At 71.4% G+C, this 226666-nt stretch carries 233 protein-coding genes, 1 tRNA gene and 1 pseudogene (1 of these 235 running past the window's edge); 60 read left to right on the top strand and 175 right to left on the bottom strand.

What is annotated here, in order from left to right:
- Positions 1-60, bottom strand: partial view of a GNAT family N-acetyltransferase gene (locus IF30_RS43065; protein WP_051708940.1) — the start only. The gene continues 735 nt to the left of window position 1, outside the view; 60 of the gene's 795 nt are visible here — the first part of the coding sequence; its start codon is at positions 58-60; the stop codon falls past the left edge of the window.
- A 171-nt stretch (positions 61-231) separates the two neighbouring features.
- The gene (locus tag IF30_RS0100295; protein WP_030230207.1) at positions 232-543 is read right to left on the bottom strand and encodes a WhiB family transcriptional regulator; all 312 of its coding nucleotides are present in this window, start codon (positions 541-543) and stop codon (positions 232-234) included.
- A gap of 204 nt (positions 544-747) precedes the next feature.
- On the opposite strand from IF30_RS0100295, the gene IF30_RS0100300 reads away from it, so the two are divergent.
- Both IF30_RS0100300 and IF30_RS0100305 read left to right on the top strand, forming a co-directional pair.
- Positions 748-1008, top strand: coding sequence for a hypothetical protein (locus IF30_RS0100300; RefSeq protein WP_030230209.1), 261 nt, complete (start codon positions 748-750; stop codon positions 1006-1008).
- Between the two features lie 213 nt (positions 1009-1221).
- Entirely contained in the window at positions 1222-2115 is an 894-nt protein-coding gene (locus IF30_RS0100305) for a carbon-nitrogen hydrolase family protein (protein ID WP_030230212.1), read from the top strand.
- A 77-nt stretch (positions 2116-2192) separates the two neighbouring features.
- Here the strand turns inward: IF30_RS0100305 and hemC are convergent, their stop codons facing one another.
- Positions 2193-3134: a hydroxymethylbilane synthase gene (gene hemC, locus IF30_RS0100310; protein WP_030230213.1), complete on the bottom strand. Its 942-nt coding sequence runs from the start codon at positions 3132-3134 to the stop codon at positions 2193-2195.
- 215 nt (positions 3135-3349) lie between these two features.
- Between hemC and IF30_RS0100315 the strand changes: the two genes are divergently transcribed.
- The gene (locus IF30_RS0100315) at positions 3350-3655 is read left to right on the top strand and encodes a DUF6087 family protein (protein WP_030230215.1); all 306 of its coding nucleotides are present in this window, start codon (positions 3350-3352) and stop codon (positions 3653-3655) included.
- Positions 3656-3753: 98 nt separating this feature from the next.
- On the opposite strand, the gene IF30_RS0100320 is transcribed toward IF30_RS0100315, so the two are convergent.
- Together IF30_RS0100320 and IF30_RS0100325 are read right to left on the bottom strand one after the other, a co-directional pair.
- Complete coding sequence (locus tag IF30_RS0100320; protein WP_030230217.1) at positions 3754-4551, bottom strand: SGNH/GDSL hydrolase family protein; 798 nt, start codon at positions 4549-4551, stop codon at positions 3754-3756.
- A 142-nt stretch (positions 4552-4693) separates the two neighbouring features.
- On the bottom strand, positions 4694-5767 hold the full coding sequence (locus tag IF30_RS0100325) for a hypothetical protein (RefSeq protein ID WP_030230218.1): 1074 nt from the start codon (positions 5765-5767) through the stop codon (positions 4694-4696).
- A gap of 28 nt (positions 5768-5795) precedes the next feature.
- Here IF30_RS0100325 and IF30_RS0100330 point away from each other — a divergent pair, with 28 nt between their 5' ends.
- Together IF30_RS0100330 and IF30_RS43070 are read left to right on the top strand one after the other, a co-directional pair.
- On the top strand, positions 5796-5984 hold the full coding sequence (locus IF30_RS0100330; protein ID WP_030230220.1) for a hypothetical protein: 189 nt from the start codon (positions 5796-5798) through the stop codon (positions 5982-5984).
- A gap of 72 nt (positions 5985-6056) precedes the next feature.
- Positions 6057-7577: a serine/threonine-protein kinase gene (locus IF30_RS43070; RefSeq protein ID WP_051708941.1), complete on the top strand. Its 1521-nt coding sequence runs from the start codon at positions 6057-6059 to the stop codon at positions 7575-7577.
- Positions 7578-7761: 184 nt separating this feature from the next.
- Here the strand turns inward: IF30_RS43070 and IF30_RS0100340 are convergent, their stop codons facing one another.
- On the bottom strand, positions 7762-8286 hold the full coding sequence (locus IF30_RS0100340; RefSeq protein ID WP_030230223.1) for a hypothetical protein: 525 nt from the start codon (positions 8284-8286) through the stop codon (positions 7762-7764).
- 410 nt (positions 8287-8696) lie between these two features.
- Between IF30_RS0100340 and IF30_RS0100345 the strand changes: the two genes are divergently transcribed.
- On the top strand, positions 8697-9089 hold the full coding sequence (locus IF30_RS0100345) for a DUF3307 domain-containing protein (protein WP_030230225.1): 393 nt from the start codon (positions 8697-8699) through the stop codon (positions 9087-9089).
- 58 nt (positions 9090-9147) lie between these two features.
- Here the strand turns inward: IF30_RS0100345 and IF30_RS47415 are convergent, their stop codons facing one another.
- Positions 9148-9996, bottom strand: coding sequence for a hypothetical protein (locus IF30_RS47415; protein WP_158834593.1), 849 nt, complete (start codon positions 9994-9996; stop codon positions 9148-9150).
- A gap of 136 nt (positions 9997-10132) precedes the next feature.
- Positions 10133-10206: transfer RNA gene (locus tag IF30_RS0100355), tRNA-Met, on the bottom strand.
- Positions 10207-10414: 208 nt separating this feature from the next.
- Here IF30_RS0100355 and IF30_RS0100360 point away from each other — a divergent pair.
- The 3 genes from IF30_RS0100360 to IF30_RS0100370 all read left to right on the top strand — a co-directional run bounded on the left by IF30_RS0100360 (position 10415) and on the right by IF30_RS0100370 (position 13547).
- A complete protein-coding gene (locus IF30_RS0100360) occupies positions 10415-10930 on the top strand; it encodes a hypothetical protein (RefSeq protein ID WP_030230228.1) in 516 nt (171 codons plus the stop codon).
- 299 nt (positions 10931-11229) lie between these two features.
- On the top strand, positions 11230-12693 hold the full coding sequence (locus IF30_RS0100365; RefSeq protein WP_030230230.1) for a hypothetical protein: 1464 nt from the start codon (positions 11230-11232) through the stop codon (positions 12691-12693).
- 239 nt (positions 12694-12932) lie between these two features.
- A complete protein-coding gene (locus tag IF30_RS0100370; RefSeq protein ID WP_030230232.1) occupies positions 12933-13547 on the top strand; it encodes a hypothetical protein in 615 nt (204 codons plus the stop codon).
- Between the two features lie 109 nt (positions 13548-13656).
- Here IF30_RS0100370 and IF30_RS43075 read toward each other — a convergent pair whose 3' ends face one another.
- Positions 13657-15192 (bottom strand): DUF2637 domain-containing protein, encoded by a 1536-nt coding sequence (locus IF30_RS43075; protein ID WP_051708942.1) that lies wholly within the window; start codon positions 15190-15192, stop codon positions 13657-13659.
- A 310-nt stretch (positions 15193-15502) separates the two neighbouring features.
- Here IF30_RS43075 and IF30_RS0100380 point away from each other — a divergent pair, with 310 nt between their 5' ends.
- The 6 genes from IF30_RS0100380 (at position 15503) to IF30_RS44800 (ending at position 19566) form a co-directional block, all read left to right on the top strand.
- Positions 15503-16231: a prepilin peptidase gene (locus IF30_RS0100380; RefSeq protein WP_234322526.1), complete on the top strand. Its 729-nt coding sequence runs from the start codon at positions 15503-15505 to the stop codon at positions 16229-16231.
- Between the two features lie 192 nt (positions 16232-16423).
- Positions 16424-16684, top strand: coding sequence for a toxin-antitoxin system HicB family antitoxin (locus IF30_RS0100385; RefSeq protein ID WP_030230236.1), 261 nt, complete (start codon positions 16424-16426; stop codon positions 16682-16684).
- The gene (locus IF30_RS0100390; protein WP_037898563.1) at positions 16681-17052 is read left to right on the top strand and encodes a hypothetical protein; all 372 of its coding nucleotides are present in this window, start codon (positions 16681-16683) and stop codon (positions 17050-17052) included. Before IF30_RS0100385 ends, IF30_RS0100390 begins: the two co-directional genes overlap by 4 nt.
- A gap of 186 nt (positions 17053-17238) precedes the next feature.
- Positions 17239-18021: a ParA family protein gene (locus IF30_RS0100395; RefSeq protein WP_051708943.1), complete on the top strand. Its 783-nt coding sequence runs from the start codon at positions 17239-17241 to the stop codon at positions 18019-18021.
- Between the two features lie 634 nt (positions 18022-18655).
- The gene (locus tag IF30_RS0100400; protein WP_153470199.1) at positions 18656-19096 is read left to right on the top strand and encodes a hypothetical protein; all 441 of its coding nucleotides are present in this window, start codon (positions 18656-18658) and stop codon (positions 19094-19096) included.
- Between the two features lie 140 nt (positions 19097-19236).
- Positions 19237-19566, top strand: coding sequence for a hypothetical protein (locus tag IF30_RS44800; RefSeq protein WP_078891035.1), 330 nt, complete (start codon positions 19237-19239; stop codon positions 19564-19566).
- A 934-nt stretch (positions 19567-20500) separates the two neighbouring features.
- Here IF30_RS44800 and IF30_RS44430 read toward each other — a convergent pair.
- Entirely contained in the window at positions 20501-21805 is a 1305-nt protein-coding gene (locus IF30_RS44430) for a Fic family protein (protein WP_030230243.1), read from the bottom strand.
- Between the two features lie 1896 nt (positions 21806-23701).
- Between IF30_RS44430 and IF30_RS47420 the strand changes: the two genes are divergently transcribed.
- The 5 genes from IF30_RS47420 to IF30_RS0100430 all read left to right on the top strand — a co-directional run bounded on the left by IF30_RS47420 (position 23702) and on the right by IF30_RS0100430 (position 29289).
- Positions 23702-25039, top strand: coding sequence for a hypothetical protein (locus IF30_RS47420; RefSeq protein WP_158834599.1), 1338 nt, complete (start codon positions 23702-23704; stop codon positions 25037-25039).
- Positions 25036-26100, top strand: coding sequence for a bifunctional DNA primase/polymerase (locus tag IF30_RS0100415; RefSeq protein WP_051708945.1), 1065 nt, complete (start codon positions 25036-25038; stop codon positions 26098-26100). The genes IF30_RS47420 and IF30_RS0100415 overlap by 4 nt, the downstream gene beginning before the upstream one ends.
- Positions 26097-27701 (top strand): hypothetical protein, encoded by a 1605-nt coding sequence (locus IF30_RS0100420; protein ID WP_030230245.1) that lies wholly within the window; start codon positions 26097-26099, stop codon positions 27699-27701. Before IF30_RS0100415 ends, IF30_RS0100420 begins: the two co-directional genes overlap by 4 nt.
- A gap of 754 nt (positions 27702-28455) precedes the next feature.
- Positions 28456-28959 (top strand): GNAT family N-acetyltransferase, encoded by a 504-nt coding sequence (locus IF30_RS0100425; protein WP_051708946.1) that lies wholly within the window; start codon positions 28456-28458, stop codon positions 28957-28959.
- Between the two features lie 84 nt (positions 28960-29043).
- Positions 29044-29289 (top strand): hypothetical protein, encoded by a 246-nt coding sequence (locus IF30_RS0100430; RefSeq protein WP_030230247.1) that lies wholly within the window; start codon positions 29044-29046, stop codon positions 29287-29289.
- Positions 29290-29474: 185 nt separating this feature from the next.
- Here IF30_RS0100430 and IF30_RS0100435 read toward each other — a convergent pair whose 3' ends face one another.
- Positions 29475-30053, bottom strand: a complete 579-nt coding sequence (locus tag IF30_RS0100435) for an AAA family ATPase (RefSeq protein ID WP_030230248.1) — start codon at positions 30051-30053, stop codon at positions 29475-29477.
- Between the two features lie 205 nt (positions 30054-30258).
- Between IF30_RS0100435 and IF30_RS48955 the strand changes: the two are divergent.
- Positions 30259-30435 (top strand): annotated as a pseudogene (locus tag IF30_RS48955) (helix-turn-helix domain-containing protein); the annotation flags it as partial.
- Positions 30436-30574: 139 nt separating this feature from the next.
- Here IF30_RS48955 and IF30_RS0100440 read toward each other — a convergent pair.
- Complete coding sequence (locus IF30_RS0100440; protein WP_030230251.1) at positions 30575-31183, bottom strand: HD domain-containing protein; 609 nt, start codon at positions 31181-31183, stop codon at positions 30575-30577.
- An 11-nt stretch (positions 31184-31194) separates the two neighbouring features.
- A complete protein-coding gene (locus IF30_RS0100445; protein ID WP_051708947.1) occupies positions 31195-32292 on the bottom strand; it encodes a helix-turn-helix domain-containing protein in 1098 nt (365 codons plus the stop codon).
- Between the two features lie 578 nt (positions 32293-32870).
- On the opposite strand from IF30_RS0100445, the gene IF30_RS0100450 reads away from it, so the two are divergent.
- The 9 genes from IF30_RS0100450 (at position 32871) to IF30_RS0100490 (ending at position 43347) form a co-directional block, all read left to right on the top strand.
- Complete coding sequence (locus IF30_RS0100450; protein ID WP_051708997.1) at positions 32871-33995, top strand: hypothetical protein; 1125 nt, start codon at positions 32871-32873, stop codon at positions 33993-33995.
- On the top strand, positions 33992-34879 hold the full coding sequence (locus tag IF30_RS0100455) for a hypothetical protein (protein ID WP_030230260.1): 888 nt from the start codon (positions 33992-33994) through the stop codon (positions 34877-34879). Before IF30_RS0100450 ends, IF30_RS0100455 begins: the two co-directional genes overlap by 4 nt.
- A complete protein-coding gene (locus tag IF30_RS0100460; protein ID WP_234322527.1) occupies positions 34876-35766 on the top strand; it encodes a hypothetical protein in 891 nt (296 codons plus the stop codon). The genes IF30_RS0100455 and IF30_RS0100460 overlap by 4 nt, the downstream gene beginning before the upstream one ends.
- The gene (locus IF30_RS0100465) at positions 35763-36554 is read left to right on the top strand and encodes a hypothetical protein (protein ID WP_030230265.1); all 792 of its coding nucleotides are present in this window, start codon (positions 35763-35765) and stop codon (positions 36552-36554) included. Before IF30_RS0100460 ends, IF30_RS0100465 begins: the two co-directional genes overlap by 4 nt.
- Positions 36555-36594: 40 nt before the next feature.
- Positions 36595-37638, top strand: coding sequence for a phosphotransferase enzyme family protein (locus IF30_RS0100470; protein ID WP_030230268.1), 1044 nt, complete (start codon positions 36595-36597; stop codon positions 37636-37638).
- Positions 37610-40378 carry a Gfo/Idh/MocA family oxidoreductase gene (locus IF30_RS43085; RefSeq protein WP_051708948.1) on the top strand — a complete coding sequence of 923 codons (2769 nt, stop codon included), beginning with the start codon at positions 37610-37612 and terminating at the stop codon, positions 40376-40378. Before IF30_RS0100470 ends, IF30_RS43085 begins: the two co-directional genes overlap by 29 nt.
- Before the next feature lie 89 nt (positions 40379-40467).
- A complete protein-coding gene (locus tag IF30_RS0100480) occupies positions 40468-41676 on the top strand; it encodes a hypothetical protein (RefSeq protein WP_051708949.1) in 1209 nt (402 codons plus the stop codon).
- A 58-nt stretch (positions 41677-41734) separates the two neighbouring features.
- Positions 41735-42172: an NUDIX domain-containing protein gene (locus IF30_RS0100485; RefSeq protein ID WP_030230273.1), complete on the top strand. Its 438-nt coding sequence runs from the start codon at positions 41735-41737 to the stop codon at positions 42170-42172.
- Between the two features lie 242 nt (positions 42173-42414).
- Positions 42415-43347: a hypothetical protein gene (locus IF30_RS0100490; RefSeq protein WP_158834602.1), complete on the top strand. Its 933-nt coding sequence runs from the start codon at positions 42415-42417 to the stop codon at positions 43345-43347.
- A 131-nt stretch (positions 43348-43478) separates the two neighbouring features.
- Here IF30_RS0100490 and IF30_RS0100495 read toward each other — a convergent pair whose 3' ends face one another.
- The 4 genes from IF30_RS0100495 to IF30_RS0100510 form a co-directional block, all read right to left on the bottom strand.
- Positions 43479-43997, bottom strand: coding sequence for a hypothetical protein (locus IF30_RS0100495; protein WP_158834605.1), 519 nt, complete (start codon positions 43995-43997; stop codon positions 43479-43481).
- A gap of 416 nt (positions 43998-44413) precedes the next feature.
- Positions 44414-45277 carry a hypothetical protein gene (locus IF30_RS0100500; RefSeq protein ID WP_158834608.1) on the bottom strand — a complete coding sequence of 288 codons (864 nt, stop codon included), beginning with the start codon at positions 45275-45277 and terminating at the stop codon, positions 44414-44416.
- 92 nt (positions 45278-45369) lie between these two features.
- On the bottom strand, positions 45370-47199 hold the full coding sequence (locus IF30_RS48960; RefSeq protein ID WP_234322528.1) for a hypothetical protein: 1830 nt from the start codon (positions 47197-47199) through the stop codon (positions 45370-45372).
- Positions 47200-47297: 98 nt separating this feature from the next.
- On the bottom strand, positions 47298-48413 hold the full coding sequence (locus IF30_RS0100510) for a hypothetical protein (RefSeq protein ID WP_158834611.1): 1116 nt from the start codon (positions 48411-48413) through the stop codon (positions 47298-47300).
- 128 nt (positions 48414-48541) lie between these two features.
- Between IF30_RS0100510 and IF30_RS0100515 the strand changes: the two genes are divergently transcribed.
- Positions 48542-49042 carry a hypothetical protein gene (locus IF30_RS0100515; protein WP_158834614.1) on the top strand — a complete coding sequence of 167 codons (501 nt, stop codon included), beginning with the start codon at positions 48542-48544 and terminating at the stop codon, positions 49040-49042.
- 33 nt (positions 49043-49075) lie between these two features.
- On the opposite strand, the gene IF30_RS0100520 is transcribed toward IF30_RS0100515, so the two are convergent.
- The 4 genes from IF30_RS0100520 to IF30_RS0100540 form a co-directional block, all read right to left on the bottom strand.
- On the bottom strand, positions 49076-49885 hold the full coding sequence (locus IF30_RS0100520; protein ID WP_158834617.1) for a hypothetical protein: 810 nt from the start codon (positions 49883-49885) through the stop codon (positions 49076-49078).
- Between the two features lie 238 nt (positions 49886-50123).
- Complete coding sequence (locus IF30_RS0100530) at positions 50124-51269, bottom strand: hypothetical protein (protein ID WP_158834620.1); 1146 nt, start codon at positions 51267-51269, stop codon at positions 50124-50126.
- A 35-nt stretch (positions 51270-51304) separates the two neighbouring features.
- Entirely contained in the window at positions 51305-52030 is a 726-nt protein-coding gene (locus IF30_RS0100535; RefSeq protein ID WP_030230291.1) for a hypothetical protein, read from the bottom strand.
- 16 nt (positions 52031-52046) lie between these two features.
- Entirely contained in the window at positions 52047-52955 is a 909-nt protein-coding gene (locus tag IF30_RS0100540) for a PhzF family phenazine biosynthesis protein (protein ID WP_051708950.1), read from the bottom strand.
- Positions 52956-53303: 348 nt separating this feature from the next.
- Here IF30_RS0100540 and IF30_RS0100545 point away from each other — a divergent pair, with 348 nt between their 5' ends.
- From IF30_RS0100545 to IF30_RS0100555, 3 genes are all read left to right on the top strand, one after another.
- A complete protein-coding gene (locus IF30_RS0100545) occupies positions 53304-55007 on the top strand; it encodes a hypothetical protein (RefSeq protein ID WP_030230297.1) in 1704 nt (567 codons plus the stop codon).
- Positions 55008-55196: 189 nt separating this feature from the next.
- On the top strand, positions 55197-56087 hold the full coding sequence (locus tag IF30_RS0100550) for a hypothetical protein (protein ID WP_030230300.1): 891 nt from the start codon (positions 55197-55199) through the stop codon (positions 56085-56087).
- A gap of 150 nt (positions 56088-56237) precedes the next feature.
- On the top strand, positions 56238-56534 hold the full coding sequence (locus IF30_RS0100555) for a hypothetical protein (RefSeq protein WP_030230302.1): 297 nt from the start codon (positions 56238-56240) through the stop codon (positions 56532-56534).
- Positions 56535-56612: 78 nt separating this feature from the next.
- On the opposite strand, the gene IF30_RS0100560 is transcribed toward IF30_RS0100555, so the two are convergent.
- The 3 genes from IF30_RS0100560 to IF30_RS0100570 are packed head-to-tail and all read right to left on the bottom strand — an operon-like array spanning position 56613 to position 59239.
- Positions 56613-57281 (bottom strand): 2'-5' RNA ligase family protein, encoded by a 669-nt coding sequence (locus IF30_RS0100560; protein ID WP_158834623.1) that lies wholly within the window; start codon positions 57279-57281, stop codon positions 56613-56615.
- Entirely contained in the window at positions 57281-58243 is a 963-nt protein-coding gene (locus tag IF30_RS0100565; RefSeq protein WP_030230305.1) for an endonuclease, read from the bottom strand. The genes IF30_RS0100560 and IF30_RS0100565 overlap by 1 nt, the downstream gene beginning before the upstream one ends.
- 45 nt (positions 58244-58288) lie before the next feature.
- Positions 58289-59239 carry a hypothetical protein gene (locus IF30_RS0100570; RefSeq protein WP_030230307.1) on the bottom strand — a complete coding sequence of 317 codons (951 nt, stop codon included), beginning with the start codon at positions 59237-59239 and terminating at the stop codon, positions 58289-58291.
- Between the two features lie 23 nt (positions 59240-59262).
- Between IF30_RS0100570 and IF30_RS50105 the strand changes: the two genes are divergently transcribed.
- Positions 59263-59388: a hypothetical protein gene (locus IF30_RS50105; protein WP_267884489.1), complete on the top strand. Its 126-nt coding sequence runs from the start codon at positions 59263-59265 to the stop codon at positions 59386-59388.
- 35 nt (positions 59389-59423) lie between these two features.
- Here the strand turns inward: IF30_RS50105 and IF30_RS43090 are convergent, their stop codons facing one another.
- From IF30_RS43090 to IF30_RS0100600, 6 genes are all read right to left on the bottom strand, one after another.
- Positions 59424-60272 (bottom strand): protein phosphatase 2C domain-containing protein, encoded by an 849-nt coding sequence (locus tag IF30_RS43090; RefSeq protein WP_051708951.1) that lies wholly within the window; start codon positions 60270-60272, stop codon positions 59424-59426.
- A 263-nt stretch (positions 60273-60535) separates the two neighbouring features.
- Positions 60536-61351, bottom strand: coding sequence for a methyltransferase domain-containing protein (locus IF30_RS0100580; protein WP_037898568.1), 816 nt, complete (start codon positions 61349-61351; stop codon positions 60536-60538).
- 55 nt (positions 61352-61406) lie between these two features.
- Entirely contained in the window at positions 61407-62171 is a 765-nt protein-coding gene (locus tag IF30_RS0100585) for a PIG-L deacetylase family protein (RefSeq protein ID WP_030230315.1), read from the bottom strand.
- 128 nt (positions 62172-62299) lie between these two features.
- Positions 62300-64666 carry a methyltransferase, FxLD system gene (fxlM, locus tag IF30_RS0100590; RefSeq protein ID WP_199807792.1) on the bottom strand — a complete coding sequence of 789 codons (2367 nt, stop codon included), beginning with the start codon at positions 64664-64666 and terminating at the stop codon, positions 62300-62302.
- 55 nt (positions 64667-64721) lie between these two features.
- Positions 64722-66464 (bottom strand): phosphotransferase, encoded by a 1743-nt coding sequence (locus IF30_RS43095; RefSeq protein WP_078891036.1) that lies wholly within the window; start codon positions 66462-66464, stop codon positions 64722-64724.
- A 202-nt stretch (positions 66465-66666) separates the two neighbouring features.
- Positions 66667-67521 carry a PP2C family serine/threonine-protein phosphatase gene (locus IF30_RS0100600; protein ID WP_030230326.1) on the bottom strand — a complete coding sequence of 285 codons (855 nt, stop codon included), beginning with the start codon at positions 67519-67521 and terminating at the stop codon, positions 66667-66669.
- A gap of 94 nt (positions 67522-67615) precedes the next feature.
- Between IF30_RS0100600 and IF30_RS47425 the strand changes: the two genes are divergently transcribed.
- Positions 67616-67762 carry a hypothetical protein gene (locus IF30_RS47425; RefSeq protein ID WP_158834626.1) on the top strand — a complete coding sequence of 49 codons (147 nt, stop codon included), beginning with the start codon at positions 67616-67618 and terminating at the stop codon, positions 67760-67762.
- A gap of 35 nt (positions 67763-67797) precedes the next feature.
- Here the strand turns inward: IF30_RS47425 and IF30_RS0100610 are convergent, their stop codons facing one another.
- The 13 genes from IF30_RS0100610 to IF30_RS0100670 all read right to left on the bottom strand — a co-directional run bounded on the left by IF30_RS0100610 (position 67798) and on the right by IF30_RS0100670 (position 81884).
- Positions 67798-68367, bottom strand: a complete 570-nt coding sequence (locus IF30_RS0100610; protein ID WP_051708953.1) for an NUDIX domain-containing protein — start codon at positions 68365-68367, stop codon at positions 67798-67800.
- A gap of 216 nt (positions 68368-68583) precedes the next feature.
- The gene (locus IF30_RS44810; RefSeq protein WP_051708954.1) at positions 68584-69564 is read right to left on the bottom strand and encodes an NUDIX domain-containing protein; all 981 of its coding nucleotides are present in this window, start codon (positions 69562-69564) and stop codon (positions 68584-68586) included.
- 25 nt (positions 69565-69589) lie between these two features.
- Positions 69590-70543: an NUDIX hydrolase gene (locus IF30_RS48965; RefSeq protein WP_051708955.1), complete on the bottom strand. Its 954-nt coding sequence runs from the start codon at positions 70541-70543 to the stop codon at positions 69590-69592.
- Positions 70540-71010 carry a GNAT family N-acetyltransferase gene (locus IF30_RS47430; protein ID WP_030230337.1) on the bottom strand — a complete coding sequence of 157 codons (471 nt, stop codon included), beginning with the start codon at positions 71008-71010 and terminating at the stop codon, positions 70540-70542. Before IF30_RS47430 ends, IF30_RS48965 begins: the two co-directional genes overlap by 4 nt.
- Before the next feature lie 92 nt (positions 71011-71102).
- On the bottom strand, positions 71103-73571 hold the full coding sequence (locus IF30_RS0100630) for an ATP-binding cassette domain-containing protein (RefSeq protein WP_078891038.1): 2469 nt from the start codon (positions 73569-73571) through the stop codon (positions 71103-71105).
- Between the two features lie 115 nt (positions 73572-73686).
- Positions 73687-74523 carry a class I SAM-dependent methyltransferase gene (locus IF30_RS0100635; protein WP_030230341.1) on the bottom strand — a complete coding sequence of 279 codons (837 nt, stop codon included), beginning with the start codon at positions 74521-74523 and terminating at the stop codon, positions 73687-73689.
- Entirely contained in the window at positions 74520-75053 is a 534-nt protein-coding gene (locus IF30_RS40795; protein ID WP_030230343.1) for an HIT family protein, read from the bottom strand. The genes IF30_RS0100635 and IF30_RS40795 overlap by 4 nt, the downstream gene beginning before the upstream one ends.
- A gap of 49 nt (positions 75054-75102) precedes the next feature.
- Positions 75103-75252, bottom strand: a complete 150-nt coding sequence (locus tag IF30_RS47435) for a hypothetical protein (protein WP_158834629.1) — start codon at positions 75250-75252, stop codon at positions 75103-75105.
- Positions 75249-76505: a methyltransferase gene (locus IF30_RS0100650; protein WP_234322529.1), complete on the bottom strand. Its 1257-nt coding sequence runs from the start codon at positions 76503-76505 to the stop codon at positions 75249-75251. Before IF30_RS0100650 ends, IF30_RS47435 begins: the two co-directional genes overlap by 4 nt.
- A gap of 62 nt (positions 76506-76567) precedes the next feature.
- Positions 76568-77941, bottom strand: a complete 1374-nt coding sequence (locus IF30_RS0100655) for an MFS transporter (RefSeq protein WP_030230347.1) — start codon at positions 77939-77941, stop codon at positions 76568-76570.
- Positions 77942-78043: 102 nt separating this feature from the next.
- Positions 78044-79513, bottom strand: coding sequence for an NUDIX hydrolase (locus IF30_RS0100660; RefSeq protein ID WP_030230350.1), 1470 nt, complete (start codon positions 79511-79513; stop codon positions 78044-78046).
- A 449-nt stretch (positions 79514-79962) separates the two neighbouring features.
- Entirely contained in the window at positions 79963-80832 is an 870-nt protein-coding gene (locus IF30_RS0100665) for an endonuclease (protein WP_030230353.1), read from the bottom strand.
- Positions 80829-81884, bottom strand: coding sequence for an aldo/keto reductase (locus IF30_RS0100670; protein WP_234322530.1), 1056 nt, complete (start codon positions 81882-81884; stop codon positions 80829-80831). Before IF30_RS0100670 ends, IF30_RS0100665 begins: the two co-directional genes overlap by 4 nt.
- 152 nt (positions 81885-82036) lie before the next feature.
- Here IF30_RS0100670 and IF30_RS0100675 point away from each other — a divergent pair, with 152 nt between their 5' ends.
- Positions 82037-82627 (top strand): hypothetical protein, encoded by a 591-nt coding sequence (locus IF30_RS0100675; protein ID WP_234322531.1) that lies wholly within the window; start codon positions 82037-82039, stop codon positions 82625-82627.
- A gap of 59 nt (positions 82628-82686) precedes the next feature.
- On the opposite strand, the gene IF30_RS0100680 is transcribed toward IF30_RS0100675, so the two are convergent.
- From IF30_RS0100680 to IF30_RS0100790, 22 genes are all read right to left on the bottom strand, one after another.
- Positions 82687-84852, bottom strand: coding sequence for a B12-binding domain-containing radical SAM protein (locus tag IF30_RS0100680; protein ID WP_234322532.1), 2166 nt, complete (start codon positions 84850-84852; stop codon positions 82687-82689).
- Between the two features lie 345 nt (positions 84853-85197).
- Positions 85198-85830 (bottom strand): HAD family hydrolase, encoded by a 633-nt coding sequence (locus tag IF30_RS0100685; RefSeq protein WP_030230364.1) that lies wholly within the window; start codon positions 85828-85830, stop codon positions 85198-85200.
- Positions 85830-87782 (bottom strand): phosphoribosyltransferase, encoded by a 1953-nt coding sequence (locus tag IF30_RS0100690; protein ID WP_030230366.1) that lies wholly within the window; start codon positions 87780-87782, stop codon positions 85830-85832. The genes IF30_RS0100685 and IF30_RS0100690 overlap by 1 nt, the downstream gene beginning before the upstream one ends.
- Positions 87779-88564 carry a class I SAM-dependent methyltransferase gene (locus IF30_RS0100695; RefSeq protein ID WP_051708957.1) on the bottom strand — a complete coding sequence of 262 codons (786 nt, stop codon included), beginning with the start codon at positions 88562-88564 and terminating at the stop codon, positions 87779-87781. Before IF30_RS0100695 ends, IF30_RS0100690 begins: the two co-directional genes overlap by 4 nt.
- Positions 88561-89028: a hypothetical protein gene (locus IF30_RS43110; RefSeq protein WP_030230370.1), complete on the bottom strand. Its 468-nt coding sequence runs from the start codon at positions 89026-89028 to the stop codon at positions 88561-88563. The genes IF30_RS0100695 and IF30_RS43110 overlap by 4 nt, the downstream gene beginning before the upstream one ends.
- The gene (locus IF30_RS0100705; protein WP_030230372.1) at positions 89021-90526 is read right to left on the bottom strand and encodes an NAD(P)-dependent oxidoreductase; all 1506 of its coding nucleotides are present in this window, start codon (positions 90524-90526) and stop codon (positions 89021-89023) included. Before IF30_RS0100705 ends, IF30_RS43110 begins: the two co-directional genes overlap by 8 nt.
- A gap of 32 nt (positions 90527-90558) precedes the next feature.
- The gene (locus IF30_RS46230) at positions 90559-91512 is read right to left on the bottom strand and encodes a GNAT family N-acetyltransferase (RefSeq protein WP_030230375.1); all 954 of its coding nucleotides are present in this window, start codon (positions 91510-91512) and stop codon (positions 90559-90561) included.
- On the bottom strand, positions 91509-92420 hold the full coding sequence (locus tag IF30_RS46235) for a hypothetical protein (RefSeq protein ID WP_030230378.1): 912 nt from the start codon (positions 92418-92420) through the stop codon (positions 91509-91511). Before IF30_RS46235 ends, IF30_RS46230 begins: the two co-directional genes overlap by 4 nt.
- Positions 92417-93016, bottom strand: a complete 600-nt coding sequence (locus IF30_RS40805) for a DUF6624 domain-containing protein (RefSeq protein ID WP_158834632.1) — start codon at positions 93014-93016, stop codon at positions 92417-92419. Before IF30_RS40805 ends, IF30_RS46235 begins: the two co-directional genes overlap by 4 nt.
- Before the next feature lie 188 nt (positions 93017-93204).
- Complete coding sequence (locus IF30_RS0100730; protein WP_051708959.1) at positions 93205-94491, bottom strand: MFS transporter; 1287 nt, start codon at positions 94489-94491, stop codon at positions 93205-93207.
- Positions 94492-94597: 106 nt separating this feature from the next.
- Complete coding sequence (locus tag IF30_RS0100735; RefSeq protein ID WP_051708960.1) at positions 94598-95263, bottom strand: hypothetical protein; 666 nt, start codon at positions 95261-95263, stop codon at positions 94598-94600.
- Positions 95260-95775 (bottom strand): LuxR C-terminal-related transcriptional regulator, encoded by a 516-nt coding sequence (locus IF30_RS0100740; RefSeq protein ID WP_030230393.1) that lies wholly within the window; start codon positions 95773-95775, stop codon positions 95260-95262. The genes IF30_RS0100735 and IF30_RS0100740 overlap by 4 nt, the downstream gene beginning before the upstream one ends.
- Before the next feature lie 20 nt (positions 95776-95795).
- The gene (locus IF30_RS0100745) at positions 95796-97031 is read right to left on the bottom strand and encodes a cytochrome P450 family protein (RefSeq protein ID WP_030230396.1); all 1236 of its coding nucleotides are present in this window, start codon (positions 97029-97031) and stop codon (positions 95796-95798) included.
- Positions 97032-97044: 13 nt separating this feature from the next.
- Positions 97045-98247 carry a cytochrome P450 gene (locus IF30_RS0100750; RefSeq protein ID WP_030230399.1) on the bottom strand — a complete coding sequence of 401 codons (1203 nt, stop codon included), beginning with the start codon at positions 98245-98247 and terminating at the stop codon, positions 97045-97047.
- Positions 98244-98846: a GTP-binding protein gene (locus IF30_RS0100755; RefSeq protein WP_037898571.1), complete on the bottom strand. Its 603-nt coding sequence runs from the start codon at positions 98844-98846 to the stop codon at positions 98244-98246. The genes IF30_RS0100750 and IF30_RS0100755 overlap by 4 nt, the downstream gene beginning before the upstream one ends.
- Entirely contained in the window at positions 98824-99153 is a 330-nt protein-coding gene (locus tag IF30_RS0100760; RefSeq protein WP_037898627.1) for a DUF742 domain-containing protein, read from the bottom strand. Before IF30_RS0100760 ends, IF30_RS0100755 begins: the two co-directional genes overlap by 23 nt.
- A gap of 23 nt (positions 99154-99176) precedes the next feature.
- On the bottom strand, positions 99177-99602 hold the full coding sequence (locus IF30_RS0100765; protein ID WP_051708961.1) for a roadblock/LC7 domain-containing protein: 426 nt from the start codon (positions 99600-99602) through the stop codon (positions 99177-99179).
- The gene (locus IF30_RS0100770; protein ID WP_051708962.1) at positions 99602-100918 is read right to left on the bottom strand and encodes an ATP-binding protein; all 1317 of its coding nucleotides are present in this window, start codon (positions 100916-100918) and stop codon (positions 99602-99604) included. The genes IF30_RS0100765 and IF30_RS0100770 overlap by 1 nt, the downstream gene beginning before the upstream one ends.
- A complete protein-coding gene (locus IF30_RS0100775) occupies positions 100918-101397 on the bottom strand; it encodes a hypothetical protein (protein WP_030230414.1) in 480 nt (159 codons plus the stop codon). The genes IF30_RS0100770 and IF30_RS0100775 overlap by 1 nt, the downstream gene beginning before the upstream one ends.
- Before the next feature lie 50 nt (positions 101398-101447).
- Positions 101448-103265 carry a glycoside hydrolase family 15 protein gene (locus IF30_RS0100780; protein WP_267884490.1) on the bottom strand — a complete coding sequence of 606 codons (1818 nt, stop codon included), beginning with the start codon at positions 103263-103265 and terminating at the stop codon, positions 101448-101450.
- 207 nt (positions 103266-103472) lie between these two features.
- Entirely contained in the window at positions 103473-104099 is a 627-nt protein-coding gene (locus IF30_RS0100785; RefSeq protein WP_158834635.1) for a hypothetical protein, read from the bottom strand.
- Positions 104100-104131: 32 nt separating this feature from the next.
- On the bottom strand, positions 104132-104335 hold the full coding sequence (locus IF30_RS0100790; protein ID WP_030230423.1) for a DUF5999 family protein: 204 nt from the start codon (positions 104333-104335) through the stop codon (positions 104132-104134).
- 951 nt (positions 104336-105286) lie between these two features.
- Here IF30_RS0100790 and IF30_RS0100795 point away from each other — a divergent pair.
- Positions 105287-105748 (top strand): ATP-binding protein, encoded by a 462-nt coding sequence (locus tag IF30_RS0100795; RefSeq protein ID WP_234322533.1) that lies wholly within the window; start codon positions 105287-105289, stop codon positions 105746-105748.
- The gene (locus tag IF30_RS0100800; protein WP_030230431.1) at positions 105745-106785 is read left to right on the top strand and encodes an aldo/keto reductase; all 1041 of its coding nucleotides are present in this window, start codon (positions 105745-105747) and stop codon (positions 106783-106785) included. Before IF30_RS0100795 ends, IF30_RS0100800 begins: the two co-directional genes overlap by 4 nt.
- Positions 106786-106804: 19 nt before the next feature.
- Here IF30_RS0100800 and IF30_RS0100805 read toward each other — a convergent pair whose 3' ends face one another.
- From IF30_RS0100805 to IF30_RS0100825, 5 genes are read right to left on the bottom strand one after another with little or no spacing between them, the layout of a single operon-like run.
- Positions 106805-107302 carry an NUDIX domain-containing protein gene (locus IF30_RS0100805; RefSeq protein ID WP_030230434.1) on the bottom strand — a complete coding sequence of 166 codons (498 nt, stop codon included), beginning with the start codon at positions 107300-107302 and terminating at the stop codon, positions 106805-106807.
- Between the two features lie 11 nt (positions 107303-107313).
- Positions 107314-108567: a hypothetical protein gene (locus IF30_RS0100810; protein WP_030230437.1), complete on the bottom strand. Its 1254-nt coding sequence runs from the start codon at positions 108565-108567 to the stop codon at positions 107314-107316.
- 14 nt (positions 108568-108581) lie between these two features.
- Positions 108582-109061: a PPC domain-containing DNA-binding protein gene (locus tag IF30_RS0100815; RefSeq protein ID WP_030230440.1), complete on the bottom strand. Its 480-nt coding sequence runs from the start codon at positions 109059-109061 to the stop codon at positions 108582-108584.
- Between the two features lie 41 nt (positions 109062-109102).
- Positions 109103-110104, bottom strand: coding sequence for an asparaginase (locus IF30_RS0100820; protein WP_030230443.1), 1002 nt, complete (start codon positions 110102-110104; stop codon positions 109103-109105).
- 38 nt (positions 110105-110142) lie between these two features.
- The gene (locus IF30_RS0100825) at positions 110143-111636 is read right to left on the bottom strand and encodes a hypothetical protein (protein ID WP_030230446.1); all 1494 of its coding nucleotides are present in this window, start codon (positions 111634-111636) and stop codon (positions 110143-110145) included.
- 192 nt (positions 111637-111828) lie between these two features.
- Between IF30_RS0100825 and IF30_RS0100830 the strand changes: the two genes are divergently transcribed.
- Together IF30_RS0100830 and IF30_RS0100835 are read left to right on the top strand one after the other, a co-directional pair.
- Complete coding sequence (locus tag IF30_RS0100830; RefSeq protein ID WP_030230448.1) at positions 111829-112728, top strand: DUF5753 domain-containing protein; 900 nt, start codon at positions 111829-111831, stop codon at positions 112726-112728.
- The gene (locus tag IF30_RS0100835; protein ID WP_234322534.1) at positions 112725-113033 is read left to right on the top strand and encodes a DUF397 domain-containing protein; all 309 of its coding nucleotides are present in this window, start codon (positions 112725-112727) and stop codon (positions 113031-113033) included. The genes IF30_RS0100830 and IF30_RS0100835 overlap by 4 nt, the downstream gene beginning before the upstream one ends.
- Positions 113034-113282: 249 nt before the next feature.
- Here the strand turns inward: IF30_RS0100835 and IF30_RS0100840 are convergent, their stop codons facing one another.
- The 5 genes from IF30_RS0100840 to IF30_RS0100860 all read right to left on the bottom strand — a co-directional run bounded on the left by IF30_RS0100840 (position 113283) and on the right by IF30_RS0100860 (position 116417).
- Positions 113283-113912 (bottom strand): hypothetical protein, encoded by a 630-nt coding sequence (locus IF30_RS0100840; RefSeq protein ID WP_030230452.1) that lies wholly within the window; start codon positions 113910-113912, stop codon positions 113283-113285.
- A gap of 66 nt (positions 113913-113978) precedes the next feature.
- Positions 113979-114536: a hypothetical protein gene (locus IF30_RS0100845; RefSeq protein WP_030230454.1), complete on the bottom strand. Its 558-nt coding sequence runs from the start codon at positions 114534-114536 to the stop codon at positions 113979-113981.
- A 235-nt stretch (positions 114537-114771) separates the two neighbouring features.
- Positions 114772-115590, bottom strand: a complete 819-nt coding sequence (locus IF30_RS0100850; protein ID WP_030230456.1) for a hypothetical protein — start codon at positions 115588-115590, stop codon at positions 114772-114774.
- Between the two features lie 86 nt (positions 115591-115676).
- Positions 115677-115889 carry a hypothetical protein gene (locus tag IF30_RS0100855; protein ID WP_030230458.1) on the bottom strand — a complete coding sequence of 71 codons (213 nt, stop codon included), beginning with the start codon at positions 115887-115889 and terminating at the stop codon, positions 115677-115679.
- A gap of 69 nt (positions 115890-115958) precedes the next feature.
- Complete coding sequence (locus IF30_RS0100860) at positions 115959-116417, bottom strand: hypothetical protein (protein ID WP_030230460.1); 459 nt, start codon at positions 116415-116417, stop codon at positions 115959-115961.
- A 534-nt stretch (positions 116418-116951) separates the two neighbouring features.
- Between IF30_RS0100860 and IF30_RS0100865 the strand changes: the two genes are divergently transcribed.
- Positions 116952-117476: a hypothetical protein gene (locus tag IF30_RS0100865; protein WP_030230464.1), complete on the top strand. Its 525-nt coding sequence runs from the start codon at positions 116952-116954 to the stop codon at positions 117474-117476.
- 50 nt (positions 117477-117526) lie between these two features.
- The gene (locus IF30_RS0100870) at positions 117527-119017 is read left to right on the top strand and encodes a hypothetical protein (protein ID WP_030230467.1); all 1491 of its coding nucleotides are present in this window, start codon (positions 117527-117529) and stop codon (positions 119015-119017) included.
- 98 nt (positions 119018-119115) lie between these two features.
- Here IF30_RS0100870 and IF30_RS0100875 read toward each other — a convergent pair whose 3' ends face one another.
- Entirely contained in the window at positions 119116-119685 is a 570-nt protein-coding gene (locus tag IF30_RS0100875) for a hypothetical protein (RefSeq protein ID WP_030230469.1), read from the bottom strand.
- Positions 119686-119988: 303 nt separating this feature from the next.
- Between IF30_RS0100875 and IF30_RS40815 the strand changes: the two genes are divergently transcribed.
- Both IF30_RS40815 and IF30_RS43120 read left to right on the top strand, forming a co-directional pair.
- Positions 119989-120882 (top strand): hypothetical protein, encoded by an 894-nt coding sequence (locus IF30_RS40815; RefSeq protein ID WP_051708964.1) that lies wholly within the window; start codon positions 119989-119991, stop codon positions 120880-120882.
- A gap of 307 nt (positions 120883-121189) precedes the next feature.
- Positions 121190-121780, top strand: a complete 591-nt coding sequence (locus IF30_RS43120) for a hypothetical protein (RefSeq protein WP_051708965.1) — start codon at positions 121190-121192, stop codon at positions 121778-121780.
- Between the two features lie 31 nt (positions 121781-121811).
- Here the strand turns inward: IF30_RS43120 and IF30_RS0100890 are convergent, their stop codons facing one another.
- The 15 genes from IF30_RS0100890 to IF30_RS0100960 all read right to left on the bottom strand — a co-directional run bounded on the left by IF30_RS0100890 (position 121812) and on the right by IF30_RS0100960 (position 134150).
- Positions 121812-122111: a hypothetical protein gene (locus IF30_RS0100890; RefSeq protein WP_030230475.1), complete on the bottom strand. Its 300-nt coding sequence runs from the start codon at positions 122109-122111 to the stop codon at positions 121812-121814.
- A gap of 47 nt (positions 122112-122158) precedes the next feature.
- Entirely contained in the window at positions 122159-122578 is a 420-nt protein-coding gene (locus IF30_RS0100895) for a hypothetical protein (protein ID WP_030230477.1), read from the bottom strand.
- 137 nt (positions 122579-122715) lie between these two features.
- On the bottom strand, positions 122716-123021 hold the full coding sequence (locus IF30_RS0100900) for a hypothetical protein (RefSeq protein WP_158834637.1): 306 nt from the start codon (positions 123019-123021) through the stop codon (positions 122716-122718).
- A 67-nt stretch (positions 123022-123088) separates the two neighbouring features.
- Entirely contained in the window at positions 123089-124945 is a 1857-nt protein-coding gene (locus IF30_RS0100905) for an RNB domain-containing ribonuclease (RefSeq protein WP_030230482.1), read from the bottom strand.
- Between the two features lie 133 nt (positions 124946-125078).
- Entirely contained in the window at positions 125079-125735 is a 657-nt protein-coding gene (locus tag IF30_RS46240) for a hypothetical protein (RefSeq protein WP_051708966.1), read from the bottom strand.
- Positions 125736-125775: 40 nt separating this feature from the next.
- Complete coding sequence (locus IF30_RS48520) at positions 125776-126393, bottom strand: hypothetical protein (RefSeq protein WP_063752431.1); 618 nt, start codon at positions 126391-126393, stop codon at positions 125776-125778.
- Positions 126394-126437: 44 nt separating this feature from the next.
- The gene (locus IF30_RS0100920; protein ID WP_030230490.1) at positions 126438-126830 is read right to left on the bottom strand and encodes a hypothetical protein; all 393 of its coding nucleotides are present in this window, start codon (positions 126828-126830) and stop codon (positions 126438-126440) included.
- Positions 126827-128374 (bottom strand): DNA phosphorothioation system sulfurtransferase DndC, encoded by a 1548-nt coding sequence (dndC, locus tag IF30_RS0100925; protein WP_078891042.1) that lies wholly within the window; start codon positions 128372-128374, stop codon positions 126827-126829. The genes IF30_RS0100920 and dndC overlap by 4 nt, the downstream gene beginning before the upstream one ends.
- Before the next feature lie 106 nt (positions 128375-128480).
- Positions 128481-129512, bottom strand: coding sequence for an AAA family ATPase (locus tag IF30_RS0100930; protein WP_030230494.1), 1032 nt, complete (start codon positions 129510-129512; stop codon positions 128481-128483).
- Positions 129513-129636: 124 nt separating this feature from the next.
- Positions 129637-130983: a hypothetical protein gene (locus IF30_RS46245; protein WP_051708967.1), complete on the bottom strand. Its 1347-nt coding sequence runs from the start codon at positions 130981-130983 to the stop codon at positions 129637-129639.
- Positions 130980-131639, bottom strand: a complete 660-nt coding sequence (locus IF30_RS0100940) for a hypothetical protein (RefSeq protein ID WP_030230498.1) — start codon at positions 131637-131639, stop codon at positions 130980-130982. Before IF30_RS0100940 ends, IF30_RS46245 begins: the two co-directional genes overlap by 4 nt.
- Positions 131640-131740: 101 nt before the next feature.
- The gene (locus IF30_RS0100945; protein WP_030230501.1) at positions 131741-132325 is read right to left on the bottom strand and encodes a hypothetical protein; all 585 of its coding nucleotides are present in this window, start codon (positions 132323-132325) and stop codon (positions 131741-131743) included.
- A gap of 96 nt (positions 132326-132421) precedes the next feature.
- Positions 132422-133060, bottom strand: coding sequence for a hypothetical protein (locus IF30_RS0100950; protein ID WP_030230503.1), 639 nt, complete (start codon positions 133058-133060; stop codon positions 132422-132424).
- Positions 133061-133095: 35 nt separating this feature from the next.
- A complete protein-coding gene (locus tag IF30_RS0100955) occupies positions 133096-133539 on the bottom strand; it encodes a hypothetical protein (RefSeq protein WP_158834640.1) in 444 nt (147 codons plus the stop codon).
- Positions 133540-133571: 32 nt separating this feature from the next.
- Entirely contained in the window at positions 133572-134150 is a 579-nt protein-coding gene (locus IF30_RS0100960) for a hypothetical protein (protein ID WP_030230509.1), read from the bottom strand.
- Positions 134151-134451: 301 nt separating this feature from the next.
- Between IF30_RS0100960 and IF30_RS0100965 the strand changes: the two genes are divergently transcribed.
- From IF30_RS0100965 to IF30_RS0100980, 4 genes are all read left to right on the top strand, one after another.
- The gene (locus IF30_RS0100965; RefSeq protein WP_051708968.1) at positions 134452-135183 is read left to right on the top strand and encodes a hypothetical protein; all 732 of its coding nucleotides are present in this window, start codon (positions 134452-134454) and stop codon (positions 135181-135183) included.
- A gap of 42 nt (positions 135184-135225) precedes the next feature.
- Complete coding sequence (locus IF30_RS0100970) at positions 135226-135921, top strand: GNAT family N-acetyltransferase (RefSeq protein ID WP_030230515.1); 696 nt, start codon at positions 135226-135228, stop codon at positions 135919-135921.
- 277 nt (positions 135922-136198) lie between these two features.
- Positions 136199-136408, top strand: a complete 210-nt coding sequence (locus IF30_RS0100975) for a hypothetical protein (RefSeq protein WP_030230518.1) — start codon at positions 136199-136201, stop codon at positions 136406-136408.
- A gap of 356 nt (positions 136409-136764) precedes the next feature.
- Complete coding sequence (locus IF30_RS0100980) at positions 136765-137403, top strand: hypothetical protein (RefSeq protein WP_030230520.1); 639 nt, start codon at positions 136765-136767, stop codon at positions 137401-137403.
- An 80-nt stretch (positions 137404-137483) separates the two neighbouring features.
- Here IF30_RS0100980 and IF30_RS0100985 read toward each other — a convergent pair whose 3' ends face one another.
- The 53 genes from IF30_RS0100985 to IF30_RS0101250 all read right to left on the bottom strand — a co-directional run bounded on the left by IF30_RS0100985 (position 137484) and on the right by IF30_RS0101250 (position 178949).
- Complete coding sequence (locus tag IF30_RS0100985; protein WP_234322535.1) at positions 137484-141134, bottom strand: LysM peptidoglycan-binding domain-containing protein; 3651 nt, start codon at positions 141132-141134, stop codon at positions 137484-137486.
- Between the two features lie 8 nt (positions 141135-141142).
- On the bottom strand, positions 141143-141595 hold the full coding sequence (locus IF30_RS0100990) for a pilus assembly protein TadG-related protein (protein WP_051708970.1): 453 nt from the start codon (positions 141593-141595) through the stop codon (positions 141143-141145).
- Entirely contained in the window at positions 141592-142032 is a 441-nt protein-coding gene (locus IF30_RS0100995; protein ID WP_234322536.1) for a TadE/TadG family type IV pilus assembly protein, read from the bottom strand. Before IF30_RS0100995 ends, IF30_RS0100990 begins: the two co-directional genes overlap by 4 nt.
- Positions 142029-142436 carry a TadE/TadG family type IV pilus assembly protein gene (locus IF30_RS0101000; RefSeq protein WP_030230532.1) on the bottom strand — a complete coding sequence of 136 codons (408 nt, stop codon included), beginning with the start codon at positions 142434-142436 and terminating at the stop codon, positions 142029-142031. The genes IF30_RS0100995 and IF30_RS0101000 overlap by 4 nt, the downstream gene beginning before the upstream one ends.
- Entirely contained in the window at positions 142437-142667 is a 231-nt protein-coding gene (locus IF30_RS0101005; protein ID WP_158834643.1) for a hypothetical protein, read from the bottom strand.
- Between the two features lie 26 nt (positions 142668-142693).
- Complete coding sequence (locus IF30_RS0101010) at positions 142694-143590, bottom strand: type II secretion system F family protein (RefSeq protein WP_030230536.1); 897 nt, start codon at positions 143588-143590, stop codon at positions 142694-142696.
- Entirely contained in the window at positions 143587-144480 is an 894-nt protein-coding gene (locus IF30_RS0101015) for a type II secretion system F family protein (RefSeq protein WP_051708971.1), read from the bottom strand. The genes IF30_RS0101010 and IF30_RS0101015 overlap by 4 nt, the downstream gene beginning before the upstream one ends.
- Complete coding sequence (locus IF30_RS0101020) at positions 144480-146024, bottom strand: CpaF family protein (protein ID WP_051708972.1); 1545 nt, start codon at positions 146022-146024, stop codon at positions 144480-144482. Before IF30_RS0101020 ends, IF30_RS0101015 begins: the two co-directional genes overlap by 1 nt.
- Complete coding sequence (locus tag IF30_RS0101025; RefSeq protein ID WP_030230542.1) at positions 146011-146865, bottom strand: hypothetical protein; 855 nt, start codon at positions 146863-146865, stop codon at positions 146011-146013. The genes IF30_RS0101020 and IF30_RS0101025 overlap by 14 nt, the downstream gene beginning before the upstream one ends.
- 1 nt (position 146866) lies before the next feature.
- Positions 146867-147559 carry an SAF domain-containing protein gene (locus IF30_RS0101030; RefSeq protein ID WP_051708973.1) on the bottom strand — a complete coding sequence of 231 codons (693 nt, stop codon included), beginning with the start codon at positions 147557-147559 and terminating at the stop codon, positions 146867-146869.
- Positions 147560-147588: 29 nt separating this feature from the next.
- Positions 147589-148575 (bottom strand): hypothetical protein, encoded by a 987-nt coding sequence (locus IF30_RS0101035; protein ID WP_051708974.1) that lies wholly within the window; start codon positions 148573-148575, stop codon positions 147589-147591.
- Complete coding sequence (locus tag IF30_RS47445) at positions 148569-149150, bottom strand: hypothetical protein (protein WP_158834646.1); 582 nt, start codon at positions 149148-149150, stop codon at positions 148569-148571. Before IF30_RS47445 ends, IF30_RS0101035 begins: the two co-directional genes overlap by 7 nt.
- 144 nt (positions 149151-149294) lie before the next feature.
- Positions 149295-149756 (bottom strand): helix-turn-helix domain-containing protein, encoded by a 462-nt coding sequence (locus IF30_RS0101045; RefSeq protein WP_030230550.1) that lies wholly within the window; start codon positions 149754-149756, stop codon positions 149295-149297.
- Between the two features lie 514 nt (positions 149757-150270).
- Positions 150271-150630, bottom strand: a complete 360-nt coding sequence (locus IF30_RS0101050; RefSeq protein WP_030230552.1) for a hypothetical protein — start codon at positions 150628-150630, stop codon at positions 150271-150273.
- Entirely contained in the window at positions 150617-151657 is a 1041-nt protein-coding gene (locus IF30_RS0101055) for a hypothetical protein (RefSeq protein WP_030230554.1), read from the bottom strand. Before IF30_RS0101055 ends, IF30_RS0101050 begins: the two co-directional genes overlap by 14 nt.
- On the bottom strand, positions 151654-152376 hold the full coding sequence (locus IF30_RS0101060; RefSeq protein WP_030230555.1) for an HNH endonuclease family protein: 723 nt from the start codon (positions 152374-152376) through the stop codon (positions 151654-151656). Before IF30_RS0101060 ends, IF30_RS0101055 begins: the two co-directional genes overlap by 4 nt.
- A gap of 140 nt (positions 152377-152516) precedes the next feature.
- On the bottom strand, positions 152517-153500 hold the full coding sequence (locus IF30_RS0101065; RefSeq protein ID WP_158834649.1) for a hypothetical protein: 984 nt from the start codon (positions 153498-153500) through the stop codon (positions 152517-152519).
- Positions 153501-153575: 75 nt separating this feature from the next.
- Positions 153576-153986, bottom strand: a complete 411-nt coding sequence (locus IF30_RS0101070) for a hypothetical protein (protein ID WP_030230559.1) — start codon at positions 153984-153986, stop codon at positions 153576-153578.
- Positions 153983-154231 carry a hypothetical protein gene (locus tag IF30_RS0101075; protein WP_030230562.1) on the bottom strand — a complete coding sequence of 83 codons (249 nt, stop codon included), beginning with the start codon at positions 154229-154231 and terminating at the stop codon, positions 153983-153985. Before IF30_RS0101075 ends, IF30_RS0101070 begins: the two co-directional genes overlap by 4 nt.
- Before the next feature lie 60 nt (positions 154232-154291).
- On the bottom strand, positions 154292-154801 hold the full coding sequence (locus tag IF30_RS0101080) for a hypothetical protein (RefSeq protein WP_030230564.1): 510 nt from the start codon (positions 154799-154801) through the stop codon (positions 154292-154294).
- The gene (locus tag IF30_RS0101085) at positions 154798-155124 is read right to left on the bottom strand and encodes a hypothetical protein (RefSeq protein ID WP_030230567.1); all 327 of its coding nucleotides are present in this window, start codon (positions 155122-155124) and stop codon (positions 154798-154800) included. Before IF30_RS0101085 ends, IF30_RS0101080 begins: the two co-directional genes overlap by 4 nt.
- Before the next feature lie 78 nt (positions 155125-155202).
- The gene (locus IF30_RS0101090; RefSeq protein ID WP_158834652.1) at positions 155203-156339 is read right to left on the bottom strand and encodes a hypothetical protein; all 1137 of its coding nucleotides are present in this window, start codon (positions 156337-156339) and stop codon (positions 155203-155205) included.
- A 165-nt stretch (positions 156340-156504) separates the two neighbouring features.
- Positions 156505-156903: a hypothetical protein gene (locus IF30_RS0101095; RefSeq protein ID WP_030230574.1), complete on the bottom strand. Its 399-nt coding sequence runs from the start codon at positions 156901-156903 to the stop codon at positions 156505-156507.
- A gap of 79 nt (positions 156904-156982) precedes the next feature.
- Positions 156983-159055: an NAD-dependent DNA ligase LigA gene (ligA, locus tag IF30_RS0101100; RefSeq protein ID WP_030230577.1), complete on the bottom strand. Its 2073-nt coding sequence runs from the start codon at positions 159053-159055 to the stop codon at positions 156983-156985.
- A gap of 412 nt (positions 159056-159467) precedes the next feature.
- Positions 159468-159752 (bottom strand): hypothetical protein, encoded by a 285-nt coding sequence (locus IF30_RS0101105; protein ID WP_158834655.1) that lies wholly within the window; start codon positions 159750-159752, stop codon positions 159468-159470.
- Positions 159753-159924: 172 nt separating this feature from the next.
- Positions 159925-160482, bottom strand: coding sequence for a hypothetical protein (locus tag IF30_RS0101110; RefSeq protein ID WP_030230582.1), 558 nt, complete (start codon positions 160480-160482; stop codon positions 159925-159927).
- A gap of 280 nt (positions 160483-160762) precedes the next feature.
- Positions 160763-161275, bottom strand: coding sequence for a hypothetical protein (locus IF30_RS0101115; RefSeq protein ID WP_030230584.1), 513 nt, complete (start codon positions 161273-161275; stop codon positions 160763-160765).
- A 155-nt stretch (positions 161276-161430) separates the two neighbouring features.
- On the bottom strand, positions 161431-161856 hold the full coding sequence (locus IF30_RS0101120; RefSeq protein ID WP_030230586.1) for a hypothetical protein: 426 nt from the start codon (positions 161854-161856) through the stop codon (positions 161431-161433).
- Positions 161857-161936: 80 nt separating this feature from the next.
- The gene (locus IF30_RS0101125; protein ID WP_158834658.1) at positions 161937-162845 is read right to left on the bottom strand and encodes a hypothetical protein; all 909 of its coding nucleotides are present in this window, start codon (positions 162843-162845) and stop codon (positions 161937-161939) included.
- Positions 162842-163645 (bottom strand): DUF7221 family queuine tRNA-ribosyltransferase-like protein, encoded by an 804-nt coding sequence (locus IF30_RS0101130; RefSeq protein ID WP_107054284.1) that lies wholly within the window; start codon positions 163643-163645, stop codon positions 162842-162844. Before IF30_RS0101130 ends, IF30_RS0101125 begins: the two co-directional genes overlap by 4 nt.
- A complete protein-coding gene (locus IF30_RS46260) occupies positions 163642-164028 on the bottom strand; it encodes a hypothetical protein (protein ID WP_158834661.1) in 387 nt (128 codons plus the stop codon). Before IF30_RS46260 ends, IF30_RS0101130 begins: the two co-directional genes overlap by 4 nt.
- Positions 164018-165001, bottom strand: a complete 984-nt coding sequence (locus tag IF30_RS0101140) for a DUF4007 family protein (protein ID WP_030230597.1) — start codon at positions 164999-165001, stop codon at positions 164018-164020. The genes IF30_RS46260 and IF30_RS0101140 overlap by 11 nt, the downstream gene beginning before the upstream one ends.
- 71 nt (positions 165002-165072) lie before the next feature.
- On the bottom strand, positions 165073-165966 hold the full coding sequence (locus IF30_RS0101145) for a hypothetical protein (protein ID WP_030230600.1): 894 nt from the start codon (positions 165964-165966) through the stop codon (positions 165073-165075).
- A gap of 106 nt (positions 165967-166072) precedes the next feature.
- The gene (locus IF30_RS0101150; protein ID WP_158834663.1) at positions 166073-166777 is read right to left on the bottom strand and encodes a hypothetical protein; all 705 of its coding nucleotides are present in this window, start codon (positions 166775-166777) and stop codon (positions 166073-166075) included.
- Positions 166778-166902: 125 nt separating this feature from the next.
- A complete protein-coding gene (locus tag IF30_RS47450) occupies positions 166903-167133 on the bottom strand; it encodes a hypothetical protein (RefSeq protein ID WP_158834665.1) in 231 nt (76 codons plus the stop codon).
- A gap of 331 nt (positions 167134-167464) precedes the next feature.
- Entirely contained in the window at positions 167465-167908 is a 444-nt protein-coding gene (locus tag IF30_RS0101160) for a hypothetical protein (protein WP_030230609.1), read from the bottom strand.
- A gap of 50 nt (positions 167909-167958) precedes the next feature.
- A complete protein-coding gene (locus IF30_RS0101165) occupies positions 167959-168360 on the bottom strand; it encodes a hypothetical protein (RefSeq protein ID WP_030230613.1) in 402 nt (133 codons plus the stop codon).
- Between the two features lie 134 nt (positions 168361-168494).
- Positions 168495-168869, bottom strand: a complete 375-nt coding sequence (locus IF30_RS0101170; RefSeq protein ID WP_030230615.1) for a hypothetical protein — start codon at positions 168867-168869, stop codon at positions 168495-168497.
- Positions 168869-169450, bottom strand: coding sequence for a hypothetical protein (locus IF30_RS0101175; RefSeq protein ID WP_030230618.1), 582 nt, complete (start codon positions 169448-169450; stop codon positions 168869-168871). The genes IF30_RS0101170 and IF30_RS0101175 overlap by 1 nt, the downstream gene beginning before the upstream one ends.
- Positions 169451-169531: 81 nt before the next feature.
- Entirely contained in the window at positions 169532-169804 is a 273-nt protein-coding gene (locus IF30_RS0101180; protein ID WP_030230621.1) for a hypothetical protein, read from the bottom strand.
- 90 nt (positions 169805-169894) lie between these two features.
- Positions 169895-170308 carry a hypothetical protein gene (locus IF30_RS0101185; protein ID WP_030230623.1) on the bottom strand — a complete coding sequence of 138 codons (414 nt, stop codon included), beginning with the start codon at positions 170306-170308 and terminating at the stop codon, positions 169895-169897.
- 211 nt (positions 170309-170519) lie between these two features.
- Positions 170520-170798 (bottom strand): DUF3263 domain-containing protein, encoded by a 279-nt coding sequence (locus IF30_RS0101190; protein WP_030230626.1) that lies wholly within the window; start codon positions 170796-170798, stop codon positions 170520-170522.
- A gap of 59 nt (positions 170799-170857) precedes the next feature.
- Complete coding sequence (locus tag IF30_RS47455; protein WP_158834667.1) at positions 170858-171010, bottom strand: hypothetical protein; 153 nt, start codon at positions 171008-171010, stop codon at positions 170858-170860.
- A 67-nt stretch (positions 171011-171077) separates the two neighbouring features.
- Positions 171078-172403, bottom strand: coding sequence for an Eco57I restriction-modification methylase domain-containing protein (locus tag IF30_RS0101200; protein ID WP_051708977.1), 1326 nt, complete (start codon positions 172401-172403; stop codon positions 171078-171080).
- 119 nt (positions 172404-172522) lie between these two features.
- On the bottom strand, positions 172523-173527 hold the full coding sequence (locus tag IF30_RS0101205; RefSeq protein ID WP_030230632.1) for a hypothetical protein: 1005 nt from the start codon (positions 173525-173527) through the stop codon (positions 172523-172525).
- Positions 173524-173811, bottom strand: coding sequence for a hypothetical protein (locus IF30_RS0101210; RefSeq protein ID WP_030230634.1), 288 nt, complete (start codon positions 173809-173811; stop codon positions 173524-173526). The genes IF30_RS0101205 and IF30_RS0101210 overlap by 4 nt, the downstream gene beginning before the upstream one ends.
- 85 nt (positions 173812-173896) lie before the next feature.
- Positions 173897-174376, bottom strand: coding sequence for a hypothetical protein (locus IF30_RS0101215; protein WP_051708978.1), 480 nt, complete (start codon positions 174374-174376; stop codon positions 173897-173899).
- Positions 174377-174431: 55 nt separating this feature from the next.
- Positions 174432-175025 carry a hypothetical protein gene (locus IF30_RS0101220; protein WP_051708979.1) on the bottom strand — a complete coding sequence of 198 codons (594 nt, stop codon included), beginning with the start codon at positions 175023-175025 and terminating at the stop codon, positions 174432-174434.
- Between the two features lie 679 nt (positions 175026-175704).
- Positions 175705-176469, bottom strand: a complete 765-nt coding sequence (locus tag IF30_RS0101225; RefSeq protein WP_030230642.1) for a hypothetical protein — start codon at positions 176467-176469, stop codon at positions 175705-175707.
- 98 nt (positions 176470-176567) lie between these two features.
- Positions 176568-177140, bottom strand: coding sequence for a hypothetical protein (locus IF30_RS43135; RefSeq protein WP_051708980.1), 573 nt, complete (start codon positions 177138-177140; stop codon positions 176568-176570).
- A complete protein-coding gene (locus tag IF30_RS48970) occupies positions 177137-177859 on the bottom strand; it encodes a hypothetical protein (protein WP_234322538.1) in 723 nt (240 codons plus the stop codon). The genes IF30_RS43135 and IF30_RS48970 overlap by 4 nt, the downstream gene beginning before the upstream one ends.
- Positions 177860-178050: 191 nt before the next feature.
- Entirely contained in the window at positions 178051-178659 is a 609-nt protein-coding gene (locus tag IF30_RS43140) for a hypothetical protein (protein ID WP_158834669.1), read from the bottom strand.
- Complete coding sequence (locus tag IF30_RS0101250; RefSeq protein WP_158834671.1) at positions 178656-178949, bottom strand: hypothetical protein; 294 nt, start codon at positions 178947-178949, stop codon at positions 178656-178658. Before IF30_RS0101250 ends, IF30_RS43140 begins: the two co-directional genes overlap by 4 nt.
- A gap of 365 nt (positions 178950-179314) precedes the next feature.
- Between IF30_RS0101250 and IF30_RS40825 the strand changes: the two genes are divergently transcribed.
- Both IF30_RS40825 and IF30_RS0101260 read left to right on the top strand, forming a co-directional pair.
- Positions 179315-180949, top strand: coding sequence for an ADP-ribosylglycohydrolase family protein (locus IF30_RS40825; protein ID WP_234322539.1), 1635 nt, complete (start codon positions 179315-179317; stop codon positions 180947-180949).
- A gap of 94 nt (positions 180950-181043) precedes the next feature.
- Complete coding sequence (locus IF30_RS0101260) at positions 181044-182285, top strand: IS30 family transposase (protein WP_030230659.1); 1242 nt, start codon at positions 181044-181046, stop codon at positions 182283-182285.
- Positions 182286-182366: 81 nt separating this feature from the next.
- Here IF30_RS0101260 and IF30_RS50110 read toward each other — a convergent pair whose 3' ends face one another.
- The 31 genes from IF30_RS50110 to IF30_RS0101415 form a co-directional block, all read right to left on the bottom strand.
- Entirely contained in the window at positions 182367-183131 is a 765-nt protein-coding gene (locus IF30_RS50110; RefSeq protein WP_030230661.1) for a hypothetical protein, read from the bottom strand.
- Between the two features lie 58 nt (positions 183132-183189).
- Positions 183190-184305 (bottom strand): hypothetical protein, encoded by a 1116-nt coding sequence (locus IF30_RS0101270; protein WP_030230664.1) that lies wholly within the window; start codon positions 184303-184305, stop codon positions 183190-183192.
- A gap of 274 nt (positions 184306-184579) precedes the next feature.
- Entirely contained in the window at positions 184580-185356 is a 777-nt protein-coding gene (locus tag IF30_RS0101275; RefSeq protein ID WP_030230666.1) for a GP88 family protein, read from the bottom strand.
- On the bottom strand, positions 185353-185748 hold the full coding sequence (locus IF30_RS0101280) for a hypothetical protein (RefSeq protein WP_051708982.1): 396 nt from the start codon (positions 185746-185748) through the stop codon (positions 185353-185355). Before IF30_RS0101280 ends, IF30_RS0101275 begins: the two co-directional genes overlap by 4 nt.
- Positions 185738-186010, bottom strand: a complete 273-nt coding sequence (locus IF30_RS0101285) for a hypothetical protein (RefSeq protein WP_158834674.1) — start codon at positions 186008-186010, stop codon at positions 185738-185740. The genes IF30_RS0101280 and IF30_RS0101285 overlap by 11 nt, the downstream gene beginning before the upstream one ends.
- A 214-nt stretch (positions 186011-186224) precedes the next feature.
- Entirely contained in the window at positions 186225-186725 is a 501-nt protein-coding gene (locus tag IF30_RS0101290; protein WP_030230675.1) for a hypothetical protein, read from the bottom strand.
- Between the two features lie 326 nt (positions 186726-187051).
- Entirely contained in the window at positions 187052-187474 is a 423-nt protein-coding gene (locus tag IF30_RS0101295) for a hypothetical protein (RefSeq protein ID WP_030230679.1), read from the bottom strand.
- Positions 187471-188037 carry a helix-turn-helix transcriptional regulator gene (locus IF30_RS43145; RefSeq protein WP_051708983.1) on the bottom strand — a complete coding sequence of 189 codons (567 nt, stop codon included), beginning with the start codon at positions 188035-188037 and terminating at the stop codon, positions 187471-187473. The genes IF30_RS0101295 and IF30_RS43145 overlap by 4 nt, the downstream gene beginning before the upstream one ends.
- 122 nt (positions 188038-188159) lie before the next feature.
- Positions 188160-188624 (bottom strand): hypothetical protein, encoded by a 465-nt coding sequence (locus IF30_RS0101305; RefSeq protein WP_030230684.1) that lies wholly within the window; start codon positions 188622-188624, stop codon positions 188160-188162.
- A gap of 37 nt (positions 188625-188661) precedes the next feature.
- Positions 188662-190917 (bottom strand): hypothetical protein, encoded by a 2256-nt coding sequence (locus IF30_RS0101310; RefSeq protein ID WP_037898578.1) that lies wholly within the window; start codon positions 190915-190917, stop codon positions 188662-188664.
- On the bottom strand, positions 190917-193628 hold the full coding sequence (locus IF30_RS0101315; RefSeq protein ID WP_030230690.1) for a hypothetical protein: 2712 nt from the start codon (positions 193626-193628) through the stop codon (positions 190917-190919). Before IF30_RS0101315 ends, IF30_RS0101310 begins: the two co-directional genes overlap by 1 nt.
- Complete coding sequence (locus tag IF30_RS0101320) at positions 193628-194023, bottom strand: hypothetical protein (protein ID WP_030230692.1); 396 nt, start codon at positions 194021-194023, stop codon at positions 193628-193630. Before IF30_RS0101320 ends, IF30_RS0101315 begins: the two co-directional genes overlap by 1 nt.
- A gap of 163 nt (positions 194024-194186) precedes the next feature.
- On the bottom strand, positions 194187-194870 hold the full coding sequence (locus tag IF30_RS0101325) for an NUDIX hydrolase (protein ID WP_051708984.1): 684 nt from the start codon (positions 194868-194870) through the stop codon (positions 194187-194189).
- Positions 194871-195028: 158 nt separating this feature from the next.
- Positions 195029-196126, bottom strand: coding sequence for a DUF4417 domain-containing protein (locus tag IF30_RS0101330; RefSeq protein ID WP_234322540.1), 1098 nt, complete (start codon positions 196124-196126; stop codon positions 195029-195031).
- Positions 196127-196143: 17 nt separating this feature from the next.
- Positions 196144-197463, bottom strand: a complete 1320-nt coding sequence (locus IF30_RS0101335; protein ID WP_051708985.1) for a ParB N-terminal domain-containing protein — start codon at positions 197461-197463, stop codon at positions 196144-196146.
- Between the two features lie 51 nt (positions 197464-197514).
- On the bottom strand, positions 197515-198528 hold the full coding sequence (locus IF30_RS0101340; RefSeq protein ID WP_234322541.1) for a replication-relaxation family protein: 1014 nt from the start codon (positions 198526-198528) through the stop codon (positions 197515-197517).
- Positions 198525-200963, bottom strand: coding sequence for an ATP/GTP-binding protein (locus tag IF30_RS40830; RefSeq protein WP_051708986.1), 2439 nt, complete (start codon positions 200961-200963; stop codon positions 198525-198527). Before IF30_RS40830 ends, IF30_RS0101340 begins: the two co-directional genes overlap by 4 nt.
- A gap of 26 nt (positions 200964-200989) precedes the next feature.
- Complete coding sequence (locus IF30_RS0101350) at positions 200990-201505, bottom strand: hypothetical protein (protein WP_030230701.1); 516 nt, start codon at positions 201503-201505, stop codon at positions 200990-200992.
- Positions 201506-201811: 306 nt separating this feature from the next.
- Positions 201812-202003, bottom strand: a complete 192-nt coding sequence (locus tag IF30_RS0101355; protein WP_030230704.1) for a hypothetical protein — start codon at positions 202001-202003, stop codon at positions 201812-201814.
- 103 nt (positions 202004-202106) lie between these two features.
- Positions 202107-203192 carry an NlpC/P60 family protein gene (locus IF30_RS50500; protein ID WP_030230707.1) on the bottom strand — a complete coding sequence of 362 codons (1086 nt, stop codon included), beginning with the start codon at positions 203190-203192 and terminating at the stop codon, positions 202107-202109.
- Positions 203193-203205: 13 nt separating this feature from the next.
- Positions 203206-203610, bottom strand: a complete 405-nt coding sequence (locus tag IF30_RS0101365) for a hypothetical protein (RefSeq protein ID WP_051708987.1) — start codon at positions 203608-203610, stop codon at positions 203206-203208.
- Positions 203611-203984: 374 nt separating this feature from the next.
- On the bottom strand, positions 203985-206582 hold the full coding sequence (locus IF30_RS0101370; protein ID WP_051708988.1) for a hypothetical protein: 2598 nt from the start codon (positions 206580-206582) through the stop codon (positions 203985-203987).
- Entirely contained in the window at positions 206579-209182 is a 2604-nt protein-coding gene (locus IF30_RS0101375; RefSeq protein WP_030230713.1) for an ATP-binding protein, read from the bottom strand. The genes IF30_RS0101370 and IF30_RS0101375 overlap by 4 nt, the downstream gene beginning before the upstream one ends.
- 87 nt (positions 209183-209269) lie before the next feature.
- The gene (locus IF30_RS0101380; protein ID WP_030230716.1) at positions 209270-209563 is read right to left on the bottom strand and encodes a hypothetical protein; all 294 of its coding nucleotides are present in this window, start codon (positions 209561-209563) and stop codon (positions 209270-209272) included.
- 32 nt (positions 209564-209595) lie between these two features.
- On the bottom strand, positions 209596-210186 hold the full coding sequence (locus IF30_RS0101385; protein ID WP_030230719.1) for a hypothetical protein: 591 nt from the start codon (positions 210184-210186) through the stop codon (positions 209596-209598).
- Positions 210183-210518, bottom strand: coding sequence for a hypothetical protein (locus tag IF30_RS0101390; protein ID WP_030230721.1), 336 nt, complete (start codon positions 210516-210518; stop codon positions 210183-210185). The genes IF30_RS0101385 and IF30_RS0101390 overlap by 4 nt, the downstream gene beginning before the upstream one ends.
- 24 nt (positions 210519-210542) lie before the next feature.
- Positions 210543-211661, bottom strand: a complete 1119-nt coding sequence (locus tag IF30_RS0101395) for a conjugal transfer protein (RefSeq protein WP_051708989.1) — start codon at positions 211659-211661, stop codon at positions 210543-210545.
- Positions 211658-211939, bottom strand: coding sequence for a hypothetical protein (locus IF30_RS0101400; protein WP_051709007.1), 282 nt, complete (start codon positions 211937-211939; stop codon positions 211658-211660). The genes IF30_RS0101395 and IF30_RS0101400 overlap by 4 nt, the downstream gene beginning before the upstream one ends.
- 111 nt (positions 211940-212050) lie before the next feature.
- Positions 212051-212980 carry a hypothetical protein gene (locus tag IF30_RS0101405; RefSeq protein ID WP_051708990.1) on the bottom strand — a complete coding sequence of 310 codons (930 nt, stop codon included), beginning with the start codon at positions 212978-212980 and terminating at the stop codon, positions 212051-212053.
- A 1128-nt stretch (positions 212981-214108) separates the two neighbouring features.
- A complete protein-coding gene (locus IF30_RS0101410) occupies positions 214109-215929 on the bottom strand; it encodes a hypothetical protein (RefSeq protein WP_234322542.1) in 1821 nt (606 codons plus the stop codon).
- Positions 215930-217025: 1096 nt separating this feature from the next.
- The gene (locus IF30_RS0101415; RefSeq protein WP_158834677.1) at positions 217026-217754 is read right to left on the bottom strand and encodes a GntR family transcriptional regulator; all 729 of its coding nucleotides are present in this window, start codon (positions 217752-217754) and stop codon (positions 217026-217028) included.
- A 165-nt stretch (positions 217755-217919) separates the two neighbouring features.
- Between IF30_RS0101415 and IF30_RS0101420 the strand changes: the two genes are divergently transcribed.
- From IF30_RS0101420 to IF30_RS0101465, 9 genes are all read left to right on the top strand, one after another.
- The gene (locus tag IF30_RS0101420; RefSeq protein ID WP_030230738.1) at positions 217920-218207 is read left to right on the top strand and encodes a hypothetical protein; all 288 of its coding nucleotides are present in this window, start codon (positions 217920-217922) and stop codon (positions 218205-218207) included.
- Between the two features lie 155 nt (positions 218208-218362).
- Positions 218363-219022 carry a WhiB family transcriptional regulator gene (locus tag IF30_RS43150; RefSeq protein ID WP_030230741.1) on the top strand — a complete coding sequence of 220 codons (660 nt, stop codon included), beginning with the start codon at positions 218363-218365 and terminating at the stop codon, positions 219020-219022.
- Between the two features lie 103 nt (positions 219023-219125).
- Positions 219126-219491, top strand: a complete 366-nt coding sequence (locus IF30_RS0101435) for a hypothetical protein (RefSeq protein WP_030230744.1) — start codon at positions 219126-219128, stop codon at positions 219489-219491.
- Positions 219488-220933 carry a DUF2637 domain-containing protein gene (locus IF30_RS0101440; protein ID WP_030230745.1) on the top strand — a complete coding sequence of 482 codons (1446 nt, stop codon included), beginning with the start codon at positions 219488-219490 and terminating at the stop codon, positions 220931-220933. The genes IF30_RS0101435 and IF30_RS0101440 overlap by 4 nt, the downstream gene beginning before the upstream one ends.
- 86 nt (positions 220934-221019) lie before the next feature.
- Positions 221020-221214: a hypothetical protein gene (locus tag IF30_RS0101445; protein ID WP_030230746.1), complete on the top strand. Its 195-nt coding sequence runs from the start codon at positions 221020-221022 to the stop codon at positions 221212-221214.
- Positions 221211-221765 carry a hypothetical protein gene (locus IF30_RS0101450; RefSeq protein WP_030230747.1) on the top strand — a complete coding sequence of 185 codons (555 nt, stop codon included), beginning with the start codon at positions 221211-221213 and terminating at the stop codon, positions 221763-221765. Before IF30_RS0101445 ends, IF30_RS0101450 begins: the two co-directional genes overlap by 4 nt.
- Positions 221765-222271 (top strand): hypothetical protein, encoded by a 507-nt coding sequence (locus IF30_RS0101455; protein ID WP_030230748.1) that lies wholly within the window; start codon positions 221765-221767, stop codon positions 222269-222271. Before IF30_RS0101450 ends, IF30_RS0101455 begins: the two co-directional genes overlap by 1 nt.
- Before the next feature lie 70 nt (positions 222272-222341).
- Complete coding sequence (locus IF30_RS43155; RefSeq protein ID WP_051708991.1) at positions 222342-224549, top strand: hypothetical protein; 2208 nt, start codon at positions 222342-222344, stop codon at positions 224547-224549.
- 164 nt (positions 224550-224713) lie between these two features.
- On the top strand, positions 224714-225487 hold the full coding sequence (locus IF30_RS0101465) for a VWA domain-containing protein (RefSeq protein ID WP_030230750.1): 774 nt from the start codon (positions 224714-224716) through the stop codon (positions 225485-225487).
- The last annotated feature ends 1179 nt before the right edge of the window (positions 225488-226666 follow it).

Below are 226666 nucleotides of genomic sequence, written 5' to 3' on the forward strand. Positions count from 1 at the left end.
GCGGTCGGTACGAAGGACGGTCGGCCAGAGGCGGGCGAGGGCGGACTCAACGGACTCCATCGGTCCAGGATGGCAGCGCCGCCGCGCGGCTGCGCGTGACGGGATCGCGGTACATCCGGGTGCCGGCGGGAGCCGGGCGGGCCGGTCGAGCAGCACGGCGTTCTCCGTCGTCCGGCGGTGATCTTTCGTCACCGAGCGTTCGTCCGGGCGCGGATGCAGGCCGCAAGGGCCTCAGCCGGCGAGTGTCAGCCGTTCCGCGTCACCGCGCTGCGCGTGTTCGGCCCGAGCGGCCTCCAGCAGGCGCCGCCACGACACGACCGTGGGGCGGCGCTTGAGCAGGGCGCGCCGCTCCCGCTCGGTCATGCCGCCCCAGATGCCGAACTCGACCCGTCGGTCGAGCGCGTCGGCCAGGCATTCGGTGCGGATGGGGCATCCGACGCACAGACTTTTGGCCCTGTTCTGCGCGGCGCCCTCGACGAACAGCTCATCGGGATCCACGCCCCGGCAGGCAGCCCGCCCCCAGTCGATATCCGTCTCCCCCACGGCCGCCCCCCTCTTCCTCTTCCCGCTCCTGCCGGTTCCCCCCGGCGACCGACCAGCGTAGGCGATGCACCGCCCGCAGAACCTACGGAGAAGCAGCGCGAGACCGCTACTGTCGCTCTGCCGATGTCACGCTTTCGAGTGATTCCGCAGCGGCCGCCCCGCGCCGTAGATTCGGGGTTGTCGCTCGTCCGACAGGAGACAGCTGTGCCCAGTCCGTCCGAGAACACCTCTCCCGCTCAAGGGCGTTCGCAGGCGGCGAGGTGGCAGCGCTGGGCGCTCGTCTTCGGCCTGCCCAGCGCCGCCGTCGCCTTGATCGCGGCGTGGGTGATCCGTCCGCACGGCACCGCGTCCACCGTGCTGGTCGCCCTGATCGCGCTCGCGGCCCTCGCGGTGTTCGTCACCACGATGCCGCGGCGGCAGTCGGCCGCGGCTGAGCACGCCGACGCCGGGTCCAGCGCCGGGTGACCGGGGGCGGGTGCCGGGTTCATGACCTGATCACCGGCCGCGCGGGCCGCGACCAGGCGCAGCGCCAGATCGGCCTCCTCTGCCGCGACGGCAGGGGCCGGCGCACGCCGGTGCGCCGCGCGCGGTCGGCGAACCGGACACAACCTGCGCGGATCCGGCCGGTTCGACCGGAGCTTCGGACCGTGGCGGTGCGGATCCCGTAGCTTCCACGCCATGGCGAGGACATTGCGGCTGGCCGTCGCGCAGAGCACCGTTCCGGAGGACCCCACCGACCACGGCGCGCTGCGGGCGGCGGGGCAGGAGATCCGGGCCCTGATGGCCGAGGCCGCTGAGGCGGGTGCGCGGCTGGTGCAGTTCCCCGAGGGGGCGATCACCTATCCGAGCAAGCACGTGATGGCGGCCGGCCCGGACGGGAAGCTGGTCCCGGCCGACTGGAGCCGTGCCGCCTGGGGCGTCCTGCGCGAGGAGGCCGAGGCGATCGCCGCGCTGGCGGGGGATCTGCGGCTGTGGACGGCGTTCGGGTCGCTCCACCCGCTCACACCGCCGAACCGACCCCATAACAGTCTCTTCGTCGTCTCCGACCGCGGCGAGCTGGTCGCGCGGTATGACAAGCGGTTCCTGTCGATCACCGAGGTCTCCTACCTGTACACCCCGGGGCGCGAGCCTCTCGTCTTCGAGGTGGACGGCATCCGGATCGGCTGCGCCCTGTGCGTCGAAGCGAACTTCCCGCCGCTCTTCGCCGAGTACGAGCGTCTGGACGTCGACTGTGTCCTGCTGTCCGTGATGGTCGACGACGCGCCGCGGGCCCGGGTCGCCCAGGCTTACGGGACGCTGTACAACTACTGGCTCGGCTACTCCGTCCCGAGCCAGTTCAGCACCACGGTGCCGTCCGGGATCGTGGCGCCCGGCGGCCGGTGGCTGGCGCAGTGCCCCGCCGATGGGCAACCCGCTCTGGCGGTCGCTGACATCGACCTCGACTCGGCCGACCCGGACATCGACGTGGCCCTGCGGTACGCCCGGCCCTGGCGCCGCCTGGCCCAGGACGGGCTCTACGAGGACCGGCTGGTGACCGGGGACCCGCGCAGCGACATCCGCACGGCCTTCTGAGACCGCCCCGCGCACATGCCCCGCCAGAGCAGCGTCCCGGCGTCGCGCCGGACCGCGGTGGTCTGCCCGTCGGCGGCCTACCGTGCGCCGGCGGCCGCAGGGCGGATCACCGCGAGGATGTCCCGCGCTCCCTGGTCGAGGAGCTCGTGTGCGACCGCTGCGCCGAGCTTCTCCGGGTCGTCGGCCGGGCCGGTGGAGGCCGCGGTGAGCCGGACGGCTCCGTCGAGGGACACGACCTGCCCGGTGAGGCGCAGTCGGGCTCCCGGCTCCTGGGTCACGTAGGCGCCCACCGGGACGCTGCAGCCGCCGTGGAGTTCGGCGAGCATGCTCCGCTCGGCCCGCACCGCCGCGTGGACCGCATGGTCGCCTGCCCGTTCCAGCAGGGTCCGCAACTCCTGCTGGTCGCTGCGGATCTGGATGCCCAGGGCGCCCTGGCCGGGCGAGGCGGGGAAGCGGTCCAGCGGCAGCACCTCGGTGATGTGGTCCTCCAGGTTCAGCCGTCGCAGGCCCGCGACCGCGAGGACCACGGCGTGCACCCGGTTCTTGCCCTTCAGCGCCGCCAGCCGGCCGGGGACATTGCCCCGGATCGGGACCAGCTCCAGGTCCGGTCGCGCCGCCCGCAGCAGCGCGGCCCGGCGGGGGGCTCCGGTGCCGACCCGGGCCCCGCGCGGCAGCTGGGCCAGCGTCGAACCGCACAAGGCGTCTTCCACCGCCTCCCGCCCCGGCGGGGCCAGCAGCGCGAGGCCGTCCGGCATGCTGGTCGGCAGGTCCTTCAGGGAGTGGACCGCGACGTCGATCTCACCGGCGGCCAGGGCCGCCTCCAAGCGGCTGGAGAACGCACTTCCCGCGCTGCGGCCGGCGACATCGGCAAGTAGCGAGACGCGGTCGCGGTCGCCCGCCTCCGTGATCACCCGGCGCTTGAACTCGACGCCGGGGCAGAGCGGGGCGAGCAGCTCCAGGTACTGGCGGACCTGGGTACGGGCGAGGTCGCTGCCCCGCGAACCGACAAGGATTGGCACACCGGCTCCCGGAATCTGACGAGATGCGAGCTCCACGGTACCCGGCTCGACCGGTGGCGCTTTCCGACAGCACGTCGGGCGAACAGGGCTCCGTGGCACCAGTGTTGGCGCCCGTGGACTGACCGGGGAACAGGTGCTCGATGGCCAGCCGATGTGGGTCTTGGGTAGGGTCCGTGGCTTCGGTCCGGGTGAAGCGAGCGACGTTGGGAGCAGGGATGCCAGACGACGAGGAGCCGTTGAGCGCCTGGTACGCGCGCCGGGAGGCGAAGCGCCGGCCGGTCGGTGAGCGCCGCATCGCCAGTCTGCAAGCGGGCCCGGGCCGGGGCTCCCACGTCGATCCGCAGACGCCCCGGGTCGTCGAGGAGTGGGACGGGCACAGTTGGCAGCCCGTGTCCGTGGCCGACGACTACGCCGCCGGATGCCGCGCCGTGTCCGCGCTCGACGTGGCCGTCGCGGTGCCGGTGCCCGGGTTCAACCCGCTGGGGCCGGGGACCGGCCGGCACCGCAAGATCGCCACCTGACCCGACGGCGGCCCCGGCCGCCGAGCGGGACGAAGCCATCGTCACCCTTCCGGTCCACGGCGTGCTGCCCGGGCCGATGCCGGGTGAACGGCGGCCTATCAGGTGTCGCGGTCCAGGAGCGGGGGGTCGAGGAGCCTGTCGATGATCCGGTGCTCGGCGAGGAGCCGTTCGGCCTGCTGGAGCAGCAGGGTGTCGCCCAGCTCGGTCAGGTGCACCCCATCGCTCCACAGCCCGGTCGGGTCGTCGCCGTCGGCGGGTTGGAGGTGCCGGGCGCCGGCGAAGGGGGCCCAGACGTCCAGGAACAATGCCCCGCTGGTGACGGCGGCCGCGCGGGCGGCCTCGTTGTAGCGGGTGAGTTCGGCGTTCATCGCGGCCACGGTGCCGGGGTTCTCGAGGGGACCGAACGGCGTCTCGGACATGACGATGGTCGTGCGGGCGGAGCGGCCGAGGCCGTCGAGCATCGCTTTGAGGTGCTGGGTGTACTCGTCGAGGTCGACCGCCTCCGGCAGTCGGCCTTGGAAGCGCCGCCACACGTCGTTGATGCCGACGCCGAGGAAGACGAGGTCGTAGTCGGCGCCGGTGGCCAGGTCGCGTTCGACGATGCCGGCGACGGTGCGGCTCGTGGCGCCGCCCTGCCCGTGGTTGCGGATCTCGAAGCCGACCTGGGGCCAGGTGGCGCGCAGGGACAGGGCAAGGCGGTGGACCCAGCCGCGCCGGCGCCATCCTTCGACGGTGACCGTGGAGCCGACTGCGGGAAGAGCGGCCTGGTTGGCCATCTGCGTGTTGAAGGCCTCCAGGTGCTCCATGATCGAGGTGCCGAAGAAGCCCACGGTCAGGGTGCGGTGGCGCTGGCCGGCGCCGGCCGGCTCGGCCCGGCGCGGCTGTGGTTCATGCATGATCGCCCCTGAAGTCCGGAGGATCACCAGGCTAGGTCAGGGCGGCCTGGCATACGCGGGCCTTGCCCGAACGTGTGGTGTCGTCTCTCCGCGACGGTGCCGGTTCTCCGGGCGGTCGGCCGGTGCCGTCCTGGTCGTGGGCTCATCCGGTTGCGGATCGGAGGTGGTGCAGAGCGGTCTCCGCCGCCTCTGCCGCCGGGTGGCCCGCGTCTGCGGCCCGGGCGGCCTGTGTGAGGGCGGTGATCGCCGTGTCGCTGCGGCCGTGGAGGTGGGCGGCGATGCCGAGGTCGTACTGGTCACCGGATTCCGGCAGCTGCTGCGCGACCTCGTTCCACTCCCGGGCACCGAGCGGACGGGTCTTGTGCCCGTGGTTTCCGTCGTCGGCGCCCGCCGCGTACGCGAGTACCCGCCAGCGGGGCGACGTGCCGCCTGCGGCGCGGTAGAGCAGCCCGGTGGAGGAGCCGTCGGGGACGGTGGAGGCCCAGTGGAGTGCCCGCTCGAACAGGGGCCGGGAGTTGTCGTGGTCTGTCCGCGAGCACCAGAGGCGGTACAGCTCGTCCTCGGTGAGGGGGCGGTGGATGCCGCAGCGTCGTACGTCGATGGCCGCCTGGACGAGGAGGTGCCCGTCGGGGGTACTGCGGGCAGCCCGGTGGTAGTGCCTGACCAGGTTCTCGCCGCCGACGAGGGACTCGGCGATGCCTTTGCTGACGGGGTAGCCCTTCTCCCGGAGGTAGTTGCGCTCGCGGGCGGTCAGGGCGAAGGGCACCTTGATGCAGTGCGCGTACTCCAGCAGCACCGTCCGTGCGGGGGCGGTGGCGGGTGAGGTGTCCGCGAGGAGGCGGTCGCGCCAGGCGGTGTCCACGCTGGCCAGCACCATGGCGTGCGGGAGGATCTTGTCCAGCACCCCGCTGCCCAGCAGCACGAGGTCGGCCGGGGTGAGGCCGTCGAGCCACAGGACGTACCGATCACCGCCGCTGAACTGGCTGACGAAGCCGGGTTGTGCGGTAGTCCGGGCGAGGTCGCGGGCCGTGAACTGGGCGAGCCGAGCCTGCGGGAGGGTGCGCTGCAGGCCCTCGTACATGGACCGCGAGATGCCGGAGAGCGGCGGGCCGTCCAGGAGGATCATGGGGTTCATCGGCTCGGAGACCGACGCCAGAAGCCGTGAGACCTCGTCGATCGGCTCTCCCTGACCCTTCCGGTCGTCGCGCTGGGGCACGGCAGGTTCCTTCGTTCGGTGCGGCGCGGTGACCGCGATGGTGGCCTTCGGCGAGGAGCCGTGTTTCGTCGTTCATCTGGCGTGGGTCTCCGGATTCCTCGGCCCGGAGCTCGCTGCCTTGATCCAGCACCACGGCGAGGGGGCGGCGCTGCTGTCATCACCGTATCCCCCGGGTGTCGACTCCTGGCCGGGCCAGGCCCCGGAGCTGTTTTCGTAGGCTCGCCCCGACGCCGGCACAGGGCCGGCGCAGCGCGGACCGCCCTGCGGGGCCGGCCGGGAGGAGGGCGTCATGCGCGGCACCACAGTGGCGGGCCGGTACCGGCTGGTCGACCTCCTCGGCACCGGCGGGATGGGCGAGGTCTGGCGGGCCGTGGACGAGCGGCTCGGCCGCCAGGTCGCGATCAAGGTTCTCCTGCACCCCGAAGACGACGAGCTGGTCCGGCGCCTGGAGGATGAGGCCCGGGCCGCAGCCGCCCTGAGCGATCCGCACGTCGTGGCCGTCCACGACGTCGGCGAGACCCCGGTGGCCGGACGCCGGATCATCTACCTGGTGATGGAACTGGTCGACGGGCAGCCACTCAGCCAGCTCCTGGCCGGAGGCCTGCCGGCGGTCGGCGACGCCGTGGCCTGGGGGCAGCAGATCTGCCACGGCCTACAGGCCGCCCACGCCGCCGGCCTCGTGCACCGCGACATCAAGCCCGCGAACATCCTGGTCACCGCCGACGGGCGGGTGAAGATCGCCGACTTCGGGATCGCCCGCCGTGCCGACGCCGTCGGCCATCCCCTCACCGGGACCGGAGCGGTGATCGGCACCCCGTCGTACATGTCCCCGGAGCAGGCCCGCGCCGATGCGGTGATCGACGCCCGCAGCGACCTGTACTCGCTGGGGTGCCTGCTGTACGAGCTGCTGACCGGCGCGCCGCCGTTCCCCGGCGGCGGGTGGCCGGTGCTGGCCCAGCACCTGCACCAGGCCCCGGCCCCGGTTCGCTCCCACCGGCCCGAGGTGCCCACCGAACTCGAGCTCCTGGTGGCGCAGCTGCTGAACAAGGACCCGCAGCGGCGGCCCGCGGACGCGGCGGAGGTCGCCCGGCGCCTTCGGGCAACGCCCCTGAGCGTCTCCACCGCACTGGTCACCGTGCCGGTCGGCACCGTCGTGGCGCCCGTGGACCGGCTGCCGACGGTGCGCGCGGCCGAAGCCCGGCGGCCTGTCGTCAGGAAGGTCTCCACGGACTCCGGCCGCGCGGCCGCCGGACCCAGGAGGTCGGCGCCGTGGCGAGCCGGAGCGCTGACCGGTGTCCTGGTCGGCGGCCAGCTGGCGATGTTCACCGCCCTCCCCGGCCCGGTGAGCACCGTGCTGGGGCTGGTGGCCGGCGGCTGCGTCGCGGCCGGCTCGCACCTGGAGGAACGGCACGAGGCCGTCCACGGCCAGCAGGACGGGCAGGGCAGCGTCGTCGGGGTGTTCGCCGCGATGCTGATCGCCGCGGTCACGATGGTGGTGCTGCTGGGGTGGAGCACGCTGGCCTGGTGGGTGGCGGTACTGGTCGCAACGGTGACCGGGCCGGTGCTCGTGGCGGGAGCGGCCGGCGTCCGGGCCCTGGTCGAGCAGGTGCTGCGCCGAGGCGGCCCGGAGGCCGAACTCGCCTCCACCGCCGGGCTGCTCAGCGGTGCCGTGGGCTGCGCGCTGACCGCCTCCGCGGTCCACGGGCCGGTCGCGGGCGCCCTCGCGGCCGGGGTCGGCGCCTGGGTGGTGAGCAGTCTGGCCATCGGGGCTCTGCTGCCGGCGGCGCGCCCGCGCCCGCGGCACCTGTGATGGCGCAGGTCGGGGCACAGTCAGCGTCGACCTCGACCTGACGGTGCTGGCCTGACGCGCGCGAGGACGGCGGCCGCGGCACGGCACCGAATATCGGTACCGCACCGCGGCCTCGGCCCATGGCCGGTCGGCTGGTCGTCGTGCGCCGGGTTGCCGGCACGGCGCACAGGCGGCGGCCACCAGTTCAGGCGCCTTTGCTCGCTGCCCCGTCGGTCTTGAAGTCCGCGAACAGCCAGAGCGTCTGGTCGGGGTCCATCTCGACTCCCCCAGTGGCCAGGTCCACGGTGACGCCGGGCCCGGTGATCACGGGCAGGGCGCCTTGAATCAGCGCTTCGGCCTGCCACCGGACCCCTTCGTCCCCTGCCAGGAGGGGAATCATCACGGAGGAGAAGAGCTCGCCGTCGGCTGTACGTACGTCGGTCTGCCCCGTCCGGGGGTCGCACGTCACGGTCCAGCCCTGTCCTGCTGCGAGTGCTGCGTCCAGGTCGGCGTCCAGGATCACGAAGCCTGTCAGCTGGAGTAGTTCGAGCGATCCCATGTGGGATCCGTCGCGGCCCATGACCTCCAGCGGCGGGCTCTGTACCGCCAGGCCGACGAGCGGCGTGGTCCCGTCCAGGGAGAACGTCATCGCGGACGCCTTGGCGGGCATCGGCGGGGCCTCTTCGACCCGGCCGTGGAAGTAGCCGTCCCGCATCGCATCGGTGCTCATGCCGGCCAGCTTCTCAGCGTTCGGGTGGCCTTGAGGCCGCTATCGGGCAGAACACCGCGATCTAGGTCGGACACAGTCCGGCTACCACGCTCCTGCTCCGGTTCCCCGACAACTCACGAATTTCTCGGCCGACCTCTGCCTGACGAACACCCATATATGCGCGCGGTACCACAGATGAGCCCGCAGGCGTGAGCGGAAACGGCAGACGCCACGAACGTCTTCTTTGCCACGCTGATGCGCAGTCAACAACACCTCCTGGAGGCACAGTTGAACCATGCCTGGATTCCCCTCCTGCCCGCGCGCGGCCGCGCCGCCACGCCCACCGGCGTGCACCGGGGCCCCACGGCGCCGGCATACCCGCCTCGTCCGTCCCGCCGGCACCTCGGGCAGGTCATGGCGGTGGCCGACTGATGCTGCTCGACGCCTTGCTGGCTCACCTGATCGGGGACTTCGTCCTGCAGTCGGATTGGATGGCGGTGGAGAAGACCAGGCGCTGGTGGCCGGCGGTCGCGCACGGTGCCACCTACGGCCTGCCGTTCCTGCTGCTCACGCAGTCGCCGATTGCGCTCGCGGTGATCGTGGTGACGCATGTCGTCCTCGATCGCTACCGGGCGGCGAAGTACCTCGTGTGGGCCCGGAACCTGATCGCTCCCGCCGGCCGCCGGGTGGCGTGGGCGGATGTACAGAGAAACCACGGCTCATCCGTCACCACCCCGGCTGGTCTGGCGAACGCCCTGGTGATCGCGGCCGACAACACCGTGCACCTGGTCATCAACGGGTGTGCGCTGGCCTGGTGGGGGTGATGCCCGGTCCGGCACCGGACGCCGCGCGCGGCCTGCCGGCCGCGGTGGTGCTTGCTGGTCAGGCCGCGCGCAGGCCGGGGTGCGGTGCAGGCCGCGTCTCCCGGCGGCGTGCCGCCCAGGTGCGGACCCGGGCGGCGTCGCCGGGGCGCACTCCGGCGGCGACGGGGTCGAGGGGCAGCAGCGCGGCATGCAGGGCGCGGATGCGCTGGTCGACGGAGATGCTGATACGGACGTAGTTGCCGTCGCGGATGGCGGCGACGGTATGCGGGTTGACGCACAGCCCTTGGGCGAGACGGCGGGCCGGCCAGCCTCGTTCGCCGAGCTCGGTGAGCAGGACGGAGGCGGGGGCCGCCTCGACCTGGCCGCGGCCGGCCAGCGGAGTTGGGCGCTCGTTCGAAGGGAGGGGCACGCCCAACACTGCGCCGGCGGTGACCTGAGAGACCTGAGGAGGGTGGAGTGGCGGCGGCTTGAGGAGGCGGCGGATCAAGGTCACGGAGACGCCGGAGACGTCGGCGATGTCCTGCGCGGACATGCCGTGCTCGCGCAGGGCGGCGGCGTGCCGGGCAGCGGGGCCGGCCTCCACTCGGCCGCGGCGGCCGGCCGCGCGTTCTTCGTCGCGCTCACGGCGCGCCTTGCGTGCGGCGGCCAGGCAGCCGGGTCGGGTGCAGCCGTAGTCGGCGCAGGACGGCTGCCCGTGTCGGACCCGGCTGCGCGGCGGACGGCGGGCGGACGGCCAAGCCGAGCCGCCGGTGCCGGCGGAAGCGGGCGTACCGGCCGGAGCGGCGGAGGCCGGAGGTTGCCGCCGCTGCCGGGGGCTGGGGGCTGGGACGGGAGGAACGAGCAGTGCCACGGCACCTGGGGCAAGGGCTGTCGCCCTGTTCTGGTACTCGCCCGCGCCGTCGTCCACGCCCACCATTGTGAAGGCCCGCGGGCTGCGGCCCGTGACACCTCGGCCGCTTGCCGCCCGGGCGGCGGTCTCGCCCATCCCGCCGGGCAACGGCAGTGGCCCCGGCGCGGGGGGATGCGCCGGGGCCACTGGAAAGTAGCGGGGACAGGATTTGAACCTGCGACCTCTGGGTTATGAGCCCAGCGAGCTACCGAGCTGCTCCACCCCGCGTCGGTGTGCCATCACTCTACGGCATCGCGCCTGGCGCTACGCACTGCTTTGTCCAGTCTCATCCCGTCGTTCAGTAGGCACTGGCTCTGACCGGGGCACTGAACATTCGGGTCGGCGGCCGAGTTCGGCCACCTGGCTCACACTAAGCTTCAGTGCGCAGAGGGCTGGGGCCCGGGAGCCGTAATCGGAGCTTGGAGGAGTGTCCGCTGTGACCGAGTCAATTGATCGGACGGGCCCTGCGGTAGCTGCCTATCTGGACGCCCGTGAACGCCTGGTTGCGGCGATGCGCGCCGACTGGAAGGCGGGCATCAGCGGCAACGTGATTGCCGACCGAGCCGTCGGCGCCTACGACCGAGACGTTGTCCAGCGCATCCTTGGCCTGGAATCCCTCACCGAAATGATCTGTCGGGCCCTGGAAGAAGACGGACTCTCAATTGAAGGCCCCGAACCCCTTCTCAAGCTCACCATGACCACGACCGGCCAGGCGTTCCTGGAGTTGACTGCCCGCCCAGCCGGGTTCGCGCAGGATGCGGAACTCGACTTGGTCCGCCGGGTCGAGAGCACGCTGGAGATTGCGGAACTCAACCTGGTCCCTCCTCCGCGTGACCCCGTCAAGGAAGAGATCGGCTTCGGCATCCGAGAGGTCCAGCGATACCGGTACGGACCCCGCATGGATGAGCCTCTGAGAAGTGCCGACCCGCGGCGCAAGGGCGATTGGGCCTGAAGCCGGCTACTTCGAGGGGCGCAGGCAACTGCGGTGCGGCCCTTGGCCGGGGGTCAGTGTGCTCACCGTCGATTTCAGAGGGACGCCACGGGTGGCCCGCGACACATCAAAGTCCGTCTCTACCGAACAACTCACTGAATGGTCGGGCGAGACGCTGAACGACTGAGCGAGTCGGGACATGCTTTTCCAGCAGTGGACGCCCCCCACCTTCAAGTTAGTTTCTTAACTCTGCGAGTTCATGTATTGTTGCAATCTCCCTCCCGATTGGGCCCGCCAGCCCTCACCCACCCCAATGAGGCATGACCATGGCCGTCATGATGACCCGTCGGGGAAAGCGCCGGGACTACTGCTGCCCCGGACACAACCCCAAGGAACTGGACCACGGGACCGAACGCGCCCGCGAGAAGCGCGAATGGCTCCGCGAAGCCGCCCAGGACCTCGCCGACGGCGAACACCGCCTCGGCCCTGAGCCTTACCCCCGATCCGGGGCCCGTGCCGCTTCCGGCCACGGCCCCGACCCCGACCCCTCCCGGAGTTCACCTGTGCCTCCCCCGGCCGAGCCCGAAGAGATCACGCTCCCCCTCCCCCGCGGCGGCGTCCTGTCCGTGTCGGCCACCGCCTCCCCGCAGACCGGAACCGCGCGCTACGCCGTCCACACCCGCCACCTTCGCGGAGTCCTCCTGGTCCACCCGCACATCGTCGCCGACGAACTCCTTCCGTCTGGCGTACGGGTCAGCTTCGGCGACGGCGAACCACCAGTGCGCCCGTTCCGGCCGCGCCCGGACGAGCCGGTCGTCCACCGCGTGCGCGTGCACGGAACCGCGACCTGCCTCGCCCGCGACCGCCTCCCGGCCCCCCGCGCCGTCCTCGTGGAAGCCGTCGTCCTCGGCGAGCACCACGCGACCAGGCGGGTACCGGACCGCGCGGCGGACCTCCTGGAGGAAGCCGTCGTGGCCGTCCTCCAGCACTGGCAGACCCGTGACGACCGCAGCGACCTGGTGCTGACCGCCGCGCGCCGCGCGGCCCCCACCGCCGTCCGCGCGGCCCGCACCGCCCTGGCCGCAGCCGAAGCCGACCTCCACGCCGTCCGAGAACAGCTGCGCCTGAGCCAGGACCGCCTGCTGCGCCTGGACGAGCTGGCCGCCGCTCCCCCGCCGCCACCCGATCCACCGGCTGGCGTCACGCGGCTCGTCTACACCGACGAGCGCGGCCAGGCGCTCGGCGCGGCGCTGGTGCGGGAGACCGCGGTCGACCAGCCGCCCGGCACCGTCACTTACCGAGTCGACGGGCCTCGGCTGGCCGGCAGCGTCGTCGTCGGCCCGTACCTGTACAGCACCGAACCCGTGCCCACCGGCGTCAGCGTGCAGTACGGCACCGGCGGCGCCGACGACCGCAGCGACGAGCCGGTCGTCAACGGCATCCGGCTGCGCGGGGGCTGGGACCACGCCAGCACGACGCCCATCACCCCGTCCTTCCCACCCACGCTCCCCCGCGCCTCCCGGGCCGACCCCACCGCCTCCCAGCCTGTCCCGGTGGCCACCAACCACCGCTGGTGGGCCGTGGTCCGCGCCCTGGCCGCCCGCTACACCCAGCGGCCCGACATCACTCTCCTGCGCCGTGCCGCCGCGCACGCCCGGGCCGCGGACCGCAGCCACGCCGAGCGGCAGGCCCTCGCCAGGCTCCGGGCCGAGCAGGACGACCTGGCCCACACCGTGGCGGCGCTGCGCGAGCGCCTGGACGACGCCACCGCCCTGTTGCGCTGACTGTCCGCACCGTAGGGCCCCAACTGCCGCACAGCAGCGGCACGCCGCACTCTGGCACTGCGTCTGCACGCCGCGCCGCCCAGGTCTGTCCGAGGGCCCACAGCCCGGGAATCCCAGGCAACGGCACCGTCACGGCCAGTGCGATGATCGTGTCGGCGTGCGCGGATAGACTGCCGCCGCCCGGCTGGCCGTGCGGGCAACACCGTCCCGAGTCTCCGGGCGCAGAAGGGGGAAGTCTCGTGGTCCTGCTGAGCTTTGCTGTCACCGTCGGGGCCCTCAGCGCCATCACCTGTGCCGCCGTGGCCATCGCCCGGGCCGCCGGCGGTAAGGGACTGGGGTTCATGCGCTCGGCCGGAGTGGTCGAAAAGGTCGTGTGGGGTGTCCTCGGCTTCTCGCTCGGTGCGACCCTGCCAGCGCTCTATGAGTACTACGGACTGCTCCAGAACCGGTCCCCGTGGGTGGGCCTCAGCCACGGAGTTCTCGTCGTGGCCGGTTTCCTCATGATCGGCCGCCTCATGACGCGCATCCGCTGGGGTATGTGGTCCGATGAACTGCTCACCGAACTCCTCGACAAGGTCATGCCCGTCGTGGTCACCGCGCAGCGACGCGCCGGAGACGAGGGAGCCGGCCTGGTGGAGAGGGCACGTGCAGCTCTCCGAGACGGCCGCGGCCGTGACGCCCTGCGCTGCGCTGTCGAGGTGCGCACGCTGGTCGAGCAGGCCGGCCTTCCCGAACACGCCGCCTGGGCGAAGGTCTCCGAACAGATCCTCTATTGGCAGCAGAGCCACCTCCCCGCCCGCAAGGTCGACACCGGCAAGAGGCTCGCGCGCCTGAGGAGCATGCTCCCTCGCTGAACGGACAAACACCCGGAAGCCCACCCGTACGACCTGGCTACCTCCGTTTCCGAACCCACGACCTCCCCAGCCCGTAGACAGCGGCCGACACTCGCTTCACCCCGGGGAGTCAGAGCACCTGCCGGGCTGGCTGAAGTTCCTCGTCAGACGCCGCCGGGTCCCGCCAGTCCAGGTCCAGCTGGTCGGCTCCCTCACGGACCACGATGGGCCCGTGCTTCTTCTCCAGCTTGTTGTACTGGGTGCGGCCCGAGCCCTCCTGCTGGTAGCCGGCCCACCGGGCGAGGTTGGGCTTGGTCAGCTCCACCCCCGCCTCCTGATGTGCCAGGTAGATCCGCTCGGCACGCTGGACCTTCGTCTCACCGGGCGGGGCGACGCCAAGGTTGACCTTGGGCTCCTCCACTCCGGTGTCGGCCGCCTCGTCATCCTCCTCATCGCCGTCCTCGTCCTTCGACTCACCCGACTCCGGGGCCGGGCTGCCCTCCGGCTCCGGAGCGGACGGGGCCTCCCCCTGCTCCAGTCCGCCTTCCGACTCGGGATCCGGCACCTGCTCCTGGCCGACACCGGACTCCTCAGGCGCGCCCGCCGGGGCGTGCCCCACGGCCCCCTGCGGGTCGCCGGGCAACGGGACTGCAGGCGCGGCGGCCGACGGGGCGGCCGGGACGGGAGCCGTCGCGGGCGGGACGGCAAGGGGCACGTTCACCGGCGGAGCCGTCGCGGGAAGGACGGCAAGGGCCGGGACGGCAGCGGGCACATTCACTGGTGGGGCCGCGGCGGGCACATTCATCGGAGGAACCGCAGCAGGCACGTTCACCGGCGGGGCCGTCGCGGGCGCCTCCACAGCGGGCGGGACCGGTGGCGCCGCTTCAACCGCAGCCGGGGCGGGCACCTCGTCAAGCTGCCGCTCAGCCGGTGCCGTGATGTCGACCGTGCTCCGGTCGATCGCGATGCCGAGCCGGGCCTGACGCAGCGGCCGCAGCTCGGCGGAGGTAGCCTTCCGCCGCCAGCCCCGTCCGTACTTCGCCCTCATGTCCTGCCGCAGCAGCATCTTCTCCTGGTAGCGCTCCAGAGCCAGGGCGTACGACCGGATCTCCCAGAGCTTCATGTCCCGCCAGATGGAGAAGGTCGCTACCGGCTGCAGGAACCAGCGGGACAGCCGGATGGAGTCCATGTGCTGGTCGAGTTCGAGGTCCGTCGCCTTCGCGATCGCGTTGCGCATCGCTTCGGTGACGGCGATGAACAGGACCGGGATGGTCCCGTGCATCGCGGAGCCGAGAACGTCGGGCCAGGAGGACGCCGCGTTGAAGAAGATGGTCGCCGCGGTGAGCAGCCAGGCTATGTACCGCAGCAGGGGGTACTTCAGGTTGACCGAGGTGAGGGCCAGGTCCAGGGCGAGCAGGACCGCGATCCCCAGGTCGACAGCCAGGGGGAACGCCGGGGCGAAAGAGCCGAAACCTTTCTCCTCGGCCAGGGCTCGCACCGCCGTGTAGGAGCCGACGAAGCCGGCCGTCGCGATCGCGAGCGACCCCGCCCCGATCGCGCCGAACAGCGCCTTGCGTCCCCTCGTCCACTTCACCCGGGCGCGCGCCGGGGCGGGGGCGGGCGGTATGGACGGCCGGAGGACGGTGCTGCTCGACCCAGCGGTCATTGGTCGTACTTCCCTCTCGTCGAGTCCGTGCGCAGGCGCGCATCGCACATAGAGGTGCGATCAACGCCTCGGGTGTGACACGGATCGACCTCCCGTCGCATTCAGGCCACCCCGGTGGCTTTGAACGGTACGAGGGATGAGGTCGACGAACCACCCCCTTTTTCTCACGTTACCCCGTTCCACCTGCCGATTTGTACTGAAGATCACGATCTTGCCCGCCCGTGGGCCCGGTCGGCGGCTTCGTTACGCTTCAGTAGACCCGCCTACCAGCTGGCTGGATTCACCGTCCCTGATCGCCTGGAGAGCCTCGATGCCACCCATGGTCACCGTCGTCGTCGCGCTCCTCGCCGGCCTCGCAGCGGGCGCAGCGGCCCGGCCGCTGATCTTTGCCCGCGCCGTACCCCGAGGCGAGCCGAACCGGACCGCGTGCCCCTCCTGCGCCACCAGCTACCCCTCCCCCGGACTCCGCGGCCAGCTTCAAGCGACCACGGGACGCTGTTCCTCCTGCGGTTCGAAGACCGGCCCTGCCGCCGGCCTGCCCGAACTGCTCACCGGAGCGTCCTTCGCGGCCGTCGCCGCCGCCGGAGCAAGTGGCTGGGCCAGCGCCGCGCAGTATTGGCTCCTCGCCTGCGGAGCCGCTCTGACGGTCATCGACCTCAAGGTCCACCGCCTCCCCGACATCCTCACCCTGCCCGCGTCCGCCGGCACCCTCCTCCTGCTCGGCGGAGCCGCACTGGCCGGAGAGCCCGGCAGCATCTGGCGCGCCCTCACCGCGGCGGTGGTGGTCACCGCCGTCTACTTGGTCCTCGTCGTCGCCGGGATGGGCATGGGCGACGTCAAACTCGCTCCCGCCGTCGGCGCGCTCCTCGGCTGGTCAAGTTGGACCTCCGTACTCTGGGGCACCTTCGCGGGGTTCGCCCTGGCCGCGGTCGCCAGCCTCGCACTGATCCTGACTGGGCGCGCATCCGCGAAGAGCCGTTTGGCCTTCGGCCCGTACATGGTGGCCGGCGCCGTCGTCATCTTCTCAGTGGGTATGTAGATCTGGCCTCCGCCTTGCCTCGGGTCCGGTCAGCCCTCAGCGCTGCCGCTTCCAAACCGGCTGCCTCGCACACTGATCGCTCCCGCACCATGCGTGCCATGTCCTGATGCCAGCCTCGCTGGCGTGTCGTGACACGCCGACAAGGCAGGCCAGTGTGAGATCAAGAGTGACTGCATTGATAGCATTGCAGTCATGAAGAGCATGACCTTGCGCGTCCCGGAAGAGGATGCGGCGCGCATCTCCAGGCGTGCAGCAGACCTTGGACTGTCAGTGAACGCGTACCTTCACCGGACAGTGATGGCGGAGGTGAATCATGATGCTGATCGCTTCGCAGCACCAACCAGGGCGGTGCTGGAGTGGCTAGAGGCCGACCCCAAGGCGTCCGAGATCCTCGGCCCGTTGAGCGCGAAGATCGACCGCCCCCCGAAGCCCGAGCGAGAAGCGGCCGCGTGAGCGAACGGTTGACCGTCGGGCATCTCTCCGCGGTGGCGCAGCAGATCCCCGGAAACCCTGCCATTGCCGACTGGGGAGTAGCGGCGGCTTCAATCGCTCGCTGCGAGGCAAACATCGCCGAATCCCCCGTCTACGTTGGCCCGGTGGGGCAGGCTGCCTCACTGTTCCATACGCTCCTGCGGCTGCCGATGCTGGAGTTCTCCAACGCTCTCTTTGCCATCGCGGCCTCGCTGGATCTGTTGCAGTACCACGGCGTTGAGTGCAGGGCCCGGCCTTCGGACTGGGCTGAATTGGCAGTACGGGTGGCAGAAGGCGACGCGAGCGTCGACGATGTCCACTCCGCTATCAAGGCGTGGACCGCGACCTGAACTCCCGCCCCCACGCCTCCAGAGCCAACAGCAACCGAGCGTTCACGCTCTAACTCAGCCCCGAGATCCAGTGATCCGCCGGGGGGAGGCCCCGGCGGATCCCGGCAAACAAACGACCCCCTACAAGACCGAGGAATGCAGAGTAGCCGTGAAGTCCCAGAATACCGATCGTTCGGAGGCTCGCACGTGAGCAGCGAAGTACTGGTTCAGTCGGCCTCCGAAGTGATCGGCCGTCAGCTGAAGCCGTTCCCTGAGCAGGAGCCGTACGTCGTCGCGTCCCTCGGGTACAAGGGGGGTATCGGCAAGACCACGCTCGCCGAGGAAGTGGCACAGGAACTCGACGCAGTCGCCGTTGACTTGGACTGGTCCAAGGGCGGCCTCACTGCCGGGTGGGGCTATCGGGAGGAGGAGCGCCAGGGCGCCCCGCTCCTCGAAGCCTTCGAGTCTGGCAAGGTGCCCGTCCCCCTTCGCGGTGGTGACCGCAAGCCTGACTTGATTCCGGGGCACACGACCTTCGGCGAGAACGAGCCGTCGGCGGAGAAGGTGGCTGATGACCTCCTGCGCTGGTCGAAGGAGCTGAAGCGACGGCTGGTCGTGGACACGCATCCTGATGCATGCCCTTCCACCTATGGTGCGATGGCCGCTGCCAACGTCGTCCTTACGCCCGTGGTGCTCAAGGTCCGCGAGATGCGATCCCTCGAGCAGTTGCTTGAGGAGGCAAGCGACTACCCGCTTCTCCTGATCCCTTACATGGTCGATGGCGCTCCGTCGGAGCAGCTGATCAACGAGCTTGAGAGCATGGCCAAGAAGTACCAGGTCGCAGTGGGGCCGATGGTGAGCTACTACAAGTGGATCGGGGTGCGCAGGAAGCGCGTGGCCATTTGCTCCGAGCCCATCTTCAAGAAGGAGGAGCCCTTCGTGGAGCAGATCCGCGAGGTAGCGAAGGCGGCGTTGAACTATGCCCGATGAGACGTCGAACGGAATGGCGCAGCTCCGGGGAGTGAAGGCCGCTCGCAAGCGCACAGGGCCGCCCCCGCCGCGTAACCCCAAGAGCACTCCGCCTGCCGAGGCGCAAGACGGTCAGTCCGGGACTTCCGACGAAGGCGCAGCACAACTGCCCAGCGCAGACGCGGCCGCCCCGGCGGCTGATGCTGTGGTGGATTCGTCGGCCTCCGCGCCCGCAGTCGCTCCCGCAGAACTCCCCGTAGCAGCTGACAAGCCCGCGGGCAGCGGCGACAAGGAGGACACAACCCTCCCTGTCGTCGAGGCCGCGGGGTCGAGCACGTCGGCCGAATCTGCTGAGGCTGTGGCGGATTCTCCCGTCTCCGCGCCCGCAGTCGCTCCCGCAGAGCTCCCCGTAGCAGCTGACACGGCCCCTGAGCCTGCGGCTCAGCGGCCGAAGGCTGTTGCCGAGCCTCACGGAGCAGCCAAGGCCAGCGGTGAAAGCGCTGTCGCTGACACTCCGGCCTCTCGGATCGACGCCTCACCGGCTCGTGGCCTAGAGCGACGAGTTCAGAGCGGGACCGGCGTGGTTCACCGCGGGGCCGCCCAGTTGGCCTCGGAGTGGGACTCCTACACCATTCCGGCTGACTCAGGGGATCTCGTGCGCGCAGAAGAGGTTCTGTCTCAGCGGTACTTCGACCGGGAGCCCCTGAACGCTTCCGTCCCCGAGGCGCTCGAGATCGGGCTCCGCCTCGAGAAGCTCAGGGTGGTGTCGCGCATAAGGAGTATTCCGCCGGCCGACCTCGTCGCCCTTGGTCTCGACTGGTTCCTTCGCGGAGCGGTGAACGATCTCAGCGACATCGAGGCGCCTTGGGATCAGTACCGCGGATCGGGCACCTCTCCCGAGATCCCGCGCGCCGAGGTCGTACTTCAGCAGCGCTTCATCACGAGAGAGCAGCTTAAGGCTTCCGTGCCCCTGGAGCTGCAGCTTCCTCACCGCCTGGCCATGTACAAGGTCAGCAACAGGGCCCTACGGAAGGTCCCCGTTGCAGACATCGTGGCCGTGGCCATGGACCGATGGCTTCGACTGATGGGCTTCTGAGCTCACAGGTTCACCCAGCAGGGGCCCAGCATCCGAAGATGCTGGGCCCCTGCTTTCGCCATGGCAATAGTTCGACGTACGTTGCTACGACTATTGGCCTAGGTGTTACACTATCCGTATCAACGCTGAAAGGGAGAAGCATGGCATCGAAGGTGAAGGTGGCAGACCGCCTCCGCGAGTTGGCGCGCGCCGTGGAAGCCATGGACGAGTACGCCCAGGACAGTGATGCGTGGCTGTCTCCGCATCCAGCTACGCGCCACCTCATCGAGCGGAGGGGAGTAAGCCGAGAGCAGCTCAACTACTCCGTCCCCTCCGACCTTGACCTGAAGACGCGTGTCAATACCTACAACGCCGAGCACGGCAATCCTGGCGCTGGCAACGTAGTCGCCGCAGCGCTCGACGCATGGCTTCGAGCGCACGGATACCCCCCTGTCCTTGAAGAGGCAGACTCGCCTGATCAGGATCTCTGACAACTTGCGCCGCAGGTGATCTAGCACCTCCCCTTACGGCGGGAGGCAACCTTCGACTCTCGGCGACTAAGAGGCCCGCACGCGATTTCGGCGAAACCTATTGGCCGCCCGACAGGGCAAACCAGCCCTCTATGCGCACAGGCCCCTCTCGCTCCGACCGCCCGGGGCGCATCCTGGGGCGCAGCCATTCGGCGCTTCCAGCGCTCGCAGCGAGCCAGGATCGGCCTCCTCTTCCCCTTGGGCAACCTGATTGCCGTCAACCCACCAGCGGGGGGCCGATCCTCAAGATTCACGTCGCACGCGCCCATGGCATGGCACATCCACAGCTACGGCATCCCTGTCAGGTTTGCCTTCCTCGCGGTGCGGGCGGGCCGGCGCACCCGACGCGCAGCAGTTCGTCGCCAGGGCGCCCAAGGGCACTGTGGTTCCATCACGCTCGGTGTGGCTACTGAACTGGCTCCTTCATCGACCACCGGCCACTCGCGATGCGACCGCGTCCAGGTGGCTGCGCGCTTCCCCGTAGGCGCAACTTCCAGGTTGACCCTCGCTCTACAGGAGGGCTGACGCCTGCCGTCATGCTCCCGCGCCTCACTAGCGAGTACCCAACGAGTCAGCCTTGGCCACCCACAACCGTCGACATCCGAGTCGGTACCGAGAGTGACATTAACCTTTAACGGCGCGGCTTCGGCGTTAAAGGAAACGGTGGACCGGCGTCGCGTGGATGTAGCTGGCCTGCCATCCGGAGGGGCAGCAGCGCTCGCTACGTCGCTCTACCGGTGCCTGGCCTCCGCCTGTGGCAGGCCCAGCGGGGCCTCCGCATCAAGCTCTTCCCAGACCCGCTAGCTTCGAGGTCAAGACCTTGATGCGGAGGCCCCCGCGGCCTGTCGAACGATCCCTGCCGGCCACAGCCCCGCAAAGTTAAGTGCGTTGGAGCTTACGCGGACGGGTCGAGAGCCGAAAAGTCCCAACGCTGATAAGTGAGCCGTCGCTCCGAGCTGTTGATGAGGTCGAGCACATCTGTGGCCATGAATGCCCGCGTTCCCCGCTCAACTTCCTTTACCTGAACGATCCCTGCCCCAGCCAACTCCTCAAGCGCAGACTTCGCCGCAACAAAGGAAACGCCGAGAAGTGATTGAGCCGCACGTGCCGTCACCACTGGAACGCCAGGCAACTGCTCCATAAGTCGCACGACAGCCGAGTCCTTTCTCGGCAGCCCGCGGCGCTTTTGCTTCTCCCGGAAGCTGGCCAGGCGCGCGTCCCAGGTGGTACGCATGGCAGCGAGTTCCACGGTGAAACGACGTGACTCCGCAACTGCATCTCGAGTTGCAGCCAAGAAGACACGGATCCATCCGTCGACACCTACGAGAGCCGCAGGATCGCTCGCATCGCCTTCATATCGGTATGCATTGAGCCCAGCGATATATTCGCGGGCATGGGAAAGTAGCGACATAGAAATCGGAAGCACATGCCCCACCGCTAGTCCTTGCCGAGCAAGGACAGTGTGAATAAGTGCTCGCCCTGTTCTCCCATTTCCATCTGTGTATGGATGAATGGTTTCGAATTGGGCATGCGTCAGAGCGGCCTGGACAAGCGGCAGAGGGTGCGGCTCAGAGATGAACCTCGCCAAGTCGTCCATGAGGGCGGGCACCTCGCTCGGGGGTGGGGGAACGAATTCCGCACCGTGAGGACTTAGCCCACTGCCGCCAACCCAGTTCTGCACCCGCCGAACGGAGCCGGCACCCTCAGCCTGGTCTGTGCCAACCATCAGAGCCCTCTGAAGCGAGTCGATATCTTCCGGGGTGACGGCGGGGGAATCGTGCAGGACGGTGACGGCCTGCCGGAGGGCCAGGACGTTGTTGACCACCTCCCGCGCACTGGCATCGACACCACGCGGGGCCCGCGGCTCCTCGCCGGCCCGCATGCCGAGCATCAGCTCGAGCTCGGCTACCGCGCGGGCTGACGCCACGACTCCTTCGATGCGCGACGACGCCACGGCCTCGGAGCGGAGCAGGAACCGGGCCAAAGATTCAAGGTGCGGACTAGTCGGGCTCGAGTCACCCAACGACCGAACCAAGGCATCCACTGTCGCGACCTCAGCTGCCACCTCCGTCGAGAGCCGGACAGACCGCCCGCATAGCGCATCAGGCACATAGGCACGGAAGGTTCCAGGCAGTCCAGCCGCCCACGACGCCTCGGCATCAGGCTGCGACTGCCACCGCTGCTCGGAAAACCTTGCCACCAGACACGCTCCAATGCTTCAACCACAAGAGGATCCGTTTAAGGATAGTCTTCATCGCGTGAGGTTTGGTGTGATGCTCGCAGACGTCGCGACCCACTGGGTCGTGGCGCCTTTTGGCGTGTCATCGCCCGAGAGAGCAGCGACCTCACGTCTGTCCTTGCCGAGCTGGGGGAGTCAGCCAACTCTTTCCGGCGCCAAGGCCGTCCGCACAGGGACGGTCACTGTGCGCGCTCGAGGCCAGGAAGACAAAAAGGCGACCGTCTTGGTCGCCTGTCGGGCGGCACAGCCATGCCGCCCGTTCCTTGCCCGGGGAGCCACCCCGAGCAATTTCATGTCTCTGCTTAGCCAGCCGACTCTGTCGGCATGGTCTGCCGCGACCCATGGGGCCAACCACGGTCACGGCTTGGGAGGGGGCTCAACTCTCAGCTGACCTAACCCAAACCACACTCACACCTCCGCTGACCAGGCAATATCCGCCGATGGGTCAAGCGGCCAGTTGAGTTTTGCCCTCATCCCTATGTTGTTCTGGAGCAGATCATAGCCGCCAGCCATGGGGCTAGTCCGTCTTTGCCAAAAACAGGGTCACTCGCGTCGCCCTCGGACTATGCCCACATCACCACAAGCAAGACAAAGTCACTCGATCGAGTGAAGCGCTCTCGCACGTCAACCTTGCGACTCTCCGGCCCGTCGACGGGACCAGGGGCAGGGCTTGACCAGCCGCTCGCGCTGAACCGGAGTGTTCGAGAGCGGCTGGCCGCCGCCGTTGACGCACTACTCGCAGATCGGTCGCTTCGCGGCCGACCGCTGGTCGAGGTCCTAGCAACCACTGTGCTCTTCGCGAAGTCGCCCGCGCGGGACTCGCGGCTGGAGCTCACAGCTGGCGAGTTGGCGCGATGGGCGGGGGTATCGGAGTCCTACGTCGACCATCGGGTGCTGCCGGCCCTCCGGGTCTCAGGCGCGGTCTCGACCGAGGTGACGACGGCGTCGGTCGAGGGCGTACGTCGGGTGACCGGCTTGCGGTGGGAGTTGTTGCCGCTCACGGCCGCCCTCGCTCAGAGCTCTGATCCGTTGGTTCTGGAGAAGCGCGAGTTGGCGGTTCTCCTGGCGTTGTGCGAGCGGTTGTTCGGCCCTGGATGGGCTCCGGTGGGCAAGCCTGAGACGCCGTCCGGGCTGCTCGGTGAGCGGCGGGGGCGCGGTGCGGCAGCCGAGCGTCTCGCGCTACTCCGTCTGGTGCTGGCGGCACGGCCGAATGGCCGGGTGCCCTTGGTGGGCGGGGCAGTGGCGGCTGGGTTCGATCGGGCGGATGCGACGGTCGCGCGGCTGATCGGCCGCCCGTTGGTGGAGGCGGCCCAGGTGGTGGACGGGCTGGTCCGGCAGGGGTTGCTAGAGGTGCCGGGCCGCGGTGTGCCCGGTGCGCGGCTGAAGATCCTAGTGCCGGCGGTCGCAGCCGCACACGGGCGTTCCCAGGCGGACCTGGAGGTCGTCCCCAAGCAGTTCCCGCCGGGCGTCGACGAGGACGTCGAACCTGCAGGTGCTCCGTCGGAGGGCCGGGGCTCGGTGTGCACGCAGTGCTCGGGCTCGTTGGAGGACGAGGACCTGTCGGGGCCGGGGGAGGGCTGGCTCCAGGTCGGGTTCTTCGACGTCGTGGACGGTGATCTTGTCGATGCGGATGGTGCACTCAGGGGTCAGGACCTTCCCGAGGCAGCGACGCTAGGGGACGAAAGTGCCTCTGACCTGGGCGAACGGGCTGCTGAGGTGTCGGGTAGCGGCGCGGATGCTGGTGCACCACTCCACGCCCACCACGCGTCTCAGGTGGTTGCTCTAGGTGGTTCTGGTGCTGCTGAGTTTTGCTTTTCCGGCGAAGCCGCGTTGGGGTTCCCACCGTTGCCGGAGCGCGTGAGCGGGCGCGAGGACCGGCCCGAGCCCGGCACCGTCGAGGCCGACGAGCAGGTCGGTGGTTGCGGTGGCCCGCTTCGCGGGGAACAGCACCAGGACCTCATCGTCGAACCGCGGGGGCAGAAGTCGTCTGTCGGTGGTGTGCGGGTGCTGCTGCGGTGGTCCCTGCCCCGTGGGCTGGAGCGGGTGCTGGCGCCGGTGCAGTGGGAGTGGGCCCGGATCGGGCACGCCGGTGGCCGACGTCGCGTCCGGGCTGCAGCACGGGCCGAGCTGGTGCGCCTGGCCGGGATCGTCGGCGCGGAGCAGGCCCCAGTGGTGCTGGCGGAGCGCCTGGATCGCCGGTTGGCCGCGCAGTTCGGGCAGCCGGTACGGGATCCGATCGGCTGGCTACTCGGCCGCGGGTTGCCGCAGCGGGCCGAGTGCTACGCCCAGGAGTGCGATGACCGGGTGCGGATGGACACAGGCCGGGTCTGCCCGTCCTGCGAGCTGCTGGTCGAGGACCGCCGGGCGCTGCGGCACCAGGTCGCACGGTCCGTCAGCGAGCAGCTGCCTGTCCTCGAGCTGGAGGCGTTCCGGGCGGAGGTGGAGCGGCGGCTGAGTCGGGAAGTGGCCCGGCGGGCGGCCGAGGACGCCGTCCGCCGGGAGCGCGCGACGGTCGAGCGCGCCCGGCGTGAGGAAGCGTGGGCCCGACAGCGGGAGGAACAGGCCGCTGCTCAGGCTGAGTTGGCGGCCCGGCCGTGCGTGGAGTGCGGGGTGCCGGAGGCTGGCGGGCTGTGCCTGATCTGCTCGGAGACCCGGACGACGCGCCAGGCCCTGGAGTCGGCCGCGGAGTTCGCGGCCGTGGCGGCCGGCCTGGTGGACGTCCCGGCCGTCCCGGCCGGCCTGCTGAGCGCGTGCCGGGCGAGGCTGGAGGCCGAGGCCGAGCAGGCGGGGGAGCGGTGGCGCGGCCAGGGGCTGCCGGAGGCGGCGGTGGTCTGGCAGCTGCGGGAGCTCGTCGACCAGCTGGTGGCCCGAGAGCGCGCGCTCGCGCTGGAGGCACTGCTTCGCGGCCCGCAAGCGAGGGCGGAAGCCGACCGGGTGGCCAGGATCGAGCGGGCCCGGCGCCGCGGCGAGCCAGAGGTCCTGGCCGCGGCCGACGAGGCGGCCCGCCGGTGCGCACATGCCCTGCTGGCGCAGCGGCTCGACCAGGTCCGCGCCGAGGTCCAGGCCCCGGTCCAGCCCCCGGTCGGTGGTTGGCGGGAGCGGATGTCCCAGTACGCGGCCAGGCCGCTGGAGGGCGAGACCCTCCCGGCACCGGTGCGACCGGCCCGGGCCCGGGAGGCGGTGAGCGCGGCGTGAGCAGCGAACTTGAGCTCGCCATGCGGTGCGCGGGCAGAGGGTGGTGGGTTCACCCGCTGCTGCCAGGATCGAAGCGCCCGGCCGGCAACTGCCGCCGGTGCCGCCCACCCACGCCCGGGGGCCGGCCGCCCTGCGGGTTCCCCGACCTGGGCGCCGACGGCTGCGGCTGCCTGGCGGCGGGACGGTGGTGCCACGGGGTACGGGCGGCGACCACCGATCCGGAGCTGATCCGCCGCTGGTGGGGCGGTCGCACCTTCGCCGTCGGCGTGGCCACCGGCCCGTCCGGCCTCGTGGTCGTCGATTTGGACGACCACCACCACCCGCTGCCGGAGCGCGAGTTGGTGCTGCCCGGCATCGGCCTGGCCACCGTGCCGGAGGCGGACGGGGTGCGCACCGGGGTGGACGTGTTGGAGCTGCTGTGCCGGGTGCGGCGGGCCGAGAGCCTGCTGCACGCCCCGCCGACGCTGACGGTGCGCACCCCCAGCGGGGGAGTCCATCTCTGGTACCAGGCTGGTGGGGCCCGGTTCACGCAGGGCGCCGGCCGGCTGGGCTGGCAGATCGACGTGCGGGCCGGCTGGTCCACCGCGGTCGCGCCCACGACCAGGACCCCGGCCGGCTGTTACCAGCTCACCGGCCCGAGATCGGAACCGGCCCGGCTGCCGCGTTGGCTCGCCCTCGAGCTCGCGCGCGTCGGTCTGCGCTCCCGCGATCCCGGCGCCGACCCGCCGCCGGCCCGGATCCGGCTTCCCCGGCCCGCGACGCGGCACCGGCCGCACGACGCGGCCGCGTACGCCGCCGCGGCACTGCGCCGGGAGGCCGAGACCGTCGCCGGCGCCCGCTCCGGCCGTAACGACGCCATCAACCGCGCCGGGTTCCGGCTCGGCCAGCTGGTCGGCGCCGGGTTGCTGGAGTTCGACGAGGTCCACCGGGTGCTTACCGAGGCCGCCGAGCTCGCGGGGGTCGACCCCCGCGAAGCCAAGGCCCAGTCCACCCTCCGCCGCGCACTCCAGGCGGGCATGTGCTCGCCGCGCACCATCCCGAGTCCCGGAGCACGGCCATGACCGACCTGACCACCCGCGTGACGCTCCCGGTCCCGGCCGGCGAACCCCGGCCCGCCCGTCCGGCGCCGACCGCCGAAGTGGGGGAGTCGACGGCCGCGGCACCGGCCGAGCAGCAGAGCACCGAGCGCGGGCCGAAGTTGTCGCAGTCCGACGTCCTGCTCCACCTGGGCATGGACGAGTACGTCCTGGTGCGCTGCGACCAGACGGCATACGCCGTCCCGGCCGAAGGGCCACCGATCGCCCGCCCGCTGCGCGCCGCCGGCGGCTTCGGCGGTACCGGGAGCCTGCGTCAACTCCTCAACCGCTCCTACGTCCTGCGCACCGGCCGGGCCCCCTCCCAGGGATGCCTGACGGACGCGATCGCCTCCATGGACGCCCTAGCCCTGGACGCCCCGGAACAGCCGGTCCACCTGCGGGTCGCCCCAGACCCGGCCGACGAACAGGTGACCTGGCTCGACCTCGGCCGCGCGGACGGGCAGAGCGTGTGCATTGAACCGGGAACCTGGTCAGTGACCACCCCGCCCGTCGGCGAGGGCCCGCTGTGGCGGCGCACCCGGCTGACCGGTGAACTCCCTCTCCCCGAACGCGATCCGGGTGGGTGGCGGGCCGGGCTCGGGCTGCTGCGCGAGCTGTCCGCACTGGCCGAGCCGTCCTGGCGGATGGCCGTCGCCTGGCTGCTGGCCGGGCTGCGACCCGACATGCCCCGCCCCATCGCGTACTTCAACGGGGAGCGCGGCACAGCCAAGACGACCAGCGCCCGGCAGCTGCTGCGGGTACTCGACGGGATGCGCGCCGAGGTCCGCAACGTTCCCCGCAGCGAGGACGACGGCGCCGTCGCCGCCTCGGCCGGCTGGACCATGGGCCTGGACAACCTCGCCGGAATTCCCCGGTGGCTGAGCGACTTCCTGTGCCGGACGTCAACTGGGGCCTCCGTCGCCAAAAGAGAGATGTATACGGATGATGACGTCACCTCCTGGGCCTACCAGCGCCCCGTCGTGCTGACGGGCATCGATGTCGGCGCCCTCCAGCCCGACCTCGCCGAACGCCTGCTCCCCTTCACCCTGGAGGCCATCGACCCCAAGGCGAGGCGCAGCGAGCACGACCTGTGGCGTTGCTATCGGGCCGCGCACGGTCGCATCCTCGGCGGCCTGCTCGACCTGGCGGCCGCGGTGTGGGCGCGCCTGCCCGACGCGGCCGCCCAGCTCGACCACCGGCCGCGGATGGCCGACTGGGCCGAGCTGCTGTGGGCCCTGGACGCGGTCACCGGCTGGGACACCCTGGCCACCTACACCGGCGCCCAGGAAGAGATCACCGACGACGTCATCGACGCCGATCCGGTCGCCACCGCCCTCACCCGCTGGGCCACCACTGCGGACACGACCGAGTGGCGGGCCACGACCGGTCAGATCGACACCGTCCTCCGGCCGCCCGGCCCCCTCCCGGACGCCTGGCCCCGAACGACCGCGCTGTTGTCCGCCCGCCTGACCTCGCTTGCTCCCGCACTGCGCCAACGCGGTGTCGACATCCGCAAGCTGCCCCGCACCGGCAGCGGGCGAGGCTTCCTCATCACCCTCAACCCCGCCCCGGACCCGCGCACCTGACCCGACACCCGCCCGCCTGACGCAACCAGGACCCCACACCGCTCACCTCCCACCTGCCGTCGCCACCCCGACGCGCGGGCCGTCCGCATGCCCGGACACCGTCGGAACGCCGACCCGGGCAGGCAGGAACCCTTCCTCCACCGGTCGGCATCGCGGAGCCCGCCCAGGAGACAGGAACCCACCGCCAGGACCGCCCCGCCGGCTCAGGTCGGCTGCCGCATCCGGCAGACGGTGACGCAGAGGTGACGCTGCCCGTGACGCACCCCGCGCCCGGCCTGCAAAGGCTTTGACCCGCACGTTCTCGCGATCTGCCGGGCGGCTATGACGCTGATGACGCTCTCATGCCCCATCTCACTGAGAGGAAGGAGAAGAGAAGTAGGCGAACCGGAGACATGGTGCGTCAGAGCGTCATCAGCGTCTGCCACCCGCCTGTCCGGAGAAAAACCACAGGTCAACGCGCCATTCAGGCGAACGCTCCAGCGTCACCGGGCAGCGTCACCGGGGGTGTCTGCGTCACCAGGCGGCGCCGGAGTGCCGGGGGATCGGCAGCGGCGGCTCCAGACTCCGGCCTCTCGGCGGCCGGATCCGGGTTCACGACGCGGGATGCGGAGGAGCGCTGGCGCTACGCCTTCGACCCGATGGTGCGCGAGGACTGGGCACGATGGTCGGGGTGCCAGGGCCCGGCATGCGGACGCGGTGGTGGTGGCGACCCCGGAGCTGCTCCTCCTGCCCTCCACCCGGCACTATCGACACTATGACCTCGCTGCTTCAGGCCGCCTCTCAATGGACGCTCACCGCCGTCCCTTACGACACCGCCGATGCCCGCGCTCTCACTCGAGCCCTCTACCAGGAGCAGCTCGCCATCTACAGCACCGCCGACGACCCCGAGACGACCGACAGCGCAGAATTCGACGCCCCGCATGGCCGATTCCTCGTCGCGCGTCTTGGAGACGGAACGGCCCTTGCCTGCGGAGGCTGGCGCACACTCGGCCCCTCGACTGCCGAGATCAAGCGGATGTACGTGGCCCCGGCCGCCCGCGGGCAGGGGCTCGGCCGCCGGATCCTCGCTGCTCTCGAACAAGATCTACTTGACCGCGGCCACACCGAGGTCCTGCTGGAGACCGGCGTTCACAACATCGCGGCTCTCGCCCTGTATGCCGCCTCCGGCTACGCGCCGGTCCACTCCTACGTCCCCGGCCGCAACCCCGACATCAACCGGGCGCTCAAGAAGGCCGTCCTGCAACCGGCTCGGTACTGACCTCCGACCCCGACGGCCACGCACGCTCCGGCGCTCGGCTGCTCAATGGCCAGCGGCCGGGAAGCGCTCTGCCAGGATGGTCGCATGAAGTGGAACGTCGAGGTGGACATCCCCGGGATCGGCCCGCGCATGCTGACCGTCGATCAACCCAGTGCGTCCGACGCCCTGGAACACACCAAGTCACGCGTCAACGACATGTTCCTGCAACTGCCCTCCGGGATCACCAGCTACACCGTCGCGGTGTTCGAACCGGGGCACCGCACGGGAGACGCGTCCGTCTGCGCCGAGAGCATCACCCTGGTGACGGCAACCGAGCCTGCTCGCGGCTGACGCCCCTCGTGGCGGCGCCAGCGCCGCCATACCGGCCAGGAACTAAGGAGGTCCCGCCGACGGGGGATGCGGCGGGACCTCGCCCTGACGCTACGCCGCAGGCCACCCTGAGGTCCACCGATTCCACACTTTGGCCAGCTCGAAGGCCGTCCTGTAGTGCTGAGGGCACAGTCACGGCGGGATCCTCAGCCTGAGCCTTCTTCGCGCTCCGGCCGCAGCAGAAATCTCTGAATCTCCGTCACCCCGGGCGCGTAGCCGTCGGACGTATCCACCAACAGGGTCGGGGTGTCCAGGCTGATGGGGACGAACTGATCGGGGTCGTAGAGGCCGAGCTCCATGTCGGCGAGCAGGGCCTTGTCACCATGAGCGGCCCTGTGGCTGTCGCGGTGGGCGCGGTCGGTGATGCGTTGCGCGATGGTCGACGGGGGCGTGGTGCACCGGATGATCCGTAGGTCGGCGATCTTCATGAGCGGCTCCAGCCCGGGGCGCCAGAGACGGTCCTGGAAGGCGGCCTCGGCGACGACGGATGTCCCGGCCCGGAGGAGTACGGTGACCGTCGCGAAGAACGCCTCCAGAGCCGGGATGTTGAGCGGGTCGTCGCTGTCGGGGTCATGACCGGGATGGTTCATGACCATGCCCTGTTTGATCTCGTCCCGCAGGATCGCGGGGACGCCCAGGCGCTGGGCGAGTGCCCGGGCGAGGGTGGTCTTGCCGGTCGCCGGCGGGCCGCTGACCACGGCCAGGAGCGGTTTTCGGACGGGCACGGGTGGACTCCGAGGGTGCTCGTGGAGGCGGCTGGCGCAGAGCCTAGGTTCCAGGGTGCCGTTTGCGGAGCCGGACGGCCATGAAGCCAGGCTGGCGTGCCAGTTTCTCGTGTACGGCCGGGTGATGGCGGGCCATCGATCCCGCGCACGGAACCTGATCGCGGCAGGCGACGTCGGAGGCCTGATCCGGTAGGCCCGGCAGCAGCGCGGGTGGCGCCAGACCGATCTGGGCAAGGCGACCGGCTACTCCGCCTCTGCCGTCAGCCGGCTCGAGACCGCCGAGCGTCCCGCGACTGCACATTACTGGGTGCGCTGGCTGCCGGGGCGTCGACCTTCGCCGTCGGCACGGGCACCGCGATGGGCCAGCCCTCCTCAGGCTTGAGTCTGGATGACATGTTCTTCCGCCTGCCGGGCGCCGAGCCCGTGCCACTGCGGGTACTGGCTTCCGGGACGGCCGCCGCACGCGAGGCGTTCACCGCCGCAGGGGACGGCGGGCGGAGAATTCTCCCCGGGGAGCACGGTCAGCTCGGGGTCGCCGCTGCCGGGACGAAGAGCTGCTGCCAGCTGGTCGGGGCGGTCGTCAGGGCGGCTTCGGCGATGCGACGTGCCGAGGCGGTCTTGAGCGTGGCGAGGCACCGGTCGATCTTGCCTTGGACGGCGGCGTGGCCCTGCGCGCGGTACTCGAGGGCCGCGATGATGCAGTCGAGCTTGTCGGCGTCGTGGGCGCAGCGCGCCTCCGTGCTGTCGTTGGCCTCGAACTCGTCGACGGCGCCAGCCAGGACGTCCCGCACCGCTGGGTGGGCGCCCGCGGTCTGGTCGGCGGTGACGTCGCGCGGGTCTGCCTTGAAGCTGACGTACCGCTTGGCGAGGGGGGTGAGGTCGCCGGTGCGGGCCTCGTGGAGGTCGTGGAGTACGCACAGCAGCGCGGTGCGGCCGGGGTCGGCACCTTCCACGGCCGCGAGTGCGGCGCCGATGACGGCAGCGCGGTGGCTGTGCTCGGCCACGGTCTCCCCGCCGGGGATGCCGTCGTAGCCCCAGCCGGTGCGCGGGATGCGGCGCAGGACACCGGCCTCGTAGAACAGGGCGGCCGTGCCGGCGGCCTCCGGGTCGTCGTGCGTACGGTCGCTCACCGGGTCCTCCGTCAGTTCGTCTGCTGTAGACGGTATTGCACCGACTCCAGGTCGTGGCGGGATCTCGGCGAGATCACCCGGGCGTCGAGCAGCTCGATGGCCCGGCCGCCGAACTGGCGAGCGGTCTGGGGGTCGGCCAGCGGCAGCCACGGGTGCACGTCGAGCAGGGTGGTGACCGAGTGGACGTACAGGTCGACCGTGCCGGGCGCGTCGTGGAGAGAGCCGACAAGGGACTGGAACAGCTGCAGGGGGTTCCACGCCGCCGGTGACGGGGCGTGGATGAAACCGTCGTCGGGCGCGTCGGCGGGCATGGCCCCGAGCCAGTACGCCCAGTAGGACAAGTTCGCGAGCTCTCCGTGCTGGTCGTCGACGAGCGCGGTGGCGATGAAGTCGCGCAGCTGCTCGGGGTCGCCCTGGCGGGCGGCGACGGTGGCGGCAGTGCGGGCCTCGATCCAGCGCGAGGTGTATCCGCGCAGCGCTAGGGCCGGGCGCATCGCGCGCAGCGCCTGCTCGGCCCAGTCGCCGGCGTCCGGAGCGGTGTCGTAGCTGGCGAGGTAGAGCGCCTGGCGGCGCAGCAGCAGCGCACGGTCGCCCGCTGCCTCGGCGCTCTCCGTGGTGCGGCGCAGGTGGGAGAAGAAGGCCGTGCGGTCGGCGGCGGCGAGGACCGGACCGGCGGCCACGGCACCGCGGCGGGGCCCGGTGGGCCGGCCGGCGAGGGCGGGGGGCGTGATGCCGCGCACCGCCCAGGCGATCATGTGCGCGGCCTCCCGCGACTGAACCCAGCCGGCGAGCGGGTGGTCGGCCGGGTCGAGTGGCGGCTGGAGGACCGCGGTGAGAATGCGGTCGGCGTCCATCGCGGCCCCCAGCAGTGCGAGCAGGCCGGTCTCCGCACCGAGCAGGGCCAGGCGGCGGCGCAGCTGGAGCAGATCCGCCGAGCGGGTGTTGGCCAGTGGCCGACGGCCGGACTCCCAGCCCTGGACCGTGCCCAGGTCAACCGTGAGATCTTCGGCGAAGTGTGCCTGGGTACGCGGGATGCTCTCGCGCAGCAGCCGCAGCAGGTAGCCGGAGACGACGCCGATCTCTGGGCGGCCGCGGTCCCGTAGCGCCATGCCCCACCCCCTCTGGCGATCATGAACAGGCTGAACGCGGTTGCTCCGCGCAGGTGCGCCGCCAGGCGGTGCGGGCGCGGTTCACTGGGAAACCCCCGCTGGGCTCCGGCCCCGGGGGGCGGAGCCCCGCCCCGGGCGTGGAAACACGTACTGCCGGTGAGTCCCCGTCAGATCAGCTCGCTCCTAGCCTAGTTACGCGAGGCGCGACGGCCGGGTGAATCCCGGACAACCGCGAACTCCCACGCCTGAGTCCACGCCGTCGGCCCGTCTGCCGGCGAACCCTTCCCGCGCATCCGCTGCACCTTCCCCATCGAAGGGAATGGCATGTCCTCATCACTCGATGTCCGTCGCCGTTGGACAGTCCGCTGGCCGCCTCCCATGCCTGGAGCGACGGGTTCCCCGGTCCTGGCGCCATCGACGCCCCCTCACCAGCACGTCACGGTAGGTCAGTTATTCGCCACGAATAGCGACCCCCACAGTACTGGTCGTCGAGCTGGGCGGTGGCTGATCCTGGAGTGCCGCCGGGCAGCAGACCGTTCCGGGGCTTCTGGTACGTCGAGTTGATAGAGGTCAGGCGGATGGTTGACACCGTTTCGCCCGTCGTCGGTGCGGCGGACGGCTGCGGGGTGCGGGGGGACCTGTTGCTGGCGGGACTACGTCTGCGGATCGCCGCGTCGAGTCCGCCGTTGCTGGATTCCGTGGTCGGCGTGCTCGCTCCGGCGTGCGAGGTGGAACTGTCGGCGGCGGGCGAACCCGACTGGACGCTGACGGTCGACCAGGAGGTGCTGCCCGTCGAGGCGGAAGCACCGTTCGAGGGCCGGTTGGTGCTTACCCTCCCGTACGGTGGACGGCAGTTGGCCGTGCTGGATGCCGCCGAGGGAGTGTTCCGGCTGGCTGCGCGCTACCGGCCCGGTGCCGCTCTCGTGGTTCTGGAGGTCGACGCCGCACACCGCTCGACCCGGCTGGTCGTGTCGCCGGGCGATGGGGTGGGGGTGCGGTGGGCGGACTGGCTGGCGCGGGTCTTCTTCGCCTCCCGCCTGCTGGCCTCGGGGTGGCGGATGCTGCACGCCTCGGCGGTGGCCCTCGACGGTGCCGCGTTGGTGTTCCTGGCTGGGCAGCATGGTGGCAAGTCGACCCTGGCTCACCGCGCCGTGCGCGAGAGGGGTGCGTTATTCATGGCCGACGATCTCGTGCTGGTGGGTCCGGGGGGGATGGTGGTGGGTTGGCCGACCAGGGTCGCGGTGCCCGCCGAGCTGCTCGCCGGGCAGCCGCCGGCCGTGGGCCGGGTGGAGCGCACGGTGGTGGCGGGGGTGCCGCGGCAGCGGGCGCTGTTCAGCCCGCCTCAGCACCGCCAGGCCCTGGGGGTCCCCTACTCCGCTCCTGTTCCGCTCGGCGCGGTGGTCGTCGCGCGTCCTGATGCGGCCGGTGCGCGCGGCGTCGGGGCCGGCCCCTTGGCGGCGGGCGAGGTTGAGGAGGCTGTGGCGGAGGCCGCGCGGGTGCCGCAGCAGTTGCTGTATGTCAGTGACGCGCTGGGTCTGATGGGCGGCCCCGGGTTGGCGGAGCAGGCTGCCGGGGCCAGGGGCCTGGCCGGGCTTCTCGCCGGGGTTCCTGCCGCGGTGCTGAGCGTGCCGGTGGAACACCTGGCGACGGCTGATGTGTGGCCTGTACTGGCCCCGGTGGTGCCGTTGGTCGGGCACCGGTGAGCGCCGGGTACCGCTCCTACCGGGTGTCGAGCGCCGGGCGGACGCTCGCGGTGCGGGCAGCCGGCGTGTCGGCGGAGTGGTGGGAACGGATCGTCCCGCACCTGCCCGGCGTCGCGGCAGGAGGCGTCTGCGAGGGCGATGGCGCGGGCACCAGGGCGGTGGTGCTGCCGCCCGGGGTCAGCGGCGGCGATGCGCGGCGGCGGATCAACGCCCACCTGCACCTGCTGCATCTTGCCCACGGGGCGCTGTGCGTGCACGCCGTCGCCCTCCGGCACCCGGGCGGCGCGGCGGTACTGCTGCTGGGCGGGCACGGCGCCGGGAAGTCGCTGGTGGGACTCGCTCTGGCGGGGCGCGGCTGGCAGGTGCTGGCCGGCGACGTGGCGGTCGTGGACTGCCCGCGCGGGCAGGATCGCCCGGCCGTTGTCGGCGGCACCTCCGCCTTCATCGCTCGCCGCGCACCGGCCCGACGCTGGTTTCCTGACCTCCAGCTGCCCGCTGGCGGGCCGGAGCGGCTGGACCTGGGCGCGCACCTCGGCCCGCTGGAGCGGCAGCCGTCGCCCTGGGCGCCGGCCACGGTGGTGGCAGCCGTCCTGGTCGACGTGGACGGCGACCCGCACGCCGGCGACGGCGTGCTGGAGGAGCTCGACTCCCACACCGCGGCGAACGTGTGGTGGCGGGCCAGCGGCCACCTCGTGGACCGGCTCCTGGACGACGGCGAGCAGGTGCTTCGCCGACTTGAGGGCGCAGGCGGTGCCCGGCGCCGACTCGACCGGGTGCGACGGCTCGCCGCGCACCTCCCGCTGCATGCCGCCTGGGGAGCGCCGGAGCCGATCGCCGCCCATGTCGAAGCCCTCGTCCTGACTGCCAGCCCTGGAGGTCGATGATGTCGCAGCGAACCACCGCTCGGCCCCCGCATGCGGGGGCCCGGATCCGGCTCCGCGCGGGCGCAGCGCACCTGCTGCCCGCCGCCGGCGTGCCGGAGGGCATGGTGGCCGGCGCGTTCAGCGTGCTCAGTCCCGGCACCGAGCGGCGCCACCTGACCGGACCAGGCCGGGACGCCGGGTACATGACTCTGGGTCAGACCGGCGAAGCCTGGGTACTGGCCCCGGTGCCGCACGGCGCGGCTTTCGACCCGGCCCACCAGGGCGCGGTACGCACTTCGCCGGGGACCTCGGTGGAGGTGGCCGCCCTGGCCCGCTTCCAGCAGATGGCCCACCTCGGCCTTGACCGGGTACCCGCCGCCGAGCTGGACGGGGCGCTCGTGGTCGGGTCCGGACCGGTCGCGCTCGGCTGTGTGCTGGAGCTGCACCGTCGCGGCGCCACGAACGTGCGGGTGGTGACGTCGCGCCGGCACGCGCCGATCGGCCGTGCCCCCGGCGTCACCTGCGTCGCGCCCGGCGGCCCAGCGACGGGCCGGCTGGTCATCGACGCCGCCGGCGACCCGCTGCGCGCGGCCGCGCTCACCGTGCCCGGCGGCGTCCTGGGGCTGCTGGGCACGCCTGAGGCGACCGCCACGCTGCCGGCCGTCGAGGTGCACCGGGCCGGGTGGACGGTGGTGGGGATGCACGAGCTCGCGGCCCTGAGCACCGATGCCTACCAGGGCGCCTACAGCACCTCGGCCGCGTTCCTCACCGACCGCCTGGCCCCCGAGTTGCTCGCGTCGTGGTGCCGAAGGGTTCCGGGCGTGCGCGCCCCCGAGCTGTACGCGCTGCTCGGCGGCGCGGGCCGCCCGGCGGAGCCGGTCGTCGTCTTCGACTGGCGGACCGCGTGAGCGGGCCGGCGGTCGGCCTGTACAGCATCTCGGTACGCGGCCTGGACGTCCCCGAGCTGCTGGCCTGGGCAGCCGACGAGCAGATCCCGTTCGTGCACCTGCGCGGCGGGCCGCGCGGCGTCGACCTGGCCCGCCGCGACGCCGCGACGCTGGCCCACTGGCGGCACTGCGCCCAGGGATCGGTGCCGGTCACCGGGGTGAGCGCGGATCTGGACCTGGCCGACCTGTTCGATCCGGACGAAGCTGCCCTGGCGGAGGCGGCGCGGGAGCTGGCCGGCCTCGCACGGGCGACCGACGCGCTGGGCGCCGGCTGGGTACGGCTGCTGGCGCGCACCCCGCCCGCCGACGTAGGCACCTTCCGCGGCCGGTCGCTGCCGAGCGTCGCTGTGCCGCTGCTGGCCGAGCTCCACCACCCCGGGTGGCTCACCGAAACGGCGCTTGCCGCGCTGGAGGAACTGCTCGACCGCTCGCCACGGTTCGGGCTCCTGGCCGACACCGCACAGCTCGGTGCCGCCATCGACGAGGCCGGCCAGGGCGCGGCGGCCCGCCTGGAGCGGGTGCTGGCCCGCGCCCGGGTGCTGCACCTGTCGGACAGTGGCCAGGGCCTGGACGGCCCTGGCCCCCGGGCGGTCGCCGAGCTCGCCTCGGCCCGGATCGCCGCTGGGCAGGCGATCGAGGTCGCCGTGGAGTGGACCGGCCAACCCCGCACCCCTGCCGAGTGCCTGACGCGGTATCGGGCGGCGGCAGCGTGGTGGGACCGCGTCCAGCGACACTCCGACGAGCCGTAGAGTGTTCACCCATTCACTTCACGTAGTCAGGAAGGGCGTCATGCCGAACACCGAGACCACCGCCCTCACCACAGCCCTGGAACGCGACTACGGCCTGCCGGGCGCCGCGCTGGAACGCCTGCCGATCGGACAGGTGACCGTCAACTACCGCGCCCAGTGCCCGGACCGGACGGTGCTGTTCGTCAAGCACTACCCCGCCGGTGCCGACCTCGCCGCCGAGAGGTCGGCGATCGCCCAGAGCCGACTCGCGGGCGAGCACAGCGTCCCCGTCGCCACCGTGCGCCCCTCCCGAGCCGGAGAGGCCATCATCGAGCACGACGGCCACGCGATCTCGGTCTGGGAGTGGGTCGAGGGGCGCACCGTCGAGGACGGGCTCAACCCGGCCCAGCAGCGCGCCGCCGGCCGCGCGCTCGGGACGATCCACCACGCGTTCGCCAGCCACCCGGCCGCCGCCAACGCCTCCTCGAAGCTGAAGCGGTGGATGAACCCGGACATCCCGAAGCTGGAAGCGAGCGTCGACAAGCTACTGGGCGTGGTGAACGAGCGGGCGCAGCGCGACACCTTCGACGAGCAGGCGCTGCGCACGCTGACCGAGCGGCGCGCCGTGCTGCACCGCATCCCGGACCTGATCGCCGACCTGCCCCCGCTGACGACCCAGGTCCTGCACGGCGACTACTCCGCGGTGAACCTGCTCTTCGACGGCGACAGCCTCACCGCCGTGCTCGACTTCCTGCCGCCCGACCCCTTCCTGACCGCCTACGAGCTGGGCCGGATCGCCTTCGACCCGCGTGCCGTGGCCCTCCATGAGGACTGGATCACCTCCGGCGTGAGGCTGGTCGGCGCCTACCTGGAGACCAACCCCCACCTGCCGGCCGCCGACGTGCGCGCCTGCGCCCGCGTCGCGCTGCTGCAGCTGGTGACCAGCCTGTACGGGGTCAAGCAGCACTACGTCGAGCCCGGCCTGCTGCAGGACGACCTGGACGGCTTCTGGCTGCTGCGGCACGCGGCCGCGCAGCGCCTGCTCGAGCGCTTGAAGGAGGTGGAGGCCGCGTTGGGTGAAGCGGCCACGCAGCACGGTCGTTGACGGCTCCCGCCCCACCGGCGGGTCGCACCCCAAGGAGTTCCCGATCAGTACAGCAGCTCTGACCGATCCCGGGTCGTGGATAGTCCTGCGCGGCCCGGCCACCCCCAAGGCGGTCCGCGACGCGGCCCTGGCGCTCGCTGAACGTCACCGCCTCGTCTGCCACCCGCGCGGGGACACCGCCCTGGCCCTCGGCACCTCGTCCACCGCCGTGCCGCTGGTAACGGTGCGGTGGCAGGCGCTGGCGCCGCAGCCGCCGCGCACCCTCGGCTTCCAGCTCCCGGCGCCCGCCGCACTCGACATCCTGATCGACTCCGGCCCGGGCGAGGGCGCGCACCTCGCCCGCGAGCTCCACCAGCGCCTGGCCGAGATCGTCCTGCCCTACACGGCCGCCGAGCTGGACGGCATCCGTACCTCCATGCCGCTGGTGGACCGCTACAGCTCCCCGCACCCGGCGTTCAAGGACTGGGCGCTGCTCTTTCGCGACCACTACCTCGAGCACTCCGTCGGCTTCCTGCTGGGCATGGAGCGCGCCGGCATCCCGGCGCAGTGGATCTTCGCCCTCGACAAGGGCGACCGCACCTTCAACCGCGACCGCGTCCACGCCACCTTCCTCGCCCGGGGCTACCGCAGCGACGTCTTGGACAACAGCGCAGTCAACGACCCCGACGCGCACACCGCCGAACTGCAACGTGCCACCGTGGCCATCGACGCGTTCATCGACCAAGCCCACGCGGCCGGCCGCCGCGTCCTGGTGGTGGACGACGGCGGTCTGCTGGCCCGCGGATACGGCGCCACCGGAGCGCCACGCCAGGCCGACGCCGCACTGGAACTGACGGTCAGCGGGATCAAGCGCATCACCGCAGCCGGCCCCCTGGCCATCCCCGTGCTGAACCTGGCCCGCTCCCAGGTCAAGACCCACCTCGGCTACCGGGAGATCGCCGACTCCTGCCTGCGCCGCCTGCGCGCCATCGTGCCCGACCGCAAGTTCATCGGCCGCCACGTCCTGCTCCTGGGCCACGGCACCCTCGGCTCGCGCCTGGCCCCGGCGCTGCGCACCCTCGGCTGCCGGGTGGCGGTCGTCGACACCGACCTGCTCGCGCTGATCGGCGCCGCCGAGGCCGGCTACACCACCCACCGCACCGCCCGCCAAGCCCTCACCGCCGAGGCCCCGTTCCTGGTGATCGGCACCACGGGAGAGGTCGCCCTCACCGAGGACGACCTGGCGCTGCTGCCCGACGAGGTCCTGCTGGCGCCGTTCGCCACCCGCGACTTCTCCGCCCTGACCGAGGGGCCACGCCGACAGGACGCCACCGAGATCCCCGGCATCGGCCTGCGCTTGCCCCTGCCCGGCGGGCGGATGGCCACGCTGCTCGGCAACGGCCGCTCGATGAACCTCTTCGAGGCCGACTCCATCCCCAACCAGGGCTACGACGCCTACCGCGCCGGCACCCTCATCGCCGCCACCGCACTGTGCGCCGACCCTGCCGGCCTGCCCGCCGGCCTCCACACCGCCCCGGCGGACGAGGCCATCACCGCGGCCAGCCTGCTGGACGCCTACTACGACCTCTACATCGCCCCGCCGCCCGCCCGCTCACCCGCGGTGCCCCGCCCAAGGCGCCTTCCAGCCCTGACCCGGGCAGCCGTCGTGGGGTACGGCGTTGCCGGGCGCCTGCACGCCCAGTTCCTCACCGAACTCGGCGCCACCATGGCGATCATCGATCCCAAGCACCAGGACCTGCCCGCCTCACCGCACACCTTCCGCCACGAAGTCGGCGAACTGCCCGCCGCCGTGGCGGCCGACATCGGCGTGTGGTCGATCTGCTGCCCGACCGCCGACCACCTCCCGGTTCTGCGCACCATCCTGGCGCGCAACCCCGCGGCCCGCGTCCTGCTGGAGAAGCCGGCCTGCCAGGGCCACGAGATCGACGCGTTCACCGCCCTGCTGACCGAGCACCCCGACGCCCGCATGATCGTGAACGACCAGTACCGGCACTCCACCGCGGTACGCGCGTTCACCGACCTCGTCGCCCACCTGGAACCCGGGGCACCGATCGACCGTCTCCAGGTCGTCTTCACCAAGGACCGCGGCCCCGACAGCGCCGCAGGACGCTTCGTCGACCGCACCTACGGGGTGCTCGGATACGAGTGGCTGCACATGCTCGCCGTCCTGCGCCAGATCCTGCCCCCGCGCACCTGGGACGCGTATCTGGCCACCGACCCGGCCGCCGCGGACACCGAACCGACCTGGGACGCACGCCTGTTCGTTCCTGCCCTGACCGAGCGCACCACCCTTCCCTCTGAACAGGGCAGCACCGTCCGGCTCTCGCTGACCTCTTCCATCCTCGGTCCCTGTCCCGCTGACGACACCACGCCCTCGCCCCGACCGCCTTGGCGCCAGGGCCTGCGCACGGCCGACGACCGGTACCGGCACGTCACGGCCCACGCCGGAGCAACCCGGTTCACCCTGCACCTCGACCCGGTCACCGCCCCCGGCGGCTGGCAACTTGAGCGCAACCACCACCGCATCACCGCCGTCCGCGACGGCCGGATCGTTCACGACGAGGCCTTGCACGACTCGCCCCTGAAGACGTCCGTCCACCACGCGGTCACCGCACTGCTCGCCGACACGCCACCGCCTGCACCCGACCTGGCCCCGCTGCGGCGCATCGCCGCTCTCGCGGAAACACTGCGCTCCCGGGCGCCCCAGCACCTTGCGGCCTCGCGTCCGGCCACCGCGTAGACGTCCCGCCGCCTCAGTGCCGGCCGGGCGACGAGTCCCTGCCCGTCCGCCAGCCCGTGCCGCCGTGGAACCGCTCGGAAGGAGTTCCTGTGCTCCACACGCTCACCGTTGCCGCTGGCCACCGGACGGTGACCATCCGGTCCGACACCCGGACCGTGACCGACTGGGCCGAGCGCTACTTCGGCTCCTCCTGGACAGCCACGCCCGGCACGGGCGGCACCGGCCCTCTGGTCACCGCCACCGACGATCCCCACCGCAGCCGCAGTACAGCGGAAGTTCCTGACCCGGCCGACCTGACCGAGGAGGCCGTCTTCGCCCGCGAGCGAATCCGCTACACCCGCCATCCCAACGGCGCGGTGACCGCCCGGACCCTGACCACCCCCGTCCTGCACTACCGCTACACCCCCGCCGAACAGCGCCTCGACATCGCCGCGAGCAGCCCTCTCGCACCCACCGCCGCCTCCGACCGGCCCACCCGGCTGGCGACGTCCGTCACCCGCTTCACCCGCGAACTCATGCGCGCCCAGCTCATCGCCGACGGCTGGGTCCTCCTCCACGCCTCCGCCACCGTCCTCGCCAACGGCACCGCCGTCCTGGCCCTCGGAGACTCCGGCGCCGGCAAGACCACCACCGCCCTCACCCTCGCCACCGACGGCTGCGCGCTCCTGGCCAACGACTGCTGCTTCGCCCGGCTCAACACCGCAGGGGAACTCGTTCTCCTGCCGTGGCCGTCGGCGGCCGCCATCGGCCTCGGTCTCCTCGAGGCGCTCGCCTGGACCGGCATCGCCGGGGCTCACCTCGCCGACGGCGAGTCACCGCACCCCACCCAGCACCAGCAGGTCACCGAAGCCCTGATCGCCGGACACCCCTCGCCCATGCGGACGCAGGCGGGTCGCGAGCTCAAGGCCCACATCTGGCCCGAGCAGCTCTCCCGCTGGTTCCACCTGACGCAGGCCACCACCGCGGTGGCGACCGCCGCCCTCCTGCCCCGCGTCAATCCGTCCGCCGGTGGCGCACCGCGGATCAGTACGGAGCGCGGTACCGGGATCACCCCCTCCGTCTTCGTCACCTCCGACGGGGCCGAGCGCTACCCGGACCTGTTCGGGTTCACCGACGGAAGCACCAATGGCAACTCCGCAGCCCGTTCCGCCGTGATCACACACCTGAACACTCTGCCCAGGTACGCCGTCGACCTCGGTCACGACCATGCGGCGAACACCAGCTTCCTCATGACGCTGGCTTCCCACCTCGCGCCACACCCACGCTCGCGCGGAGAAGCTCCTGCCGCCGACCGATGACCACAACTCGCCTCAGACCACGAACTGACCCACCACAACCCCCAGGAAGAAGCCACCCATGAAGGAGCGCGTCCGCGCCATCCTGCTCACCGCCGTCGGCACCATGCTGGTGATCAACCGCATCCGCCCCGGCATCCCTGCCTACCAGGTCCTCGTCGGCGGCGGCGTCGAGCCCGAGGACGCCAGCCTGGAGACCGCACTGCTGCGGGAGATCCGCGAGGAGATCGCCGGCGAAGCCGTCGACCTGCGCCCGTTCTGCCAGCTGGAGACCGACAAGGGCGAGACCGAGCACGTCTACCTCGCCCGAATCGCCGTCTGGAACTTCGACGACCGCACCGGCCCGGAGTTCTCCCGCGACGACCGCGGCGAGTACCTGCTCGAGGAGGTCCCGCTCACCGTCGAGGCCGTCGAAGCACTGAACCTGCTGCCGCCCCAGATCAAGGACGAGCTGCTCAACGCGATCCGCGCAGGAACCCTCACCACCCCCGTGGCGTAGCCCGCCAACGCCATGACGGGGACGACCGTGCGGCTCGGCGAGACCAGCAAGCTCGTCGTACCGCGGGCAACCGAGGCTGCCCGCGGTACGACAGACTGGCCCGCGGGGGTCCGACACCCCACTGAGCTCGGCTCCCCCCGGTGCTGCTCCTCATCCTCGGAGTAGACCGTTCCCGAGAGTGGGGTGAGGCCGGCCGCGACGACCCGCTCCGTGAGCCGAAACTGGTGCGGTTGAATGGGTACATGACCGCCGAGGCCGCCGAGATGACCCGTGCAATCACCGTGGCCGCTGAGGTGCGCGCAGCCATCCCCGATCCCCACTGGAACAAGCTCTGTGCGGCATTCGAGTTCGCTCCCTACCAACGCTGCACCGAGTGCGGCAAGACGATCGACCTGCGCGTCGAAGCTGCCAACCTGATCGTCTGCACGCTGACCGACACGGACGGCCGCGCCAGCTACCTCCTGGCCCATCTGCTGTGCGCGCCCTCACAGGCCACCGCCCTGACCAGCGTGGAGCGCGATCGCGCCGACGAGCGATGGTTCGGCCAGCCGGTCGGGCACGGGTTCTCGTTCTTCGAGGCAGTCCCCATGAGCGACGGCGGCGAGCGGCTGGTGCTCCTCGTCGAACTCCAGACGACCGACGTCGTTTTCAGTGAGAGCGCCGGAGGCGAGCTCACTGCCCGAAGCGGCGTCCTTGAAGCCCTGACCGGAGAAGACGGCTTCGCATACCTGGCAGTCGAGACCGGCCTGACGGACCTGCCGCGAGTACCGGATTGGAAGATCCTCCTCACACCGGAGGGCGATCTGAGTGCGATCCTCGGGGTACCTGGCCGGAACTCCGTCTCCAGCGGCGGAGTCTTCCTTGCATCAGGCGGCGCGGGCGAACCCGACCCCGTCCTTGCAGGACGTCTGACCGATGGGAGCAACGTGATCCTCTTGGTCGTGCCCCCCGCGACGTTCGGACTGCCCGAGATCCCGGAGTACTCCGAGGACCCAGCTGACCTGACGCCGGCCGTACTGACCAGTTTGATCATGAATGCCGCCGGCCTGGCGGCGAGGGAGGACCCGGCCGTTCCGCTGACCGACCGGAAGGTGTTCCATCGCGCGCTTGCCGACAGAAGGATCGTCGGAGGTCAGGTCGAGATCTCTCGTCCTGACCTCCCCGGAATTTCCTGAGTGCCGCAGTGCGTCCGGACCCCAGCAACCCGCATCGGAGGACGGGGGATGACTCTCCTCACCAGACTTCAACCGCCTGCCACGCACGCTGTCGGTCGTCTCCGCCCCCACGTGGAGTCCGCTCCTCGCGGCTAGATCGCCATGGACGTGCCGTCATCGGGATCGTCGAGCCACTCAACGGTCAGCGCCACACGCCAGGCTTCCGCCATCTCGGACATCAGGCGTTCACCGAACTCGACCGTCTCGAAGTGGTTGATCTTCTGGGCCTGCTGCGCGCCCTGTTCGGCCATCACCCGCTTGAGCTCATCCAGCAACCCCGGGACCTGGTCGTCCCTGAGCCCCTTAGCGCGGCCCGATCGGATGGTGTGGACCGCCACACCGTAGACGGCCATCTTCGCCTTCAGATCGGGCGGGGTGACATCGTTGGCGCGCAGCGTTGTATTGCCGATCTCCAACTGCATCAGCGCCTGGTCCTCCCACAGCCGCAGCAGCTGGTGCGGTGAAAGGACCTCCTGACCAGCGAGCAGGAGCGCGCCGTCGAAGGTGACCTTGGTCGTGCCGTCCTGTTCCACCGTCCAGGAGCACTGGGATCCCGTGGCCGACACGGTACGGGGGGCGGACTCGGCAGGCAGACGAGCTGATCGTGTCATGCGTTCATTTTGCACGCATGTCCCCACGCCCATCCCCCAATCGGCCGTGATGCCAGGCGAAATCGTCTTGGCCTCTGGTGCGTTTGGCTGCCGAGCAGTACGGCTCAGGGTGGACAGTCGCGGCGCGGGCGCGCACCTCGGCGACGGCCTCGCGCTGGGCCCGGTCGGCAGGGATCAGCGAAGGACTCACGGGCAACGCACTTCGGTGAGGCACACCGTCCACGATGGGGTACAGGCTCACACCGACAGAGGAGTGGCCGAACAGAGAAATGGCCGCAGGCCATCCGGTGTTCCGCGAGCCTCGGCTGTCCCACGGCGGTGACCAAACGGTGCGGGCCGGCCACTGGAACGTGAGGCGGCAGTGACCACCCCGACAGGTGAGGCCATGCCCGTATTCTCCTGTTCCTGGGGTCGGATCAGCGCTTCCGCTTCGGCCGACGCTTGGGCTGGACTCGCTTGCCCACGGGCCGGACCATGGGAGTCGTCGTCCTGGTGTTGGTAGCCGCCGTGGCCTGCAGGATGGTAAGGAGCTTGGCCTTCAGCTCTTGGCGCTGTTCGGGGGTGGTCGCGTCCGTCGGCGTCTCGAGGAGGTGGGTCTTGAGGACGGCGAGCATGTCCCACTCCCATGGGCCGCGTTGCCGAGGAGCGGGGATGAGGCGGGCGTAGTCCTCGTCGTACAAGTCGGCGAGCAGGGCGAGGGCGTCGGCGTCGCTGATCTTATTGACCTGTTCGCGGTCCGGGGCGCCGGTGGCGGTGCTCTCCGCCTGACGGGCCTGTTGCAGCAGCATCAGCCGGATGTTCTCCAGGGTAGCCATGCGGCCGCCGGCCCCGCCGCACAGCCATGCCGCTGCTGCCGCTGCGATGACGAAGTCGACGGGGCCGCCGTCTTTGCCACCGGAGAGGTCCATCGGCTCTGTGCCTGAGGGGAACTCGGCGATCTTGGCCAGTCCCTGCGTGCGGTACTTCTCGGGCGTGAGCCGTTCGACGATGTCACGAGCGCCTTCGGCCACCACCTCGTTGGGCAGGGGGCCTCGCTCCTCGATGGCGGTGAAGGCGTCGTTGACGATCCGCAGGGCTTCCTTGGTGGCGAACTCGTAGCGGGGCATCGGGTATGCGGCCCGGCCGGGATCGTCGTCCCAACTGCCGATGCGCTCGACCAGGGCTGCGAACGTGTCCGGCTCTTCGTCGATCAACGCGATGATGGCGCGCATGGCCATGCCGCTCATGCGGCCCATCCGCTCGACGATCGGTCGTGGAAGCTGGCCCATCAGATCGTTCACGTTTCCGCCCCCCCTGGTGGCGTCGGCTGGCACGGGCCGACGCTATCAGTGGCCGGCCGGGCACATCCCGTGGATGACGGAAGTGATCTTGGCTATCGCATGGGCTGCACGGTCTGGAGGATGACGGACAGCGTCGTCCAGTCCACGGCATGGGGACCGTCGGGGCGCAGGAGGTCGGCGAGGCGGGCGACTTCCACGTGGGTGCGCTCCGTCTCCTCGGCGTTGCCGTGGCTGGTGGTGTCGGCCCGTAGCTGCGCGAGCTCGTGGGCGCTGAGTTCGACGGCGTATGCGGTCAGGGTGTGGGCGGACAGGGTGCCGGCCGCCTGGCGGGTGCCGACGAGGTGGAGTCGGGCCGGGGAGAGGGGCAGGCCGGTCTCCTCGGTGAACTCCGCCGCTGCCGTGAGCCGGGGGTCGCCGGGCTTGGCGCTGGATCCTCCGGGGACTTCGCGGATGTAGGCGTCCGGGGTGCGGGCGGGGGAGCGGAACTCGCGGACGAGCACGACCTCGGTGTCGCCCCAGCGGGCCGCGGGCCGGTAGGCGACGACGCTGGTGATGTCGGGCCTGCCCAGGACGACTTCGTTGTCCTTCACGCGGTCCTCGGCCGCGACGTGGATGCGGGCGGCGTACGCCCAGAGCAGGACGTGGGACCGGTGGGGGCCGACGCGGAAGGTCCAGGAGATCCGGCCGCCGAGCAGAGTGTTGCCGGCGTGCTCCTGGGCGGCGAGCCAGGCGCGGAAGGAAGGGGTTCGCCATAGCAGGAGCGGGACATCGCGCTGTCCGCCGCCGCGAGGGGCGCCGGGGCCGATGCGGTCCAGGGCCAGGGTGATGGCCTGGGGCAGGGTCTCGGCGGTGGGGACTTTGAGATTCTCGGCGAGGAGGTGCAGACGTCGGCTGGCGGCGTCTGTGCCGTCGGGGCAGCTGAGGACGGATCGGCCGTCATCCAGGTCGTGTTCGGGCCAGCCTTCGGCCGCCGGGCCGGACTGGGGGTACCAGTGGACGATCTCGTCGGCACGGGCGCGCTGCGTGCGGTCCCATGCCAACCGGCTCTCGGCGTCCAGGTGGGGGGTGCCGCCGCGGGGGTGGGGGAGGAGCACGACGAGGGTGCCGGGCCGGCGCCACTGGAGGGTCGCTTCGTTGAGGGCCAGTCGGGACGACTCCGGATCGAGTGGGGCGCCGGTCAGGTAGAGGCTGGCTGTGTAGATCTCGGGCGGCTCCTCCCCGGCGTAGACGGGCTGCACGTCGCTGGGGGCACTCACGGGCACTCGGTGTTTCCTTCCGGTGCTCAGGTTCCGCTCGCGAGCGGGATCGGCGCCGCCACGGGGGCCCAGGTGATGGTCTTCTTCACCGGATCGGCCCTGACGTCGACGAGTTCGATGGCGTCGACGCGCAGGGGGGGCGTGGCTGGGGCGGACGCGGCGCAGCCGGCGGTGGATCTGGTGGTAGTGATCCAGGGTGACCTCGTCAGTGGCGTACGACTCGGTCAGGTGCAGGACGCCGGTCTCGTAGACGGTGGCCTCCTTGCCGAGGACCGTCTCGAACGCGCGGGTGGTGGCGGTGCGCAGCGCGTTCAGCGGCTTGTCGGGGCCGAGGTCGAAGATGATGCCGGTTCCGTAGGCCAGGGGGCTGCCGACGGTGATGGTGAAGGGCTCGATGGTGAGCATCTGCCGGGTCAGCTCGGCGGCCAGGGTCTGGCGCTCTTCGGCGGGGACGTCGGCGGCCGGCTTCTGGGACAGCTGGTAGAGCGTGATGTGCAGCCACTGGTCGCCGACGTGGGTGAGGGGGTCGTCCGCGGTTGCGGCGCGTACGCCGTGCACGAGGTCGGCGAGTTCCGGGTTCCGGCCGAGGTCCACGGTCACGTACGCGTGGAGCAGGGACCCCTTCTCCCAGGATTCTCGGCCCTGTTGGAAGACGAACGGCTTCATGCGAGGCACGGTATCGCTTCGGCCGTGGACGCGGAGACGAGATGGGGAAGTCCGTGCCGCCTCCAGCTGCTGGCGTCCGCCGAAGGGCGTCCGCTGCTTCAGGCTTCTGCGTCCACCGCCATGTCCTGGCGGTAGGCGTGACGGACGTACTCGCGGGGGCGGTCATACCAGCGGGCCTGGTGGCAGTCCGCCCGCGACGCGTCGGGCTGGGTGCGGTCCCATTCCAGCAGGCGCCTTGCGGACTGGTCGGCGAGGGCCGCGAGTTCACCCGGGGGTGGGTCCGGCCACAGCAGCGCGACGCGGTCGTCGAGGGCGGCACGGTGCAGCCGGTAGGCCCGCTCCTGCCGGGGTGGTCCGGTGGAGCCGGCCTGCCGGTGGTGCAGGAGCGCGGCAGCGAGAAGGTCGACGTGCTCGCTCTGGTCGGCCAGGGGCCGGGCGCCGCGGTAGGGGCCGTGCGCGGGGCGGTGGTGCCAGATCGTGCGGGTGGCCTCCCACTGGGCGAGGGCGGGGATGCGGTCGCCGAGCACGGTGCCCTCGTCGGCGTGGGCGGCCAGGACCTGGCGGGCGATCCCGGCGGTGAACAGCGCGGCGGCTTGCTGGTCGGCGTCCCCGGCGGCGAGGGCGCTGAGGTGCTGTGCGGTCTCGATGTACCGCGTCGGGGTGTCCGCGTCCCGGGTGAGCGCGGCCAGCGCGGTGCGCAGGTCGGTGAGGCGGGAGGCCGGCCGGTCCAGGCCCAGGCCAAGGAGGGCGTTCCCGTCGCCGGTGTCCAGGCCGTCCTCGCGGGCGCTGTCCACGATCGCCGCGGCGATCAGGTCGCCGGCCCAGGCTCCGTAGGCGGCGGCGTCGTGGGCGCGCGCGGTCCACGCGGACGGGTAGGCGGTGACGTGCCACAGCACCAGACCCCCGGCCCACGTCCGGGCGGCATCCCACACGGTGGCGAAGCGGGCCTGCTCCATGCACGCGGTGATCTGCGGCGGGGTGGACGCATCTGCCAGGCCGGATATGAGGTGGCTCCACCGGTCCGGTGGAGCTGCGGCGCCGTCCGGCCCGGCGGCGTCCCGCCGCCGGGCGTGCCGGATGTTCGCCGTGGCCAACGTGGCCGTGGCCAGGCCGCCGAGGGCCAGGCCGGCCTTCACCGGGCCGACCGTCCAGAACAACACGGCCGCGACAACGGCCGTAGTTCCTACGGCGGCCCAAATGAGGTTCTTCCGCATGGCGTGGAAGTCTGCCAGGTCCGTCGCGGACACCCGGCCGAAATCCGTCGGTCCCCTGGTACGCCACCGACCAGGCTGGCACAGTGGCCGTGGCGATCAACGAGGCAGCGAAGGGGAGGGGCCCGCGGATGCGGTGGACCATGAAGCGGCGCAGGACGAGGATGTACGAGGAGCAGGTCCGCGCCGCCGCATGGCGGGTCCACCTGACGCTCGCCACCCGCACCACCTGCAGCGCGGGCTCCGCCGAGCCGGACAGCGTCGTTGGCGCGACCGTCGAGCACAGCATCCACATCGAGGAAGCCCTCTCCGGGCTGCTGAACGTCTTGGGCCCGAACCACCCGCTGACCGTTCTGATCTTCGAGGCGAACCGCGCCTGTGTGGACGTGTGCCTGCTCCACGAGAGCTGGGCAACCTACTGCGCCGAGCAGGCGCCGCCGGACGCCAGCGAGACCGTCCTCGCACTGGACCGCGAATTCCCCGATCCGGCCCGCGTGCGGGCCTGGAACCGCTACAGCACAGCACGGCACCGCACCGATGCGCTGGCCGAACGGCTGGCAGCCCTGGAGCCGCACCTTGCGGCCGTCACCGGACGGGACCTCTCTGATCGCCTCCTGCCCGGCGCGGCCTGAACATCCGGCACGCCGGAGCATCAGCAACGGTGGCTACTGGCGTTCGTGCAGCACCAAGCGGCGCAGTTCCGCAGCAGCGAACTCGACCGCGAGCAACTCCCAGTATCCGCCGCTCCGCCCTGAATCGGTGCGGCGGAGGAGGACGTCGAGGCTCGCCGGGATCTCCCCGGACATCGGGGACTCGTCCTGATCCAGCTGTCCAGCGTCCGACTGCTGCTCGCCATGGCCCTGCGCCCGCTCGTGGGCGGCGCGAATCCGCGCGGTCCGCAACAGGGTTTCCACCGCCTCGTAAGTGCCGGTCACGGCCTCGCGATCGTCCTGAGCGTGGTGCAGGAGCAGCCGCAGGTCGAAGATCACCTGAATGGTCACGTCGTTGACCGAGACACTCGGGTCCTGGATGAACTCGGCCGACGACGGCTCCCCTTCGGCATCACTGGCATGCTGCGCCCAAGCCACCAGCTGGTACCACCGCCAGTGCTTCTGCTCGTTGGGCTCTGTGCCGTAGGGCGCGGGCAGGTCCGGAAATCGCGGCCCGGTGTGGGGGTTGACCCACCCGCACCGGCATCCGGCCGTCAAGGTGCCGCTGCTGTCCCACCACACGGCGTGGGCGGCGGCATCGCCGTCGAGGACTTCTTCGGTGCCGTCAGCGGCAGTGCGGTGGATCCGCAGCTCGTGTGCTTCGCCTACTGCGCCAGATTCCCCGACCGGTGCATCTGACAGCGGGGGGTTGTTTCGGTTCTTCGCCTGGAGCAGGAGGCCGTGCGCCTCGGTGACATGGATGTCGCGTTCCTTGGCGATGCGGCGTGCTTTGGCCTTGCGGTCGTTGCTCCCGCGCTTGGTCATGACCGGCTCCAACGGGCGGGGTGCCCACGCCGTCCCGCCCTGAAGTCCGCGTGTGGTCAGAGCGAAGCATCATGGGCCCTCGCCGGACACCGGTCCGGGTGCCGGACCGTATCCGGCGAGCCTTCGACCCTGTGCCGGGCGGTGCGGCGTGGGCGCGGCGCACGGCGGTCTCGGCGCGTGCATGTCCTGCGCCGCGCCCAACGTAGCGCACGGACATGCGACGGGGGAGTTGTCGGGTTCAAGCTCCGGTGGTGCACCGCGCGATCAGGCCGGGCAGGTCGTCCTCGCTGAGCGCGAGGTGGTGGGTCGGGTCGGCATCGTGGAGACGCCGGGTGAGGACGACCTCATACAGGTCGGCGCGCTGGTCGTCCGCGTAGTGCTCGGTCAACTGGTACCAGTGCAGCAATACCCGCCAGGTGAACCGTTGCGGGGCGGGTCTGGCCTGCCAGTCCAACTCGAGATGGTGATGGCGGTGGGCGCCGGCGACGGCGCGGCGCAGGTGGTCCGGCACGACCTCGGGGTTGCTGGCCCGGTCGAGGAGTTCCTGGAGGTCCTCGGCGCAGGTCTTGGCCGGCGGGAGAGGATCGGTCCACCCCGGGGGAGGGCCGTCCTTGAGGGTTCCTTCGAGACGGCGCGGCCAGCGCAGGTCTGCGCATGCCTCCACCTGGTCGGCGTCGATGTCCTCGGTTCCTTCGACGTCGTCGAGGTCGACCACGTACCCGGCCGGCCCGTCGACCGTCTCGCTCGTGTCATCGAAGTACCAGCCGGCGTTCCGTACGTACCCGCGGTGCCCGGCGAGGGCCCCGGCGGTGACCTTGACCCGGTCGTGGGTGTGGTGGCCCTGGGTCGCGGTGATGATCTGCCCTTGGACGACGCCCGCCGCCCAGTGGATGCAGACCTCCAGGGCAGGGTCGGGCAGGCCGCTGGCGATGCCCCGGCTCATGCCGCCCCACCGGGGCTCCGGTGCGTCCGGTACCCAGCCGTCTCGGGCGCCGTGCGAGAGGGCGGGCTGGAGGAAGGCGGACTTCACCGGGGCGCTGGGGTCCCAGGTCCGGGTCAGCCACCGCCAGCACTCGGTCACCGGGTCGCCGGGCGTCGCGGTGCGGGACAGGTCGTGGCCGGCGCGGGGCAGGACGGTGGTGACCAGTTCGGTCACCCGTAGGTCGTCGTGCAGTTGCCACAGCACCGCCGGCCAGCCGATCGCGTCGACCGGCCGGCGCTCGCGCAGGTGCAGGGCGTAGAGGACCGTGGCGACGATGCCGCGCATCGCCACGTCGTCCCAGCACTGCTCGTCCATCCCTCCGGGCCGGTCGGCCGCGGTGGCGTCGCTCGCGCGCCGTACGGCCTCGCCCCACGGATCGGGTGCCGGTGAGCGAGGGTGCATGGGCTGGCTCCTGCTGGTCGGGGCGGTCCGCGGACCTAGAAGACGAACTCTCCGAACTTACCGGCTCGCTCAGCGAGTTCAAGGCGGGCCGCTTGCGGGTCGGCGATGATGTCCGAACGCCCGTACAGCCAGGTGACCAGTGCGGCTGCCGCGTGCACGGTGGCCACCGGCTGGCCGGTCAGCTGCTCGGCGATGACATCGGTGATCTTGAGGCGGCTGGCGGCGAGCGCTTCGAGCTGGTCGAGCGCGGCCTCCCAGTGCTTCGGCGGACACAGGATCCCGAGGAGGGGCCGGGCTCCGGACTGCCACACGGCGGGGTCCAGGGTCACGGTGTCCAGGTGCCGCAGGCCTTCGGCGGCGAGGTGGTCGACGACACCGGCAACCTGCGAGCGCGGCACCCAGCTGGAGAGCACTTCGGCCACCTGCTCCGCTGGGCTGCCGGCCATGGCCTGAGTCTGCGCCAGAAGGCGATCGGCCTCGATCCGCGCCGCGTGGTCCTCGTCGCTCTCGCCCGGCTTCTGCGGGGCGAACAGGTCCTCTGGCAGGCCGTCCGCGCCGTCCAACGCGCCCTCCAGATACGACAGAAGGATCATCCACGCGTGCACCTGCTTGCCGATCTCCCGGCGCGTGTACGAGGACAGCCGTCCGCCGCCCATGTCGTCCATCGACACCGGCCCGGACGGCTCCGGAGCCAGCTCCCGTCCCCGCCCCGCCGCCTGATCCTTCACACGCTGCGCCCGCAGCCGCTTGCCCTTGCCCACGTCGTGCTCCCCCTCGTTACGCAGTTCCGGTGCGATCGCCTGGCTTCGCGGCGGTACCGCCGGTGCCGGGAAGCCACAGGCGACCGGAGCCGATGAGACAGACTCCACCGCCGACGTCGATCGACTGGACGTCATTGTGGTCGGCCACCACCTGGGCGTACAAGGTGGATGGCCGGTTCACGGACTCGCCCTGGCTGAGTGTGAGCTGGACGCCGGAGGCCAGAAGCCCGTGCCGTACGAGGTGCGCGGCGAGCGGGCCGGCCGCCGACCCGCACGCGGGATCTTCGGGAACGCGGTCGTAGGGGGAGAACATGCGGGTGACCACGGTGCCCGGGCCGGTGAGAGCGAAGACGTTGATGCGGGCCCGGCCCGGGCCGGCAGCGCGGCCCAGAGCAGGGAAGTCGGGGACGACCGCGCGCACGGCCTCGGGGGAGTCGGCCATCACGTACAGGTGCGGGATCCCCGCGTCGTACAGGGTGACGGGCAGCAGGCTCTGCTGGAGGCCGAGCACGGCGAGCAGCTCGGCGGCCTGTTCCTGTGGGACGGGTGAGACTTTCGGGAGGGGCTGGCGCATCCATGCGGTGTACCGGTCCCTGCCCAGGCGGCGGGTGGTGACCGGCACGACACCGACGTTCGTCTCGATGCGCAGCGTGGTCTCCTCGGCGCCCTGGTGCTGGGCCAGGACGGCGGCCGTGCCGAGCAGCGGGTGGCCGGCGAAGTCCACCTCGGTCACGGTGGAGTACAGCTTCGCCCGGACGTCGCCGCCTGCCTCGGCGGGGCGCAGAAAGACGGTCTCGGAGAGGTTCATCTCCAGGGCGATGGCCTGCATCAGGGCCGGTCCGACCGCCACGGTGTCGGTGAACACGGCGAGCTGGTTGCCCCCGAGCGCGGTGTCGGTGAACACGTCGGCGAGGTTGTAGTGCACGAGCGCCCCCAGTGTCGGGTCGAGGAGAGCGGGCCATCGCGATCCCGCCTCTGGAACTGGCACGAGCCTCGGGTCCGCGACGGCAAGAGCGGCGTGGACTCCGGCGGCCCGTACCGTCTCACCCCGGCCGGGGGACGGGCGCTCGCGGAGCGGCAATCGTGATCCCGAACCGCGGACTCTCCCACGGTAGCGAGCAGTTCACCGTGGCGCCGGGAACTTCATGAATCGGTGACGAACGGGCCAGGACCGTGCGCCCCCGCGCCCGCGTCGTCGGACATATTGGTCAACGTGACCAAGGGCCGAAGTGACGGCTACCACGGACGCGAAGGCGCGCCCTAGGGTTGCACCATGCCGCATCCCCTTGCTGACCTGGCCGCTGGTCTGCGCTCCAAGACCCTCACCTTCCTCCGCGCCCCGGTGAGCCACGAGTTCTACGGCATGCTCGCCGACCACGGACACACGTTCGTGATGCCCGCCGCGTGGTCCGCCCTGCCCCGCCCCCGTCAGATCGAGGGGCTGCTTGCCGCAGAGGCGAAGCGGCTCGCGGACGGCACAACGTTCGCGATGGCCCCCGACACCGTGCGGGCGGCCCGCGAGATCGGACGGGACCGGTCGATCCCGCTCCCCTTCACCCCGGACGTGCTGCCCGCGCCGTCGGGCATGCTCGTCTTCTCCGCCGACGAGCCGCTCGCGCATCTCCCCTCAGGGACTCCGGTGGTCGCGGTCACCTGGGGGCCACCTATGGACGGCTTCTCCCCGGGGGTACATCTGACCTGGTGGGCACCGATGCGAGACGACGAGCAGGAAAGGGACGCCGCCGCCCGCGGCCGGCTGATCCCGATCGTCCCCGACTTCGACCTCCACCTGTCCTTCCTCCCGCTCTTCGACACCCGCCTGCACCTGGAACACCTGCCATCCGACCTGAACTACTCGGCGGTCCCGCTGCGCAGCGTGGTAGCCGCCTGGTACGCCCTCACCGCGGACAGCACCACGCTCCGAGAGGAACGCCCGCAGGCCACCTTCACACAGGCGCTGAAGGAGCAGAAGGCGAAGAAGCGCGGCGTCCAGGTCGCCACGACCAGCGATACCGACACCGCACGCCGGGGTATCACCAAGCGCGCCGCGCAGAAGGCGAATGAGGTGAACGAGGGCGGCGTCTTCGAACCTGCGCCGGAGCTGGCTGCCACCCCGAAGAAGGCCGACCACGGAGTGTTCGACACTGCCCTCGACCACCAGCTCGATGCCGGCCACCGGCGCTACGCCCACATCTACCGGGAAGCGGCCGACCACTGGCACCGCCTGGAGATGCAGGTCACCCAGCGCTACCCCGGAATCTTCGAGGCCCTGGAAGAGCTCCGCGCCCAGAGCAGCTCGCAGTGGCAGCCGTGGTGCTGGATGCCGAGTGTCCGCGTATCCGGGTGGCTCATGAGGATGTACGACGCGCCGGTCGACCAGGCCTCGTGGGACGGGCCCCGGATCGCCGCCCTCGGTGCCTGGCGCAGCGGTGGCCGCCACAGCGCCCTCACCACGCTCTCGTTGCAGGCCACAGCCAGCGACCGCGTCCCCGCCGACCTGACCGAGACGATGCCCGCTCCGGGGCTCGGTCTGATCATCGACGACAGCGGCACCATTCACCTTCTGCTGGCCTACCTCGACGAAGTCGGCGACCGTGATGTCGCGGATGCCGAACTCGTGATCATCTCCAACTACGGCCAGCCGACCGGCATGCTCGAGGACATCACCAAGCTCACCGTGTTCCTCACCGGAGACACCCTCCTCGACGCGGTGAAGGCCACGCAGGCGTACTACGACTACGCCGCGGTCCAGAACGGCACGGAACCCCATCCCACCGAAGAAGCCCTCTACGCTGAACACGCCTACGCGCTCGGCCTGTTCACCGGGCTGCTCGCCGCCATCTGCGCGCCCGGAGCTGACCTGAGGGACGCAGGCGCGCTGACCGGACGCAAGCTGCCCGCGCCGTGGCCGCCGGAGCCGAACGTGCTCTCGGAGATGACGCTCTGGCTCCTGACCGGTACACCGGCAGCGGGCTGAGCCGGTGCCGAGGCGCGGGGGGACACGGCGCGTTCATTATCTGGGGGTCCAGCGCATTTCGGCAGCTCAGGGCCTAGTTGAGCAGTGAGCCACATGAGGCACGCCACCAAGGCCGGGCTGGACGTGTTGACTGGACTCGTGACTTACGGCGCTAGCCCAGTAAAACGTCCCCGACGGACGAAGGTACAGATGGAGGCTCTGCGGGCCGAGCTGTACGCGCTCGTCCGCGACGCGCAGCCCTGCACTGTTCGGCACGTCTACTACCTCGGGCTGGGCCTGCTGTGGGAGAAGGACACTGGGAAGTCGCGCCGGAACTACTCGGTGCCGGTCCGCGAGCTCGGGTACATGCGCGAGCACGGCCTGCTGCCGTGGGAGTGGATCACCGACGGAACCCGACTGGTCCGGCAGGAGATGCAGTACGACTCGATGCTGGACGCCCTGGAGCGCACCACCGCGACCTACCGGCGCAACCTCTGGGCCTCCCAGCCCCGCCGCGTTGAGGTCTGGTGCGAGTCGGACTCGGTCTCCGGCGTGCTGCTGCCGGTGACCACGAAGTGGGGCGTGGGCTTGTACTCGTGCCGGGGGCAGTCGTCGAAGACCTTCGTCTGGGAGGCCGTCCGGCAGAATCAGGCGCACGGGAAGCCGCTGACTGTCCTGTACGCCGGCGACTGGGATCCGAGCGGACGCGCGGTGCCTCGTTCCGTCGTGGAGCGGATCGAGCGGTACGGGAACAACGGGATCGACCTGGACTTCCGGCAGATCGCGGTGACGGCCGGCGACGTCCGCGGCGGGCGCCTGGTGTCGCACGAGGCGAACACCGCGGACAGCAACTTCAAGAGGTTCCGGGAGGAGTGCCTGCACGAAGGGCTGGATCCGTACGAGGCGGTCGAGGTCGAGGCCCTGAGCCCGGGAACGCTGCGAACTCGCCTGGACGCCGCGATCGAGCAACAGGTGCGCGACGTGCATCAGTGGAACGTCTTGGCCCGCGCCGAGCAGCACGACCGGAGCATGCTCCTCGGCGTCCAGGAAGCCCTCGAATCCCACCTCCGACATCGGCAGACGCCCGACGACGGCACCTGACCCATGTGCCGTACGTGCCACACAAGCCCCCAGATATCGGCCAGGCACATCCCGCTGGAGGGTCAATTCTCATGTGCCTCACGGCTTCTGAGCACCCCAGATAGCTTCGGCACTGACGCGTCGGAAATACTCGGAAAGGAAGCTCTCATCGTGACGGAGATACCCGAGCCCCGGAAGGCGGAGCTGCGAATCCCGAAGGCCGCCTTGGACGCGTTGGCGGCGGCTGTGCAAGTTCGCACCGTCGCGACGGTGAAGGATGACGGCGGCCTCGATTGGTACTACCCGGTCGGGACGCGGGACCAGGACCACGTCGAATTCGCTCTGATGCCCGGTGGCGAAGAGGTCTTCCTGCGCATGTCCTCGCGCCGCGAGGAGACACTCGTCGTCACGATCGAGCAGTGGTACGAGCTGGTCGGTCACATCACACCGCCGGGTCCCGCCCACTGATCAGCCAGCGGCCAGGAGGGTGCGGCTGCCACGCCGCCGCGCTCACCCGGGGGAGGTGAGGGCGGCGGCGCACGCATGCTATCCGCGCAGGCGGAGGCGGTGCCGGCGCTCGAAGGAGTAGGTGTTGCGGTCGGGCTCCTGCCGCTCCCACACCAGCCACAGGTCCGACACGGTGGCCGAGGCGCGGACGCCGGGACGGATGCTCTTGCCGATCTCCGAAGCGAACTGATCGGACATCGCCGCCAGCTGGGGCGTATCGCTGTCCTGGACGCCGTAGCCGCACGACATGTGGCACCAGAAGTGCTCCTCGGCCGGCGGCAGGACCATCCCGGCGGCGAGCAGGCCCTCACGCACGCGGCGGTTGAGGTCAGCCAGTCCGTCCTCGGGCCAGATCTCCACGATGCCCGCGGAGCCCGAGGCCCTGGCCGGCCCGATCTGGATCTCGAAGGGGTCCACGTCGTCCAGCCGACTCTGCACCTCCTCGGCGGCCGCCGCGAGTTGCTCGTCGTCCACGCGGACACCGGCGGTGTTGACCTGACGGACCGACTGGATCGTCATGTGCAGGTCCTCGTCCGCGATCGGCGTGATCACGTCCGGGAACCGGGCGACGACCTCCCGCAGACGCCCGAAGTACTCGATGACGTGCGGGTCGTCCTGGGGCAGCCACAGCACATGCGGCTTGACCCAGTCCTCGTCCGGCCCGCCTTCGCTGCCCCACAGCCGCTTGGGGCCCATGAATTTCCGCATCACCGCTCCTTCGAGATCATGGCGGGGTCGAATTCGCAGACCACGGGCAGGTGGTCGGACGCCTCCTCGGCGGCCGGGCTCCGGTGGGTGCGGTAGCTGACGAGCGCCGGGGCCACCGGCCGCGTGGCGAGGATGAGGTCGATACGGCGCGGGCCCCACGGGTCGGGGTCGCCCCGGCCGTCCTCCCAGTGCCCGACGGTCGGCTGCCACGGCGCCCCCAGGTGTGCGGCGGCGTCCACCATGAAGCCGCGTCGCAGCAGGGCCTCGCTCTGGCGCCGGTCCGCCAGCTGCTCGCCGCCGATCGTGCCCGGCAGCAGCTGGTATTCGAGGTCGTCGTGGTCCTGCTCGATGTAGGGCTCCGCGTCGTAGTAGCGCGGTTCGCCGTCCGGGCCGGTGATCGTGGCGGCGGACAGGCCGTTGAAGTCGCCGATGCCGAATCCGGGCTTCGCGCCGCCGGTGGTGCGGAACGCCGACTTGAGGCGGAGGGATTCGGCGGCGCGCCAGTCTCCGCGGAAGGGGTCACCGTGGTAAGAGCCGACGGTGACCGGCTCCACCGCGCCGACGTCGAACGCCATGGTGGTGAACCCGTGCCAGAAGTCCGGCGCGCCGTAGGGCCGGAACGTGCCCGGCACCGGGCGCGCCGCAGCCGGGTTCCACAGCAGCGCCGTGTACCAGCCGCGGTTGGCGTTGTTGGCCATCGCGGTGGGACCCGGGGTGCCGTCGGCGCGCACCGTGGTGGCGCTGAGTCCGCATTCGGCGGCGAGCTGCTCGATGACCGCCGAGGCCTGCGCCGCCCATTGGGGGGCGGGCAGGGTCTCGTCCACGATGACTTCCTGGAGCCCGAGGATGTCCGGGGCGATCTCCTGGATGGCGGTGACGCGGGCCTTCCAGGAGGCGGTTCCGACGAGGCTCGGCGAGAGCTTGTAGGCGTTGAGGTTGGCGATGCGTTTGGTGCGAGACACGTTCAAACTCCTCTGGTGGGGCGGGGGTTCAGTCGATGCGGTGGGTCAGTGCCGGATGACTTCGACGTCACGGTTCATGACCTCGGCCAGGCCGGCGTACGACCACAGCGAGTCGACGGGCAGGTGGTCCGAGCAGGCACGGGCAGCTGGCGTGTCGATAGGCCCGGCGGCCAGCAGGGCGGGGGCCATCTCGGCGACGCAGTAGCCGCGGTCGATCGCTGCGGCCGGATCGCCGTCCTCGTGCCCTTCCCGCAGCACCCGCTGGCGTCGCTTGTCCGGCCCCCAGCCCGCCGTCGGGCCGTCGGCACCAGCCTGGCCGAGCCGGTCCGCGGCCCACAGGGCGACATCGACCAGTCCGCCGTGGATGAGGGTCCGGTCGAAGCGGTCGTCCGGGATGAACCGGCCGTCATCGGTCAGGTAGGAGCGATTGGTAGCAAACGGCGCGTCTTGCACGTTCTCGAGGTCGTGGGGATGCCGGCCAGCTCGGTAGGAGTTGGTGTCGTACTCCGCGTACCCGAGCTCACCGTCCTTGAAGACGGATAGGACGAAGTCCGCCTCGATCTTGCGGAGCGCCGCCGAGTAGTAGCAGGCGTGGCCGGACAGCAGCAGCAGCCGCCGGCGTGACAGCGACCCGTCCGGGAGCCTGAGCCGGACCGCGATGTTGGCCGGAGCCTGGTGCGGTGCGCCCGGGTGCTGGAACGTGCCCTCGTGGACGAACAGGCCGTCCCGCCGCAAGAAGATCACGTTGTGCTTGGGGCGCCGAAGGTGCTGGGTGACGACGCCCTCGAAGGCGTCCATGCCGAGCGCTTCGGCCATGACCTGAGCGTCCGACAGGACTCCGGCCTGCGGGTCGCCGGGCTGGGCCTCCTGCAGGAGGAACACCTCCGGCAGCGGGTCGAGTCCGCGGATGAAGGCGATCGCCTCGTCGCGGTGAACGCCGTGCTGGACGTTCCAGCCGAGCTTCCGGATGGCCTGGTCGGCCGATATGGCTGACATGTGTTCTCCCGATCTTGTGTGGTGTGCCCAGGGCTGGGCGGACGAAGTCGCAGTGGCCGTTCACCGGCCGCCGGTGGGGCAGCTCAAGCTGCCCGGTGATCGGTGCGAGCGTCCCGGCCGCCGCCACCCGCAACCCGGCGCTGGAGTGAGGTGGCGGCGCGCCGCTCCGGCGCTCGCTGCCGGTTCAGGGAGTGACGAGCCGGGCGTAGGTGCGGTCGTCGAAGCCCGCGGCTCCGGGGGCCACCCCCTTCGTGGCGGGGAAGCGACCGATACGCAGGGGGTCTTCGGCGAGCGAGGTACGGAGCTGTTCCTCAGCCTCGGGGAGGGTGGCGGCGGCGCTGAGGTAGCCGTCGGAGGCGATGACGATCTCGGTGACGCCGGGGCCGATCTCGATGACCTCGATGTGCCGGGTGGGAACCGGCCGGCCGTCCAGGACTCCGAAGGCGAGCGGGTGGTCGTCCCGGTTGGCGAGGATGTTCTGCTGTTCCAACAGCGGCAGGATCACCTTGCGGCCGGCGTCGTCGGTGGAGAGCTGGTCCACGGGAACGCCGGCCAGGCGCAGCATGGTCAGGTAGGCGGCGCGGGCGCTGGCGGTGATGGTGTCGATAGCCTTCTGCGCGGGCCGGTGCTCCCAGGTGTCGCCGGTCCGAAGGGCCAGGTGGACGTCGCCGACGCGGACGATGCACCGTTGGGCGGGCAAGAAGACGGCGGCGACGGCGCTGGGGGCGAGCACGTCGTCGGGGGCGATGCCCCAGGTGGTGCGCATGTCGGCGAGGCCGGTGGTGAGGGCGGTGACGAGATCGCCCGGCTCGGTGGTGACGGGTATGCCGGTGAGGGTGTGCACGGCGGTATCGGCGGCCAGCGCCCCGCCGGTGCGCCCGCCGTAGTCGCGGCCGCTCTTGTCCGTCGCTCCGTCGAGCACCGCGAGCAGTGCCAACTCGTCACGGTCGTGGCGCACCACGAGCCGGTCCTCACTGCAGCCTTCGGCCTTCGGTGTCTCGGCGCTCTCTGTGACGGTCCAATGCGAGTGCATGTGGGTCCTCTCCATGATTGATGCCCGCACGTACGTGCGTTTCGGTGCCTGATGGATATGCGGGTCTGGCGGCGCGGCGCCGGCGGCGGTCTGTTCGGCGAAGCCGGTTGCGGGTAGCAGCCGGCGGGTGGTCGAGCAGAGGCCCCCCGGGGGGCTCCGCTGTCGCCGGGCACGGGGGTGGTCTCCAGCACCGCCTGCGTTGCTGTGGTGCAGCTCCCCCCTCTCGGGGCCGTCGGCGGCGGGATGTTTCTCCTCACGCGGTGTCATGAGCTGCTGGTGGGTGCGACCGTGGCGGCGGTAAGGAAGAAAGTCACCGCATAGGTGAACCGGCCGCTGCGGACGGCCTCGTCGAACTGGCCGGTGAACCGCTCGGCTTCGGTACGGGTGAGGCGTCCGTGGTCGGCCGCCGTGCGGGCCCAGGTCCGCAGCCCCAGGCAGTTGTCGGCCTCGCGCGGATCGCGCACGACCAGCGTTCTGGCCTCGGTGACGACGTCGAGCAAGCCGTGGCGGCTGAGGAGGCCGGCGTGCCGGTGGGCGAGGGTGCCGTGGCGCAGCTGGACGTCGGCCCGGAACCGCAGGACGCGGCGGGCAAGGTCCTGGTCGGCGATGTCGAGGACCTGCGTGTCGTAGTCGGGGTCGGCGAGCCCGATCCGCCCGCCGGGGCGGATCACTCTCCGCATCTCCGTGAGGACCTGCTCCGGGTCGGCGACGTGCTGCAGGACGCGGTCGGCCCAGGCTCCGTCGAACGAAGCGTCACGGAAGGGCAGATGGTGGGCGTCGGCGACCGCGACGTGCGCCAGGCCGCGGGCGCGTGCCTGGTCGGCCATCGTGGTCGAGCGGTCGATCGCCGCGACGGCGCTGCCGCATTCGAGGGCCATGGCCTGGGCGCCGGCGCCCGTCCCCGCCCCGATGTCGAGGAACCGGTCCCCGGGCCGGGCGTGGAGCAGTTCGCGTAAGCGGGCCTTGTAGGCCACGTAGAGCGGGTGGTCGTCCAGCGTGTCGAGGACCTGGACGAACTGGGCGGGTCGGGGCTGCTGGTCGACGGCAGTGAAGCCGTGGGCTGCGGGCGGGCGCATCATGATGCTGCTCCTGCTGGGGGTGAGGCCGGGCGAGTGGGCGTGGCGCGGGTGACGGTCAGCGCGGCTGCTCGCCCGGGCGGGCCGGCGCCGGCCGCAGGTCGATGCGCGTGAAGTACTCGCGGCCGATGATCCGGCCCCGGACGTCGGCGGGGAGGCGGGCGAGCAGGCCGGGCAGCGGCCGTTCCCGGTCGACCTGGCTTCGGTGGGCGCAGATCGCGGCCCACTTCGTGTCCAGCCACGGGTGTACGTCCGCGACCAGGTCAATGCTCTCGTCGGGGACGCTGAGCACCGCCTTGTCGACCCGCGCGAGGAGCGGGCCGAGGTCGGCGACGGCCGAGTGCGGGTGGGTCGCCAGGTGGAGCGCCGAAGGCCGCCAGGGGGCTCCGGCGTCCGGGTAGAGGTGCTCGAGCCCGGCCGCGGTCGCGGCGAGCACGACGGCCCGGTGGGTGAGGCGGTGGTCCGGGTGGCCGGTGAGTCCTCCGTAAGCGTCGTGGGTGAGCACGATCTCGGGCCGGAACTCGCGGATCTGCCGTACGACGTCCTCCACGACGCGCTCCAGCGGCGCATCGCACAGCCGCGGCTCGGTGGAGGACTCCGGGACGCGGTGGTCGGCGTACCCGAGCAACCTTGGCTCTCCTGCCCCGAGGATCCGGGTGGCGTCGGCCAGCTCGGCCGCGCGGTGGGTGCCGGGGGCCCAGGTGGCGGTGACCACGGCGGTGCGCGCTCCCGCCGCGGCGTGCTGGGCGAGGACGCCGCCGAAAGCGAGCACTTCGTCGTCCGGGTGGCCGGCCACGGCGAGCAGGCTCGGGAGGTTGGGCATGGCTGTCTCCAGGAGTATCGGTGCTGCCGGACCCCGCACGGTCGCGGGGCCTGCGGGGTCCGGCAGCGGTGAGAGCGCAGCAGAGGCGCCGGTATGCCGGTGGTCAGCGGCTGGTGTGCCGCCGCAGATCAGCTGGCGGTCTGTGCGACCCGCTCGTCCTCGGTGGTCGGCGGAAGGCCTTCGGCGCGGTCCGGCCACTGGAACACCAGCCTGCAGCGCTTCTTGTCCAGCACATGACCCGCGGGCAGCAGATCGTCTGGCGTGTCGGCCGGGTAGGCGGTCAGGGCCGGGTCGGCGTGCTTGCTGTTGTCGTCGGCGCGCACGGTGCGGTCCCAGGCCCGCACGGTTGCCACCAGTTGCTCGGCCAGTCGCGGCCCCTGCTCACCGAAAGCGTGGACGACCCACTCCCATTCCTTGTCCTCGGGGCAGTCGCCGTCCCGGGTTTGGACGTAGGTCAGGTAGGCCAGGGAGGCTTCGCCGAGGATCGCGGGCACGTCTTGATCCTTGGCGATGTCGGTGACACCACTTTCCGGGTCTTGGTGGGCGGCCAGACGGCAGAAGCCGGGCAGGGTGGTGGCGACGTACAGCTGGAGCGAGCCGAAGTAGGCGTTGGCCCCCATGGTCACGCCGGTGGCGGCCTCGTGCCGCGGGCCGCGCAGCGCCTCTTCCATCCCTTGTGTGGGGAGGGCGGTGCCGTGCTCGAAGCGCAGCGTCAGCTCGCCCTGGAGGAGGTCGACGGTCGGGATGGAGCGGGCCTGCTGTCCCTGGTCGCGGACGAAGCCGCAGTAGGTGAAGCCGCGCGCGTGGAGCACCTGGCCGCGTCGCTCGAAGGTGATGGCCCGGGTGTAGCCGCCGATCTCGAGCGGCAGGACCAGGCGCCCGCCTTCGGTCAGTTGTTCCCGCCAGGCCGGGGCGATGTCCCAGCAGTTGTAGGTGATCACGCTGGCGTCGAAGCCGCCGCGCGGCACGAGGGGTGCGGGCGCGCCGAGGGCTGCGTCCGCCTCGACGACGGTGACGCGTCCGCTGCCGGCCTCCGTGGTGAACCGGCGGGTGCGGTGGACCACCCACGGGTCGATGTCCACGGTGACCACGCGCCCCGTAGGGCCGGAGACGTGGGCGAGCAGCTCCGCGTTGTAGCCCCCGGAGCCCGCCTCGAACACGATGGCGCCCGGTGCCGGGTCCATGCTGCGGATCATGTCGGCCTGGAGCCAGGCGGCGGAGACCGAGCTGATCGCCCTCCCGTTCCCGTCGCGCCGGGTGGTGACGGCCCTGTCCCCGCCGTCGTACGCGGTCGCTAGGTCTGCTTCGGGGGCGAAGCGGTGGCGTGGCACGGTCCGGAGTGCTTCCTGGACTCGCTCGGAGGGTGCCCAGCCGCCGTCCATGACTGTTTGCGTCATCGCCTCGCGCAGCCGAACGGCCTCGGCCGGCTCCCCGGAAACGGAGGGCTGGTCGACCGCGAGGGGGTAGGCGGTCACGGCCGGCAGGGTGGGGATGACCCCGGGCCAGACGGCGTCGAGCGCCGCCGCGGCCGGGGCGAAGATGTCGCCGGCGCATGCCAAGGAGTGGAGGTCGAACCATTCCCACCGGTCGAACAGCGCCGGCTCCCTGACGGCCAGTTCTCCGGTCCAGCTGGTGATGCGGACGACCGCCGTGAGCCTCGGTACGCCGTGGCTGTCGTCGACGAGCATCGTCAGCACGTGGGCGTCGCCCGGTGCGGCGACCAGGCCGGTTTCTTCGGCGAGTTCGCGCACCGCGGCTGCGGCGAAGTCCTCGGGCCCGGCGGTCTTGCCTCCCGGCAGCTCCAGCATGCCGCGACGGGAGCGGCCGAGCAGGACCCGCCCGGCAGCGTCGGTGACGACGGCCAGCGCCCCGGTGAGGGCGTGGCCGGTGGTCGGCGACTTCTCCACCGCCCGGGCGTCGGCGTGGCAGGGGCCGCGCAGGACCAGGACGGCCAGCCCGTCGGCGTCCAGCCGCTGCGCCGTCTCCCAGCCGCTGGTGACCAGGGCGATCTCGTCCTCGCCCAGGGCGATGGCGCGCCGCTCCTGCGGAGTGTCCTCGACCACCGGGGTGATGACGACGAGCGCGCCGCCCTTGCGCAGCCGCTCACCCAGGCCGTGCAGAACGCGCCCGCGGTCGTGCAGGAACGGGTACATCAGGCGCAGGATGACCAGGTCGTAGCCGTCCTCGTGCAGCGCGGCCGGGTCGTCGCGCTCGATGTCCAGGTGCAGCCAGCGCACGCCCTCGACGTCACCGTGCTCCTCCCGGGCCCGGGCCAGGGCGCTGTCGGCGAAGTCGGCGGCGTCCACGGTGTAGCCGACGGAGGCGAGGTGGACGGCCAGCTCGCCGGTGCCGCAGCCCACCTCGAGTGCCCGTCCGCCGCCCTCGGGGGCGGGGACGTGCTCGGCCAGCAGCTCCCGCTCGGTGCCACCGAGCGGCCTGAAGCCCAGGCCCTCCTCGTAGTGCTGCTCCCATTCCTCCTGCGCGATGTACCCCACGTCGTGCTCCTCTTCCGGGTGTCGGTCGTTGCCGGGCTGGTCGGGCCCGGGTCACTCAGCGGGTCGGCTCGGGCGTCGCGGTCGGCGACCCGCTGCTGCAGGCGGTGCGCAGTTGGGCCAGAGTGCGGCGGCCCCGTTCGACGAGCTCGGGATCGCCGTGGGCGATGCCGTACTGGATGCCGGAGACCGCGTCGAGGACCTGGTGGACGGCGAGGTGCTCCTCCTCGGCCTGCGAGAGGCGCCTGCCGTAGCCGGCCATCACGGCCTCGTACAGGTCGGGACGCCCGGACCAGGCGTCGGCCAGGCGGACGAAGTCCCGTACGGCCGGGCCCCGCTCGGAGCGCTCGAAGTCGATCACGTACAGGGTGTCGGCGTCCGAGTCCCAGCGGAGATTGCGCAGCTGGAAGTCGCCGTGGGTGGGAACCAGCTCAAGGTCCGACAGCTGGTCGGCCTTCGCGGTGACCTGGCGGACGAAGTCTTCGTCGCCAGGGGCGAGGTGGTCGCGGGCGGCGTCGAGGTGCCGCTCCAGCTTCCCGAGCGCCGCCGTCGCCCCGTCGCCCGGCAGCGCGGGGAGGCTGCGGTGGATCGCGGCCGCGAGTTCCCCGATGCGATGGAAGAGCCGCTGCTGCTCCTCCGGCCGGTACACGGCGCCGTGCAGGGAGAGGCCGGGCACCGCGGTGATGACGATGGCCCGAAGCCCCGGGTCGGTGGCCACCAGGCGCGGCGCGGCCGGACCCAGGGACGGCACCCAGCTCCGGTAGGCCTCGACCTCCCGATTGTGGAAGCGGTCGCTCTGATGGATCTTCACGAACCACTCGCCGCCCTCGCCACCACGTGCCCTCCAGACGCGGCTGCCCTCCCGCGCCCAGGATGTGTCGGTCCAGCTGGTGATGCACCCCACCGCCTGCTCGGCGAACTCCCGCACCTGGAGGCCGGGCGCATCCGGGGCTGCGCCAGCGGAGGCCACCAGGCGCAGCCGGTCCGCCGTCGCCTCGAACTCGATCGGGTCGCCCGGCTCTTGGAAGTGGACGGCGAACTGCTGGCCGGCCTGGTAGGCGTCGAGTCCGGCCCGGCAGTAGGCCACCATCGGGGAGGGTAGTTCGGCGAGCGGGTACCAGCCCATCGCGTCGCACACGGCAGGCTCCAAGATGCGCGGATCGCCACTCCAGCGCCGGACCTCAAACAGCACCCCAACGCGCGCTCCGCCACCGGGACTTCGGTGGTGCACCGTGACGGCGTGCCGGACGTCGGCCGGGTCGATGCCGACCCCGGTCTCCTCCTTCGCTTCGCGGATCAGCGCCTCGACGACGTCTTCGTGCGGGCCGTCGAGGTGCCCGCTGGGAAGGTGCCACAGGCCTGCGGCGTAGACCTGACCGGCACGGCGGGACAAGAGCACCTCGGGACCGGCCAGCCCTTCCCGGCGCAGGATCACGTGGACGTCGACGGGCTCCTGGTGGCGGGTTGCGGCGGGCGCGAGCCAGGGGGCGGCTTCGTTCAGGCGGTTCTGGTTGAGCGGCACGTGCGCGGGGTCGACCCGGTGGTCGTCGAGTGCGGTGACGAGGATGCCAACGACAGCGGTGCCGCCGTAGTCGAGAGCGGCGATGTGGCTGCCGCAGACGGGGCAGAAGCCGCGCTTGGTCTTGCCGGGGTGGGTGTCGTACCACGCGGGCTCGCCGTGTTCGCCGGTCCAGGACAGGCCGGTCAATGGGAATCCGGTCCACCACTGGAACGGGCTTCCGGACCGGTGGGAGCAGTGGGCGCACCCGCAAATGTGGGGGTCTTCCGGCTCGCCGGTCACGGTGAAGCGGATTGCTCCGCACAGGCAGCCACCGGAACGGGCACGGGCGCCGGTAAGGAGATCAGGGAGGCGGGGCAAGGTGGGCTTCCTTCAGGAGGAGCGGTCAGGGCGGACGGATTGACGGAGGAGTGTGCTGCGGCCGGTGTGCTGGACGCAGTCCGGGACTGTGGCGGCGGGGGCCCGCGGCGGCGCGGCTGGCCCGTCACGGGGCTACCAGCAGGTGGACGAGCGTCTTGTCGTCGCCGGGCTTGGCCCGCGGCCAGCGGTGGCCGATCGGATCGCTCGAGTCGGCCTCTTCGACGAGGTCGAGGACAGCGTCGGGGCCCTCCGTCCGGCACAGGTCCGCGATCTGGGGCCACGTCAGGATCTGGTACTTGTCGACGGCCACCGAGGTGCCGTCGGTGGCGATGAGGATGTCGGAGAGGTCTTCCAGTGGCCAGTCGGCGACGACGGCGTTCAGCCCGGCCTGGGGTTCGGCCCCCGCGATCCAGTAGCCGCCGGGGACGTTGACCGCGTCGGACAGCCCGTGCATGATCTCCCGCATCAGCTCCCGATGGCGCCGGTCCCCGATCCGCCCGGCCCCCGAGCGCAGCCGCTCCCACTGCTCCAGGCGCGGGGGACGGTTGCCGACGAGGGCCGCCAGGCGGTCGTCGGTGAGGACGCGCACCGACCCGTCGAAGCCGACGGCCGCGACGGGGCTGTCGCCGATGGCGGCGGCCTCGAACCTGCTGCCTCGCACCCTGCCGACTGTCACGGTCGCCTGAGCCGAACTGCCCGGCACCGTCGGCGGAACCAGGTCCAGGGCCTTGGCGGTGCGGCCGATCGCCTCCGCGAGCGCGGTACGCAGGTCGGTGTCCGGGTCACCGGCGAGCGCGAGGACCTCCTCGGCGAGGATGTCGGCGTAGGTGCCGCCGAGCGCCTCGGCGCCGACGGCGACCGTGGTGACGCCGTCGACGACGACGATCAGACCCGGCGCGGTACGCACCCGGTCCTCCGATGCCACGCGGGGGCTGCCGGCCCGGGTGGCCGCCGTGATCGTCAACCTGCTGCTGTGCATTCGCTCCTCCAGGAACGCTCGATGGTGTGCGACGTCAGGGACGGTCAGGCGGGGGGAACGGCAGAGCGGCGGCGTCCAGACGAACCATGACCGTGTGGACCTGACCGTCGGGCAGGAAGTCGCGCCGGTAGAGGAACACGGCGTCGCCGCCGTCAGGGGCGGCGACACCTTCCTCCGTGACCGGCAGTCCGCTCGCCACGGCCCGCAGCTGCTGTTCGGCAGCGGCCGGGCACTGCGCTGAAGGGTCGGGCAGTCGGCTGTGGCGGCCGGCCACACTCACGCGGTGCCCGCAGCGGGCGAGCCGGCGAAGGCGGTGGTGCGCTGCGCGGTCAGCAGGACCGCCGCGAGGGTGCCGGCCTCGGTGATCCGGCCGTCGCTGCACATCGCCACCGCCTGCTCCAGGGGTACCCAGTGCAGCTCCATGTCGGCCTCGCTCGGATCCCGGTGGTGCTCGCCGACGCTCAGGCCCCTGGCGAGGTAGAGGTGTTCGCGGGTACGCGCGCCGGCGGGCATCCGCCACATCATCGTCAGCAGCTCCACCTCGGAGGCGCGGATGCCGGCTTCCTCGGCCAGTTCCCGATGCGCGGCCGCCAAGGGGTCTTCACCGCGCTCGCACCCGCCGCCGGGACACATCAGTAGTCGCTGACCGCATACGTAGACGCTCTCCTCCACCAGGGCGATCCGCCGTTGGTCGTCGAGGGCCACCACGCGCACCCCGTCCACGGACTCGGTGTACTCGTATGTCCCCAGGCTCTGGTCGGAGCGCCGGACCGAGTCGCGGCGCACCATCACCCGAAGTCCCGCGTACTCGACGCTCGACGAGACCGTGGTCCAGCCGTCGATCATGACTGCTCCTTCTGGCTGCGCGGGGCCGGCGGACGGCCCGGGGTTGCTTGAAGCGCGAGGTGGGCGCTGAGCTGCGTCGGGTACTCGGCACGGGCGGGGCGCCGCCCAGGCGGGGTATCTGTTGCAGTGTGGGGAGTCACGGGCGTCTGGGACGGTCGGGCCGGAGCTGAGGCGCCCATGGGTGGACCGTCAGCGCGGCGCCCGGGAAGCGGGTGCTCACGCTGTATCCGGTCCGCTTCGTTCAATCACCTCGACGGTTCCGGTCTCCAGGGCTCGCAGCGCCGCAGCTACCCGTTCGGCCAGTAGCGGAGGGAGAGCGTTCTGGGCGTCCTTCGGCCCCAGCCACCGGGCAGCTCGGATCTCGCCGTCGGGAAAGCGCAGCGACTGTGCCTGAGCGCGCGTCAGCGGCTCAGTGTCGTAGACGTGGCAGGTCAGCGCCCGCCCGTACTTGGACAGAGAGGCAGGGTTGCTGTCCACGACCAGCAGCCGGCCGACCGGCACTCGCAGGCCGAGCTCCTCCTCCAGCTCACGGCCAGCGGCCTGCGCCGGGGTCTCGTGCGCCTCGACCATCCCGCCGGGCAGTTCGAGGTGCGCCTTGTAGCTCGGGTCGAGGACCAGCACCCGGCCGGTGGTGTCCCGCACGAGCACGGTGGCCGCCATCATCGGCGCCGGCAGCAGCCGGTAGTGGTCGCGCCGCGGCACCGGGACAGGGCGGCCGTCACGCAGCACCGCAGTGTGGGAGCCGCGCTCCGCCGCGAGGGCCGCCGCCAGGCGGGCGGCCACTGGCCCGGCCAGCAAGGCGAGCGCCTCCTCGTCGCTGACGAACCGGGCCTCGCGGATCTCGCTGCTCTGCAGCACCAGGGCGGCCACCTCGATGGCCTTCCCGAGGTGGGCCGCGTAGATGAGGGCGAGGATCGTGCGCCCCCAGCGGAGGGCGGGCACCGTGTCGACCACCAGCAGGCGGCCTACCTCGGCGAGAAGGCCCAGTTCCTCCCGCAGCTCACGCACGAGCGCCTCGGCTGGCTCCTCGTCGTCGAGCATGCCGCCGGGCAGGTCCCAGCCCGGCTTGTACACGGGGTCGACGATCAGCACCCGGCCCTGGTCGTCGCGGATCAGCGCGTCCGCGCACGCGGCGGGCGCGGCATGCACGGCCAGGTAGGCCACCAGGTCGGGGGCCGGCTCGGCGGTGTCGGTCACGGTTCTCCTCAGGTGGGCCGGGCGGTCAGCGGACAACGTAGGCGGGGGCACCGGTGCGCAGCGCGCCGAGGACGGCGAGCGTGAGGTCGTGGGCGTGCGGGTCGTCCAGCTGCTTCAGCCCGGCCTCGGTGACGGTGACGACCTCGTCGTGCTCGTCCGGGTTGAGACGGATCGCGGCGAGCTGCGCCGGGGTGAGGACCCCGCCGAGGAACACGAATCCGATCTTGGTCGGCCAGCCGGCGCGGGGCTGCTCGACCACCGTGGCCACCAGTGGCAGCAGCTCGGTGGCGGGGGCCAGGCGGATGCCGGTCTCCTCCCAGGTCTCGCGTACGGCCGCGTGGAGCGGGGTGGGGTCGGTGAACTCGACGTCCCCGCCGGCGTACTGAAGTCCCTTGAGCGGGTTGGTGGAGCGCAGGAGCACGGCCTCGCCGGTGACGGTGGTGAAGAAGAGCGCGCCCCACATGGGGGCGGCCGGGATGCTGGCGAGGTAGGCGGGCAGGGGCTGGTAGCCGGGGTAGGGCTTGGGCTGGGCGGTGTGGCGCGCGATCAGGTCCCGCTCGTGGTCGGCGAGCCGGTCGGGCAGCTCGGCGGGCAGTACCCACTGGTGCGCGTCGTGCTCGGGGCTGAGGACGACGTCCGGGTCGTGGTCGACGACGGCGGCGAAGAGGAACTCGCGCACCCGCAGCCTGCGGGCGTTGTCGTAGTCGTGGAAGCCGAGGTAGGCGGTGAACCGGACCGCGCTGATGCCGGTCTCCTCGCCGAGTTCGCGCCTGGCGGTGTCCAGCACGCTCTCACCCGCCTCGACGCCGCCGCCAGGCAGCTCCCACAGCCCGCCCAGCAGCGTGGTCGCCGCGCGGCGCACGAGCAGCAGCTTCCCTCGGCGGTTGACGAGCAGCACCGAGGTGGCCGGGCGCTGGATGCCGGCGGCCGCGGCGTCGGCGAGCAGGTCGTGCGGCGGGTGCTGGTCGGTCGAGGTCACGGGGCGCTCCAGGTCATCGGGGCCGGGCCCGCCATGGTGGCGTAGCCGAGCGAGCGGTAGAGGGGCTCGGCCTCCGGGGAGGCGGTGAGGTTGATCTGGCCGCAGCCGCTGGCGGTCAGCCAGTCGTGCACAGCCGCGACGACGCGCCGGGCGTGGCCTTGGCGGCGGTGGTCGGGGTCGGTGGCGACGGAGGCGATGTGCCCGACGTGCGGGCCCTGCCCGGGCCGGGGCATGCGGTCGGCGTACTGGCCCACCGCGCAGGAGAGCAGTCGTTCCGCGCCGTCGTCGATGACGAACGCGGCGAAGCGGTCGCCGGGTAGGCGTTCGGCGAACCACCGCTCGCACTCGGCACTCCAGGACTCCGGCGGGACGATGCCGGCGGAGTGGAGCATGACCAGGCGCAGCCGGGTGAGCTCGGCGGCGTCGGTGGGCAGGGCTTGGCGCGGGCTGCGCGGGGGGTGCTTCACGGGGCGGTTCCTCTCCTGGAGCGACGCGTGGCGGGGCCTTGGTCAGCGGCCTGCTCGGTGTTCGGCTGGGCCGGTTGGGGTTGCCGGTGCCGTCAGGCGGCGTCCTCCCGGTCGGTGCCGGTGCGGTAGGCGGCGGCCTGAGTTTCGAACATGGCCGCGTAGATGCCGCCGAGGGCCATCAGTTCGTGGTGGGTGCCGGATTCCGCGATGCGGCCCTCGTCGAAGACGAGGATCAGGTCGCAGGCGACGGCGGGGCCCAGGCGGTGGGAGACGAGAACGGTGATGGTGTCCGGGCCGGCGTAGTCGTCCAGGACGGCCTGGAAGAGCTGGTGCTCGGCGAGGGGGTCCATGCTGGCGGTCGGCTCGTCCATGATCAGCACGGGGGCGTTCTGGTAGAGGCCGCGGGCGCACGCGATCTTGCTCCAGTTGCCGTCGGACAGCTCCGCGCCGCCCTCGAACTGCGGGCTCAGGATGGTCATCCAGTCGTGGTCGAGTCCTTCGATCACCCGGTCGGCGCCGGAGGCGCGTACCGCGCGCAGCGCGCGTTCGGGCTCGGCGGAGTTGATGGTGCCCGCTCCGATGGTGATGTTGGCCAGGGCGGTGAGCGGCCAGTGGCCGGGGTCCTGGAGTACGAGGGCGACCCGGCCCTGGATGCTCTCGCTGTCGTAGTCGGTCACGCTCGTGCCGTCCCAGTGCACGCTGCCGGAGGAGGGCTCGTACAGTCCGGCCAGAATGCGGCTCATCGTCGACTTCCCCGAGCCGTTGCGGCCCACGAAGGCGACTTTCTGTCCGGCCCGCAGGGTGAAGCTCACGCCGTGCAGGGCCTGTTTGCCCTGTGGGTAGGAGAACGCGACGTCGGTGACGGTGATCTCCTTGACCGCGGCCGGCGCCGGACGCCCGGTCGTACGCGGCAGCCGGCGGCGGCAGGCGTCCTGGAAGTCCGCCAGGTCCCGCACCCACAGGCTGTTCTCGAACACCTGGTGAGCGGCGATGACGACCCGCAGCAGGGCGCTCTGGCTGGCTTGGATGGCGAAGTACGCGCCGCCGCCGGCCGCGAGCGGCAGCCAGCCGGCGCCCAGCATCCACGCCAGCACCGCGTAGGTGGCGAACAGGCCGATCCCGCCGAGCGCACGCCCGACCAGCGCGGTGCGGGCCTGCTCGGTCCCCAGCGCGACCTCCTCGTCGCTGATCCGGGTCGCGAGCGCCTCGTGCTCGGACAGCAGCGCGCCTTGGGCGGTGGAGGTCCGCAGCTCGGCCGCGGTGTCCCGCTCGTACAGCACCCACGAGAAGTGCAGGATGCGGCGGCGCAGGCTGCTCTGGCGCACCGCCGAGAGGTAGCCCTTGCGCACCGAGGTGACCGACGCTGCTCCCTTGGGCAGCACCGCGGCGAGCAGCAGGACGAGCAGAAGCGGGTGCAGGACCCCCAGCACCCCGGCGGCGCCGGCCAGGGCGAGCAGCGCCGAGACGAGCTCGATCGTCTTGCCGACCGACTCCTTGGCGAAGTACAGGCCCCGGTCGTAGGCGCGCCGCACATCGTCGGCCCACCCCGGGTCGTCCACCACGTCCAGGCCCACGTGGCTGGTCAGGGCCAGCAGCTGCGCCTCGAGTTCCTGGCGTACCCGGGGTCCGAGGCGGGCCTGCCAGTGCGCGATGCCGGTGTCCATCAGCCCGCGTACCAGCAGCAGGCCGGCCACCACCGCCAGGGCCGGCAGCGCTGCGCGGATCCGCGTCCCGCTCGCCCCGTCGGCGAAGATCCGTTGCAGGACGTTGACGGACGCGAGGAGGCCTGCCGAGGCGAGCGCGGCGGAGACCAGCTGGAGCACAGCGACGAGCACGGCCGCGCGCGGGTCGGCCCGCCACGCCGTGACCCACACCTGGCGCACGATCGCCGGCAGGCTTCGAAGGATGGTCAGCAGCCCCGTGCGGGACGCCTGCCCTTCGAAGGTCTCCCAGTACCCCTGGCTGACGTGCCCCGTCAGGTCCCCGCTCTCGGGCGCGGACGCAGCGGAGGCCGGCGGCGCCGGCAGTGCGCTGCGCGGGGCGGGGATGGTGGTGCGGTCGGTCATCTGCACTCCGATGCGTCGTAGGGAGTCGGCCGGTCGTGGTCCACGAGGGTTCAGGGCGTGGGCAGCTCCCAGCTCGGCCCCAGGGCGCCGACCGCCTGGTGGACGGCGCCGGTGAGCACCGGCCGGCGCTCGGCCGGGCTGCCAACTGCGGGCGTACTCACTTCCAGCCCAGCCCAGCTCGGTGTAGGCGCGGCCGGCCCGGATGCCGGCGATCGCGGCCCGGGTGTAGGGGACGAGCTGCTCGGGCAAGTCGTCCGGGTGCCACCACTGCCAGGCCGTGCACCGGTCGGGCTCGCGCAGCTCGGGAGTGCCCTTCCAGGAGCGGACCCGGAAGACCATGCCGAGCCTGGGCTGGGCACCGGGTGCGTCGACGAGGTGGACGGCGTGCGCGAACTGCGCGTCGGCGGGGTCGATGACCAGGCCGGCTTCCTCCATGGCCTCGCGGACCAGACATGTGACGGCGGATTCCTGCTCGCAGTGCCCGGCGCGTGCCACAGACCGCTCGCGTACACGTCGCCGGCCCGACGGGACAGCAGCACTTCCGGGCCCCGATCTCCGTCACGGAGGGCGAGCAGGTGCACGTCCACTGGCACGGTGTGCCGCCCGCCGCTCACGCCTTGCCTCCCGGCCGCCGGGCCAGCAGCACGGTGAACACCGCGTCCTCGACGAGGCCGCCGCGCTCGCTGTACCGCTCCAGCAGCTCCAGGGCTTCGGCTTCGAAGCGGTCGTGACGGCCGCCGAAGAGATCCGGGCGGGCGAAGCTCGTGCTGCGCAGGTAGCCGACGACCTTGGCCGGCGTCCAGACACGGCGGACAGGGAATCGGCGCTCGGTGACCTGGCTGAACGGCGATGCGGCGAGGTCGTCCTCGTACCGCTGGCCCGGTCCGGCATACACGCCGCCGGTGCCAGCGCGGCGCTCCTCGCCCAGGTAGGACTGGATCAGCTGCTTGAGCGCGGACGTCCAGTCCGCGCGGTAGGTCCACAAGCTGCCGTCCCCCATGAACGCCACCGTGGCCTCGGGAGTGGTGACACGGTCGGCCATCTTCAGGACCGCGGCCCGGTCCATCCAGTGGAAGGACCGCGCGCAGGTGATCAGGTCCGCCCGGTAGCTGTCGGACGGGGGCGTGAAGTCCTCGGCCGCCACCGGGTGGAAGCCGGCCGGGCGGCCGCCCAGCAGGGGTTCGAGAGTGTCGGCGGCCTGGCGGAGCATGTCCTGGTCCGGGTCGACCAGGTCCACGCGGTCGATCCGGGGAACGGCCGGGAGTAGAGCGGCGGGCACCTGGCCCGTGCCGGAGCCGAGGTCGAGGAGGGCCGGGCAGTCGGCATCCCGCATCGTGTCAGCGAGGAGCGAGACGGCCTCCGGCGGGATGCCGGGGCGGTGGCGGGCGTAGTCCGCCGCCGTCGACGTGAACAGCCCCTTGGGCTCGTTGTGCGCTGGTGTGGTCATGCTTCCTCCAGCAGTTCCCGCAGCGCAGCGGCGTCGGCCTGCAGCTGTGCCTCGTCCTGGCGTCCGTTGTCGAGGACGTCCCAGGGCAGCGGCCCGCCCGGCGCCGGGTCGGTGTTACCGGCGTATCGGGGGCAGATGTGGCTGTGCAGATGGGGTACGACGTTGCCGAGCGTGGAGAAGTTCAGCTTGATCGGTTCGTAGAAGGCCGTCAGGGCTCTGCCGAGCGTGAGGGTGTCGCGCCAGTAGGCGGCGGCGTCGGCTTCGGACAGGTCGGTGGGCTCGGCCACGTGCGGGGCACCGCGGTGGATGAGCACGCAGTAGCCGCGCAGCCGTCCGCTTCGCCACAGGTAGGCGTTGGCCACTTCACCGCGGCGGAGCAGGAGGCCCCAGCCGATGTCGTCCGCGGAGTAGTCGTTCGCGCACATGGGACATCCGTCGCCGGCGCGGTGGCGGAGGAAGGTCTCGGGCCAGCCGGACGGCACGGCGGGGCTGACGGCTTGGGGGTGAAGAGGGTTTGGTGGCTGGGGCACCCGTAACTCCTTGTTGTTGTTGTGCTGGTGTGGCGGTGGGGCCGGTCTGTCAGAGGTAGCCGTGCTGGTAGGCGAAGGCACGTCCGGCGGCGTCGACGAGGGTGGCCTCGGGGCGGGGCCTGAGCCGGCTGATCGCCCCCGCCCGGTAGATGGGGTCCGGGGGGTGCAGCATGACGGTGATCCGAGGAGGTGCGGTCATGGCGTCTGCCGGGGCACGGCGGCGAGCGGAGGAAGCGTCCAGGCGAGCGCCTTCGGGCCCGCGCCGGAGGTGACGTGCTGGGCCCCCGTGCTGTCGCGGAGGTCGACCCGGTACCGCTCGGGCCGTCCGGCCTGCTCCCAGCGAGCGTAGAGATCCTCGAGTTCGGCCCACACATCACGCGGCCCATGGACTCGGACGGTGCTGTCGCCCGGGCCGGCCACGGCCCAGGAGTCGTCCTCGGGCGCGACGATGGTCATCGTCTCGGTCTGGAAGTCCCGGACCAGACCGGGGGCGAGGTAGGCGGCGGCGAGCCAGAATCCGTAGGCGTCGTCCGGCGGAGGCGTGAGCCGCGTTGACCGTGCCGTGCCGGGGTTGTCCTTGATGCGGGCGCGGTGGTCCAGGGCGTTGAGCCACCGGTAGCCGAGCAAGGGCCGGTACCCGCGTGGCCGGCCCTTCAGGACTGCCTCGACCGTGCCGGCCGCGGTGCGGGTGACGAGGAGTTGTCCCGGCCAGCTCGGCGTACGGGTCGCGAGCGTGGTGAGCAGCCGGCCGCCCGGTGCGAGCTGCTCCACCCACGGCGCCGGGACACACGGCACGCCGATGCCGGAGTGGATCCGGTCGTAGGGCGCCCTCGCCTCGTGCCCTTCGAGCGCGTCACCCTCGATCACCACCGCGCCGACGCCAAGGTGGTCCAAGTTCCGCTGGGCGAAGGCCGCCATGGGGCCGTCCCGCTCCACGCCGGTGGCGAGTCCGGGGCCGGTGATGGCGGCGGCGAGTGCAAGGGAGACGCCGGGGCCCGGACCGAGCTCGAGATACCGCTGCCCGGAACCGAGTTCCATGGCTTGGAGAGCTTCGACTGTGGCGGGGGTGTAGGTGGACATGGACGTCATGTGTCCGCCGGTCACCGGCCCGCGGGGGAGAGCGCCAAGGGGTTCGCCGTCGCGCTGGAGCAGGATCGACTCGTCGCTGTGGATCAGCTCGAGCCACTCCTGACGGTCGTCGGGGTGGGAGCCGTCGAGGAGGCGCCAGTCGATCGGGTCCGCGCCAGGCCCGCTGACCCGGACGTAGGCGTGCGGGAGCAGGATCTCGCGTGGCAGTGCGAGCAGAGCCTCTCGCACGGGACCGCGACCGAGCTCTCCGCTCTCCTCGAGCCGGGCGACCATCGCCGCCCGGGCCGCCGCAGTCTCGAAGGTGTCGGCGGCGGACTGCGGCGGAAGGAGGGGCGCGGCGGGCACGGTGTTGTCGGTCAGCACGGGGCACTCCAGGGGATCGGGTGGTGCGGCAGCTGGAGTCGCCGCCGAGTTCGGCACCTCGTTCATGAGGCATCGCCTCCGAGTGAGCGGTCGTGCTGCCCGTCGTCCGTGCACGCTGCAGTCGGCACGGTGGGAGCGGCGGTCCGGGCTGCAGGAGGCGACGGCAGGTTGGTGCCGGGCGGGTCCGGCATCTTCCGTAGGGCTCGGATCGGGGAGCGGGTGAGGACGACGAGCGGGACCAGCAGCAGGAGGGTTCCAGCGGTCAGGGCGGGCCGGACACCGAGCCACGTGCCCAGTGCGCCAGCGAGGAGCGCGGCCACGGGCCGGGCGCCGGACGTCAGCCAGGTGCTCACCGCCTGCATCCGCGCCTGCATCCCGGCCGTGGTCACGATCTGGCGGATGGATCGCTGAGTGGTGCCCGCGGCACCAGCGCAGGCCAACTGCAGGAACAGCGCCGCCCCGATCGTGATCTGCCAGGCATGGCCAGGGGAGGCAAGCAGCAGCGGGAGCTGGGTCAGAGGGGTGACCGCAAGCGCGGCCAGCATCATCGGCCCCGGCCCGTACCGGCGAGCCAACGCTGGTGCGGTGAGCGCCCCGGCGGCCGCGCCCAGCGCGCCGAGGCCCAGCACCACCCCGAACGCGGTCGCGCTCATCGCCAAGGACCTCAACAAGTAGAGCGCCCAGAGGGTGTTGAGCAGCCCGAGGGCGAACGACGTCGTGGCGTTGACCAGGGTCAGGGTCCACAGCCGGTCATCGCCGCGCACGTACCGCAGGCCCTCGCCGATCTCAGCGCGCAGCCGGCGGGACTCCGGGCGTGCGCGGGTGGGTTCGGCTGTCTGGATGCGGGCGGTGCACACGGCGCTGATCAGGTAGGAGGCGACGTCGCCGAGCAGGGCCCGTGCGGGGCCGAGGAGCGCGGTCAGCGCGGCGCCGAGGTGGCTTCCGGCGGTCGCGGCGACGGCGAACAGCGCGCCGACCCGGCTGTTGCTCCGCTGGATCAACGACCGGTCGACGAGGCTGGGCAGCAGGCTGATGGCCGCCGCGTCGTGGACCACGCTCGCCGCTCCCTGCACCACGGCGACGATCATGAGCTGCGTGAGGGTGAGGGTGCCCAACGCGGCCGCCACCGGCACGGTGGCGAGCACCGCGGCGCTGACCAGGTCGCCGGTGATCATCTGCCGGCGCTTGGAGTGCCGGTCGGCAAGCGCGCCGGCGTGCAGGGCGAGCAGCGCGGGCGGGAGCTGTCCGAGGAATGCCAGCCAGGCGACCTGGGCGGTGGTCGCGTCCAGGTGGAGCACGGCCAGTACCGGCAGCGCCATCTGCGTGATCGAGCTGCCGGCCACGCTCGCGGCCTGGCCGGTCAGGTACCGGCGGAAGTCCCGGTGCCGCCACAGCGAAGCGCCGACGGCGGAGGGGGTCTCAGCGCAGGGCGGCACCGGGCACCTCCCTCGGCTCCGCCAGGAGCCCCCGCAGCACGTACCTCGCCTCGGCGTGGGCCCGCCGGCCGGGTCCGCTACCGGTGCGTGTGCTCACCCTGCTCACCAGCCCAACTGAGAGTAGAGGCTGCCTTCGGCGATCGCGGTGATAGCCGTGCGGGTGTAGGAGACGATCGGGTCCGGCAGCTCGTCCCGCGGCCACCACTGCCAGGTCAGGCACTTGTCGGACTCGCGCACCTCGGGGGTGCCCTTCCACCGGCGAGCCCGGAAAACGAGCTGCATCAGGGGCAGGCTGCCCGGGGTGTCGACGACGTGGACGACGTGGACGAGCTCCACGTCGTCGGGTTCGATGACCAGCCCTGCTTCCTCCCACGCCTCGCGGACCAGGCAGGAGAGCGCGGATTCCTGCTCGCAGCGCCCGGCGAGGTAGTGCCAGGTGTCGCCCGCGTATTTCGAGTCGGGGTGGCGCAGGCCGAGCAGCACCCGACCTTCGGCGTCTTCGAGGTGGAGGTGGACTCCGACGCCGTTCAGCACCACTCGGCTGCCCCCGTCCCACACAGGCGGAGCCGCGGCCGGCTTGTTGTCCGGGGGGTTCTCGGCCGCGTGCTGGCGAATCAGGTCCCGGGTGGCGGGGCTCAGGCGCAGCGGGTCCAGTTCGTCGGGCGTGAACCAGCGCAGCAGCACACCCTCGCGTAGTCGGAGGCGGTCGGGGTTGCCGCGCCACCGGCCGGCGAAGACCTGGACCGGGACGCTGAGCCCGTCGATGCTGGTCGCGGCCTCCAAGGCGTAGGGCTTCACGTCCTCGAGGCGGAGGTCGGGCACCTCCTCGGACAGCTCCCGCAGCAGGGTGCCCTCAATGCTCTGGTCGTCGTGCGTGCGGCCGCCGCCGAGAAGGGCGAACGCCCCCGATTCCCAGATGATGCCGGGCTTGTGGTCGCGCAGATGAAGCAGGTACCCGCCGGCCCCGTCGTGGATCAGCGCGGAGGCGTTCACCGGCTCCGGCCTGCCGTCCAGGCCCTCCGCGAGGAGCTTCGCGCGCAGCGTCGGCGAGGTGACCTCCGGCTGCGGGAGCCACTGGGCGCCGGACACCTCCTCGTCCTGCAGCGCGATCGTCGGCAGCTCCTCGCCGACGAGGTAAAAGACGTAGCGGACGTCATAGTGGCGGTGGGCCGGTTCCCCCTTGGAAGGGCTGGCGTCGATGTCGTGGACGTCGATGTCGATCGGGGAACCGAGCAGCTGCCGGGTCAGACACAGGGCGCCCGGTGGGATTCCAGCTTCCTCGGCCACCTCGCGCAGCGCCGCAGCAAGCAGTGTGCGGTCCGAGGGCTCGATGTGGCCACCGGGGGCGAGCATGAGACCGCCGGTGGCCCGGTGCCGGATGTGCAGGACCCGGCCCTGCCGGTCGATGACGACGGCGCTGCACGTGACGTGCCCGGGCAGCGCCGTCCGGGCGGTCGCGTCGACGGGCCGGTCCAGCGCGGCGAGGAGCTCGGCCAGGGCGTCACGCTCGCCGGGGTGCCGGCCGAGGTACGCCTCGACGGTCCTGCGGATCGCGGTGGAGCTGGGTGGCATGGGAGTCGTCTCGCCTTCGATGTCAGGGGGTGGGCAGGCGGGGGAACAAGCGCCGGTCGGTCAGCTCGCCGTTCCGTAGCCGGTCGGCCTGGCGCCCTGGGGGCCGAGTACGCCGCCGGTCGACGGCGCGATTCCGTACTGAGGGGCGTCGGCAGTGAACTCGCCCCGGGACAGGCCGCGCTTACGGGAAATCAGGTCCTCGTGGGTCTTGTCGCCGCCTGGTTCGACTGGCGTCAATGTGTTCCCCTCTCGTGGACGTGGCGGTGGCGTCGCCGTGCTCAACGACGCCGCATGTTTTCGAGCACCTGTTCCTTTCGGACGCGTTGCGTGCCCTGTGATTCAGCGGAATTCCGAGGGTGCGCAGTGCATCGACCCTTGCCGCGCAAGGGCCTGCGGCTCGGGGGAGGTTGGCCGAAACGCCGACGTTCGGTCGCTGCGGCGGCCGGCTGTCAGCCAGCCCCCGTCGCTGGGGCTTCGCCCTGTTCGCCCGGGGTGGGCGGCAGGCTCAAGCGCAGCGTCATGACCGCGTGGTCGGTCAGCCCTGCTTCGCGGGCTTCCTGGTGGTAGTCGCAGGACAGGACGCGCTCGGCGTGGGGTGTGGAGACGAAGAGGTGGTCGAAGCGGAAGCCGTTGCCCGTGAGCCCGAACCAGGAGTGGGCGACCTCATCGGGGTGGAGGTGGCGGAAGGCGTCGGTGAGGCCGGCGGCCTGGAACGAGTCGTAGAAGTCGTACTCCCAGTTGCCGAACACCTTGTGCGGGGGCTGGTGGCCGCGCTCGATGACGTTGAGGTCCCCGGCCACGATGACGGGCATGTCCGGGAAGGCGGTGAGCAGCCGTGGCAGGCTCTCGGTGACCGCCTCCTGGAAGGCACGCTTGGCGACATTGCGCTGGTCCTTCGGGCCGCGGGAGGGCACGTACAGGCCCAGCACTCCGATGCCGTGGCCGCCGACGGTGACGCGGGCGGCCGGGGCGCGATGGGGTGTGACGGTGACCGGGCTGGGGACCGGCCGGACGTCGCCGGTACGGCAGGCGATGACCGTGCGGTAGTCCGGCGTGGACGGCTGGGGGGCGACCACGGTGGCGTACCCGCGCTCGGTGAGCGCGACGACGAGGGCGTCGCCGCCCTGGGTGGAGGACACCTCGGTGAGGACGGCGATATCGGCGCCCTTCTGGCCGGCGATCCATTCGGCCTGGCGGCGCGAGCGTTCAGCAGAGGCGTGCTGGGCGTTGAACAGCAGCAGCCGCACGGTGTCAGTGGCTGGCTGGTGGACGGGCTCGTCGGTGGCGAGCAGGGACAGCTGCTCAGAGGCGGGGTTCATCGGCCGGTTTCCTTCTCGTCCAGGAAGACCTCGCTGTGCGCGTCCAGGGTCTTCTGGAGGCGGCCGAGGGTGTCGCGGACGAAGGCGAGTTCGTCGTCGGTCAGCGGGGTGCCGACGGCGGTCAGGTTCGCTTTGACCTGCTCGGGGCGGGTGAAGCCGACGAGGACGGCGGCGTTCTCGGCTCGCTGGAGGCACACCTGGAGCGCGACACGCGTCAGGGCGGCCGGGCTGTCGCCGAAGCGTTCCCGGAGCGGGCCGAGACCATCCTGGATGATCCGCAGTGCCTGCGGGGTGAACCACGCCTTGCGCAGCCGGTGGTCGCCGGGCGTGAAGACGGGCGGGTGCTCGGGGTCGTACTTGCCGGTGAGCAGGCCCTGGGCCAAGGGCTTGTTGATCAGCACGCTGGCGCCGAGGGAGGCGGCGAGGGCGAAGATGTCGGGCCGGCCGTCGGCGGGCGGCGGTGTCAGGGCGTTGTAGCGGGCCGCGAGGTAGTCCGGGCGGATCTGCTCGGCGAGGTAGGCGAACCGGGCGTACTTGTCCTGGCGCTTCTCCTTGGCGATGGTGACCCGCTCGGTGGCGTGGCGGTGTGGGCCCCGCATCCCGACAGCCGTGACCAGGCCCTGGCGCTGGAAGTCGCGCATCTGGGCGACAGCCTCCTCCAGGTAGCGGTCGTCGGGCCCGAAGTCGGCGTTGTGGAAGAAGTAGATGTCCAGACGGTCGGTGCGCAGGTTCTCCAGGCTCGTCTCGAGCTGGCGGCGCATGGCCGCGGGCAGGTACGCGTGCCGGGCCGTGCCGCGGTGGTAGCCGACCTTGGAGGACAGCACCACGGTGTCGCGGGGGACCGTCGCGACGAAGTCGCCGATGATCCGCTCGGAGTGCCCGTGCCCATACACGTCGGCGGTGTCGATGAGGTTGGCGCCGAGCTCGTAGGCCTCCTCCAGGCCGTGGCGCGAGGCGGTGTCGTCGGCCGTGCCCCAGCCCATGGGCAGCCCGAGGTTGTCGTCGGAGCCGCCCACGGCCCAGGCACCGATCCCGATCGGATGAACGGACAAGCCGCGGGTGAGCGTGCGGCGCGCGATGGAGGAGGGAGCACTCACAGGAAGTACCTCTTATTTCTCAATTAGTAGCAAACGCTGATGAATCGCTTCGGGGAGTGAGTATGGTGCCTCGGGTGACGACACAACCTCCCTTTACCGAACTTGACTTGAACGCGATCACGGAGCGGCGCTGGGTCGACCGCGGCGACTTCACCGACGCCGAGTTCGCCCGTGCCAGCGCCTTCTACGAGGAGATGCGCGTCCACGACGACCGCCTGGAGCAGGTGCGCGCCGACGCGGCCGCCATGATCAGCGAGTGGACCGGACACAAGCCGCGCGACGTCGGCTCCTTCGGCACCCGCCTGAACCTGGAGACCTCGGACCTGGACCTGGGCATCGGCTACCCGGTCGAGGACCGCGACCGCCTGCGGGCGGCCCTCGCGCCGCACACGACGTTCCTGGGCGAGCGCAAGACCCGCTACTCCACCTCCCGGCTCGTCTTCTCCTTCAAGCTGGACGGCATCGAGATCGACCTGAGCGCGCTCACGGTCGAGGACTTCGCCGTCGCCTGCCGGATGCTCGACCAGATCGACGTGACCATGACCCCCGACGAGCGCATCGCGCACACCTGGGTCAAGCACCTGCTGCGCAGCTCGGGCCGGGCCGAGGAGTACGCGACCTGGAAGCTGACGACGTACGCCCGCTTCTGCCCGGAGTTCAACTGGGTGCCGATCCCGGAGAAGACCGGCGGCGCGTGAGCGCGCGAGCCTGGGTGACCCGACGCCGACGCGTCGGGTCACCCAGGCTCGGCGCCGGCTCAGTCGGCGCACGAATCCCCTGCGTTGATCAGCTCCCAGCCGGCCGCCGTCTCCCACCGGCCGTGCACCCGGTCCAGCGTGGCCGCGTGCTCTCCGGTGAGGTACGTCGTGACCTCGCGCACCGTGGGCGCCATCTGCCCGCGCAGAGTCCCGGCCCGCTCTTCCAGCGCCGCCTCGATCCGAGAGGCGAGCACCTGCTCCTGCTCCGGTTGCTCCAGGTCGTGCTGCTCGATCGCGGCGATCAAGTCGCCCAGAACCTGGTAAGCGGCGTCCTTCAGCACGACGCGGGCTTGGCGGACGGCATGCCGCGGTGCGTCGTCGAGGACCTTCTCCAGACTCTTGAAGGTGTAGTCGAGGGAGAAGTGGCGGTCCACCCAGCGCTGGGCCCAGTTGCTGGCCACGCCGATGCGCCAGTCCAGGTACCGGCAGGCGACCCGGCCCATCAGCGGCTCTTCCGCCCCGGTGAGGCCCTCGGCGGCGGCCATCCGGGTGTAGGCGGCGCCGATGAGGGACTCCATGCTGACGAGCATGTAGCTGATCCCGGTGTGCAGCGCCCGGCCGGTGGTGTGCTCGGCGACCCACGCCTCGTCGCGGACTCCGCGCACGATGTCGGCAGCCGCCAGTCCGGGCTGCGGCCGCAGTAGCAGATCGGTACGGCCCTGGAAGACGTGCGTCTCCTTCAGCTCCTCCAGCGTCATCAACGGGTCGAAGGTGATGTAGGTGTAGCGGGTGGGCACGTTCAGCGCGGACAGGGTGCGGATCGCGACCGCGTTCTGCTCGGCGGTGTTCTCCTTGTTGAACCGGTCCAGGATGGAGTCCACGCCCGACTCCACGCCGAAGAGCATCCGGCGCAGCCCCAGGTCCATCAGGGTGCGCCACATGGCGACCCGCTCGATGTGCCAGGTCTCGTCCATGTCGGGGTGCGTGACCTGGTCGATGCGGCAGCTCGACTCCCAGCGGAAGCCCGCCCGGTGGAACGCGGCGGCCAGGGCCAGGATGCGAGGCACGACCTGTTCGCCGCGGCCGATGATCTCCTCGTCGACCAGGTACGCGGTCCGCGAGACCTGGGGGAACTCGTCGAAGACGCGGCGGATCCAGGCCAGGATCCAGCAGCCGGCCAGCGGGTCGGGGCCGTTCCAGATGCCCTTGTGCCCCCGCGGGCAGAAGGAGCAGGTGTTGGTGCAGCCCCGGCTCATCTCCAGCTGGGCCACCCCGTGCATCTGGAGGGTGAGGCGGAGGAGGTCGAGCTCGGGCAGGATGTCGGCGGCGGCGACGGCAGCACGCAGTTTGGCCGTCCGGCGGGCGACGACGGCGAGTCCGCCGCCGCGCGGGGCGCCGTTGTAGCCGAGCCCGGGTATGTCGGTGAGGGGGATCTCACCGTGCCAGTAGGCCAGGAGGCCCTGCATGGTGGGCTCGCCGGCCGACCGTGCGATGAGGAGCTTGGGGTACTTCGCCAGGAGCAGGCCCTCGTTGCGGGCCACCAGACTGCCCCCGGCGATCACCAGCGGCGGCTCGGGTAACGCGTAGGCGGAGTCGAGGACTTCTTCGAGGAGGTCGTGCTGGCCGAAGGTGGCGCTGATGCCGAGGATGTCCGGGGGCGCGGTGGTGACCTGTTTGAGGAGGTCCTCCAGGGTGGTGCCCAGCTGCATGTCGAGCAGGGTGATGGTGCCGGTCATGGTGGCACGCGCGGCTCGGGCCACGTCGCTGATGCCGAGTGGGAAGCGGGGCAGGGGGAAATTCTCGGGGTGGTAGAGCGCCGCGAGCAGCACGTCGGGCTTGCTGAGGCGTTCCACCGCGCTCTCGTCGAGCACGGCCGCCGAGAGCCAGGAGTCCGGCTGGTCGATCAGGAGCCGGGAGCCGGTCCACTGGGGCCAGGCCCTGCCGGAGTGCGGCTGGCCGGACAGGTCGGCCAGGGTCCACCAGCCGCCGCCGGTCTCCAGGAGCACCAGCCGCCGGTCAAGGGTGCCGGTGACGCGGACCCGCAGAGCGTGCTCGGCGTAGCGGTCCTCGATGAAGGTGCGAAGGTCGTTTGGGGTCAGGAGCAGAAGCTCCAGAGCACCCATCTCCTCGGTGTCGCCGGGGTCGATCGGCGGCGCCGAGGGGAACGTGTGCTCCAGGGCGGTGGCTAGCCGTACGGCCTGTTCCCGAACCGGGGAGTCGTTCATCAGGAGTGCCCTTCAGAGAGTGCGGATCGTGGGCCGGTGCGCTCAGCTCCAGGTCGGGGTCTGCTTGTCGCGGCGGACCGGAGGGGCTGGCGTTCCGGCGCGTGCTTGTCGTTGCGGCTCCGTACCGGGCCGCAGCCCACGGCGAAGTCGCCGGGCGCGAGGGTGGCGCCGCCCGCGTTGGTCAGCGGGTGGCTGCCGGATGGCGTCGTGGTGACCGGGCAGGCCGGGCGCTTGAACACCGCGGTTGGTGTGACGGCCATGGGCAAGGTCCTTCAGGGCAGGGGCCCACCAGCCCCCGGGCGTCAGGAGATCCCCAGGGGTGGGCGGGAGCTTGGGGTATACGGGTCAGGTGGTGTGGGCCTGGCAGTAGGCGGCCAGGTCGCCCGGGGTCGACAGGATCCGTTCCGGTACGGCGGCGGCGAGGTCCTCGCGGCTCGCGTATCCGTAGGCGACGGCGATCGCCGTCAGACCGGCGGCGTGGGCGTGGAGGACATCGCTGCCGGTATCGCCGACGTACGCGGTGGCTCCGTGCCGGGTGCGCAGGAGACGGAGCTTGTCGGTCTTGCTGCCCGGCTCGTCTCGTGAGAGCAGTACGCGGGGCATCACCTCGGCCGACAGGCCACGGGCGAGCAGGCCGTGAACGGTGGTGTGATGGCTTCCGGTGACCACCGCGTACCCGGGCCCGGCGGCCAGTTCGGCCAGCGGGCCGACCATCTCCGCGATAACGCCGTGCGGTTCGTCGGCGGCGGACCGGGCCGTCAGCTCGGCGTGCCGCTTCCAGAACCGCTCGGCGGTCTCGAAGTCGATCCAGCGGGTCAGCGAGGCGCTCAGCACGCCCTGGTACACGACCGGCAGGTCGTCCGGGCCGGCCAGGTCGGGCAGCTTGTCCAGCCCCATCTCCTGTCGGGCGTCCTGGTAGCAGCGCCAGGCCCGGGCGCGGGAGTCATGCAGGACTCCGTCGAAGTCGAAGGCCAGCATCAGCCCACCTCGCTCAGGGCCACCATGGGCACGCCGCACCAGCCCAGCAGCCCGGGACGGGGCAGCAGCCGGGCAAGCTCCACCAGCGTCTCCCCGGCGCGGGGCCAGGTCGACGGTGTGCCCAGAGGGGCGAGCAGCAGCGTGTTCCCCTCCCGGACCGGCTGGAAGATGCCGCCTTCAGTCCACCGCGTGACGGCTTTCAGCGTCATCTCCGTCTCCTCATCCGTCGGCCCGGGTTCGAGTTCGGCGGCGGCGGTGCCGCCGAAGGGCAGCCTCGGCTCCACCAGCGCGCCGGGCTGCTGCGCCCACCGGTGGACGACACCCGGTGCGGCCACCGCATGGTCGGCCACGGCGTCGGTCAGCATGTGCTGGACTACGGCGGCTGCCTGGGACATGCCACGTTGAAGCCGGTACGCCTCCACGGCGGTCTCGGCCGCGCGATGGGCGTTGTAGGTGCGCGGGAGCTGGCCGCCGCGGGCCGTGCCGTAGCACAGCAGCGCGACTGCGAGCGCCGAGTACCAGAACTGGCCGGGAAGGCGTCGCCCGAGGCTCTGAGCGACTGCCTCTAGGCCGCCGCCGAACGCGACGGCGAGAGCCGCCAGGTCGAGGAGCGGGGTGAGGAGCTCGTTGTCGCGGCGGTAGGGGTGGGCGAGGTGGCCGGTCTTGCGCAGTCGTCCGCCGTGGTCGAGAAACCACTTCTCCGCCTCGCACCGGTTGTCGGGCAGCGCCGGGGCGAGGACGGCCAGCAGACGGTGCAGCAGCGCGGCGGAGGCTTCCTCGTCCGCTCCGGTCAGGGCCTGGGCCACCGTGCGCACGACCCTGGGGATCGGCCTGCCGGGCCGGGCGGGCTCCACCGTGAGCTGCTCGGCGCGGACGAGGACGTAGTCCACCGCCTCATCCAGCAGGTGCGGTGCCGGCTCCGGGCCCAGTGCGGCCGTGGGGACGAGATCCTCGCTGACCACGAGCGAGGGGGCCACGGCGAGCGTGGCCGGAAGAAGGGGACTGCGCAGTGCGGTGGCCACAGCGCGGGCGGCGTCGCCGAAGATCCCCGGCGGCACCCACCCGGCGACCGCGTGCCGGACGCCGCCGGAGGTGCGCAGCCGGATGCCGGCCCGGGCCGGCGAGCGGCGCCGGACACCCGGCCACGGGGCCAGGGCGGAGTTCTCCCGCCCGGGGACGAGGCCGTCCACAACCGGGGCCCCCTCCGCGCTCGGCCAGTCGGCTTCGGCCGTCAGGTAGGCGGACAGGGCATCGGGCTCCAGGCGGCGGGTGGACTGCCATTCCTCGCGCGGCAGCACGGTGACCGCGATCCCCGCCTGGCGCAGTCCCTCCACGTCCGCGGCGTCGAAGACCGGCACTAGCACCTCGGCCCCGGCCGCTCCCGGGACCTCTCGGGCGAGAGCCAGCAGCGTCCGGCCGGTCAGCGGCGGGTCGTCCACCAGCAGCACCCGCCGGTCGCCGACCTCGGGCTTCTCACCGGCCCGCACGCTCGCCACCCGCACATCCACGCCCGCGGCCTCCAGGCCGGCGGCGACCAGCGGCGCCAGGTACGCCCCGCCGGTCCGCACACCCGCCACGAGGACCGGGCCGGACCAGTCCCGGCGCTCCAGCCACGTCCGGGCCAGCCGGACCGCGTCCTGCCACTCCACTCCCTGGACGGCCAGGGACGCCGGCAGACGCACGAACGACTCGTCCCTCGCCAGCCGGTTGGGGATGCGGTCGACCTCGGGCGCGATGAGGGAGTCCTCGCCGGCCGCGAGCCGTCGGCCCGCGCGCAGGGTCATGTCCCGCAGGACCCCCGCTCCCGGCAGGCCGGTGTCGCACGAGCGGATCCACAGGGCGGCCAGCGACTCGTAACAGCGCAGGGCCGGCATGGGCTGCCCCGCCCGGGACGCGAGGTCCCGGGCGAGGTGGCCGATCGTCAGCGGCGGGATGGCCGATGGCGCGTTCATGCGGTGGCCTCGCGGCGGGCCACGGCGTGCACCAGACGGCCCAGCTCCCTGTACGGGCTGCGGCTGGAGGCCGCCCACTCCGTCTCGAGCGCCTCCCGGTACTCCTCCTCAGTGGGCTTCCAGTCGGTGCGGTGGTCGTGGAAGATCCGCACGCCCTGCCACGGCAACGGCGTGAGCCCGTTCGCGCGGGCGAGGTCGTCCAGGTGCTCGGGGGTGTCGCCCCGGGTGGTGATGCCGAGGTTGCCCACGCTGGCGGCCTGCCCGCTCTCGATCTGCGCACGGGCCGACGCGTAGTCGCCGGACAGGGCCTCGCGCACGCCCACGGCCAGTTGGTTCTTTGTCAGCACGCTGAGGACGCCGCCGACGGCGACGAGACGGGCGAGGTGGGCGAGCGGGGCAACGGAGTCGGGCAGGTACATCACGACGCCGTGGCAGACCACCGCGTCGAACGCGCCGTCCTCGAAGGGCAGGTCGTAGACGTCGCCCTCGGCCAGCGTCACCCGCCCGGCGATCTCCGGGTCGGCGGCGACCCGGTCGGCCGCGGAGGTGAGCATGCCGGACGACTTCTCCACGCCGGTCACGTGGTGTCCGGCGGCCGCGAGGCGCAGCACCATCTCCCCGTCGCCGCAGCCGACGTCCAGCACGCGGGCCGAGCGCTCCCCGAGCTCGGCGAGCACCCGGCGCGCGGTGATGTCGTGGCGCAGCCGGCCCCGGCCGCCGCTGGAGTACGCGGCGTAGCCGGTCCCGACGGTCGCGAAGTCGGAGGAGGGCGTTGTGGTCATGGGGTGAACTCCTTCTTGAGGGTGGGCCAGTGTTCGACGAGAAAGCGGAACGAGGGGTAACGGCCGCCGGTGGACAAGGCTTCGCCGGCCGCTCCGGAGGGAGTGAAGGTGCCCGCGCGCAGCGCCTGGCGGACACGGACCAGGCTCGGGATCCGGGCGGCTAGCTGCGGCACCCGGGCCCGGGCGTCGGCGGCCGGAAGCCAGGCCGTCAGCTGTTGAGGGCGCATCTCCTCCCACACCACGACGTCCGCGAGGCCGTCGCCCAGGCGTACGGCGAGGAAGTGCGGCACCGCGGTCGTCCCGGGGGAGGCGCCGCGATGGCCGAGCGTGGTGACGGTGCCGGGGTAGTCGGTGCGCAGGGCGGTGAGGTGGTGGGCGAACACGGCGCCGAGGTCGCACGTCAGGCAGCCGCACACCGACCGGGTGCCGGTGAGGTCGTCGAGGGTGAAGATCCGCTCAGCCACGCCCGCCGCCGGCGGCCGGGCCGTAGAGGCGGTAGTAGTCGTCGACGATGCCCGCCTCGGCAAGGATCAGGTTGGTCGCCGCGACGTTGTGGCCGGGCCGCAGCCGTGCATCGGCGCGGGCCAGGGCCACCGCGCCGACCGCGAGCCCGGCCAGGACCAGGTCGACGTAACGGTTGGACAGGGACTCGGCGTAGTGGAAGTTGATCGGCATGCCGTGCCCGAGGACGACGATCTCAGGGCCGCCGGTGAGCTGGTAGCCGGTGCCGAGCACGCCCCGGTCGGTGACCTGGGTGCTGCCGGCGCGCAGTTCGTCGAGGTCGAACTCGAAGTTCCGGCTGGTGGTGCTGACCAGGAACGACCGGTCAGGCAGGAGCCGGGCCTCGCGCGCGCCGAAGCTGCGGCTGCCGACGCAGCCGACGACCAGCCGCGGCCGGTGCGTGCGCACCAGCTGGTCCAGCGACCGGCCGGTGAGGAACCCCTCCTCGTGCGCGGCGACCAGGCGGGTGATGTCGGAGTCGAACACCGCGACCCGCATGCGCCGCATCTCCAGGACGCGGGCGACCTCGTGTCCGATACGGCCGAAGCCGAGCACGAGCGCGGCCTGGCCCTCGAGCTTCTCGTCCGGCAGCAGCCGCAGCGTATTGCGTATGGCCGCATCCGCGATCCCGTACGACTCGATCATGCCCTTCATGTCGCTCTCGGCGACGCTGAACAGCGGCAGCGGCAGCTCGAGCCCCTCCACCTTGCGGATGCCGGAGGTGGTCTGCTCCACCAGCCCGGTGAAATGACCCGCCTGCTCCGGCAGTTCGCGAAGGACGGTGGGCATCACGTAGCCGCCGTCGTCCATGACCACGCTCTGCTTGCCCGCGGCGGCGACCCGTTCGATGTGGTCCTCGATCCCCTCGCGCAGGTCCCGGTAGCGCCACACCGCGATGCCGTGCCGCTGCACCAGGTGCGCGTCCACGCGGTGGGTGTGCGCGTAGGGGTACTCCTTGTCGATCACGGTCATGTGCGCCGGATCCACGCCGAGGGCGAGGAGGCTGTCGACCAGGACGAGGAAGTCCCGCATGTGGTGGATGGTCAGCAGCACCCCGGTGCTGGCCAGCGGCTTGTCCGGCCACCGGTCGGCCAGTCGGCTCGTCAGCGGCAGTTCGGCCACGGCAGCGGCGACCTCGGTGTCGGTGAACGGCAGATGCCGCGCGGCGGCGAAGAACGCCTCGGCCTCGGCCGGGCTGCCCTGCTCGAAGGTCGTGACGAGCCGGTGGGTGTTCGCGGCGGCCGCGGCCGGGTCCGCCGGGGCAGCCAGCGTCAGCCGGCCGCGACCGCCGTCGACGAGCACGCATCGCCACGACGCCGTCGCCTCGTCCCAATCCATGCTCTGCACGTCGGGGTTGACGGCGAGGCGGGTGGCGAGTTCACCGGCCAGATGGCTGGCCTCGTCCGGTGTGGCGATGATGTCGACCGCGTGGACGAGCGGCGGTTTCACGGATGCGGGCATCAATGCCCTCCTGTCGGAAAGGGGGTGGTGGATCAACGGAAGCCCGGGGCGCAGCGCTCGCCGGGAAGGGTGAAGGTGCGGCAGCGGCCGGTGACGCGCATGCCGTGGGCGACGAAGTCGGCCGGGTCCTGCCGGGTCACCGCGCGCACGGTCGTCACCTGCCGGGCGCCGGCCAGGATGTGCGCCTGGGCGATCAGCCGCCTGCGGGCCTCCTCGTCAGCGGCCCACACCTCAGCCAGCAGCAGTTCACTGTGTGCGGCGTTCTCCTGGGCCAGGGCCAGCAGCAGCGACCCGGTCGGCGGGTCGAGCAGCAACGTCTCCGGGTGGAATCGCGCGTCGTCGCGCCACCGCGGCCACGTCGAGGCGGCGAACGACGCCTCCAGTCCCGCGAACCGGCGGGCGGCCGCGGAGACGTACGCTTCCGGCTCCCCGATGTCTGCGGCGGTGACGGCAGCGAACACGCCGTCGGCGGGGGCACCGTGCAGCACCGTGATGGTGTCCAGCACCTCCCACCCAGAACGGGCGAAGAAGTCGGTCGCGCCGTCCCGGTCGATGGGCACGTCCGTGGTCACCAGCGGCCACTCCACCGCCTCCACCACCGTCTGCAGCAGCCTCCGGCCCAGCCCCGCCCTGCGCACCGCCGGATCCACGACCGGACCCCACAGCCGCGCCTTCTGCTCGCCGGGCTCCGGGAGGCGGACGGCGCACCAACCGGTGACCTTCCGTCCGTCCCGGGCAACGGCGAGCACCGGCGGCGCGCCGGTCAGCGCGTTCGTGAGCCGCGAGCGCACCAGGGAGGCACTGACCGGCCGGTCGTCGCTGTACCCGGTGATGCACCGCTGGGCAAGGTCGGCGAGCTCTTCGCACACGTCGGCGTGCAGGCTGGCGATGAAGTCGATCCCAGCATCCGCGCCGGTCGGCCAAGGCGTGGGGGCGGAACCCTGCTCCTCTCCGGGCGTGGGTTCGATAAGCCTGCTGTCGGTCATGCGTATGCCCCTTCTTGCCCATCCGAACTGGCGAGGCTCTGGGCGTTCGGCACGTACACCTCGGCCTTCCGATGCAAGATCGTTTGCAGCTCGGCGGCGTCGAAGGCGGCCATCAAGGGGAGATGGTCGGACAACCGACGCAGGTCCGGGGAGTCGCAGACCGAGAAGTCCACCAGGGCGGGCGCGAGTTCGGCACTCAGGTAGCCGCGGTCGATGCAGTACCCGGGGCCGCTGGGGCGGCCGGGGTGGTCGCGGTAGCCGGCCGTCGCGTTCATGGCGTCGGGCCGGCCGAGGTGCTCGGCGGCGTGACGGGCGATCTCGATGTAGCCAGCCGCCAAGAGCTCGCCATCGGGCCGGACGTCGGTGTGCCGACGTCCGGCTTCCTCGTAGGTCCGGTTGGCGACGAAGGCCCGGTCCGCATACGGATCCCAGGCGTGCTCGGTGCCGACGCGGTAGCTGTTCCAGTCGCCGAAGCACATGGCCAGCCAGCCGGGCTTGGCGAGAGTGGTGCACCAACGAGCCTCGGTCAGCCGGTACTCGGGGGACCAGTAGCAGGTGTGCATGCTGACGCAGCTGATCTGGCGGGGGCTGAGGGTGCCGTCGGCGCCGCGGAGCCGGACGGCGATGTTCGCCGGCGCGTGCCAAGGCGCCCATGCCTGCGGGTACTCCTCGGTGCACACCAGCGGCCCACCACGGCGCACGAAGATCGCGTTGTCGTTGGAGCTGCCCGGCCTGGGAACGGCGATGTGGCCGTCCATGTCGAGCAGTTCCTCCAGCTCGGCGAGCTGGTCCGGCTGGACCTCCTGCTGGAAGAACAGGTCGGGGCGCTGCTCGCGGACCCAGCGGGCACCGGAGCGAAGGTTTATGCCCTTCTCCAGGTTCCAGTTCACGACGGTGATCGTCTTCATGCCGCGGGCCTCTCTACGAGCCGGACGACCGGGGTGGTGGATAAGGAGGCGAGGTGGCGCCGGCGCAGAAGCCGGGCCTGCTCGCTGTGAACGGGAAGGCCGACCTGGGCGCGGCGGCGGTCGAGCGCGTCCGGCTCGGCGACCGGTAGCAGCTCGAGAAGCCCGCCCGGTCCGTCCGGCCGGTAGACGTACTGCGTGCCGTACAACTGCGGCTGACCGCTGTTGACGAGCACGCGGTCGTGCACATAGGCCCACTGGGCGGGCGTCGCCTCGCCCTGCTGCGCCGCCTCGCGCAAGGCGGCAAGGAACCGGCTCTGAAGCTGACGGTCCTGGTCGGCGTGGACGGCGATGGCCACCGCGGCCCGGCATCCGTCCTCGCCGATCCGGGACCGTCCCGGCCAGCCGTGCTGGGTGACGATGTCCCCCAGGAAGAGGGCGTTGTCGGCGTCGGCCTTCCGGGCCGCCGCGAACACCTCCGCAGGCGCGGCGGCTCGGCGGTGGGCGGGCGTCCGCCACGACTCCCTGGCGGTGTCTGCCCGCGCGGTCAGGTCGCGACCGATGGCGACCCAGTTGGGTGGGCTCCCGGGCGTAGTCATCGTGATGTGCCTGCCTCTCGATCAGTCCGGCTGTCAGATTTCGGTCTCGGCGCGCACCAGCCACAGCCCGCCCGAGCGAGCGGCGATCCAGTGCAACTGCGTCTCGTAGACCTGGTCGATGGGGGATACCGAAGTCCTACTGATGGCTACGAGGCCGCGTACGGGCGAGTCAGGGTCGGCGCGGAGGATCAGCCCGTCCCCGCGTTCACGGGTATCGGCATGGAGGTCAGGCGGCCTATAGGCGAGCGCCATAGCACCCAGGACGACAGGATCAGCAGGACGAGGCCGGTCAGCATGGTGGTGGGCACGCTGGTGAGAGAGGCCATGGGACCGGCGGCGAGGGCGGCGAGGGTCTCACTGCCGGCGATGACCCAGAAGGAGGTCTGCAAGGTCCGGGACCCGAGATGGGGCGGGCTGACGGACTGCTGCACGGAGCGCTGAGTGGTGCCCACGGCGCACGCCGCGGCGTGCTGCGCCCACCCCGCGGCGGCGAGGGCCACCAGCCACGCGAGCCCAGGTCCGGCGATGAGCGGCGCCGCGTGGGTGAGGGCGTAGACCGTCAATCCGATGCTGAGGACGACGCCCGGGCCGTGGTGGCGGACGAGGCGGGGCGCGAGCAGCGCTCCGGTAAGGCCCCCGAGACTGCTCGCCGCCATGATCACGCCGAGGCCGGTCGCGCCGACTTGCGCCGTGGTGAGCAGGTAGTACGCCAGGTACGTGCTGGCCAGTCCGGTGCCGAAGCCGGTACCGGCCAAGGCCAGGAGCAGGGGACTCAGCAAGGGGTGGCGGGCGCTGTGGAGGAGACCGTCGCGGATCTCGCCGACCATCGGCGGCCTCTTGCCCCGCGCCGTGGGGACGGGCAGCACGCGGATGCGGGTCGCGCACCACGCGGACACGAGGAAGGACACCGCGTTCGCGAGGATCGCCCGGGCGGGCCCGACTGCCGCGACGAGCAGGGTCCCCAGCGCTGCCCCGGCGGATCCGGCGACGGTGATCGCCGCAGTGAGCCGTGCATGGGCCTGGTGCAGCAGCCCGGGTCCGGCGAGACGGGGCAGCGCCGCCATCGCAGCGGCGCTGTGGAGGACGGAGAGGGTGCCCAGGGTGAAGGCGACGGCGTAGAGGACGGGCATCGTGAGCTGGCCGAGAACGGCAGCGGCGGGTATAGCCAGGACGAAGGTGGCCGCGGCGAGGTCAGTGGTGAGCAGCACGGTGCGTATCGGGTACCGGTCCAGAACGACGCCCGCCGGCAGCGAGACGACGAGCGCCGGGAACTTCGCGGCGAAGGCCAAGAGCGCGACCTGGCCGGGGGTGGCCTGGAGTTGGAGGACGGCGAGCGCGGGCAGCGCCACCTGGTGGACGGCGGTCCCCGCGTAGCTGGTGCCCTCACCGACCAGGAGCGCGGCTAAGGCATGCCAGGCGGTTGGGCTGCCGCCCGGTGCCGCCGGGTTGGCGGTGGTGTCGGAGGCCGTCGTCACAGTGCGCCTCCGACCGGGGCCCGGCGGAGCGCTCGCGCTCGCGGGGGCAGGGCGCGGCCCAGGGACAGGGGTGGTACGAGTCCGGTCGAGCGCTGGGTGAGGGTGCTCATCGCTCGCTGCCCTCCTTGGGCCCGCGTCGCGTCACGGCGGGGACAGTGGAGTGGATGAGCGCAGCCAGACCGGGCGAGGGAGCGGCAGGCAGGCGGATCCGCGCGACCCGGTGACCGTCCGGGGTACGACCGGAGCCGAGGACGTGCCAGCCGAGGTCGCGCAGATGCCCCAGGAGCCGGCCGCCGGCACCGTCGGGCCCGGTACTCCGGCTCGGGACCTCGGCGTACACACAGTCGATGCCGGTGTGGGCCGCATAGTCGGCGAGCCACAGCGTCATCAGCCATCCGGTCCGGTCGGTGCGGCCAGGCGCTGTGTGGGCCAGTGAGACCTTCAGTGCCGGAGTGGGGTCGTCGACGGCCCACGTCCGCAGATCCGGCTCCCGGTGCAGGAGGAGACAGCCGACGAGGACTTCGTCCCGGTCGTCGTCCTCGTACAGGCCGACCGCCTCCGCACGGTGGTCCCGGAAGGCGGCGACATGGAGGGCGGGCGCGTCGAAGCCGCGTCGGGCGAGCCACAGGCCGCGGTCCTGGACGAGAGCGGCGGCCGCCTCGCGGTCGGCGGCTGTCACGATCGGCCGCATCTCGTACGCCCACGTCGCCCGGCCGTCGCGGTCGGCTGCCGCGTCGGGGGAGGCCGTGGTGTCGGGGGTGAGGGTGTTCATCGCGCCGCTCCGGCGGGCCGTGCCGGGGGCTGCTCGGCGGTGGTGGTTCCTTCGCCGCCGAGGATGCCGTGAGTGTGGGCCAGCCCGATGAGGTGCGCGGCGTTGCTGGCGCCCGTCCTGCGTACGAGGCCGCCGGTCCGGGTGCGCAGTTCGCCGGCCGGGATGCGCGCTGCGCGGGCGATGTCGTCCGGCCGGGAGTGCTCGGCGATGGCGCGGATGAGCAGCAGGTCGTCCGCGTCCGGCTCGAAGGCGCGGCGCAGCAGTGGGGGCGGGGGCGGAGGCACCTGCTGGTGGCTGAGGAGGGCATGGGCGAGAACCGCGCGGGAGGAGCGCGGAGGGCAGTGCAGGCTCTCGCGCATCACCCGGACGTGGGAGCTCACCGTGTCGCCGGACAGGTGTTCCTCGCCCGCGATCTCCGGGTTGGTGAGCCCGCACACGAGGTGGGCGGCGACCCGCTTCTGAGCCCGGGTGAGCGGAGTGATCGGGGCGGCGACGGTGGCGGAGGTGGTCATCTGGATTCCTGGTCGGGTGGTCAGGCCGCGGCCGGGCGAAGGCGGACGGGCAGCTGCTCGTGGCCGTTGCTGATCAGGGAGCTGAGCGGCTTGAGCTGGTCGGCGGGGACGGCGAGTTCGAGGTCGGGGAAGCGGGTGAAGAGCTTCCGCAGGCCGGTGGCGAGCTCCAGTCGGGCGAGCGGGGCGCCGAGGCAGAAGTGGACGCCGTGCCCGAAGGCGAGGTGGTCCTTGGTGGCGCGGCGGATGTTGAAGTCGTCGGCGGTCTCGCCGTGCCAGTCCGGGTGCCGGTTGGCCGCGGCGTAGGAGGCGAGGATCGCCTCGCCCTTGGCGATGGTCTGGCCGTCGGGCAGCACGATGTCGTTGACGGCGTAGCGCATCGGGAGGTGCTTGACGGCCGGCTCCAGGCGCAGGGTCTCCTCGACGACGTCCGCCCAGTCTGCGTGGCCGGCGCGGAGCTGGTCGCGCTGTTCGGGGTGGGTCAGCAGGAGGCTGATGGCCTGGTCGAGGACGTTGACGGTGGTCTCGTATCCGGCGCTGATCATCAGCAGGAGGGTGTCGCGGAGCTCGGCGTCGGACAGGCCGCGCCTGTCTCCGTCGTCGTCGCGGGCGGCGATGAGCAGGGAGGTCATGTCGTCGCCGGGGTCGGTGCGCTTGGTGGAGATGAGCTGGTCCAGGACCTTGTACAGGTCCTTGGTGTTAGTGGCGGCCTGGTCGGCGGTGAGGGTGGTGTCGAAGACACCGTCGACGACGCCGCGGAAGTGGGCACGCTGGTCGGCGGGGACGCCCATGAGGTGGCCGATGACCGCGATGGGAAGCGGGTAGGCCACGTGTTCGCGCAGGTCGATGCTCTGTCCGGTGGGCAGGTCGTCGAGGTCGTCGAGGATCGTCTCCACGATGGTCTCGACGACGGGGGCCAGGGCGTCGATGCGGCGCGCGGAGAAGGCGGGGGCGATCATGCGCCGCAGCCGCCGGTGGTCGTCGCCGTACGCGGTGAACATGTTCTCGACTGCGACCCACAGCGCGAGCGGCCAGGTCTGTATCGCCTCTTCGTAGCCGGGCCAGTGGGCGCGGGCGTCCTTGGAGACGTCGGTGTTCTTGAGCAGGCTCTTGAGCAGGGCGGGGTCGCTGATCGACCAGGCGGTCACGCCGAGGATGTCGACGCGGACCGCGGCGCCGTGGCCGCGGAGCTGCTCGTGCTCGCCGTGGTGGTCGGCGCCGGTGGGGTCGAGGACGATCGGGGTGGCGGGCTGGGACATGGAAACTTCTCCTTCAGGCTGCGGCGGGAGCGGGGAAGCGGACCGGGAGCCGGGTCAGCGCGCGGTGGAACGGGCCTGGGCGCCAGGTCAGCTCGTCGGTAGGGCAGTCGAGGTCCATCTCGGGCAGCGCGTCGAGCAGGTCGGTGACGGCCGTCTCGGCGATGAGGTAGGCCAGGGAGCGTGCCGGGCAGGCGTGCGGGCCGGTGCTCCACGACAGGTGGGCCCGGTCGCCGGACCCCCCTCCTTCCAGGGCGGGGTCGTTGTTGCACGCGGCCATGGAGATGACGACCGGCTGGTGGGCGGGCAGCAGGATGCCGTCGAGGTGGACGGGCTGCGGTGGGTAGGTGATGCAGTAGTTGGCCAGAGGCGGGTCGCGGTAGAGCACGGTGTCCAGCACTTCGCGTACGGAGGCGCCGGCGGAGTGCACGGTCGCGGAGAAGTCCTCGTCGGTGAGGATCTTCAACAGGGTGTTGGTGATCAGGTTGGTCAGCGGTTCGATGCCGGCGCCGTACAGGGTGACGAGCTGGTGCGCCATCTCGGTATCGTCGAGCCGGGCCGGGTCGGCGATGAGCCGGGAGGTGATGTCCTCGGCGGGCTGGTTTCGGCGCAGGGCGACGAGCTCGGACACCGCCTGGGCCAGCATCTGGTTGCCGGCCGCCGCGTTCACCCCGTCGAAGATCTTGGCCATGCCGTTCGCGATGCGCAGGCCGAGCTCGTCCGGGCAGCCCAACAGCGCGCTCAGGATCCGGAATGCCGTCGGCCACGCGAACTGCGCCAGCAGATCGGCACGGCCCTCGGAGCGGAAATCGGCGATCGTCTCGGCGACGACTCGTTGGACGAGGGCGTGCAGGCGGTGCTGGTCGACGGCGTCGAGGGCGGAGGCGTTCGCCGCCCGGTAGCGGGAGTGTGCGGGGCCGGACGAACGCAGCGCGTTGGGGCGGTACTCCATCATCGGCCGCACGGGACAGGTGTCGGGGACCGCCTGCTCCCACACGCGGGGGTCGGCGGGGAAGCGCAGCTCGTCGTTGAGGATGCGGCGGGCCTGGTCGTAGCCGATGACCAGGGTCGCGGGCACGCCGGGGGCCAGTTCGACGGGTACGAGCGGCCCGTACGCGAGGCGCATCGCCGTGTAGGCGGCGTGCGGGTCGGCGGCGAACTCGGCCTCGTAGAGCGCGATACGGGACGACGGCGGGGCGGCGCCGGGGGTGGTGGTCACGGGTGGCGCTCCAGGGGGCGGAGGTGGCGGGCGGTCAGATAGGTGACGAGTTCGATCAGGGCCAGGTAGCCGGAACGGCCCACGCGGGCGTCGCATGCGGTCAGCGGGGTCTCCACGTCCAGGGCGAGGGCCTGGCGTATCTCCTCGAGCGGATATGCGGGGGCGTCGTCGAACCGGTTGATCGCCACGGCGTACGGGATGGCGTGCTCTTCTAGGAGGGCCAGGTGTTCGTGGGAGGCGTCGAGGTTGCGTGTGTCGGCGAGGACCAGGGCGCCCAGAGCGCCCTCGGTCAGGCTCTGCCACAGCGGCCGGAACCGGGTCTGGCCCGGGGTCCCGAACAGGTACAGCACCCGTCTTGCGCTGATGTGGATGCGGCCGAAGTCGACGCCGACGGTGGTCGTCGTCTTCTTCGGGGCGCCGGCGAGGTCGTCCACTTTGGCGCCGGCCTGGGTGAGCGGCTCGTCCATGTGCAGGGGCGGCACTTCGGACACGGACCCGACGAAGGTGGTCTTGCCCACGCCGAAGCCGCCCGCGACGACGATCTTCGCGGAGTGCACCGCGGTGGTGGGGCGGATCTCAGACTTTGGTTCGTAGACCATGGAGCACCTCCCTGAGGATGTCGATGTCGGGCTGGTCGTCGCGGGCGTTGGCGGGGCTGCTCAGGTGGCCGCTGTCCATCAGGTCGCAGACGAGGATCAGGACGGTGGACGGCGGGAGCTGAAGGACGGCGGCGATGTCGGCCACCGCCAGGCCGCCCCGTACGCCCTGGGCCAGGGCCAGGATCCGGCGGTGGTTCAGGGGCAGCCCGTCGGCCGGGCCGGTCGCGGCGAGGACCAGGGACTCCAGGCGCACGTCCGGCCGGCTGGGGCGGTCACGCCCTCCGGTCCGTACGAAGGGCCGCACCATGTCCGGGTCCCGCCGCGGCCCGCTCACCCCGCGGCCTGCGCGTTCCGTACCGGCGTCCGGGCCTCCACGGCCATCTGGTCTCCGACGCTCACCGCGAGTTCGCCCATCTGGTGGGCGATCGCGGCGAGGTCGACGTCCGGTCCGGTGGTCTGCACGAGCAGGAGTGCGTTCGGGCCGGCCTGCGTGACCAGGCAGACGTACGAGTTCATCTCCAGCAGGAGCTGCCGCATCCCGCCGCCGCTGAACTCCTCGCTGTAGGTGCGGGCGGCGCCGCGCAGGCTGGCGACGATGGCCGCGTGCCGTTCGGCCTGGTCGTGACCGATCGAGGACGTCCGGGAGTGCAGCAAGCCGTCGGTGCTGAGCAGGACCGCGCACTGGACTCCGTCGAGGGTGGCGAGCCGCTCGTCGAGCAGCCAGCCGAGCGTGTTGGCGTGCGTGTCGGTGATCATCAGGCTCCTTCAGGGGTGGTGGGGCGCGCGCGGCTAGTGCCCGCGGCCCAGGCGGCGACCACGCTCGCGCGGCCCGGCTGGGCGTGCTCGGCACCGGCGGCGGGCTGCCGCGGTGCGAGGGCCGCGCCGCGCTGGCGGACGGTCAGGCCGGTGGACGTGGTCGTCGGCGCGGGCGCCGGCGGGGCGGGCTGCACGCCGGCGCCCTGCTCTTCGGGGGCGTGGGTGAGCAGGGGGCTGGGGAAGAAGATCTGGACGCTCGTGCCCCGGTAGGCGTTGGGTGCCTCCAGGTCCACGCTGAAGCCGTACTCGCGGGCCAGGGCCGCGGCCACCGCGAACCCGGTGCGCGGATGCGCCCCGTGCTGGGTGACCGGCGCGGTCTTCTGACCGTTCAGGGTCTGGCGGGCGGCCATCACGGCCTCGCGGTTCATCTGCAGCCCGGCGTCGTCGATCCGCACCGTCAGGCCGTGATGCCCGTTGAGCAGGCGCACGTCTACAGAGGCCGACGAGGGCGAGTACTTCAGCGCGTTGTCGAGGAGCACCGCGATCGTGTGGACGGCCGGCCCGACTGCCCGGCTGGTTAGGGCGACATCGGATTCCTCGTGCTTGATCCGCTCGAACCCCTCCAGGTGGCCCATCGCCGCCTGGACCACGTCGGTGAAGGTGGTGGCCGGCCAGCGCCGGGACAGCTTCCCACCGCCGAGAATCACGTAGTTCTGCGCCACCAGCAGCAGCTGCTGGACGAGACGGTCGATGGTGACGAGCGTCTCGTACGCCTCCCCGCCCGCGTGCCAGCGCACCCCCTCGCTGATCTGCCGACTCACCCTCGATGCGATCACCACCAAGGACGCGGCGAAGCTGCGCACCGCAGCCTGAGCCGCCTCCTCGGCAGCACGCTGGGCTTCGGCAGCCGCTGCCTGGGCCTCCTGCTTGACCTGGGACACCTGGACACCGGTGGCAGTTTCCGCGTCGTACTGCACCTGCCGCATCGCCGCGGCCACCGAATCGACGACGGCACGCACCCGGTCGGCGAACACGGTGCCCCTCAGAATGTCCGGCAGCGTGAAGTCGACGCCTTGCCCGGCACCAGGCCTCACGACGGCCGCCTGGATCGCGGGCACCACCTCGTCGGCCACCTGCCCGAGGATCAGCTCGGCGGCCCGCAACTGCCGGGTCAGGTTCTCGGCATGCCGCTGCAACCTGTCGGACCGGCGGCGCTCCGCCCGCAGGGACCCCCGCAAGTGCCAGACCGCACCTCCGCCCGCCAGGGCCAGCGCCGACGGCACGGCAACCGCTGCGGCTTCTATCAGAGTGCTCATCAGATCCCCACGGGCGTGCGGTCGTCTCGGGCAGGTACGGGGTACGGCGGGCGGGCTGCGGGCGGCGGGCACAGGGCGGCCATCAGTAGGAACGGCGCGCTGAAAACCCGTCCCTGCGCGTTGCCGAAGCGGGCCCAGCGCAGGTCGTCGTCCGGTCCGGCCGTGCGCGGCGGGACCTCGAGGAGGCCCTCGTCGCGGTGCTCGGCCGGCCAGCTCCACTGCATTCCGTAGCCGGAGCCGGGCGGGAGGATGAGGACCCACTCGTCGGTGAGCGCACGGGCCACGGCGGCGCCCACCGGGTGGGGCCGGAACTCCTCGAAACGGCTGATGACTTCCAGCGCGGCGCGACTGGGCATCGTCAGGGTGTCGAAATGCTCCCCGATCGCGGCCTCGAACGGCTCCCGCGCCACCCTCAGGGGGAACAGGTCGTCGACGGTGATCTCCTCCGGGCCGGGGCAGGCCCCGTACGAGGGCGACATGGCCCCGGGCTCAGTAGCCGCGAACCCCGTCGGGTGGAGGGAGGCCGCTCTCATCGACCGGCCTCCGCCCCGACCAGCTCCCCGCCACGCCGCGCGTCATCCAGGGCCAGCTCGGACTGGATGACCGCCACGTGCGAGAAGCCCTGCGGGAAGTTCCCCAGCTGCCTCTCGTTGACGGGGTCCCATTCCTCGGCGAGCAGGCCGAGGTCGTTGCGGGCCCGCAGCAGTCCGTCCTGGAGGATCTCGGCCTCGTCGACGCGCCCGATGAGAGCGAGAGCGGTGACCAGCCACCCCGAGCAGATGAGGAAGGCGCCCTCGTCACCGGGCAGGCCGTCGACGCCCGGCGCCGCGCCGTCGGTGTGGTATCGCAGCAGGAACCCGCCCTTGATGGACAGCTCCTGCTGGATCGCCTCGATCGTGCCGATGAGCCGCTTGTCGTCCGGGTCCAGGAAGCCGGTGATGGCCAGCTGCAGCAGGGAGGCGTCCAGTGCCGGCGAGCCGTACGACTGCGTGAAGGTGTTCCGCTGCTCGTCGTATCCGTCGCGGCAGACCTGCTCGTGGATCGCGTGCCGGATCTCCCGCCACCGCTCCACCGGACCCTGGCAGGCTCCGGATTCGACGAGCCGCACCGCCCGGTCGAAGCCGACCCAGGCCATGACCTTGGAGTGGACGAACTGTCGGCGCGGTCCGCGGACCTCCCACACCCCCTCGTCAGGCTCCTCCCAGCACGTCTCCAGGCAGCCCACCAGGTCCGTGATCAGCGGCGCGACGACCGCCGTCAGGCCCGGGTCGCGCTGCTGCGCCGCGTACAGGGCGTTGACGACCTCGCCGTAGATGTCCAGCTGCAGCTGCTTGACGGCGCCGTTCCCGATCCGGACCGGGGCCGAGTTCTCGAAGCCTGGCAGCCAGTGGAGCACGGTCTCCGGCAGGTCGCGCTCGCCGCCGACCCCGTACATGATTTGCAAGTTCTCGGGGCGGCCCCCGATGACCATACGGAGCCAGGCGATCCAGTCCCGGGCCTCCTGTACGAAGCCGCAGGCCAGGAACATCTCCACGATGAGGGCGGAGTCCCTCAGCCAGCAGAAGGTGTAGTCCCAGTTCCGCACGCCGCCGATCTCTTCGGGCAGCGACGTCGTCGGTGCCGCCACGATGGCGCCGGTCAGCGCATACGTGAGGGCCTTGAGCGTGATGAGGGACCGCTCGACGGCACCCCGGTGGGGCCCGGTGTAGGAGGACTGGGAAAGCCAGACCCTCCAGAAGTCCGCGGTCGCCTTCATCAGCCCAGTCGCGTCCGGCAGCGGCGGCGGGGGGCCCTGCTCCCAGGACAAGGTGAAGGCGACGTGCTCGTCCGCGGACACCGTGAATTCCGACCACAGGTCACCGTCGGTCTCACGCGTGGGGGCGGCGGTGTCGAGCCAGAGCTGGCCGTCGCCGAGGTCGGTGCTCGCCCGGCGACCGTCGACCTTGATCCGCGGCACCCTGCTTCCGTAGCCGGGACGCGCCCGCAGGAGAGAGCGCATGGGCACCCGGCCGCTGACGCCGCGCACGATGCGTACCAGTTGCGGCGCCTCGCCGGTGGCCGGCATGAAGTCGAGGACCTGGACCGTGCCCGTCGTGGTGATCCAGGTGGACTCCAGGATCAGGGTGCCGTCGAGGTAGCGCCGCCTGTCCGCTGCTGCGGGCGCGGTACCGTCCGCGCCGGCCGGGCCGATGCGCCACAGCCCGTGCTTCTCGGTTCCGAGGAGGCTCGTGAAGTAGGCCGGGGAATCGAAGCGGGGCAGGCCCATCCAGTCGATGCTGCCGTCCCGGTCGACCAGGGCGGCCGTCTGCATGTTCCCGATGAAGCCGTGGTCCTCGATCCGTCCCACTCGCCGGGGCCGCGCCAGAGCGTTCCGGGGAGTCGGGATCAGCGCACCGGCAACCGCTGCCCCGGGAGGCAGGGGCTGGAGCGGAGAGATGAGGCGGCTGTCCATGGTGTCCGATCTCTACGGGCCCGGAAAGAGACCGGGCGGTTGTGGGTGGGCACGGCGTACGGCGGCTTTGCCCTGTTCTTGGAATGGGAGCGGCGGAGGGACCTACAACGGGGGGGCCTGCGCCGGGCACGACTTCGTCGTCAGGGCGGCGAGATCGTTCACATCCACAGCGATGCAGCCCTGTAGCGACAGCACGTGACGAGTCGCCAGCACCCAGCGAAGAGCAGGATCGTCGTAGCCGACTTGGACGATGTCCTCGCCGGGCACCGGCAGCAGGGTCCTAGGGTCGTAGAGGACCCCCGCGACCCCCCATGACACCGGGCGTTCGACCCAGGCGGCCACGTGTTCCCGCAGATGGGGGCAGTGCGTCACCGCTATGAGCGCACACGGCGGGCAGACCGGGGCGGCGGTGGTCAGCTCCCCCTCACCCACCGGCCGGCCGACGTCTTTGAGGACGAATAGCTGCCGCTCCGGGTCCTGCTCCAGAGTGTCGGCGCCGCAGACCTGGCACAGCATTCGGCTGATCGCGCGCCGCTGACGCAGCGCATGGACGGTCGGGAACAGAGCCTTGCCGGCGCCCTGAGCGATGGCCTGCCGAATCCACAGCACGCCGTCACTGTCGCGGTCGTACGGCGTCTCGTCCGCGTAGCCGATGCCCTGCCCGGACCGGTGCAGGACCACGGTGGCAGCCGGGTGCGTCTCCGTGCTCCACGCGGTCACGTACGGCACGGGGAGGCCCCCCTGGACAAACGGGGTTCTGCTCATGCCGCGGCGCTCGACGCTGTGGCGGCCAGCCGGTGCGGAGCGATGATCTTGCCGTCGGGGAGGATCTCGCCGGTGTCGTCGAAGAGGAAGACGCCGTTGCACAGCTGGCTCCACCCCTGTTCGGGGTATGCCGTGACTACGACGGCGGCCTCGCGGTCCGTGGCCTCGGCGGAGGGGCAGGCGGGCTTGTGCTGGCACATGGTGAGTCCTCGGGAGAAGCGGCGCTGCGGGGGCGGACGAGGGGAGCGGGCGGCGGGTGGACCGGCTGCCGTGGGGCAGTGCTCGCCACGGCAGCCGGGAGGCAGCAGCGCTAAGGCGCCGCACCTCGCTCCGTTCTCCCGGAGGTCGCGGTCACGAGGTGGCACCGGCCTTCCTCGGGAGTGGTCTCGGAGCCCGAGGGCGGGCGTCGGCGCACGGCGTTCACGGGGGTGTACTGCCGCGTGCAGGCGCCCGCCCCGCTCTTGGGACGGCCTTCGACGCCGGGCGAGGTGCCGAGAACCGGTGAGGCGAGAGTGATCACGGCAACCCTTCCCTGGACGGCGAGGCGGAGGAACTGCGAATAGCGTCGCCGCTTCTTCGCACGCTCCGATAGCGAAATCGGCCCCCACTTCTCCCCACTTCGGCGGCGTGGAGAACGGGGTCAAACCCGTTCGCGCTCCCGCCGGGATTCGGACAATAGCTCCGAATTCGGTCACCGATCCCGATGTCGGTACCCGCCCGGAACTCCCGTCGCTAGAGATCGACTACGCCACCCCACTTCACCCCACTTCTCTGAAAATGCTTGACTGGAATTCGGGATCGCTGGTAAGGGCGACTTGATGAGGCCTCAGGGCCAGTTGCTTGCCATACGGCCAGCTCGGAGGGGATCCTGGCGCGCTAAATGCCTCTAACCACGGGCCGGGCGGGTACGCGGTGGCCTGCCCACCGGCATGTCCCGGCGTGAGGAAAGCGCACGAATATCGCCCTTCTGTACGATGCTCGACCCGTCGGCACTTCCCGCCGTCCGGCAAGTAGGCGGGGCCGACGCTGAAGTGGGGAGAAGTGGGGACGAGTTTCGCTATCACCCGCGCTGCGACATGGGCCACGGTATTCAGCAGGACTTGCCAGTCCGTGCCCCCCGGGCATTGTGAATGCAGCGAGGAGTGATCCCCGTGCTTGGTCCCGCCAGCACTGTCTTGCCATCCGGCCCAGGCCGCGATGGCGGCCGCCCCACGGCGCACGCTGCCATCGACCTCTGCGACCTCGACGCGCCGCAGAGCGCCGCCCGCCGCATAGTCCGCACCACCCTCGCAGGGAAGACCGACAGCGACTACACGGACGACGTGGTTCTGGTGGCCGACGAACTGGTCGGGAACGCAGTCGAGCATGCTGGAGCGGCGATCGACATCTCCCTCGACGTCTACGACTGGGGAGTGGCTGTCCAGGTTCGCGACCGCGGCGAAGACACCACGGCGCTACCCGGAAAGCCTCTGGCTGCCGACGAAGACGATGAGGGCGGGAGAGGCCTGTTTCTAGTGGACGTACTGGCGAGCGCCTGGGGAGTCCAGCGCGACAAGAAGGGGAAGCGCGTCATCGCGATCTTCCTCTACCGAGCGGGAGACGCTGCCCGATGACACCGAGCGATCTCGCACCCCGCCGTTTGGCCCCGGACCTGATGGTGCACCCGCTGGGCGTCAGCAGCGGAACCTCGCGCTGGGCGCCGAACGCCGTTCAACCGGACGACGCACGGCTGCTCGACGGGCTGCGCCGCGCGTTGGAGGCAGGCGGCGGCGAGGGCGCGGCGCACCTGTTCGACACGGCCGACGGCCACCGGTGCGGCCACGCCGAGAGGCTCGTCGGCAAAGTCCTCAAGGAGCACCGGGGCCACCGTGCGCAGGTCGCCAGCAAGGTCGGCCGGGTCCAGGGATCCGCTCCCCACCCCTACGCCGGCCCGCGGGTGCGGCATCAGCTCGAGCAGACCCTGGAGAATCTGTACCTGGACGAGTTGGCCCTCTACACCCTTGAGTCCTGGGACTTCGGCCCCGGCGACCGGTACCTCGATCCGGTCGTCGAGCAGATGCGGGCGCTGCGCGATCTCGGCCAGATCCGGGCTATCGGTCTGCGTGGTCCGGGCTTCCGCTCTTCCAGCCGCTCGATACGACGCTTCCTGGATCTGTTCGACCGGATCTGTCCCGACGTGGTCTGGACACAGGCGAGCGGCCTGCTACCGCTGGCCGACCTGGGAGACGAAGACCTCGGTGCCTTTACCGCCCGGCACGGCGTCGGCCTGCTCATTGCCTCGCCGTTGGCCCACGGCGCGCTCGCAGGTGGCTGCGCGGACCGCGCTCTGGCCGCATGGAGAGGCTCGGCCGACCACGCGGAAGCGATGGCGTCGGCGGTTACCCACGGCCTCGCAGAGCTGGCCGGCCGCTTCGGCCCGTCTTCGGACGCCCTGGCCCGGGTGGCTTTACGGTTCATCCTTCAGCAGGTGCCGAACGCTGTGGTGGTCGCTGGCGCCGGCGACCACCAGCTGGCCGGGCACGATCTGCATTTCCTCGGCCAGCCATTGTCCGATCACGAGCTCGGGGTGATCGACAGCGTCTTCTCCCGGATCCGGACCGTGATGATCCAGCATGAGGGGCGCGCCCCCTCCATGGAGGTCAACGCGTGACCGGACCTGCCCCTCCCGCTCAGAGGGCAACTCCGTTGCGGAGGTAGCGCGGGACACCGTCCTCCAGGACCTGCAAAGCATGGACGGCCCGGGCGCGCTGGCGCTCCGGCAGCAGGCGCAGGGCCTGTGCGGCCTCGAAGAAGCGGTGCTCGGAGATCTCCTCGTCGCTCGGCTTCAGCCGGGCGGTCTGCTCTGGCGACAGGACACCGGCGTCGAAGACGAACCCGAGGAGGTCGTCCCACGGACCGTGCGGCCCCACCCAGTCGACACACAGGAACCGCAGCCCGGCGACCGTCAGGCCGAGCTCCTCGCGGAGCTCTCGCCGAAGGGCATCCTCCGGGGCCTCGTTGTCCTCGGCCATGCCCCCAGGAAGGTCCCACCCTTCCTTGTAGGTCGGGTTCACCAGAAGCAGCCTCCCTGCCTGGTCCCGGATCAGGGCGTCCGCGGCCGCCCTCTTCCGGGCCTGCCGAGCGTTTCCCTCAGCCAGGTAGGCGTCACGGCCGGGCTCACCCGGCATGGGTGCATCGTTCACTGCGGACCTTCCGGGAGCGCGAGACTGCCGAGCAGCAATCTACGGTGCTGCGCCGTGGCGGTCATCCGCGAGAGGAGCTCGCGGACCTCCGAGACCTGGCGATGGTGATCGAAATCAGCCTGCAGCGCCGCAAGTTGGCTGCTGAGCCGCAGGGACGTCACTGACTGGCAGGCGTTCAGTAGTTCCATGCCGACCGTGCATGCAGCGTCGAGTTGCCCTTGTGCGAGCAGGACCCGCGCCAACGTGATTTGCCCGAACGCCCGGCTGCGGACCCGGCTCGCGTCACGCAGCGCCAACGCGTGCTCTGCCTCCTTGGCTGCGGCCTTGAGCGCGCCGAGATCCAGGAACACGGAAGCGCCTTCGCTGGCAAGTGCCGCTTCGTCGAACGGAGCCACCCACCTGGACGCCGGTGCGGTCCGTGCGAGAACCAGGGCTTCGTGTGCCGCGTCGAGCGCCCGCCGCGCCTCTCGTTCGGAGTGGAGCTGGGCGAGCGCCCGGGCCTCCATGGCGTGGAGGCGGGCCGCGAGGGTTGGCACCGGCGGGCCGCCGGCGAGGCGGGCGAGCCCGCTGCGGGCGAGCTCGGCGGCGGCTTCGACCTGATTGGTCTGCAGGGCCAGGTGGCTCATGCCAGCGAGCACGTTCGCGCCGGCGGTCACGTCGGTCAGGCTCTGCGACAGGCGACGGGCTCGGTCGAAGTGCCCGGATGCCAGATCGTCGCGGCCGGCGTCGTGAGCCATCCACGCGGCCATCTCTGTGAGAACGACCGCCGCGCCGAAGGCGGCCTCACCGTCTTCGCGGCTGTCCGCCGCGCTGAAGAGGGTCGGGGCGACGACCGTGTTGAGGTAGTGCAGCACGGACCGGTACACGTGCCCGCCGCCAAGCTGGCGGTCCGCGAGCCGGAACGACTCCATGGCGGCCAGATGCGGCGACACCGCTGAGTCAACGATGGTTGCCGCCCCGGCGTCGGCCTGTGGCACGGCCTCAGGCTCTAGCCGGGCGAACAGCTGCTCGGCCGGCTCGCCGAAGAGATGTTCCAGAACCCGGCATGTCGGCAGCCGCGGCAAGCCCTTGATGTCTCCGATCATCCAGCGATCCCAGGAGGACCGTGAGACGTACACGGATGCGAGGGAGGCGTTGCCGTCGAGCTGGGCCACTTCCCTGGCCGCCCGCTCGAAGTGCACCGTGAACGTCTCGTAGATGCGCATGCGGTGAGCCTCGACCACCTCCGGGAAGCGGATCGCCCTGCGCATCGTCGTCTACTCCCTCAGTTGCCCGTGCCGAAGCCGAGGAGGGGCACGTCGTACAGCTCCGCGCTGCGCTGCCGCGTAAGCGCCGGCCCTGCGGTGTCGCTGACGACTTCGATGATGGGGATCTCGCAGATGAATTGCACGGTCGCGCCGAGCAGGTGCGACACCCGCCCCTCGGCCGACTTCGCCTTGATGCCGGCCGCGACGTGGATGTGCGGGGCCAGGCAGTCCTTCTCCGTATCCCAGGCGAGCGTCCCGCCGCCGAGCGCTTCGAGCACCTCGACGGTGACCTCTTCCCACAAGGGGGCCTCGGGGTCGGCGAGGGGTTCGCACGAGCCGACCAAACGGGCTGAGCGAAGGCCACCGACAAACAGCGGGATGTATCCCGCCCGGATGCCCTGGTCCGCGCAGAACCGCGTGATGCCTTCCAGGAGGTCTTCCCCGTGGTCGAGGGCGAGCACGAACTGCCGGCCGGTGCGAACTTGGGCAAAGCGCATGTTCAGGGATGTCCCTTGTGCTGGTGGGGTCGGGGGCGGGATTAGGAGTGGTCGAGGAACGCCTTCGCGATATCCGGGCGGGGTGTGCCTGCGGCCAGGAGGGCGGCCAGGAGCAGACGGGCCTTGTAGGGGTCGAGGTTTCCGGCGCTGATCAGGCCGCGGGCCAGCAGGTCGCTCTCGGAGCCGGGGAAGGCGTAGGTCGAGGTGAGGACGGGCCCGGTGCCGATGCGGGAGGCAAGGATGACGGGCATCGTGGAAGCCAGCGCCTCCAGCGGGCGGCACCAGGTCTCGGGGACGTGGCCGGCGCCGAAAGCGGCCACCACGAGGCCGCTGACCTCGTTCGCCAGGCCTGGCAGCAGCGTTCCGCTGCTGCCCAGGGACGCGGTGACGATCTCCACTTGCGGCAGGGCGCCGACCGGAAGCGGTACGGGCGCGATCGGACTCAGCGAGCCGCGGAGCCGAGCCGTCCCTTCCGCTACGTGGCCGAGCGGTCCGGTGTTCGGAGACTCGAATGCTGCCGGGCTGGTCGTGTGCATCTTCCGGACGTGGCGGGCGGCATGGATCTCGTCGCCCAGGACGACGAGGACCCCGGTACCGCGAGCCTCCGCGCTCACAGCGGTCTGGACGGCGGCCAGGAGGTTCGCCGGGCCGTCCGCGCCCGCCGTCGCCGCGTTGCGCATGGCGCCGGTGAAGACCACCGGTGTGGGGCCCTGGTAGTAGAGGCCGGTCAGGAACGCGGTCTCTTCGAGCGTGTCGGTGCCCTGCGTCACCACGACCCCGTCGACGCCCTCCCGGTCGGCCTGCTTCAGCCGGTCCACGAGGCTGACGATGTCGCTGAACGCCAGGGAGGCCCCCGGCATCTGCCGGAAGTCCTCCACGGTCACCTCGGCGGCGTCTCGAAGGCCGGGCACAGCGCCCACCAGGTCCGATCCTGTCAGCGTGGGCGTGACGCCGGATGCCGCGGCGGTGCGCGTCATGGCGATGGTGCCGCCCAGGGTGAGCACCAGGACGGTTCGGTTCGGGTCACGGTCAGCGGAGAGCACGAAGGACCTTTCAGACGGAACGACAGTACGGACGGGAATCACCGGGACGGGGCGAGCTTGCCGAGGAAGAGCAGGGTCTCATCGAGCGCTTCCACGGTCAGCAGACGGCTGCGGGGGCGAACGAGGCCGGCCACGCCGTACTCGCCCAGAGCGTGACACCTGGCGGTCAACCAGCCCCAGTCCAGGCCCAGATAGTCCGCGAGTGACCGCAGACGGCTCGCCGGGTCCTCGCCCACCAGCACGTCGGCGCCCTGCGCGTCGGCGAAAACGCTGGCGTAGGTACGCAGCTCCCCGCGGGTCGACGTACTGGCGGCCGCCCACAGCGCTCCGCCGGGCGCTCGTACCCAGTTGGCAACGACGGCTCGCTGCCCGGGGACGAAGGCCACCCCGTCCACCTCCGAGTACTCCGTCTTCGCTACCACCCTGACCCGGACCCCGAAGCGCTCCATGAGGGCGATCGCCAACAGCAGCAGAACCCTCTCGTACTTCTCGGAGCGCGCCACCTCGGCCTCGGGCAGACAGAAGACCCGGACAGTCTGGGTAGCGGCGCCGTGAAAGCGATCCAGGGCTTGGAGGTAGTCCAGCTTGTGCTTGAAGAACAGCCAGCAGGCCGCCTCTTCCCCGGTCTGCTCACGGGTCCAGAAGATCGGCACCTCGCTCGCATCGGCCAGTTCCTGCCGGATGTGCCGGGCACAGAACGCCGACCCCATCCAACTGCTGCCAACGGCGGTCAGGTCAACGAGCAGCTGGCTGGGCGCCGAGCGGGGCAAGGAGAGGTAGGTATCCAGAAGGTGCTGCTCGGCGTCAAGAGCCTGATCATCGGACAGAAGTCCGTCGTCGAGTTGGGTGAGGGCCCAGAGAATGCCGTAGGAGAGGTCGTCCAGGAGGTACGCCGAGGGAATCGACAGGCCGCCGGTGGCAGGCGGCCCGGGCAGAGCGGGCCTACGAGCGGCTGCGGCGTCGCGGACGTACAGGTTGAAGTCGTCCTGTCGCTCCTCGACGCCGACAAGGAATCCGCGGCGCACCGGCCGTAAGAACCGCTCCAGGTCCCGCAGCCCGTCCTGGCCCAGATCGTGCACGTCGGCATCCTCACCTCGCCTGACGACGGGAAGAAGGTGCACCGCGGCGCTCGTGCCGTCCAGGCGCTGACGTCCAGCAATCTCCCAGGTCCCTGCCGGTCCGCCGGCGGGGAGCATCAAGTTGGATGTGGGCCAGCGCAAACCAACCCGCGCGGCCACCGATTCCAGAGCCACCGTTGGCTCACTCGCACCGGGCGCCGGGCTGAACAACTCCTCGACGGTGTGACCGAGCAGGCGTTCCAGGATCTGCGCCGCCTCACCGCGGGGACGGCCGTACCACGTCCCCGAGGACCATCTGTCGAACGTGGTGCGCCCTACACTGACCGTGGCCAGTCGGTGGTTGCCGGTCTCCCGAGCAGCCTTCCGCCCGGTGGCCGCGAAATGGACGCAGAACGCCTCCCAGCCAAGGAGGTCACGATCCTTCAGCAGGAAGCTGAACAACGTCGGTTGCATCGCGACAGCTCCTCCCTGGGCGAGTACGGGCAGCAGAGCAAGCGGAACGGCCTCCACGCGTGGCGACGGATGCTGCACACTTGGTGACCCTGGCTAGGATGCTCCCTCAGGCAAGCCCTTAGCAATATGGTCGAGCAAATTGCTCAACCATATTGCTTGTAGGAGGCGCTACGAGCCGTCAGACTGGCCACCATGCCAGAGACGCCGTGGTCGTTGACCCTCAGCGAAGTCGGCCTGCGCCTTGAGGAGTTGCGCGAACGGCGCGGCCTCACCCAAGGCGACGTCGCAGGCCACGAAGCGTTGCGCCAGCGCGGCGTCAAGATCGACAAGAGCGGGCTGAGCCGCCTGGAGCGCGGACAGCGCCGGCGCGTTGCCCGCGACCTCGTTGAAGCGCTGCTTGAGGCATACCAGGCCAACGCCACGGAAAGCTCCGAGATTGTGGCCCTCCTGGGAGCCGACACCACTCCCGCTGGCAGACCACGCCCAGCACTGTGGCGGCGTAATGCCCACTTGCTCGGCCCTATGCAGTTCGAGGGCTTCCTGAAGATGGAGCGTCGGGCCGCTGAGCTGTGGAACTACGAACGAGACGTCTGGCCGGGGCTCCATCAGAACGAGGAGTACGCCTACCTCGTCATCGCCCTGATGAGGCCCGATCTGCGACGCTCCGAAGTCAAGGCCCTCGTCGACGTCCGCATGGACCGTCAGCAGCAAGTGCGAGAAGGCGCACTCACAGAATTGCGCGCCCTCGTGGACGAGTGCGCGCTCCACCTTCCCGTAGATGACCCGGCGGTGGCACGACGGCAGTTGGAGCGAGTGCTGGACGAGTCCGAGGACCCGCGTAACGCCATCCGCCTCCTACCAGCGGCCATCGGACTACATCCTGGTTCCGCCGGCCCGTTCGTCGTCATGGCCTTTCCCGAGGCGGCCCGCCAGGTGGTGTGGGTGGAGACGATGGTCAGCTCGCTGTACTTCGATGGGGAAGAAGATGTGCAGCGTTACACGGCGGCTTTCTCCAGTCTCTGGGAGCGAGCGCTGGACCCCGACGAGACGCGCACGCGCCTCAAGAAGAAGATCAAGGAGCTAGAACAGTGACTGAAAAGCCGGGCCCGTCCTCGTTCGACCTGACTTCGGTCGAATGGACGGCGTCCAAGTACAGCGGCGCCGGTGCAGAAAAGCCGGACCCGTCCTCGTTCGATCTGTCATCGGTCGAATGGACGGTGTCCAAGTACAGCGGCGGCGGCGGGAACTGCGTTCGAGTCGCCGTCAAGGACGGGTACGTCCTGATCGGCGATTCGCAGAACCCCGATCGCCTGCCTCACGTCTTCACCCCGGCCGAAGCCAAGGCCTGGCTGCTCGGCGCGAAGGACACAGACTTCGACTTCCTGCTCGATCTGTGACCCTGCCCTGAGGCACCGCACCACCACGGGCCGGCCCCAAGGAAGATGGGGCCGGCCCGCACGTCTGTGTCCATCGGCACGGCCAGGCACACAGATGCCCCGGTCGAACACCCTGAGCGTAGACGTCATCCGCAGGCGCCAACCGGGCGATCTCCGGGCCGTACCCGCAGGAGCAGATGTCCCCGGATGGTCACGGCCTAAGGTGACCCCAACATGACCCCACGCTCATAGAGTTAAGTATTCCTCCTGTTAGAAGGCGGGGTGTCCCTCGCGGAGTGCGTGGGCGATGCGGCCCAGGCCAAGAGGGACGAGGCCGGTACCCACTGTGGTCTGGTCGCGCTGCGCGGTGGACAGCACGTGGGGCTGTTGGCCGCGGCAGCGTCGGACGTAGAACTCCACCTGGTTGATGTCCACGGCGTAGACGAGACGCGATTCGATCCGGTCGGGGGCGAGGTGGTTGACGCGCCGGCCCTGCGCGTTCGAGCGCTGCTCGTACTCGGTCGGCTCGCGGTCTGCGGGTCGGCCCCAGCCCTCGAACATTGCGGCGATGCCGGCCACGGGGGCGTCGGCGTACGAGCGGTGCTCCACCGCTGTCGGCACGGCGGGCAGGCGCTGCGCGGTGTGGCCGATCGCGTCGGCGGGGTTGCGGACCTGAGCACCCCAGAGCCGCGCGGGGACGATGCGCAGCTCGATCGAGCGGGCGTCGAGGTCGGCCAGGTGGACGGTGAACAGCCGTGCGGGCTTGTCCCATCCTCGCCGTTCGCCTTCCCGTTGTTCGATGGCGGCCAGGGCGGTGGCCATGGCGTCGGCCATCTTGTCCTCGCACAGGCCCAGAGGCGTGGCGGGCATGAGGACGGCTCGCTTCTCCCAGTTCTCCATGGTGGTGCTTCCTTCGGGTCCTGGTGGTGGTTGTGCGGGGCTGGTGGTCGCGGGCCTGAGCGGAGGTCAGCGCTGGTCGCGGTACCAGGTGAGGAACTTCTCGGCGTGCGGTTGGTCGAAGGTGACGGTCAGGGTGCCGTCGTCGGCGAGGTCCTGGGTGACGCCGTACGCCAGGCCGGTGGGGGCGGTGGTGCCGGGCCAGCGGGCGATCAGGGTGAGCAGTGCTCCGGCGTGGGGACCCGCGGCGGTGAGCTTGAGGATGATGGTCAGCGTCTCGTCGTCGATGCCGAGGTCGATCGGGCTGTCCGGGAGTTCGGAGCGCAGCTGGTCGAAGAGGTGTTTCTGGTCGGGGACGGCCGTGCCGAAGGCGTCGGCGTTGGCACGGGCCTGTGCGGTGCGCTGATAGAAGCTGTCGATCAGCTTCTGTGCGCTGGAACGCAGCTCGGGATCGGTGATCTCGTCCAGCGCGTGGACGGTGCCCTCGGTGGTCCCGGGCGGGGTGAGCGGGTGGTAGCCGATCTCGCGGTTGGCCCCGTCTGCGTCGAGGAGGGTGAGGATCGCCAGGTTGGCGACGGGGTGGACGTTGATCGTCCACTGGGCCGGCAGGGGAGGGGGAGTGGGCATGGAGGTCTCCGAGGTGGTGGGTGCGGGCCGGCGGCGGGACGGGGACGGGGGCGCGGGCGGTGTAGTTGTCGCGTCCCTCCGGCCCTCGCCGTCGGTGGTCGGGTGGATCCGGGCCGGGGGGATGGAAGTGCGGGGCGGCTGGCTGTGCCCGCAACGTGGGCGGGTTCGCGTAACTGGTCTCGCGGGAGCGGGTCTCCGGGGAGCGGGCAACGGTGTTCGGGTGCGTTCACGGGGGTCAGATGTCAGAGCGCAGGACCAGGCGCAGCGCGTCGCGGATCGCGGCGCGCCGGTCAGCGGTGACGTGGTCTGCGAAGGCGAGGTGGACACGGATGCTGGCTTCGTCGTCCTCCCACCGGGTGAGGGGATCGGGCTCGGGCACCAAGTGCTCGGCGGCCAGTCCGATGGCCCACCCGGACAGGTCGGGTGCTTCGTCGACGAGCTTCCCCACGGCGCGGTAGGCGGTGCTGGCCGCTTCGTCGCCGAGGGACTGCCAGGTACGCGGCTCGTCGGTACCTGCGGTGTGGGGGATCGGCTGGTCGCAGAGGCTCTCGCCGACACCTGACTGGGAGTCGAGGGCGAGCAGGAGCATGTGGTGGACGGTGGCGGCGGCGTGGTGAAGATCGGCAGTGGTGTACGTCGTGAGCGCGGACGGCCCGGGTGGGGTGGTGGCGTCGGCCTCCTCGCTCTCTGCTTCGGCGCGGTCGGCGCAGTTGCCGCACAGCCCCTCCCACCCTTCGCCGTCGTCGGTGGATTCCTCGCAGTCCTCCGCCGAGCAGAAGTGCTCCTCGTATACGGCGGCCGGGATGAACCGCACGGCCGCACTGGTGCTGGCGAGGGTGAGGACGCCCTGCTCGAAGAGGTGCATGGTGGCTTCGTACCGGCCGGAGCGCCGCACGGTGTGCCAGACGTCGATGCCGTGGAGCTGGCGGTGCTCGGCGGACTGCGGCCGGACCCAGGTGTCCCCGTCGCGGAGGTGGACGACGTACTCGGACTCGAAGTCGATTGCGGCGCGGACCTCGTCGGCGGATACGGGAGCGGGGGTGTTCGCGGGCATGGGAGCGGCTCTCAAGGGGTTCGGGTTGAGCGAGTTGGGCGGGTGGCGCTGCCGGGCGGCCTCGGGCCGCCCGGCAGCGGGGCGGGTCAGATATGGGTGACGCGGTCGCCGCCGTCGGTGAGGACCAGCATCAGTCGGCGGTGGGCGTGCGGGGCGTCCCAGGCGACGCCGAGCTGCCTGATGAGCGGGTGGGGATTCCAGTGGGTGACGGTGCCGGTCGCCCCGGCGGGGATGGGGTCGTGCTCGTCGGTGCACACGATGACCTTGATGCGGTCTCCGGGGGTGAACTCGGGCTGCACATCTGCTCCTTCGGTGAGGCGGCCGGGGCGCTCCGGGCGGCCCGGCCGTGGGCGCGGGGGCGGGTGGGTTCAGCGGTGTTCGGTCTCGCCCTTGTTGTCGATCTCGACGAGCAGCAGCCGTGGCCGGTCGGCCTCGTGGTCGATGTGCACGTACGGGACCAGGTGTTCGCCCTTCCAGTGCTGGCGGAGTCGCACCAGCACGCTGACGCCGTAGACCCGCAGCTCGTAGGTGTCGCTGGGGCTGCCGCCGTCGGGGTCGGGGTCGGCTTGGACGACGGCCAGGGTGGCCTGGCGCACCGGGTAGGTGGTGGTGCGGCGGCGCAGCGGCATGGTCGTGGCGAACACGTAGACCGCGACGCTGGAGAGGGTGGCCGCCATCAGGGCGTCGGCGGCGGTGTGCGGCTCGTAGAACCAGGAGCTGCCGAGGGCGACGGCGGCGCTGGGCAGGGCGCACAGGACACTCCAGCGCCACCAGCGGGCGGACGCGGTACGGCCGGCGGGAGCGGGGCGGTGGGCAGACTCGGGCACGGGATGCCTCCAGAAGTGGGCGGGCCAGAAGGCGCGGCGGAGGGGCGGGAGTCGCACGGCCCGGGCCCGGATGGGGCGCTCGTTCGCTCGGCGACATCCCAAACGATACAGAGACTCATAGATTTAAGCAACTTTGATCCTTCCGCTTCCCCTTCACTCGCCGCTGCGCCCAGCCGGCGGCGGCCCGTTGCGGCGGCCTCCCGCTTGGCCGGTGGCGCCGCCGCACCCGGTCGCGGCGGGCGTGCTCGGGCGCTGCGGTCGCGGCATTCGGCCCGACGTTGGCCGCCGGCGCCACTTCCTGGCGTGCAGGGCGGTCGCCAGGCGGCGGCGTACTCCGTCCGGCTCGTTCGCGACGGTGCGCGGCGGCGGAAGTGCCGCCTGGGGGCGCGGGTCAGCGGCCCCGCCTGAGCCGCCGAAGCGCCCCACGTATGTTGCTTAAGTCTATGAGTTGCTTTATGGTTGCGGAGGAGCAGCCCTTAGCGAACCCGGTCCTCCCTGTGATCACGCACTAACCACCCATGAGGGAGATCCGTCATGCCCGAGGCACCCGAGTACACGCCGTACACCATCTACGTGCTGGAGCCACACGCTGCCTACGCGACCGCCGAGAACGGCCACATCCCGATTGGAACCATTGCCGAGCGCGTCTACGGCAAGCCCTACAGCTCGCTGAGCGGATGCCAGCGGGACGACGAGCACATCGGAAACGACAGCGTGAAGCTGTACGAACTCACCTCCGACGATGACTACCTGGAAGCACTCGAAGCGTTCGACGACACCGAGCTGTACCTGGGCTGGGACTCCCGTACACGCGAGAGCGTCCGCAAGACCGGCATGACTGAGCTGGACTACTGGCTGAGCATCCGGATCGCCGACGAGAACACCCCAGCCACCGTCGAGGCGAACCCGCCCAAAACGCAAGACCTTGAGAACGCCGTGTTCGAGGACCGCTTCTTCGCCGATCGCGCTTTCACTCCGTCGCTGAAACTGGTCCTGGCCGATCTCATCCGTCGCGGCGAACTCCCGCGCGGCGACTTCCTGTTCCGGCACTGGTGGTGACCAGAGCAGAACGAAGACCGACGCCACGAAACCCACCTTGGAAGGCCCCGATGTCCCTCACTCTCCCGGTCGCAGAACTCCGGACACTGCTGCACGACGCCCTCTCGGCCGCGCTCGCCACCGACGCCCTCACCCTCCCGGCCCCGCTGATGTACACCCCGGGCGTCCACCGCCCGGCTCTGTACCAGGAGAGCACCGTCGTACGCGGACGGCCGGGCGAAGGCAAGACGTTCTGGGCCCGGGCCCTGACGGACCCGCAGCTGCGCACCATCGCCGCGCGGGAGTACCGCATGCCCAGGCTTGAGCGGACGGAGGCGGTCACCGCCTTCGGCGCCCGGCCGGACGCCGGCCAGCCGACCGCAGGGGAGCTTCGCGCCCTGACGGGGTGGGGTGTACCGCCGACCGTCCTGTGGAGTGCCGTCGCGTTGACCGCGCTCGGTGTGCCGGACCTTGCCGCCCTCGCCACCTGGACCGAGCGCGTCGACTGGCTGACCCGCAACCCCGGGGCCACCGAGCGGTCCCTGGCCGAGTTCGAAGCCGCCGCGAAGGCCACCGACACCGTGCGGCTCGTCCTGTTCGACGCCCTCGACCAGCTCCACCCGGACCGGGCGCTGGCCGAGCACCTGGCCTCCGGCATGCTCAACCTTGCCGTCACCCTCTCCCGCCGCACCACCCGGCTGCGCGCGAAGGTGTTCATCCGCCCGGACATGCTGGACGGGGCCCTGGCCGGTGTCCCGCGCCCGGACCGCGGCTTCCTGACCGGCCGTGCCGCCGACCTCTCCTGGGGCCGTTCCGACTACCTCGGCCGCACCGCCAGGACCGAGCTGTACGGCCTGTTCATCCACCTCCTGGGCAACCACGACAGCGCGGGGGCCGCCGACTTCCGCGCGGCCTGGCCCACCTGGGAGCAGAGCCAGGGCAGCCGGTATCTCGCGCCCTCCGGGCTGAGCGGCGACCCGAAGACGCAGGAGGAGTTCTTCACCACCCTCGTCGGCCGGTTCATGGGCACCAACGCCCGCACCGGCTACACCTACAACTGCCTGTCCAACCGCCTCCAGGACGCGCGGGGAGTGATCACTCCGCGTCCGTTCCTCACCGCGCTGGCCACCGCCCTTGAGGACACCGGCCGCAACCACCCCGGACACGACCGGCCGCTGCACCACGATGATCTCCGTCGCAGCGTGCGCTGCGGGGCGCGGGCCACGGAGCTTCACCAGGCGCTGCCGTGGGTCCGCCTCGCCATGGAGCCGCTGGCCGGTCAGCAGGTCCCGATCTGGGAGGAGGACGTCTTCGGCCTGTGGCAGGAGAGCAGCCTGGCCGAGCGGCTCCAGGAATCGGCGCGGGAGGCCGGGAGCGGCACCGGCCGGTCCCGGACCGGCCCGCGCAGCCCCGCCAGCCTCCCGCAGCTGCTGGAGGAGCTGATCGACGCCGGAGTGATGAGCCGCCGCACCAGCGGGCAGCTCGACATGCCCGACGTCTACCGGGGCGTCTACGGCCTCGGCCGACGCGGGGGAGTCAAGCGGGCCGCCACCGGCGCATAGCCCAGCCTCGCCCGGCCCCGGACCCCGGCCACCGCGCCGGGGGTCGGGGCCGCACGAGTTCCCTGCGGAAGTGCTGAACGTGCCCGGCCGGCGGCGGTTCACTGCGGCTCGCCGCTCCGCGGCTTCTTCCGGGTCTGCGAGGCCAGCCGTTCCACCTGCTCGCGCAGACCCTCCGGCACAGCGGGAAGGAGGAACGGGTTCAACTTCCGGTCACGCTCCGCGCGCATGGCCGTGACGACCCGCTCCTTCTGCTGCAAGGCCCGGCGCTTCTCCATCGCCTCGTGCACCGTGAGCAGCAGTTCGGTGGGCGACAGGTCGCCCAGGTCGACCGGCAGCACCTGGCGACCCCGGGCCAACGCGCCGAAGTCCGTCACGGCGACCGTCTTGTCCAGGCCCCCGCGGCCCAGCCCGAGCAGCATCGTCGAAGGTGGCGTGGCCTTCGACGGGACGCTCTCCGCGGCGACCGCCGGGGTGGGCCGGAGGTGGTTCTCGGTGAGCATCCGTACGGCTTCTTCACGGCCGGCCTGGTCGAGCCTGGCGGGCAGCCGGCCCGCGTCGGCCGCGGCCTGCACGCGCTGGAGGGCCGTCTGGTAGCCGCAGCCGGTCGAGGTGTTCAGCGCGCGGGCGATGCGCTGGTGGTTGCTGGTGTTGGGCGAGGACGGGGCCACCGCTTCTCCTTCGTCGCGTCCCGGCGCTGCGGTTCGTCCCACCACGAGCAGGCCAGGGTGCGGTTCGGAAGAGGCACCGGTCGTCACTCGCCCCCGCGCGGCAGCACGATTCACCGAACTCCCGGGGGTGGGCCCGGGCCGGCGCGCACAAGCGAGGTGCGCTGAGCCGAGCATAGCGATCGGCGCTGACACCGCCCAGGGCCCGTCCACCGCCGGGCCGCGGACGACTGGTCACACCGCAGGCCCTTCTCACACCTCTAGTGGGCGTACCGCACCTCACCCACCGGACGAAGGGTCCCTCCCGTGACCGACACCGTGCTCGACCTCCCCAGCTCCGAGGACTGGCTCGACGACGCCGTCGCGGCCCTGCTCGCCTACTCCCGGCTGCCCGCCTCCTCGGCCTGGGCCCGCAGGGAGGCCGCCCGCCGGCTGCTGCGCTCGCCCAACATCCACCCCGTCCTCGAGCGGGCCGCGTTCACCTCACTCACCCGGGGCGCTGTACTGGAGATCGCCGGCTACGACATCGCGGACCACCTCGATCGGCCGTGGACAGCCCGCGCCGAGCACTGGGCGGAGGTGATCCGCCCCTCCTGGGAGGAGTCCGCCGAGCTTCTCTCCGACCTCGCCTGGCAGGGCCGCCGGGCCGGAAGCAGCGCGCTCGCCCACCTGACGGCCGAGCAGATCCTGGGCGCCGCGCCACCGCTCACCGCGCGGACCCGGCTGCACCTGTACGGCCTCGGCCTGCGTTACGACTTCCGCTGCCAGGCGCTGACCGACCTGTTCGCCCGCCGAGGCCGGACCGTGGACCTGGACCCCTTCAGCCGGTCCCTGCACGCCTTCGCCCTCCTCGGCCGCTCCGATCCGGCCGCGCTCGACCTCATCGACCCGCTGCTGGAGGAGTCCGGGAACCATCCCAAGGTTGCCCACGCCCTGCTCCACGGCCTGTGGCTCGGCCACGACCTCCCCGGTCAGCCCCACCGGATTCTCGACCTCCTCGACCGACCCCCCTTCGACCAGGAGCCGGACTCCGTCGCTCTCTTCCGCCAGGCCGCGGCGCTGCGCCGCCTGCGCCGCTTCGACGAAGCCCTGGTCTCGATCGGCAAGGCCATGGAGACCCTGCCGGTGGACACCGACCCCGCAGTCCACGGCGACCTCGTACGCGAACGGGCGCTGATCCTCAGCGCCCGCGAGACCTGATCCGCGTACCCCTTCCGCGGCCCGCCCACCGGCTCGTGCCGGCGCGCGGGCCGCACCCATGTCCGGCCCCTTCCCGTACCGCGCTCCACCGGCGCTGCCCAGCCAGTGGCCAGCGCCCAGCCGTCGTCACGTCGGCCGAAGGCCTCCGCCTGGCCCCTGCGAGCTGCTTCCTGGAAGGGTGTGCGCGACCGGCCGCACCGCAGTCCCCGCAGCTTCGGAATTCCGGCCGGGGCTGACGGTGCGGTGCCGTAGGGTGCTACGACCAGCAGAAACAGAGGAGCCGGCCCGGCCGGGCCCAGGGGGAGAAGTGACCTTCAGCTCGCGAATCCAGGTCTCGGCCGACGCGCACGGCAAGCCGGACTACACCGCGCCGGCAGGCGGGATCGCTGTAGGCACGATGTGGGTCGCCATGATCTCGGGCATGTACTTCGCGTTGGAGTCCCAGCTCCTGCACAACCACCACAACGTCGCCCTCGCCGTGGTGTCCGCCGCGACGGTCCTTACGACGTTCGCGGTGTTCTTCACGGCCAGGGCGGTCTTCCGCCGCTTCGGCGCGCACTGGTGGCACCTCATCCTCGCCACCGTGGTGTTGTGCTGCGCGGGTGCAGCGGCTCCGAAGGCCGCCGCGTACGTGTTCCCCGACCAGATGGAGCGCTACCACCGGGAGCTCGGCGGGCCGGGCCAGTGCCTGCACGCGACCCCGTACGGCAGCGACCGGGAGTTCCCCAAGTCCTCGCAGGTCACCTACGACAACCGGGCCCCGGGCAGGATGACTGTCACCCCGCTGGACAAGACCTACCCGCCGCTGGTGCTAGACCACGCTGTCCGCGGCGGGCTGCACGCGTTGACCCCGGCCGACGCGAAGGCCCGGCAGATCCTGGAATCGTACGGCTGCTGACCCGCCCTCGGCCTCACGAATCGTCTACTGGTCAGACGGGATCGGTGAACGAGACAGGCTTGCCGGCGGCGTGGGCATATGCGATTTCCCTGCTCGTGGACTCGCCGACATACCCGCCGGGGTTGACGACCAGAACCCGGTCAGCCAAGTCGATCTTGCTCAGGTGGAGAGCGTCCAGCACGGTCTTCTGCTCGTCGGTGACCGGCCCGTCCGCTTCACCCGGCGCGACGACGATGACACCCGCGAAGGTCAGCTCACGGTTCGCCGCACGCATCTCGGCCGCGAACCGGGCAGAACCGCAGATGCAGACAATCTCAGGTCGGTCGGGCACGGCTCAGTCCTTCGGTCGAACGGGAACGCCAGTGTGCACGTTGATTTCTAGAGCGGCTGGCCGGCCTGCGGGTCGACGCGTCCCTCGTCGAGCGCGGCGAAGCGCTCCTGAAGCTCGCCGGTGGTCTCGGCCTGGGCGATCCGCACGGGGAACGCTTCCCACAGCGCCGTTCCGCCGACCTCCCGCTCCACGACGCGGCCGGCGGCGAGCTCGTCGAACTCCGGCCCGGTGAGCTCGAGCACGGGGCCGATCGTCATCAGGCCCATGTCGGGGTGGGCCGCCATCCAGTCCCCGTCGAGGAGGGCCAGCGGCCTCGGGCAGACATCGAACCGAGCGAGGTCGAGGTGGACCGGTGTACCCGCGCGCAGCTCTGCGACGGTGGCGGACTCCAGGCCCGCCAGGACACCCCGGCGCCCGTCGGGCGAAAGGTAGGCCCTGCCAACGGCTGACGACTGCGCGGTCACCATGCCCCCTTGGAATCGTGCCGGTCCCAAGTCACCGGCCGGCTGCGGCCCATCCTATGGGCTGGAGCCCGGCCGCCGGGCCGGTTCCGAGCCCCGCCCCTGTCGGGGATCGCGGAGAAGGCCGACGGGCTGTCACGTCGTCATACCGCGAACGGCAGCGGGTGTTGGCCGCGGTCCGCCGCTTGCTGCGCACGGCGCTCGGCGGCAGCGATCCGCCACTGCTCGGGGTCTCGGTCCCGCCCGGCCTGCTCGGCGCACCGTGCGCAGTCGGTCTCCCGCAGGTGGTTGTCCAGCGCGCCGGCCAGGCAGTTGCCACCGCAGGCGAGGTCGAGCCATCCGGTCGGCCGGCCTGCTCGGGTCACACGAGGACGGGCCCGGTGGTTGATCCGGCCGCCGGTCACCCGGACCACGAACGGCCACGGATCTGCCGCGGCTGTTGCCGTCATGTCCCGCCTCCCCTCGCGCACGGGCCCGGCCCGCGGAGTATCGGGTACCGGGCCCGGCATCAACGCATCACCCGGCGTGCTCGGCCCGCGCTGCGTCGACCCGCTCCAGCAGACCGGCCGCCGCTGCCGTCTTGGCCGCCGCCTTGGTCGAGGCCGACGCGGAGGCGAGGACGGTTACGCCGTCGTGGGTGGCCTCGGCGGTGCAGGTGAACGTCGGAAGATGGCTGGGGCCGTCGGCGCTCATGGTGAACTTCAGGCCGCTGATGACCTTGACCTGCTGGTACTCGTTGAGGACCGAGATCGGCGAGCGGCCCTCAACCGGTTCGGTGCCGTGTCCGGCTGCCGGGAGCTGCGGGGCCTCGGGGGCGGGCTGCGCGAGGTCGAGGGAGGGATCGGGCAGGTCGGCGAGCACGGCGAGCAGGCTGAGTGCCGCCTGGTGCCGGGCCGCCTTCTTCGTCGACGCGGACCGCCGGGATCCTTCGACGGGGCTGCCGCCCGCCGGCCACGACGCCTGCGCGGCGAAGACGGTGGTGGGGGCCTGGCCGAAGGCCTGGACCGTGAACTCGACCGCCGGCAGGCCGTTGACCTGCGCGTGGACGGACAGGATGGACACGGCCGTCTCGGGCGCGGCCGCGATGGCGCTCAGACAGGCGCTGCGCCCCGCCTCCCAGCCGGGCCCGCCGGCGACGAGCAGCACCATCTGGAGCTCCAGCGAGGTGAGCTCTCCGCCGGCGGCCCGCCGCGCGGTCTCGGCGACCAGGGGCCCGCCGGCGATGTCCTCCTTGCAGCCGCGCTTGAGGAGGGCGTGGAACGCCTGGGCGTCGAGGCCGGTGTAGTCGGCCTCCGTCGCTGCGGCACCGCGGCGGGCCGCGGAGTGCGCGGCCGACTTGCGGGAGTCCCGCTCGGCGTCGCGGTCCTGCCGGGCGCCGGTGGTCAGCGACTCGGCGATCGCGGCCAAGGCGTCCTCGCCATACGGGGAGTCGGCGCCGTCCAGGTAGCTGCAGATGACCCGCTGCACGACGAGGTCGGCGTAGCGTCGCAGCGGCGAGGTGGCGTGGAGGTAGCCCGGCAGGTTCAGGCCCCAGTGGCCGCCCATGAACGGCGCGTACTCCGCGGCCTTGAGGGTCATCAGGGTGCGTTCGCGCAATGCCTCCAGCCGGGTGGCGGACCCGTCGGTGAAGGCGACGTCGAGATCGTCCAGCAGGGTCTGGCGCGGGGCGGCGACGCGGCCGGCGGCGTGGTTGCGGAACAGCAGCGGGAGGTCGTGTTCCGCCGCCCAGGAGGCCAGCGCGGTGTTCGCGGCGATCATGCACTCCTGGACGATCTTGTAGCCGACGGTCCGCTCGTAGGAGGCGAGCCGGACGACGACGCCGTCCTCGCTGGTCGCCCACCCGCTGAGGAGGTCGTACAGGGCGAGCGCCCCCTGCCGGCGCCGGCGGGCGAGCAGGACCTCGCTCACCGCCGCCGCCTCCCGCAGGACCTCGTGGAGGGGGTGGGCGCGGCCGCGGACCGCCTCGGCGGCCTGGGAGTAGCTCAGGGATACCAGGCCGTTCACCGTCGCCCGCTCGACGTCCACGTTCCCGACCTGCCCGTCCGGGAGGACGTGCACGCGGATCGCGATCGCGGCGCACGGCCGCCCCTCGGCCAGGGTCAGGCGGGCCTCCACCGGCCCGGGCAGCATCTTCTGGGTGCCGCGCCAGCCCCCGTACGCCGACTCGCGCCGCGTGAACGCGTCCCGGTCGACGGCGCTGCCCGGCGTGACGCCGGAGGCTACGTCGGCGACATAGACGGTCAGGCGCCAGCCGTCGCCGACGCGCTCGACACCGATGGCATCGTCGCGGTCGACGGAGCCGGGGCGGTCGATCATGACGGCAGGGGCCAGGCCGGAGAGAACGGAGGGCTGGGTGGTCAGAGGCTGAGACAACGGTTCGATTCCTTCGTGAACGGAGTGGTTCGGCCGAGGGGTGCTGCTTCCGGGCAGCCCGTCCTTCGCATCATGGCCAACGGTGTTGTCGGCGTCGGGGATTCGGCTCCTGGCGAAGGGCGGGGGCCGGGGATCAGCTGGAGGGCGTGAGGTTGAGCGGTCCTGCGGATTCGGTACGGCGGCGTGCCAGGTCCGGGAGCGGCCGGCCTATGTCGGCGACGGCGTCCGCGGGCAGCCCTTCGCGCAGGATCGGGAGCAGGGTGGCGTACTGCTGGAGGATCCCGTCGCCGTACAGAGGGTGTGGCCACATCTCCGGGTCCGCGAAGGGGATGCCGAGGTAGGCGCAGCCCGAATCCGCGGGCCAGGTCGGGTCGATGGCGTGGGTGCCGTCGGTGGCCCAGGCATGGGGGGCGTGGTGGACGGCGCTCTCGACGGTGCAGCTGCCGTACCCCTCGACGTACACCAGGTTCGGGTCTTCCTGGTCCTCGATCGTCTGCGCGGCGTTGGTGTAGCAGAACGTCACGAGGAGCGGGCCGGCTCCGGGCGGGAGCGGGGCCGGGGTGAAGAGGCGGCCGGCGTCGAGGAGCAGGTGGAAGGGGGAGGGGTACCTCCACCCGTCCAGGACCGGCTCGGAGGTCGGGTCGACTTCTGTGGCGCGCTCGTGCAGGTAGCGGATCAGGTCGGTCTCGGCGGGGACCAGGAGGCCAGCGGCGGTACGGGCGAGGCTGGTGGGTCCCGCAGCCGGGCCGGGCCGGTCGCGGTCGGCCGGATCGGGCGACCGTTCGTTCATCGTGCTCTCCTGATGGGGTCGGATGTGCCCAGGGCGGGCGTCAGGCCGGTGCCGCAGCCGAAGTCGGGGCGGCGGGGCCGGAAGGGGCGTCGGGCTCGGGCTGTACGGCGTGCGCGGCCAGTTCCCACTGCTGGAGGAAGTACGGGTCAGAGGGCGGGGCCTTGGGCAGGCGCCGGTCGTCGGAGGTCAGCTGGGCGCGGGTGACGAGGTAGGCGCTGCTGCGGGTGGCTGGGCCGGACAGGTGCGGGCAGGACGCCCGCGCCAGGTCCCTGCATGCCTGGTGCAGCGCGGCCTGCAGCACCACGCCGAAGGGCGTGGCCAGCACCCACGCCTGCTCGGGGAGGAGGTCTCCGCACACCTGGCAGCGCCACTCGTTGTGGGCGCGGGCCAGGAGCCGGGAGTCAATGGCACGCCACCACACCCGTGCCGCGCTCCACGGGGTCACCCACGGCACCGGCAGACCCTGGCGCGTCGGCCGGGGCAGCCCGGTGACCGGAGCAAGGAGCATCCCGGCCTCCTCCAGCGCGCTCCACACCGGCTTCTCCATCCCGAAGAACGCGCACTGCCCATTGCCGCAGACGAAGACGGCGTTGGCGGTGTCGTACTCCAGCTGCACGGCGCAGTCCGGGCAGGCCGGGTCGGACTCGGCGGTCGTCATGCCGTCGCTCTCCTGCTCGTCGAAGGTCTTCGGGGGCCCGGTCGCTACAGTCGCTGCGCCGGGGGCGCGGCCGGATGGCACGGGGCGGTCCAACAGGTGTAGGTGACCTGGGTCCAGCCGTAGAGCTTGGCCCGGTCGGCCCAGGCCGCCGGGTCGACGGTGTAGCCCGCCGCGAGCAGGCGGCTGATCGCGTCCGCGAGCGGCGGAACGGGCTGGGGCTCCGGGCTCGGGACGATCAGGTGGCGCCCAGGTCCGTCCGGGTCGGCGACGGCGAGGGCGTCGGCCGGGCCGAGGTCGAGCGCGTCGACGACGACCTCGGGGCCCGGCGCGACGACGATCAGCTGCCAGCGCTCCCGGCGCACGGCCAGCTCGGCCATGTACAGCGCGGGCATGCCCCGGTGGTCGGGGTGCGGTGCGGCCGGCGGCTGCTCGGTCACGAACTCTCCTTCGATTCCTGCGGGTTGTCGTCGCCCCCGCCTGCTCCCGGGCGCTCGGGACCGCTCTGATCGTAGAGGCCGGAGCGGATCTCCTCGCGGGCGATCGCGTACTGGAGGGCGTCGTCCTCGTCGGTGAACATGTACTTGGTGACGGTCTTCTCCAGGGCCTCGAAGTACCCGGCGCGGCGCCCGGCGGTGCGAAAGCGGCGCTCCAGCCCGAGCAGCGCGCGAACTCCCTGGTACTGGCTCTCGTCGCCGTCGCAGACCTCCCGCAGTACGGCCATGGCGTCGGCGTCGAAGCCGAAGCCGCCGTCCAGGACGGCCGGGCCGGGGAACGGCTCGCCGGTCTCCTCCAGGTAGATGGCCGGGAGGAGGTCCTCGACCTCGTGCTTGACGACCACCCACTCGTGGCGGATCGCGTGCAGCTCCTCCAGGCTGATGAGGGCCAGGTCGCGTACGTACTCGGGCCCGCGGGTGCGGATCTGGTGCTGGGCGCGCAGCAGCCGGCGCAGCCAGTCCTCCCGGGCGGTCTGGGTGTAGGGGCCGTGCACCAGCCGGCCGTGGAAGAGCATCAGGGAGCCGTTCGACCTGCGGTAGTCCCGAAGATGCCGGTCGTCGTCGATGTCGAGCGCGTTGCGCAGCTCCAGCAACGGACGCATCCACACGTTGTCGTCGTCGTTGGCGATCATCGCCTTGAGCGACTTGTCCTGGCTGACCATCGTGCACGTCCAGCACCCGAACCGGCTGTCGCCGCACGAGGGGGTGGTGGTGTCGACCACCAGCGGGCACTCGGAGTCCGGGCTCGCTCCCTGGTAGAGGCCCAACAAGTCCTTGTGGCTGTGGCCCCACGGGTTGTCGTACTGCATCAGCAAGATCCACACCTCGTCGTTGGTCAGCGCCTCGATCGGGCTGTACACCAGCGAGTTGGGCAGGTCGCCGTTGGGCGAGAGCCGCTCGCGCACGCGGCCCTTTTCGTGGCGGGCCATGGACTTGGCCCGTGCCGCGCTCTCGGCCTTGCGGATGCCCAGCACGAGGATCGCTTCGCCGTGGGCGGCGACGACGGTGCGGATGAACCGGCTCGACGGCTTGATCTTGAGCCGCTCGGTGCACCACCTGAACTTGGGCCTCGGTGCGGCGTAGCCGCGCCCGATCAGGCACATCCAGAAGGAGTCCTCGACGGCCGGCGTGAGCCGGTGCACCTCGATCGGCAGCTGCTGCGCGGCGGCGGCCTCGCGCATCGCGTCCAGGGACTGGCCCACCCAGGCGGCCACCAGGGGGTTCTCCACCAGGGTGTCGGTGGAGATCACGTGGACGGTTTTGGTCCGCTGTTCCGGCGGTAGGGAGGCCACGGCCCACCAGACCAGCGCCGCGACCAGGGTGCTGTCCTTGCCGCCGCTGTAGCCGACCACCCAGGGGACCTGGTCGGCCCGGTACAACTCCCGGATCTCCTCCAGGAGTAGCTCCAGGTACTGGTGGGGAGTGAGGTTGCCGAAGGGGCTGCGGCGGGTGGGGCCGAGGCCGGGCACCAGAACGGGCGGGGGCATGGCTGACCTTTCGGTAGACGGGGGGTGGCGGGCGGCCGGGCCTGCGCCGACAGCGAGAGGAGCACGCCGGGTGCCGGGCCGGGGCGGCCCGGCACCCCGTCGGGGTTCACGCGGCGCTGAGCATCCGGAGGAGACGGGAGGGCCGGACGCAGTGCCCTGGTTCCTCCTCCGGCAGGGGCTCCCGGACGGGCAGGGCGATGCTGACCGGTGTGATGGTCTGCTGCGCGGGGTCGACCCGGTGGGCCTTCTCGATCACGACCATGGCGGACTGGTCGCCGCCGGACAGGGCGTTGACCAGGTCGAGGGCGTGCGTGCTGGCGATCAGCTGGGAGGGAGAGGAGGCGCCGCCGAGCCGCCGGGAGATCCGCCGGGCGAGTTCGACGGCGTCCTTCGGGTGGATCCCTTCTCCGATCCCGTCCAGGACCAGCACGCCGGGCTTGGTGTGCCAGGCGGCCAGGGCCTCCAGGAGCCTCAGCGCCCCGGCGGGCATCGTGTTCATCGCCACCCAGCCCCGGTGTGCCATCCGGACCTCGATCCGTCCGTGGGCGGTCCGGACGCCAAAGGAGCCGTGCACCAGCGCCGCGAGGTCGGCGGCGAGCCGGGTTGCCGCCTCCGGGCTGAGCCGCCGCAGCATCGACGCGGTGTCGCCCGTACCGCCGGAGGCCGTCTGCCAGTTCCTGGCCTGCTCCCGGAGCGTGTCCATCACAGCCCCCGTGCCGTCCAGCGGAATCAGGCGCTGCGGCGCCCCGGTCCGCGCGGCCATTCGTACGCCGCTGCCAGCGGTGTCGAGGACGGCCGTGCGCCCGTCGGGGGCCCGGAACGCGGTGAGTTCCGCCGAGACCGGCCCGGCCGTGCCGGGCATCAGGGCCTGCACCGTGATCCGCATCCTCTGCGCGGTCCTGGGCTGCCCTTCGTGCTCGCCCTGGAGCAGGACGGCGTCAGCGGCCAGCCGGGGGCTGGAGGTAGTGGCCGCCTCCCAGCCGTCCGTCAGGGTCCGGGAGACCAGGGTGAGGGCGTCGAGGAGGTTGGTCTTGCCGGTGCCGGCGGGGCCGGTCAGCACGGTGAGTGGTCCCGAGGGGAACTCGAACTCGAAGTCCTGGAACGACTTGAAGCCGTCTATCGCGATGCTGGTGATCACTGCAACTCCCGGTTCGGGGCGGCCGGACTGCAACCGGCCCGGTGGCAACCACCATACGCATACTCATGGAATTAAGCAATCATCTTATGTCTGGCTACCGCCCTTGACCCACCTTCGCGCTCCCTCATGTCCTCCAGTCAGGGCCGCCCACCGCGTACACCGTCTCCTGGTCCGCCAGCGGCTGGTCCGGCCTGATCCGGGTCCGCGCCACCCACCGGTGCCGGTACTCGTAGGTCACCCCGAGCACCGCGTTCCCCTTGTAGACCGGCCCGACCTTGCGCCCATTGCCGTCGCGGATCCCATAGCGCACGCGCGGGCGGACGTGGGCACGACGCCAGGTGCCGGCCGCGAGCTCGCCCGCCCCTGCGGCGGAGCGCGCCCGCGCGGCCGGCTCCTCCGGCGGAGGCTCGTAGTCGAGCAAGTGGACGCCGTGGAAGGCGCCGTCGCGGGCTTGCCGGGTCCGCGCGAGCTTCTTGATCTCCCTGTCCCGGCGGCCCGACCCATCCCGCCGGGGCAGCTCGGGCGGCGGCCGCCAATTCTCGAACGCGAGCAGTGCCGCGTAGCCGTACAGGGCACGCCCGGCCGGATGCCCGCCGTAGGGCACCGGCACCAGGCAGTAGAGGGGGGCCCCGGTGCCCCGGTCGGTGGCCGCGGTGAGGAGCCAGCCCAGCCCGTCGTCCAGGTGCCCGTCTTCGCGGGCGGTGAGCACGCCGCCCATCACCATCGGCGCATCACCCAGCGGCAGGCGCCCTTCACCGGCGGCTTCGACCAGGTCGCCGTCGTCGGCCACCGCGTCGAACGGCACACCGTCGTGGAACAGCAGCACCGACGGGGCGGGCAAGGTCAGTTCCGCGCGGGTCCGCGCGTCCATCATCGCGGTGGTCGCGGCGTCCTCGGCGAGCGGTCCGGGGACGAAGTGCGGCACCGAGCTGTACGCGGCCAGGCCGGCCGACACGCGCAGCAGGCGCCCGTCCTGCAGATGGTGAGGGGTCGCCAGGCCGTGATGGGCGAGCAGGGCGCCGGGAGGGGCGAGCCGGCTGCGCACCGCGCCGATGTCGGCGGGCACCAGGTCGCGCAGGGCGCCGCGGCCGCCGGCCCACCGTTCGTCGTAGCCGGCGAAGGCCTCGTCGCGCCGCCGGGTCTCGGCGAGGGCGCTGCCGGCCACGGCGACCACGTCGACGACGGTGTCAGCGCGGGGGCCCGAACGGGGCACCAGCGCGGCGATCGTCTGCTCCGACTCCGGGGTGTCGACGGCCGGGGCCCATCCGCCGCACGCCGCCCGGACGGCTTCCACCGCACCGGTGCGGTGCAGCAGGTGCCGCCAGGCGGTGTTCAGGGGCAGCTTGGGGCCGTGGGCGAGCAGATCGGCGTACGGCATGCCGTACAGGAACCGGTCCAGCGCGGCGCGGTCCGCCTCCTGTCGGCGAACACCGCCGGCCGGGACACCGGCCTGCCGGGGCGGCCCGGTCATCGCCGGCGCCATTCCGTGCCGTCGAACACCCGGTAGAGGAAGCGGCGGTTGATCTCCAGACCGGCGGCGATCTGCTTGACGAGCCGCTCCTCCTGCATCCAGGCCTTGCCCCGGCGGACCGCGTCGCCCAGCTCGGCGGTCAGCACCACGTCCCGGACCTGGTTCGCGCAGCGCCTCAGGTGGGCGCTGGCGATCTGCGCGGTGAGGGTGTCCCCGGTCAGGACGAGGCCGTCGGCCATCTCGTCCAGCCGCTCGGCCGCGGCGCGGTGGGCTCCGTCCCAGGTGTCGTGCTCGGTGAAGCCCGGCACCCCGTTGCTGACCCATGCCGCGGCCCACCGGTCCCCGCCGGGCTCCGCGCCGGCCGCCGACCGGTTGTCCGCGTCCCAGCCCTTGCTGAGCGCCGCGTCGGCGAACACGGTGTTGGCCAGGGCGCGGTGGAAGGCGTACTCGGCCTCCTGCGCCAGCGGGTAGTTGGTCGCCGTCGGCTCGGCGGTGCGGCACACCACGATGCAGCCGTCGAGGTGGTTGCGGACCTCGTAGGTCGCGCCGCCCCACTGCCTGTGCAGGGGCCGGCCCCGCGTATCGCGCCACAGCGGGGCGTCCTCGAGATCGGGGATGTCCCCGGCGGGCAGGACCTGGTCGAAGGGTACGGGCACAGCCACCTCGCCTGTTCGCGGTAAGTGAGCATGAAGGTACACACGGCTCATCCGAGTGTCCACTTAGGTACACACTTCCGTGTCGGGTGGTCGAGGCTCCCCTACATGACGCTGATCAGCACCGGGTGCCCGGACGGTAGGCGTCCGCGGCCGTCGATTCCGAACGGGATGGCGGGGGCGGTGCGCAGCGCGGTGACCCCCGTCGAGGCCGCGACCATCGCCGCCTTGGGGTCGTCGGCGCCGTCGACGAGCAGCTGCACTCCTAACCGGTGCGCGGTGTCGGTGACCTCGAGCCCGCTGACCGAGACCGGCAGGGCGGCCAGGGTCTGCGCCCAGGGCAGAAGGGCTCGCAGGAGCGCCGCGGTGGCGGCGGTGGAGGTCGAGCGTTCGGGGCGGGACCGGTTCAGGGTCGGGTGCGTTCCCGCGACCAGCACCATCCCGCCGGGCAGGTCCGCGGTCAGGGTGTAGGTGTAGGCACGCGCGCCGAGCTCGGACAGCACCGGGTCGGCCCCGGTCGCCGCGGCCAGCCGGTCGACGCTGCTGCGCTGGTCCGCCATCGTGGTGAACTCCGCGAAGGAAACCTGCACGTCCCGGCCGGCGAGCGCGAGCCGCAGGGGCTCCAGCGGGCCGGCTGCGTCCAGCACCTCGGCGGTCGCGTGCAGCAGATCGGTCAGGTCGAAACGCATGCCGTCATTGTCGCCGCTCGGACAAGCCCGGCACCAGACGATCCTCGGACTTCGCCCCAGCCGGGGCGCTTCAGCGCCCCGGGCCGGACGGTCCCTCTACACGCGCTCCACCGGCGGGGGCATCTCCAGCGGGAAGACGCCCGTTCCCTGTCCCATCAGCCACAGCGCGGGGGCCAGGGTGCGGCCCCGGGGGCACCGGGAGATGTGGTTCTGGGAGCGGTGCGTCGTCGGCTCACCGGCGGTGCGAGTGACGGCCAGGACCGTACCGTCGGCCAGCACGGCGATCAGGCTGCGCTGCTGCTTGGCCCCGGGAGTGTCCAGGATGTCCACGCCTTCGATGCGTCCCCCCTGGTCGAGCGCCCACCGTTCGGCCAGGGCCAGCAGCCCTACGACCGGGCCCATCGGGTTGGTCCTGGAATCTTCGCCCAGACCTGCGGAGTCGTCGAGCAGTGCCTGCCCGTACTCCTCCATCGCGCTCTGGAATGTCGGCCCGCCTTTGCGGGCCCAGGCCGGGACGTCCATGTCCTCAACCGCGACCGCGTGGCGGGCGGGCTGTGGGTCGATCATCTCCGGATGCGGAAGGCGGATCTGCATCCAGGTGACCGGCAGGCTGCCCCAGGCGACGGACTCGTGGAACTGGTGCTCCAGTGCGACCAGTGCGGCTCCGATGGCGACGCGGGCGTCCTGGCTCAGCAGCTGGCGGGCGTGACTTCCGGTATTGATCAGGGGGGTCACAGCAGTTGGTCCTTTCGGGAGTTGGGGGGGGGAGGTCAGGTGTCCTGGACGGTCAGGAACACGGGAGGGCGGTCGTAGGACTGGGTGAGGGCGTCCACGACCGCGCGGCCTGCGGCGGTGAGGTCGTGCGGGCTCGCGGTCCAGAAGCCCGCGAAGCACTCGGCGATCGGCGTGGCCGGGTCGGCGTCCGGTTCGCGCATCGCCCAGCTCGCTCCTGTGGTGCCCAGCAGGAGGGCGGCCAGGAGACCGGTCGAGCGCTCGGCGGTCTCGGGGTCGCCGTCGTCGCGGTCGGGGAAGACCACGGCCCACGGGCCGGGTTCACCGATGGGCTCTTCCTGCAGCTGGGCGTGCAGCAGCAGGCCGGGGGAGCAGACCACCATCGGCTCGTCGGACACCTCGGGCCACACGGCGTAGACGCTGGTGCCGCAGCCTCCGTAACTGTCGAGGCGGGTCGGCCAGTTCACCAGGGAGCCGGTCATGGCGGTGCGGTCCATCCGCCGCCAGCGGGCCGTCACAGCCGCGCTCCGGCCGCCCGGCCGGACAGGGGGCAGCGGCGGGCGTAGGAGGCCAGAACGATGCCGAGGATGCCGTCCTCACTGGCCTCGGGGTCGGTCACCTCGTTGTCGTGGAAGAAGTCGGCGGCGGCCTGGAACGCCGCTTCGAGGAGCGGGCCTCGTGCGTCGTATCGGTAGCCCTCGCGCTCGGTGTCCAGGGCGTAGTCGAAGGTGAATGTCCAGGTGCCGCGCTCGCGTACGGGGGCGGTGGCAAGGTCGATGCCCTCGCCGACGACGAGGGCCGTCTCCCACACCTCCCAGTTCGCGGTGAAGGCGGGGCGCGTGAGCTTGGCGATCAGCAGCCGGGCCCGCATGAGCGAGTGGAGCTGCGCGAGGCGGGCGGCCGGGACCGGCGGGGCGCCGTCGGTCGTCTCGTAGATGTCGTACATGGGGTGGCCGGGGAAGGCGTGGGAGCCGTGGACCGCGAAGGTGCGGCCGGTGTCGGCGATCTGCCAGCGGTGCCGGTCGCCCGTGCCGCCCGGCGCTGCGAGCGCGGTGATGGCCTGGTCGTGGTCCCAGGGGTGCGCGGAGAGCATGAAGAGGGGTCCTCAGGAGTGTGTGCCAGTGCGGCGGGGCCTGCGCGGAGGTCCGGCGGCGTGCCGCGAATACGAGGCGAAGACGCCTCGCTTTGATTGCCTAACTCTATGAGTGAGATTAATGAAGGTCAAGAGCTTCGCGACATTGCTTAATTCTATGAGTCTGAGTTACTGTGTGGATGTCGCCGAACGAGGCGGCAGCTGACCGTGCCGATGACCGTTCTCGGCCCGGCCCGCCCTCACCGGCGCGCGACCGCTCGCCCCTGGCCCGCGCCCTGTTCCAGCCGAGGAGTCCCCGCACATGAAGAGAAGCCTGCGCCGCCACATAGAGGCCGCCATCAACCAGACCTGGAACCCCCGCCGCTTCGACCGCCGCGGCCGCGTCACGGTCGTGCTCTCCTTCCCCGAAGCGGCGTTCCCCGATGCCCCGCAGTGGAGCCCCGGGCCCGGATTCACCGCCACTGCCGGCGAATACGCCTGGCTGCGCGACAACGGCGACGGAACGAGTACGGCGGTCGTCGCCGGGGTGGGCCCCAAGGAGCTCCCCGGTGCGGACGGCGGGGAGTGGACCGAGCCGGAGGTCTGGACGGCAACGACCCCCAACGACAGCGTGTTCATGGACTGCGGCGCCATGTGGGACAAGCCGCACCGCATCACCTGGCTGCTCCGTGAGCCCGGCGCGACGATCACCCGCGAGCCCTACCAGGGCCACCCCTCCGCCGCCGTTCACGACTACTGGGACAACTTCCACGAGCAGTGGGGCTTCGTGCCGGGCCGAATGCACAGGGGCGAGTTCCCGTTCGCGGACCGGCGCCGCTTCGCCGCTCTGCACACCGAACCGGACTTTGGCAGCCTCCCCGACGAGGTCCAACTCCTGGAGACGGCCGTCACCTTGATGCGCTCCTTCGACGCGAAGGCCCGGGTGTACGCCTACGACCCCCAGCGCGGCACCACCCGCGACCCGATGCGCACCGTCTCCGACTACACGCTCACCAGCGTGGTCCGCGCCCTGGACCGCCGCGCCCCCCGCTGACCACGCCCACCCTCCCCTTCTCGTCCCCAGGAGCCCTCTGCCATGGCACTGCTGTCCGCCCTCCGGCCTTCCTCCGACGGCGCCGCGTTCACCGTGCGCGACGCCCGCCCCGCCGACACCGGCGCCTTCATGCGGGTGATCGCCCTCGCCGACCCCATCGACCCGGATCCCTTCGGCCTGGCGCGGGATGTCCTGGCCTCACCGCCCACGCCGCCCCTCTCCCACGACCGGAGCCTGGCCCTGGTCGCCGAGGACAACGACACCGGCACCGTCATCGGCGCGCTGCTCGGCGGGCCGCCGAAGTGGCTGTTCACCCATCCCGGCATCGACCGCCTTCCCCTGTTGGAGCGGCTGGTCGGCCGCGTGGGCATGATCAACGGCTTGGCCGTCCACCCCGACCACCGCCGCCGGGGGGTGGCCGCCGCCTTGATGAGCGCCGCCGAGCAGCGGTTTACGCGAGCCCGGTACGGCGTGATGACGGTCGACCACGAGCCCGCCCTGGACGACTTCTACCGCCACCAGGGCTACACCATCGGCGACGCCCTTCTGGTCCACCTCCCCCAGCAGCGCCTGATCGGCATGACCACGGACGACACCCGCATGTCGGCCAAACCGCTGCATCCGGCGGTCCGGCTCGCCGACGTACCCGGCGCTCCCCACCGCGTCATCACCGGCCTGGTGCCCGGCGCCTCCCTCCCGGACGACGCCGTGTTCGACGGCACCCGCCTCCGCTACTGACACCCCACCGGGCCCGGCCGGCGACTGCCCCGCCGGGCCCGTCCGAACGAGCGGGAGTCCGCCATGCCGCCCCACCTGCACATCGCCGAACGCTGCATCCACGGCGACACGAAACGCCACCTGTGCGATCACCGCCTCGCCTGGAGCCGCTACCGGGTACGGGAAGTACCGTGCCGGCCCTCCTTCTGCGAAACCGCCCGCCGAACCCAAGCCGCGCAGAGCCCGGACCGCTGACCGCGACCGGGCACCGCCCCAACCACCCGCCGAGGAAAGACCCATGCCTCGATTCCGCTTCCACCACAACGGTGCCCCCGAGACCTACCACGCCGACCTGCTCCGCGCCTGGACCGACTTCTGCGCCCGGCACGGGATATCCGCCTTCCCCCGCTACCCGACCGGCGATCCGGAGCTGGACGCCTGGAACGCCTCCCACCCGCCTGTGGTGGCTCGGGCACGTCTGGGACGAGGTCCGCTCCGACTGGCGTAGCCCCTGACCGCGCCGGCCACGAGTCCGCAGGGTCAGCGCTGGGGGCCGGACGGGGGAAGGCCGGCGGGACCACGCGGCGAAGGGCATCCAGGTGCCCGCGGGGGCGGCCAGCAGGTTCTCCAGCGCGCCGAACCGCGGCGCCGGAGAACTTGCTTAAGTCTATGACTATAGGTAGTGTCTAGCTATCGCCCACCTGGGCCCCACCCGCCGGGTAGAGGCCGACTAGCGCGGCTCTCGGTGAACAGCCCCGGGCCGAGCCCAGGAACCCGACGGGCAACGATCGGTGCCCGGCGCGCTTCATCGGGAGGCGCTGGCACCCGACTCGGAAGAAGAGGCAGTAGCAGATGACTGATCCAGTGAGCCTGACCGAAGATCCGGCCCGCCTCGGCGCGCAGCTCGACGTCGCGCAAGCCGAACTCGACATCGCGCGAACCCGGGTGAAGACCCTGGAGCGCGAGGTCAGGGACCTGGAAGAGCGGACCATCGCGGCCCAGAGCGCTGCGGCACAGGCCCACGGGGGAACGGAAGGCCTTCTCCGCTGGTGGACGGAGCGACGCCGCGGAGACGACCAGCGCCACGCATGGACCGCGATGCGAGCGTGGATGCAGAGCGTGCATCCCGCACTGGCGTGGCCGGACACCAAGCCGGGCAACGAACCCGTCAACATCAACTGGTGGGTTGAGCGCACGCCAACCTTGGAAGAGGTGGCAGCGGTGGCCCGGGAACTCGACCACATCGGCGCGGCGGTACGCACCGCTCGCTCACAGGAGGTGCCGCTGGCCGGTCTGCGAGTGCTCGTCATGCCGCCTCGAACCGGGCCGATGCGGTTCGGCGACCACCCTCAGCCCTGTCTCGTGGTTCGTCTCCAGCCCCACGGCTGGGACCTGGCCACGCCGACCGAGCGACCTGTAACGCTGGGCGCCTGCCAGGAAAGCGCTCTTCCTCTCCTCGAACAAGCTCTGCGGGCCGCGCTCAGCGTCGCAGCCGACGCCTGAGCGAAGAGGCAGGGGATCGAAACGGCAGGGGCCTGTCCGTACCGGACTTCCGGTACGGACAGGCCCCGACGCGTGCCCGGTCAGGCGGACGCGATGCGGTTCGCCTCCATCAGCGCGTTGATCAGGGCCACCGTCTCGGGCGCGGAATCGGAGCCGCTCTCGATCTCGATGCGCGTCAGCTGATGAGCCGTCCGCTCCATCCCTTGGCGGTCACCGGTCTCGCTGTAGACGGTGAAAAGATCCCGGTAGAGCAGCTCGCTCATCGTGTCGCACACCAGTCCGCGGGAAGCCGCCGCGAGCGCGGCACGGTAGTCGCGCACCGCCATGCGCCGGGTGGCGAGCTCGTGCGCGACGTCCACGACGGCCGAGATCATCTCCTGGATGTCGTACTCGGCCCAGGCGTACTTGGACTGGTTGATGTCGCTGAAGGGCCTGCCGCGGACGAGCGCCAGCGCGTTGGCCAGCGCCGTGTCGGCCTCCGTGCCGGAGTAGTGCATCCCTTCCCGGTAGTACGCCTGGAACTCCTGCCAGTCGCTGGTGACCTGGTCGTTGAAGCTGTAGATGCCGCCGCTGATCGTCGGCAGGTAGGCGCCGGACGGGTCGTCGGCCGCCAGGAGCGGGTCGCGGCCGAGCCAGGCCCTCAGCTTGGAGATCGCTGTGTTGCGGGTGTCGGCGCGCACCCGCTGGCCGGGCCAGACCGCCTCGTCCAGCTCATGGCGGGACTTGCCCGGGTGCAGGGCCAGCCAGGCGGCGATCTCGGTAAGCCCGTTGCGGCGGTACGACTCGACCTTGCCGAGGGTGCTGATCACGTCGACGGGTCCAAGAACCCGGATCTGCGGGGCGGCCGGGGGGTCCGGCGGCGTGTTCAGGGCCGCCAGCACGCCTGAGGTGACGGCGGTGACCCGGGTGGCCGGACGTACGGGACGCGCGGCCTCCGGCTCGACCGGGATGTCCTCCGGCCGGCCCAGGGCCGCCGGGGACAGGGCTGAACCCTCCGGCGACTGCCCGACGGCGAGCTCGTCCAGGTCCTCGGGCTCCTCGCCTCCCTCCGCCTCCTCGGCCTCGTCGCCGCGTTCGTCGAGGACCTCCTTGAGCGTCTCGTCGAAGAGCTCCTTGGGCAACGCCTCCACCTCCGGTGCGATCGTGTCTTCGGCTTCCTCCACGAGGTCGCCGCCGGCCGTGCCGGTGACCGAGGGCGCCAGGGCGCTGAGGCCGAGGTCGGGTACTGCGGTGGCCGAGGAGGACCGGAGGGCGCTGACCGCGACCTGCACGATCGGAGCGGCCGGCGGCACGGTGAGCTGCTGCTCGTCGGCGTCCTCCAGCGCGGTGTCCTCGTCGTCGGCGCCGTCCTCCGTCGTGTCCTGCGCGAGGGCGGAGTCGCCTCGTTGCGGGATGGGACTCGGGCCGTTCGGCACGGCGGTGCCGTCGGGCGCGTGGGTCCAGGCGGGGGCCGGGACGTCGTCGGTGCGGGCGGCCGTGGCGAGCAGCTGGACCAGCGGCAGGTATGCCTCCTCCTCCAGCCTCTGCAGAGTGACTGTCAGATCCAGCCCGGGCAGCTGCACCGGGCTGCCGGGCGCTGCCGGAAGAGTCCACGCGCCGGGGACCTCGAGCTCGTCACCGGCCTCGGTGACGATCGCGGTCGCGGTGCAGGGCCGCGAGGACAGCAGGTCGGCCAGGGCCTCCGCCTCGTCGCCGCTGGGCGCGGTGGGGGCGATCAGCACCTTGGGGATCCAGGTGTCGCCGCCGTCCTCGGACAGGCGGGCCTGGCCGAGATCGTCGAAGTCGCCTGCTTCCAGAGCACGGCGCTGCATGGCGTCGTGCGCGCGCAGCTCCGGCAGGGCCTGTGCCAGATCTTCCTGGTACTCGACGCGGACGGGAAAGACGCCGGCGAGTTCCTCGCCGAGGCCGGCCAGGAGCAGCGTGGTGTCGTCGGACAGGCCGGAGGAGGCCAGCTCGACGGCCATGCCCAGCATGACGGCGCGGATGTCGGTGCCGGTGCCGGTCAGGCGCAGCGCGCCGACGGACTCGAGGTTGACGAGGACCGGTTCGCGCTCCTCGGTCTCCCCGAGGCTGACGAGCGCCGGGTAGGGGGGCATGGTGTCGCGGGCCTGGTCCTCGTCCAGGAGCTGGGCGCCCCGGGCCGGGCACCACCAGCGGTCCGGGCCTTCCTCCATCTCGGTGAACGGCGCGATCTGCGGGGTCGGCGCCGACAGGTACAGCTCCAGGCCCTTGATGGTGACGCGGACGGCTTCCAGCGGCGGGAGCGGCTGGCCGGCCTTGGCGCAGTTGGCCGCCAGGGTGCGCAGGGCGAAGTCGACCAGGTCGAGGCCCTCAGGGTCGGAGGCGACCCGCAACTGCTTCTCCAGGTCGGCCGTGGCGGTGGCCTGCTGCGGCATCGGGATGCGTCGCCGCGGGCGGCGGCGGCGCTGCTGGAGCGCGCGTCGGCCGCCGAGGACGGCCAGGACGGCGGCGGCGAACAGGCTGGTGGCGGCCAAGGCCACCGACGCGACGGAGGAGTCGTCGGCATCGTCGGCCGGCGCTGCGACGGGGGTCTGGGGCTGCTCGGCCTGCGGGTTCGCGGGCGCGGTGCTCGGGGCGGCCGCCGGCTGGCTGTGGTCCGCGCCGGTGTCCGGGGTTGCCGGGGGCTTCGGGGCTTCCTTGGTGGGCTCCGCCGTGGGGGTGCTGCTCTGGCCCGCGCTGTCGCCGGTGTGGGGCGCGGGGGTCTCGGCGGTCGGTCCGGCGCCCTGGCCACCGTCGGTGCCGTGGGCGGACTGACCGCCCCCTCCCGCCTCCGGGGTCTGCGCCGCCGGGGCGTCGCCGGAGGGCTGGGCGGCGGTGTGCGGTAGCTGCAGTTCCCAGCCGGGATAGATCTTGTCCGGGTCCGTCAGGGTCCGGCCGTCCGGCTGCTGCACTCCCTCGTTCAGCTCGGCGAGCTTGGGGTAGTCGGCGGCGCTGCCGAGTTCCTTCTCCGCGATCGAGGACAGCGTCTCGCCGGGCTGGACTCGGTGCTCGCGGTCGGTGGCGTTCCAGTCCTTGGGCATCACCAGCTTCCAGCCCGGCTGGAGGGCGCTGCGAGTGGAGAACGTGGTCCCGTCGACCATGGTCTTGCCGTCGTTGGCCGCGGCGATCTCCCGCCACCTGGAGGCGTCCCCGAGCTGCTTGAGCGCGATCTTCGACAGGCTGTCGCGGGCCTCGACGGTGTAGGTCCCCGGGTGCTGGTCGGCGGTGCGCGCCGCGGCGGCCGGGGTGTCGGCGGTCGTGGCCGCCTGCACGGTCGCCGGGGCGGTGATGGCGGTGGGGGAGTGCGTGACGACGGGGGCGGCCGAGGCCGGCGCCGCCATCGCGGTCCCGACGGGCAGGAGCACCAGGACGCTGCTGACCAGGGCGCCGGCCATGCGCTGCTGGAAGCCGAGGGCCGGCAGGCGCAGGGTGGGGCGCCCGCGCAACTGGGCGGGGATCTCCAGCAGGGTGGACAGGGCGAAGGTGGCCCAGCCGATCCAGCCGATCGCCATGACGACGGCGAAGAACGGCGCGCCCAGCTGGTGGCTGGTCAGCAGCGAGGTGATCTCGTCGAGTGACACCCCTTCCGGCAGCAGCACGCCGGTGAGGGCCCACAGCAGCACGGGCAGACCCGCGAGGAGGGCGAACAGGACCACCAGGCTGACCAGGCCGCGGACGACATCGACCGCCCGGACGCGGCGTCGGGCGGTGTGGGGGCGAGTCGGTGTCATGGCGCGGATCATCCCTCCGGAGCGCCGATGCCGTGCAGGAGCTCAGCGCTGGCGTGACCCTCGACGGAAAGCGAGGACTGGCCGATGACCTGCAAGAAAATCGTCTTGTGCTGAATGGTGACGTGGACGTTGATGCTCTTACCGTCGCCGCTGACCGTAACCGTGCCGCGGACACCGGCGGAGTTGAGGTACTGGTAGGCCGCCTGCCGCGCCGCACCGGGGTCCAGGACGACGGCCGTGCCGGCGATCGCCTTCGCGGGGTCGATCGCCTGGCCGCCGGCGCGGGCGGCCTCGGCGGCGATCGCGTCCGCCCGTTCGACGTCGCGCAGCTTCCCGCCGAGGTCGAAGCAGAGGCCGAGCATGACGAACATCGGAATGATCATCAGCAGCCACCAAATCGACAGCGAGCCGCGGTCGTCGCGGAGCCAGCCGAGGCGGGAGGCGGAGGTGGTGGTGCTCATCGCTGCCTGTACCTGTCGATCACGGAAGTGAAGCTGGACTGGACTTTCTTGGACCCGAGGGAGAAGCCGAGGTCGTCCAGCTGCACCGTGCAGCTGACGCGTACGGTGACGGCGCCGTAGGCCCCCAGCGGGGCGCCGAAGCCGGAAGTGTCCACGTTGACGCTGGTGCTGGAGCACTTGAGCTTCTGGTCCGAGAGCGCGACCTCGGCGGCGGCCCGGGCGTTGGCCTGCGCCTCACCGGGGCTGCGGGCGATCGAGGCCTCGCGCGCGGCGGCTGCGGCCGACGAGTCCACGGCGCTGCCGGCCATGACGATGCGCCCCGCCACGAACGCGATCGCGAGGAACACGATCACGGCGGGGACCCACATCAGGAACTCGACGGCGATGCTGCCGCGGTCGTCCTCGCAACGGCGCAGGAACCGTGTGCTGCTGGTCACGGGGTGGTCCACCTCTCTACCGGGCCGGTGGCGCGCTCGGTGATGGTGATGCTGAGCCCGAGCATGGACGGTGCCTTGGCCGTGACGGTGAACACGACGCGGTTCGCGTTGGAGCCGGAAGCGCTCACCCGGGGGCTGACCAGGGTGCCGTGGACACGCTGGAAGACGGAGTTGGCCCGTGCGACACCGTCCCCGGTGCTGTTGCCGTAGGCGCGAGCACCGGAGACGGCCTCGCGGGCCGCGGTGGTGGCGGCCTGCTTGGCGAAGTAGATGTTGCAGGTCTCGATCACCAAGAAGAACAGCAGCAGGGCGGCGGGAAAACAGATCAGCATCTGCAAGCTCGCGTCGCCGTCGTCCTCCCGCCACCGCTGCCGGATACGACGGGCGAGTGCCCGAAGAGCCATTTACAGGCCCTTCATGTCGTCGAGCTTGGACTGACCGAGGACCTTGAACGCGGCGATGGCTATCGCCGCGAACGCCACGATGCCGACGATCCACATGATCGTGGAGATGTTGTTGTCGCCGCGGTCGCCTTCCTCGCGGGCGTCGGTGAACTTCTGCTCGGCGGCCGACAGGAGGTGCGCGAGCGCGGTGTACGCGGTGACCGCCATGCGCAGAGCGGGAGAGGTGTTCATGGTGATGTGCTCCTTGTGAGTGCGGGTCAGACGAGGAAAATGCGGACTACGGAGGGGAAGCCGAAGAAGACCAGCAGGACCATGGACAGCAGGGTCACCGGCACGATCAGGCTCTCGGAGGCGGCGTTCGCCCGGGCCTGCTCGGCGGCGGCCTGCTCGTCGGCCAGGCTCTCGGCCCGGCTGCGCAGGGTGCTGTAGATCGCGGCGCCGTCGGTCCCGGCGCTGGCCACGATGTCGGCGATGTCGCCGGCTGCGGGTACGTCGAGTTCGTCGGCGATGGCGCGCAGCGCGTCCCAGGCGGGTGCCCGGTCGAGGCGGGCGCGGACCAGGGCGGCCTGGATGCGGCGGAAGGCCCAGCCGTTGCCGACCTCAGCCGGCCGCTCCAGGGTGTCCTGGGCACCGGAGCTGGAGATCCGCTCCATCGCGGCGAGCTCCATGTAGGCCATGACCGCCTGCGCTGCTTCCGCGCGGGCCTGGGCGGCCCGCTTGGCCAGCTGCGCGTCGGGGAGGAACCACAGGCCCACCCCGACAGCCACGCCGGCCAGGCCGGTGAGGAAGAAGGGCAGGTCGATGCCCGCGAGAGTGACGACCAGCGAGAAGAAGGACGGCAGGAGCAGCCCGACGACGAAGTGCAGGGCCTTGCTGCCGAAGAACTCGCCGACGGTGTCGCCGACCAGGTTGAGGTTCTTGACCGGCACGCTGACACCGGGCCAGTCCCTGACCCGCTCGGCGACCCGGTCACCGACACGCTCGATCAGCGGACGCTGGTCGTCGCGGCGGCGGACCGGGGCCTGGGCCTTGCCGTGCAGCCGCTCCAGCGCCGGGCCGAGCGCCGGGCCGGAGGGGAGCAGCTCGCGGACGAGGAAGAACAGGCCCAGTCCGATGCCGGCTCCGGCCAGCAGGGCGACGGTGAGTTCGTTCATCGCGCTACCTCCGCGAGCACCGGGTCGGTGTCCGAGCCGGCGGCACGCTCGTCGTACTCCATGAAGCCGGGCAGGGGCTTGTCCATGCCGAGGCGGCTCATCCACCAGAACAGGGAGACGACCGCGGCCATCAGGATGACCAGCACGAGCATCCCCAGCGGGGTGCCGTACGGCTCGATGTAGGCCTTGTTGAACGAGAACCCGACGATCACCACCAGGGTGATCGCGCAGATCCACCGCGTGGTGGTGCGGTGCTTGGCCCGGTCCGCCTCGACGTCACGACGGCGCCTGACCACGTTGGAGGTGCGGGCCGCCAGGTCGGACAGGACGTCAGCCAGGCCGGGCCCCCGGTCCTTCATCCGCAGCAGCAGCGCCGCGGAGACCAGGTCCGCCCGCGGGTCACCGATCGCCCGCGCGAACGCGGTCAGCGCGTCCCCTGCGGAGACCCGCGACTGCAGGCGCACCGCGAGGTCGGCGACCTCGCGCTCGATCTGCCGCGGAGCGGTGCGGACCGACACCGCGATCGCCTCCTCGATGCCGGTACCGGTGCGGACCAGGTCGGAGAGACGCTTCGTCCACTGCGCGAGCGCGTCCAGCCGCTCGATCTGCTCGTTGGCTGCCTTGTTCGGGTTGATGAGCCAGGGCAGGAAGAAGACCGCGCCGGCGACCAGCAGGGCGGAGGGGAGCCACCCGGAGACCAGCCAGGTCAGCATGGCGGCGATCGCGGCGCCGCTGATCTGCAGCTGCCGCAGCCTCTTGGTCTTCGGCGGGAGGGTGCGCTTGACCTTGACCGGGCGGTCGGCCACCTCGGTGCCGCGCACGCCCACGATGAACAGGGCGAGGCCGCCCATGACGAACAGCGCGGCGAAGCCGGCGATCAACAGACCCATCAGGCCACCGCCGTCCGCTTCAGCTCCAGCGGGCCGCCCCAGCTGCCGTTCTCGTTGCGCAGCCACTCCGGGTTGAAGCCGGCGCGCACCAGGTCGTCCAGGCAGGCCGGGTTGACGCCGGTCGGCACGGCGCGCGGGTCACTGGACCCGGGGCGCGGCGCGAAGATCTTGTTGGTGGCGGGAAGACCGGTCTCGCTGGCCTCGCCGGTGACCTCCAGGATCTGCTCGACGAAGCGGACCTTCTTACCGCCGAGGCGGGTCTCGTCGATCATCTTGACGTGGACGACGAAGTCCAGCGCCGCGCCGGCGATCAGGTAGGCCAGCTCCTGCGTCATCCCGTCGCCGTGCTGGATGCACAGCTGGGCGATGCGCGCGAAGACGCCCTCGGCCTTGCGGCTGTGGATCGTGCAGAGCGATCCGCCCTCGCCCGCGGACATCGCCTGGAGCATGGGGACGATCTCGCGGGAGCGGACCTCTCCGACGATCATGCGGCGGAGCATCATGCGCAGGGAGGGGGCGATCAGGTCCGCGATCTCGATCTCGCCGACCTCGCGGCCGTCGACCCGCTCGCCGTTGCCTTCGCGGGCCTCCATCGGCACGACCTGCTTGAGGTGCCCGACCTCGTGGAGGAAGAGCTCGTACTCCGTCTCGAGCGTGCCCACCCGCTCCTGGGGGTCGATCTCGCGGGCCAGCGCGATGATCATCGTGGTCTTGCCGACGCCCTGGGTGCCGCTGATCATGATGTTCTTCTCCGCGGCCATGGCGGCCTTGAGGAAGTGCATCATCCCGGCGTCGATGGTGCCGTACTTGACCAGGTCCTCCAGCGTCACGGAGCGGATCCGCTGCTTTCGGATGGTCACGTACGGCCGCGGGGTGGACTCGGTCATCGCCTGCAGACGCGAGGTGTCCGACAGCCGCAGGGCCAGGGTCGGCGACGCCTTGGACAGGCTCCGCTCGCCGGCGCCGTGGCGGCGGGCGAGCATCTGGAGGAACTCCACCAGCTCCTCGTCGCTCTCCGCGATGGGGTCGACCAGCTGCCGGGGGCGGTCGGTGTAGTCGATCCACACGTCGTCGCACCCGTTGATCAGGATGTTCTCCACCGTCGGGTCGTCCAGGTAGGGCTGGAGGCGGCCGTGGGCGAACTGGGCGTCGAACACCGCCTGCGCGAGGCTGGTCTCGTCCGACTCGGCCGGCGAGACCTGCCGGGCCGCGGCGAAGTCCGCCGCCCAGCGGGCGACGAGCTCGTTGATGAGCTCCCAGCCGCGCTGCTCGGAGTCGTCGGCGGGCATGTCCCGCTTGTTGCTCTCCCGGTACGCCTGGAACTCGGGCGCCATCTGGCGGCTGAGTTCCTCGCGCAGGCTGCTGACGGTCTCCCAGTCCCACAGCGACTTGCGGGCGACCACACGGCCGTCCCGGGCCGGTGCCTTCGCCGCCATCAGGGCCGGGGCCACCGGGCCGGGCGCGATGGGGAATCCCGCGACGGGGACCTGTTCGGGCAGGTACGAGGCCTGGCCCGGTGCGTACAGGGGCTTACCGCGCTGCATTGACAGCTCCCTTCATTCGGTCGAGGACGGTCTGCGAGCGCACTACGGGTGCGAGGAGCCTCTGCTGCTCCTGGATGGCGAGGCCGCGCAGTTGTTCGGACATGGCGCGCGCTTCGCGCAACAGGGCGGATCGTCCGAAGTACCGGCCGCCGTCGCCGCCGTGGGAGAGGACCTGTGCGGCCCTCGGGTCGTGGGGGAGCGTGGCGAAGATGGGCAGCTGCAGCTGCTCGGCGATGTCCCGCGGACGGAAGTCGCCGTCGTCGATCACCACCAGGCCGAGGCGGCCGCTGTCGTGGCCGCGGACCTCGAGCGCGGCGCGCAGCGCCTCGACTCGCGGCTTGGCGGCGCTGGCCGAGCGCAGGGTGCGGCGCACGACGACGGCGACGAGGTCCGCGGACCGGGCCAGGGCGCTGGCCGTGCCGGTGGCCCCCGAGCGGCCGAGGTCCACCAGGACGTCGTAGCCGGGGTCCTGGCCCTGCAACTGCTCGAAGAGCAGGCCGAGGCGCTGCCAGACCTGGCTGAGGCCGGCGGCCTGGGCGGGGTTGGTCAGGCCGGGCAGCAGCAGACGGTCCTGGGTGTCCTTGTCGGACAGGTCGATCAGCTGGTACCAGAAGTCCTGGTCGAGCTGGCGGCGGCGGTGGGCGACCTCCAGGTTGTGCAGACCGTAGTCACCCAGGACCCGCGACTCGAGATAGCCCGCGGCGATCGAGCCGCCGTCCGGGTCGCACTCGGCCAGGATGGCGCGGCGTCCCTGCGGGAGCGGCCAGGTGAGCAGCGCCGCGAGGGCGGTCGCGGTCACTCCGGGGCCGCCGCTGGCGCCGGCGAAGGCGATGACGGCCATGTCAGCTCCCCGACGGCACGACGACGAGGGAGGCCTCGCCGTTCGCGGACCACTGGGCCAGGGTCGCGCCGTCAAGGGTGTTGGCGGCGAGGTCCACGACGCGGTCGCCGCTGTTGTCGGCCTTGCCCACCTCGATGACGACGGCCTGCACCGTGGTGGTCTTGCTGCCGCCGGCGGCGCCGTCGGCAGCAGCGGCGCCGTTGTTCTTCGGCGTGTGGATGACGTTGACCTTCTGGCCGGGGCTCAGCTGGCTGGCGGGGATCTGCGCGGGGGAGAGCGAGACGCCCACCAGCGACTGGCCCTGCTTGATCAGGGGCTGGTCGGTGACCGACAGGGTGGTCAGCAGGCTGCCCTTGGTCAGGCCGACGGTGGTGCGCTTGCCGATCATCTTCTTCAGCTGGCTGGCCGGTACCGGAGCGAGGACCGGGTCGGTGGCGATCCGGGCTTCCACGAGGTCGTCGGCGGTGAGCTGGGCGCCCATGGGTACGTCGTGCGCGACGGCGACGACGGGCTCGCGGTTGCCGGTGGACATGTACAGCCACGCGTTGGCGCCGACGCCGACCGCGATCAGCGCGACGGCCATGGCGATGAAGCCGGGGCGGCGTCGGCGGACGACGGGCTGGCGGACGATCGACTTGGGAGCGGGCGTCTGCTGGTCGGTTGTTTCGGGGGCGGGCCCCGTGGTGGTGCTCATCTGGGTAATTCCTTACGTGTGCGGGCGAGTCACGGCTTGGCGACGACCTGGGCTTCGCCGACGGCGAGGTTCACGCCCCCGGAGGCTCGGGTCGTGGTGATGTCGCCCTGCTGGCCTCCGCCCTCCCAGTGCACGGTCCAGGTGGTGACGGCGCTGACGGAGAAGGCGCTGGAGGTCTTGGTGTAGCGGTAGCCGCAGTCGGGAGAGGCGTTGCCGCCGTAGGACTCCTTGTAGGGAGTGCCTGCGCTGGTGCAGGTCACGCCGCCGCCGTCGCCCATCGTGTAGACGATCTTCTGCACGTTGGCCGTGGCGTTGACCGTGATGCCGCCGGCCGAGGCGCTCGCGGAGACGGGGCCCCAGGTGCGGTCGGTCTTGACGTTCCAGATCCACACGGGCATGCCGACGATGCCGGTCGTGCCGGTGCCGGGCGCCGTGCCGATCTGCGCTCCCAGCAGCCGCATCTTCTTGATGGCTTCCTGGGCCAGCTCCTCGGGTGAGGGGCCGCCGCCGAAGCCCGGAGGCGGGTTCAGGCTCCAGCTGGTGCCGCCGGCCAGCTCACGGCCGATGCCTGGGCAGATGACGTTGTACGCCTTCCCCTTGGTACGGGCCGCAGGGTCCGAGGGCGCTCCGCTGCCCCACTGCCAGTCAGGGGCATCCGCGGGGGGCTGGGGGTTGAGGAGGTCCCAGTAGCACTGGTCCGTGTAGTTGAACCAGCCGACGCCCTCCTTGTAGCAGGGCACCTCGCCGACTTCCTGGCCATTGGGGTTCTTCCAGTGGATGACGCAGGTAGCAGCTCCACCGCCACCACCGCCGCCACCGCCACCGGTGCCGCCTCCCCCGCCAGTGCCGCCACCGCCGCCTCCGCCACCGCCGCCGACGTGGATGTCGCAGTCGGGGACGAGGTCGGGGCACTTGACGCCGCCGTCGGCGCTGGCCGTGCCGACGGGCACGGTGAGCGCGACCAGCAGCGCGATGAGAGCACCGAACAGCGCCCCCGCCCATCTGCGGCTCAGCACGTGCTGTCCTTGTCGATGGTGGAGTCCACGATCAGCCACTTGCCGCTGCCGTAGTACGCCTTCGAGGTCTGCACGTGGCGCCGGTTGGCGCCGTTGAGGTCCGACTTCTTGCCCGTCTTGGCGTTCTCCGGGACGAAGTTCGAGCTGTCGACGCAGTCCACGACGGTCGCGGTCCGCGGATTGGTGTCCAGCGACAGGTCGGTGACCTTCGGGGACAGCACCGGGGCGCCCTTCACCACCAGGCCGTTGTCCTGGTAGTACAGCGCGGCCACCTTGACCTTGGAGAGCGCCTTGTCGGCTGCGTACTCCTCCAGCTTCGAGCCGGTGAAGCTCCCCGAGCTGTAGATCTTGGCCTGCTCGGCCCACATCCCCCGGTACGCGGCGAGGACCTGCTCGGTCGCGGTGGCGCTGGGGTCGGGCGAGGGGGTGGCCGACGTCGCCGAGGCGGAAGGTGATGCGCTCGCCTTGGCGTCGCCGCCGCCCGACCCACAGCCGGCCAGCACTGCCACGGCGGCCGCGGCCACCACCGCGAAGACGCCGACCCGGCGTATCTCAGCACTGATTGAAGGTGCCACTGGCATATCCCCCTGATGAGTGGTGGTCAGAAAGCTGAAAGGCATGGGAAATCGGCGGACCGCGGAATTCCGCGTCCAGTACGCAAACGGTTGATCAAATGGATAAGGAGCCTAAATCGCCTGCTGGGGAGTCGTCACATGCTTTTAGCGACGCCCACGCGGCAGCCGGCTGCCTGTGGCGGCGTCCAGCGAGCGCAACAACTGCTCGACCGTGACTTTCAGCAGTTCGGCGGCCAGCCGGAACTTCGACTCGTCGAGTGCCGCGAGGCCCCGCTCGATTCGTGACCACCGGGCCTGGGCGATGCCCAGTCGGCGCGCCAGCGCTCGCTGGCTCCAGCCGGCCAGCAGCCGAAGCCTCTGCATATCGTCCGACCTGCCGGTCGACAGGAGCGACTCCAGCGGCACCCTCAGGCTGTCGGCGAGGGCCTGCGCCGTCGGCAACTGCGGCTTTCGTCGGGCCTGTTCGTACAGGCAGATGTGGGTGCCGGCCACTCGCGCCCCGCGCGCGCGGGCCATGGCCGCCAGCTCGTCCTGCGACAGGGATGCCTTGGTGCGCAGTCGGCGCAGGGCGGCGGCGCTGAAGGCCGGTACTCCTCGGCTTGCCACCTTGCTCCGTCTCGACGGGGGTCTCGAGGCGCCTCTCGCCGGGCGGGGTCCCGCCCGAGCCGGAAGCAGACGGCGAGGCGGCGGCGGCGGTGGCGTGGTGGCCGACCGCCAAGTGCGCCCGCGCCGAGTCGGATTGACTTGCGCCCCTAATCTGATTGGGGGTCAGCATTCCTTTGAAATGCACACGACCCCCCTCCCCGTGACCGCACGCGTGTGTGCGGATAGTGCTCGTCCCGTGACTGAATCTGACCGGTAACTTATACGAATCTTGCACGGCCTTTTCCGGCCGTCAAGATCTATTCTGACGATGATCTTGCGCTTTGCGGCTTATGCCCGATTCGTTCTGGTGTGGCGCTGACCTGGCCATCTACCCAGCAGCGGTCGGTAGAGCGCCCGTCGCCCTGCGGAGTCGCACCGGACAACCCTGTACTTTCGGCCATGCCGAAGGTCCCGCGCCCCTGTCGGGCGAGGCACTGGGTGCCGTCGCGGCGCCCAGTGCCTGCTGTGGCGGAGATCACGGCCCTTCTTGCGGACGCCCGGGTTCCGGAGCGGGCTTCGAGCGCGCGCCCAGCCGCCCCGGAACGGCGACCCGGCCGAGAGCGAGCAGCGCCAGGAAGGCGATGAACAGGCGGTAGAGCGTGACCAGTCCGGACACCAGGCCGCCAAGGAGGGCAAGCAGCAACACCGGCCGCCCCCAGGGACTCGGAAGGTAGGGCGCCGTCACCACGGTCCCCAGCAGGCTGACCGTCAGGACTGCCCACACCACGCCCCGGGCGAACGACGCCGCGGCCAGACGCGCCCGCTCAGCCGCCAGCGGATCCCGCACCCTCGCGCGCGCGGTCGCGGGGGCGGACCACCGCTTACCGGCCTTCATGGCGCTGCTCCCCGGTCCGAGGCGTCACATCGACCGTACGCGCGACGGCATGCTGGGCGTCCCGCAGGCCGGCAGCCAGCTCGTCCAGCCCCGCGGAGAGTTCGTCCAGGAGCTGCGGAGGCACGGCATCCTCGACGAGCCGCGACCGCCGGCTCCCCAGGTAGGCACCCGGTGCCTCGGTCCCGCGCCCCGCTTCGTCCAAGTCCGCCAGCCGGTGCTCCAGGCGCTCCTGCTCCCCCAGGGCCGCAGCCGCCGCCACGCCCAACCGCCGGTAGGCGGCCTCGTACTGCTGGACGACCTCGAGACCGGCCCCGTCCTCTCCGGCGGCCAGCACCAGGCCGGCGGCGTCCCACAGGAACCGGTGTCCGGCCTCGGCCGCGCGCCGAAGCTCAGCCACCCCCGATGCCGTTGCCGCCGCGGCCACCTGCTGCTGCAGGGCCAGGAGCCGGTGGATGCACTCCGCCCGAGGGACGGTGGCATCCACGACCCGCACATGGCGACGGGTGACGATCACGGCGAGGCCCGGGCCGCCCCAGGCCAGCGCGACGCCGACCGCCACGGCCGCGGCCAGGGCCGCTCCCGCGGAAAGGTGCTCACCCAGCACCGGGGTCAGCAGCAGGACCGCGGCCACGACCACGGCCAAGCGCACCACGCTCACCGCGGCCGGCAGCTCGGCGCCGCCGATCCTCCGCAGGAACGGTGCCGGCCGCCGTCCCCACACCGTACGGGCGAGAAACGACTTCCACCCCGTCCCCGAGGTCGGGGCGAGCACCCCGACCTCCGCGGGGAAGGCGTCCCCGAACCGCACCTCCGACTCCAGCGGGTACCCCCACCGGACCCAGCCCCACTCCATCCGCTCCACCGGCCGCACCGTGGTGACGGCGGACTCGAAGGCCGCGGCGCCGGCGCGGCTCTCTCCCGACGCGGCGAGGTGGTACTGCAGGGCGTGGACCGTTTCGCGGTGCCAGCGGTCCACGTCACCGCCGTAGGGGAGCAGCCGGAGCTGGTCCCCGAACTCGCCTATCACTTGGAAGCCCCCTCACCCGGAAGAGCCGGCCCGGGGCAGCTGTCCAGGACGCGGCGCAGCGCTTCCTTCTCCGGCTGGGTCAGCCAGAGCTTGTACTTCGCCTTCACCTCGATCTGGCGCTGCGCGTAGCCGCAGCGGATCTGCTTGTTCGGCGGTAGCCAGGTGGCGGCGTCACCGTCACCCTTCGCCTCGTTCGTCGGGCCGTCGACGGCCACGAGGTTGAGCGGGTCGTTCGCGAGGCTGAGCCGCTCGGCAGCGGTGAGCTGCTGCGCGCCCGTCTGCCAGCTGAGGCTCAAGGGCACGACGTGGTCGATCTGTACGGCCAACGAGGTCTTGGCGCCCCGGGTGAAGGTGATCGTGCGCGCGGTGTACGGGTCGTGGAGCACACCGGAGAGGACGGTGCACGGGCCCTTGCGGACGACGTCGGTCAGATCGCGGGCGAGGATGTCGTCGCGGGTCGAGCAGCCGTTGTGGCTTTCCGGCGCGGTGCTGTTGTCGCTCCAGGCCGGTCCGAACTGGTCGCGGCTGTATCCGGTCTGGGGAGCTCTTCCCTTGACGGGGAGTTGGTCGAGTTCCTGGAGGGCGGCCGTGGCCGACATCATGGGCCCGGCCGCGCCCTCGGGCGCCGACTTCACGAGGTCGACAGGGGTGCAGGCGGCGAGCGTGGCTGCCGCAGCGAGGGCGGCGCCGATGGCCGCGGCGCGAAGAGGGTGGGGCATGGAGTGGTGCTCCTGACTGGTCGGAGGTGCGCGTCATCCCATAGAGGTGCCGCGCGGCGTATCCGTGTGACCACTCCCGCCCCACCGGTGTCGAGAAGTTCGGCGCGACCCGGCCGCGGGTCTGCTGAACCTCCTCGTCGTCAGCCGAGGGTGCCGCTGAAGGTGATCCGGTCGCCTTGGTCGAGGGCCTCGATCGTGACCGGGCCGGGGACGGCGGAGGAGGGGAGGGTGAACCGCACGGTGACGGTGGCCGAGCGCGAGGGTGCGATCGGCGCGTCGGGGTAGTTCAGGCTCGGGGTGACGGTCGCGGCGTCGGTCAACCCGGCGCCGGTCATCACCCGCAGGGTGATCCCCAGGCCCGTCCGGGGCTGGGGATCTCCGTTGGTGACGGTGAGGTCGGCCGTGGCCGTCCGCTTGCCGTCCTTCTCCGCTCCAAGCGTGATCGGCGAGATCCGCAGACCGGCTTTCGACCACGAACCCAGGGGGAGGACGGGCCCGGATGACGCCGGCGCCGTGTCGGTGGGCTCGGGGGTGCCGGACGCCGGGGTGCCGGTCCCGGGCAGCGTGCCCTCGAAGAAGAGGTCGTCCGCCTCCGCCATCCCCTCCTGGGTGGCCTCGGCGGTGACGGTGACCCGCTCGCCCAGGCCCTGCGGGGGAACGGCCACCCCTATCTCGGCGGTGAAGGAAGCGCCCGGCGCCACCTTCGTCGCAGCGTCGTGCGCGGGGAGTCCGGAGAGAGTCTGGTCCTTGACCGGGACGGCCTGGTGCCCCAGCGGTCCGTAGCGCACGGTGAGCGCGGTGTCCGGCAGCAGGGTGATCCGGTCGCTGGTGTTGGTGAACGTCGCCGTGGTGCGAAGGACGGCCCAGCCGGCCGGTACCTCGCCGGACGAGACGCCGGCCTCCTTGAAGGGAGCCACCGCCAGGGTCCAGCCCTGCGCAGCGACCGGGACGGCACGCCCCAACTCGGTGATCCCGGACGGCAGCCCCGCCGGCGTGGCGCCGCCGGTCGCCGAAGCGGACGCCGGGCCGGGAGCAGACTGCCCCGACGTGGAGCCGGCGCACCCCGCCGACAGCGCCGCGACGGCCATCACGACTACGGCGGCCCATCCCCGTGTGCTGCGCATGATTCTTCCCCTCGGTCATGGCGCGCGATCGCGCCCCTGAACGGGGATCATGCCAAAACAGCCGGCGGTCGAACCTCAGCACTGCCGGACGGCGGTCGCACCGAACAGCACAAGCCGGTGACGTGCGCCCGGTGCACCGTGCGCCGCCTCAGGCTCGTAGGGCCCGCTCCCGGCGGGCTGTCCGGTGTCCTCACGGGCCCGGGCGACGGCGGCCAGCCCCTCCCGGACGATCCGCTGGTTCCTCGAATGGAAGGCTTCCGCCTCGATCAGGCGCCCGAACAGGAGGTCGGCGGTGATCAGGCCCAGGCGGTACGACTCGTCGGCGTACTCCGCTGCCGCATCGGCGGCTGTACGGGACAGCTCGGCCGCGCGGTTGGCCCACACCTCGATGGCCTCCCCGTTGTCGTCGGTGTCTGGGAGACGGCCTACGTGTTCGGCGAACGCCTGGGCAGCAGCGAACGCCAGGGAGAACGGCTTGAAGATCACGCCTGCACCCCCGTTCCGGGGTACTCGCTGCTGATCGCGTCGGTGCGTCGGCAGTGCTGCTCGGCGGTGATGAGTCCGGCCTCAAGCTGCGCGTCGAACAGGGTGCGCGCGGCGGTCTGTCCCTCGGCACGGGCCCGTTCGATCGTGGCCGGGTCGCCGCCGCGGAGGGCCAGGCGGAAGTCGGCCACCCGGGCGCTGTGCTGCCGAGCCCGCTCGCGCACGGTCTCGCGGTCGATGGTGTTCATGTGGGTTGTTCCTTGCAGGTGTTGGAGGGGTTGGCCGTCCGGCCGTTGCCGGTAGCCGGTTCAGACCTGGCGCAGCGCGGGGTACGGGCCGCCGAGGGGCCTGCTGTAGCCGGCGGGGACGACGTAGGCGACGTAGCAGCAGACGGCGGCGCCGCAGTGGAAGGTGACGTGCAGGCCGTAGGGGATCGCGCCGTTCGCCGCGCTGAGCGGCTCGACCCAGCGAATGAAGGGGTCCTGCCGTGCGGTCAGCCCGCCGATCAGGTGTCGCTCGACGGCGGTGAGCGGCGTCTTGCCGACGGCCGGCAGCGTGCCGGCGCGCAGTCGCGGTGGTGGCACTCCCTGCGGTTCGGCGCGCCCGTCCGGAGGGCGGGCGGCCACGATCTGGAGGTAGACCTCGGCGCCCGTGGGGAGAGTCAGCCGCAGTCCGTACCGGCTGTGGGTGAAGCCGGTCTCGGCGAAGGTGGCGACCTGCCCCTGGTTCGTCGTGTTCTCGTCGAGGCAGGTGCGCAGAAGCGACTCGAACTCGCAAGCCTGCCAGGGCTGGAGAAGGGCCGGGGCCGGGCTGCTCATCGCTCCGCCCGCCGTCCGGCGCACACCGCGTCGTGGTCGGTGACCATGCCGAGCAGCGTGGGCAGCACGTCGCCGGACTCTGCGTCGCACAGGTGCTGTCCGCATCCGGTGTGGATCAGTTCGAGATCGTGCTTGGCGGGGTCGCCGGAGTCGAGCAGCGGGTAGTCGTCCCAGACGATCGCCGAGGACAGCCCGTGCTCGGCCGGGGAGCCGGCCGGGGCGGTTGCCGCCGGGGCGAGGGGCTCGCTGCTCATGAGCGCGGTGTCCTGGTCGTCCTTGTGGACGGCGTAGACGTACGGCTGGAACGGTGAGCGGTCGGACATGGCGATCCTCCTGTCGCGTGGGCGGGTGGTGGGTCGGTGGCCGGGGCGGTGCCGGTCGTGGCGCCGCCCCGGGGTGGTTCAGGCCGCGAGAGCGGCGTCCGGGCGCTGGCGCTTCGTCAGCCCCCGCGTGCGGAGCGGGTCGTGGCGCTGCTCGTCCACGGGAACCACGGTGGTGATCGGGTCGGTGTCCTCGGGGAGCAGGTCCAGGCGGACCCAGTACGGCATCACCCAGCGGGTGGTCTCGCCCTGGCGCCGCTTGCCGATCCGGAACCGGCGGAAGTGCCCGCACCGCTGGTGGGGTGCCTGCTGGACGCCGGAGGGGATGCCGTCGCCGTCCAGCACGCGGCCCGTCGCCCGGCGGGCTGCGTGCAAGGCCGGGCCAACGCGCCAGCCGATCTCGACGAAGAACGGGTCGCGGTTCTTGTGGACTGCCCGGCGCTTCTTCTTCGACGGCTTGACGACGGGCGGCTCGGCCAGGTCCCGGTTGTCACAGCAGAGGTAGATCAGGACGCTCAGGGCGGGGCGCAGCAGATCCTCGAACAGGGTGTAGGCGGCGGCCTTGTCCCGGGTCCGGCTCCAGTGGGCCTCGGCCCTCGCGGCCGCGAAGTCCACGGCCTGGGCCACGGTGAACTTCTCCATCCCGGTAGGGATGTTCATGCGTATGTAGGTCTGGCCGCGCACCTCCCAGGTCTCCTCGTCGAGGAGGTCGATCACGAAGAGCAGGCCGAGCCCTTCGATCTCCTCGTCGGTGTACGTCTGCTGCTCGGGCGTCTGGTTGAAGCCGAAGAGGTAGAAGCCGCGGACCAGGCCGTCCGACTCCTTGTACCGGACCGGCCATGGCTCGGGCAGGACGATGAGCGGGTTGATGTGCGGGAGCTGGCTGAAGATGTTGCCGGGCAGCGTCTCGGAGGTCGAGCGGTACAACTCTGCGGCCAGGTGCTGGTTGAGGTCGTAGGTAACCCGGCCCCGGCGGGCCCACATGCGGAAGATCCCCACGTGACTGGCGACGTCGATCAGGTCGGCCTGTTCGGCGAGCGTCAGGCCGGACGGCGCGGTGTGCCCGAGGGTGACCGGCCGTCCGGTGGAGAGCTGGTCGAGCTTGGGGGCGAGCCACAGGTGGTTGCCGCGCAGAGCGCTCTCCCGCTCGGTCAGCTCTTCGACGAAGACCTCGCTGACGTCGCGGCTCCTGAGGGCGCGGGAGTGTCGGCTGTTCATCTCGGCCATCCCTGTAGCTACGGGCCCTTGGGGCCGGGGCGTCCCGGTGGACCGCTGGAAGGCGGTCCACCGGGGGAGGAACCGGTGCGCGGCGGCCGATGGGCTGCGCCGGGTGAGTGACCCGTTCGCACCGGGGATGCCTCCACCGTAGCCCATTTCATAGACTTAAGCAATTACGTACGGTGTGACGGGGATGGGCACCAGGAAGAACTCCTGTCCGTCCTCTGCGGCCACGCGGATCGGCCGGTCCGGCAGCGCCCCGAACACCGCCTCCGCGACGGCCGCCGGCGCACTGCCGGGGCCCAGTGCCGGCCCGAGGGCGGAGCGGATGGCCGCCAGGGTGTCCGCCGACAAGGAAGCCTTCAACGGCGCCGCTTTGGCCTCCGCCGCACAGGCCGCCAGCTCCCCGTCGTCAGCGCTCGCGTCCAGGCCGTGGCGGCGGGCGACGGCGGCCACCGTCGTGGCGAGCGCCGCGCGATTGTGCCAGCGGCACAGGTCGCCCGGAGTGCCCACGGGGTGCAGGTGCCGGGCGGTGCCGATCGAGGTCTTCTTGGTCGTCTTCACGTGTCCTCCGTTGCGAGGGGTCGACTGATGCCGGGGGGCAGGTTGGGGGCCGGGCCGCGCCCGGCCCCCAACCACGCGGTCACAGGTAGGCGCTGACCATCTGCGCGAACTCGTCCGGCCCGATGACGGGGATGCCCAGCTGCTCCGCCTTCTCCTTCTTCGAGCCGGCCTTGTCTCCGGCGACGACCAGGCTGGTGCTCTTCTTCGAGACGCTGGACCCGGACCGGCCTCCCGCCTTCTCGATCAGCTCGTTCATGCCGTTGCGCGACAGCGGTTCGAGGCGGCCGGACATGGCCCCCGTCACCACGATCGTCTTCCCGGCCAGCGGCAGCCCCGCGCCCGTGTCCTGGCCCGAGCCGGAGGTGTCGGCCGCCGGGGCGCTGTCCTGGGGCCCGCCGAGGTTGACGCCCGCCGCCGCGAGTTTGGCGATCACCGGCTCCAGCTCCGCCAGCTCGGCCAGCATCCAGGCCGACTTCTCCGCGCCGATCCCCTCGACCTGGCGCAGCTCGGCGGCCGACGCCGCCTGGATGGCGGTCATGGTGCCGAAGAAGTCGGCGATCCGGCGGGCCATGCTGCGCCCGGTCCCACGGACCCCCAGGGCGCACAGCACCCGGGCAAGGGGCTGCTGCTTCGCGGCGGCGATGCCGTCCAGGATCTTGGCGGCGGTCTTCTCGCTGCCAGTCGCCTGGGTGAGCTGGCCGAGCGTGAGGGTGAACAGGTCGGCGACGTCCTGCACCGCCTCCTGCGCGACCAGCTGTGCCACGACCTTCGGTCCGATGCCCTGGATGTCGAGGACGTCGCGCTGCACGGCGTAGCTGATGGACGCCGCGAGGTTGCACGCGCGGCCCTTCAGGCACCTCCACCGCTCCTGGCTCTTGTCGATCTCGCCTCCGCAGCCCGGGCAGACCACCGGCAGCTCGATCGGCGTCTCCTGGCCGGTGCGCGCCGACGTGACGGGGGCGAGGATCTGCGGGATCACGTCGCCGGCCCTGCGGAGTACGACGCGGTCACCGATGCGCAGGCCCAGCCGCACGATCATGCCGGGGTTGTGGAGCGTCGCGAACCGCACCGTTACGCCCTCGATCTCGACCGGCTCGACCTCGCCTCGCGGCGCGATGTTGCCCGTGCGTCCGGTGGTCCAGGTGGCGGCGGTGAGCGTCGAAATCACCTCCAACGCGGGCAACTTGTACGCGATCGCCCATCGGGGCGCGCGCGAGCCGGAGCCTGCGACGGCCTGGTCCTGCGGATGGTCGGCCTTGATGACGATGCCGTCGATCCCGACGGGCAGGTCTGCGCGCTGCGCGGCGACCTTCTCGACGTACGCCTGGATGTCCCTGATGAGCGGCGAGGTCAGCGTGCCGACCGGGGTGTCGTCGACGGTCTGGACCCCGAGGCTGCCCAGGGCCTTCATCAGCTCGGTGTGGGTCATCTCCTCGCGGATCAGCCGGCCCGTCGCGCCGTCGGCCGAGGTCAGGAGCCCGTACCCGTAGAAGCTGAGAGGGATGGTGTACTCCCGGCCGGTCGCGCGGAGCGAGCCCGAGGCGGCGTTGCGGGGGTTGGAGAAGGGGTCCTCGCCGTGGGCAATGCGGATGCGGTTTGCTTCCTCGAAGCGGGACTGGAGCAGGACCACCTCGCCCCGGACTTCGACCGAGACCGGCGTGTCCAGCTCGACCGGCAGGCCGTCGATGGTGCCGATGGCGTGCGAGACGTCCTCCCCGGTCGTGCCGGTGCCCCGGGTGACGAGCCGGACGAGCCTGCCCTCGCGGTAGTGCGCCGCGACCGCCAGTCCGTCGATCTTCGGACCCGCGTGGAACCCGCGCGGCTCGGTGCCCAGCCGCTTGCCCAAGGAACCCGCCCAGCGGACCAGTTCCTCGGCGTCGAAGACGTTGTCCAGGGAGAGCATGGGGGTCGCGTGTACGACCGATCCCTCGGGCAGCGCCCCGGCGGCCACCAGGGTGGTGGGCGACTCGGCCGCGCGCTGGTCCGGATGTTCCTGCTCGTAGGAGGCGATGGTGCTCATGAGGTGGTCGTAGGAGGCGTCGTCCATCTGCGAGTCGCCGCCGCCGTAGTACGCGGCCGCGGCGCGGCGGGCCTGGTCCAGGGCGCGGAGGTAGGAGTCCTCGTCGGTGATGGGGGCCAAGGTATTCGGCACGTTCTTGTCCTTCTTGCCGGTGATGGCTGCTGTGACCGCTCCTCCGTCGGAGCGGTGCTGCCCGGCTCCACAGCGGGCGCGCGGTGGAGCCAGGAGCGGGGGCGGGGCCGCATCGAGCGGCACACTCAAACCATATGGCGATTCATAGAATTAAGCAATGTCGGTTTGATTGTCGAATCCTCCGCGCGCGTGCCCGGAGTGGGTGGCCGAGCCGCGGCGAACTGCCGCAGGTCTCCCGTGCCCGCGCGCAGCAGCCTCCCGGGCCGCCGGCCTGGCGCTGGCCGGCGGCGACGGAGACTGGCAGCGGGGCGCGCCGGAGGGCGTGGTGCAGCCACCGGCGACCGCTGGAGGGCCGCCAGCGACTCGTCGGTGATCCTGGGCCTCGTCAGGCGACCGGCCTGCGATCTGGCTTTCAACACTGGTTCCTGCCCGGCTGCTCAAGGACTTCGAGCGAGCGGAGGACCGTGACGTCGTGGTCGGCCAGCACCTGCGCGTACGCGCCGCTGTCGCGCACGTAGCGGTTGATCTCGGGATCGTCGATGGAATGGGCCGTCCAGCAGAGCATGTGGTTGCGGCCCGAGGTCCGCTCGTCGGAGCAGATCCTGCGTGCGTCCGCTTCACTCACCCGCCAGAGCACCCGCCGGTGGGTGGTGCGTGTGTTCCTGGAGGCGATGAAGACCACCACTTGTGCAGTCATGAGGAGTTCCGATCATGCGCGGACGCCCTGCGCGGCTCCGGCCGGCGCGGCGGTGCGGGAAGAGTGCTGGCGACCTTCGGCGCACCAGCCGGATGCCGGTGCGCCGGATGCCCGAAGTCAGCGGGCTCGCGTACGTCTGTTCCGCCCACGGGCGGACGGGCCTCCTCTGCGCCTACGGCGGGGGCGTGACCTCGAAGGCGCCGCTGGCGAGGTCAACGGTGAGGTTCGCGTTGAGCTTCGGCCGGTCGAAGCGGGAGTAGGCCCCAAGGAGGTCCCGGAACCGGCCCTCCAACGCGGTTGCCGAGTCGTCGTGCTGTTCCGGGCCCTCGTACTGCCATGCCTGACCATCCGCTCCCAGGAACCACACCGTTTCCTCGTCCCAGTACATGCCGTCCGGGGCGTCCGAGTAGGTCACGAACTCGACGCTGGTCACCCTGCTGCCGGCCTGGTCGGGGCAGCGGGCGCACATGGCCCGCAGCACCTGGAGCAGCTCCTGCTTGACCCGTTCGTGCGCCGCGTCACGCAGCCAACTGCCGAGCTCGTACAGCTCGTTTCGGCTCAACTGCGGCAGCAACGGCTCTAGCTGCTCCTTGGTGAGCATCGCCCGGGTGAGCGGGCTGCGCCACTCCGGTGCGGCGCTCGTCGGCCGGGCGGAAGCAGGGGGCCGGGGCCGGTTGAAGCAGTAGTGGCACTCCTTGCCGTCGCCGTTCTCGGCACGATTGTCATCCATGATCGTTTCCTGGCAGCGGGTGCAGCGCTGGGATCCCCCGCATGTGGTGCAGTCCTGGTTTCCATCGCAGTCCGCACATGTAGAGCATGTCCAGCACCCCTCGTTCCCGTCGCAGTCCGGGCAAAGCGCAGCGGCCGGTGCGGGATCGGGTTCACCTGCGGGAGACGGGGGCGCGGTGTCGCGGTGGACGTCGACTGCGATCTCCGTGATGGGGGTCATCGGTCTACCTCTCGGAGCGATGGCCGGGGCCGTGCGGGGTGCACGGCCCCAGGGCGTTGGTTCAGGCGGGCAGCGGCACGAAGAGGACGGGGCTCGGCGTCCCGTACGGCTGCTCGTCATCGCCGATCTCGATCAGGGCGTCTGCCACGAACGTCCGATCGAAGTCGGGGGCCTCGACCGCGAGGTGGGGGCCGTAGTGGAGCGTCGCGCCGTAGGTGTTCCACGCCGGCCCGTCGTCGTAGTCGTTGGTCACGATGAACGTGACCGCGCTCGGCAGCGGGCACTCCGGGCGGTCCGCAAAGAACTCGATCAGAGCGTCGCGGAGGTCCACGCGCAGCTCCTCCGGAACCTGGGGGTACACGTCGTGGGCGGGGCCCCGGGTTACGGGGAACGCGGCACGCAGCGCGGTGACGAGGTCCGGCGGAAGGACCTGGGAGGCCGTGGCGTCGAGATTCGGCGGAACGGCCTTGGATGTGGTGGTCAAGGCGCCGAAGGCGCGCTTCAGGTCATCTTCGGCAGCGCGGAGCACGGCGTCCTGGGCATGGCGCTCGGCGGCAGGCAGGGGCTTGGGCATCGTTGGGCTCCAAATCGGATGGGGCGCCTCGGCAGGCGCGCAGCGGCTGACCGTGCAGCGGGGCCGTGCTGGCGTCGCCGACCGTCCGGAGCACTGTCCGGCGGTCGGCGGAGGGGGCTACGAGTAGCGGCTGTTCCACATCTGACGGGTGCTGTTCACCGGGTCCGCTGTTGCGCGGCCCGAGCCCGCAGTTCGGCGATGAGCCGGTCACGCCCGGGCCACCAGGATGCGAAGAAGGCCTCGGTGTTGGACGTGAGCTGCGCCTTGAGCTGGTTGGTCAAGCTCTCCGTCCAGACTTGCGCCACGTCGGCGAGCCAGTCGATGGCGGGACCGGAGTTCGCCACCTCGCTCGCGTACCCCTCCTTGAGGAAGGCGGCATACACGCGCACCCGACGAGTGACCGGCAGTTGGTACGTGCGGCCGTTGTCCAGGGACACCTCGGTCGCCACGAAGGCGATCCGCTTGATCGCGGTGACCGTCCCTTCGGCGATGTAGTCCTGAACGGGGTGGTCTCCGTACACCTTGAAGCTCACGGGGTATCCCGGGGCGAGGGCGGACGCGGTGGCGGCTATGTAGGACATGGCAGCTCCTGGAAGCGAGAGGATCGGATCGGCGGAGCACCTTGTCCGCCGCGATCTCGAATATACGCACACTCATAGAGTTAAGCAACATCCTTCGGGTAGGGCTCCGCTTTCATCGCGATGACTGTGCGCGACCGCTCGGCCCGCGTGCGACCCACAGCCAGGACGTAACGGAAGTTGCCTGGGTGGCGTACCGAGCGGGCTCCGAGGTGCTCCAGGGCCCTCGGCAGCCACTGCGCCGGACTTTCGCCGGCCGTACGGGACGGCGCTCCGAGAGCGGTCAGCCGGCTTTCCACCCCTGCGGCCCCGGGCTCGGGCTCGCGGCCGGTCAGCTTGGCCCGGGACCGAGCCGTCAGGACGGTGCCGTCCGGCAGCAGCGTGAGCGTCCGCCGCGTTCCCCGCCCGGTGAACCGGAAGTTGCAGCTCTGGTACACGATGCCGAGATGCCCGTTGGAAATGATCATCTCGCCGCTCGGGGTGCGCCGTGACCTGGGCACCGGGTCGGAGAAGCTCACCACCCCCCGGATGCCGCGCTCGGCGGCCTTCTTCATAGCGGCCGCGATGAAGAAGCTCTCGCCGTTGGCGGCCACGTCGTCGGTGAGCGCCAGGCGCGAGATCTCCGCGCTCTCGTAGTACGGGGCCAAGTGGGGGAAGGCGCCGGTTAGGACGCGTTCGTTCATGGGGCAGCCCAGGACGAGAGCGCCGGCGAGGGCGGCGCCTTCGGGGCCGGGGCCCTCCTCGCCCTGCGGCGGCTCGTGGTCCCACAGGCCGTAGCGGTGGAGAGCCGAGGGCCAGCCGGCCAGGTAGTGGTGGTGCTCGATGAACGACCGGGCGAGCGCTTCGGGGATCTCGGTGACGCTGTACCGCTCGCGCCGGAAGCCGCCGTCGCTGACGTGCCGCCAGCTGGGCAGGCCGTACCGCCAGCGTTGGGTCCAGCCTCCGGGCCGGCCGGCGAGGATGCCGCGCATCTCCGCCGGGGTGGGCGTCACACCGCGCACGACGGTACCCCCGCGTCCTCCAGCCGCTCCATCAGGTGGTTCCTCCACCAGAGCGCGTACGACATGCAGTTGCTCTCCGTCTTGTGGGTCGGGCTGCAGCCGCGCTCCCTGCGGCCGGCCGAGCTCCAGGCCATCGAGTCGGCCGACGCCAGCGAGCGGGACAGCGTCAGGCCCTGAATCTTGAAGCCGAAGGCGTGCAGCGGCACGAGCGGCGCCCCTTCGCCGCCGAGGCGGGCGAGCTCGTCCAGGAGGAGGGAGGCGCGCCAGTGGTTCTGGCGCCGGCACATGCTGCCGACGCCCACCAGCGGCTCGGCCAGGAGGTCGATGCCGGCATCGGCATACATCTCGGCGCAGCGGAGGTAGTGGGGGCGCAGCCAGCCCTGCAGGACCGGGATGACGCGGGCCTTGATGCCCAGGGACCGTAGTTCAACGACGGAGTCGACGGTGCGCCTCATGTGCTCCTCGATGGTGAGGCCGGTCTTGGGCAACATCCAGGGCTCGCAGACCCAGTCCATGGGACTGCACCACTCGAGGTTGCCGATCTCGTCGTGGTAACGGTTGACGGCGGTTGCGTACTGCTGAGCGGTGGTCTTCCACCGGCCGTAGAGGTCGACCTCGCTGAACGCCCCGCTGTCCAGGGCCCAGGGGCCGGCGGCCCGGGGCAGGGACTTGCGGTTCATCAGCCGCCGGTTGGAGACGAACAGGGGAAAGTCGAGGTGTTCCATCCAGGCGGGCTGGTGGACGCCCAGGTGGAACCTGACAGGTGTCGGCGTAATGGCGGGGGCGGTCACGGTAGGAGCCGTTCGTTGGGTGTCGGATGCTCGGGCCAGGGCGCGAGCAGGGTCGGGTCTCCGGCTTCCTCGCGGGCCTGGTCCTCGGCCTCGGCAGCACGCACCCGGCCGGTGTGGAAACGGTCCGCTGCGTGCCCGCTCGGCCGGATGCACCGCTGCTCGGCCTTGACCGAACAGCGCGGACAGGGCAGGGAGCCGGGGCAGGTGGCGGTGTCCACCAGCCAGTCGCAGGTCGGGCAGGGGGCGCCGCTCACCGGCCGCCCGGCCCGGTCGACCAAGGCGCCGGCGGCGAGCAGCTGCTGGTACTCGAACCGGTAGACGGGGGCCGGGAGCGGCTGGCACACAACGGCGAAGGCACCCGGCCGGGAGGGGTCAGCAGTCACCGGGTCCCTCCGGACGACGGTAAGCGGCGGCCAGGACCTCGTCGGCCAGCTCCGCAGGGGGCGCCGAGTAGGCGAGCAGGGCCTCTCCCGCCGCGGACTCGACGACCGACAGTGCCGGGTGCCGGCGCGCGGCCCGCTCGAGGGCGCTGTGCAGCGATCGGGTGTCGATGAGCAGCACCCGGCCGGGGCTGCCGGGCTCGTTGGCCAGCCGCGAGACGGCGATGCTGCCGGGAGCCGACGCGCGGTGGCGAGCAGCGTGGTCGAGGCAGGCGTACGCCAGGACGGCGGCGGGAGCGAGCCGGCCGGCCCCCCGGTTCAAGCTGAGCACGTGACTGCGGTCGCCGCAGTGATGTTCCCCCGGGGCGGCGGTGGAGAGCAGGTCGAGGTCGCGGAACGGATTGGTGAGGACGTCCTCCAGGCCGGCGCGCGGCTGGTCGGCGGAAGCGACCTGCGGGACGTACATCGTCGCGATGCAGGCGATGTCGCGGCCGACGGTGTCGTCGGGCGGAGCCTTCCAGCCGGTCCGCTCCGCTGCTCTGCGGATGTGGGTGCGCAGCTCGGCCCGGGTGAACGTGGAGAGCCCGGCGCGCGCGAACAGGTAGTACCAGGCCGGTACAGAGCAGGGCGTGCCGCTGAGCAGCCACCAGTGCAGCAGCCACAGACTCGCCGGGTCCTCCAGGTACGGGTCGGCGCCGGCTTCGTCGAGCAGCCAGCGGCCGCGGGCGGTCGGCGTCACCGCTCCGCCTCCTGCGGCATCCTCCTCGACGAGGCCGAAGGCGCCGGCCCAGAACCGCATGCTCGCCACCATGCTGGAGCCGACGCCGAGGACGACGGGCGCGTCGGGGTGGCGGAAGACCAGGGGGTCGTCCTGAACGGCGGTGTGGACCTTCAAGAGCCACCCCTGCCTCGGAGGGTAGGTCCGGTGGCGACCGAACGCCGGAGCGCAGTCGGCCAGCGGCGGGTGATCCGTCATCGGGATGGTGTTCTCCTTGTCGTGGACGGGTGTCCTGCCGCTCGGCGGCAGGACACCCGGGCGGTCGGAAATCAGGCCGGGACCTCGGAGCGGGCGAACTCCCTGGGGCCGGAGGGCCAGACGGCGCTCACCTGCTGGCGGTGCAGGAGCTCCGTCAGGTCCTTGTCGGGAGGCGAGGGGAGCAGCAGAGCCCGGCGCGGCTCCGCGTCGAAGTAGCGGGCCAGGTCGTGCAGTTCCCCGACGGCTTCCCGCACGACGGAGCGGGCGGCTGTCGCGCGGGCCACCACGAGCTCGTTGCGGGTGAGGTCGTACAGGTCGACGTGGAGTTCGGCGAAGGCTCCGGCCACCTTGATCCGGAAACTGGACAGGTCGGCCTGGTGCGCCCACCGGGCATAGCTCTCGTAGTTCCGCAGCAGCCTGCCTGCAGCCTCCTTGGCCGGGCTGGGATTGGTGGTCCTCATGATCGTCCCCGGGCCGATCGGTCGCACGGCGTTCAGTTCCGCGATGGGGTCGACGGTGCTCAGGCCCCTCGGGGCGCCGTTCAGCGGCAGCAGCCGGAAGACGATGGCCCGCCTGACCTCCTGGGGCCGCCGCGCGTCGAAGGGACCATCGGCATAGACGACCGGCAGCTCCGGGTCCAGCCGGTACTGGCCCAGGTACTGGGCCGGTCGTCCGTGGAGCTGGAGGAACACGCGCAGCGCCCGGCCGTCCTGCTCGTGTTCGATGACGGAGCGGTTCCCCTGCGAGAGCGTCTGGTCCGTACCGTCGAGACCGCCCTCCCCGCCGAAGTGCAGATGAGCGCCGGTCCAACCGTCGAAGGAACTGGCCTCGGCGTCCGGTGTGATGAACAGGTGGACGTTCGGGCTCTGCTTCGACGGACTGATGCGGGAGTGGATGCGGCCGCCGAAGCGGGCGTGGATGTCGGCGCGGTCGATGTGCTGGCCGGGGATGAGGTCCCAGGACACGGGTGTCTCTCCTTGTAACGGGCAGTGCTGGAGTGGGAGTTCGGTGGAGCGGCGCCGCCGGGCTGTCCGCCCGGCGGCGGTGCGGGGTCTCCGGCGGGGCGGAAGGTCAGCGGCGGCAGTCGACACCGACGACCAGGAAGTCGGCGGGCAGGGCGTCGATGTAGGCGTTTGCGTGGTCGTAGTACGCGGTGCTGCCCGTCTCGGCGGCGTCGTCCGAGTTCAGCCAGGCGGGGTCGGTGGTCCAGGTGTCGTCGAGCTCCCGGAGGCTGTTGCCGGGCACCGCCCGGCGGCGGGCCCGGGCGATGAACCCTGCGCGGTCCAGGCTGATCAGAGCAGCCTCCTCGTCCCGCTGCCGGGCGCCCGGCTTGCCCTTGATCTCGGCCAGCGCCTTGAGCTGGGGCTGATCGCGGAAGGCGAGGAGCGCCCGGAAGGAGTCGCTGCCCCAGTGTTCCGCGAACGCCGCCCATGGCTTGGCGGGGGGCATCCCCTCGGTGGCGCGCGACCAGGCGTCGTAGAGGTCGGCGGCCTCGGCCGCGCGGCGGTCCCGCAGAGCTGCGAGGTCGAGGAGGCTGAGGACGCCGCCCGCACACCGGTCGGGTTGTCCGGACGCGGACCGTACGAGGCGCGGATCGTCGGCGGGTGCTCCGGAGATCAGCGGGAAGTGGCTGGTGTACCGGCCTTGGGTGATTTGGTAGCTGTCGAAGTGGCCACCTCGGACCTTGTTGAGAGCGCGCCGCAGTCGCGTGTCGAGGGTGTAGGCGGTTTCGGCGGCGTGCGCGGGCAGGCACACAAGGGTGTGTCGTGAAGCCATCGGGGTTCCGTTCGCAGAGCGGGAGCAAGGAGTGCCGGGCCGGGAGCAGGCCCCAAGGGCGAGCTCTACTGGTGCGGCGAAGGAGTGCTCAAATAATAGCCATTCTCATAGACTTAAGCAACATGTCACCGACGTCGGCTCCGAGGGATGTCGAAGGGGCGGCCGATGTGCCAGTGCGGCTTTCGCCCGCTGTACTGGCACTCATAGGCGACCTTGGGGTGCCGCCACGGATAGTCGCGCGCCAGCCGATCGACGACATCCTGCGCCGACTCCGGGGACGGATACTGCCGTTTGTCGAGGCAGGCGCGCCTGCGAGTTGCGGACGCCTTGGTGCGCCGCAGTGCGGACTTGCCCATCAGGTGCCACCCTCCGGCGCGGCCCCCTGCGGCTGGCCCCCGCTCGGGGAGGGGTCAGCCGACCCCGGTTCCTCAACCCGAGGCGCGGGGGTCAACGACAGCCGGGCCGCCGCCGATCGGAGATCCCGGTTGGCCACGATGAAGAAGCGCTGCGGGGGGCCGATGCTGATCCGGCGGGCCTGCGCCCGCGGCGTTCCACCAGGCTTCGTGTCGTCCATGATTCTCTTCCGTGTTCGTCGCGTGCGGGGACCTGCGGCTCGTGGCCGGCAGGTCCCGGCCTGGGCGGGTTGCGGGGCCAGGGGCGGGCCCCGCCCCTGGGGTGAGGGCGGAACTATGCGTAGTAGCTCGCCATGATCCACTCCGGCTTGGCGGTGCGGGCGCGCAGTTCCAGAACGGACAGGGCCCGCGCCAGGACCGCGTCGTACTGGGAGGCGGCGCCCATTGCTGAGGGATCGAGGACGAGCGGCTTGCCGTCGGGTTCCTTGACGACCGCGGCGAGGATGTGGCCGTCGTCGTCCCATCCGATCGAGTAGGTCCGCAGCCGCAGCCCACTCAGGCCGGAGGCCGCCAGCCGCTCCTCCGCCGCCCCGGCGAAGTGGTCGGAGTGGTTCTCCTCGCGCATCGCCTCCGTAGCCCACGACACCTGCGGCATCAGCCATGAAGAACCGTCGGCGCTGCACCAGGTCAGGTCGCCGGCCAGTCCCACCCAGCCGTCGGCTGGCCCTCCCAGGCGATACCCGTACATCAGGGCTTCGTGATTCTCGATGGCGCCCATGGCGTCCTCCGTGTTCGTGGGTTGGTTGGTCTGAGCTGAGCGGCGGGGCATCACGGGCGCGTCAGCGCCTTGTAGATGCCCTCCGCCTCCTCGCGGAAGTACTGGCACGCCTCGACGTACATCTCCTGCCGGGCGTTGGACACGTGGGTCCCCATGCCACCCGTAACCCCGATGTCGGCGGTCCTCTCCGCGTTGGCGATCGCGTCCTGGAAGACCAGCGAGGCGTTCCTGAGCGCGCACTGACCGACGACGCTGGACCACATCTCAATGAGCCGCTGGCGCAGCTCCAGGCCCTTGAACAGGCTGGATGCGTTGATGACCCCCGGGTCCATGCCCTTGAACCGGTCCCAGTGCTCGGCCAGCTTCTTCTTCTGGTCCTCCAGTGCGCGCTGCGCCCGGCCGGAGAGGCGGTCGTGGATCTGGGCGGATCGCTTGCTGTCGGTGGAGGTCATTGTGGTCTCCCGGGGAGGGTGTTGGGGTGGGCGCGACGCTTAGGGGCGGCCGGCCCGGCGAGCGGGCCGCCGCGATGCCTTAACTCTATCCATTGTCATAGAGTTAAGCAACATCTGTGTGTGATGCGTCTTCCTCAGCTCGTCGGTGGCCGCTGGCGCACCCATTTCTGGGCCGCCGGGTGCCAGCGGGCCCGCGAGAAGACCCGGTTGAGGTCCGGCATGTATTCGGGCCCGTAGTCCAGGGCGTCGGACCTGGGTGCAACTGGCACCCAGCCCTCGCCGGGGCGGAGCGCGGCGAACCAGCCGAAGTCCACCGCGGCTTCCTCGCCGGGTACAAGTCCGGTCCATACGCCGCCGCCGGTGTGGCCGTGCCGACCGGGGCAGATGGCCTGCGGGAAGCCGGTCTGGGGGCAGTGCGTCTCCAGGCAGCCGGCCGAGTGCCCCTCGCCGACCTGCACCCCGCAGCCGATGCACGGTTCACCGCGGGAGAGAGTGAGCTCGGTCGCCATCAGCGTTCCCCGGCCGACAGAGCCTGGGGCCCGAGGCGGAGTTCGAGAAGACGCAGCGCCTGATCCCGCTTGCCGTCGACGTACGCGCGTTGGCCGGGAGTGAACGAGGACCTGGTCGCCAGCTCGTAGTCGGACGGGTCCGCCCAGAGCGGGACGACCACCGAGGCGATCTCCCGAGCCGCCTCGACCCAGTCCGCGGCAGCGTCCTGCGGGATGTTGAACAGCGGGGCGAGAGGGCTTGCCGGATACGGGTCCCTGTCCAGCGGCGCCGGGGTCCGGGCCAGGTCGGCGGCCAGCGGGCGGAGGTGCTCGGCCGGGCAGGTTCCGTCGACGCGCTCCTGCGCGACTTCCGTCTCGCGCTCGCGGAGGGGGCGAATCTGGTCCTCCGACAGCTTGAACTGGTTGTGCACGGCCAGGCAGCCGAGCTCGTCCGAGTCGAACCGCTGGACGACCTCACCGCCTCGCCACTCGTACCCGGCGCCGAGCACCACCAGGACCTGGTGGAGGGCCTGCGTCCGGGTGGGGTACGAACAGGGGAACGTGCGGATGAGCTCGGCCAGAGTTAGGTCGACGCTCGCCATGGAGACACCTCTTGACGTTGGGGGATCAGGCTCCGGGGGCGCAGCTCATGCCGCGCCCCGTCGGTCGGATGGCGGTTGCTGCTATGCGGCGGCGGTGCGGAACTCGACGCATGCCGGGAAGTCCGGCTTGATGTCCGGCCCTCGCCGACGCTGGGCCTTGATGGCGCACTTCATCCGCGCCTTGCCGTCGCCGGCGACCCGTTCCACCAAGAAGGTGCACGTCCCGCAGCGGGAGGCTGGGGTGATGGTGCCGGGCTCCAGCAGCGGCTTGAGGGTGGCCGGGTGGATGCCGCGATCCAGGTTGATGCGTATCGCTCCGCGACCGACGACCGCCGGCGGAATGGTCAGGCTCATGTGGCTGCGCTCCTTCGAAAGGTACTGGTGGGGATGGGAGATGGGCGGGCTTGGCCCGAACCTGGCCGGTACGGCCAGAGCAGAGCCGGGTCAGCGGAGCTTGACGTGCGTGGTGTAGTGGCGGCCGACGTAGCCGCGGGTGAAGCGGGCCCCGCAGCGCCAGGCGTCGGTGAGCAGCATGTCGAGGGTGCGCTTGGCGTCGTCGGCATGTGGCCCGACGTAAGGCCGGGCGGCGCGCTTGGGCAGCCGAGCGAGCGGCCAACCGCCGATGCGGTGCGTCGGGTAGAGCGCACGGCCGGAGCGGTAGGGGCCGCCGTGTCGGCGGCCGTCGGCCGTGTAGACCTCGCCGATGTACGCCTGGCCCTGGTGGGCGTGGACGGTGACGTAGGTCGCCTCGGGGTAGAGGGCGGCCGGAATCCCGGTGACGGCGTCCGTGAGCTGCTGCGCCACGGGGATGAGGACAGCGCGGGCAGCGTCGAGGGTGCTCACGGCGTCGGTGCTCATGGGTCGGCCTTCCTCGGGTGTGCTGTCGTCGGCTCGGGTTCGGATCGCCGGTCGACTCGCGGAGCAGCGCTCCGCGATGCCCTAACCATAACGTAAATCATAGACTTAAGCAACGTGCCGGGGTGTCCGCCTGGCGATGCGGGGCGGCTGCGACCGGGAGGCTTCCCCGCCCGAGCCGCCCCGCAGGACGTCGGTCGCCGGCTTGACGGTGCTACTGCCGCGCGACCCGCCGACGCTCCCGCACGGCTCGGAGGCGATTGATCATCACGGGGTGGCGGGCGAGAGCTGCCTCGCTGTCCAGTAGGCCGTTGAGCAGCTGGTAATAGCGCGTCGGTGAGATGCCGAGCTCCTCCCGGATCGCGGCTTCCTTTGGTCCCGGGGCGGCGGGAGCCAGTCTGGGCCAGTGTCCGTGCTCGAAGTCCAGGAGGGCGGCGTCGCGCCCGCTGAGGGTAAGTCGGGCGACGGGGGCGCGCTCCGCTCCGCCCGCCATGTCGCCGCTTGGGCCGCTCGGCGGCGGTGCGGGAGGTTGGATGGCTCCAGGGGGCGTGCTCAATGGTTGCTCAGCCACTCGCCGAGGCCGACAGCCACCACGATGGCCACCCACATCGGTGCGGTCTGGTCGTAGATGAACAGCCCCGCGGCGGCCATCCATGCGAGATAGCGGAGCGCGTCCAGCGCGATGTTCGTGGTGCTCTTGCTCAAGAGATCACTCCATGGGGAAGGTGGGCCACTGCGGCGCACGGCTGAAACACTAAGCGAAATCGTAGAATTAAGCAATCACGTGAATGGATTCACCTCCCCTGCGGTGCGCCTCGGCCTCGACCCCCCGGCGCAGGCGGTCGAGTGCCAGCCGTTGGTGGACCGCCTCCTCGATCGCTCTCCACACCAGGCCCTGGGACGGGTCCTCCGGCACCCCGGGCTCGCCACGGTTGCCGCGGATGGCGATCACGGTGTCCCCCTGCGGCGGCTGTGCCCTGTGGACCATGATCAGCGTGGGCGTCCCATGGCCGGGGATGTACGCCCCCGATGTGTCGATCACCCAGGTCAGGTCCAGGCGGGAGAGGTACTGCTCGATGTACTTTTTGCCGAACTCGCGCTTCATGAAGGAGTTGGCCGTGAGCTGCGCGATCGTTCCGGCCGGCCGGGCCAGCTTGGTCATCAGGGCGGTGAAGGGCAGCGCGAGGCTGTACTTGCCGCTGCACACCTGCGGGTAGGCGCGGCGGATCTGCTCGCGCACCTGGGGGTCGCGGACCGTGATGTAGGGCGGGTTGCCCACCACCGCGTGGTAGAGGCCCGGCTGGAGCAGCGGCGCGTCGGTGTCGAGCAGTGCGTCGGCTGCGGCGACCTGCACGGGCCAGCCGGCGGGCACGGCCGTGATGGGGCCGCCCAGGATGCCGGCGGTCGTCGCGAGGAGCCGGTACCGCGTCAGGGCAGCCGCGTAGGGGTCGAGGTCGACGCCGTGCACGGCCTGGAGGGCACGCTCCAGGGAGCGCTCGACCGTGGCCCCGGCGTATGGGGCCCGCCCCCGCGGCCGGTAGGCCCGGACACGGTGGAGGGCGCACACCAGGATGTGCCCGGTCCCGCAGGCGGGGTCGATCATCCGGACGCGGTCCGCGCCGACGTCGTCGAGCGCCGGCTCGAGAGAGAGATCGAGCAGCAGTTCCGCGACCCAGGGAGGGGTCTGGCAGAGCGCTCTCGACTTCCGGGCGTCGGCCGACAACGCCTGGTAGGCGTCTCCCAAGCGGTACCCGTCGATGCGGTGGCCGTCGTCGCCGATCGGCGCGCCGCTCCACAGCCGGGCGATCAGCTCCCAGCCGGCCGGGCTGATCGGGTTCTCCCAGAGGGGGACGACCTGCGGGTCGGCGAGCGGTTCGAGCGCCGGGTGAGAGCTGGCCAGCGCGCCAAGGACGCGCCTGGTGTGATCGGGGCCGGCACTGCCCTGGCGCAGCGAGGCGACGAGGCCGTGCGCGGTGGCGTGCTCGACCAGGGCGACCGCGTGGGCCCAGGAGACGGCGGCCTTGGCGCCGACCTCGCCGGTGAGATCGGCGATCAGGCGCTCGCAGGCCCGGGGGGAGAGTGCTGCGGCAGAAGACACGGAGTTCCTTTCACTCGGAGGCGGTCTCCGCGCCAGATGCCGCGGAGACCGCCTCCGAGCCGTTCAAGTCGACGTTGGGGGCGCGCCGTTCGCACGGCAGGTTCAGAGATGAGGGCTTCTCACGATCCGGCTGCTCGGGCGCTGATCGTGCTGAGCCGGGCGGCACGGCGGGTGTCGAGACCTCGGTCCTTGGGGCCGTTGACGTGTGCCTTGACCCGGACCTTGATCTTGGGACAGGTCCCTCCTGCTTCGATGATGGCCTTGTGGTCGCGGGGGTTCGGGCAGCGCCAGCTCCATCGGGCGTCGACGCTCCAACGCAGCGTCTCGTCGGCCCACCTGCGGTCGTTCTCGGCCGGTACGTGCTCGCCGGTGTAGCGGGTCGCGGCCTCGCGGATCACTCGGACCGGCCGGAACTTGACGCGGAGCTTGGGGCCCTTGCCGGTCTTCCGCATCAGGGTCTGTTCGTCGTGCTCGAACGCGGGCCGCAGCGACCAGAACGCGAGGAGGAGGCCGACCAGGATGGACGCCGGTGCCGCGCCCCAGTGAGGGTGGTGTCCGTAGCTCTGGATCTTCGTGCTGACCGAGGGGACGGCCAGGACCATGGCGTTGGGCGTGTAGGGGCTGCGGGCCCAGTGGGAGGGCAGCAGAGGCGGGGGGAGGGCCTCGTACAGGTCGGGTGTGCTGGTGAGCGCGGTCACGGACAGCTGGAGCTGGTCCCCGCTGCCTTCGGATTCCCAGGCCAGGCCGTGGATGGGGAGCTCGGAGGCGGCGGTGATCGGGATGGGGAAGTGCACGACGCCGACCGGCGCGGGGGCCTCGTCGGTGCTCTCCAGGAGGTAGCCGTCGGGGCTGGTGACCAGCTCGTGGTCGGCCACGGCCGCGGTGAGGGACGGCGAGGCGACCCACACCTGGGCCTGATCGAGGTTCTTGGACATCTGGAGCACCCGCTCCCGGTGGAGCTCGACGGCCCGCCGGTCGTCCCCGAAGTCCTCGCTGGTCCGGCTCAGGTGCATGGCCTGGATGAAGTCCAGGGCCACGGGCAGGCCCCGGACGGGCTTGCCGAAAAAGTCGGCGAGGTCGGCGCGCATCTGCTCGGCGGCTTCGGCGCTGCGCTCGATGCTCACGAGCTCACCTCCTCGGAGAGGATCAGCTCGCCGATCCGGGCGGGGTCGAGACCGTGAGCCTCGAACAAGCTGACGAACAGGGAGATGACCAGGTCCGCGGCGGACTGTTCGCGCAGCGGGAGCGCGTGGCTGCAGTTCGCGCAGTGAAGCTGGACCTCGTCGGTTTGGATGTCGGTGATCTCCATGCGCGCTGCGCTGGGGCTGTCGGCGTCGACGATGTTGATCCATGCCGTGGCGGCGATGGAGGGAGCGGTGTCGCCGCACTTCGGGCAAGGGCCGAACATGATCAGTACCTCCTGGAGGTGGCTGGTGCGTGGGGCGGGGGTCGGCGCCCGGCCCGGCGGTGGCCGGGCGCCATGTGCGGATGGGTCAGCGGGCGGGCTGCTTCGGAAGCTCGGCGACCTGCTGCCCGAGGCCGGTGCGGAACGGGTAGTGGACTGCGCCGGAGACGCCGGTGTCGCCGTCGGTCGGCTTGGGGTTCCCGTTCACGTCGCGGTACTCGGCGAGTCCGAGGTCGACGAGGGAGCTTGCCGTCTGCCAGGTCACGTTCGGCGCCAGACGGCCGCTCGGTTCGACGTAGCGGGTCAGGGCGTACAGCTGCGGCGTGCTCAGGACAGCTCTGCGGCCCTCCACTGTGATGAGGACCGGTCCCGCGCTCTCGGCGAGCGCGTCCTTGACCGAGAGCCGGTAGCCGTCGCGGTCCGGGCGGTAGGCGTATCCGTCGGTCAGCAGCGCGTGGAGGATCTTCTTGCTGATCTTGTCGGGCAGCCGGCCGTTCGGGTCGGCGCACGCGGTCTTGAGGTGCTTGACAGCCCTCGGCGTCGGGGGTTCGGGGGAGGTCGTGGTCATGGGAGGCGTCTCCGGGGTCTCGGGGCGGGCGGGCTGGATGGGGCTGGGTCGGCTGCTACAGGCCCAGGGCGCTGATCAGGGCCCGGAGCCGGTCCAGTTCGGGCCGGGGGTTTCGCCGGATGGGCCGGATGCGGAGGACCGGCACCGCCAGGTCCACCCCGAGCAGCACGTTCGGCCGGTCCGGGGCCGCCTTGATCCGGTAGTGGGCGGCGTCGATCATCCAGGCGTCGAAGTCGTCGGCGGGACGGCCGGAGCGCGCGGAGTGCCCCTGGTCGGGTACAGCCTCCAGGCAGGGGCAGCCGGGGTCGTCGCACGGGCGTCCCGCCGGGTGCTTGGCCAGCGAGGAACTTGTGCGATACGTCGCGGCGGTCCCGTTGAGCATGGGGCACCGCAGCTTGCTGTAGGCCAGGCACTCCGGATGGAGTGCGGGTTCGGGCGCGAAGCCGACCCGGACGTCCATCGGCCGGACAGCCAGGCAGAAGCGCTCCTCCAGCCGTTCTCCGCAGACCTGGCACAGCCGCTCGGTCAGTGCTCGCTGGGCCCTGACGGCGTCGATGGTGCCGAAGGCGGAGTGCCCGCCGTGCTGGTAGGAGATCCAGGGGACCACGAGGCCGCCCACGCGCTGCCGGGAGCGGCACCGGGTGGGCACCGACGGCCCCGCGGACTGAACCGGCCGCCCGCCCGAGGCCGGGCACGGCGGGGAGGCAGGGTGTTGCGAGGAGGCTGCGGGGAGGGTGCTGGGCATGAGGATTCCTTCACGCTGGCGCGGGGCTGGGGCTGCCGATCAGCGGCGGCGCCGCCAAGCCGTGCACGGCACCGGGCTCGACGGCCACCGGGCGAGCGTCCGTGGACGGATCGGCGACACAACAGACACATTACCGTTAGTCGTAGACTTAAGCAACGTCTGGCTTGTGCTTCTTCGCCACCAGTGGCGCACGGGCTGGCTGTCGGAGTGCTGATGGCGCTCCAGCGAGGGCGAAGCGGCCCTGGCTCCATCCCCGGGAGATGCCAGGGGGGCGGCCGGTTCGGCGCACGGCAGTCCGCCCACCCCGCCTCCTGCCGTGCGCGGTGGCGTGGGAGCCCGTGGCGCCCAGGGTCGTCTCCGCCTGCCCGGATCCCTGAACTGGCCACCCACCCGCGGGCCTTCGGTTGCACACCGGCGTGCTCACGATCTGCGCGCTGCGGCGGCGGGAGGCGTACCGCGCAGGGCGCCGCGGTCGACCGCCTACGAGTTCGACGCCGCGGCGCGGCCCGGGGGCGAGGCCGGCTGCTGCCGGGCGGATTGCCGCGCTGCCGAATTGGCGCTGCGGGGGCCGTGTCGAGGGTTGTCAGGCGGCGATGCGGAGGGTGCCGTCGCCCGCCAGGGTCACCGTGTAGCCGCGATCGGCGAGAAGCGCCGTGCACAGGAGCCGCACCCCTCCTTCGGTCCAGAGGTTCGGGCCGCCCGCTACGTGCGATTCCCACCACGACACGGTCACCGTCGTGTCGCTGCCGTCGACCACGACCCCAACCGCCTGCGGATCGCTCCAGTCGACCATCCGGACATGCTGGGCGAGTAGGTCGCGGATGGCGGTGGTGCGGCGCACCGTCGCCTCCTTCCGCTCGCGGGCTGCGCCCCTCAGTTGGTGGGCGACCTCCGGGCTGACGGGCCGGAAGACCGTGCTGCCGGAGCCCACGGAGGTGATCACGATCGCCCCCGTGGGTCCGGCGGCGACGCGGGAGCTGCCGACGGCGGTGGCGAGCTTGAGGAGCTCCGCGCGGCGGGAGACTTGCGCCGTGCCGCCGCTGGCGCCCTGGCCGACCGTCAGCCAGAGGTAGTGGTCGTGTCGGACGGCCTCCAGTGCATGGCGGGCATCCGAGAGTCTGCGCCCGAGCTCGGCGGCGCCCGGACCCAGGCCCGTCACGTACGCGTCCAGGCGGCGCAGCGCCTCGACATCGACGTCGAACGAGCCCCGGGCCTGCTCGGCCTCCTTCTGCATCGAGCGGCGGATCCGGTCGATGGTCTCGCCGAGGTACGGGGCGGAGAAGGGGGCGCTGCGCAGGAGGCTGAGGAGGCTGTTCGCGTCGGTTTCGGACATGACGGGGCTCGGCATGGCGTACTCCAGGGGTGGACGGCGAGCGCGGGGGCGACCGGCGGGGCACGCGCCGCCGCCAACGTCATGACAATAGATGGAATCATAGCGTTAAGAAATCACTGGCTGAGGAGGTGCCGTGCGTCGACCAGCTGCCCCGCGCGGATCTCCTCCAGGCCGGTCCAGCGAGCACACCGCGCCATGACCTCCTCCGATCCGTCGGGCAGCGCCAGCCGGATCGCCTCATGAGCGAAGGTGCGAGCCAGGTACATGCGCTGCGGCCTCTCCTGCGCCACCAGAGGTGACGACGGCCGGGTGGCACGGTCCTTGCGGTAGCGCGCGTTCGGATTCAGCAGGAACGGGCAGCCGGCCACGGGGTGGGTGGCGGCAAAGACCGCGCACGGTACGCACATCGGTGGATCCATCGCGAGGTGGTGCTCGACCACCTGCGGCCCTCCGATCACCGCCCGGACCAGCGGCAGCGGCTGCCCGCACAGGCCGCACAGGTGCTCGATGATCGCCTTGGCCCGCCGGGGTCCGTCGAGCTCGGTGAAGTCCGGCGTCCCGCCGGCCCCCAGTGCGGTGACGAAGCTGATCGGATAGCCGCGCGCGTCTTTCGGCCGGGCGGCGATCGGGTCCGGCAGTTGAGCCGCGAGGCGGCGCTCGATCGCGGAGCCGGAGTCGGCGCTCACGCTTCCTCCCCGCGGTGGGCTGCGGTGAAGGCGGTCCACGCGTCGTGTTCATCGCCGGTGAAGATGAGCGCCGGACCCTGCGCGGAAAGGCCGAAGCAGGTGCCGCACCTGGGCGGGACGGAGCCGCTGGGGTCGTCGGTCACTCGCTCGGACAGCCATCGTCCGCAGACGGAGAGGGCGCCGTCGGCGTCGAACGCCCCGACGGCCAGGTGCAGCTCCCCGCCGTCCGAGCTCAGCCCCGGCGTGACCGGGACGAGAGCGGCCGCGGGAGCCGGGGGCGGCGCATCGCCGCCTGCGGCATCACGCGCTTCCTCGGAGTGGACCTGCAGAGCGCTGCCCAGGAGCCGCAGCGTGTCGTCAACGTGCCACAGGCCGAGGTGCAACAGGGCGCTGGCTGCCACCCGGATACGGAGCTCGACTTCGTCAGGCGCGGGGTGCGGCGTGAACCGCTCGCGTTCGGCGAGGAGGAGTAGCAGCAGCCGGCCTCCTCCCTGTCCCTGGACGCGGGCGTCCAGGAGGTGGGCGAGGCTGGTGAGGCCGTCCCGGGCGGCGGCCGCGACGGCGGGAGAGCTGCCGAGATCGTCCCGGTTCAACAGCCCGCTGTCCAGGAGGGCGGACTGCACGGCGTCGGCGCGGCGCGCGTCGTCCCGGGGCAAGGGGGCGGCCAGGGCGTTGATCAGGCGTTGGGCGTCCGCGCGGGAGTCGGCGGGGGTTCGCATCGTTCGGTACTTCCTCTCGATCGGGGCGGCTGCGGACCTTCAGGGGCCGGGCCGCCAGACAGTGCCGCGGTAGGCGTGGCCGGGGTAGCCGGCCCGCGTCTTCGCCAGGTGGCCCTCGTACGTACGGGCCCCGCACTTGCACGTCATGGCTCTCTCGTCATCGGGGGCGCCTGCGCTCGTTCGGTGGCGGGCTACAGCGTGGGGGCGTGACCGGCCAGCCACTCCTTGGCGGCGATCCGGTGGGCGCCCTCGGGGAAGGCCAGGTAGAAGTCCAGCGGCCCCCTGCGGCGGGCGGCGGAGTCCCCGTACGGGAACAGGTCGTAGATGAGGGTGTACTCGGCGGAGACCCCGGTCATGCGGCGCTCGCGGAGGCTGTAGGTGCGGGCGATCGTCAGCTCGACGTCCTCGGCCGCCGCCAGCGTCGGACAGACCATCAGCGCGTACGCCGCACACCGGGGATGGACCGGGGGCTCGATGTAGAAGGTTGCGTTCGGGCCGCCGATGAACACCAGGCGACTCGTCGCCTTGATCGCTCTTCCGCAGATCCCGCAGAGGCGCTGCGACATCAACTCCCTCTGGCGGGGCGGGCACTGGTCGCCGAAGGCGGCCGTTCCACGACCGGGCTCGCACGGGCACACCACGTGCTCGCCCAGTTCGGCGCTGGACCTGACGGCCAGCTGCCCACCGCTGGTGGCGGGCTCGTGCCAGGGCGTGTTTCTGGGGACCGGGCGCCCGGCGGTGTTGCGCGGGAGCCGCGCGATGTTCGGCGGCATGGGGATGGATCGCCAGTGGGCGGTCAAGGTCGTTCCTCCGTCGAGGGGCTGGGCGACTCCGGGTGCGCGATGCCGCGCCCCGCGCCCACGGGGTCTGTGATGACGCTCGCGCTCAGGGCGAGCACCACGGAGTCCACGACCTCTGCTGCGAGTTCGGCCTTCGCCTCGCTGCGGGCGATGCTGTGGTCGGTGTCTCCGTAGTCGGGCTTCGGGGCCGGCGTGTACCAGGCGACGGTGTCAACGGCCGCCTGGACAGCGGCCGCGAGCTGGTCGCGGTCTGCCTCGCGGACGAGCCGGGCCAGGTCAGGGACGAGCATGACGTACTCCGGGTGATCTTGGTGCGGCACGGCTCCGGCCGGACGCCGGGGGAGAACGCCCCGGGAGTAGCCGACCTGCCGGTCGCGGATCTGCAAGCCGCAGCCCGCTCCGCTGAGTTACAGGGGCATCCGGGAGCTCTTCGCCGTTCCGGACGTTCTCGACCATACGTAGACTCATAGATTTACGCAACTTCGCCAATGCCCTTGACGTGCACTATGACGCTATGACAACTTGTCAATGCATCGCAGCGGGCAGCTCGCGGCCCGCCCGGCCGCTTCCCGCGCCGCGCCCCTTTCCTTCCCCGGCTCCGCCCAAGTGCGGTCGCCGCCCCAGGCCCCAGCGGCCCCGCAGAAAGAGACCCCCCATGCCTTCCTCCTCCGCATCCCCCCGCCCCTACGCCGACCTCGGACCGTGGCCCGCAGCCACCGACCTCGCGCCGCGCCTGGACGAGAAGGCCATGGACCGCGCCGCCGGCGTCATCCTGGGCGCGGCGGCAGGCGATGCGCTCGGCGTCCCGTACGAGTTCAAGCCCAGCATGAGCGACAGCCAGTTCCCGGAGATGAAGGGCGGCGGCCCCTTCAACTTCGCCCCCGGTGAGTACAGCGACGACACCCAGATGCACGTGTGCATCGCCGAGGTCGCCGCGACCGGCGCCGATCTGCGTACCCCCGAAGCACTGGACGCGATCGCCACGAACTTCCTCCGCTGGTACGGCGGCGGACCGGCCGACGTGGGCAACCAGACGCGCAGTGTCCTGAGCGCCACGGCGCGCGGCAAGGGGAGTTCACCCTCCGAGGTGATGCTGACCGTCTCCCGCCGGTACGCGGCCGCCAACCCGAATAGCAGCGCCGGGAACGGCTCGCTGATGAGGACCGGTGCCGTCGCGCTCGCCTACCTGGACGACGTGACGGCCATGGCCGAGGCCGCGAGGCTGGTCAGCGAGCTGACGCACGCCGACCCCGACTGCGCCGAGGCGTGCATCCTGTGGTGCTCCGGCATCAGGACCGCCGTCCTGACCGGGACGTTCGAGGGTGTCCGTGAGGGCCTTGACCTTCTGCCCGAGGAGCGCCGCGCCGTCTGGGCGGCCCGGCTCGACACGGCCGAGGCCCACCCGCCGCGCCACTTCCGGCGCAACGGCTGGGTGGTCGAAGCCCTCCAGGCCGCATGGTCCGCCATCACCCGCACCCCGGTCCCCGAGGACCTGCCCGAACAGGGCGTCTTCGCCGCTCAGCACTTCCAGCTCGCGCTGGAGGCCGCCGTACGGACCGGGAACGACACCGACACCGTCGCCGCCATCGCCGGTGCTCTGCTCGGCGCGCGCTGGGGCTGCTCGGCCATCCCGCTGGCCTGGCAGCGAAAGGTCCACGGCTGGCCCGCCAACACCAGCGCCGACCTTGTCCGTCTCGCTGTGCTGACGGCCCGCGCCGGGCAGAGCGACCGCGACGGCTGGCCTTCCGCGCCCCGGGTCACCACCCCGCTCTCCTCGGGCAAGGCATTCTCCGTGCGGCACCCCCGCGACCCCGGGCTCTTCCTGGGCAACCTGGCCCTGACCGAGTACACCGGTCCCGCGCCGGTCGACGCGGTCGTCTCCCTGTGCCGTGTCGGCTCCGACCCGATCCTGACCGGGGCCGATGTCGAGCACTCCCGGGTCTGGCTGGTCGACAAGTCCGGCGCGAACTCGCATCTACACTTCACCCTCGACCAGGCCGCGCGAGAGGTCCTGCGACTCCGGCAGGAGGGCAAGCGGGTCCTGCTCCACTGCGTGGCCGGACGCAGCCGCACCCCCGCGATCGCGGCCCTGTACAGCCACCTCGCCGACGGGGTGCCGCCCCTGGAAGGGCTGCGGGAGGTCAACCGGGCACTCGGCAGCTACTGGACGCTGCCGAACCACCCCGAGATGCTCGACGCGGTCTTCCAGCTGGCCGGTGAGGAGCCCCAGCGGGCCGCCTTCCCTCCGGCTCGGCGGTCGCGGTGGCGCGAGCTGATCCACCGTCGCTGAAACGCAGTGCGGCTGAGCTGCTGAAACGGTGTGTGGGCCCCCAGGGATTCTTGAGTTCTAGCGGTCGTTGCAACACCCCAGTTCAGGGGATGCGATGGCCATCGACTATGGCAAGCAACGCAAGCGCAAGGGGCACGCTCCGCAAGCTGAGAAGCGCGAGGAATACTTCCGGCTTGTGGATCAAGGGACATCATTCGCGGAAGCCAGCCGGGTCGTCGGCATCAACGTGCGGACTGGGAAGCGTTGGCGCAACGGCCGTGCTGCTTCCAAGAATCGGAGGGCGACGCCACCCCTACGGGCGGTGGCGTCGCCCCCTGCCGCGCGGTCCCGGTACCTGTGCGAGGCCGAGCGTATTCACATAGCTGATCGGCTTCGGGAGAAGGCCACGGTCCGTGCCATCGCTGCTGAGCTGGGCCGCAGTCCGTCCACGGTCAGCCGCGAGATCCGTCGCAATGGCGTGCCACTCTGCGGAGACGCCTCGCGCTGGGCCTATCGCCCACACGCCGCTCAAACACGTGCCGACGCCCGCAGGCCCCGTCCCAAGCCGGGAAAGATCGGCCAGAACCCCGCACTGCGAGAGTTCATCCAGGACCACCTCACCAGGAAGTGGAGCCCGGAACAGATCGGGCAGGCACTGCGTAAACGCTTCCCCGACCAGGCGGAGATGCACGTGGTGCACGAGACGATCTACCAGGCCCTCTATGTCCAAGGCCGTGGGGAACTGCGTCGGGAACTGACCCGGGCCCTCCGTACCGGCCGGGCCGTGCGCAAGCCTCGCCGACAGGCTGAAGCCCGCACACCCCGCCGCTTCTCACACCCGATGGTGATGATCAGCGAACGCCCCGCCGAAGCCTCAGACAGGGCTGTCCCTGGCCACTGGGAGGGCGACTTGATCGTCGGCCGGGAGAACCGCTCCGCCATCGCCACCCTGGTTGAACGCAGCACCCGTTACCTGATGCTCGTCCACCTGCCTGATGACCACAGCGCGTCAGCCGTTCGTGACGCCCTCACCGAAACCATCAAGACCCTGCCACCTCATCTGACACGTTCACTCACCTGGGACCAGGGCTCGGAGATGGCTGCCCACCACTCCTTCACCATCGCCACCGATGTCCCGGTCTACTTCTGCAACCCGGCCAGCCCCTGGCAGCGCGGCTCTAACGAGAACACCAACGGCCTGCTGAGGCAGTACTTCCCCAAGGGCACCGACCTCTCGCGCCACAGCCGTGACTACCTCAACAGCGTCGCCGCAGAACTCAACAGTCGACCACGCAAAACGCTCAACTGGGAAACCCCAGCTGAGCGTCTCGCTAAGCTCCTACCGACAGCCAGTTGATCAACTGTGTTGCAACGATCCCTGGAATTCGCCATTCCCTGGGGGCCCACACCCCGTTTCCATGACCCGCCGCCCAGCCGGTCAGCTCTTCTTCCGGGTCGTGCGCCGCGTCCGGCCGGCACGCACCCGTCCCTGCCCCCTGCGGGAGTACACGTGTCTGGTGATCGTCTCCAGGTACCACATGTCCTCGAACACCTCGGGCCGCTTCCGGTCCCCCGGGGTCCGGTCCGGTGGCTCCAGGTGGCCTTGCCGCTTGTAGTTCTGCGCCGTCGTACGGGGCAGCGGCTCGCCCCGGGTCGCGTTGCCGAGGATCATTCCGTAGCCGCTGATGTCGTAGAGGTCCTTCGGGTTGCCCTCCGGAGGCGGGATGACAACCTTGGGCCCGTCGCCCTTGAACTCCGCCCAGACGTGTGACCGGTGCTCTTCGACCCAGGTGTCGACCTCGTGGGAGCGCCACCGGCCGGGTTCCGCCTCGTCCGGGAAGCCCTCGACCTTGGTCCAGGTGTCCACCGTCGTCTCGGAGACCTTGTACCGCAGCGCCAGGCCGGACTTCCCCAGCAGTTCGTCCTCTGCGGTGGCCTCCTCCGCCCCGGCCGCGCCGGCGGCCTCCGCCTGCGCGGTCGCAGGGGCTTCCACCGCGGAGGCAACGGCACGGCCAGGCCAGGACTGCGGCCGGCTGACCTTGACCCAGGCGTCGACCTGCTCCGCGTCCCACTGCCCGTCAGCGCCAGGGGCGGGAAAGTTCAGCAACCTCACCCAGGCGTCGACCGTCCGCTCGCCCTCCCCGTAGGTCTCCCCGATCCCCGCGCGGGTCAGCCGCGCAGCAGGGGGCTTGCTGGTGCTCACTACTTCACCGTCCTGTCGTGCCGGTTGCCGACCGCGAAGGCCGGAGCGATGTCTGCCATCAGCGGGCTCCACCGAGCTTGCCGGGGCGGCGGATGAACGTGTAGGCGGTCGAGCGGTACCACTTGGGCTCGTCGACGGCCGGCTCCTGCCCGTCGTCCGGGGTGCGGTCGGCCGGCGCCAGCAGCCCGCCGTACAGGTACGTCCGCATCGACGCCACGGTGGTGGCCTTGCCCCGGCCGCGCACCTTCCCGTCGAGCTTGCCGATCTCCTGCAGGGTGAACAGGTCGGTGTCCGCGCCCGCCGGCAGCTTCAGATCGTCCCGCAGCGGCCCCGGAGCCTCGGCATCCCGGCGGGGAGCACGCACGGCTGCTCCCAGGCGGCCGGGGCGGCGGATGAAGGTGTAGGCGGTCGAGCGGTACCACTTGGGCTCGTCGACGGCCGGCTCCTGCCCGTCGTCCGGGGTGCGGTCGGCCGGCGCCAGCAGCTTCTGCGACAGGTAGTTCTTCAAGGTGCCGACGGTGGTGGCCTTGCCCCGCCCGCGGGCCTCGCCGTCGAGCTTGCCGATCTCCTGCAGGGTGAACAGGTCGGTGTCCGCGCCCGCCGGCAGGTCCAGGTCGAGCAGGTCGCCGGAATCGGCATGCGACTTCGGCGCGGCTGGCTGCCGGCCGGCTTCCTCCTTGCGCGCTGCTGTTCGGCGCGTGCGCCGCGGCCGGGTGATGTAGGCGTAGGCGGTCTCACGGAACCACATCGGCTCGGTGACCGTCGGCTGGCCGCCATCGTCGGGGGTGCGGTCGGCCGGCGCCAGGATCCCCTTGGACGGGGACAGGTAGCTGCGCAGGGTGGCGACCGGAGTGGCGTCCCGGTTCAGGGCCCGGCCCTCGAGCTCGCCGATGCGGCGCAGCGTCAGGAGATCGCGAGGACCGCCCTTGGGCAGGTCGAACGGGTTCTTCTTGCCCTGCTGGGACTGCACCCACGTGCCGAAGTGGTGCTCGCGCAGCCACGCGTCGACCTCGTCCTCGTCGTAGATCTGCTGCCCGCCCTGGCCGGCCGTGAAGAGGACGTCGGGGAAGCCTTCCTCCTGGGACCACTTGGCGGCGGACGTCCGGTCTACGTTGTACCGCGCCGCCATCCTGTCGAAGTTGGTGTGCTTGCGCTCGTAACCTGCGGGAATCATGATCGCTCCATCGGGGCCAGCTGGGCCGGCGGTAGTGCCGGACCGCCCACGGGGGCGACCGGGCTCTGTCTGTCCTCACGGCCGGCGGGTCCATCCGCCGGCAGCTCTTGTGTGCTGGCCGAGTGCCGCAGGGGGCGACCTCGCCAGCGAGATTACCCAAACTCATAGACTTCCGCAACGTGGCGGGGTGGCGTGTCCCGCGCGGCGCGGAATGCCGCGAGGGCGGGCCCAGCTGAGTGCTGGACCCGCCCCCGCGCCACTGTCGGGCATCCGGTCACGATGCCAGGCGGAATGTCTTCTCGGTCGCGCGCTGATTCTTCTTCGCATCCAGGGCTCGCTGGCGGCTGGAGAATGTGTCCGCGCCCTGGAGCTTGAGAAGATGCGGAATCCGGTTGGCTGGAATTCCGACGAGGGGTGAATCGCTGAGCACCGAAAGGAGGTCGGACTCAGTCTGGTCGGAGTATCCGGCGGCGATGAGTGCCTCCACATCGGGAAAGACGTCGGCATGCCTCTCGTTCTTGAGGTCGATGAGGTGATCCTCGCGCCCGCCGAGACTGTAGCACCAGAGAAAATTGTCGGGGGCGTCGTTCTCGACCAGACGCCGGAAACGGGAAATCTCCTTGGTGTAGCAGTAGAATCGAACGGTCGGCGCCCCCCTCATAATGCGCATCCATGCCAACAGATAATCGTCCGAGAAGAAATCTCCGGAATCGTGCAAGCGAATCCACTTCCCGTTGTAGCGGGAGTGCGTCAACTCCTTCGCCATGCGCTCCTCCCACTCCTTCGGAGAATCCCGGCACAGTAGAAGGTTGCGAATGTGCGCAGCACGGACGTTGCTGAACCTGTAGGCCCCGACCCGGGCGTAGCAAAGAGATGCACACGCGCCGGCCTGACTGCACACATTGAAATTCTTACCATCGGGAAGTTTGATGACGAAAGCCGGTAGGGTCCAGTTGAAAATACCCTCCTTGCGCAGCTGTGAATTCTGCGTGAGAAGCCTTTTCTCGGCAGGCTTCTTCTTTGCCGGGGCGGTTTCAAGCGTGGTGGTCATTTCATCGTCTCGCAGAGGTCGGGGGTGGTGGCTCGCTCGCCGGGGCAGTAGGGGTGCGGGGCGGTGCAGGCGTGCACGCCGAGCGCGGTGACCCCGCCCTCGGCGCGGGCCAGGACGGCGAAGCCCTTGGCCAGTGCGGTCCGGGACGAGCTCTGGTGCCTGCCTCCGAACTGGAGGTCGTCGCCATGGAAGGCGATCTGCTCCAGAGCGTCGGAGCGGGCACGGTCGATCTCGTCGGCGGTCGCGTTCCGCTGCTCCGCGATGAACAGCGGAACCATGAACAGCAGCCAGTCGGCCAGCCGCTCGCGGAACCCGTCATCCGATGGCGCGCCGGTCCGGGCCTTGGGGTCGAGCAGTACGAGGCCGAAGGGGCCGTGGGAGTCACCGGTCATCGCGGGCTCCCGTGTCGGCGCCGTGGCCTGACGGCTCGATGCCGAGGATGTCGACGAGCGCGACGTCGGTGATCCGGTCCAGCGTGGTGTCGGTGCATGCGGCGGACAGGACGCCCGGCTGGAGGTCTTCGACGTAGCGGCGGATCGCCGCGGGATCGGCGCTCGAACCGTCGGGGAGGCTCAGGAGGAGGGTGAGGTCGTAGAGGGCGGTCCGGGCCGCCTTCACATGCACAACGACGGTGGCAGGGGCAGAGGGGTTCACTGCTGCTCTCTCGCTTCTTGTGGAGGCGGGCGACGTCGGCTCGAGTCCGCGACTGGGACAGGTCGGTGCTCGCGGCCGGGACGGGTTCCACACCAGATGGGATGCGCCGGCGTAGGGGGCGCGGCGCGCCGTTCATGCAGGGTGCCCCCGGCTCGAAGAGCCGGGGGCACCAGGGATGTACTGGGGCACCGGGGGCGGCGCCGGGGCGAGCCGGTCAGTCGCCGCGCACCGGGCAATGGGCACGGTGGACGGGCGAGGAGCGGAACTGCGGGGCCTCGCGCTGGTCCCGGGCGGCCATGAGCAAGTCACCGAAGTCCGCCAGGGAGTCGATCGCGACGGAGGGAACCGGAGAGAGGCAGGCGTAGCACGGCGCGATCACGCTGAAGGCCAGCCGGGCGGACCCGGCTTCGTAGGCGGCGATGAAGAAGTAGCTCCGTCGGCCGTGCGAGAGCTGGACGCGGCCCGCGCGGTAGTGCTGCGCCCCGGGGAACAACGGGTGGTTGGCGTCCTCGTACACGCTCAGCCGGATGCTGCCGTCCAGCCCCAGCCGGTGGCGGAGCAGTGCGGCTACGCCCTCCAGCTCGGAGTCCGAGTCCAGGATCGTGGGCTCCGGGCCGGAAGGGATGCCGCTTTCCGGGCCGGTCGCGCGGGCGATGGCGGCCCGGAGGGCGGCGTCCTCTATCGCGTCCAGATCAGGGCTGATGGTTCCGGGCATGTCGTCTCCTCGACGGGGATGGCAGAAGGGGGTGAGGCCCGGACCGGCCGGGAGGGGTGGCCTGGTCCGGGCCTCATGGCCCCGCCGCCCGGGGGGAGTGGCGGAGGGGCGAGCCGCGCGAGGCGGCTCCTACGGAGTGGTCTTCGCTGTGAGGTGTTCTCCCGCCCTCACAGCAATGACTATACGCATACTCGTTGACTTAAGCAACATGCAGGACTGTGTTTTCCACCGGTCTCCGCCGATGTCGGTCCGTACGGCCAGGAGTCGGGCCGCGCTCGGCGGCCTCCGCCGACTGGAGGCCGCCGAGCGCGGGGGGCTCGCGCTGGCTATGCGGCGAGCGAACCGACCCGGTCCAAGATCTCCTGCGCGCAGGCGAACGCTTCCCGCTTGTGCCCGTAGGAGGGAACCCGCAAGTGCATGCACTCGTGGGCAAGCGCGCGGTCGGCGTCCCCCCTCGTCGCCACCATGCTCAGGTTCATCACCATGAGCGGCGTCGCCAGACGGGCGCCGGGCTCTCCCCGGTAGACCTGGGCAACGTAGTGGGGGTGGAAGGCCAGGCCGGTGACCTCGGCGTACCAGGCGGTGTCGAAGGTGAGGGTGAACGGCCGCTCCGCCGCCTGGCGGAACAGCTCGGCGCGCCCCCGAAGCCAACGCGTGTCGACCGACAGTTGGGCCTCGCAGGGAGGGAGTCGGCTGAGCAGGGCCTCGTGCCGGGCGACGGTCAGCGGGTGCCCCCGGTGGGAGGTCATCGGGACTCACCACCCTCGCCGGCCGCCAGGCGCTGCGCCAGGTGGAGCAGGTCCTCGGTGGCCATACCGAAGTGGCCCGCCAGGCCCTCCAGGAGAGCGCCCTCCAGGACGAGGGGCGCCGGCCGAGACGCCTGACCGGCCACCGATGCGGCGTGGGCGGCCTCCACGGCGTCGCGTTGCACTCCGAAGAGTGCGGCGAGGCCCTCGGCCGCCTGCGGTGCCAGTGTCTTGGTGCGTCCCTGCTCGAGCATCGCGTACGTGCTGCGCTTGTGCCCCGCGGCCGCGGCCGCTGTCGGCTGGCTGACGCCCGAGCGCTCTCGCAGCTCCCGCAGTGTCACGACGGTCGGCCGGCACAGGTCGGTGACCTGGCAGTCGAGGGCCTCGGCCAGGCGCGAGAGCGTGCCCGGGTCCGGCAGGCGCTCCTTGGCCTCGTACTGGTTCAGGACCGTCACGGTGACGGCGGTCTCGGAGGCCAGCTCGCTCGGGGTCCATCCACGCCGACCGCGGGCCTGCGCCAGGAGCCGGCCGTCGAAGCTGCTGACGCCGCGTCGCGTGGTCCGCATGCCGGTACCTCCTCCGTTCCTTCGGCGCCGGCCCGGGCGCCGGCGGAGCGCCGCCGGCGAGCTGCCGGCGGCGGGACCATCATGCCAAGACGCTGCGGGCCGACCGGTTGCGGTGGCCGCGGTCACGAGAACTGCCCGTGCCACGAGTCGGAGTCCAGGGCGTCGAGCTGTGCTTCCTCCTCGCGGGTGAGCCGGTCGGTGAAGCGGTCCCAGCGTTGCAGTTCGGCCAGTTGGTCGCCTTCGGCCGGCTGCACGATCGCGGTCTCGCCGGACTGCAGGAGCAGTACGACGTCGCCGTTCTCCTCCAGGTGGGCCCGCGTCCAGCTCAGCCCCCGGCGCCGGGTCGCGCTGAGGTTGAACAGGTAGCCGAGGTCCGCGGACTCCGCTCCGCCGACGAGCGGCCGTATCCATATCAACTGCGGGTCGTCCTGGTCGACGCGGTGGTGACGGGCGAGGGCCTGCAGGAACACCTCGGCGCCCTCGTCGTCGAACACCCTGAGCTGTGCGCCGGCGTCGACCGGATCCCCGCTGCTGCTGTGACGGCCGGCGATGAGGTCAGCGAGCCGGGTCTGCCAGGTAGTGCTCATGCGGACATTCTCCTTCTGTGCGGGTGGGCCTGTGGCCTCAGTGGTTGCTCTTCACGACGTCCTCGACGGGCTTGCCGCCGAGGTGGGTGATGCCGCGGGCCTTGAACGACTCCAGCAGCGCCGTGCGCTGGTGCGCGTAGTGGCAGACGATGCGGCTGGGCGCCTCCTTGCCCAACAGGTCGATGCCGTCGCGGAACATGATTTCGTTGTTGGACGCGTTGTGCGTGGCGATCTTCAGGGGATCGCGGGTCAGTCCCGACGCCTTCTTCTTGTCCGGGCTGACCCCGTACTTGTCGCCGTTGTAGGCGTAGTAGTCGGACCGGCGCATCAGGACGGACGGGTCGTCCCAGATCAGCTGGCCGCCGTAGCCCGACCCCGGGGTGCTCGAGACGCGGAGGAAGACGGAGTTCGCCCCGCCCGTGTACTTGTCGGCCTGCTCGGACATGCCGACACCGCCGCCGATGCCCATGACCGCGCGCTTCTCCGTGGAAGCCAGCACCCCGGTGCCGAACAGGGCCACCATGTCGCCGCTGCCGATGCTGTGCGTCAGCGACCGGCCCTTGTACGCCTCCTTGATCTGCGCCGTCTTGCCCGTGACGTCGAACCGGGACCACGTCAGCCAGCCACCGGACGTCGCCGGCGTGGGGTCGTACCCGGAGCTGGCTGCCAGCGCGTCCCCGCTGTCGAAGCCGGTCGCCTTGGCGACGGCCTCCCTGAGCACCTTCACCTTCTTCGGCAGGACCTTCTGCGCGGCTTCCAGCTGGATGCGCTTGACCTGGTAGTGGAGCTCGTCCTCCCCCAGCCCGATCAGCGACTCGGCGCGCTGGTGCACGATCTCCTGGACCTGCAGGTCCTCCAGCCCCTTGGCCTCCTCGAAGGCCGCCTTCATCCCGGGAGCGGTCGCCAGGTTCTGCGCAGTCACATTGTTGGACAGGTAGGTCCATTCGCCCTCGGCGGCCGTCATCGGGGCGTTGACCAGGTGCAGCTGCTCCAGCCGGTCGACGAGCTGCTTGCCGTGACCGGCGCCGACGGGCGCGTGGACCTCGAGCTGGCCGCGCATCGAGAACTCGGTGCTGTGCGGGTCGTTGGCCGCGTACGGCCGGTACACCGCGCTCCAGCCGTCGCCCAGGTCGATCGCGTACTCCTTCCCGTTCGCCTTGCTGCGGCTCTTCCCGTCCCAGGACGACTCACCGCTCTCCCCGTCGAGCGAGGCCTTGATGCGGCTGGCGTCACGCAGCTGCGCGGTGAGCGTTCCCGGCTCCGGCTCGTCCGCCGGCGCCGGTATCTGCTTGGTCACCGTCTTGGTGACCGGCAGGCCGTGCGCATCGAAGTGCGCCATCGGCGCACCGCCGTTCTGGATCTTCTCTCCGACGGTGTTGACCTGGTCCAGGTAGTACTGGGCCATGGCCTTCTCGTCGTCCGTCAGGTTCGGCGAGGCAAGTACCGCGTTCACCGCGTCGAGGGCCTTCTGGTGCTTCTGGATCGAGGCCTCCGACATCGGGCCGCCGCCCTTGAGCTTGTGCTGCACCGAGGTCGTCGCCGCGGTCACCAGCTCGGCGAGCTTCGCCTTCTTGTCCAGCGCCAGCCGCTCCTTGGTCTCCTCCTCGACCTGGACGTCGACCATCTTGGTTCCCGACACGCTCAGCGCGTCGAGCAGCTTGCCCTCGGCCTCCTCGCTGACGTGCGCGAGCAGCACCTCGCGGGGCCCATCGGGGGAGAGGTAGGAGACCAGCGCCGCCTGCGAGTTGAGGAAGTCCTCTCCTCCGACCAGAATCGGCGTACCGAGAGCTGCGCCGGCCACCGGAGCGTCCGGAACGGGCGTCAGCGGCGGATCGACGTCCTCCGGCTCCTCCTCCGGCTCGTCCTCGGTCTCCTCCTCGAATGCGGGTCCGGCTCCGACTGCGCCTTCGGCTTCCTCCTCGGCGGCGGGGGTGAGGGCGGCGACCTCCTCCTCGGCCGGCTCGTGCACCTCGTGTTCATCAGCCTCGTCCACGGGAGCGCCCGCGGCCTCCGGTTGCTGCTGCTCCTCGGGCGCTGCGGTCGGCGGCATCTCACCGCCCGCCTGCCCGCCGAGCACCGGCTCACCGTCGGTGGTCCACACGCCGCCCTGCTCGGCGAGCGGCACCTCGCCGGTGAAGTCGGGCATCAGCATCGACGCCAGCAGCGCCGGGTCAATCTCGCTCACCGGCTCGGGGCCGGTAGCCGAGAGGTTCGGTGGCGCCGGTGGCGCCTCGGTCGAGACCGTCGGGGAGACGGCGTAGGACTCGTGGCTGCTCTTCGAGTTGGTGCCCATCACTCAGCTCCGTGCTTCAGCGACGCCGCCTGCGGCATCTTCAAGTCCTTGACGAAGAACTCCGCGAACGACTTGCGGAGGTTCTGCTTGCGCTCGACGGCGTGGTCGAGGAACGCCTCGGCGATCTGCTCCGTGCTGACCTTCGCAGCCGCGATGCCGTGCTTCTTGGCGGCCTGCTTGCGCATCGCGGGCACCCAGTGCACGCCACTGCCGGCCTTCGCGCCCTCGTACGCGGTGGAGTGCAGCATGGAGCGCCACTGGCTGTCCGGGATCGCCTCGAAGCTCTTGATCACAGGCTGCACGACGGCGTGGTTCACCTTGACGCCGTCGGCCAGGCCGCCGCTGAGTGCCGCGGAGTAGAGCTTCTGGTGGACCGGGTCGTACGACCCTCCACCGGAGGGGGCATAGCCGAGGGAGAGCTTGTCGCTGCCCCAGTGCTTGAACGCCTGCCCCCTGTCGATCTGCACCAGGCCGCCCGACGCGGTCCGCAGCACGTTGGCCTGGTGGCCGTCGTGGTCACCGACGATCCATGAGCCGACGTGGGAGCGCACGATCGAGTCGACGTCCGACTGCGACCACTTGTGCGGGTCGGACGCGAAGTGGCTGGCGCCCTTGAGCATCGGCTGGACACTGCCGACCTTGCCGCCGACTTCCTTGACGTATACCGGGACGGCGGGGACGCCGCCGAGCGAGAGAGCGTGGGAGGCGGCCGCCTCCGAGTGGGCGATCACCCCGCCGTTGTGGTCGGCCTTGAACAGCCAGCTGGAGCCGTCCGGCGCGGAGTGGAGCGTCTTGCTGTAGGTGCCGCCGAGGTTGGCGGGCGTGCCGGCGCCGAAACTCCACGAGCCGACGACGTCGGAGTCGATCCGGGCCGGCACGTCCTGGGCGGTGGCCTTGACCTGCTGGAGGCCGGCGATCAGTGCCTGGACCTTGCCGTTGAACGATCCCGGAGCGGCCGGCTTCTTCGGGGCCTTCGGGATCGGCTTCTTCGGTCCGGCCGTGGCGGCCTGGGCCAGTTGCTGCGCCTGCACGGGGCTGGCGCCCATCTTGATCGCGGCCTCGACCTTGCTCTCCTGGGTCAGCCCGCCGGCGCCCGCAGGACCCGCAGGCGGGGCGGACGTGGTGCCCGTGCTGCTCGCGAGCTTGGACTTGAGGGCGTTGACCGCCTCGTCGGAGGCGAGCGGGGATGCGGCCTTGGCGGCTGCGGCTGCCTGCTTCTTGGCCACTGTCGCCTGGACCTTCGCGTTGATCGCGTCCTTGTCCAGCGCGGGGTTGAAGCTTGCGGCGATGTAGCCCTGGAGCTGGGCACGGTTGGCCTTGCCCGGGTCCGGCATCCCCAGCTCGCCGGCCACCGCGCGCAGATCACCGACCTTCTGGTTCTTCGCCCAGGCGTTGAACTCGGTGGTGAGCGCCTTCGGGTCGACCTGGTGGGTGTTGAGGAGCGCGGGGTTGGCGAAGCCGATGTCGACGGGAGACTGCAGGGTCTCGTGGATCCACCCCTGCGCGTCCTGCTGCAGCGTGTGCAGCTCGCCGGTGCTCTTCGCCCAGGAGGCGACCTGGGCGGCGGCTTCGGGGCTGCCGGCCAGGTCGGGCAGCGTCAGCTCGGTGTGGATGTCCTGCTTGCCGCCCTGGTGGACGTCCAGGGCGTTGTCGAGCGCCTTGAGTTGGTCCTTCCGTGCCTGAGCGGTCGCCTTCAGCGCCTCTTTCTCAGCCTCGGGCGTCCCCGTGCGCAGCAGCCCGACGAGTTCGACCGGCTTGAGGTGCTGGGCTTCGGTCAGGGACATCTCCCCGGACGCCAGAGCGTCCTGGACCAGCGGCATCACGGTCGACTGGTTGATCTTGGCGACTGCGAGGGGGTCGCCGGTCCACACCTGGATCTGGTTCTTCGTCGTCTCCAGGTCGGGGGTGTCGGGCGAGTGCGCGGTCAGGACCTGCTTCTCCGCGTCGAGGAGGTTCTTCAGCTTGTCGCTGTCCAGCACACCCTTCGCGTAGGCCGCCTCGTGGCTCGCCTGGGTCCACGTGTCCACTGCGGCCTTGAACTGGTCCGGCGTCGCGGCCCACGTTCCGGCCGGCGCGTCGGGGGCGCCGCTGGTGCCCTCGATCTGCTGGAGGTCGGCCAGGGTCATTCCGCCGACCGTTTGTCCGGCCGCGAGCTGCTCGTATCTCTTCTGCGCGGCGGCCTGGATCTTCTGCTTGGACGGGATGTCGTCGTTGTAGTACGGGTCGAGCCAATGGACGAGGGGGTGCTGGCCCTTCCCGGACAGGCCGACCAGGGCCGGGTGTTCGAACCCCTTGGCGGCCGCGATCTGCTGCAGCTCTTCCGGGTCGAGCGTGTTGAGGTAGGCCAAGGACTGCGCGCGCAGGGCGTCGAGCTGCACCTTGACCTCTTCCTCGGAGGCGCCCTCCTCCTTCATCTGCTCGATGGCCTCCCGAGCGGCCTTGATCTGGTCGGCGAAGATGTCGTACCGCTCGACCGGGTCGTCGGGCAGCTCCGGGTAGTTGCCGGTCGCCACGCCGTTGCCGATGGCGAGGGCGTCCAGGTTGTCCATGGCCACCATCAGGTCGGTCGTGGCCTTGACGAGGCCGTCGCTGAGCTCGGGCTCCGTCGGCGCGGCGGCCAGTCCGACCCCCTCACCCCCCTCGACGGTCTCCGGAGCGCTGGCGGGCGCGATGGCGTAGGACTCGTGGCTGCTCTTGGAGTTGGTGCCCATCACGCACCGGTCCGCGGAGGCAGTGCGGGGATGACCTCGCCGAGGAGCTCGTCCAGGAGGAGATCAGCGGCGTGCCGCAGGTCCAGGGCGCCCTCGGGCAGGTCGGCCGCGGCGATCTGGCATGCGCCCGCCTCGGCCTCCCACCGGGCGATCCGCTCGGGCGAGACTCCCTCGGCCAGGCGCTCGCGCCAGGGGTTGGCCTCGTCGTAGACCAGGGGCACCCAGACGACGTGCTGCGCGGGCTCTGCGTCCTCGGCGGTGTCCAGTGCGAGGACGGCGACGGGGTCGACGGGCATCCCCAGGGCGGGGTGCCAGACCATCAGGATCCACAGCTTCCAGGTGGTCTCGGTGTCGGGTTCAGTGCTCGTCGGCTGTGGCTCGGGGGGTGTCGACATGGCGGAAGCCCTCCTTTTCCGGGTTCGAGGGATAGAGGTGTCGAACCCGGCCTCCGTGTGACCGAGACCCGGGGAGAAATCTCCGCCCGCCCCGGGAAGCGCGACCGCCCGCCGACCGGGATCGGTCGGCGGGCGGCTGCGGGAGCGGGCACGGCGCGGTCGATCACACGCCGGCCACCGCCCGGTGCCGGCCGGCAGGCTTCGCACCGGCGTACAGGGGAGCAGCGGGGGAGGTCAGGCCGTGCAGCCGGGCCCGGTACAACAGGGCGATGGTCAGGCCGTCGGTGATCTGGCCGTCGCGGACCATCCCTTCCGCCTCCTCGAACGTCATGGTGATCGCCTTGCGGATGCCTTCGGAGGCGGCGAGTGCACCGACCGAAGCGATCAGCGCCGCGAAGAGGCGGACCTCGTCGCCCAGGGCGCCGGTGTCGGGGTGGATCCGGCCGAGGGCCAGCAGCTCGGGGGCGTGAGCGCCGATCTCCTCGCCCAGTTCCTTGGCCGCGGTGTCGGCTGAGGTCAGACCCGCTGCACCGAACCCGCGCGGAGCTTCCAGGTGCCAGGACCGAGTGGCGTGCCGGAAGTGCTCGACGAGCACGAGCTTGCCGTCGGGGAGCACCGGGAGGACGGCGGCGCCGGGCTGGGGGGAGGCGCTCATCGTGCGCAGGTAGGTGCCGGGCCGGCCTCCGGGGAAGGTCACGGCGTCGCAGAGCACGATCCGCCTCGTGTCCTGGTAGATGACGCCTCCGGCGCGGGCGACCGCGTCAGGGGAGGTCTCGATGTCGATTCCGCCGGGGGTGTTCTTGAACCATCCGGGCCGGGCGGCCCTGAGAGCGTCGTACTCGTGCATCGTCGGTGTCCCTTCGGTGGAGGTGCCGGTGGCCGGGCGTTCAGGCCTGTTCGCGGCCGGACCGTGGTGGCACGGGTCCGGTCGAGGCCGGGTACTGGAAGCCCTGGCCCGGGGTCGGCAGATAGAGGTGCCGCCTGGGGCCGTCGTGTGACGGCTGCTCATCGGGGCGGCAGGAGCGAGGCCATGAACTGGACCGTGGAGGCGAAGGCGTCGCCCGGCCGGGCGTGGACGTCCTCACGGCCGTTCGCGGTCATGATCGCGCCGTGCAAGGCGTACTGGTGGGGATTCTGGCTGACCAGGGTCAGTCGGTTGCCGAAGAGCGCGACCACCTGGGCGATCCTGTCGATCCGCGACAGGCCGGTGAGGATGATCGGCATGTCGGCCGGCAGGTTCTCCGCGAGCCAGTAGAGACCGGGCAGCGCCCACGTGTCCCAGTTCGAGTTCTCCCTGACGGTCTGCAGGTTGACGGCGATCGCCGGCGGCGGCGCGTCCTCGATCCAGGAGGTGTAACGCTCGAGGTCCTCCAGCCGGAACCAGTAGATGTTCGGAACGGTGGGCACACCGGCGTCGGCGAGCTCCTGGGCGATCAGAAGGCACCGGCGCATGTTGAGCAGGTGTTCGGTCCGAGGCCAGTTGCCGTAGATCGAATAGTTGGGGGCGAGCACCAGATCCCAGCCCTGGGCGGCGATCTCCTCGACCAGGCCGTCCCGCTTGCGGTACGTCCAGAGCGCTTCGACCAGCGGGTCCTCTCCGTAGCCGACGAGGACCGCCTTCTGGCCCTCGCGCAGGGCGAGGACCTCACGGGCCTGCTTGCCGGCGAAGCGCGGGTAGATCGAGTGGGTGTCGGGGGAGAAGACCCGGCGGAGGCCAACCCCGTACGCGGGCCAGCGCAGGCTGGCGTCCAGCTGCGTGACGTTCGAGCCGTCGGTCATCGGGATGAAGGCCGGGAGCTCGGGCAGGGCGCCGTCGATGGTGATGTCGTCGAAGGTGAGGGTGCCGCCGACATCGGCCATCCACTGCGCGATGTCCGTGCGTGATCCGCAGCGGATCGGGCAGCCGCCGCACGCACCGGCCGGCGAGCCCGCCTCGGTCGCGGAGCAGCTGCAGTACGAGCAGTCCGAGTTGCTGCCCGAGCAGAGCGGCTCGACGGTTGCCGGGCCTCCCCGGCCGTCCGGGCCGGCCCAGAAGGCGCAGCTGCGGCAGTCGCAGCCGCGACCGGGCAGGGGCAGGGGCTGCGGCTGGCCTACTCGGGGCATCTGAAGGGAAACGGTGGTCATGCGGCGGTCTCGCTCTCTTGGATCGGAGTGGGGTTGGTGGCGTCGGCCAGGTGCTGTTCGAGCTCGCGGAGCGCCAGGCGCAGTGACCCGCGGTCGAACCGGGGGACTTCCCGGCCCGCGCGGACCTCGGCCAGTAGGCCGCGGAGTCCGTCAAGGGCGCTGCGGACCACGTGGGAGTCCGCCGCGGGAGCTGGAGGGGGAGTCGGTGGCGTGTTGTCCTGCGCGGGAGGAGCGGGAACGGCGGCGACAGCTGGGTGCTCGACCTCGCCGTCGGGCCCGGCGTCCTGGATCTGCTCGGGGGTCTCGTCGGCTCCGTCGGTCTCCGTGTCAGCGGGGCTGAAGGGCTCGGGGACGCGGGTGAGCGCGCGGCGGCGGCCGTCGTTGGCCCGCTCCAGGCGTTCCTCCGCGGCCTCGATCACCTCGTCGGGCTCGAGTTCCGGTGCCGTCAGGCCGATGTCGACGGCACTGGGCAGCAGGTGCAGTCGGCTGCTGCTCTTCAGCGCCGCCCAGATGTCGGCCGCCGCGGCCTCGCGCCCGCGGCGCAGCGCCGCGAACTTGATCCTGGTGTTGAGACGGACGGCCTCCTCGTCCATCTCCTCGGTCAACTCCCGGGGCAGCTCCCGGAAGGCGCGCACGAGTTCGGTGGCTTTGCGCTCGGTGAGCTGGAGGCCGAGGCGGCTGAGGACCTCGGTCCAGGGTGCCGCGCAGCTCTGGTCCGTGCCGCGGATCTTCTCCAGGGCCTTGAAGCGTTCGACGCTGTCGGTGATGGCGTAGACGTGGCCCGGGACGGGCTTGCCGGCCCGCAGCAGCTTGCCGACCAGCACGGCGCACCGCTGGTACATCAGGGCAGCGGCCTGCTCGCCCGGGCGCAGAGGCTCACGGGCGAAATTCTCCACGAACCTCCACATATGCCGCTCTTCGTCGCTGAGCGGGCCCGGGCACACGACGGCGGCCAGCGCCGCGAAGTGCGGGTTGTCCGGCAGGTTCTGGGCACCCCAGCGCATGGCCCGCAGGCGGCGCTCGCCGGTGACCAAGCGGATGGTCGGGGCGCGGCCGGCGACGGTGATCTCTTCCGCGAGGACGGGTTCGAGCATGCCCACGACCGACATCGACGAGATGAGGTCGGACAGTTCCTCGGGAGCGGTCACGTCGCCGGGCTTGCGCCCCTGGGGCTCGGTGAACGGGCTGCCCGGCCCGCGCATCGGCAGCATCTCGAAGCGGCGCTGCCTCAGCTTGGCGCTGCGGTGCAGGATCTCGGTCAGCTGGATCATGCTGCCACCCTCGGGCGGTGCATCTTCCACCGTGGCGATGGTCATGAGCTGGTGTCCTTCGTGCGGTGGCGGCGCGGCCGTATGGGTCGCGCCGGCTCACTGAGCGGTCTTGAGGTACAGGTCGGTCAGCGGAGGCCGCTGCTCGGGTGTGCCGCGCAGGAGCGGCGTGAAGATCGGCTCGAACGGCCCGCGCTCCTGGAGGAGCTGCAGCGTGGTCACGCCGATCGACAGCCGGCCGGCCAGACGCGAGAGCCGCGGATCCGCCCGGGTCAGGGTGTAGAGGTCTTCGGTCCGCGCGGCGAGCCGGGAGGGCAGCGTGGGTGAGGGCCTGCCGTCCAACACCACCAGGAGCCGAGGGAAGACCGGGTACGTGTACTGCCACGCCGGCCTGGTCGAAGCCGCCGACCGGCGGGCCCGGTCGGGGTGCTGCGGCACGTACTCGTGCATTCGGCCGTACGCCGCGACCTTGGCCGCCAGCCGGGCAGCCGTCATCGTGGCGCGGTCCAGCTCCAGGAACAGCGTCATCATCGCCCGCTGCCCCCGCCGCACATGCACGTAGCTCAACACCGCGTCGCTGATGACGTGGTCGTCCTCGAAACGGCGCTGCCCGTCCCGGATTCGGTGGGCGACCTCCGGTGTCCAGTCGAGCGGCCCGCACTCGTGCCCCAGCCGGGCCGCGTGCCTCGCGAAGGCGATGCCCGTCTCGTTGACCGCCAGGGTGTGCAGTTGCCGAGCCCCGGCGACCGCCTCCGGCGTGATCCGGTAGGGCCGCGGCTGAAGCTCCCCGCCGTCCTCCACGGACTGCGCGCCCTCCTCGGTCAGGAACCACAGGTACGGCGGCTTGGTCGGGCGCCGCGTCTTGCGCTCCCCCTGCCCGGCCGCCTGGGGCTGGTGGCTGGCCCAGATGCGCTGGACCAGGCCGGCCGCGAGGAGGCCGCGCAGCTGACGGCGCAGGTAGGAGGCGCTCGCCGTCGGCAGCAGCAGCCGCTGCAGCTGATCGGTGGACATCACCCGGTGCTGGTACAGCACATGGAGCACCCGGGTGCCGATGGAGTGGAAGCTCGCGCGCTGCTCCACACTCGGAGCAGGGACGTCGGTGACCATGTTCATACGACCACCGAGCCGCCGGCCGGGCCGTCGTCCTCGTCGTAGGGCGGCTCGTCCTCGTCATACGGAGGCTCCTCATCGGGAGAGCCGCTGATCACGGTGCCCGGGTCCTTGCTGATCCGAACCCGTCCGCCCTCGGGCGCGTCCTCAGCCTGGGCAGGGGCACCGTTCTCTGCGGCACCATCCTGGTCGCGGGGCACGTCGTCGTCATCGTCCGGCTGCACCTGGATCGAGGCGAGGGCACGCATGATCCGGTTGTCGAGCCGACGGAGGTCGTCGAGGATGTCCCGGACCGGGCGCCGGCGCAGGTTCTGGTCGACGGAAGCCGACAGCTTCGGCAGATCATCGGGACGGTGGTAGTCCTCGTACAGCTCCTCGACGCTGGCGCCCCGCACCCGGAACGGGTCGGTGCGTCCGTCGGCGAGGGTCACCGACATCACGTAGTTGTACGGCCGCAGGGCGGTGATGGTGTCCGGCTCGACCTTCTTGCCCCAGCGCCGGGTCACCAGCATCGCCTCGTCGACGTCGCTGGCGGTCGTCGAGAGCACCGACAGGTTCTGCAACAACCCCTGCCTGGTCGTCGGGGTCAGACGCTGCGCCATCTGCGTCATTGCCAACAACTTCACCCGGAACTTGCGCAGCTGTTCGGCGATCGCGGCCAGGGTGCCCTTGCTGGCCCCGTCGACCGCGGTGAGCTCGTCGATGAAGCAGTAGAAGTCCTTGCGGTCCGCCACGGGAATGTCCCGGCGCGACAGGCCGGCTCGGAACAGGTCGTAGATCAGCAGGCAGCTGACGATCCGGTCGGTGTCGCCCGTACCCGACGGGCAGATGAAGACCACCTTGCCCTGGTCCATCGCGGTCCGGATGTCGTAGGTGGACAGCGACGACCCGAGGAACGCCTTCACCGCGTTGGAGGAGTCGAGGCGCTCGATGATGTTGGTGACGACCGGCGTCGCCTCGCCCGGATATTTCTTGTAGGTCTTCTCCCAGAAGTCCCTCAGGTTCTTCGACAGGTAGGGGACGACGGCGTCCCGCCACTCCTCGTCGGTGAGGATCGTGCGGATCTGGAAGATCGTGGGCGCGAGTTCGGGCTTGCCGGCCTTCGCGAGCAGCAGGGACAGCTCCACGAGCGACTCGACCGAGCGGGTGAGGATCGTCTTGGCACGGCCCGCCGAGTCGCTCCAGTTCAGCGCGCTGGAGAAACCCGTGACCACGTACTGGACGATGTCGGGGATGTCCTCCTCTTTGCGGTTCTGCATCGACAGCGGGTTCCAGGACGCGACCATTGCGTTCATGTCGGGCGAGGTCAGGTCGATCTCCCAGATCCGCGGCGCGAGCTCACGGTGCGCGAGATACGGGCGGGCCCGCTGCCAACCGTCCCCATGCGGGTCCAGGAACAAGATGCCGTGCCCGTTGTGGGCCAGCGCGATGGCCTGCACCAGGCTCATCTCCGTTTTGCCGTAGCCGGCCTTGCCGAGGAACAGGGCGAAGAGCAGGTAGCGCAGCGGGATGCCGGCCAGGCGTTCTCCGCCGCCGGGCTTGGAGACCCAGCCCAGGGGCAGCAGGTCGGGCTGGCCGGTCCACGAGGGCAGCCCCGGGTGCGGCGGCGGGACCACACCGCCGGAGCGCATCACGTTCGCCGCCGCGTTGTGCTTGGTCGGGGGCTTCAGCAGCCCGGCGATCTCCTCGCCGGTCACCCACCCGCGTCGACGCGGGGCGAAGAGGCCCGTCTCGAAGCGCCGGTCGAAGTGCTGACGGTAGAACACCGAGTCGGCGCGCAACCGGGTCAGGCCAAGGTTCAACCCGACAGGCCGCAGGTAGTTGTCGCCCGCCCAGCCCTCCAGAGCCGCGAGGAGCTGGTCCAGCAGCAGACGCGGCCGGTGCGGGTCGGTGGAGCAGGTACGCAGCAGCAGCTGAAGGTCGAAGACCGGGTCGACACCCGGGTGGAACTTCCCCATAGCGGCCTTCATGTCAGTCGCGTTGAGCATGCGCTGCGCCCGGGGGCGGTTGCCCGCGGAAGGACGCTTGGCCTGGGCGCCGCGCATCTCGGAGGCGATCTCCGAGCCGATCGAGGACAGCCGGTCAAGGCTGAAGCCGGAGCCGCCCCCGCCCTGGCGCGGCATCCCGGGAATGGCCGGCATGTCGTTCGGCGAGCGCCGGGAGGCGGCCAGGAGTCGGCTGCGTCGACGCGCGACCCTGCCCGCGGCGACCGGGACCAGGTCCAGGACAACGTCGGCGCGCTCCTGGAGGGATGCGCGGACGTCGGCGACCGCGGCGGCCAGGGCCTCGAGCGGATCAGGCTTCAAAGGGACGTCCCGCAGGGCGAGGTGGTCCGGCAGCGCCAGGGCCAGCTCGGCACGCGCGACGTGGAGTCGGCGCTCGGCAGCCGGCGGAGTGTTCTTCGACAGGCTCACGGCCGCATCGGACGACTTACTCATGATCGTTTCCTCTGTGTGGCGGGCGGTCAGGCTGCGGCGGTCGAGGCGCCGGTGCCGTCGTTGTGGACGCCGAGCCGGATCTTCGGGCGCTCGGGCTTGCTCTCCTGGCCGGTGACGGCGCGCAGCTCGCACTGGGCGTAGCCCTGGTGGCGCAGCACGGTCGTGGCGCGGGCGGGCCCTTCGACGCGAAGCGTCAGCGGACCGCCGACGGACATCAACCGCACGCGCATCGCGGTGCCGCGGGCCGGCAACGCCCAGCGGGACGTGCTGCGCTGGGCCCGCGCGATCTGCTTCGCGAAGCGCAGGACGTCCTCGAGCGCCGGGTCGAAGCCGTTGGTGGGGAGGACCTCGAACGCGGTGCGGTTGCTCAGCGTGGACCGGCTCATCAGCCGCTGCGCCGAGCTGACGGTGACGGCGACGGCGAGGGCGCAGGCGGCGACCCACCACAGGTTGCCCATGGCCCAGGACTGGGCCTGCTGGGCGAGCTCGGGGAGGTTGCCGACGCCGGAGATGATCTCGTCGATCACGTCGTTGGTCGTCATCGGCGGTCGGCCTTGCTGATGAGCGGGGCGGTGTTCAGGCGCTCGGACACGGGATGGCTCCAGGTGGCATCGGTCGGAGTTCGGCGGATGCACATAGAGGTGTGGAAGAGCCCCGGGGTGTGACAGCCCTCGGAAAGAAGTTCTGCGCAGCGCGATGGGACAGCAAAGGAGCCGGGGTCCGCCTGAGCGGACCCCGGCTCCAGTCGAGGTGTAGATTCCGGCCGGACTCGTCGTCTTACACAGCCGGGGCCTGCGAGGCCCTTATGCGTCCGGATGACTTGTCGGTGACTTCATCCGGCCGATCGGTCAGATTGACAACTCACTGATCCCGCTGGGGGTGCTGCCGGCGTCACGCGGCTCGAACAGCTGCTTGCGTGCAGCGCTGTTGGCGAGCCGGACCGGGTCTACGCCCGGGTGCGAATCCCGTAGGACGGTAGGCATGATCAGTAGGTGGTGATCGAAGCGACCGGGCTCGGGCCAGATGTCGGGCACGGTCACGGGAGCCTCCAATGAGCACAGACGCAAGATCTATGGGACGTTGTCCGGCTGAGTTGCCGCAGATGACCTGCTGATGACAAGTCAACCGGAACCTACACGAGGACTATCCGACGTGCCGCATCTCGACGACGGTGTTCATGGGACCGGCGGACCCGGTCCACTGTGACAGGGGGGTGATCCGGACGGGCTTTCCCGTACGCGGCGCTTCGATGACCTCGTTGTTTCCTATGTACATGCCGACGTGGCCGGGGGCGGAGGCGCTGCCGTCCGATCCGGGCGTGAACAGCAGGTCGCCCGGCGCCAGCCGGGACACGTCGCTGACGTGCGTACCGGACTTGACCTGGTCGAAGGTGACCCGGGGGAGGTTCACGCCGGCCGATGCCCACGCGAACTGCATGAGGCTGGAGCAGTCGCAGCCGTTGTTCCGGGCGTGGTCGAAGGGGGGCTTGCAGTCCCCGCCGTACTGGTACATCGTCCCGAGCGCGGTCCTGGCGGTGGCGATCGCCTGCGCGGCGCCGCCCGATCCGGAGGGCAGGGGAACGTTCCCGCCGCTGTCGAGGGCGGCCCACTTCCCGGCCAGGTCCCGGATCTTCTTGACGTAGTCGCGGGTCTGGGTGATGGGCGGGATGCCGCCGGCCTTCTGCACGGCGTAGGGGCCAGCGTTGTAGGCCGCGAGCATGTTGTCGGTCTTGTCGCCGGCGACGTCCTTCACCTGGTTGGCGAGGTAGCAGTCGTAGGCGATCGCCGCAGGGATGGCGTCCTGGGGGTTCCAGACGTCCTTGACGCCGTCACCATTGCCGTCGACGCCGTGCTCGGCCCAGGTGGTGGGGATGAACTGCGCGATTCCATCGGCGATCGGCTTCTTGACCTTCTCGTTCGTGTTGGGGTCGGTCACCCACTCGAAGGACTGGGCGGTCGGGTCGAAGCCGCTCTCGCTGTAGATCTGCGCGGCGATCAAGGACGCGGTCACCTCGGCACACCCGTACTTCCCGATGTTGTTGAGGATGAGCGTCCTGTACTCGGCGGGCACGGGTGCGTTGTCCGCGATGCCGCCGCCGAAGCCGGCGTTCTCCATGCCGCCGCTGGTGTTGTCGCTGCCCACGGCCATCGCTACCGCGACGACCGCGGCGATGACGATGGTGAGCAGGAGGCCGCCCAGGCTGGTCAGGGCGAACATGACCTTCTTCATCTGCGCCCCCTGCTCACGCGTCGGGCAGCGCTGTGACCAGCCAGGTCCCGGCCTGGCTGCGCGCGAGCTTGAGGGCGACCTGCTCGTCCGTACTGCTCGGCTTGCCGGCCGCAGGGGTGACGGTCAGCCGGTACTGCACCCGCACCCAGGCCGTGTCGGCCGTCGGAGCAGGGGCGCCGTCGGGAACGGCGACGCGGGAGATCTCCGCTGTGACGAGTGCCTGGGCCTGAGTCCACTGCTGCCACTGGCGGGCGCTGCCGGCGGAGGCGGTCGTCAGCTGCTCGGCCAAGTCCTTGCTGACGTGGGCGCCGGCGCGGCGGGCGGCGTCGCCGTAGGAGCTGTCCTTCCCCGGCCGGGCGTCGTGCCCCGTCCAGGCGAGGACGAACCGGCGGGCGGCGGTGGCGACGTCCTCCGGCACCGGCGCGACGCTCGGGGCATCGTCGCTGGCCGGCGTCGGCGAGGGGCTGGTGCTGGAAGAAGGCGTCGCCGCCGGGTGGCTCGGGGCGCTGTCCGAAGGCTCGGTGTTGCTCTCCGCTCGGGCCGAGGCCGCAGTCGGTGCCGAGGCTGACCTCGGAGCGGACGACGGTCCGTGGGTCAGCAGCGCGATGCCGACGCAGGCGAGAAGGGCTGACGCCGCGAGCAGGGCCACAGTGCCCGCGGTGCGGGGGCGTCGCTGGCGATCGGTGTGCGGCATGGGGGTACCCCGTCCGGTGGTTCGAAGTGGTCGCGCACAGACGGCGCGAGAAGGGAGCGGGGCTGGTGGGGCCCGCGGGGCGGGCCCCACCAGCGGGATCAGGACTTCGGGCGCGGTGGTCCGGCCGGCCGCTCGGCGCGGCGGATGCGGCGCGGCGGACCTGAGCTGGAGCCGGAGCTCGGCGCGGCTGGCGTGCTGCCGCTGCCCGGGCCGGCCGCCTTGGGCGCCGGCGCCTTGGGCGGGTTGGGCAGGGCCGGAACCGACGCCGGCCCGCCTGCGGGCTGGCCCTTCGGCGGAGTCACCGGCGTGCTCTTCGAAGCCGTCTTGGGCGTCGCCTTCGGAGCGGATGCACCTGGCCGCGGAGCCGTTCCCGGAACACGGGGAGCAGTGGCGGCGACCCTGGTTCCCATCGGCGTGGACGGCTTGGGCGGCGCCGTGGGCTGTGCCATCCCGAGCTGGATGTTCGCGCCGTGGCGTCCCACGAACTTGCTCGCGGTGGCCACGTTGCGCACGTACTCGTCCTTGAACGCCTTGGCCTCGCCGTACTTCTTGTCCACCCGGTCGGCTGTCCGGTCCTTGACTGCGGTGAGCTGGCCCTTGACCTGGTCGGCGCGGGCCTTCGCGGTTGCCGTGCCCCGCTTGGCCGCGGCGACTCCCCGCGGGATTCCGACCGGTGCGCCGACGGTGGCCAGGGCGGTGAACTTGGTGGCCTTCCACCCGTACTTGCCGGCCGCGGCCGCCACCTTGCCGGTGGCCATGGTGGCTCGGCCGCCCCTGGTCTGGGACAGCTTGTTCGCGGCGGCCGTGGCCAGGCGCTTCTTCAAGGTCTGCTTCGCCACGTTCTGTGCTGCGATCTTCGCCGCCGTGGCGGTGCCACCGGTGCCGACCGCGGTCGCGACGTTGGTGGCCAGCCTCGCGGCCGCGCGCACCCGCCCGCCCTTCTTCCCGGCCTGCGGCGGACCGGTCCACAGCTGCTTGGCGGTGCGGCCGACCTTGCTGAGTGGCTGGGTGACCTTCCGCGCTTCACCGCGGGCCTCACCCCAGACCTGCTTCAGGCCGGGGGCGGTCTCGGCGTACCGGCCGGGGGTGTTGAAGACGCTCTGCCGGGAGCCACCGACGCGCGCGTTGGCCAGGCGGCGGTTGAGGTTGACGGAGATCTGCCGGGCGGTCTCCTTGATCTTCTTGTGCCCGGCGAGTCCGGCGATCGCGGTGATGTCGATGGCGATGAACTTGACCGCCAGGACGCTGCCGGTGTCGGCACGGACGAGCGCGATGATGATCAGAATGAAGATCGCCAAGAAGAGGATCGACAGGACCACGGCCAGTACGGCCTTGGTGATCGCCGAGACCCAGCGCCACAGGACAGCGCGCCCGCCGCCGGGCAGGATGCCGGCGCACAGCGCCCAGTGGCCGCGGATGCCTTCGAAGGCGATCCAGCCCTGCGCAGTGAGGAAGCCGCCAGTGACCAGGACCACCAGGACCGAGACGATGATCGCGGCCAGGGCGACGAATGCAGCGCTGAAGGTGAGGTCGGCGGACGCCTTCTTCGCCTGGATCTTGGTGTTCTGGCCCTGGCACGCCTTGGTGAACTGGTCACCGGCGTTGAGGAGCTGGTCGCTGTAGGACGCGCCGCCGGGGTTCGCCCGGGTTGCCTCCCAGAAGTTGAGGCCCTTCTGCTGCCAGTTGTACTGAACGAGCTTGGCCTTGGCGAAGGCCTCGGCGCACTTCCCGTCGAAGACCTGCCCGTAGAGCATGAGCTGGGTCGGCTTGACGATGAAGGCGTCGACCAGGGCGTCGGTGATCGGCTTGCTGACGGTGGCGGTCTGGGCCTGAGTGTGGCTGGGGTCGTTGGAGAGGACCAGGCTGGAGATCTGCAGGGACAGGTCTTTCGACTTGCCCAGCAGGCCCTCCTGGGACAGCAGCATCGTCGAGCCGCCGGGGCTGGGCTGGTCCTGGGTCCCGAGCAGCACCTGGGCCGGCGAGAGCAGCACCGTGGTGGCGATCGCGGCCACGACCAGGGACATCCCGGCCTCGGCGAAGCCTCGCGACTTCTGCTTGAACATGATGTGCCAGCCCGCGTAGACGCCGGCGAACGTGAGGAACAGCCCCGGCAGGCCCAACCTGTTGATCACCTGGTCGCGGATTGTCGTGGCGATGTGGTCGACCGGGCCGACGAGGATCTTGGCCAGGCCGAAGTCGAGGGCCCACTTGATCAGCCAGCAGGCGAAGCCGATGAACCACTTCGCGATGCCGAAGAACAGCTGCGCCAGGATGTTCCAGATCTTCAGGTCGATGTCGGTCCAGTCCCCGGTGTCCGCGCTGACGGTGTAGGCGGAGATCGGGACGCCGTACTGGTCCTTGACGTTGAAGGGCTGAAGGAGGCCGTCGGAGCCGTCCGCCGGCGACGTGCTCAGGTCGTCGACGGGCTTGCCGTCCGGCGGCGCCGGAGTCAGGCCCGGCCGCGGCTCGGTGATCGGGTTCGTCGGCGTCGGCTTGGGCGCCGGCGTCGGCTTGGGGGACGGGGTGGAGCCCGGGGCGGAGGGGGCCGGGCCCGGCGACGGCGTCGGGACCGGGTCGGCCCATGCCAGGGCGGCGAACAGAGCGAGGAAGACGGCGATCGGAATCGCGAGGAGCCAGACCCGGCGACGGCCGGTCTGCGGGCGCGGGCGGCGCACGGTGGCGCGGCGGGCGCTCATGCGAAGCTCTTCTCAAGCGCCGGGACCGCGTCCAGCTCTTCGACTTCAGCGTCCTTGCCGCCAGGGGTGGTGTGGATCGCGTCGGCCGCGCGCTCATCCGCCGGGATCAGAACCTTCATGCCGCCGATCCGCTTGCGCAGGTCGCGGTACAGGCACTCACCGGCCCGCAGCAGCCGCTCCGTGTCGGAGACGTTGATCGGGCTCAGGTTCTCCGTGATGACCTTGAGCATCTGCGGGTCGGCCGGGTCGAGGTCCAGGAACTCCAGGCACCGGCTCGCCAGCGTCTTGCCGCGGTGGCGGAAGACGAAGATGTGGGACAGCAGCGACCTGATCTTGTCGCCGATCTCGTTCCGCGGCCCGATGTCGTACGGGTCGTGGCTGCCGGCGAAGACGCCCGCGAAGTGCTTGCGGCCGTCCGCGATGATCTCCAGGAGCAGGTTGGAGCCCTCCGCGCTCGAGGTCAGCCACCAGCACTCGTCCAGGAAGACACCCGTGAACTCGGCCGGGTTGGAGAAGGCGATCTCCCTGCACAGGGCCGTGATGAGGTACATCAGGCGCCAGCCGAAGAGCTTTTCGATCTCCAGGCTGCCGAGTCGGTGCTCGGCGAGCTCTTCCTTCGTCGGCAGGCCGATGCGGTCGACCGCGAAGACGATGCTGTCGGCGTTGGTGATCTGGACGACCGGCAGCGTCGGGTCGAAGATGACCTTGCCCAGGTCCTTCTTGGCCAGGGCGCGGAGGGTGCGCACCAGCTCCGAGGCGGAGGCGCGCACCGCGGCGTCGTTGGGCTCGTCCGGGTCCGGGGTCTTGGCGCGCCGGGCCAGCGTGTCGACCAGGGCGCTCATGCTCGGGTTCGGCGCAAGGCGGGTCGCCTCGATGGCCTCGGCCAGCGTGACGCCCTCGACGCTCATGGAGCCGATGCCCAGCAGAGGGGTCAGGAAGGACTCGCAGTACCGCGCGGCCCGTGGCCCGCGGAAGACCCGCAGGGGGTCCAGGGATATGCCGGCCGTCTCGTCGACCCGGATGATCTGCGTGGTGCCGGGGCACGCGGCGGCGAACCGGCTCCATTCCTGCTGCGGGGTCCGGTCGATGACCAGCGCCCGGCCCCGGCTGCCGGCGGTGCCCTCGCGGTGGCCGGTGGACAGGATCGAGTGCATGGCCGTCTTCATGGCGACGCTCTTGCCGGAGCCAAGCTCGCCGACGAACGCCGCGGAGGCGCTCGCGTTCACCTTCGGGCCGTGGCTGAAGTCGACCAGGACCGGTCGCACGCCGCCGCCGTTGAGCTGGAGCCCGTACAGGCTGCCGGTGTCATCGCCGAGCGCGGCGCCGCAGAAGGGGAGGGCCATCGCGAAGTCGCGGGCGAGGAGGTACTGGGTGTAGTCCATGACGGGCTTGGGCGTGGGGACGCCGGGGAGCATCGCGTGGAAGAGGGCGGCCTGGTCACCGACCGGCCGCACCAGCGTGTAGTCGTTGCCCCCGAAGTGGGCGGCCAGGCTGCTGGCCTTCTCGTTGGCCTCGTCCGCGTCGGCGCCCCACACGCACGTCATGACGGTCGCCCGGATCTCGACCTCGGTCGAGGAGGAGGTCAGGCGGTCGCGGTACTCGTCCAGCTGGAACGAGGCCTTGTCCAGGGAGGCAGGCACGCCCGCGGTTTCGCCCTCGTACTCGCCTCGCTGGTGGGCGAGCTCGCGCTGCTGGCGGCGCGATCGGGGCTCGGCCTTGGAGCCGGCCTCAATGTGCAGGCGGACGGCCCAGTCCACGGGGAACCCGAAGTCATCGAGGGCGCTGAGGTACTCGCTGCCGGGGAAGACGAAGCTCTCGGGCATCTCGGACAGGACGCAGAACGCCTGGTAGGAGTCGCCGTGCTCGGTCGACGACTTCAGGTAGCGGCGACGGAAGGGGTTGACCGGCGCCTTGGATCCGCTGTCGCTGCGGGCCCCTTCGTCCAGGAGCACCTGGGTGTGCGCGGTGACCGTGTGGCCGCGGCCGCGCAGGGAGCGGGCGGCTCCCTCCTCGGGCAGGAGCGGCTCGCTGACGCCGCGACGGGCGCTGTGTCCGTATATCCAGAGGATCTCGGCCTCAGTAGCCGGCCTCATCTTGATCCCGGTCGGCCAGGAGGCGGCCATCCGCCGGGCATCGGCGAATCGCTTCTCCTCCTCGGCGACGCTCACCGGCGGCACCGGCATGCCGAGCGTGGAGAGCAGCTCCCCCTGCGCGGAGGCGAACACGGCCTTCGCCGACTCCTTGAAGTCGGCGGCCGGCAGCGGAACCGCGATGAAGTCCACCCGGCCCGTCAGCTCCCAGTCCTCCAGCTGGTCGAGGACCTTCAGGGACAGGTCGATGTACTCCGGCGACTTGTCGAGGTCCACCCCGGAGGTCATGCGTGTGACTACCGACGCCGCGTCGACCTGCGGGCACAGCGAGAGCAGCAGGACCTCGCCGCGCAGCGACTTGAAGAGCGCTTCGAGGGCGTCCAGCCGCTCCCTCTTCGTGGCCCGGGAGGCGTGGGTGTAGTTCTCGGAGTCCACCTTCCACACGCCCCACACGGCGGCGTTCTTGGTCCAGAGGAGGTGGCCGCTGATGTGCCGGACGGGGAGGCGCATGGGATTCCTACTTTCGGTGCGAAGTACGAGGGGGTGCCGCGCCGGTCGGCTCCGGAGGCCGGGCCGGCGCGGCGAGTGGAAAGGAGGTCAGGGGGCCGGGACGGTGCCGGCCGGTGCCTCGTAGGGAGCGGTGATCCGGTTCAGGGCGGCGCGGACGCGCGCGGCGTTGCCGGTGATCCAGGAGGCGAAGACCTCCTCGCTCACCTGGCCGCGGCAGGCCCTGGCCTCCTCCGCGGGGCTGCCGGCCCGCGCGGCGGCCGCTTCGAGGTGCTTCATCGCGGCGACCAGATCAGTGATCAGCGGCGTCTCGATGAGGGCGACCTTGCGCACGTGGTCGCAGGAGGCGGCCGGGACGAGGGAGGCCGGGGAGATGGTGTTCATTGCTGGTAGTCCTTCGGAAGTAGAAGTAGGGGTCATCGCTCGTCGAGCGAGGCGAGCAGTGCCTGCAGGCCGGACCTGGCCGGCGGGCGGGTCGCGGGCGTCGGCGAGGCTGCGACCGGAGCGGGCTGCGGGGCGGGGGCCCGGCGCGGAGCCGGCCGGGCCGCCGGCTTTCGGGCCGCGGGGACGGCCGCTGGGACCGGCTTGGCCTGAGCGGCCCGAGGGGGAGTGCGCACGTGGACGGTGCAGGTGGCGCCGGCCAGCCGCGGCCGACTCCGGTGCTGGGGCGAGCCCGCCAGCCGGCCGTCGGCCGGGGTCGACGCGTAGACCAGGAGGCTGCGCAGCGCCCGGGCGGGATCGCGTCCGTCCAGGCGGGCGTATCGCAGGACCCAGGCCGCACCCCAGGGCAGGATGACCATCGCCAGGACGTTCATGACGCCGAAGTGGGCCCACAGCTGCCGGGTGATGACCAGGAGCAGGAAGGTGGCGACCATCGTCACGATCTGCGTGATCGTGTACGGGCCGCCGGGGAGCCGCCCGGCGCCCGGGAGCTTCCCGATCACCAACGGGTGCTTGCGCGCCCGGGTGTAGGAGTGCCCGATCAGCTGTTCCTCGTCGGCGCTCACAGCACGGGCCCGTCGCCGGCTGCGGGCGGCTGGATCACCGGCGGGACCACGAGGTGGATGGCCTTGGTGCCGGTGTCGTTGATCTCGGAGCCGACCTTGCCCTGGAGGCTGGGCATGTTGGCGATGCCCCACAGGACAAGCGCGCCGAGCAGGAATGCGACGGCGGTGGCTACCCAGGACTTGGTGCGCCAGTAGGCGCCGATGATGGCGACGACGACCAGGACGCCGGCGACCAGCTTGACCAGGGTGCCGACCTGGTTGGTCTTGGTCGTGGCCCAGGTGAGGATGTCGCCGGCCAGCAGGACGGTGTTCGGGTCGGTGGTGGTGTGCATCGTTCTTCTCTCTGGATCACAGGGTTAGGAGCTCGACGGCGACGGCGAGGGGCTGGCCCCTGTGCCGTCCGTGCCGCCGGAGTTGGGGGAGGGGGCGACCAGCGCAGGGGTGCCTCCGCGCTGGAGCACCGGGGCGGACCCGAGGGAGGCGACCTCCCAGCGGCCGCCGCGCGAGCGCAGCGTCAGCGCGTAGGTCAGCGGGTACGTCGCGCCGGAGGCGTCCTTGGCGTTGACCGTGGCCAGGGCCTGGCGGACGGCGCCGTCGGTGGGGACCGTGGTGCTGCTGGTGTTGCCCGAGTCGTCGGCGACGTCGGTGATCTCGACACCGGCGTACGGCGCCGGGGCGATGGCCTGCAGGGTGACGCCGGGGGAGGTGTACCGATCGAGCTCGCCCTTGCCGGCGAGGTACGCGCTGAGGAATCCGGCGATCGTCTGCGTCGCGGGGTCGGCCGGGTTGCTGCCGCGGTCGGTTCCGTAGCCGAGCCCGCTGGGCTTCAACGCGCCCGGTGCCGCGACCTGGGCCGGCAGGGCCGTCGCCGCGTAGCCCGCCGCTCCGTCGTCGGACTTCTTGCTCCCGCCCGCAGACAGGGGGCCCAGCACCTGGACGGGGACCTGGTAGTACTGCAGGCCCGCGTCGGTCCAGGCGCCCTTGGCGTCCTTCTGCGCCACCCGGGCCGCGACGGTCACCGTCCAGTACCCCGGCTGCACCTCGCGGCTGGCCACCGCCACGGTGCGCGTGGTGCTGCGCGTCCCCGGCTGGTTGGTCAGCGTGATCGACCCGGCGAAGTAGGGGCTGAGCGAGCTCTCGGTGCCCTGCCCGGCCTCGATGTAGGCCGCCACGTACAGCTGCGCGAATCCGCTGGGCCCGGTGTCGGCGACCGACTGCGCGGCCGGTGCCGCAGCGGGCGCACTCTGGGCCGGGGCAGAGGTGCCGAGCAGCGACGCGACCCCCAGCAGCGGGCCGGAGGCGATCAGGACCCAGGCCCCGATGCGGGCCAGCCGTGTAGCGCCGGACAGGCTGGCGGTGCTGGTCTGCCAGCCGGTCTCGTCCTCGCTGTCGACGACGTCCGGCTCCGGGTGCGCTGCGGGGACGTCGTCCCACGTCTCGTCCTCGGCCGCCGGCCGGCGGCGGCGGAGCTTCACGACGCCCTCCGCTCGGCCTGGGCGGTGATGACGGCGCGGATCCGCTCGCGCAGCTCGTCGGGGGTGCGCTGGAGCATCGACTCCCAGGACTGCAGGGCGGGCTCGGAGTCGCGCTCCATGAAGCGGCGCAGGGCCTGGTGCACGCCGCGGTCGAGCGGGGCAAGGACGAGCGCGGTGCCCAACTCGGTCAGCTGGCGGCGGGCGCGGGCGACGCGGGTCTCGTCCTCGTCGAGGAGAGAGTCGGAGGGTCCGTGCGGGCCGGCGAGGGAAGTGGACACAGTGGTACTCCCGGTCTCGGTGGTGGGGCTGGGCGGAAAGAGGTCGTGGATGCGGATCGCCACTAGAGGTGTCGATCGGGGCCGCGGTGTGACGGTCGGCGGCCGGGAACTTCAGACGGTGGCGAGGTAGCCGTTCAGATCGGCGTCGCGCAGGGGGCGGACCGCCCGGCTGGCGCGCTGGCGGAGCCGGGCGCCTTCGGCTCCCATGGCGCGGGTGGTGCGGAACGCCTGGTCGGGGTCGAGCGAGGTGCTGAGGTAGTACTCCGTGATCCGCTGGGCGTCGGAGACCTTCAGCGCCTGGATGTCGACCGCCCACATGACCAGGGCCAAGAGCTCGGTACGGGCCTCGCCGTCGGTCAGCTCCGGCTCGTCCTGGCTGACGAGGTCGAGCTCGGCGGCGTGCGCCAGGAGGTCGGCGAGCTCGAACTGCAGGAGAGGGTCCGGCGACTCGGTGCCGATGAGCGGCACCTGCGGGTCGCCAGCCAGCGGCGCCAGCGACCGGGTGATCTTGCGGAGCTCGCGGCGGTCGTCGAAGTCGTCGGCCAGCGTGCTCTGGGCCAGCATCAGCGTGTCCATCGACAGGTTCGCGAAGATCGCTCGGGGACGGCGGTCCAGCGGGTAGGTGCGCACCACCTCGAACAGCGCGCTCAGGACCGTGCTGAAGATGACCTCCCAGTCGACCCCGGGCCGCAGCTGGGTCTTGGCCATCAAGATCGCCTTGGGCAGGAGAATCCGGACGGCGACCCGCCAGGCCACCTGTCCGTCGAAGTCGTCGGCGGTAGCCCGCCGCAGCAGCGCGGCCAGGGCCTGGTCGTGGCCGGCCCAGTCACCGCGGCGGAAGAGCTGGACCAGGCGCTCGACGACGTCCTGGGGGGTACGGACGCCGGAGAACTGCTCGTCCTCCTCCGACCAGCGAAGGATCCGGTCCGCGGCGCGGGGGTCGTAGCTGAGGACCTCCCAGTCGCGGTTCATGCGCTGCAGGGCGCCGTACCCGGACCCGGGGAGAGCGGTGGCAGAGGCGGTGCGGTTCTTGGTGGCCACGTCCGTGCCCGTCCTTTCGCGTCATCTGGCTGATGTCGCTCACGCTCTTCGCACCCCCCTTGTCCGCGGCCTGATCGACTTCCGCGGCCGGTGCGGTCCAGGGGAAACGCCGATGCGGTCCGGCTGGACAAGGGGTGCGCGGACAAGGGGGTGCGGTGCGGTGCGGTGCGCGGACAAGGGGGGGGCCGCACCGCACCGACGGCCCCGACCGCACCGCACCACCGGGTGCGGCGCGCTGATGCGGTGCGGTGGTGCGGTGGTGCGGTCGCCGTTCCGCACCACCGCGATCCAGGCCGTCACCCCTGGGTGCGGTGCGGTGGTGCGGGAGGTGCGGTGCGGACGCTGCACCACCCCCTCACGGCCCAAGGCGGTCAGGGGCAGGGAAGCCGGCATGGACGCGGAGGGTGACCGGGGGGAGAGATCTCTCCCCCTGTGAGCGGCTGCCGGCCCGACCCCGCGCCTTCGCGGCCGCGGGCACCGAACGAGGCTGGGCGCGCGTCGGGCGGGCGGGAGGTGACCCCGGTCCAGGAGAAACGCGGTCGGGGCTGACCTGGACAAGGGGTGCGGCCAGACACCGGACAAGGGGGTCAGGGTGCATACCGGGCCCTGGACAAGGGGGTGCCCCGGACGGCGGTCGAGCTGGACAAGGGGGCAGCCAGACACCGGACAAGGGGTGGTGACCAGAGGGTCCTTCCCGGACAAGGGGGGCTGGCCGCTACGTTCCGTAGTCGCGGAGACGGAGCCGGGCGGGGGCGTTCGGCTCCGCGCACGCGCCTGTCGACGGGGCGGCTGGCCGCCGCACCGCACCCCGCACCCCAGGCGTGGTGCGGCCGGTGCGGTGCGGGTGCGGCCGGTCCTGCGGAGCACAGCGCACCATCTGAACCGGCCTCGACCGCACCACCGCACCGCACCACCGCACCGGACAGGCGGTGCGGTGGTGCGGTGCGGTCGAGGCGGAGATCGCGGGCACTCCGCACCCGGCGCACCGCACCACCGGTCCGTAGCTCCGAACCCCGTGGTGCGGTGGTGCGGTGCTCGCGTCCGACGACGGTCTCTGAGTGCCCGGACCACCGCACCCGGCGCGCCGTCCCGTCCAGGGTCAGGGTCGGGTCCGGACGGGCATGGTGGTCAGACAGCCGCGGCGGCGATCTCCACGATCCGATGGCGGACACAGACGCTGCGGGCCGGGAGCGCGGGGCGGTCGCACAGCGCGCCGTCCGCACCGCCGATGCACGGCACAGGTTCTGCGGTGGGGCAGGAGGGGCGAGTCACGGCCTGCGGCAGCCCGGACATCTCGGAGCGGCAGAGCCGGCAGGAGCCGTCGACGAGGGCCTGGCCGATCAGGAAGATCCGAGCACCGCACCCGCTGCACGTTCCGCGCGGCGGTCCGGCGGGTTCGGTCCGAGGGGCCGGGACAGGGCGGCGGATGGCGTCGTCCAGGGCGCAGTCCGTGCAGGATCCGGCAGGCCCGGGCCGGGTGCCGTGCTCAGGGCACAGGCCCTCGGCCAGGCGCTGACTGCGCTGGCGTGCTGCGGCCCGGTCGGCGACGACTTCCGCGCATACGTCGCAGCGCTGCCCGGTTGACCACATGACGCCGCTCTCGCAGTCCTGGTGCCCGCAGCCCCAGCGCGGCAGAGCCACGCCGAGCAGCCACCGGCCCGGATCGCGGATCTCCGAGACCATCGTCCGGGCCGCGCGGATGGCGAGGCGGTGGCTGATGCGCTCCGCGGCCATCCCTTCGCGCAGCTGCCGGCCGACTTCCCTGGCGATCTTCCGCGCGACGAACGCGCTGTCGACCCGCTTCAGCAGCCAGTGGACAGGCTCCAGCACCGCGTAGATCTCCGGGCTCAGCGTCAGCTGCGGGCCGCTGTACGCCCCCCGGGAACCCGTTGAACGGACGATCGTCGGCTTGGGGATGACGGGCTGGTTGTGTGCATCCGCGCGCAGCGCGAGAGCCGCCGAAGCCCGGTTGCGCGGCTTGGGGACCGGCGGGTTTTCCACAGGCGCAGCGCCCTCTACTACCTGAATCTCGCCTACGGCGGGTGAGCCAAGCGCACCCGTGTCCTCCGGTCGGTCAGTCCTAAGTGTTTCCTCATTCGCGAGGGATCCCTCATCTGCCAGCGGACCCGAACCCTCACCAACCGGAGGACTGTCCGTCTCGGCCGGAAGGATGCCTGCCTGCTCCTGCCGGGCCTGTTCCGCGTCGTCGCCGGAGGCCGGGTCGGCCAGGCCGGAGACCTCTTCTTCTCCCGGCGCGGCGGCAGGGGCGATGTCGTGAGCGGTGAACAGGTGGCGTCCGCGGGCTCCGGCGCGGCGCCGAACCGTCAGCCACCGGGCCGTCTCGAGCTCGTCGACCACCTGGCCGGCCGCCGTCGCGGTCAGCTGCTGGCCGGCCTTCTCGCCGGAGTGGTGGAACAGGGAGCCGGCGAGCTCCCCCTCGGTCAGCTGGATGCCCACCGCCTGCGCGTACGCGATGATCGCGTACGCGCGCAGCTGGCGGGGCGTGAGGTCCTCCGCGGCCGCCACCGGCACCCACACGAAAGTCTCCGTCCGCGACATGGGCCTGGTCCGGCGGAGCGCCGAGGTCCCTTGTCCGCCGCGCAGCGTGCGCCGCTGGGAGAGCAGCTCCACAACCTGGTCCGGAGCGGGCCGCGACAGCTGCGCGAGCCCTCTCTCCACGGATGCCTTCGAGAGGTGCAGGTACGAGGCGATCGTCGCGGACTTCGCCTGGCAGCCCTCCTCGCGCATGCCGAGCGCCTTCACCTTCACGTACACCGCCAGCGCGATGTCGGCGTAGAAGGGCGAGGTGACCAGTCGCATCGGCACCTTCACCCGCTGCCGTCGGACGGGCACGCCGCAGAGCGCCGCGGCGGGTCCCGCTGCCGCCGCCGGAGCGGGGCGCTCGCGTGAGGCGAGCGGTGAATCAGAGGAAAGAGCGGTGGTGGGCACACTTCTCCTGGCACAGCGGCCCATGGCTCACTGCGCTGGGTTTCGCAGCCCCCGCCGGTCACAGAGGGGGCTGTCGTGTTGTCGATGTGGGCGCGGTCCTCGGCCGGTCAGAGGTGGGTGTCGGCCATAGAGGTGTGCGGGCCCGGTTCGGTGTGACGGGGAAGGCGGAAGAATTCGGCCCCCCTTGTCCACACCCGGACCCACTGCCTCCTCGGCGCCTCTCCGACCTGGCCGGAACCAGGGGCTGACCTGCTGGACAAGGGGGTGCGGCAGCGCCGTTCTCCCCTCGCCCGCCGTACGGGCCGGCGAGTCAGCCGAGAGCGGGACGAACCGTGGACCGGAGACGGCGCGGCGGCGGGCCGCCAGCAGCCGGACAAGGGGTGCGGGCCGCGGCAAGAAGCCGTGCCGGTGCGGGCCCGTGCGTCCCGGCGGCGGACATGCGCGAGGAGCCTCGGCGCGCGGATCTGGTCGCACGGGCCGGGGCAGTGGCCGGGATCAGACCCTGTCGGCGGGGTCTGAGCTGACAAAGGGCATGGCGGTACTGCAAGATGTACTCCGTCCTCTCCGGGCCTGGCCCGGGGTACGACAAAGCCCCGCTTGGGGCAGCTGCTGGTGAGGCAGTGATCATCAGACCGCGAGGTCTGAACCTCGCTCAGGGGAGCGGCAAACTCCCGCTGAGCGGTGAAGGCCGGGTCGAGGAGCGGCAAACTCCGAGACCGGCGGTGAAGGGCGAGGAGCGGCCTGGCAAAAGGCGCCCGCCCGGCGAACTACGACATCCCGCCCCCCTCAATCGGGGCAGTGCGCCCATCGCGCGAGCCGCACAGCAGAACAGCCCGCTGCGGCGACGTCGAAGACGCCGCTCGATCAGCGGGCTGACTGAGTGCTTGCGCGTGGGTGCGGGTACGCTTCACCACGAGACACCGCCTTATCGGTTCTCGGTTCGATAAGCCCCCGCGACTTGCTCAAGGTCGCGGGGGCATCGTGCATTCTCGGGGTCGATGCTAGATCGACTGGATATCACCCTATCCCCATACCTGTCGTATGTGGACAGTCGATTGATGGTCGCCACACATGGCGCGCACACACCAAAAACCTGTCATGTCTCTGGCATTTCAGGCGGATTGCCAGCTGACCGCGACAGATGCACGCGATCGGCGCGAATCGCCGTCAGCTCGCAGAAGACGGGTTGGCCCTGGTGGAAGCCGGTCCGCTGGATGAAGTGCACGGGGGCGGAGCCGGACTTCAGCAGGCGGGCCTCGTCGGCGGTCGCAGCTCGGGTCGACCAGCAACTGCGGATGCCGTCCTGCCCCAGCCCGTGCTCCGCGAGTAGCCGCTCCTCGTCGACGCCCTCCGGCTCCAGGAGTCGACGGGCCACATCGGCCACCGACCGCGGGGTGCAGAACTCGCGAAGCGCCCACGGCGCCCCCGCGTACCGGTGCACGGTGCTGCGCACCGCCACCGTCATCCCGTCCGGGCCCTGGAGGAGTCGGGCGACCGGGCCCGGGGCTTGGCGGATCTCCGCGCGCAGCTCCCCGCCGTGGCCGAGTTCCTCCTCGCCGGCGGGTAGAAGCTGCCCGCCCTGCGTCCAGACGACCTCGAACGCCGAAGGGGCGCCGATCACCCGGTAACCGCGCTTGGGGAGCGACTCCACCAGCCCTTCTTCGACCAGTGGCCCGAGGCCGGCCATGACCGTGTTCCGGACCACGCCGAACCGCAGAGCGAGCTCCCGGCTGGACGGCAGGAAGCTGCCTCGGGCGAACTCGCCGGCCACGATCGCGCGGCGCAGTTCGGCAGTGACTTTGTCCTGCTGGCTCGGCTGCGACATGAGGCACATCTTGCCGTACCGGCGTGGGCGGCCCCGGGCCCCGGTCCGCTTCATCGGGCATCCCCCTTGACGTGGTCGATCTTCAGGTGCACCATCATCACACATCTGGCTCAACTGGAACGAGCCAGATGAGCCAGATGTGTCTATGAGTGATGGAGCCCCGCCATGAACGCCCGAACCCGAATCGCCGTTGCCGCCGCCTTCACCACGGTGCTGGCCCTCGGCGCCACCGGCTGCTCCCTGGACGGAAGCAAGGCCGACCAGCCCTTCATGGACGCGCCGAAGGGCGCGATCAACAAGCAGCCGATGGACATCGTCGTGATGAGCGACGGCTTCTCGAACGTCGGCGCTAAGTGCGACGGGCCGAACCGCGTGTACGTGATCTTCCACGGCAACGACAAGTACGGCTCCCTCGCCGTCGCCCCGAACGACCCGCGCTGCACCACGCGCTGACCTCAGACCGTGCCCAAGCACGGCGCGGACCGGGGCGGCCACCACCGTCGAACGGCCCGCCCGATCCGCGCGCTCCACGCAAGCGGCCTCCGGGGCTGGACCCCCGGAGGCCGTGCGGAGCGCGCCGCCCCCCGCTTCACAGGAGACGACAATCCATGAACAGCATCATGATGGCAGGCCAGCCGGCCCATGCCGAGACGCGATCGGCCGCCAACGGCACCGACGAGGCGGACATCGCCCTCTACCTCGCCCAGGCGGACCCGATCGACGTCCTCGCCGCCGGCGGATACCTCGCCGGCCGCGACGGCAATCTCATCGCCCGAGAGCTGCGCCGGCCGCAGCTGCGCAAGGCCCTGGAGCACTCCGTCTGCCACACGGTGGCTCCCGACCCCGACCACTTCTACCAGGGCGACGAAGAGCCCGACGCCACCTGGCGCCGCCGCAGGGCCGCCACCATCCGCGACCACTGCTCGGTCTGCCCCGTCCGCGCCGTATGCGCCGAGCTCGCCCTCCGGGACGACGACCCGCACGGCGTCCGCGGCGGCCTGTCCCAGCAGAAGCTCACCGTCCGCCTGAAGACCGAGCACGAGCGACTGGCGAGCGCCCGCGCCGAGGACACCCGATCCGCCCTCGCCCAGTCCGACCGGATCCAGGCCGGCGCCGATGTCCAGCGCATCGCCCAGCAGTACACCGGCAACTCCATCCCGGCCAACCGGCGAGCCGAGAACACGGCCGCGATCCTCGCCGCGGTCCAGCACCGCGACAACCTCCGCCGCACCCACCGGGCCGCGGCCGGCTGGACGGAGGCGGCGTGATCCACCACCTGGACCCCCGCACTGCCGCGGCGTCCTCGACCCCCTACCGCGCCGGCGCCACCACCCAGCAGCCGACCGGCCGGCCGTACCGCGGAGGTGACCGATGATCCGCTACATCCGCGCGAGCACCCTCTCCGGCCTGCTCCGGACGGCGGCGACCGCGCGCCACGAGGCCCGAACCGCCCGCCGCGAGCTGACCGAACTGCGCAGCCGCCACCGCCGCCTGATCAGCCACCTCGCCCGGCGCGAACCCGCCCAGATCCTGGTCGTGCCGGTCCCCGCCACAGCCGGCACCGACCAGATCAGCCCGTTGACCCTCCTGCTGCTCGCGCTGTGGCACCAGGCCGCCCTCGAGCGCGAGGCGTTTCGCACCTGGGTCACCGAGGAGCCCGCCCTCGTCACTGCCGCAGAGCTGCAGGCACGCGCCGCCGAGGCCGCCAGCGAGGCCGCCCGGAGGCACAGCCCGTGACCCTCGACCAGCTCCCGGGAACGACGCTCCCCATCACCGAGCTGCTCACCTCCTGGCAGTTCGTCGCCGGCGCGGTCGTTCTCACCCTCGGCCCGGCGCTCGCCCTGCGCCGCCGGCGGGCCGTCCACGCCGCCCTCGACGACAAGCAGCGCTCCGCTGCCGCCGACCTGTACGGACGCCGTCTCGAAGACCGCCTGACCATGGTCATCGCCGCCGCGGCAGCGGCCCTGTCGGCGACCGGGCTCCGTCGTGTGGGCCGTCACCAGATGGGCCTGAGTGACCCGTTCGACCTTCTGCCCTTCGTCGCCCTCGACGTCGCCGCGATGGTCTGCGGCCGCCGCGCGCGCCGCCGCGCCCGCGCCGGCGAAGGACCAGGGCTGTCCGGTGTCCTCTTCTGGGTACTGGCCGGCACCAGCTCCCTGTTCTCCGCAGCCGAAGCCGCCTCGCTGCTCGGCGCGGTGGTCCGCGCCGTGTGGCCGATCCTGGCCGCGGTCCTGTGGGAACTCGGCTCCCTGGAAGAACGCCGCGCCGCCCGCAGCAGCCGCGCCCGCCCGGACCGCCGTCTGGCGCTGATCCGCCTCTTCCACCCCGTCGAGGCTGTGCGCGTCGCCCTGCTTCTGGCCGCCCGCCAGGACCTGGCCCAGGAAGAGGCCACCGCCGAGGTCCGCGTCTCCCGGGCCGCCTTCCGCTGGTACCGGCTGCGCCGCGCCCAAGAAGCGGTCCGCAAAGCCGGCCGACCGAGCCGCTGGGCATACCGGCTCCTGGAGGCACGAGCCGACAGCCGCGCACAGACCGCCAGCGAGCGCGCCCGGTGCGCCGACCCGGCCGTGCTGGAACAGGTCGTCGGCCGACTGCAGCTCCGCGTCCGGCAAGCGGAATGGGCCGGTATGAATCTGCGCTCCGCCGCGGCCTTCGAAGCCATGCGCGGCACGCTGATCGGAGCCGCCGGAACCGTTCCACCTCATACCGGCACCACCCATACCGGCACCCCGGACGACCCGGCCTTCCCCGAAGAACCGCAGGTGGGGAGCGGTATGGGGGCCGCCGACGGTATGACCGACGTCCTGACGGACGCGGAGGTAGAGGAGCGGTTCGTCCGCCTCGTGCCGCGACGCCGCGACGGCAAGCTCGCGTGGGGCATCAACAAGTGCGCCAGCGCCGTTGGCATCGGCACACCCCGAGCCCGCAAGTTCCACAAGTCCCAGGACACCTGGCTCCCAGCCGCGGTAGCCCGGTATGGCGTCGGCACGGCAGCCTCGCTGGAACGGCACGTCGACCAGGCCCTGGCCCTGGCCACCGCGGTTCCCGAAGCACCCGACACCGAGGGCCAGCCGACAGCCCAGACCTTCGACGACGAGCTCCTGCTCGCCGGCCTGGCCGACGGCTACCAGGTGCTTCCCGGCTCGAAGCTCCTCGTCCCTGCGGGCGCCGGCCGACGCTGACCCGCCCCGCCCCACCCCACCTGCCTCGCTCTGCGGACGCCGGCCCCGGCCGCCCGCCAGCTCCCGAATTCTCGTGAGGACCCGCTATGCCCAGCCCCGCCAACACGCCGGCCCAGTCCTTCGACGACCACGTCGCGGACGTGCTCGCTCTTGTCGCCGACCGGCAGCCCGCGCTCTCCCCGCGCGTCCCCGCGCACCCGCGGCCCGCCGGACGTCCGCACCTCACGCTGGTCCCGCCTCTGACTGGCCGCGCCGCCGAGAACCGCGAGGCCCGCCGATGAAGATGATCTCGACCGGGCGCCGCCGAGCAAACCCCACCGACGCGCCCCGGAGCCAGCCCGGCGCCGACTCCGCCGCGATCGGCGGAGACGAGCTCAGAGCCCGGGCCTATGTGAAGGCCGCCCTGGGGGAGACGGACACCCTCGCCCCGACTCGGTGGAACCACCCCGCCGCCGAGGGAGAAGGGGAGCACCCCGCCGTCGCCCCGGGGGTCGAAGTCCATCACCACCACTACTACTACGCCGAGATGCAGGCCCCGACCGCCGGCCGGGACCGGATGTTCGACTTTTCCTGGATCGTCGCGGACAAGGCCCGCCTGAGCGCAGTGGCCGCAGGGGCGCTGATCCAGCCCGCCCTCTACGCCCTGGCCCACGACGCGGGCACGGCCGCGCCCGTCGGCATGGCGTTCATGGCCGCCCTGATCACGGGCTCCTGGCGGCTGCGCTACCCCGGCGCGATCACCCGATGGCTGTTCACCCTGAACGTCTCCGCCGCCGTGCTCTACGGACCCACCTTCCTCCTGATCGTCACAGCCCTGACCGGAGCCTCCTGATGTTCACCACCGCCACGTACGTCACGATCGGCGGCCTCACCGTGGCCCTCTCCTTCCTCGTCTGGCGCGGAGTGCGCTTCTTCCGCCACGACCTGCGCAGCTGGAAGGCCCTCATCCCCTTCCTCCTCGGCCAAGCACTCGGCATGCTGTCCGTCCTGTGCACCGGGGGGGCGCTCGGATACTTCTTCGGCTTCGTCGCCCACGTCATGAACATGGGCGGCGACAAGGTCCTGTCCGGCGCGACCGGATCGGCCACCCCCGCAATCCACGGCGGCGCCCACCCCGGAGTGATCACCCCGTCCGGCGCCATGGTGCTGGTGCTGCTCTGCGTCGGCCTGGCCACCGCCTGGAAGTCGATCACCAAGTCCGTCTCCCTCGACTTCGGGCTCGGCGCTGCCTCCGGCAGCGGACTCGGACTGTCCGCAGGTGGCGCCGGCTTGGCCGCAGCCACCCTCGTCCCCCTCGTCAACGGCATCGGCATCCAGATCACCGGCGCCTTCAACTGACCCACTGATCCACGCCGCGGTTGCCGCCGCCCGCCCGGCCGGCAACCGCGGCACCGCCAGGAGCAGCAGCATGTCCGCCTCCCCCGCATCCTTCGACGAGTCCGACAAGGAAGCCGTCGACTCCGGCACCCGCGACGATCCCAACGACCCGCCCCTACCGGACCGGCCCGCCCGAGGCGCCGCCCTCACCGCGTACGTGCACAAGATCGCCGCCCGGGAGCGCTCCGTCCTCGCCAACGGCACCCGCCACACCGCGCGACAACTGAGCCGCTGGTGGAACGCCCAGGACCTCTCCCCGGAGTACCTGACCGCCTTCCACCTCAACCACCAGCACACCCAGTGGAAAGACCGCCGCACCGCCGACCTGCGGGAGATCAACACCCAGCTCAAGCACTGGAAGAACTCCAACGAGCATCAGGCACACCGCCAGCGCGCCCTCTACTCCCGAGAGGCGAACGCCGTCCGCGGCGAAACGTTCACCCCCCGCCCGCCCAGCAGCGCAGATCTCGCAGCCACCCGCACCGCCCGGGCCCGCAACCGGCGTCTGGGCACCACCGTGCTGGTCGCCATCTCCGTCGCCCTCGGCGCACAGAACCCCGCCCCCGCCGCCTACACCGCCGCCACCGTCACCCTGCTCGCAGGAGCAACGGCCTGGATCCAAGGGCGCCGGCCCACCGCGCTGAATCCGCCGCCGCCCCACCTCGGATTCCCCATGCCCGAGCCGGCCCCCGGCGTCACCAGCGCAACCCAGCCCGACACCACCCCGTACCCCATCGCCCGAGCGACCACCACCGACGAAGCAGCAGAGTGCATCCTGCGCGCCCTGCGGGCCGAGAACATCCCCGTCGCCGAAATCACCGACGTCGAGCAGCAGCCCTGGGGCTGGCAATCCACCGTCCGCGTCTCCAAAGGCACCCCCGCCGCGATCATCGACAAGGCCCCCGACCTCGAGACGCTTTTCGACCTTGGCAAGGGCGACGTCATCGTCCAGCCGCTGAAGAACCGCACCGCCTGTGCGACCCTCCTGCTACGCCAAGGCGACATGTTCGCCGATCTAGCACCCGCGCCCTACCTCGCGCCGAAGTCGATCAGCATCACCGACCCCGCCGTCTACGGCGGCTCCGCCAACGGCCGCCCCCTCGCCTTCCCCCTGGCCGGCCTTATGGGCGAGGTCATCGCCCGATCCGGCGGCGGCAAGTCCACCCTGCTGCGCGCACTCGTCGACGTGACCACGGCATGCCGAGACGCGGTCACGCTCTTCCTCGATCCCAGCGGCGACGGACCCGGTCCCTACGAAGACGCGATCCGGCTCACCAGCCTCGACCCCGCGACCATCGAGCGCACGCTGCTGTGGCTGCACTGCCTGGCCGCCGGCCGCGCCCGCATCCGCCGCGGTCTCGGCATGGGCGATGCCTGGCAACCGTCCCCTGAACGTCCAGCAGTCCTTGTATTCATTGACGAATTCCCCAAGCTAACCGATCTTTCCAAGCTGCTTGTCGCCTCCCTCCTGCTTATCGGCCGCAAGGAGGGGGTCTGGATCGTCTTCGCCGCGCAGGGCGCCACCACAGCCTTCCTCGGCTCCAACCTGGCCCAGCAGCCGGCCCTGAAGATCCTCGGCCCGTGCCGGGACGTGGACGTCAAGGCCGCCCTCGGCGGCGGCATGATGGACGAAGGCTGGCTCCCGCACCGCCTCAACGGCAAGTCCGGCGACGACCTGCGGCAGTGCGCACAGGTCTACATCGAAGGCGCGCCGGGCATGCCGGACGACCCCATGATCCACAAGATCCACCACATCACCCTCGACGAGGCGAAGCGCCGCGCAGCTGAACGGGCTGAGGCTGGTCTCGTCGAGATCGACGAGACCAGCCTCGCCGCCGCTCTGGGCGCCCCGCTGCCGGACTTCGTCACCGGCGCCGCCGACGACCGACTCAGCGAACCGCCCACCTGGGGGGAACTTCTCCGACTCACCGGAGCGACTGGCGCCCCTGCAGCGGTGCAGCCCGCGATCGCGCTACACCTGCTGGGCGCCTTCGCCGAGCACGGCAACCCGCCCCACCTCACCGTGGCGCAGATCCTCGACCACCTGCGACAGGTCGATCCCGAGCGGTGGGAACGCTGGAACGACCGCGAGGAGAACATGCGGCTCCGTGAAGCCGGCAAGGCCCTCGCGCGAGCGCTGCGCACCTCAGGCCTCACGCTCACTTCGCGCCGCCTCGCCGATCTGGCGGGCAAGCCGACGGGTTACCGCCTTGCCGACCTGCGTAAGTCCCTGGAATGACGAGCCTAGTTGCTTAAGTCTACGAGTAGAGGTTATGTTTTCTCTGCGGGCAACGCTGGGACGCCGAGCACCGCTCATCAACGGCGTCACACCGACCCCTATCAGCACACCTCTATTGCCCGAACCCGCAGAAGCGGGGATCTTCGGCGCGTACAAGGAGCACCATGTCCATCCCCAGCCTGACCAAGACCTCCGCCATCAGCCTGGAGAAGATCACCGGCACGGCACCCGGCTTGATCGACACCTACAGGTCGGCCGAGGCCACCCTCAGGAAGATCGACCTCCTGGGCTTGCGAGCCGCCGTCTACCTCGTCCTGGACCGCTCGGGTTCCATGCGCCGGTTCTACAACGACGGCAGTGTCCAGCGCCTGTCCGAGCAGGCGCTCGGCCTGGCCGCCCACTTCGACGACGACGGCATCGTGCCCCTCACGTTCTTCTCCACCGGAGTCCACACCCACAAGGTCCGCCGCGGCCTGCTGCACCGCAGCGAGAAGACCATCGACCTCTCTCTGGACAACTACCAGGGCCGCGTCGGCGCGATCCACAACGGCCTCGGCCACATGGGCCGCACCTACTACGCGAGCGGGATGGAAGCGGTCATCGACCACTACCAGCAGAGCAAGACCACTGCTCCGGCCTTCGTCATCTTCCAGACCGACGGAGCCCCGGACGACAAGCCCGCCACCACGAAGCTGCTCAAGGACGCGGCGAAGCTCCCCATCTTCTGGCAGTTCATCGGCTTCGGTAACGACCCGTTCGCCTACCTCCGCAGCCTGGACGACATGCCGGTCCCCGCAGCCCGAATCGTCGACAACGCGGGATTCTTCGCCGCCGGAGACAACCCCAGCGCCTTGACGGACAACTACCTCTACTCCCAGCTGATGAGCGAGTTCCCGAAGTGGCTCAAGGCAGCCCGGGAGCAGGGCATTCTCCGCTGACCCCCGCCCATTGAGATGCCGATGCGGCGGTGCCCCCAGGTCTCGACCTGGGGGCACCGCCGCATCGGCATCTGCCTGTACTGGCCGGCCCACGTGGCGGTCGGCCACCCGAGCCAGTGCTACCGGCGCCCGGTCCGCGACGGCCAGCGAGGGCCTGGCCCATGGCCGCGCACTGCTTGTCCGAAGCCTGTCTGCTGTTCGCCCTCCTGAGCGTGCCGTGCCTCGGCGGACGAGCAGCAGACGAATGCAGGCCCATCCGCCACCTGCGAAGACGCTTTGGACAGCTGCGAAAGGAAGTGGCCGTGGGAGCAACAGAACCGGCCCGTGGACCGCATGTCCGGGGGAGATCTCTCCTCCCCATCCTGAGCGTCCGGTCGGGGAGGAGATCTCTCCCCGCTCCCGGCTGACCGGGCGGGCAGCGAGCGGGCCCGAGTGCGTCCGCGATGGGGAGTGATCTCTCCCCGCCGCGCGGAGTAGGAAGGAAGCGCCGAGGGCGGGGGAGTGACATCTCCTCCCCGTGGCCGGCGGCAGGACTCATGGCTGCTCATCCGCCCCGGGGGAGATATCTCCCCCGGGGCGGAGGGCTCGGGACCACGTCGGCCGGAGCGAACAGAGTGGTTCCGTTTGGGGTTCCCTTTGGAGTCCCGTTTGGAGTCCCCTTTGAGGTTCCGTTTCAGGTCCCGTTTCGAGTTCCCTTCCATTCGAGTCGCTAGAAGACAAACAGGCAGGTCACAGGCGCAGACAAGGGGACTGCGGCACGCCGACTACTTCCCTACGGGCCTATGGCGGAGCTGGATGGACGTGCGAAGAAACATCAGCTGGAGCGGGAGAGAGAGCAGGTAGAGCCGGCGTGCGGCGAGGCAGAGGGTTGGAGCGGTACGGACGACGGACGGAGGAGGAGCGGGGTTGGAGCGGTACGGACGACGGACGGAGGAGGAGCGGGGTTGGAGCGGTACGGACGACCCTTGCAGACCAGACGTAGGACACAACCGGTAAGGCGGCCAGAGCGAACCATGGTGAGCGGAGCGGGTAGGGCGGACGGCAGCAGACCAGAGGACGTGGCGGCCGTTTGGGAGCGTGGCGCGGGTGCCGGGTGCCGGGTGCCGGGTGCCGGGTGCCGGGTGCCGGGGGGGCGGCGGGCAGTGGCGGGCGGCGGGCGGCGGCGGGCGGGGGCAGAAC

It is taken from the genome of Streptomyces sp. NRRL S-350, from assembly GCF_000719705.1.
In the GTDB taxonomy this organism is placed as follows: Bacteria; Actinomycetota; Actinomycetes; order Streptomycetales; family Streptomycetaceae; genus Kitasatospora.

Coding starts and splice junctions, on each gene's coding strand:
- IF30_RS0101320 (WP_030230692.1), bottom strand. CDS start 194,023: ATGTCGACACCCCCCGAGCCACAGCCGACGAGCACTGAACCCGACACC.
- IF30_RS0101150 (WP_158834663.1), bottom strand. CDS start 166,777: ATGGCTTCACGACACACCCTTGTGTGCCTGCCCGCGCACGCCGCCGAA.
- IF30_RS0100685 (WP_030230364.1), bottom strand. CDS start 85,830: ATGCTGGCCTTCGACTTCGACGGAGTCCTGCATGACTCCCGCGCCCGG.
- IF30_RS43075 (WP_051708942.1), bottom strand. CDS start 15,192: ATGACCGCTGGGTCGAGCAGCACCGTCCTCCGGCCGTCCATACCGCCC.
- IF30_RS0100515 (WP_158834614.1), top strand. CDS start 48,542: ATGCGGTGGACCATGAAGCGGCGCAGGACGAGGATGTACGAGGAGCAG.
- IF30_RS0101160 (WP_030230609.1), bottom strand. CDS start 167,908: ATGGGCGCCATCGAGAATCACGAAGCCCTGATGTACGGGTATCGCCTG.
- IF30_RS0100635 (WP_030230341.1), bottom strand. CDS start 74,523: ATGACCACACCAGCGCACAACGAGCCCAAGGGGCTGTTCACGTCGACG.
- IF30_RS48970 (WP_234322538.1), bottom strand. CDS start 177,859: ATGCGAACCCCCGCCGACTCCCGCGCGGACGCCCAACGCCTGATCAAC.
- IF30_RS0101110 (WP_030230582.1), bottom strand. CDS start 160,482: ATGGATGACAATCGTGCCGAGAACGGCGACGGCAAGGAGTGCCACTAC.
- IF30_RS0100430 (WP_030230247.1), top strand. CDS start 29,044: ATGAAGTGGAACGTCGAGGTGGACATCCCCGGGATCGGCCCGCGCATG.
- IF30_RS0100550 (WP_030230300.1), top strand. CDS start 55,197: ATGGAGGCTCTGCGGGCCGAGCTGTACGCGCTCGTCCGCGACGCGCAG.
- IF30_RS0100660 (WP_030230350.1), bottom strand. CDS start 79,513: ATGCCACCCAGCTCCACCGCGATCCGCAGGACCGTCGAGGCGTACCTC.
- IF30_RS0100900 (WP_158834637.1), bottom strand. CDS start 123,021: ATGACGGCAACAGCCGCGGCAGATCCGTGGCCGTTCGTGGTCCGGGTG.
- IF30_RS43070 (WP_051708941.1), top strand. CDS start 6,057: ATGCGCGGCACCACAGTGGCGGGCCGGTACCGGCTGGTCGACCTCCTC.
- IF30_RS0100470 (WP_030230268.1), top strand. CDS start 36,595: ATGCCGAACACCGAGACCACCGCCCTCACCACAGCCCTGGAACGCGAC.
- IF30_RS0100770 (WP_051708962.1), bottom strand. CDS start 100,918: ATGAGCACTCTGATAGAAGCCGCAGCGGTTGCCGTGCCGTCGGCGCTG.
- IF30_RS0100850 (WP_030230456.1), bottom strand. CDS start 115,590: ATGCCCGCGAACACCCCCGCTCCCGTATCCGCCGACGAGGTCCGCGCC.
- IF30_RS0100665 (WP_030230353.1), bottom strand. CDS start 80,832: ATGAACCCCGCCTCTGAGCAGCTGTCCCTGCTCGCCACCGACGAGCCC.
- IF30_RS0100680 (WP_234322532.1), bottom strand. CDS start 84,852: ATGAACGACTCCCCGGTTCGGGAACAGGCCGTACGGCTAGCCACCGCC.
- IF30_RS0100345 (WP_030230225.1), top strand. CDS start 8,697: ATGCTGCTCGACGCCTTGCTGGCTCACCTGATCGGGGACTTCGTCCTG.
- IF30_RS0101415 (WP_158834677.1), bottom strand. CDS start 217,754: ATGTCGCAGCCGAGCCAGCAGGACAAAGTCACTGCCGAACTGCGCCGC.
- IF30_RS0100485 (WP_030230273.1), top strand. CDS start 41,735: ATGAAGGAGCGCGTCCGCGCCATCCTGCTCACCGCCGTCGGCACCATG.
- IF30_RS0101280 (WP_051708982.1), bottom strand. CDS start 185,748: ATGACCGGTGACTCCCACGGCCCCTTCGGCCTCGTACTGCTCGACCCC.
- IF30_RS0101210 (WP_030230634.1), bottom strand. CDS start 173,811: ATGTTCGGCCCTTGCCCGAAGTGCGGCGACACCGCTCCCTCCATCGCC.
- IF30_RS0100845 (WP_030230454.1), bottom strand. CDS start 114,536: ATGCCCACTCCCCCTCCCCTGCCGGCCCAGTGGACGATCAACGTCCAC.
- IF30_RS0100840 (WP_030230452.1), bottom strand. CDS start 113,912: ATGGAGAACTGGGAGAAGCGAGCCGTCCTCATGCCCGCCACGCCTCTG.
- IF30_RS0100495 (WP_158834605.1), bottom strand. CDS start 43,997: ATGACACGATCAGCTCGTCTGCCTGCCGAGTCCGCCCCCCGTACCGTG.
- IF30_RS0101340 (WP_234322541.1), bottom strand. CDS start 198,528: ATGAACATGGTCACCGACGTCCCTGCTCCGAGTGTGGAGCAGCGCGCG.
- IF30_RS0101025 (WP_030230542.1), bottom strand. CDS start 146,865: ATGGCCGTCATCGCCTTCGCCGGCGCCAGCGGCGGCCCCGGAGTGACC.
- IF30_RS0100340 (WP_030230223.1), bottom strand. CDS start 8,286: ATGAGCACCGATGCGATGCGGGACGGCTACTTCCACGGCCGGGTCGAA.
- IF30_RS0101465 (WP_030230750.1), top strand. CDS start 224,714: ATGTCCATCCCCAGCCTGACCAAGACCTCCGCCATCAGCCTGGAGAAG.
- IF30_RS0101310 (WP_037898578.1), bottom strand. CDS start 190,917: ATGGGCACCAACTCGAAGAGCAGCCACGAGTCCTACGCCGTCTCCCCG.
- IF30_RS0101060 (WP_030230555.1), bottom strand. CDS start 152,376: ATGCCCCACCCTCTTCGCGCCGCGGCCATCGGCGCCGCCCTCGCTGCG.
- IF30_RS0100805 (WP_030230434.1), bottom strand. CDS start 107,302: ATGCCGGGTGAGCCCGGCCGTGACGCCTACCTGGCTGAGGGAAACGCT.
- IF30_RS44800 (WP_078891035.1), top strand. CDS start 19,237: ATGGCATCGAAGGTGAAGGTGGCAGACCGCCTCCGCGAGTTGGCGCGC.
- IF30_RS0101075 (WP_030230562.1), bottom strand. CDS start 154,231: ATGAACACCATCGACCGCGAGACCGTGCGCGAGCGGGCTCGGCAGCAC.
- IF30_RS0101165 (WP_030230613.1), bottom strand. CDS start 168,360: ATGACCTCCACCGACAGCAAGCGATCCGCCCAGATCCACGACCGCCTC.
- IF30_RS0100740 (WP_030230393.1), bottom strand. CDS start 95,775: ATGACCACCTCCGCCACCGTCGCCGCCCCGATCACTCCGCTCACCCGG.
- IF30_RS0101170 (WP_030230615.1), bottom strand. CDS start 168,869: ATGGCGACCGAGCTCACTCTCTCCCGCGGTGAACCGTGCATCGGCTGC.
- IF30_RS0101120 (WP_030230586.1), bottom strand. CDS start 161,856: ATGTCCTACATAGCCGCCACCGCGTCCGCCCTCGCCCCGGGATACCCC.
- IF30_RS46245 (WP_051708967.1), bottom strand. CDS start 130,983: ATGACCGGGCCGCCCCGGCAGGCCGGTGTCCCGGCCGGCGGTGTTCGC.
- IF30_RS0100705 (WP_030230372.1), bottom strand. CDS start 90,526: ATGCCCGCATCCGTGAAACCGCCGCTCGTCCACGCGGTCGACATCATC.
- IF30_RS0100760 (WP_037898627.1), bottom strand. CDS start 99,153: ATGGTGCGGCCCTTCGTACGGACCGGAGGGCGTGACCGCCCCAGCCGG.
- IF30_RS0101000 (WP_030230532.1), bottom strand. CDS start 142,436: ATGGCTCTTCGGGCACTCGCCCGTCGTATCCGGCAGCGGTGGCGGGAG.
- IF30_RS0101225 (WP_030230642.1), bottom strand. CDS start 176,469: ATGCCGAGCCCCGTCATGTCCGAAACCGACGCGAACAGCCTCCTCAGC.
- IF30_RS0100580 (WP_037898568.1), bottom strand. CDS start 61,351: ATGATGCGCCCGCCCGCAGCCCACGGCTTCACTGCCGTCGACCAGCAG.
- IF30_RS43090 (WP_051708951.1), bottom strand. CDS start 60,272: ATGCACTCGCATTGGACCGTCACAGAGAGCGCCGAGACACCGAAGGCC.
- IF30_RS0100965 (WP_051708968.1), top strand. CDS start 134,452: ATGAAGAGAAGCCTGCGCCGCCACATAGAGGCCGCCATCAACCAGACC.
- IF30_RS0100810 (WP_030230437.1), bottom strand. CDS start 108,567: ATGCGCAGGGCGATCCGCTTCCCGGAGGTGGTCGAGGCTCACCGCATG.
- IF30_RS0101105 (WP_158834655.1), bottom strand. CDS start 159,752: ATGACTGCACAAGTGGTGGTCTTCATCGCCTCCAGGAACACACGCACC.
- IF30_RS0101115 (WP_030230584.1), bottom strand. CDS start 161,275: ATGCCCAAGCCCCTGCCTGCCGCCGAGCGCCATGCCCAGGACGCCGTG.
- IF30_RS40830 (WP_051708986.1), bottom strand. CDS start 200,963: ATGAGTAAGTCGTCCGATGCGGCCGTGAGCCTGTCGAAGAACACTCCG.
- IF30_RS0101270 (WP_030230664.1), bottom strand. CDS start 184,305: ATGATTCCCGCAGGTTACGAGCGCAAGCACACCAACTTCGACAGGATG.
- IF30_RS0101005 (WP_158834643.1), bottom strand. CDS start 142,667: ATGAACACCTCTCCCGCTCTGCGCATGGCGGTCACCGCGTACACCGCG.
- IF30_RS43150 (WP_030230741.1), top strand. CDS start 218,363: ATGAACAGCATCATGATGGCAGGCCAGCCGGCCCATGCCGAGACGCGA.
- IF30_RS0101375 (WP_030230713.1), bottom strand. CDS start 209,182: ATGCGCCTCCCCGTCCGGCACATCAGCGGCCACCTCCTCTGGACCAAG.
- IF30_RS0101330 (WP_234322540.1), bottom strand. CDS start 196,126: ATGCCCCGAGTAGGCCAGCCGCAGCCCCTGCCCCTGCCCGGTCGCGGC.
- IF30_RS0101435 (WP_030230744.1), top strand. CDS start 219,126: ATGATCCGCTACATCCGCGCGAGCACCCTCTCCGGCCTGCTCCGGACG.
- IF30_RS0100560 (WP_158834623.1), bottom strand. CDS start 57,281: ATGCGGAAATTCATGGGCCCCAAGCGGCTGTGGGGCAGCGAAGGCGGG.
- IF30_RS0100735 (WP_051708960.1), bottom strand. CDS start 95,263: ATGAACACCCTCACCCCCGACACCACGGCCTCCCCCGACGCGGCAGCC.
- IF30_RS0100420 (WP_030230245.1), top strand. CDS start 26,097: ATGACCGACCTGACCACCCGCGTGACGCTCCCGGTCCCGGCCGGCGAA.
- IF30_RS0100830 (WP_030230448.1), top strand. CDS start 111,829: ATGCCAGAGACGCCGTGGTCGTTGACCCTCAGCGAAGTCGGCCTGCGC.
- IF30_RS0100755 (WP_037898571.1), bottom strand. CDS start 98,846: ATGGTCTACGAACCAAAGTCTGAGATCCGCCCCACCACCGCGGTGCAC.
- IF30_RS47450 (WP_158834665.1), bottom strand. CDS start 167,133: ATGGGCAAGTCCGCACTGCGGCGCACCAAGGCGTCCGCAACTCGCAGG.
- IF30_RS0100305 (WP_030230212.1), top strand. CDS start 1,222: ATGGCGAGGACATTGCGGCTGGCCGTCGCGCAGAGCACCGTTCCGGAG.
- IF30_RS0101290 (WP_030230675.1), bottom strand. CDS start 186,725: ATGCCCGGAACCATCAGCCCTGATCTGGACGCGATAGAGGACGCCGCC.
- IF30_RS0100450 (WP_051708997.1), top strand. CDS start 32,871: ATGGTTGACACCGTTTCGCCCGTCGTCGGTGCGGCGGACGGCTGCGGG.
- IF30_RS0101380 (WP_030230716.1), bottom strand. CDS start 209,563: ATGAACACCATCTCCCCGGCCTCCCTCGTCCCGGCCGCCTCCTGCGAC.
- IF30_RS0100790 (WP_030230423.1), bottom strand. CDS start 104,335: ATGTGCCAGCACAAGCCCGCCTGCCCCTCCGCCGAGGCCACGGACCGC.
- IF30_RS0101030 (WP_051708973.1), bottom strand. CDS start 147,559: ATGAGCACCACCACGGGGCCCGCCCCCGAAACAACCGACCAGCAGACG.
- IF30_RS0100945 (WP_030230501.1), bottom strand. CDS start 132,325: ATGCGTTTCGACCTGACCGATCTGCTGCACGCGACCGCCGAGGTGCTG.
- IF30_RS0100870 (WP_030230467.1), top strand. CDS start 117,527: ATGTCCCTCACTCTCCCGGTCGCAGAACTCCGGACACTGCTGCACGAC.
- IF30_RS0100520 (WP_158834617.1), bottom strand. CDS start 49,885: ATGACCAAGCGCGGGAGCAACGACCGCAAGGCCAAAGCACGCCGCATC.
- IF30_RS0101335 (WP_051708985.1), bottom strand. CDS start 197,463: ATGACCATCGCCACGGTGGAAGATGCACCGCCCGAGGGTGGCAGCATG.
- IF30_RS0100970 (WP_030230515.1), top strand. CDS start 135,226: ATGGCACTGCTGTCCGCCCTCCGGCCTTCCTCCGACGGCGCCGCGTTC.
- IF30_RS0100600 (WP_030230326.1), bottom strand. CDS start 67,521: ATGCACAGCAGCAGGTTGACGATCACGGCGGCCACCCGGGCCGGCAGC.
- IF30_RS0101450 (WP_030230747.1), top strand. CDS start 221,211: ATGAAGATGATCTCGACCGGGCGCCGCCGAGCAAACCCCACCGACGCG.
- IF30_RS0100960 (WP_030230509.1), bottom strand. CDS start 134,150: ATGCTCTCCGCGCACCCCTGGGACCACGACCAGGCCATCACCGCGCTC.
- IF30_RS0101260 (WP_030230659.1), top strand. CDS start 181,044: ATGGCCATCGACTATGGCAAGCAACGCAAGCGCAAGGGGCACGCTCCG.
- IF30_RS0101275 (WP_030230666.1), bottom strand. CDS start 185,356: ATGACCACCACGCTTGAAACCGCCCCGGCAAAGAAGAAGCCTGCCGAG.
- IF30_RS0101295 (WP_030230679.1), bottom strand. CDS start 187,474: ATGACCTCCCACCGGGGGCACCCGCTGACCGTCGCCCGGCACGAGGCC.
- IF30_RS0100530 (WP_158834620.1), bottom strand. CDS start 51,269: ATGCACCCTCGCTCACCGGCACCCGATCCGTGGGGCGAGGCCGTACGG.
- IF30_RS0101190 (WP_030230626.1), bottom strand. CDS start 170,798: ATGGCGGGCGGAGCGGAGCGCGCCCCCGTCGCCCGACTTACCCTCAGC.
- IF30_RS0100975 (WP_030230518.1), top strand. CDS start 136,199: ATGCCTCGATTCCGCTTCCACCACAACGGTGCCCCCGAGACCTACCAC.
- IF30_RS0100815 (WP_030230440.1), bottom strand. CDS start 109,061: ATGCGCTTTGCCCAAGTTCGCACCGGCCGGCAGTTCGTGCTCGCCCTC.
- IF30_RS0101090 (WP_158834652.1), bottom strand. CDS start 156,339: ATGAACAGCCGACACTCCCGCGCCCTCAGGAGCCGCGACGTCAGCGAG.
- IF30_RS0100610 (WP_051708953.1), bottom strand. CDS start 68,367: ATGATCGACGGCTGGACCACGGTCTCGTCGAGCGTCGAGTACGCGGGA.
- IF30_RS0100825 (WP_030230446.1), bottom strand. CDS start 111,636: ATGCAACCGACGTTGTTCAGCTTCCTGCTGAAGGATCGTGACCTCCTT.
- IF30_RS0100745 (WP_030230396.1), bottom strand. CDS start 97,031: ATGTCCCAGCCCGCCACCCCGATCGTCCTCGACCCCACCGGCGCCGAC.
- IF30_RS0101140 (WP_030230597.1), bottom strand. CDS start 165,001: ATGACGGATCACCCGCCGCTGGCCGACTGCGCTCCGGCGTTCGGTCGC.
- IF30_RS0101250 (WP_158834671.1), bottom strand. CDS start 178,949: ATGCTCGTCCCTGACCTGGCCCGGCTCGTCCGCGAGGCAGACCGCGAC.
- IF30_RS0101390 (WP_030230721.1), bottom strand. CDS start 210,518: ATGCACACCACCACCGACCCGAACACCGTCCTGCTGGCCGGCGACATC.
- IF30_RS0100510 (WP_158834611.1), bottom strand. CDS start 48,413: ATGCGGAAGAACCTCATTTGGGCCGCCGTAGGAACTACGGCCGTTGTC.
- IF30_RS40805 (WP_158834632.1), bottom strand. CDS start 93,016: ATGACTACGCCCGGGAGCCCACCCAACTGGGTCGCCATCGGTCGCGAC.
- IF30_RS0101315 (WP_030230690.1), bottom strand. CDS start 193,628: ATGGGCACCAACTCCAAGAGCAGCCACGAGTCCTACGCCATCGCGCCC.
- IF30_RS0100990 (WP_051708970.1), bottom strand. CDS start 141,595: ATGAGCACCACCACCTCCGCCTCCCGCCTCGGCTGGCTCCGCGACGAC.
- IF30_RS0101325 (WP_051708984.1), bottom strand. CDS start 194,870: ATGCACGAGTACGACGCTCTCAGGGCCGCCCGGCCCGGATGGTTCAAG.
- IF30_RS0100380 (WP_234322526.1), top strand. CDS start 15,503: ATGCCACCCATGGTCACCGTCGTCGTCGCGCTCCTCGCCGGCCTCGCA.
- IF30_RS0100385 (WP_030230236.1), top strand. CDS start 16,424: ATGAAGAGCATGACCTTGCGCGTCCCGGAAGAGGATGCGGCGCGCATC.
- IF30_RS43155 (WP_051708991.1), top strand. CDS start 222,342: ATGTCCGCCTCCCCCGCATCCTTCGACGAGTCCGACAAGGAAGCCGTC.
- IF30_RS0101065 (WP_158834649.1), bottom strand. CDS start 153,500: ATGCGCAGCACACGGGGATGGGCCGCCGTAGTCGTGATGGCCGTCGCG.
- IF30_RS0101370 (WP_051708988.1), bottom strand. CDS start 206,582: ATGAGCGCCCGCCGCGCCACCGTGCGCCGCCCGCGCCCGCAGACCGGC.
- IF30_RS0101185 (WP_030230623.1), bottom strand. CDS start 170,308: ATGAGCACCGACGCCGTGAGCACCCTCGACGCTGCCCGCGCTGTCCTC.
- IF30_RS48960 (WP_234322528.1), bottom strand. CDS start 47,199: ATGAAGCCGTTCGTCTTCCAACAGGGCCGAGAATCCTGGGAGAAGGGG.
- IF30_RS0100765 (WP_051708961.1), bottom strand. CDS start 99,602: ATGATCACCGACACGCACGCCAACACGCTCGGCTGGCTGCTCGACGAG.
- IF30_RS0100445 (WP_051708947.1), bottom strand. CDS start 32,292: ATGGCGCTACGGGACCGCGGCCGCCCAGAGATCGGCGTCGTCTCCGGC.
- IF30_RS46240 (WP_051708966.1), bottom strand. CDS start 125,735: ATGAACGAACGGTCGCCCGATCCGGCCGACCGCGACCGGCCCGGCCCG.
- IF30_RS0101215 (WP_051708978.1), bottom strand. CDS start 174,376: ATGACCACGACCTCCCCCGAACCCCCGACGCCGAGGGCTGTCAAGCAC.
- IF30_RS0100315 (WP_030230215.1), top strand. CDS start 3,350: ATGCCAGACGACGAGGAGCCGTTGAGCGCCTGGTACGCGCGCCGGGAG.
- IF30_RS0101010 (WP_030230536.1), bottom strand. CDS start 143,590: ATGAACGAACTCACCGTCGCCCTGCTGGCCGGAGCCGGCATCGGACTG.
- IF30_RS0100425 (WP_051708946.1), top strand. CDS start 28,456: ATGACCTCGCTGCTTCAGGCCGCCTCTCAATGGACGCTCACCGCCGTC.
- IF30_RS0101180 (WP_030230621.1), bottom strand. CDS start 169,804: ATGAGCCTGACCATTCCGCCGGCGGTCGTCGGTCGCGGAGCGATACGC.
- IF30_RS40825 (WP_234322539.1), top strand. CDS start 179,315: ATGCCTTCCTCCTCCGCATCCCCCCGCCCCTACGCCGACCTCGGACCG.
- IF30_RS50500 (WP_030230707.1), bottom strand. CDS start 203,192: ATGAAGAAGGTCATGTTCGCCCTGACCAGCCTGGGCGGCCTCCTGCTC.
- IF30_RS47435 (WP_158834629.1), bottom strand. CDS start 75,252: ATGACCGCACCTCCTCGGATCACCGTCATGCTGCACCCCCCGGACCCC.
- IF30_RS48520 (WP_063752431.1), bottom strand. CDS start 126,393: ATGACGACCGCCGAGTCCGACCCGGCCTGCCCGGACTGCGCCGTGCAG.
- IF30_RS0101015 (WP_051708971.1), bottom strand. CDS start 144,480: ATGGGTCTGTTGATCGCCGGCTTCGCCGCGCTGTTCGTCATGGGCGGC.
- IF30_RS0100865 (WP_030230464.1), top strand. CDS start 116,952: ATGCCCGAGGCACCCGAGTACACGCCGTACACCATCTACGTGCTGGAG.
- IF30_RS0100800 (WP_030230431.1), top strand. CDS start 105,745: ATGACACCGAGCGATCTCGCACCCCGCCGTTTGGCCCCGGACCTGATG.
- IF30_RS0101305 (WP_030230684.1), bottom strand. CDS start 188,624: ATGAGCACTACCTGGCAGACCCGGCTCGCTGACCTCATCGCCGGCCGT.
- IF30_RS0100690 (WP_030230366.1), bottom strand. CDS start 87,782: ATGAACGCGCCATCGGCCATCCCGCCGCTGACGATCGGCCACCTCGCC.
- IF30_RS0100365 (WP_030230230.1), top strand. CDS start 11,230: ATGACCATGGCCGTCATGATGACCCGTCGGGGAAAGCGCCGGGACTAC.
- IF30_RS0101175 (WP_030230618.1), bottom strand. CDS start 169,450: ATGGCGAGCGTCGACCTAACTCTGGCCGAGCTCATCCGCACGTTCCCC.
- IF30_RS0100895 (WP_030230477.1), bottom strand. CDS start 122,578: ATGGTGACCGCGCAGTCGTCAGCCGTTGGCAGGGCCTACCTTTCGCCC.
- IF30_RS0100985 (WP_234322535.1), bottom strand. CDS start 141,134: ATGACACCGACTCGCCCCCACACCGCCCGACGCCGCGTCCGGGCGGTC.
- IF30_RS0101445 (WP_030230746.1), top strand. CDS start 221,020: ATGCCCAGCCCCGCCAACACGCCGGCCCAGTCCTTCGACGACCACGTC.
- IF30_RS0100460 (WP_234322527.1), top strand. CDS start 34,876: ATGATGTCGCAGCGAACCACCGCTCGGCCCCCGCATGCGGGGGCCCGG.
- IF30_RS46230 (WP_030230375.1), bottom strand. CDS start 91,512: ATGACCGACAGCAGGCTTATCGAACCCACGCCCGGAGAGGAGCAGGGT.
- IF30_RS0101455 (WP_030230748.1), top strand. CDS start 221,765: ATGTTCACCACCGCCACGTACGTCACGATCGGCGGCCTCACCGTGGCC.
- IF30_RS0101420 (WP_030230738.1), top strand. CDS start 217,920: ATGAACGCCCGAACCCGAATCGCCGTTGCCGCCGCCTTCACCACGGTG.
- IF30_RS0100775 (WP_030230414.1), bottom strand. CDS start 101,397: ATGTCGCCCTCGTACGGGGCCTGCCCCGGCCCGGAGGAGATCACCGTC.
- IF30_RS0100695 (WP_051708957.1), bottom strand. CDS start 88,564: ATGACCACAACGCCCTCCTCCGACTTCGCGACCGTCGGGACCGGCTAC.
- dndC (WP_078891042.1), bottom strand. CDS start 128,374: ATGCCCCCGCCCGTTCTGGTGCCCGGCCTCGGCCCCACCCGCCGCAGC.
- IF30_RS0101350 (WP_030230701.1), bottom strand. CDS start 201,505: ATGACGACCAACGACGTGATCGACGAGATCATCTCCGGCGTCGGCAAC.
- IF30_RS0101085 (WP_030230567.1), bottom strand. CDS start 155,124: ATGTCCGACCGCTCACCGTTCCAGCCGTACGTCTACGCCGTCCACAAG.
- IF30_RS0100545 (WP_030230297.1), top strand. CDS start 53,304: ATGCCGCATCCCCTTGCTGACCTGGCCGCTGGTCTGCGCTCCAAGACC.
- IF30_RS0101080 (WP_030230564.1), bottom strand. CDS start 154,801: ATGAGCAGCCCGGCCCCGGCCCTTCTCCAGCCCTGGCAGGCTTGCGAG.
- IF30_RS0100320 (WP_030230217.1), bottom strand. CDS start 4,551: ATGCATGAACCACAGCCGCGCCGGGCCGAGCCGGCCGGCGCCGGCCAG.
- IF30_RS0100585 (WP_030230315.1), bottom strand. CDS start 62,171: ATGCCCAACCTCCCGAGCCTGCTCGCCGTGGCCGGCCACCCGGACGAC.
- IF30_RS0100490 (WP_158834602.1), top strand. CDS start 42,415: ATGACCGCCGAGGCCGCCGAGATGACCCGTGCAATCACCGTGGCCGCT.
- IF30_RS46235 (WP_030230378.1), bottom strand. CDS start 92,420: ATGAAGACGATCACCGTCGTGAACTGGAACCTGGAGAAGGGCATAAAC.
- IF30_RS0101020 (WP_051708972.1), bottom strand. CDS start 146,024: ATGCAGCGCGGTAAGCCCCTGTACGCACCGGGCCAGGCCTCGTACCTG.
- IF30_RS0100570 (WP_030230307.1), bottom strand. CDS start 59,239: ATGTCAGCCATATCGGCCGACCAGGCCATCCGGAAGCTCGGCTGGAAC.
- IF30_RS0101050 (WP_030230552.1), bottom strand. CDS start 150,630: ATGAAGGCCGGTAAGCGGTGGTCCGCCCCCGCGACCGCGCGCGCGAGG.
- IF30_RS43145 (WP_051708983.1), bottom strand. CDS start 188,037: ATGCGGACCACGCGACGCGGCGTCAGCAGCTTCGACGGCCGGCTCCTG.
- IF30_RS0100955 (WP_158834640.1), bottom strand. CDS start 133,539: ATGACCGGCTCCCTGGTGAACTGGCCGACCCGCCTCGACAGTTACGGA.